This window comes from Thioalkalivibrio sp. AKL9 (genome assembly GCF_000377825.1).
Lineage (GTDB): Bacteria > Pseudomonadota > Gammaproteobacteria > Ectothiorhodospirales > Ectothiorhodospiraceae > Thioalkalivibrio > Thioalkalivibrio versutus.
In genome coordinates this window covers 1-170,264 of record NZ_KB905110.1, presented here as the reverse complement: position 1 = coordinate 170,264, position 170,264 = coordinate 1, and the positions used below count along the sequence as shown (strand labels likewise).

The 170,264-nt window shown below is 66.3% G+C and carries 160 protein-coding genes, 3 tRNA genes and 9 pseudogenes; 91 read left to right on the top strand and 81 right to left on the bottom strand.

Features of this window, described 5'->3' with window-relative positions:
- Positions 1-90 precede the first annotated feature (90 nt).
- Positions 91-1,044, top strand: a complete 954-nt coding sequence (locus D573_RS0109420) for an IS1595 family transposase (RefSeq protein ID WP_018938035.1) — start codon at positions 91-93, stop codon at positions 1,042-1,044.
- 760 nt (positions 1,045-1,804) lie between these two features.
- Here D573_RS0109420 and D573_RS0109410 read toward each other — a convergent pair.
- A tRNA-Ala gene (locus D573_RS0109410) sits at positions 1,805-1,880 on the bottom strand.
- Between the two features lie 251 nt (positions 1,881-2,131).
- Between D573_RS0109410 and D573_RS0109405 the strand changes: the two genes are divergently transcribed.
- The 11 genes from D573_RS0109405 to D573_RS0109355 all read left to right on the top strand — a co-directional run bounded on the left by D573_RS0109405 (position 2,132) and on the right by D573_RS0109355 (position 15,258).
- Positions 2,132-2,917, top strand: coding sequence for a 3',5'-cyclic-nucleotide phosphodiesterase (locus D573_RS0109405; RefSeq protein WP_018176571.1), 786 nt, complete (start codon positions 2,132-2,134; stop codon positions 2,915-2,917).
- Positions 2,918-3,079: 162 nt separating this feature from the next.
- A complete protein-coding gene (gene phoB, locus D573_RS0109400) occupies positions 3,080-3,769 on the top strand; it encodes a phosphate regulon transcriptional regulator PhoB (protein ID WP_018145420.1) in 690 nt (229 codons plus the stop codon).
- A 15-nt stretch (positions 3,770-3,784) separates the two neighbouring features.
- Complete coding sequence (phoR, locus tag D573_RS0109395) at positions 3,785-5,107, top strand: phosphate regulon sensor histidine kinase PhoR (RefSeq protein ID WP_018938036.1); 1,323 nt, start codon at positions 3,785-3,787, stop codon at positions 5,105-5,107.
- A 299-nt stretch (positions 5,108-5,406) separates the two neighbouring features.
- Positions 5,407-6,381, top strand: coding sequence for a PstS family phosphate ABC transporter substrate-binding protein (locus D573_RS0109390; RefSeq protein ID WP_018145418.1), 975 nt, complete (start codon positions 5,407-5,409; stop codon positions 6,379-6,381).
- A 211-nt stretch (positions 6,382-6,592) separates the two neighbouring features.
- Positions 6,593-8,863 (top strand): ABC transporter permease subunit, encoded by a 2,271-nt coding sequence (locus D573_RS0109385; RefSeq protein WP_018938037.1) that lies wholly within the window; start codon positions 6,593-6,595, stop codon positions 8,861-8,863.
- Positions 8,864-8,890: 27 nt separating this feature from the next.
- Complete coding sequence (pstA, locus tag D573_RS0109380) at positions 8,891-10,558, top strand: phosphate ABC transporter permease PstA (protein ID WP_018938038.1); 1,668 nt, start codon at positions 8,891-8,893, stop codon at positions 10,556-10,558.
- Positions 10,559-10,690: 132 nt separating this feature from the next.
- Positions 10,691-11,521 carry a phosphate ABC transporter ATP-binding protein PstB gene (gene pstB, locus D573_RS0109375; protein ID WP_018938039.1) on the top strand — a complete coding sequence of 277 codons (831 nt, stop codon included), beginning with the start codon at positions 10,691-10,693 and terminating at the stop codon, positions 11,519-11,521.
- A 286-nt stretch (positions 11,522-11,807) separates the two neighbouring features.
- Positions 11,808-12,530: a phosphate signaling complex protein PhoU gene (gene phoU, locus D573_RS0109370; RefSeq protein WP_018145414.1), complete on the top strand. Its 723-nt coding sequence runs from the start codon at positions 11,808-11,810 to the stop codon at positions 12,528-12,530.
- A gap of 99 nt (positions 12,531-12,629) precedes the next feature.
- A complete protein-coding gene (locus D573_RS0109365; protein ID WP_018938040.1) occupies positions 12,630-13,235 on the top strand; it encodes a DsrE family protein in 606 nt (201 codons plus the stop codon).
- A 722-nt stretch (positions 13,236-13,957) separates the two neighbouring features.
- Positions 13,958-14,395 carry a glutathione S-transferase N-terminal domain-containing protein gene (locus tag D573_RS0109360; RefSeq protein WP_018145412.1) on the top strand — a complete coding sequence of 146 codons (438 nt, stop codon included), beginning with the start codon at positions 13,958-13,960 and terminating at the stop codon, positions 14,393-14,395.
- A gap of 29 nt (positions 14,396-14,424) precedes the next feature.
- The gene (locus D573_RS0109355; protein WP_018938041.1) at positions 14,425-15,258 is read left to right on the top strand and encodes an amidohydrolase family protein; all 834 of its coding nucleotides are present in this window, start codon (positions 14,425-14,427) and stop codon (positions 15,256-15,258) included.
- A 671-nt stretch (positions 15,259-15,929) separates the two neighbouring features.
- Here D573_RS0109355 and D573_RS0109350 read toward each other — a convergent pair.
- Together D573_RS0109350 and D573_RS0109345 are read right to left on the bottom strand one after the other, a co-directional pair.
- Positions 15,930-17,840: a methyl-accepting chemotaxis protein gene (locus tag D573_RS0109350; RefSeq protein WP_018938042.1), complete on the bottom strand. Its 1,911-nt coding sequence runs from the start codon at positions 17,838-17,840 to the stop codon at positions 15,930-15,932.
- 161 nt (positions 17,841-18,001) lie between these two features.
- Positions 18,002-19,510 (bottom strand): DASS family sodium-coupled anion symporter, encoded by a 1,509-nt coding sequence (locus D573_RS0109345; RefSeq protein WP_018938043.1) that lies wholly within the window; start codon positions 19,508-19,510, stop codon positions 18,002-18,004.
- 161 nt (positions 19,511-19,671) lie between these two features.
- Between D573_RS0109345 and D573_RS0109340 the strand changes: the two genes are divergently transcribed.
- From D573_RS0109340 to argF, 3 genes are all read left to right on the top strand, one after another.
- A complete protein-coding gene (locus D573_RS0109340) occupies positions 19,672-20,253 on the top strand; it encodes a superoxide dismutase (protein ID WP_018938044.1) in 582 nt (193 codons plus the stop codon).
- A gap of 103 nt (positions 20,254-20,356) precedes the next feature.
- A complete protein-coding gene (locus D573_RS0109335) occupies positions 20,357-21,553 on the top strand; it encodes an acetylornithine transaminase (RefSeq protein WP_018938045.1) in 1,197 nt (398 codons plus the stop codon).
- Positions 21,550-22,467, top strand: a complete 918-nt coding sequence (gene argF, locus D573_RS0109330) for an ornithine carbamoyltransferase (RefSeq protein ID WP_018145406.1) — start codon at positions 21,550-21,552, stop codon at positions 22,465-22,467. Before D573_RS0109335 ends, argF begins: the two co-directional genes overlap by 4 nt.
- A 555-nt stretch (positions 22,468-23,022) precedes the next feature.
- Here argF and D573_RS0109325 read toward each other — a convergent pair.
- Both D573_RS0109325 and msrP read right to left on the bottom strand, forming a co-directional pair.
- Positions 23,023-23,670, bottom strand: a complete 648-nt coding sequence (locus D573_RS0109325; RefSeq protein WP_018938046.1) for a sulfite oxidase heme-binding subunit YedZ — start codon at positions 23,668-23,670, stop codon at positions 23,023-23,025.
- Between the two features lie 12 nt (positions 23,671-23,682).
- A complete protein-coding gene (msrP, locus tag D573_RS0109320; protein WP_018938047.1) occupies positions 23,683-24,657 on the bottom strand; it encodes a protein-methionine-sulfoxide reductase catalytic subunit MsrP in 975 nt (324 codons plus the stop codon).
- Positions 24,658-24,873: 216 nt separating this feature from the next.
- Here msrP and D573_RS0109315 point away from each other — a divergent pair, with 216 nt between their 5' ends.
- Positions 24,874-25,074 carry a PA3496 family putative envelope integrity protein gene (locus D573_RS0109315; protein WP_018145403.1) on the top strand — a complete coding sequence of 67 codons (201 nt, stop codon included), beginning with the start codon at positions 24,874-24,876 and terminating at the stop codon, positions 25,072-25,074.
- A 143-nt stretch (positions 25,075-25,217) separates the two neighbouring features.
- Here D573_RS0109315 and D573_RS14285 read toward each other — a convergent pair whose 3' ends face one another.
- The 4 genes from D573_RS14285 to D573_RS0109295 all read right to left on the bottom strand — a co-directional run bounded on the left by D573_RS14285 (position 25,218) and on the right by D573_RS0109295 (position 30,492).
- Entirely contained in the window at positions 25,218-25,763 is a 546-nt protein-coding gene (locus D573_RS14285) for a transposase (protein WP_026288005.1), read from the bottom strand.
- A 174-nt stretch (positions 25,764-25,937) separates the two neighbouring features.
- Positions 25,938-27,074 carry a lipocalin-like domain-containing protein gene (locus D573_RS0109305; RefSeq protein WP_018939195.1) on the bottom strand — a complete coding sequence of 379 codons (1,137 nt, stop codon included), beginning with the start codon at positions 27,072-27,074 and terminating at the stop codon, positions 25,938-25,940.
- A gap of 146 nt (positions 27,075-27,220) precedes the next feature.
- Positions 27,221-29,779 carry an ABC transporter permease gene (locus tag D573_RS0109300; protein WP_018938050.1) on the bottom strand — a complete coding sequence of 853 codons (2,559 nt, stop codon included), beginning with the start codon at positions 29,777-29,779 and terminating at the stop codon, positions 27,221-27,223.
- On the bottom strand, positions 29,776-30,492 hold the full coding sequence (locus D573_RS0109295) for an ABC transporter ATP-binding protein (RefSeq protein WP_018938051.1): 717 nt from the start codon (positions 30,490-30,492) through the stop codon (positions 29,776-29,778). The genes D573_RS0109300 and D573_RS0109295 overlap by 4 nt, the downstream gene beginning before the upstream one ends.
- A gap of 464 nt (positions 30,493-30,956) precedes the next feature.
- Between D573_RS0109295 and mgtE (D573_RS0109290) the strand changes: the two genes are divergently transcribed.
- The 6 genes from mgtE (D573_RS0109290) (at position 30,957) to D573_RS0109265 (ending at position 36,755) form a co-directional block, all read left to right on the top strand.
- Entirely contained in the window at positions 30,957-32,315 is a 1,359-nt protein-coding gene (gene mgtE / locus D573_RS0109290) for a magnesium transporter (RefSeq protein ID WP_018938052.1), read from the top strand.
- A 10-nt stretch (positions 32,316-32,325) separates the two neighbouring features.
- A complete protein-coding gene (mgtE, locus tag D573_RS0109285) occupies positions 32,326-33,684 on the top strand; it encodes a magnesium transporter (RefSeq protein ID WP_018938053.1) in 1,359 nt (452 codons plus the stop codon).
- A gap of 487 nt (positions 33,685-34,171) precedes the next feature.
- Positions 34,172-34,657: a pilin gene (locus D573_RS0109280; RefSeq protein ID WP_018938054.1), complete on the top strand. Its 486-nt coding sequence runs from the start codon at positions 34,172-34,174 to the stop codon at positions 34,655-34,657.
- A gap of 323 nt (positions 34,658-34,980) precedes the next feature.
- Positions 34,981-36,135, top strand: coding sequence for a transposase (locus D573_RS0109275; RefSeq protein ID WP_018938055.1), 1,155 nt, complete (start codon positions 34,981-34,983; stop codon positions 36,133-36,135).
- 64 nt (positions 36,136-36,199) lie between these two features.
- Positions 36,200-36,478: a BrnT family toxin gene (locus D573_RS0109270; protein ID WP_018144151.1), complete on the top strand. Its 279-nt coding sequence runs from the start codon at positions 36,200-36,202 to the stop codon at positions 36,476-36,478.
- Positions 36,479-36,491: 13 nt separating this feature from the next.
- Complete coding sequence (locus D573_RS0109265) at positions 36,492-36,755, top strand: BrnA antitoxin family protein (RefSeq protein ID WP_018938056.1); 264 nt, start codon at positions 36,492-36,494, stop codon at positions 36,753-36,755.
- A gap of 114 nt (positions 36,756-36,869) precedes the next feature.
- Here D573_RS0109265 and D573_RS13835 read toward each other — a convergent pair whose 3' ends face one another.
- The 8 genes from D573_RS13835 to uvrC all read right to left on the bottom strand — a co-directional run bounded on the left by D573_RS13835 (position 36,870) and on the right by uvrC (position 45,750).
- Positions 36,870-37,049 (bottom strand): nucleotidyltransferase family protein, encoded by a 180-nt coding sequence (locus tag D573_RS13835; RefSeq protein ID WP_018938057.1) that lies wholly within the window; start codon positions 37,047-37,049, stop codon positions 36,870-36,872.
- Positions 37,050-37,326: 277 nt separating this feature from the next.
- Positions 37,327-39,771: an EAL domain-containing protein gene (locus tag D573_RS0109255; protein ID WP_026287931.1), complete on the bottom strand. Its 2,445-nt coding sequence runs from the start codon at positions 39,769-39,771 to the stop codon at positions 37,327-37,329.
- 269 nt (positions 39,772-40,040) lie between these two features.
- Positions 40,041-41,135 (bottom strand): diguanylate cyclase, encoded by a 1,095-nt coding sequence (locus D573_RS0109250; RefSeq protein WP_018938059.1) that lies wholly within the window; start codon positions 41,133-41,135, stop codon positions 40,041-40,043.
- Positions 41,136-41,653: 518 nt separating this feature from the next.
- Positions 41,654-41,727 (bottom strand) — tRNA-Cys (locus tag D573_RS0109245).
- A gap of 91 nt (positions 41,728-41,818) precedes the next feature.
- Positions 41,819-41,894, bottom strand: a tRNA-Gly gene (locus D573_RS0109240).
- 42 nt (positions 41,895-41,936) lie between these two features.
- Positions 41,937-43,286: a sensor domain-containing diguanylate cyclase gene (locus D573_RS0109235; RefSeq protein ID WP_026287932.1), complete on the bottom strand. Its 1,350-nt coding sequence runs from the start codon at positions 43,284-43,286 to the stop codon at positions 41,937-41,939.
- 76 nt (positions 43,287-43,362) lie between these two features.
- On the bottom strand, positions 43,363-43,914 hold the full coding sequence (gene pgsA / locus D573_RS0109230) for a CDP-diacylglycerol--glycerol-3-phosphate 3-phosphatidyltransferase (protein WP_018938061.1): 552 nt from the start codon (positions 43,912-43,914) through the stop codon (positions 43,363-43,365).
- A 9-nt stretch (positions 43,915-43,923) separates the two neighbouring features.
- Positions 43,924-45,750: an excinuclease ABC subunit UvrC gene (uvrC, locus tag D573_RS0109225; RefSeq protein ID WP_018938062.1), complete on the bottom strand. Its 1,827-nt coding sequence runs from the start codon at positions 45,748-45,750 to the stop codon at positions 43,924-43,926.
- 137 nt (positions 45,751-45,887) lie between these two features.
- Between uvrC and D573_RS0109220 the strand changes: the two genes are divergently transcribed.
- Together D573_RS0109220 and D573_RS0109215 are read left to right on the top strand one after the other, a co-directional pair.
- Entirely contained in the window at positions 45,888-46,088 is a 201-nt protein-coding gene (locus D573_RS0109220) for a DUF2281 domain-containing protein (RefSeq protein ID WP_018144158.1), read from the top strand.
- Positions 46,078-46,407 (top strand): type II toxin-antitoxin system PemK/MazF family toxin, encoded by a 330-nt coding sequence (locus D573_RS0109215; RefSeq protein ID WP_018938063.1) that lies wholly within the window; start codon positions 46,078-46,080, stop codon positions 46,405-46,407. Before D573_RS0109220 ends, D573_RS0109215 begins: the two co-directional genes overlap by 11 nt.
- 97 nt (positions 46,408-46,504) lie before the next feature.
- Here D573_RS0109215 and D573_RS0109210 read toward each other — a convergent pair whose 3' ends face one another.
- From D573_RS0109210 to D573_RS0109185, 6 genes are all read right to left on the bottom strand, one after another.
- The gene (locus D573_RS0109210; protein ID WP_018938064.1) at positions 46,505-47,140 is read right to left on the bottom strand and encodes a uracil-DNA glycosylase; all 636 of its coding nucleotides are present in this window, start codon (positions 47,138-47,140) and stop codon (positions 46,505-46,507) included.
- Positions 47,130-47,606: a CYTH domain-containing protein gene (locus D573_RS0109205; RefSeq protein ID WP_018938065.1), complete on the bottom strand. Its 477-nt coding sequence runs from the start codon at positions 47,604-47,606 to the stop codon at positions 47,130-47,132. Before D573_RS0109205 ends, D573_RS0109210 begins: the two co-directional genes overlap by 11 nt.
- 97 nt (positions 47,607-47,703) lie before the next feature.
- The gene (locus D573_RS0109200; protein ID WP_018144161.1) at positions 47,704-48,666 is read right to left on the bottom strand and encodes a beta-ketoacyl-ACP synthase III; all 963 of its coding nucleotides are present in this window, start codon (positions 48,664-48,666) and stop codon (positions 47,704-47,706) included.
- Entirely contained in the window at positions 48,663-49,691 is a 1,029-nt protein-coding gene (plsX, locus tag D573_RS0109195) for a phosphate acyltransferase PlsX (protein WP_018144162.1), read from the bottom strand. Before plsX ends, D573_RS0109200 begins: the two co-directional genes overlap by 4 nt.
- Positions 49,692-49,790: 99 nt before the next feature.
- Positions 49,791-49,988: a 50S ribosomal protein L32 gene (rpmF, locus tag D573_RS0109190; protein WP_018144163.1), complete on the bottom strand. Its 198-nt coding sequence runs from the start codon at positions 49,986-49,988 to the stop codon at positions 49,791-49,793.
- Positions 49,989-50,098: 110 nt separating this feature from the next.
- On the bottom strand, positions 50,099-50,620 hold the full coding sequence (locus tag D573_RS0109185) for a DUF177 domain-containing protein (protein ID WP_018170039.1): 522 nt from the start codon (positions 50,618-50,620) through the stop codon (positions 50,099-50,101).
- Positions 50,621-50,750: 130 nt separating this feature from the next.
- Here D573_RS0109185 and D573_RS0109180 point away from each other — a divergent pair, with 130 nt between their 5' ends.
- The 3 genes from D573_RS0109180 to D573_RS0109170 are packed head-to-tail and all read left to right on the top strand — an operon-like array spanning position 50,751 to position 54,620.
- Complete coding sequence (locus D573_RS0109180; RefSeq protein ID WP_018938066.1) at positions 50,751-52,169, top strand: acetyl-CoA carboxylase biotin carboxylase subunit; 1,419 nt, start codon at positions 50,751-50,753, stop codon at positions 52,167-52,169.
- A gap of 20 nt (positions 52,170-52,189) precedes the next feature.
- A complete protein-coding gene (gene oadA, locus D573_RS0109175) occupies positions 52,190-54,025 on the top strand; it encodes a sodium-extruding oxaloacetate decarboxylase subunit alpha (RefSeq protein ID WP_018938067.1) in 1,836 nt (611 codons plus the stop codon).
- Entirely contained in the window at positions 54,018-54,620 is a 603-nt protein-coding gene (locus D573_RS0109170) for a nucleoside triphosphate pyrophosphatase (RefSeq protein WP_018649966.1), read from the top strand. Before oadA ends, D573_RS0109170 begins: the two co-directional genes overlap by 8 nt.
- 40 nt (positions 54,621-54,660) lie before the next feature.
- On the opposite strand, the gene D573_RS0109165 is transcribed toward D573_RS0109170, so the two are convergent.
- Positions 54,661-55,263, bottom strand: coding sequence for a cyclopropane-fatty-acyl-phospholipid synthase family protein (locus D573_RS0109165; protein WP_018175775.1), 603 nt, complete (start codon positions 55,261-55,263; stop codon positions 54,661-54,663).
- A 152-nt stretch (positions 55,264-55,415) separates the two neighbouring features.
- Here D573_RS0109165 and D573_RS0109160 point away from each other — a divergent pair, with 152 nt between their 5' ends.
- From D573_RS0109160 to D573_RS0109150, 3 genes are all read left to right on the top strand, one after another.
- Complete coding sequence (locus D573_RS0109160; protein ID WP_018649964.1) at positions 55,416-56,258, top strand: ion transporter; 843 nt, start codon at positions 55,416-55,418, stop codon at positions 56,256-56,258.
- Positions 56,259-56,348: 90 nt separating this feature from the next.
- Positions 56,349-56,576, top strand: a complete 228-nt coding sequence (locus D573_RS0109155) for a type II toxin-antitoxin system Phd/YefM family antitoxin (RefSeq protein ID WP_018938068.1) — start codon at positions 56,349-56,351, stop codon at positions 56,574-56,576.
- Positions 56,560-57,003 carry a type II toxin-antitoxin system VapC family toxin gene (locus tag D573_RS0109150; protein WP_018938069.1) on the top strand — a complete coding sequence of 148 codons (444 nt, stop codon included), beginning with the start codon at positions 56,560-56,562 and terminating at the stop codon, positions 57,001-57,003. The genes D573_RS0109155 and D573_RS0109150 overlap by 17 nt, the downstream gene beginning before the upstream one ends.
- Before the next feature lie 151 nt (positions 57,004-57,154).
- Here the strand turns inward: D573_RS0109150 and D573_RS0109145 are convergent, their stop codons facing one another.
- Entirely contained in the window at positions 57,155-58,840 is a 1,686-nt protein-coding gene (locus D573_RS0109145) for a 2-isopropylmalate synthase (protein ID WP_018938070.1), read from the bottom strand.
- 179 nt (positions 58,841-59,019) lie between these two features.
- Between D573_RS0109145 and D573_RS0109140 the strand changes: the two genes are divergently transcribed.
- The 4 genes from D573_RS0109140 to D573_RS0109125 all read left to right on the top strand — a co-directional run bounded on the left by D573_RS0109140 (position 59,020) and on the right by D573_RS0109125 (position 62,713).
- Positions 59,020-59,511: an Lrp/AsnC family transcriptional regulator gene (locus D573_RS0109140; RefSeq protein ID WP_018938071.1), complete on the top strand. Its 492-nt coding sequence runs from the start codon at positions 59,020-59,022 to the stop codon at positions 59,509-59,511.
- A gap of 354 nt (positions 59,512-59,865) precedes the next feature.
- A complete protein-coding gene (gene lexA, locus D573_RS0109135; protein WP_018938072.1) occupies positions 59,866-60,483 on the top strand; it encodes a transcriptional repressor LexA in 618 nt (205 codons plus the stop codon).
- 3 nt (positions 60,484-60,486) lie between these two features.
- Positions 60,487-61,119 (top strand): translesion DNA synthesis-associated protein ImuA, encoded by a 633-nt coding sequence (gene imuA / locus D573_RS0109130; protein WP_018938073.1) that lies wholly within the window; start codon positions 60,487-60,489, stop codon positions 61,117-61,119.
- Between the two features lie 160 nt (positions 61,120-61,279).
- A complete protein-coding gene (locus D573_RS0109125; protein ID WP_018938074.1) occupies positions 61,280-62,713 on the top strand; it encodes a DNA polymerase Y family protein in 1,434 nt (477 codons plus the stop codon).
- 14 nt (positions 62,714-62,727) lie between these two features.
- Here the strand turns inward: D573_RS0109125 and rnk are convergent, their stop codons facing one another.
- From rnk to D573_RS0109100, 5 genes are all read right to left on the bottom strand, one after another.
- Positions 62,728-63,138 carry a nucleoside diphosphate kinase regulator gene (rnk, locus tag D573_RS0109120; protein ID WP_018144175.1) on the bottom strand — a complete coding sequence of 137 codons (411 nt, stop codon included), beginning with the start codon at positions 63,136-63,138 and terminating at the stop codon, positions 62,728-62,730.
- 464 nt (positions 63,139-63,602) lie between these two features.
- Positions 63,603-63,950 carry a rhodanese-like domain-containing protein gene (locus tag D573_RS0109115; RefSeq protein ID WP_018170048.1) on the bottom strand — a complete coding sequence of 116 codons (348 nt, stop codon included), beginning with the start codon at positions 63,948-63,950 and terminating at the stop codon, positions 63,603-63,605.
- Between the two features lie 49 nt (positions 63,951-63,999).
- The gene (locus D573_RS0109110) at positions 64,000-64,668 is read right to left on the bottom strand and encodes a thioredoxin family protein (RefSeq protein WP_018175769.1); all 669 of its coding nucleotides are present in this window, start codon (positions 64,666-64,668) and stop codon (positions 64,000-64,002) included.
- Between the two features lie 10 nt (positions 64,669-64,678).
- Complete coding sequence (locus D573_RS0109105) at positions 64,679-65,131, bottom strand: glycine cleavage system protein H (RefSeq protein WP_018938075.1); 453 nt, start codon at positions 65,129-65,131, stop codon at positions 64,679-64,681.
- A complete protein-coding gene (locus D573_RS0109100; RefSeq protein ID WP_026182008.1) occupies positions 65,131-65,529 on the bottom strand; it encodes a hypothetical protein in 399 nt (132 codons plus the stop codon). The genes D573_RS0109105 and D573_RS0109100 overlap by 1 nt, the downstream gene beginning before the upstream one ends.
- 55 nt (positions 65,530-65,584) lie before the next feature.
- Between D573_RS0109100 and D573_RS0109095 the strand changes: the two genes are divergently transcribed.
- Both D573_RS0109095 and D573_RS0109090 read left to right on the top strand, forming a co-directional pair.
- Positions 65,585-66,211, top strand: coding sequence for a hemerythrin domain-containing protein (locus D573_RS0109095; protein ID WP_018938076.1), 627 nt, complete (start codon positions 65,585-65,587; stop codon positions 66,209-66,211).
- Complete coding sequence (locus D573_RS0109090) at positions 66,204-66,923, top strand: hemerythrin domain-containing protein (protein ID WP_018938077.1); 720 nt, start codon at positions 66,204-66,206, stop codon at positions 66,921-66,923. The genes D573_RS0109095 and D573_RS0109090 overlap by 8 nt, the downstream gene beginning before the upstream one ends.
- Positions 66,924-66,966: 43 nt before the next feature.
- On the opposite strand, the gene D573_RS0109085 is transcribed toward D573_RS0109090, so the two are convergent.
- The 4 genes from D573_RS0109085 to rluB all read right to left on the bottom strand — a co-directional run bounded on the left by D573_RS0109085 (position 66,967) and on the right by rluB (position 70,143).
- Positions 66,967-68,154 (bottom strand): nitrate/nitrite transporter, encoded by a 1,188-nt coding sequence (locus tag D573_RS0109085; protein ID WP_018175766.1) that lies wholly within the window; start codon positions 68,152-68,154, stop codon positions 66,967-66,969.
- A 42-nt stretch (positions 68,155-68,196) separates the two neighbouring features.
- Positions 68,197-68,412 (bottom strand): lipopolysaccharide assembly protein LapA domain-containing protein, encoded by a 216-nt coding sequence (locus D573_RS0109080; RefSeq protein WP_018144183.1) that lies wholly within the window; start codon positions 68,410-68,412, stop codon positions 68,197-68,199.
- 79 nt (positions 68,413-68,491) lie between these two features.
- The gene (locus D573_RS0109075) at positions 68,492-69,133 is read right to left on the bottom strand and encodes an endonuclease III domain-containing protein (RefSeq protein WP_018938078.1); all 642 of its coding nucleotides are present in this window, start codon (positions 69,131-69,133) and stop codon (positions 68,492-68,494) included.
- A gap of 5 nt (positions 69,134-69,138) precedes the next feature.
- Entirely contained in the window at positions 69,139-70,143 is a 1,005-nt protein-coding gene (gene rluB, locus D573_RS0109070) for a 23S rRNA pseudouridine(2605) synthase RluB (RefSeq protein WP_018938079.1), read from the bottom strand.
- Positions 70,144-70,202: 59 nt separating this feature from the next.
- Between rluB and moaB the strand changes: the two genes are divergently transcribed.
- Positions 70,203-70,739, top strand: coding sequence for a molybdenum cofactor biosynthesis protein B (gene moaB / locus D573_RS0109065; RefSeq protein WP_018938080.1), 537 nt, complete (start codon positions 70,203-70,205; stop codon positions 70,737-70,739).
- 16 nt (positions 70,740-70,755) lie between these two features.
- Here moaB and D573_RS0109060 read toward each other — a convergent pair whose 3' ends face one another.
- The 4 genes from D573_RS0109060 to D573_RS0109045 form a co-directional block, all read right to left on the bottom strand.
- Positions 70,756-71,187 (bottom strand): DUF488 domain-containing protein, encoded by a 432-nt coding sequence (locus D573_RS0109060; protein ID WP_018938081.1) that lies wholly within the window; start codon positions 71,185-71,187, stop codon positions 70,756-70,758.
- A gap of 7 nt (positions 71,188-71,194) precedes the next feature.
- Positions 71,195-72,979: an N-acetylglutaminylglutamine amidotransferase gene (locus D573_RS0109055; protein ID WP_018938082.1), complete on the bottom strand. Its 1,785-nt coding sequence runs from the start codon at positions 72,977-72,979 to the stop codon at positions 71,195-71,197.
- A 107-nt stretch (positions 72,980-73,086) separates the two neighbouring features.
- Entirely contained in the window at positions 73,087-73,974 is an 888-nt protein-coding gene (locus D573_RS0109050) for a LysR family transcriptional regulator (RefSeq protein ID WP_018938083.1), read from the bottom strand.
- A 301-nt stretch (positions 73,975-74,275) separates the two neighbouring features.
- A complete protein-coding gene (locus D573_RS0109045) occupies positions 74,276-74,659 on the bottom strand; it encodes a hypothetical protein (protein WP_026287934.1) in 384 nt (127 codons plus the stop codon).
- A gap of 51 nt (positions 74,660-74,710) precedes the next feature.
- Here D573_RS0109045 and sohB point away from each other — a divergent pair, with 51 nt between their 5' ends.
- The 6 genes from sohB to D573_RS0109015 all read left to right on the top strand — a co-directional run bounded on the left by sohB (position 74,711) and on the right by D573_RS0109015 (position 79,759).
- Positions 74,711-75,799: a protease SohB gene (gene sohB / locus D573_RS0109040; protein ID WP_018938085.1), complete on the top strand. Its 1,089-nt coding sequence runs from the start codon at positions 74,711-74,713 to the stop codon at positions 75,797-75,799.
- Positions 75,800-75,880: 81 nt separating this feature from the next.
- Positions 75,881-76,384, top strand: a complete 504-nt coding sequence (locus D573_RS0109035; RefSeq protein WP_018938086.1) for a DsrE family protein — start codon at positions 75,881-75,883, stop codon at positions 76,382-76,384.
- Between the two features lie 221 nt (positions 76,385-76,605).
- On the top strand, positions 76,606-77,070 hold the full coding sequence (locus tag D573_RS0109030) for a DUF302 domain-containing protein (RefSeq protein WP_018938087.1): 465 nt from the start codon (positions 76,606-76,608) through the stop codon (positions 77,068-77,070).
- Positions 77,071-77,182: 112 nt separating this feature from the next.
- Entirely contained in the window at positions 77,183-77,686 is a 504-nt protein-coding gene (locus D573_RS0109025) for an ATP-dependent zinc protease (protein WP_018938088.1), read from the top strand.
- Positions 77,683-78,588, top strand: coding sequence for a 30S ribosomal protein S6--L-glutamate ligase (rimK, locus tag D573_RS0109020; protein WP_017941608.1), 906 nt, complete (start codon positions 77,683-77,685; stop codon positions 78,586-78,588). The genes D573_RS0109025 and rimK overlap by 4 nt, the downstream gene beginning before the upstream one ends.
- Before the next feature lie 97 nt (positions 78,589-78,685).
- Positions 78,686-79,759, top strand: a complete 1,074-nt coding sequence (locus tag D573_RS0109015) for a succinylglutamate desuccinylase/aspartoacylase family protein (RefSeq protein ID WP_018938089.1) — start codon at positions 78,686-78,688, stop codon at positions 79,757-79,759.
- A 39-nt stretch (positions 79,760-79,798) separates the two neighbouring features.
- Here the strand turns inward: D573_RS0109015 and D573_RS0109010 are convergent, their stop codons facing one another.
- Together D573_RS0109010 and D573_RS0109005 are read right to left on the bottom strand one after the other, a co-directional pair.
- Positions 79,799-80,236, bottom strand: coding sequence for a nucleoside deaminase (locus D573_RS0109010; protein ID WP_018938090.1), 438 nt, complete (start codon positions 80,234-80,236; stop codon positions 79,799-79,801).
- Positions 80,237-80,339: 103 nt separating this feature from the next.
- The gene (locus D573_RS0109005) at positions 80,340-80,810 is read right to left on the bottom strand and encodes an aminoacyl-tRNA deacylase (protein ID WP_018939191.1); all 471 of its coding nucleotides are present in this window, start codon (positions 80,808-80,810) and stop codon (positions 80,340-80,342) included.
- Between the two features lie 92 nt (positions 80,811-80,902).
- On the opposite strand from D573_RS0109005, the gene D573_RS0109000 reads away from it, so the two are divergent.
- From D573_RS0109000 to D573_RS0108980, 5 genes are all read left to right on the top strand, one after another.
- The gene (locus tag D573_RS0109000) at positions 80,903-81,898 is read left to right on the top strand and encodes an LLM class flavin-dependent oxidoreductase (RefSeq protein ID WP_018938092.1); all 996 of its coding nucleotides are present in this window, start codon (positions 80,903-80,905) and stop codon (positions 81,896-81,898) included.
- 92 nt (positions 81,899-81,990) lie between these two features.
- Entirely contained in the window at positions 81,991-82,524 is a 534-nt protein-coding gene (locus D573_RS0108995; protein ID WP_018938093.1) for a macro domain-containing protein, read from the top strand.
- Between the two features lie 43 nt (positions 82,525-82,567).
- The gene (locus D573_RS0108990; RefSeq protein ID WP_018938094.1) at positions 82,568-83,191 is read left to right on the top strand and encodes a phosphoribosyltransferase; all 624 of its coding nucleotides are present in this window, start codon (positions 82,568-82,570) and stop codon (positions 83,189-83,191) included.
- 148 nt (positions 83,192-83,339) lie between these two features.
- Positions 83,340-84,536, top strand: a complete 1,197-nt coding sequence (trpB, locus tag D573_RS0108985; protein ID WP_018938095.1) for a tryptophan synthase subunit beta — start codon at positions 83,340-83,342, stop codon at positions 84,534-84,536.
- Positions 84,537-84,632: 96 nt separating this feature from the next.
- Positions 84,633-84,899 (top strand): DksA/TraR family C4-type zinc finger protein, encoded by a 267-nt coding sequence (locus D573_RS0108980; protein ID WP_018938096.1) that lies wholly within the window; start codon positions 84,633-84,635, stop codon positions 84,897-84,899.
- Between the two features lie 321 nt (positions 84,900-85,220).
- Here D573_RS0108980 and D573_RS0108975 read toward each other — a convergent pair whose 3' ends face one another.
- On the bottom strand, positions 85,221-85,526 hold the full coding sequence (locus D573_RS0108975) for a hypothetical protein (protein ID WP_018649937.1): 306 nt from the start codon (positions 85,524-85,526) through the stop codon (positions 85,221-85,223).
- Positions 85,527-85,778: 252 nt separating this feature from the next.
- Here D573_RS0108975 and D573_RS0108970 point away from each other — a divergent pair, with 252 nt between their 5' ends.
- Complete coding sequence (locus tag D573_RS0108970) at positions 85,779-87,398, top strand: BCCT family transporter (RefSeq protein ID WP_018938097.1); 1,620 nt, start codon at positions 85,779-85,781, stop codon at positions 87,396-87,398.
- Between the two features lie 162 nt (positions 87,399-87,560).
- Positions 87,561-88,151, top strand: a complete 591-nt coding sequence (locus D573_RS0108965) for a CPBP family intramembrane glutamic endopeptidase (protein ID WP_018938098.1) — start codon at positions 87,561-87,563, stop codon at positions 88,149-88,151.
- Positions 88,152-88,329: 178 nt separating this feature from the next.
- Here the strand turns inward: D573_RS0108965 and D573_RS0108960 are convergent, their stop codons facing one another.
- The 8 genes and pseudogenes from D573_RS0108960 to amrS all read right to left on the bottom strand — a co-directional run bounded on the left by D573_RS0108960 (position 88,330) and on the right by amrS (position 97,183).
- Positions 88,330-89,607 carry an EAL domain-containing protein gene (locus D573_RS0108960; RefSeq protein WP_018938099.1) on the bottom strand — a complete coding sequence of 426 codons (1,278 nt, stop codon included), beginning with the start codon at positions 89,605-89,607 and terminating at the stop codon, positions 88,330-88,332.
- A gap of 73 nt (positions 89,608-89,680) precedes the next feature.
- Positions 89,681-90,928, bottom strand: coding sequence for an HD domain-containing phosphohydrolase (locus D573_RS0108955; RefSeq protein ID WP_051076216.1), 1,248 nt, complete (start codon positions 90,926-90,928; stop codon positions 89,681-89,683).
- A 224-nt stretch (positions 90,929-91,152) separates the two neighbouring features.
- A complete protein-coding gene (locus tag D573_RS0108950) occupies positions 91,153-93,477 on the bottom strand; it encodes an HDOD domain-containing protein (protein ID WP_018938101.1) in 2,325 nt (774 codons plus the stop codon).
- 155 nt (positions 93,478-93,632) lie between these two features.
- Entirely contained in the window at positions 93,633-94,013 is a 381-nt protein-coding gene (locus D573_RS0108945) for a DUF2237 family protein (protein WP_018144213.1), read from the bottom strand.
- An 82-nt stretch (positions 94,014-94,095) separates the two neighbouring features.
- On the bottom strand, positions 94,096-95,127 hold the full coding sequence (locus D573_RS0108940) for a DUF2235 domain-containing protein (RefSeq protein WP_018938102.1): 1,032 nt from the start codon (positions 95,125-95,127) through the stop codon (positions 94,096-94,098).
- 80 nt (positions 95,128-95,207) lie between these two features.
- On the bottom strand, positions 95,208-95,372 hold the full coding sequence (locus tag D573_RS13830) for an Hsp20/alpha crystallin family protein (protein WP_018938103.1): 165 nt from the start codon (positions 95,370-95,372) through the stop codon (positions 95,208-95,210).
- A 306-nt stretch (positions 95,373-95,678) separates the two neighbouring features.
- Positions 95,679-96,002: pseudogene (locus D573_RS13825) on the bottom strand (Hsp20/alpha crystallin family protein); the annotation flags it as partial.
- A 35-nt stretch (positions 96,003-96,037) separates the two neighbouring features.
- On the bottom strand, positions 96,038-97,183 hold the full coding sequence (amrS, locus tag D573_RS0108930) for an AmmeMemoRadiSam system radical SAM enzyme (protein ID WP_018938105.1): 1,146 nt from the start codon (positions 97,181-97,183) through the stop codon (positions 96,038-96,040).
- Between the two features lie 85 nt (positions 97,184-97,268).
- Here amrS and amrB point away from each other — a divergent pair, with 85 nt between their 5' ends.
- The 4 genes from amrB (at position 97,269) to D573_RS0108910 (ending at position 100,335) form a co-directional block, all read left to right on the top strand.
- Positions 97,269-98,069 (top strand): AmmeMemoRadiSam system protein B, encoded by an 801-nt coding sequence (gene amrB / locus D573_RS0108925; RefSeq protein ID WP_018938106.1) that lies wholly within the window; start codon positions 97,269-97,271, stop codon positions 98,067-98,069.
- Positions 98,066-98,644: an AmmeMemoRadiSam system protein A gene (amrA, locus tag D573_RS0108920; protein WP_018938107.1), complete on the top strand. Its 579-nt coding sequence runs from the start codon at positions 98,066-98,068 to the stop codon at positions 98,642-98,644. Before amrB ends, amrA begins: the two co-directional genes overlap by 4 nt.
- Complete coding sequence (locus D573_RS0108915; RefSeq protein WP_018938108.1) at positions 98,634-99,248, top strand: rhomboid family intramembrane serine protease; 615 nt, start codon at positions 98,634-98,636, stop codon at positions 99,246-99,248. Before amrA ends, D573_RS0108915 begins: the two co-directional genes overlap by 11 nt.
- Before the next feature lie 76 nt (positions 99,249-99,324).
- Positions 99,325-100,335, top strand: coding sequence for an adenosine deaminase (locus D573_RS0108910; RefSeq protein ID WP_018938109.1), 1,011 nt, complete (start codon positions 99,325-99,327; stop codon positions 100,333-100,335).
- Positions 100,336-100,359: 24 nt separating this feature from the next.
- On the opposite strand, the gene D573_RS0108905 is transcribed toward D573_RS0108910, so the two are convergent.
- Positions 100,360-100,848, bottom strand: a complete 489-nt coding sequence (locus D573_RS0108905; RefSeq protein ID WP_018144221.1) for a PleD family two-component system response regulator — start codon at positions 100,846-100,848, stop codon at positions 100,360-100,362.
- 242 nt (positions 100,849-101,090) lie between these two features.
- Here D573_RS0108905 and D573_RS0108900 point away from each other — a divergent pair, with 242 nt between their 5' ends.
- Positions 101,091-102,455: a diguanylate cyclase gene (locus D573_RS0108900; RefSeq protein WP_018938110.1), complete on the top strand. Its 1,365-nt coding sequence runs from the start codon at positions 101,091-101,093 to the stop codon at positions 102,453-102,455.
- 21 nt (positions 102,456-102,476) lie between these two features.
- Here the strand turns inward: D573_RS0108900 and D573_RS0108895 are convergent, their stop codons facing one another.
- Both D573_RS0108895 and D573_RS0108890 read right to left on the bottom strand, forming a co-directional pair.
- Positions 102,477-102,938, bottom strand: coding sequence for a glycine zipper 2TM domain-containing protein (locus D573_RS0108895; protein WP_018938111.1), 462 nt, complete (start codon positions 102,936-102,938; stop codon positions 102,477-102,479).
- A gap of 134 nt (positions 102,939-103,072) precedes the next feature.
- Positions 103,073-104,605, bottom strand: a complete 1,533-nt coding sequence (locus tag D573_RS0108890; RefSeq protein ID WP_018938112.1) for an AAA family ATPase — start codon at positions 104,603-104,605, stop codon at positions 103,073-103,075.
- A 135-nt stretch (positions 104,606-104,740) separates the two neighbouring features.
- Here D573_RS0108890 and D573_RS0108885 point away from each other — a divergent pair, with 135 nt between their 5' ends.
- The 3 genes from D573_RS0108885 to D573_RS0108875 all read left to right on the top strand — a co-directional run bounded on the left by D573_RS0108885 (position 104,741) and on the right by D573_RS0108875 (position 106,774).
- Complete coding sequence (locus tag D573_RS0108885) at positions 104,741-105,445, top strand: TVP38/TMEM64 family protein (protein WP_018938113.1); 705 nt, start codon at positions 104,741-104,743, stop codon at positions 105,443-105,445.
- A gap of 123 nt (positions 105,446-105,568) precedes the next feature.
- The gene (locus D573_RS0108880) at positions 105,569-106,312 is read left to right on the top strand and encodes a methyltransferase domain-containing protein (RefSeq protein WP_018938114.1); all 744 of its coding nucleotides are present in this window, start codon (positions 105,569-105,571) and stop codon (positions 106,310-106,312) included.
- Positions 106,313-106,450: 138 nt separating this feature from the next.
- Positions 106,451-106,774 carry a hypothetical protein gene (locus D573_RS0108875; protein WP_018144227.1) on the top strand — a complete coding sequence of 108 codons (324 nt, stop codon included), beginning with the start codon at positions 106,451-106,453 and terminating at the stop codon, positions 106,772-106,774.
- Between the two features lie 15 nt (positions 106,775-106,789).
- Here D573_RS0108875 and D573_RS0108870 read toward each other — a convergent pair whose 3' ends face one another.
- Positions 106,790-108,226, bottom strand: coding sequence for a diguanylate cyclase (locus D573_RS0108870; RefSeq protein ID WP_018938115.1), 1,437 nt, complete (start codon positions 108,224-108,226; stop codon positions 106,790-106,792).
- 172 nt (positions 108,227-108,398) lie between these two features.
- Between D573_RS0108870 and D573_RS0108865 the strand changes: the two genes are divergently transcribed.
- Both D573_RS0108865 and D573_RS0108860 read left to right on the top strand, forming a co-directional pair.
- The gene (locus D573_RS0108865) at positions 108,399-109,391 is read left to right on the top strand and encodes an MDR family oxidoreductase (RefSeq protein ID WP_018938116.1); all 993 of its coding nucleotides are present in this window, start codon (positions 108,399-108,401) and stop codon (positions 109,389-109,391) included.
- 52 nt (positions 109,392-109,443) lie between these two features.
- Positions 109,444-109,800 (top strand): hypothetical protein, encoded by a 357-nt coding sequence (locus D573_RS0108860; RefSeq protein ID WP_018938117.1) that lies wholly within the window; start codon positions 109,444-109,446, stop codon positions 109,798-109,800.
- Positions 109,801-109,858: 58 nt separating this feature from the next.
- On the opposite strand, the gene trxC is transcribed toward D573_RS0108860, so the two are convergent.
- The 3 genes from trxC to D573_RS0108845 form a co-directional block, all read right to left on the bottom strand.
- Positions 109,859-110,293: a thioredoxin TrxC gene (gene trxC, locus D573_RS0108855; protein WP_026287936.1), complete on the bottom strand. Its 435-nt coding sequence runs from the start codon at positions 110,291-110,293 to the stop codon at positions 109,859-109,861.
- 76 nt (positions 110,294-110,369) lie between these two features.
- Positions 110,370-111,245, bottom strand: coding sequence for a cupin-like domain-containing protein (locus D573_RS0108850; protein ID WP_018938119.1), 876 nt, complete (start codon positions 111,243-111,245; stop codon positions 110,370-110,372).
- A gap of 38 nt (positions 111,246-111,283) precedes the next feature.
- Positions 111,284-111,859, bottom strand: coding sequence for a hypothetical protein (locus D573_RS0108845; protein WP_018938120.1), 576 nt, complete (start codon positions 111,857-111,859; stop codon positions 111,284-111,286).
- A 147-nt stretch (positions 111,860-112,006) separates the two neighbouring features.
- Between D573_RS0108845 and D573_RS0108840 the strand changes: the two genes are divergently transcribed.
- Positions 112,007-112,933: a patatin-like phospholipase family protein gene (locus tag D573_RS0108840; RefSeq protein ID WP_018938121.1), complete on the top strand. Its 927-nt coding sequence runs from the start codon at positions 112,007-112,009 to the stop codon at positions 112,931-112,933.
- Between the two features lie 85 nt (positions 112,934-113,018).
- Positions 113,019-113,975 carry a pentapeptide repeat-containing protein gene (locus D573_RS0108835; RefSeq protein ID WP_018938122.1) on the top strand — a complete coding sequence of 319 codons (957 nt, stop codon included), beginning with the start codon at positions 113,019-113,021 and terminating at the stop codon, positions 113,973-113,975.
- On the opposite strand, the gene D573_RS13820 is transcribed toward D573_RS0108835, so the two are convergent.
- A complete protein-coding gene (locus D573_RS13820) occupies positions 113,955-114,134 on the bottom strand; it encodes a hypothetical protein (protein ID WP_018939188.1) in 180 nt (59 codons plus the stop codon). The two genes, D573_RS0108835 and D573_RS13820, sit on opposite strands and share 21 nt — an antisense overlap.
- Positions 114,135-114,333: 199 nt before the next feature.
- Here D573_RS13820 and D573_RS14270 point away from each other — a divergent pair.
- Positions 114,334-115,645 (top strand): annotated as a pseudogene (locus tag D573_RS14270) (EAL domain-containing protein); the annotation flags it as partial.
- 51 nt (positions 115,646-115,696) lie between these two features.
- On the opposite strand, the gene D573_RS0108825 reads toward D573_RS14270, so the two are convergent.
- The gene (locus D573_RS0108825) at positions 115,697-116,455 is read right to left on the bottom strand and encodes an RNA-guided endonuclease TnpB family protein (protein WP_018938125.1); all 759 of its coding nucleotides are present in this window, start codon (positions 116,453-116,455) and stop codon (positions 115,697-115,699) included.
- A gap of 137 nt (positions 116,456-116,592) precedes the next feature.
- On the opposite strand from D573_RS0108825, the pseudogene D573_RS0108820 reads away from it, so the two are divergent.
- The 8 genes and pseudogenes from D573_RS0108820 to D573_RS0108785 form a co-directional block, all read left to right on the top strand.
- A pseudogene (locus D573_RS0108820) lies at positions 116,593-116,829 on the top strand (EAL domain-containing protein); the annotation flags it as partial.
- Between the two features lie 7 nt (positions 116,830-116,836).
- A complete protein-coding gene (locus tag D573_RS0108815; protein WP_026287937.1) occupies positions 116,837-117,610 on the top strand; it encodes a hypothetical protein in 774 nt (257 codons plus the stop codon).
- 26 nt (positions 117,611-117,636) lie between these two features.
- Entirely contained in the window at positions 117,637-118,662 is a 1,026-nt protein-coding gene (locus D573_RS0108810) for a sensor domain-containing diguanylate cyclase (RefSeq protein WP_018938128.1), read from the top strand.
- Between the two features lie 77 nt (positions 118,663-118,739).
- The gene (locus D573_RS0108805; RefSeq protein WP_018938129.1) at positions 118,740-119,357 is read left to right on the top strand and encodes a peroxiredoxin; all 618 of its coding nucleotides are present in this window, start codon (positions 118,740-118,742) and stop codon (positions 119,355-119,357) included.
- A gap of 30 nt (positions 119,358-119,387) precedes the next feature.
- The gene (locus D573_RS0108800) at positions 119,388-119,771 is read left to right on the top strand and encodes a hypothetical protein (RefSeq protein WP_018938130.1); all 384 of its coding nucleotides are present in this window, start codon (positions 119,388-119,390) and stop codon (positions 119,769-119,771) included.
- Between the two features lie 144 nt (positions 119,772-119,915).
- A complete protein-coding gene (locus tag D573_RS0108795) occupies positions 119,916-122,393 on the top strand; it encodes an EAL domain-containing protein (RefSeq protein ID WP_018938131.1) in 2,478 nt (825 codons plus the stop codon).
- A 145-nt stretch (positions 122,394-122,538) separates the two neighbouring features.
- Entirely contained in the window at positions 122,539-122,823 is a 285-nt protein-coding gene (locus D573_RS0108790; RefSeq protein ID WP_018938132.1) for an MliC family protein, read from the top strand.
- A complete protein-coding gene (locus D573_RS0108785; protein WP_018938133.1) occupies positions 122,820-123,857 on the top strand; it encodes a phosphotransferase in 1,038 nt (345 codons plus the stop codon). Before D573_RS0108790 ends, D573_RS0108785 begins: the two co-directional genes overlap by 4 nt.
- Before the next feature lie 160 nt (positions 123,858-124,017).
- Here D573_RS0108785 and D573_RS0108780 read toward each other — a convergent pair whose 3' ends face one another.
- Complete coding sequence (locus D573_RS0108780) at positions 124,018-124,911, bottom strand: hypothetical protein (protein ID WP_018938134.1); 894 nt, start codon at positions 124,909-124,911, stop codon at positions 124,018-124,020.
- 98 nt (positions 124,912-125,009) lie between these two features.
- Here D573_RS0108780 and D573_RS0108775 point away from each other — a divergent pair.
- The 4 genes and pseudogenes from D573_RS0108775 to D573_RS0108760 form a co-directional block, all read left to right on the top strand.
- A pseudogene (locus D573_RS0108775) lies at positions 125,010-125,216 on the top strand (PAS domain S-box protein); the annotation flags it as partial.
- A 145-nt stretch (positions 125,217-125,361) separates the two neighbouring features.
- Positions 125,362-125,988, top strand: a complete 627-nt coding sequence (gene msrA / locus D573_RS0108770; RefSeq protein WP_018938136.1) for a peptide-methionine (S)-S-oxide reductase MsrA — start codon at positions 125,362-125,364, stop codon at positions 125,986-125,988.
- Between the two features lie 174 nt (positions 125,989-126,162).
- The gene (locus tag D573_RS0108765; protein ID WP_018938137.1) at positions 126,163-127,284 is read left to right on the top strand and encodes a flagellin; all 1,122 of its coding nucleotides are present in this window, start codon (positions 126,163-126,165) and stop codon (positions 127,282-127,284) included.
- Between the two features lie 177 nt (positions 127,285-127,461).
- Positions 127,462-127,779: a hypothetical protein gene (locus tag D573_RS0108760; protein WP_018938138.1), complete on the top strand. Its 318-nt coding sequence runs from the start codon at positions 127,462-127,464 to the stop codon at positions 127,777-127,779.
- 33 nt (positions 127,780-127,812) lie between these two features.
- On the opposite strand, the gene D573_RS0108755 is transcribed toward D573_RS0108760, so the two are convergent.
- Positions 127,813-129,054: an HD-GYP domain-containing protein gene (locus D573_RS0108755; RefSeq protein ID WP_018938139.1), complete on the bottom strand. Its 1,242-nt coding sequence runs from the start codon at positions 129,052-129,054 to the stop codon at positions 127,813-127,815.
- Positions 129,055-129,198: 144 nt separating this feature from the next.
- Here D573_RS0108755 and D573_RS0108750 point away from each other — a divergent pair, with 144 nt between their 5' ends.
- The gene (locus D573_RS0108750) at positions 129,199-130,209 is read left to right on the top strand and encodes a TIGR00341 family protein (protein ID WP_018938140.1); all 1,011 of its coding nucleotides are present in this window, start codon (positions 129,199-129,201) and stop codon (positions 130,207-130,209) included.
- 91 nt (positions 130,210-130,300) lie between these two features.
- Here D573_RS0108750 and D573_RS0108745 read toward each other — a convergent pair whose 3' ends face one another.
- Positions 130,301-130,993: a DUF4197 domain-containing protein gene (locus D573_RS0108745; protein ID WP_018938141.1), complete on the bottom strand. Its 693-nt coding sequence runs from the start codon at positions 130,991-130,993 to the stop codon at positions 130,301-130,303.
- Positions 130,994-131,099: 106 nt separating this feature from the next.
- Between D573_RS0108745 and D573_RS0108740 the strand changes: the two genes are divergently transcribed.
- The 4 genes from D573_RS0108740 to D573_RS0108725 all read left to right on the top strand — a co-directional run bounded on the left by D573_RS0108740 (position 131,100) and on the right by D573_RS0108725 (position 134,397).
- Positions 131,100-132,164 carry a triacylglycerol lipase gene (locus D573_RS0108740; RefSeq protein ID WP_018938142.1) on the top strand — a complete coding sequence of 355 codons (1,065 nt, stop codon included), beginning with the start codon at positions 131,100-131,102 and terminating at the stop codon, positions 132,162-132,164.
- Between the two features lie 103 nt (positions 132,165-132,267).
- Positions 132,268-132,411 carry a hypothetical protein gene (locus D573_RS14690; RefSeq protein WP_018175713.1) on the top strand — a complete coding sequence of 48 codons (144 nt, stop codon included), beginning with the start codon at positions 132,268-132,270 and terminating at the stop codon, positions 132,409-132,411.
- A gap of 72 nt (positions 132,412-132,483) precedes the next feature.
- Positions 132,484-133,179 carry an MOSC domain-containing protein gene (locus D573_RS0108730; RefSeq protein WP_018938143.1) on the top strand — a complete coding sequence of 232 codons (696 nt, stop codon included), beginning with the start codon at positions 132,484-132,486 and terminating at the stop codon, positions 133,177-133,179.
- Positions 133,180-133,857: 678 nt separating this feature from the next.
- Positions 133,858-134,397: a DsrE family protein gene (locus tag D573_RS0108725; RefSeq protein ID WP_026287939.1), complete on the top strand. Its 540-nt coding sequence runs from the start codon at positions 133,858-133,860 to the stop codon at positions 134,395-134,397.
- Between the two features lie 333 nt (positions 134,398-134,730).
- On the opposite strand, the gene D573_RS0108720 is transcribed toward D573_RS0108725, so the two are convergent.
- Positions 134,731-137,130 (bottom strand): EAL domain-containing protein, encoded by a 2,400-nt coding sequence (locus tag D573_RS0108720; protein WP_018938146.1) that lies wholly within the window; start codon positions 137,128-137,130, stop codon positions 134,731-134,733.
- Positions 137,131-137,351: 221 nt separating this feature from the next.
- Here D573_RS0108720 and D573_RS14825 point away from each other — a divergent pair.
- Positions 137,352-137,450 (top strand): annotated as a pseudogene (locus D573_RS14825) (MOSC domain-containing protein); the annotation flags it as partial.
- A gap of 36 nt (positions 137,451-137,486) precedes the next feature.
- Here D573_RS14825 and D573_RS0108715 read toward each other — a convergent pair.
- Entirely contained in the window at positions 137,487-139,010 is a 1,524-nt protein-coding gene (locus D573_RS0108715) for an NAD(P)H-dependent oxidoreductase (protein WP_018938147.1), read from the bottom strand.
- 412 nt (positions 139,011-139,422) lie between these two features.
- A complete protein-coding gene (locus D573_RS0108710) occupies positions 139,423-140,064 on the bottom strand; it encodes a hypothetical protein (RefSeq protein WP_018938148.1) in 642 nt (213 codons plus the stop codon).
- A 330-nt stretch (positions 140,065-140,394) separates the two neighbouring features.
- Between D573_RS0108710 and D573_RS0108705 the strand changes: the two genes are divergently transcribed.
- Positions 140,395-141,924 carry an L-lactate permease gene (locus tag D573_RS0108705; protein WP_018938149.1) on the top strand — a complete coding sequence of 510 codons (1,530 nt, stop codon included), beginning with the start codon at positions 140,395-140,397 and terminating at the stop codon, positions 141,922-141,924.
- Positions 141,925-142,038: 114 nt separating this feature from the next.
- Here D573_RS0108705 and D573_RS0108700 read toward each other — a convergent pair whose 3' ends face one another.
- Together D573_RS0108700 and D573_RS0108695 are read right to left on the bottom strand one after the other, a co-directional pair.
- On the bottom strand, positions 142,039-145,110 hold the full coding sequence (locus D573_RS0108700; RefSeq protein ID WP_018938150.1) for an efflux RND transporter permease subunit: 3,072 nt from the start codon (positions 145,108-145,110) through the stop codon (positions 142,039-142,041).
- Positions 145,107-146,378 carry an efflux RND transporter periplasmic adaptor subunit gene (locus tag D573_RS0108695; protein ID WP_026287940.1) on the bottom strand — a complete coding sequence of 424 codons (1,272 nt, stop codon included), beginning with the start codon at positions 146,376-146,378 and terminating at the stop codon, positions 145,107-145,109. The genes D573_RS0108700 and D573_RS0108695 overlap by 4 nt, the downstream gene beginning before the upstream one ends.
- A 342-nt stretch (positions 146,379-146,720) precedes the next feature.
- Between D573_RS0108695 and D573_RS0108690 the strand changes: the two genes are divergently transcribed.
- Positions 146,721-147,959 carry an MFS transporter gene (locus D573_RS0108690; RefSeq protein WP_026287941.1) on the top strand — a complete coding sequence of 413 codons (1,239 nt, stop codon included), beginning with the start codon at positions 146,721-146,723 and terminating at the stop codon, positions 147,957-147,959.
- A 4-nt stretch (positions 147,960-147,963) separates the two neighbouring features.
- Here D573_RS0108690 and D573_RS0108685 read toward each other — a convergent pair whose 3' ends face one another.
- Positions 147,964-148,698: a DUF72 domain-containing protein gene (locus D573_RS0108685; RefSeq protein WP_018938153.1), complete on the bottom strand. Its 735-nt coding sequence runs from the start codon at positions 148,696-148,698 to the stop codon at positions 147,964-147,966.
- Between the two features lie 157 nt (positions 148,699-148,855).
- On the bottom strand, positions 148,856-149,422 hold the full coding sequence (locus tag D573_RS0108680) for a DUF99 family protein (protein ID WP_018144260.1): 567 nt from the start codon (positions 149,420-149,422) through the stop codon (positions 148,856-148,858).
- A 222-nt stretch (positions 149,423-149,644) separates the two neighbouring features.
- On the opposite strand from D573_RS0108680, the gene D573_RS0108675 reads away from it, so the two are divergent.
- From D573_RS0108675 to D573_RS0108655, 5 genes are all read left to right on the top strand, one after another.
- Entirely contained in the window at positions 149,645-150,124 is a 480-nt protein-coding gene (locus D573_RS0108675) for a hypothetical protein (protein ID WP_018144261.1), read from the top strand.
- Between the two features lie 158 nt (positions 150,125-150,282).
- Complete coding sequence (locus D573_RS0108670) at positions 150,283-151,185, top strand: complex I NDUFA9 subunit family protein (protein ID WP_018938154.1); 903 nt, start codon at positions 150,283-150,285, stop codon at positions 151,183-151,185.
- 221 nt (positions 151,186-151,406) lie between these two features.
- A complete protein-coding gene (locus D573_RS0108665) occupies positions 151,407-152,075 on the top strand; it encodes a cytochrome c (RefSeq protein ID WP_018938155.1) in 669 nt (222 codons plus the stop codon).
- A 240-nt stretch (positions 152,076-152,315) separates the two neighbouring features.
- Positions 152,316-153,590 (top strand): hypothetical protein, encoded by a 1,275-nt coding sequence (locus D573_RS0108660; RefSeq protein ID WP_018938156.1) that lies wholly within the window; start codon positions 152,316-152,318, stop codon positions 153,588-153,590.
- A gap of 43 nt (positions 153,591-153,633) precedes the next feature.
- Positions 153,634-153,966, top strand: coding sequence for a cupin domain-containing protein (locus tag D573_RS0108655; protein WP_018938157.1), 333 nt, complete (start codon positions 153,634-153,636; stop codon positions 153,964-153,966).
- Positions 153,967-154,267: 301 nt separating this feature from the next.
- Here D573_RS0108655 and D573_RS0108645 read toward each other — a convergent pair.
- The 4 genes and pseudogenes from D573_RS0108645 to D573_RS0108630 all read right to left on the bottom strand — a co-directional run bounded on the left by D573_RS0108645 (position 154,268) and on the right by D573_RS0108630 (position 158,040).
- Positions 154,268-155,740 (bottom strand): annotated as a pseudogene (locus D573_RS0108645) (amidohydrolase family protein).
- A 202-nt stretch (positions 155,741-155,942) separates the two neighbouring features.
- Positions 155,943-156,896, bottom strand: coding sequence for a DMT family transporter (locus D573_RS0108640; RefSeq protein ID WP_051076215.1), 954 nt, complete (start codon positions 156,894-156,896; stop codon positions 155,943-155,945).
- Between the two features lie 243 nt (positions 156,897-157,139).
- Entirely contained in the window at positions 157,140-157,460 is a 321-nt protein-coding gene (locus D573_RS0108635; protein WP_018938161.1) for a hypothetical protein, read from the bottom strand.
- Positions 157,461-157,701: 241 nt separating this feature from the next.
- Positions 157,702-158,040 (bottom strand): hypothetical protein, encoded by a 339-nt coding sequence (locus D573_RS0108630; RefSeq protein ID WP_018144270.1) that lies wholly within the window; start codon positions 158,038-158,040, stop codon positions 157,702-157,704.
- Positions 158,041-158,567: 527 nt separating this feature from the next.
- On the opposite strand from D573_RS0108630, the gene D573_RS0108625 reads away from it, so the two are divergent.
- Positions 158,568-159,041, top strand: coding sequence for an SgcJ/EcaC family oxidoreductase (locus D573_RS0108625; protein WP_018938162.1), 474 nt, complete (start codon positions 158,568-158,570; stop codon positions 159,039-159,041).
- A gap of 124 nt (positions 159,042-159,165) precedes the next feature.
- Here D573_RS0108625 and D573_RS0108620 read toward each other — a convergent pair whose 3' ends face one another.
- On the bottom strand, positions 159,166-159,882 hold the full coding sequence (locus tag D573_RS0108620) for a nuclease-related domain-containing protein (RefSeq protein ID WP_018938163.1): 717 nt from the start codon (positions 159,880-159,882) through the stop codon (positions 159,166-159,168).
- A gap of 290 nt (positions 159,883-160,172) precedes the next feature.
- Between D573_RS0108620 and D573_RS0108615 the strand changes: the two genes are divergently transcribed.
- Positions 160,173-161,291 carry an alpha/beta hydrolase gene (locus D573_RS0108615; RefSeq protein WP_018938164.1) on the top strand — a complete coding sequence of 373 codons (1,119 nt, stop codon included), beginning with the start codon at positions 160,173-160,175 and terminating at the stop codon, positions 161,289-161,291.
- 36 nt (positions 161,292-161,327) lie between these two features.
- Here D573_RS0108615 and D573_RS14585 read toward each other — a convergent pair.
- From D573_RS14585 to D573_RS0108580, 8 genes and pseudogenes are all read right to left on the bottom strand, one after another.
- A pseudogene (locus tag D573_RS14585) lies at positions 161,328-161,436 on the bottom strand (transposase); the annotation flags it as partial.
- Between the two features lie 24 nt (positions 161,437-161,460).
- Positions 161,461-161,610, bottom strand: coding sequence for a hypothetical protein (locus D573_RS14685; protein ID WP_018938165.1), 150 nt, complete (start codon positions 161,608-161,610; stop codon positions 161,461-161,463).
- Positions 161,611-161,742: 132 nt separating this feature from the next.
- On the bottom strand, positions 161,743-162,867 hold the full coding sequence (locus tag D573_RS0108605; protein WP_018938166.1) for a site-2 protease family protein: 1,125 nt from the start codon (positions 162,865-162,867) through the stop codon (positions 161,743-161,745).
- Between the two features lie 247 nt (positions 162,868-163,114).
- On the bottom strand, positions 163,115-165,802 hold the full coding sequence (locus tag D573_RS0108600; RefSeq protein ID WP_018938167.1) for an AMP-binding protein: 2,688 nt from the start codon (positions 165,800-165,802) through the stop codon (positions 163,115-163,117).
- A gap of 343 nt (positions 165,803-166,145) precedes the next feature.
- A pseudogene (locus D573_RS0108595) lies at positions 166,146-166,331 on the bottom strand (hypothetical protein); the annotation flags it as partial.
- Positions 166,332-166,482: 151 nt separating this feature from the next.
- Complete coding sequence (locus D573_RS0108590) at positions 166,483-167,220, bottom strand: transposase (protein WP_018938169.1); 738 nt, start codon at positions 167,218-167,220, stop codon at positions 166,483-166,485.
- 155 nt (positions 167,221-167,375) lie between these two features.
- Entirely contained in the window at positions 167,376-169,373 is a 1,998-nt protein-coding gene (locus D573_RS0108585; RefSeq protein ID WP_018938170.1) for a S9 family peptidase, read from the bottom strand.
- A gap of 482 nt (positions 169,374-169,855) precedes the next feature.
- Positions 169,856-170,086: pseudogene (locus tag D573_RS0108580) on the bottom strand (diguanylate cyclase domain-containing protein); the annotation flags it as partial.
- Positions 170,087-170,151: 65 nt separating this feature from the next.
- On the opposite strand from D573_RS0108580, the gene D573_RS0108575 reads away from it, so the two are divergent.
- Positions 170,152-170,264, top strand: a 113-nt coding sequence (locus D573_RS0108575) for a transposase (RefSeq protein ID WP_018649543.1), incomplete at its 3' end; no start/stop codon positions are given.

Below are 170,264 nucleotides of genomic sequence, written 5' to 3'. Positions count from 1 at the left end.
TCCTGATTAGCGACGAGAGTCAGCCAGGCTCACTGGGTGAGCCACCCCCGGGCGTACGCTGAGGCTACACAGCGAGCGGAGGGTGCCACCATGGCGCAGAATCGGATTCAGTTTCAGCAGGGGATGTCGTTGCCGGCGTTCATCGCCCAGTACGGCACCGAGGCCCAGTGCGAAGCGGCGCTGGAGCGGGCCCGCTGGCCGGACGGCTTTCGCTGTCCGCGGTGCGGGGGGCAGGCCCACTGCGTCCTGCACGGGAGCCCGCGCAAGATGTTTCAGTGCAATGCCTGTCGGCATCAGGCCTCGCTGATCGCCGGCACCGTGATGCAGGGAACAAAGCTGCCCCTGACCACCTGGTTTCTGGCCATCCATCTGCTCAGCCAGGCCAAGACCGGGCTCTCTGCGCTGGCGCTGAAAAGGCAGCTTGGAGTGAGCTACCGCACGGCCTGGGCACTGCAGCACAAGCTGATGCAGGCGATGACCGAGCGGGAAGCGCGCTATGAGCTCAGCGGCACCGTGCAACTGGACGATGCCTACCTGGGCGGCGAGCGGACCGGCGGCAAGGCCGGGCGCGGGTCGGAGAACAAGGTTCCGTTCGTGGCGGCGGTGTCGCTCAACGACGCGGGGCATCCCCTGCGGGTCAAGCTGACCCCGGTCGCGGGCTTCAGCTTCCAAGCTGTTACCGAATGGGCGCGGGCGTATCTGGCTCCGGGAAGCACGGTCCACTCCGATGGCCTGGCGTGCTTCCGCGCAGTCGCAAGGGCCGACTGCCGGCACCAGCCGACGGTCGTGGCTGCGCGCAAACCCCGGGATCTGCCCGAATTCCAATGGATCAACACGGTGCTCGGCAACCTCAAGACCAGCCTGAGCGGGAGTTACCATGCGTTTGCGTTCACCAAGTACGCGGTCCGTTACCTTGCAGCATTCGCCTACCGGTTCAACCGGCGCTTTAACTTGGCCACGCTGCCGGCGCGACTGCTGGTCGCCGCCGTGCACTGCCGGCCAGTGCCCGAGCGCTCCCTGCGACTGGCTGACTCTCGTTGCTAATCAGGACGCTCCTTGCCATATGAGCCATGCCTTGTACGAGAACCGAAAGAAATCTACTGGTCGCTTTGGCGCCGCCCGAGAGCGGAAGCCGGCGGGGAGCATCCCTGCGACCGGCTGTGTGCCGAGAAAGACATCGACCGCCGTCTGATCCGCCCCCAAAGGGCCCCAGACCAACGGTATGGTCGTAAGCTTCAACCGCCGCATCACCGACCTGCTGCTGACGCGCCCCTTTCACTTGGGTCAGTGCTTCAGGGGTGAAAGAGGAAGCCCCGGCCACGCAGGACTTAGAACCGCTATCCGATAGCGCGGAGCAGAGTCACTACGACTGCTTGGATCTGGTGACAACTACGCTGACCGATAGGAACCTGCGGGAAAGGGCAAAGAGGCATTGCGAACACAGGGCGGCCGTGGATCTGCCCGCAGCCCGGTCGAGCACGCACCCCCGTTTGGCGCCACGGGTATGCCTCTTGCGCTCGGCCGACCCCGGTTTCGTATATGGCCAGGGCCTGTTTTGTCTATGTGTCCAGCACTTCGGCCGTATCGTCGGCGAGACGGTCCAGCAGAATCTACAAGTCGGACGGGGCGTCTAGGTCAATTGTTACCTGTTGGCCCGGTTTTCGTGCCTCGGGAAGCGTAGGGCCCAAAAAAAGAAAAGCCCCGCCAGTCATTTACCGGCGGGGCCTACCGCTCCTAAGAATGGCACACAGGATGGTATATATGGCGTTTTTTGCCCTATAACTACCTGATTTTCTGGGGTGTTTGGTGGAGCGGAGGAGGATCGAACTCCCGACCTTCGCATTGCGAACGCGACGCTCTCCCAGCTGAGCTACCGCCCCAAACAGGACGCGCATTCTAGCAACTCCACCGGGTGGCGGGAAGCCCCGCCCGCACAAGATTCGCGAGACGCCCCGCCGTGCCTCGGGATCACCTTTTCGCGCCGCACGTCACGGAACTTGGGCCTGGACCCGGTCTAGCATTAGGGCATGTCCGTCACCCACCTCCAACGACCCGGGGCGACCGACCCCAGCCTCCGGCTCGCGGGTCTGGCCACACGACGGCCCGCTGCTCGCTCGATATACTGTCCGACATGAGTTTGTCCGTTCGCATCCTTGGCGCCAGTGGCGGGATTGGCCCGGGCCGGCGTACCACATCCATCCTCATCGATAACGACATCCTTATCGACGCGGGCAGTGGCGTGGGCGATCTGACCCTGGAGGAGCTGCGGCGCATTCGCCATGTCTTCCTGACCCACTCGCACCTGGACCATATCGCCTTCCTCCCGATGCTGGCGGACATGGTCTACAGCCCGGATGCCCCGCCCGTCCACGTCCACGGCCTCCCGGCAACACTCAAGGCCCTGTGCGATCACGTCTTCAACTGGGTGATCTGGCCGGACTTCACCCGTCTGCCACGGCCCGATCAGCCCTTGATCCGCCTGGAGTCGCTGCAACCCGGTCACAGCATCGCGGTGGAACATCGCGAGATCCAGGTGCTGCCCGCCCGCCATACCGTGCCCGCGGTCGGCTACAGCGTCACCAACAGCGACGGTGCCGCCTTCGCCTTCAGCGGCGACACGACCTCCTCGCACCTGCTCTGGCCCGCGCTGAACGCCCTGCCCCACCTCGATCTGCTGATGATCGAGACCGGCCTCCCAGACGAGATGGAGGGCATGGCGGACCTGGCCAAGCACTACACCCCGCAGCACCTGGGCGAGGACCTGGCGCAACTGCAGCACCGCCCGCGCATTGCCATTACCCATCTCAAGCCCGGCCACGAACAGGCCATCCGCCAGCAGCTCGCCCGCTCGCCGCACCACGACGGCATGATCTTCCTGCACGGCGACGAACGCTTCGAACTCGGCGCCCACCCTTAGCGGCTACTCATCGCTCGTCCTCACGAGGCCCGCAGGGCTGCGCCGATCGGTCGCGAGCCGCCCGAACACGCCACAGGCTGGTTGCCACCGCACCACCTCCCGTTCACACGCCTGTAACATCCCTGTTATCTAATGCGGGCCAGGTAATCACGAGACGGGGCCATGGCCACTCGAATTCTGCTGGTGGAAGATGATGCAGCGATCCGCGAGATGCTGCAGGTGCCGTTCCAGAAGGCGGGCTACGAGGTCCGCGAGGCCGGAGATGTCCGCTCGGCAAAATCCCTCCTGCTGGAAGACCCGCCGGATCTGATCCTGCTGGACTGGATGCTGCCGGACATCAGCGGCATCGACTGGGCGCGTACGCTCAAGACCAGCCCCGTCACCAAGGACATCCCGCTGATCATGCTGACTGCCCGCGGCGAGGAAGAAGACCGCGTGCGCGGCCTGGATGTCGGCGCCGACGACTACGTAACCAAACCGTTCTCGCCGCGCGAGCTGGTCGCGCGCATGAAGGCCGTGCTGCGCCGCACCTCGCCCACCACCAGCGAGGAACCGATCGAGATCGAGGGCCTGCGTCTGGATCCCGTCTCGCATCGCATCACCGGCAACGGCGCGGCCATCAGCATGGGCCCGACCGAGTACAACTTGCTGCACTTCTTCATGACCCATCAGGATCGGGTGTTCAGCCGCGAACAGCTGCTGGACAAGGTCTGGGGCACCAACGTCTATGTGGAGGAACGCACGGTGGATGTACACATCCGCCGCCTACGCAAGGCGCTGGCCGACACCGGGCATGACCACCTGGTGCAAACCGTGCGTGGTTCAGGGTACCGTTTCTCGCAACTTCCCTGACCTTCGGCGGTCCCCGTGCAGCCCCGCAAGACCTGGCCCGACATCCTCATTACCAGCCTGCTGATCGCGCTGCCGCTCCTGGCGCTTGGCTGGGCGACCGGCCAGTTCTGGCCCACCCTGGCGTTTCTGCTTGGGGCGGCGCTGGCCTGGAACATCGCCAACCTGCTGTGGCTGGAGACCTGGCTGCGCCGGGGCGGCCGTGCCGACCCACCGGACGTGCGCGGCCTGTGGGGCGTGATCTTCGACCACCTCTACCGCCGCCGCAGACGCCACGAGAACCGCGTGCATCGGTTGCGCCAGCTGCTGGAGCGCTACCGGGACTCGGCGAAGGCCATGCCCGACGCGGTAGTGGTCCTGAACGATGACCTGCGCATCGAGTGGCTGAACGACATGTCCTGCCAGCTGCTCGGGCTCCACTGGCCGCGCGACGAGGGCCAGCGCATTACCCACCTCCTGCGCCACCCGGAGTTCCTGACGTTCATGGAACGTGCCCGCGAGTCCCTCGCGCGGGTGACCGTGCCCTCCCCGCTGGACAGCGAGCGCCAACTGGAGATGCGCATGCTCCCCTATGGCGACGCGCAGTACCTGCTGCTGGCCCGGGACACCACCCACCTGCACCGCCTGGAGGTCATGCGCCGCGACTTCATCGCCAACGTCTCGCACGAGCTGCGCACGCCGCTGACCGTACTCTACGGCGTCACCGAGAGCCTGGAAGACGAACTGGAGGACCAACCTCAGCTCGCGCGTTCGGTCCAGATGCTGCGCGAACAGTCCGAGCGGATGAAACTGCTAGTGGACGACCTGCTGCTGCTCTCACGCCTGGAGACCGGCGAAACCACCGGCCCGCAGGACTGGTTCAACCCGTTCCCACTGTTCCAGAAGCTGACGGACGAGGCGCGCATCCTTTCGGGCACGGAAGCGCACGCGATCGTGCTGGACGCCGACCCCAAACTGGAGTTCCAGGGCAACCCGGACGAACTGCGCTCGGCCTGCGCCAACCTGCTGTTCAATGCCGTGAAGTACACCCCTGGCGGGACCACCATCACCCTGCGCTGGCGCGCCGACGACGACGGCGCACGCCTGAGCGTCGAGGACACCGGGCCCGGCATCGCCAGCCATCACCTCGGGCGCCTGACCGAACGTTTCTACCGCGTGGATGCCGGACGCACCCAGTCGCGCGGCGGGACAGGCCTGGGCCTGGCCATCGTCAAACATGTCCTCGCCCGCCATGAAGGCCACCTCGCCATCGAGAGCCAGGTCGGCCGCGGCAGCCGGTTCACCTGCCTGTTCCCGATGAGCCGCATCCGCCGCGCCGCACCCTCCGGCCCCTCCAACTAACGTCATTGCGAGGGCCCGCCGGGCCCGTGGCAATCGTCCGCAAACACCCCGAACCCATGGGCCTTTCGGACCGATTGCCGCGTCGCTTCGCTCCTCGCAATGACCTATACCAATACCCGTCATTTCAAGCGCAACGAAGTAATCACCCCCACGAACCCGGCCCCATCCCTACCGGGCCAGATGTCACGCGGCTGTCACATGCGCGTCACGCAACTGCAAGCACCGCTCCCGATAATTCGTCATCAAGGACCGAGCCACTCGGCCTTGAAAACCTCAAGCAAGCCCAAGGGAGTACACCCATGTTGTTGAAGCGAAGCATCCTCGCGCTGGCCACGGCCACAGCCCTCGCCATCGCCCCGCTGACCGCCGCGGCTGAAGTCGATGCCGACATCCCGGCCTACGAGACGGTCTCCGGCATCTCCGGCAACCTGTCGAGCATCGGTTCCGACACCCTGAACAACCTCATGACCCTGTGGGCGGAAGAATTCCAGGGCTTCTACCCGAACGTGAACGTCCAGATCCAGGGTGCCGGCACCTCCACCGCCCCGCCCGCCCTGACCGAAGGCACCGCCGACTTCGGCCCGATGTCGCGCATGCCGCGTGACAGCGAACATGCCGAGTTCGAACAGCGCCACGGCTACGAGATGACCGCCGTGCCGGTCGCCATCGACACCATCGCCGTGTTCGTGAACCGCGACAACCCGATCGAAGGCATGAGCATCGATCAAGTCGACGCCGTCTTCTCCTCCACCCGTCGTTGTGGCGGTGCCGAGGACATCACCCGCTGGGGTCAGCTCGGACTGGAAGGCTCCTGGGCCAACCGTGACATCACCCTGTACAGCCGTAACGCCGTCTCCGGCACCTACGGGTACTTCCGCCAGCACGCCCTGTGCGATGGCGACTTCAAAAACGCCATCAACGAACAGCCGGGTTCCGCCTCGGTGGTTCAGGGCGTCTCCGAGTCCCTGAACGGCATCGGCTACTCCGGCATCGGGTACTCCACCTCCGGCGTGCGCGCCATCCCGCTGGGCACCGAAGAAGGCAACTACTTCGAGCCGAACGGCGAGAACGCCGCCTCCGGTGACTACCCGCTGGCCCGCTTCCTCTACGTGATGGTCAACAAGCACCCGGAAGACGGCCTGACCCCGCGCGCGGCCGAGTTCCTGAAGATGGTGCTGTCGAAGGAAGGCCAGGAGGTCGTGGTGCGTGACGGCTTCATCCCACTGCCGGCCACGGTCGCCGAGCGCGAGCGCAAGAACCTCGGTCTGGAATAAACCGGGCGCAGTACCCGCGCCCAGGGAATGGGTGCAAAGGCCGGGACCCAAGGGTTCCGGCCTTTTTTGTGTGTTGTGCGCAGGCCTACCTCGCCCACCGGTCAACCAGCCGTCACATGGATGTCACGTCCCTGTCACATAGCGACCGTAGCATCACGCCCGACATCCAATGGTTTTGCACGCCCTTCGCGGCGGCTCTCAGGGGAACTTCATGTCCACCGCCACCATCGCCCCGCGTCTCGCCGGTTTCCAGCGCTGGCGCCGCACCAAGGATCGCTCCGCGCGCTACATGATCGGGTTTTTCGGGATCGCCGTGGTCGGCGCCCTCACCCTCATGTTCGTCTACCTGCTGAGCGAAACCCTGCCGATGTTCCAGGGCGCCAAGCTCGACCCCCTGACCGAGTACGCCGCCCCCGGCGGCGCCGATACCCGCACCGTGCACCTGGCGGTGAATCGCCACCGCGAAATGGCCGTGCGCATCACCGACGACCGGCGTGCCGTGTTCTTCCGCCCGAATACCGGCGAGATCGTGCGCGAACAGACCTTGCCGATTCCCGATGACGTCCGGGTCACCAGTTTCACCGCGGCCGAGCCGCGTACCCGCCTGGTGGCGCTTGGCCTCGACAACGGGCAGGTCCTCGCCATCGAGTACGAATACAACGAACGCTTCACCCCCGAGGGCCGCGAATATGACCCACGCGTGGTCTACCCGCTGGGTGACGAAGACTCCGCACTGCTGGATATCGACGGCGATGGCCCCGCCATCAGCGTGGTCGGGATCCAGCGCGGGTCCAGCGGTATTCGTGTCGCCGCCACCACCGAAGACGGCCACATCCGTCTGGTCCAGTTCGAGGAGACCACCTCGATGATGACCGGCGAGACCCAGGTGCGCCGCAGTGCCTACGACATGCCCGCCCTGCCCGAAGGCAGCACGGCCACCCGCATCCTCCTCGACATCACCGGCCGCATCATGCTCGTGGGCGACGACCAGGGGCGCCTGCACTCCTACGACATCCGTCGTCCGGCCAACGCGACCCTGGAAGACAGCAAGCGCGTGATTCGCGGAGACGATGCCGAAGTCACCTCGCTCGAGTACCTCTTGGGCACGGTGTCGATCGTCGTGGGCGGCTCGGACGGATCGGTCACCCAGTACATGCTGGTGCGTGACGACGACAACGTGAACCGCATCACCCGCGTGCGCGAGTTTCCCGCGCACGCGGGGGCCATCACCAACACCCAGCCCGAATACATCCGCAAGGGCTTCCTGACCGCCGACGAAACCGGCCAGATCAAGATCCACTACCCCACCTCGCAGCGCACCCTGGTGGAACGCCAGATTACCGATCAGGCGCTGCATCGAGTGTACGTGGACCCGCGCAACCGCCTGCTGATCGCGATCGACGAGGCCGAGAACTGGCACCTGCAGCGCCTGGAGAACCGTCATCCGGAGGTCTCCTTCCACGTGCTGTGGCAGAAGGTCTGGTACGAGGGGCGCTCGGGTGGCGACTATGTCTGGCAATCCTCCTCGGCCACCGACGAGTTCGAACCCAAGTTCTCGCTGATCCCCCTGACCATCGGCACCATCAAGGCCGCCTTCTACGCCATGTTGTTCGCCACCCCGCTGGCGATCATGGGGGCAATCTACAGCGCCTACTTCATGTCGGCGCGCATGCGCACGCTCACCAAGCCGTCGATCGAGCTGATGGAGGCGCTGCCCACGGTCATCCTCGGCTTCCTCGCAGGGCTGTGGCTGGCCCCGTTCATCGAGGCGAACCTCCCCGCCGTCGCGAGCATCCTGATTCTGCTGCCGCTGTCCATGCTGCTGATGGCCTTCGTCTGGACCCGTGTGCTCCCCGAGCAGGTCCGCGCATTCATACCGGCGGGCTGGGAGGCCGCGATCCTGATCCCGGTGATCCTGCTGGTGGGCTGGTTCGCGGTGACGCTGAGCCCCCTGATCGAGATTTGGATGTTCGGCGGCGACGCGCGCCAGTGGCTGACCGACAACGGCATCACCTACGACCAGCGCAACGCCCTCGTGATCGGCATCGCCATGGGCTTCGCGGTGATCCCGACCATTTACTCGATTTCCGAGGATGCCGTGTTCAACGTGCCCAAGCACCTGACCCAGGGTTCGCTGGCGCTGGGGGCCACACCCTGGCAGACCGTAGTGCGCGTGGTCCTGCTGACCGCCAGCCCGGGGATCTTCTCGGCGGTCATGATCGGCTTCGGCCGCGCCGTCGGCGAGACCATGATCGTGCTGATGGCGACCGGCAACTCGCCGGTGGTCAACTTCAACATCTTCGAGGGCATGCGCACGCTCTCCGCCAACATCGCGGTCGAGATGCCCGAGGCCGCGGTCGGCGGCAGCCACTTCCGCATCCTGTTCCTCGCCGCCCTGGTGCTGTTCGCGCTCACGTTCTTCGTGAACACGGTCGCCGAGATCGTGCGCCAGCGCCTGCGCAACAAGTACGCCTCCCTTTAAAACGCATTCCAGACAGGTCTCGATCCGATGAATAAATGGTTCAAATCCGGCACCCCCTGGATCTGGCTGAATGCGGGCGCGGTGGCCACCTCGCTGGTGATGGTCTTCGGGCTGATCCTGATGATTGCGGTCAACGGCCTGTCGTTCTTCTGGCCGTCCAACGTCGCCCAGTTCGAATACCAGACGGCGCAGCAAAGCGAGCCTACCCAGGTCATGGGCGAGTTCCAGCGCTCCGAGACAATGACCGCCCAGGCCATGCGCGACGCCGGCTTCGACGTGCCCGAAGGCCAGGAAATCGTGGTACGGCACCTGGTCAAGCGCGGCAATCGTGACCTCGACTCGCGAGACTTCCGCTGGTATCTGGACGACTTCATGGGCGAGCGCGAGATGCCTCGCGATGCGGTGGTGCTGGAACGCCTGCAGTGGGGCAACTTCTACGGCTTTGTTCGCGAGTTCCGCGTGGACGACGCGGCCGTGGCCACCGGCAACGAGGCGCGCGTGCGTTTCGAGGCGGTTATCCCCGAGACCCGCGGCCTGGTCCGCCAGATCGAACGCATCGAACGCGTGGACATCGGCGCGATCAATTTCCAGATCGAGCAGATTCGCATTGCCCTGCGCGGTATCGAGCGTGCCACCGAGCTGTCGATCGAAGAGCGCGCCGAGCGCGAGGCGGAACTGCAGGCCGAACGCGCGGAACTCGAGGAGCAGTACGCGGAGCTGGAAAACGAGCGTAACGAGCTGCGCCGCGAACTGCGCCGCTACGCCATCCTGATGGAGACCGCCGACGGCGCCGAATCCGTGATCGCACTGGCGGATGTCGTGAACGCCTGGTGGCCGAACGACATGAGCATCCCGCAGAAGCTCGGGCACTACGTGCACACCTTCTGGGAGTTCATGACCGGCTATCCGCGCGAGGCCAACACCGAAGGCGGCATCCTGCCGGCGATCTTCGGGACCGTGCTGATGGTCCTGATCATGTCGATCGTCGTGACCCCGTTCGGCGTGCTGGCCGCGATCTACCTGCGCGAATACGCAAAGCAGGGCCCGCTGGTGCGCATCATCCGCATTTCGGTGAACAACCTTGCGGGCGTCCCCTCCATCGTGTTCGGTGTATTCGGCCTCGGGTTCTTCGTCTACCTGGTCGGCGGCAACATCGACCAGATGTTCTTCCGCGACGCCCTGCCCTCGCCCACCTTCGGCTCGCCGGCGATCATCTGGGCCTCGCTCACGCTCGCGCTGTTGACCCTGCCGGTGGTAATCGTCTCCACCGAGGAAGGCCTGACCCGCATCGGCGCCAGCATCCGCCACGGCTCGCTGGCCCTGGGCGCGACCAAGGCCGAGACCCTGTGGCGCCTGATCGTGCCGCTTTCGGCGCCGGCGATGATGACCGGGCTGATCCTGGCCGTCGCGCGCGCGGCCGGCGAAGTGGCCCCGCTGATGCTGGTCGGGGTGGTCAAGCTGGCCCCCAGCCTGCCGGTGGACGGCAACTTCCCGTACCTGCACCTGGATCGCGCCTTCATGCACCTAGGCTTCCACATCTACGACGTCGGCTTTCAGAGCCCGAACGTCGAGGCCGGCCGGCCGCTGGTCTACGCGACCGCCCTGATCCTGGTGATGCTGATCATCGTGCTCAACCTGACCGCCATCTCGATCCGCAACTACCTGCGCGAGAAGTACCGCGCCGACAGTGACTGAGATACGACATGCACAACGTCTTTCATATGCACCGTCATTGCGAGGAGCGCAGCGACGTGGCAATGACGGTGCTTTTCCGCCCCCTCGCGGTGCCGGGATGCGTCGAACCCCATTCCCCATGGAGTACCCGAAATGAGTGACACCCAGACCCACGCCCTCAACGTGGCCCAGAATAACCAGGCCCCGCGCGGCCTCAGCCTCGACCGAGAGGACATCTGCCTAACCGCGGAGGGCCTCAAACTTTTCTACGGCGAGGACCAGGCGCTCAAGGGCATCGACATCCGCATCCCGAAGAACCGCATCACGGCATTCATCGGGCCTTCCGGTTGCGGCAAGTCCACGTTCCTGCGCTGTTTCAACCGCATGAACGACCTGATCGATTCCGTACGCATCGAGGGCACCATCCGCCTGGACGGCGAGGACATCTACGAGAAGAACGTGGATATCCCCGAGTTGCGCCGCCGAGTGGGCATGGTGTTCCAGAAGCCGAACCCGTTCCCCAAGTCGATCTACGAGAACGTGGCCTACGGCCTGCGCCTGCAGGGCGTGAAGAACCGCCGCAAGCTGGACGAGGTGGTGGAGAAGTCGCTCAAGCGCGCCGCGCTGTGGGATGAGGTGAAAGACCGTCTGCACGAGAACGCCTTCGGCCTGTCCGGTGGCCAGCAGCAGCGCCTGGTCATCGCCCGCGCCATCGCGATCGATCCCGAAGTCCTGCTGCTGGACGAGCCCTGCTCGGCGCTGGATCCGCTGGCCACGCTGAAGATCGAGGAGTTGATGATCGAGCTGAAGAAGGACTACACGCTGGTCATCGTCACCCACAACATGCAGCAGGCCGCGCGCGTATCCGACTACACCGCCTTCATGTACATGGGCGAGCTGATCGAATACACGGATACCGACACCCTGTTCACCTCGCCTGCCAAGAAGCAGACCGAGGACTACATCACCGGCCGCTTCGGCTAGGGAGACACGGATGAATCTACACCTCCGCGTTGGTGCCCCATTTTGTGCGAGAGCAAGCGCTACAAACAGGCCGACAAGGCCCTTGCCGGTACCAACACTCTGGAAATGGGGCAACAACCCCGTATGTCCTCCCTTGGAGGTCGGGGCTCGGCCGCTTTTGCCCGCTGCCAGCGTTGCGGCTCCCTTGTGCAGAGTCACTGCACGGCAGTCACCGCGCCTTGTCAGCGGGCAAAACCGACTCGAGCGCGGACGCGTACATTCATCAGTGTCTCCCTAGGAAAACACCATGGACAAGAGCTTCTTCAAGCAACACATCTCGCAGCAGTTCAACGCCGAGCTGGAAGACATCATCAAGCAGGTGATGGCCATGGGCGGCCTGGTCGAGCAGCAGCTCGCCGATGCCGTCCACGCGATGGTCGAGGGCGATGCCGAACTCGCCGAGAAGGTCATGACCTCCGACTACGAGGTCAACGCCAAGGAGGTCGAGATCGACGAGGAGTGCACCCACATCCTCGCCCGGCGCCAGCCGACCGCCTCCGACCTGCGGCTGGTGATCGCGGTCATCAAGACCATCACCGACCTGGAACGCATGGGCGACGAGGCCGAGCGGGTCGGCCGCATGGGCCTGCACCTGCTGGATGAAGACCGCAACAGCGCCCCGATGTCGGATATCGCCAGCATGGGCGAACATGTCCGCGAGATGACCCGCGGGGCCCTGGATGCCTTCGCCCGTATGGACGTGGAACAGGCCGTGCGCGTCGCCCAGCTCGATATCCAGATTGACAGCCTGTACGAAACCGTCACCCACAAACTGATGCGGCAGATGACCGCCGCCCCGGACTCCGTCCCGCGCCTGATGGACATCGTCTGGGCCACCCGCTCCCTGGAACGTATCGGCGACCGCGCGCGCAACATCTGCGAATACGTCGTCTATTTCGTCAAGGGCAAGGACGTGCGCCACACTAGCTACGAGCAAATGGCCGAGCAGGCCACCGGGGACCGCCACTGACCCCGGCGACTCGACTCTGCCCACGCGCGGGAGCCCCGATTCTGCTGCCCCCGTGCGCGGGTGTTTGCGTGGTTCGGCGATCCTCGCTTGAATAGGGCCATGTGGATTACCCGCTCACGCCCTCGACCATTTCCGCTTCCCGCCTGGCTGTTCGTGGGCGGCCTCATTGCCATGCTGGCCGTGCCCAGCCTGCACGCGGGCCCCGTGACCTCCCCTGACCCGCTGCCCCCGGGCGAACCCGCCGCGGCCGTCGTCGAACTCCTGGAACGCGACAAGCTCCCCGAAGGCGTGGTCTTCGAGATCATCGAGAACGACCGCGCAGCGCTATCCGCGCTTCTTCCCGAGATTCGGGCCAGTGTCGCCCGCCTGCGCGAACGCGACCCCGACTACCCGGTGGCCGTCGTCTCCCACGGTGCGGAACAATTCACCCTGACGCGTAGCGAGGCGACGCAGCACCCCAGCCTGCACGACGAGGTGGAGGCCCTGGTCCGCGACGAAGGGGTGAACGTGGCAGTCTGCGGCACCTTTGCCGGCTGGCGCGGCCTGGACGCGGAGGCATTTGCCGACTTCGTCGAGGTCGCCGACCGCGCCCCGGACCGCCTCGATGACTATCGCGAACTGGGCTTCGAAGTGATCCGCCTGCGCCCGTCGCTACTCGACGCGCCCCCGGAAGACCCTTGGGAGTTCGACTTCGGCACTCCCTGAGCATGCCGATTCACAAAGATCCCCACCACGAAGACGCGAAGACGGTCGAGAGCATGTAACCATGGAGGTCACGGCCGGACACCGAGAACGGCAGGATGGTTAACGGGATAGGAGCTTTGATGCGGGCTGAGCAGCACGGATCGGTGTACCGATACCCATTTCTGCGCACCCTTGGGCCCCTTCACGCCGCGCCCTCTGTATACGCCGTGGAAAGACCGCCCTTGATCTTCTTCGTGCCTTCATGCGGTTTGTGGAAAAGCGCTCTCCTGATTAGCAACGAGCGTCCGCCAGGCTCAAGGCCCGTGCGGGCCCGGGTCTCCAGGCGCCTCCTACATCGTCATCCCGGAAACCGCGCAGCGGTTATCCGGGATCTCCACGGTATGAGTGACGCGTACGTTGGGGCTGGAACGGCGTGTGGAGATCCCGGCTCTCCGCTGCGCTACGGCCGGGATGACGGGGAGGGGGCACTACGACCGGGATCACAATCAGGGTGAGCTCCGCCCGGGATGACAGGGCAGGGGTAAGGGCCCCGGGAGGGTGACACTCCCAGGAAGGCCTGGATCAAAGTGGCCCGGGGTGGGCCATGCACGTCCCCAAATGGGTCCCGCCACTGGCTGACGATCGTTGCTAATCAGGAGCGCTCTTGGGTTTGAGGGCGAAACTAACGCCTCCATCGCTCGAGATGCTGTAACGGTGTCGGGCTCCTGTGGCATCCTTTCGCCATGAGATTCCTGATTCGCACCTTCTTCCGTGGCGTCCGCCTGATTCTGACCCCGTTCATGCTGATCGGTGAGCGCGTGTCGCGCCCACGCGGCATCGAACGGGACCCGGCCGACCAAGCCCGAATCGACGAACAGACGCAACGCCTTGCCCTGTATCATTTCCCGGCGTGCCCGTTCTGCATCAAGGCCCGCCGCGCGATGCAGCGCCTGTCGCTGGATATCGAACTGCGCAACGCCCAGGCCACCGGTCCCTGGCGCGAGGAACTGCAGAACGAGGGCGGCCGCCTGCAGGTGCCCTGCCTGCGAATCGAGGAAGAAGACGGCTCGGTGCGCTGGCTGTACGAATCCGATGCCATCATCCGCTACCTGCGCGAGCGCTTCGATCCGGCACAGACGACCGATCCGACTCCTGCGCCCAACAGTCCGCCGCGTTCCTGATGTCGAATTGGCTTCCGAAGGGTCTGTCCATGCACCATCGCCTCCACCGTTCCCTGCTCGGCGCCACGCTCGGGCTGGCCCTGCCCTTCACCGTCGCCAGCGCCGAGCCGCCGATCTTCGATGCCCACCTGCACTATCGCCCGGCGGTGGCCGAAACCTTTGGCATCAGCGACGTGGGCCGCACCCTGGCCTCCAATGACGTGCGCAGCGCCATCGTCATGTCGACCGAAGGCGGCTTGATTCGTCGCCTGCAAGCGGGCTCGGATACCCGCATCGTGCCGTTTCTGGAAGTTTCCCACCGCCTGGGCAAGAAGATGGACTGGATGCACGTCGAGGACCTGGGCGCCCGCATTGCCGACATGCTGGACGAATCCGACGTGGCCTGGCGCGGGCTGGGCGAGTTTCACATCCTGGCAGACGACCGCTTCGGACCCGGCTTCGAACAGTTGCTGGACCTGGCCGTCGCACGCGATCTGACCATCATGATCCACGGCGACCCGGCCGTGATCGATCATGCCTACGCCACCCACCCCGAGGTGCGCATCCTCTGGGCCCACGCCGGCAGCTACGCCTACCCGCCCCTGGTGCAGGACTACCTCGAGCGCCACCCGCGCATGAACATGGACCTGTCCATGCGCAACCCGCGCATTAACCCCGGTGGTCAGATCGACGACGACTGGTTCGAGCTGTTCCTCACCCATCCGGATCGCTTCATGATCGGCGTGGACACCTTCACCACCACGCGCTGGGAACAGTACACCCACCTGAAAGACGAGACCCGCGCCTGGCTCGACCAGCTGCCCGACAACGTCGCCCGCGCCATTGCCTTCGAAAACGGCGAACGCCTCTTTCCCGCTCCGTAAGGGCCTTTATTCACCACGAAGGCCACAAGGTACGAAGACGGGTAAAAGGCCTGAGCCACAGAGGTCACAAAGAACGGCAAGGACAGTGACGAAAGATCACGATCGGACTGTGATCTGACGTCGCACGGCCATCATCCGACCTTTTCCTTCCCAGCCCTTCCCCCAGTCCTCTGTGTCCTCCGTGGTCCAATCGCCCTCCTGATTAGCAACGATCGTCAGCCAGTGGCGGGGCCCATTTGGGGACGTGCATGGCCCGCCCCGGGCCACTTTGATCCAGGCCTTCCTGGGAGTGTCACCCTCCCGGGGCGCTTACCCCTGCCCTGTCATCCCGGGCGGAGCTCACCCTGATTGTGATCCCAGTCGTAGTGCCCCCTCCCCGTCATCCCGGCCGTAGCGCAGCGGAGAGCCGGGATCTCCACACGCCGTTCTAGCCCCAACGTGCGGGTCACTCATACCGTGGAGATCCCGGATAACCGCTGCGCGGTTTCCGGGATGACGATGTAGGAGGCGCCTGGAGACCCGGCCCCGCACGGGCCTTGAGCCTGGCTGACGCTCGTTGCTAATCAGGATCGCCCTTGACCTGGCTTCTTCGTCTGCCCTTTTCCCCACACCCATAAAAAAGCCCGCGCTCCCCGAACAGGGAGGCGGGCTCGACATCATCGGGTCGAGTATCAGACCTTGAACTGACCCACGCGCTCCTGCTGCTGGGACGCGAGCTTGGACAGCTCCTCCGAGGCATTGCGGATCTGCTCGGAGCCCGCCGCGGTCTGGTCCAGCACCTCGGTGATGTTGGCCACGTTGCGGTTGATCTCCTCGGCCACGGTGGACTGCTCCTCGGCGGCGCTGGCGATCTGCGTGTTCATGTCGCTGATGCGGGTCACCGACTGGGTAATCGCGTTCAGCGATTCGCCGGCGAGGTTCACCTGCTCGACACTCTCGTGGGCCTTGGAACGCCCATCTTCCATCGCCTGCACCGCCTCGCGCGTACCGCTCTGGACCCGCTCGATCATCTGCTGGATCTCGTGCGTCGAGTCCTGCGTCCGGCTGGCCAGGGTGCGTACCTCGTCGGCCACCACGGCGAAGCCGCGGCCCTGCTCGCCAGCGCGGGCCGCCTCGATCGCGGCATTCAGCGCCAGCAGGTTGGTCTGGTCGGCGATGTCCCCAATGACCTCCAGGACCTTGTTGATCTGCTCGGCATCCTGCGACAGGCGGGTGACCACCTCGGCCGCATTGTCGACCTGCCTGGACAGGCCGTTGATCGCGGTGATCGTCTTCTGCACCACCTGCTGACCGGCCACGGCGTCCTGGTCCGTAGCCTGGGCGGCCGCCGCCGCATCCGCGGCATTGCGGGCGACTTCCTGCACGGTGGCGGTCATCTCGTTCATCGCGGTGGCGACCTGGTCGGTCTCCGCCTTCTGGCGGCGCACCTGCTCGTTGGTCTCCTCGCTGGTCGCGGACAGCTCGTTGGACGCGGCAGCGACCTGATCGGAACCCGCCGCCACTTGCTGGATCAACACGCGAATCTTCTCGACAAAGCGGTTGAACACCACCGCCAGATCGCCCAGCTCGTTCCGGCCGGACACCTCCAGCTGGCGCGTCAGGTCACCCTCGCCACTGGCGATGTCGTCCAGACGCTCCACCGTCTGGCACAGCGGGCGCACGATACTGCGGGTCAGGAACCAGGCCAGCAGCGCGCCCAGAACCACCGCGATCACGCCGACCATGACCACCGTGCCGGTGGCGTTGCGGGTCATGGTCACGTAGGCGCTGCGGTCCACCATCAGTTCCAGCACACCCACCGCATCGCCGGAGAAATCGCGCACCGGCCGGGCGATCACCGCCATCGGCTCGCCCTGGTAGGTCACGTTGCGCACCAGGCGCTCGCCCTCGAGCACTTCGCGCATCTCGGCCGCATTGAAGGTCGCTTCGCCTTCGATGGTCCCGCCAAAGCGGTTGAACCGACCCTCATCGCGCAGGTAGAGCGCGACCGGTGCACCCAGCTCCTCGGTGAACTGCTCGAAGAAGGGGTCGCCGAAGGACAGCCCGAACTCCACCGAACCCACGTGCTCTCCGTTGTGAGCGATGGGGACCACGCCGCGGATACCCAGGCCGGCCACGCCCTCTTCCAGGCCCGAGATCGGGGCGCGGCGGTCGTTGGTGTCGACGACCGTCTGGCGAAAACCGGACAGGTCGTCGCCATAACGATCCGGGCGATGCACGCGCAGGAAGGAGGTCGCCGGCGGCGTGTGGAACTGATACTGGCGCACGCCGTAATCGGCGTTCAGGGACTCGAAACTCGGCACCGTCATCGCGGCCAACCGATCGCGATCCCCATTGGCCATGGCCTCCTGCACATCCGGGATACGCGCCACGGTCTCCGCCATCGCGGTCGCGCGCGCCGACTCCTGGTCCAGCCGATCCAGCAACTGGCCAGCCAAGTCGTTCAGCTCCCGCTGCTCCGCCCTGTCCGCCATCGTACCCAGGGCATTCATCACCACGACCAGGGTCAGCACCACGGCAAGGACCACCACGCCGATGATGCCCACCATGAGCCGTACGCCAATTCGAATATTGTTGAACATGTCGGTGCGTCCTTCGGTCTGCCGGTCAGCGCCAGCTCGCAAAATAATGGGCCGTTCGTCCTCCCTAGCGGCGGCGAATCCTAGAACTTGAGCATGGAAGGCTTTTCATCCCCACAAGAACGTCGGGGACACGGCACTCACAGAACGAATCCGCGCCGCGGCTACACCAGCAGGGCCTCGGCGAAGACGTAGACCGCCAGGCTGATCAGCACCAGCGCCACCACGGAAAGCAGTGCCCCGCCCCGCACCATGTCCAGCACCTGCAGGCGGTTGCTGGCGAACACGATGGCATTCGGCGGGGTCGCCACTGGCAGCATGAAGGCCACGGAAGCGGCAAAGGCGACGGGGAGCGCCAGCATCAGGACCGGCACGTCCATGCTCAGCGCAAACGCGGTGACCAGGGGTAACAGCGTCGCGGCCGTGGCCGTATTGCTGGTTACGTGGCTCAGCGTCATGGTCAGCAACACCACCCCGGCCATGATCAGGATCAGCGGCCAGGTCTGCGCGATCACCAGGGCATCGGCCGCCAGCTCCGCCAGACCACTGGACTCGATGGCCGCCCCCAGGCTCAGGCCGCCTCCGACCAGCAGCAGCACGCCCCAGGGCAGCTCGCGGGTGTTATCCCAGGCCAACAACCTGCGCTGTTCCATGGAACCCGAGGGAATCAGGAACAACAAGCCGGCGCCCAGGATCGCAATGCCGGCATCGGTCAGCGAGATGGGCAACCAGCCCTCCAGCAGCGGCCGTGTCAGCCAGGCGAGCGCGACCAGCACGAACACCGCCGCCACCCGCTTCTCTGCGGTCGACCAGCGCCCGACCGTGGCGCGCTGCTCGTCCAGCAGGGCGCGCAGGCCGGTCAGTTCGACCCGGTGCACCGGGAACACCCAGCGCGTCAGCAGCCACCACGCAAGGGCCAGGAGGATCGCCGCCAGCGGCAGGCCCAGGGTCATCCACTCCAGAAACCCGATCTCCATCCCGTGGCGATCCCCGAGATAGGCCGCGGTCAGGGCATTCGGCGGCGAGCCGATGATGGTCGCCATGCCCCCGATGTTCGCGGCAAAGGCGATCCCCAGCAACAATGCCAGGGCCGGGCGCCGCGACTCCGCAGTCGCCCCCGGACCCCGTGGCGATGCACCACGTTCGATCAGGCCCAGCACCGACAGGGCGATCGGCAGCATCAGCGCCGCGGTCGCGGTATTGCTGACCCACATGGACAACCCGGCCGTGGCCAGCATGAAGGCCCCCACCAGGGCGTGCAGACGATTCCCGGAACGGGCCACGATCGCCAGCGCCATGCGCCGGTGCAAATCCCAGCGCTGCACCGCCAAGGCGATCGCAAAGCCGCCCATGAACAGGAAGATGATCGGGTTCGCGTAGGGCGCGGTCGCGTTCTCCATCGAGGTGATGTCGAGGACCGGGAGGATCGCGATCGGCAGTAGCGCCGTGACCGGCAGCGGCAACGCCTCGCTGATCCACCAGGTCGCCATGAACAGCGTCAGCCCAAGCACCCACCACGCCGCCGGATCGAACCCCGTCGGCGCCGGCACCAGCAGGAACAGCACGAAGATCGCCGGGCCCAGGATCAGGCCGATCCGGGCCCGCCAGTCCACCGTCGAGCCCTTCGCCACCGCCGCTTCGCCTTCCTGCCCCGTCTCGTCAGTATCCGCCATGCGCCTCGTCTTGTGGGAAATCCGCCGGGGTGAAAACCAACCGGCATCATCGGAAATTGCATCGCCCGGGCAACGTGACTATCGTTGTCCTGTTAAGCAGCGCTCCCGGTTCGGGTGCGCCGCCGCCTCAGTTTCTCACGACACCGTACAAGGAGTCTTTCATGGCCTACGAACTGCCCGATCTGCCCTACGCCAAGAACGCGCTGGAACCGCACATCTCCGCCGAGACGCTGGAATACCATCACGACAAGCACCACGCGACCTACGTGACCAAGCTGAACGGCCTATTGCCGGGTTCCGAGTTCGAAAATGCCTCGCTGGAAGACATCATCAAGAAGGCCCCGGCCGGTGGCATCTTCAACAACGGCGCCCAGGTCTGGAACCACACCTTCTACTTCAACTGCATGGCCCCGAACGCCGGCGGCGAGCCCTCCGGCAAACTGGCCGATGCCATCAACAGCGCCTTCGGTTCGTTCGACGCCTTCAAGGAGAAGTTCAACGAATCCGCGGTCGGCAACTTCGGCTCCGGCTGGACCTGGCTGGTGCAGAATGATGACGGCTCGGTGGAGATCGTCAACACCTCCAACGCCGCCAATCCGCTGCGCGACGGCAAGACCCCGCTGCTGACCTGCGATGTCTGGGAACACGCCTACTACATCGACTATCGCAACGCGCGCCCGAAGTACCTCGAGAACTTCTGGGCCGTGGTCAACTGGGACTTTGCTGCCCAGCAGATGAAGTAAACCCCAAAGGGTTTATATACTAGGCGCCTTTGGCCGCATGATGCGGCTGCGCCTTTCATCGAGCCGGCGGTCCTCCGCCGGCTCTTTGGTTTCGGAGAACCCAATGAACGACGCCCTGCAGAACACCTACAAGCGCCTGCCCGTCGCCTTTGAACGCGGCGAAGGCGCCTGGCTGTGGGACACCGACGGCAAGCGCTATCTGGATGCCCTGTCCGGCATTGCCGTGTGCGGTCTCGGACATGCCCACCCCAAGGTGGCACAGGCCATCTGCGACCAGGCCAGCACGCTGGTGCATACCTCCAACCTGTACCGTATCCCGCTGCAGGAACAGCTGGCCCGGCGTCTGTGCAAGCTGGCCGGCATGGACCGCGCGTTCTTCTGCAACTCCGGAGCCGAGGCCAACGAAGCGGCGATCAAGCTCGCCCGCCTGCACGGCCGCGCCCGGGGCATCGCCGAGCCCAAGATTGTGGTGATGGAGGGCAGCTTCCACGGCCGCACCCTGGCCACGCTGTCCGCTACCGGAAACCCCAAGGTGCGGGCCGGGTTCGAACCGCTGGTCTCGGGCTTCGTGCATGTCCCGCACGGCGACTTCGATGCGGTAGAGGCCCTGGCCGAAGACCCCGACGTGGTCGCCATCCTGGTCGAGCCGGTCACCGGCGAAGGCGGCATCCATGTCCCGCCCCCTGGCTACCTGCGGCGCCTGCGCGAGCTGGCCGACCGCAAGGACTGGCTGCTGATGCTGGACGAGATCCAGGCCGGCATCGGGCGCACCGGATACTGGTTCGCCTTCCAGCACGAGGGCATCACGCCGGACGTGGTCAGCCTGGCCAAGGGTCTCGGCAACGGCATCCCCATTGGCGCCAATCTGGTCGCCGGTGCGGCGCGCGAGCTGTTCAGTCCCGGCATGCATGGCACCACCTTCGGCGGCAACCCGCTGGTGTGCCGGGCGGCGCTGGCCGTGCTCGACGTCATGCAGGACGAGGCCCTGTGCGAACAGGCCGCCCGCCAGGGCGAATTCCTGCTGGGTCGCCTGCGCGACCGCCTGAGCGACCATCCGGGCGTGGTCGCCGTGCGCGGCCGCGGCCTGATGATCGGCGTCGAGCTGGACCGCCCGGCGGGCGAGCTGGTGATGGCCGCCCTGGAACGCGGCCTGATCCTGAACGTGACGGCGGACCGCGTGATCCGCCTGCTGCCGCCGCTCATCATCGACGATGAGCAGGTGGAACAGATCGCCGCCACCGTAGCCGACCTGGTGGATGCCTTCCTGTCATCCTCTGTCCCCAAGGAGGTCTCTGCATGAACCCTCGCCATTACCTCTCGTTCCTCGATCTCTCCGGGGATGAAACCCGTGCCCTGCTGCAACGGGCGATCGAGCTCAAGCAGCAGCTGAAGTCGGGCGGGCACCACGACGACCTGCTGCGCGGCAAGACCCTGGGCATGATCTTCGAGAAGTCCTCCACCCGGACCCGGGTATCGTTCGAGGTGGGCATGCAGCAGCTGGGCGGCAACGCCCTGTTCCTGTCCCCGCGCGACACCCAGCTGGGCCGCGGCGAACCGATCGAAGACACCGCCCGCGTACTCTCGCGCATGGTCGACTGCGTGATGATCCGCACCTACGAGCACGAGAAGATCGAACTGTTCGCCAAGCACTCCTCGGTCCCGGTGATCAACGGCCTGACCGATCTGGAGCACCCGGCGCAGCTGCTCGCCGACCTGCAGACCTACGTCGAGCACCGCGGCGACATCCGCGGCAAGCGCGTGGCCTGGATCGGCGACGGCAACAACATGTGCCACAGCTACATGTACGCCGCCCGGCAGCTGGACTTCCAGCTGGTCGCCGCCTGTCCGGAAGGCTACGACCCGGAGCCCAGCGTGGTCGAGACCACGCAGGAGCACTTCGAGCTGACGCGCGACGCCCGTGCCGCGGCCGAGGGTGCGGATCTGGTCGTCACCGACGTCTGGGCGAGCATGGGCCAGGAGCAGGAAAAGAGCGCGCGGCGCCGAGCCTTCTCCGGCTTCTTCGTCGATGCCGACCTGATGCGGCTCGCCAACGACGACGCCCTGTTCATGCACTGCCTGCCGGCGCACCGCGAAGAAGAGGTCTCCACGGACGTCCTGGAAGGCCCGCAAAGCGTCGTCTGGGACGAGGCCGAGAACCGCCTGCACGCCCAGAAGGCCCTGCTCGAATTCCTGATCACCCTCAACGCCAGCTAGCATTCTTCGCGTCCCCTTTTATCCACCAAGAAGCACACGAAGACCCGAAGGGCACAGAGGACACAGAGCAGATCCAGGGTAGAAAAATCGCCTGATTGGCAACGAGAGTCAGCCAGTCACGGGGATCGTCCGGGGACGTAAATGGCCCGTCGCAAGTCGCTCTAATCCGGGCCGTCTGGGAACGTCACCCTCCCCGGCCCTGGCCCCTGCACTGTCATCCCGGCCGGAGCGAAGCGAAGAGCCGGGATCTCCCCCTTCGGGGCAACCCCAGCCGCCGAGATCCCGGATAACCGCTACGCGGTTTCCGGGATGACGCGCACCGCTGCCCTCCCGTAGTCGTAGGATGGGATGAGCGCAGCGAATCCCATCAAGGAACTGGCACGACGCAGGAAACGATGCGACTCGCGGAGCCCAACAGCTCCCCGCGGCGGACGGAGCCAACCCCTGGACGAACGTTCCCGGCAATGGGCGGAAGCTCGTTGCTCATCAGGAACGCCCTTGACCCGACCCTTCTTCGTGCCTTCGTGGTCAACAAAAGGTAATTGAGCCGGACGCTCAGGCGGGGGTGCGGCGGCGGGCATGGACGCGGCGCCGGGTTTGCCAGCGGTAGAGCACGCGCCAGCCGAGGAGGAAGGCGAGGATCGCCGCGTACAGGGCGACCTCCACGTAGTCGGCGCGGGCCAGCCACAGGAAGTGGAGCACCGCCAGCACGCCGGCCAGGTACACCCCACGGTGCAGCCAGACCCACTTCTTCTTGAGCCAGCGCTGGGCGCCGTCGGTGGAGGTCAGCGTCAACGCCAGCAGGATCAGCCAGGCGGCGAAGCCGACCATCACGAACGGGCGCTCGGTGAGGTCGTAGAGCACCAGTTCCCAGTCAAAGAACAGATCCACCCCCAGCCAGATCAGGGCGTGCGCGGTCACATAGCCGAACGCCACAAGCCCCAGCATTCGCCGTAACCGCACGATCCACGCCAGCCCCGTCATCTGCCGCAGCGGTGTGACCGCCAGCGCGATCAGCAGCGCGATCATCGCGTGGGTGCCGGAGAGTTCCAGCAGCTTCTCGATCGGATTCACGCCCAGCCCGTCGAACCAGCCCAGCGTACGCAAACCAATCCAGCCCGCCGGGACCAACGAGGCCAGCAGCACCGCCCACCAGACGCCACGCGGTGGCTGGGCGCGAGCCCGGCGCGTTGAGGCCGTCATGCCGTCACCGCGTCAGATGTACCGCGTCAGGTCCATCCCCTCGTACAGCGAGGCGACTTCATCGGCGTAGCCGTTGAACATCTCCGTGCGCCGGCGGCGGAACTCGCCGATCCGGCGCTCGGTGCGCTGTGACCAGCGCGGATGGTCCACGTCCGGATTCACGTTGCTATAGAAACCGTACTCGTCGGACTGCGCCTGATTCCACAGGGTCGGCGGCTGGTCCTCGACAAAGCGGATGTGCTGGATCGACTTGATGCTCTTGAAGCCATACTTCCACGGCACCACCAGGCGGATCGGCGCCCCGTTCTGATTCGGCAGCACTTCGTCGTACAACCCCACGGCCAGAATCGTCAGCGGATGCATCGCCTCGTCCATGCGCAGCCCCTCGGTATAGGGCCACTCGAGCCCGCCACTACTGCCGCGGCGGCGGCGCTGGCCGCGCAGGTTGTCCGGATCGTAGATGCTCTCGAAGGCGACATAGCGGGCACCGCCGCGCGGCTGTGCCTTTTCGATGATGCGATTCAGCTCGAAGCCGATCCACGGGATCACCATGGACCAGCCCTCGACACAGCGCATGCGATAGATCCGCTCCTCCAGTGACCAGGGGCTGATGAAATCCTCGACCGCATACTCGCCGGGGTTCTCGCACAGCCCGTCCACGGTGATGGTCCAGGGGTCGGTCTTCAGCTGGTCGGCGTAGGTCTTGGGGTCACTCTTGCCCGGCCCCATCTCGAAGAAATTGTTGTAGCTGGTGATCTCGTCATACGCGGTCTTCGACTCGTCCGTGGAGTAATCACTGCCCTCGAACTCGAGCGGGTAGCCGCGCAGCGCGGCGGAGGCCGGCAACGCCATGCCCAGCCCCCCCAGGGCAAGACCGGCGCCCAACCCGACCCCGGCACGCAGGAACTCGCGCCGCCGCGCGTAGACCTCCGGCGGGGTGATCTCGCTATGGGAACACTCGGAACGACGTCGGGTGCGGATCAGCATGGCCTGCCCTCGCGACTGGTTGGGATGACAGTGAGAAGCGCTGCCACTCGTGCACGATGGACCAGAAGCAGCGTCCCGAGTTCGGCGCGCCATGCCCATAAGACAATCCGCCGAACAATAAGAATTTTCTGCTTGCGCAGCGCCGGGAACGATATATAAGGCTTTTCTGATACCGCAGTCCGGGGTGGCCCGGCCGGCTTGTCAGGAGACCCGACAATGGATCCGACGATCGACGACGTGGCCGATGGTGCCGACGAAATCGCCAGCCTGTTCGACAACCAGCTCGTCAATGACCGCGGCCCGGCACGCCACGCCGCTCGCCGCGCCCTGGAACGCCTGATGGAAGAACGCGCCCTGCGCGCCCACCTCGAGGACGACTTCGACCTGGCCCCCGCCCACGAAGCCCTGGAGTGGTAACCCCCGGGGTGGCGCGCCCCGCCACCCCATTTTCCAAACGCCCCACATCATCGATGCGATTCGCTTCGCTCATCACATCCTACGAATCCAATTGTCCCCTCGTAGGATGTGATGAGCCCCGCGAATCGTATCACTCGGATACATCAATCACCCCGGGCCTCCCCCACAACCAAGCCATCCGATTCCGGCACGCCACCCCAATCCACCGGATACACACCTGCCCGCACAAACCGGTGAAAACTGGAGTACGGCCACTCGGCCACACAACATGCCCAGCCATGCTTCACCGGGTTGTAATGGATATAATCGACATGGCGGACCCAATCATCCTCATCGCGGATGCAATGCTCCCAGAACCGGCGTTGCCAGAGCCCTCGCTCACCGCGTCTTGCCCGGCTACGCGTGCGCGCTTCGCCAGCACACACCAACCGCGAGAACCGCGCCTTGATCAACCGCCATCGGCGGCTGAAATCGGCATCATCGTCCGGCAGGCGCCAGATACAATGGAGATGCTCGGGCAACACCACCATCGCGTCGATCACGAACGGATGACGATGCCGCACCTCGCGAAACGCGTCTCTCAACGCGTCAATGTGATCCGCAAATAGGGTGTTTCCTACCCGAACGGCCGCATTCACAGTGAAAAAATACGTGCCACCCGGCACGCGCACACGGCGATAATCCGTCATCCGTCGCCTCCCTTCCCTGGGATTGGTTCGAACCGATGTTTGAGCTGCTCCGACGCGATGCGATTCGCTCCGCTCATCGCATCCTACAAGGGCGGGTAGAATTTTCGTAGGATGCGATGAGCGGAGCGAATCGCATCAACACCCGGGGGCAGAGCCACCCCCTAGCCAAGGCCTTCACCCGTCCTCGTACCCCGTCAACTCCACGAAGCCCCGGCCGACCGGCTCGCCATCCGCGTCGAGGATATCCACGGCCCCTTCCCAATAGCGGACCACCGTGTCCATCTCCTGCTCGTCGCGCACCGCCACCACGGTCCACTCGCGCGCCGGCCCACCACCCGGAGGCTCGATACGCAGGGACCATTCCACCGGATAGCGGTTACCGGACGGCTGGGTGGCGTAGCGGGTGGGTTCGAGCTGCACCTGCTCCGGCTCCAGCAGGGCGTCCTCGGCATTCGCCGGCATCCAGCGACCTTTCGATAACTCGTGCGGCGTCCCATCGGGGCGGCGCAACTGGTAATACATCACGTCCAGCCCGTCATCCAGCTGCAGCGCGAACCAGTCCCAGCCCGCCTGATCCTCGGCCAGCGCACTGGTACTCCATTCGCGGTCCATCCACGCCTGCCCGGTCACGTCCAGCGTTGCCCCGGCAGCACGGCGCACCTCCCCCGCCACCGCGATACGCGGCATCGAGTAGTAATACGAGGCATCGCCCGGCTCCGGCCCCTTCTGGCTCAGGCCGGCCTCGCCCTGCAACACCGGCTTGCGCGCCGGCTCCAGCTCCAGGGACAGCACGTAGTCCTCGACCGTGAAGCGCAGCGTCCAGCGCTCTCCCTCCAGCCCGGCCAGTTCCCAATCCTCGGCCCAGACACGCCCTACCGGCTCGGTGGCCCCGGCCAGCCCGCCGCCATCGCGCACGAACCGCTCCTCGGATGCGTGAAACCCCGCGTCACGGTCCAGCACCGCCGTATGCACCATCCACAGATCGGGGCTAGCCCAGGCGGACGCGTGCCAGACCGCATCGCCCGCCAGCTCCGGCGCGAGCCCCACGCGGAAGAACGTCACGTGAAACGCGAAACGCTCGCCTTCGGGCCCGTCCAGATTTCCCGTCAGATACCACCACTCGTTGCGAAACCCCGGATGCGGCCCATGATCGCGCGGAAACTCGAACGCCCGCGGCGCATCGGCGCGGCGAAAGCCCGTGGTGTCCTCACCCCCGAGCGCCTCGCTCACCCGCAGTCCGGTCACCCCCGAATCGTCCGCCTCCGGCGGCTCCACACCCCCGCATGCGGCCAGTAACCCCACCAACAACATGACCAGAAGCCCCTGTAGGAGCCCCTGTGGGAGCGGGCCTGCCCGCGAATGGGTCCCGCCAGAATCCAGCGCGGGCAGGGGCTTCGCGGGCAGGCCCGCTCCCACAGGGGCTCCCACACATGTCATCCAATACCCCATCCAGTCCATCACGGTACCTCCCGTAGCGCCGGCACCAGCCGCATCCGCGCCATCCGCCAGGCGGGGATCACCGACGCCAGCAATGCAGCCCCCACGCCCAGCAGTACGGTCTCCCCGACCTCGGCCCACGGCAGGCGCAGGTCCATCCCCCAGCCAAAGGCCTCGCGGTTGATCACCTCGATCAGCAACCAGCCCATCCCCAGCCCGAGCGGGATCGCCGCCAGCGCGGCGAATACCCCGAGCACCCCGCCCTGCAGCACCACCAGCCCACGCACGCCGCCGGGCAACAGCCCGAGGCTGCGCAGCGTGGCGAACTCGCGCGCCCGTTCCATCTGCAGCGCAATCAATGCCCCCAGGATGGCGATGAACGCGACCACCAGCGTGATCACGCGCAGCAGATGCGTGATCGCAAAGGTCCGGTCGAAGATCGCCATCGACTCCTGCTCGATATCCCCCGGCCGCGTCACCAACGCCGCGTGGTCCTGCGCCGCCAGCCACGCCTCCAGGTGTTCCACCGCCTGCTCGGCGTCGGCACCATCCGGCAGGCGCAGCCCGAACGAGCCCACCCCGTCCGCGGACACGCCCCCGCGCACGAACGCCGCCTGCGTCATCAGCACCGTGCCCTGCGGGTTCCCGTAGTCGCGATAAATCCCGAGGATCTCGAATGCCCGCCGCCCCCCGGCCGCGGCCAGCGAAAGCCGATCGCCCAACCCCACGTCGTGATGGGCGGCAAACGGCTCGGTCACCAGCACGGCATCGTCCGCGGCCAGCCGCGCCCCCAGCGCTTCGAGGGGCACGGCCGCCTCCAGTAGCGGCAGGTAGTCCAGCCAGTCGGCATGCGGACGCACCACGTACAGGTCCACCAGCCCCCGGTCACTGACGACCTCCTGGCTGGTGCCGGAACTGACCGACACGGCACCCGACCGGGCCACCAGGTCAGCGGTCCAGTCCTCGGGAAGGCGCGCCCCACCGCGCGCCGAAGCCGGGGCCGCCGGCACCACGTACAGGTCCGAGGTCAGTGCCTGCCCCAGCCACTGCTCCACGCTGCCGCGAAAGCTCCCCACCATCACCGCCACGCCGATCGCCGCCGCCAGCGCCAGGGTCAGCGCCGAGGTGGCGGGCGCGCTGCGCGACAGGCTGCGCTCCAGGCTGCGGACCGCAATGCGCGGCAGGGCCGCCCCGCGCACCAGCACCGCCAGGCCGCGCAGCGTCCACGCCAGCACCCAGGGCAGCAGCAACACGAACCCCGCAATCAGCAGGAACAGTGCGACAAACCCGCCCACCAGCGCCCCGGCACCGGTCACGATCAACCCGACGCCCGCCAGCACCAGAACGATAGACGCCAGCGCCAACCACGCGGCCCAGCCACGGGCACGCCGTTCCAGCCCTCCGCGCCCGGTGCCGGCCGGGCTGGCCACCCGCGCCGCCTCCCAGGCCGGGGCCAGTGCAGCCGCCAGCGACAGCCCCACGCCCAGCAGGAGCACCGCGGCCAGCGCCAATGGCCGCGGTGTCACCCCGGTCACCGCCACCGCGAAGAAGTGGTCCGTCACCGTCTGCGCGACCTGCGCGACCAGGACCTGCGCCAGGGCCACCCCCAGCAGCGCGCCCAGCAGCGTGCCGATCACGCCGACCAGCAGGGCCTCCAGCAGCACCACCCCGAAGATCGCCCGGCGCCCGACACCGACCAGGCGCAGGCTGGCAATCACCTCGCGCCGGCGCAGTACCGCAAAGGTCTGCGTGTTGTAGATCAGAAATGCCGCGATCAGCAACGCCAGCAGGCTCATCGCCGTGAGGTTGATGCGGAACGCCTGCGCCAGCTGGCGCGCGGCCTGGCCCCGGCTCTCGACCGCCACAAGCTCCAGTTCCGCGGGCAATCCGTCGACCAGGGCCTCGACCTCGTGATCGGCCAGCCGCACGTCGATCCGGTCCAGCCGCCCCAGCCGGTCGAGCAATACCTGCGCCGTGGCGATATCCGTCACCCAGAGCGCGGCGCCCGCATCCTCAGACGCGCCATCCCCCCCAGCATCACTCGGGTCCTCGTCGCGTTCGGCGGCACGGTCGATCAGCGTGACCTCGCGCTCGCCCCCGGCCGCGTCCAGCGCCAATCGAGCCCCATGCGCCTCCCCGCTCGCCCGGAACCAGCCGGCGGGCGGCAGGATCGTCCCCGGCTCGGTCACCAGGCGCTGCACCGGGGCATCGCCGATATCCGAGGCCGCCCCGCGAAACGGCCCCTCGGCCAGCGGATCGACGCCCAGCACGTAGATGGTCGTGCCATCCGGCAGTCGCGCCGGGCCCTCCACGATCGGGGCCGTATCCCGCCACCCGGCCATGCGCAGGTCGCGGTACAAGGCCTCGTCGAAGCCGCTCGCCGGCCCCAGCACCTGATGCGTGGCGGCCCCGGCCACCTCGTCCATCGAGCGGTCGAAGGCCCGCTGGGCGGACTGGTTAGCCAGATCCACCGCCAGCACCACCGCCACGCCGATGATCACACCGACCAGCGTCAGCACCCGCTGCAGCGGCCGCCGACGCCAGTCGCGCAGCCACGCACGCAGAACGAGACCGCTCACGCCGGCAACCCCTCCACCGATTCCGGAGGCTGAAGGACCCCGTCGCGCATCGTCAGCACCCGATCCAGCCGCCCCGCCAGTTCATTGCTGTGGGTCACCAGCAACAAGGAACACCCGGTCGCCCGTACTTGCTCCAGCAGCAGCCCGAATATCGTCTCGCCGGTGCGCGAGTCGAGATTGCCGGTCGGCTCGTCGGCGAGGATCAGCGCCGGCTCGTGCACCAGCGCCCGCGCGATCGCGACCCGCTGCTGCTCGCCACCCGACAGCGCCTCCGGATACCGCTCACCCTTGTCCCCCAGCCCTACCGCCGTCAGCTGGCGTCCGGCGCGCTTGCGCCGTTCGGCAGCATTGGCAGCCGTGGCCAGCTCCAGCGGCAGCATCACGTTCTCCAGCACCGTCAGCGTCGGAATCAGATGGAACGACTGGAACACGATCCCCACGCGGGCCCGCCGCAGCCGCGTACGCGCCGCCTCGTCCAGCCCCGCGAGCGCCTCGCCCGCCAGATGCACCGCGCCGCGATCCGCCGCCTCCAGCCCGGCCGCCAGATGCAGCAGGGTGGACTTGCCACTCCCGCTCTCGCCCACGATCGCCACGCGCTCGCCGGGGGCCAGCTCGAAGTCCACACCGTGCAGCACCTCGCCCTCGCCGGGGTAGGCAAACGCCACATCGGTCAGAGACAGCACCACGCCTTCTACCGAGCCTTGTTGCTCCATCGCAGACACCTTTTCAATCACACGAATCTTCGCCTGCGAGCAGGCTCCTACACGGCAGGAAAAGCCCACCGTAGGAGCCTGCTCGCAGGCGAACAGCGCTCACCGAACGCCCCACACGTTCCAGCCCATAACAGACCATGAAGACTAGATGAATGTTTCAAAATGCCACACAAGCGGTTGATTGAGGCCCGGCATCCGTTAGAATAAGCGCCATCTCCACACACGGGAACGCGCCTTGACACGCCGATCAAGCAGCCGATCACGCAGCCGATCTATCTGCGCCTAGCGGCAAGCGTCCGTTCCCTAACCGGTCGCTTCCCGTCAGGCCTCTTTGATCAAAGAGCCGGGAACGGCCGGGCCCCGCCCGACCCGAACCTGCACCATTCACCGCATTCGTGCGGCGCCGCGATGGCCTGTGCCCGTGCACAGTCCGCGCGCTGCCCCGATGCCGCCGGGAGAAGGGCATGGAGCTTCACCTCGAGCAGTCCATCATCGAGCTGAAGGAGCTGTTGCGTCTGGACGACCGCGACGGGCTCCACGAACTGCTCGACTACATGCGCGTGCAGGATATCGCCCACGCGCTGATGGAGCTGGGCGAGGAAGACCTCATCGCCGTCTTCAACCTGCTGCCCCCCGGGCGCAAGGCGGACGTCTTTGCCTACCTCGACACCGGGCACCAGATCCGCCTGCTGGAGGCCTCGCCGCGCGAGGACGCCCGCTTCATCCTCTCCGAGATGGAGGCGGACGACCTCACCGCCCTGCTGCAGACCCTGGACCCGGACACCCTGCGCGGCTACCTGCGCCTGCTGCCGTTTCGCGCGATTCGCCGCGCACTCAAGCAGCTCAACTACCCGGAGGACTCGGTCGGCCGCGTGATGTCGCCGGACGTGGTCGCGGTGGACCCCGACTGGACACTCAAGCGCGCCCTGGCCTTCATCCGCCGCAACGCGGACGAGCACTCCAACAACGTGATCTTCGTGGTCGATCAGGACCGCGTACTGCTGGCCGCCATACCCATCCGCCACTTCCTGCGCGCCAGCGCCGAAAGCCCGGTGCGCGAACTGCTGGGCGATGCCGACCCGATCACCATCGCGGTCTCCGAACACGCGGTGGAGGCCGCCCGCCGCATCCAGCACTACGACCTGGAGAGCCTGCCGGTGGTCGGCGAGATCGGCGAGCTGCTGGGCGTGGTCACAGTGGACGACGTGATGGACCTGATCGAGGCCGAGTCCACCGAGGACTTCCACAAGCTGGGCTCGGTGGGCACCCTGCCGTTGTCCCCGCAGGAGGCCAGCCCGTTCCTGCTCTATCGCAAGCGCATCGGCTGGCTGCTCGGCCTGGTCGCCTTCAACACCATCGGCGCGCTGATGATCTCCCAGTACGAGGACATCATCGAGGCGGTGGTGGTGCTGGTGTTCTTTCTGCCGCTGCTGATTGCCTCCGGCGGTAACGCCGGCGCGCAAAGTTCCACGCTGATGGTGCGCGCCATGGCCACCGGCGAGGTCACCGCGCGCGACTGGCTCCGGCTGTGGGCGAAGGAAATGGGCGTGTCCCTGACCCTCGGACTCAGCATGGGTGTGGCGGTATCGCTGGTCGGGCTTTGGCGCGGCGGGCCGGAGATCGCGCTGCTGGTCGCGCTGTCGATGACCATCATCGTTACCGTGGCCAGCATCCTCGGCATGCTACTGCCGGTGGTCCTGAACAAGTTCCGCCTCGATCCGGCGACCGCCAGCGTACCGCTGGTCACCTCGCTCGCCGACATCGGCGGTATCCTCATCTACTTCACGCTGGCCACGGCCCTGCTCGGCCTGGCAATCCCATAGGACCTCCCGGATGAGCCCGACCGAACCGGATCTCGACACCCTGCCGCAGGCCCTGCAGACCGCGCTGACCGCGCCCACCGCCGAGGCCCTGCAGAGCCTGTGCGCCGAGCACGCGGCGCCGGATCTCTCCGACGCCCTGGAGGCCCTGCCGGCCCAGCAGATGGAGGCCTTCTTCCAGCGCCTGGATGTCGAGTGCACGGCGGATATCTACGCCCACCTGGAATCGGATCACCAGTCCCGCGTGTTTCAGGCGCTGGAAGACGAGCACGCCAGCCGCCTGGTCGCGGCGCTGTCCTACGATGACGCGGTCTCGGTGATCGACGGCCTGGAGGACGAACAGGCCGAATCCCTGCTCGAGACCCTCCCGGACGAAGACCAGGAGGCCCTGGAGACCCTGCTCGGCTACCCGGAGGAGAGCGCCGGGCGCCTGATGACACCCGAGTTCGCCACGGTCCAGCCCGACTGGTCGGTGGCCGAGGCCATGGATCACCTGCGCGAACAGAGCGACCTGGCCGAGACCATCAACACCATCTTCGTGGTCACGCCGACCGGCGAACTGCTCGGCTGGGTGCGCCTGAAGGGGCTGCTGCTGTCGCGCCCCACCACCAGCGTGCGCGAACGCATGAACACCGATGTCGTCAGCATCAGTGCGGAGGAAGACCGCGAAGAGGCCGCCCACCGCATCAGCCATTACGACCTCGACGTCCTCCCGGTGGTCGACGACAACGGCCACCTGCTCGGCATCATCACCGTCGACGACGTGATGGACGTGCTGCGCGCCGAGACCACCGAGGACTTCCACCGCATGGCCGCGGTCGGCGACGTCGTGCTGTCCCTGCGCGATGCCAGCATGCAGCTGCTCTACCGCAAGCGCATCGGCTGGCTGGTCATCCTGGTCGCCGTGAACATCCTCTCCGGCCTCGCCATCGCCCACTTCGAGGCCGCCATCGAGACCGTGGTCGCGCTGATCTTCTTCCTGCCCATGGTCATCGCCTCTGGCGGCAACGCCGGCGCCCAGGCCTCCACCCTGGTCGTGCGCTCGCTCGCCACCAACGACATCAAGCCCCAGGACTGGTGGCGCCTGGGCGGCAAGGAAATCCTGGTCGCCTCCGCCCTCGGCGCCACCCTGGCCGGCGCCATCTGGCTCTCCGGCAACTGGCTGGGCAGCCTCGAGGTCGCCAACGCGATCGCGCTGGGCATGTTCCTGGTGGTCCTGTTCGGCTCCCTGTTCGGCCTGCTGCTGCCGTTCACCCTCACCCGCCTGGGCGTCGACCCCGCCGTCGCCAGCGCCCCGCTCATCACCTCCGTGGTCGACGTCGTCGGCATCACCATTTACTTCGCCACCGCCGTCGCCATCCTCGGCCTCTAGCTCCCCAGCCCCCGTCCTCCCTGTAGGAGCGGGCTTGCCCGCGAAGCCCCTGCCAAAGCCGAATCCGGAAAACGCCGCGAACCTTGCCCCCACATCACCCGGCCGACAGACCTCATCATCCCGGCCCCAGTCAAGACCCCTGGTCATCCCGACCACAGCACCAGCCCTCGTCATCCCGGCCGTAGCGCACCGAAGAGCCGGGATCTCCCCCGCTCGAACACCCCCAGATCAAGAAGCCCCCGCCATGACAACCAGCGGCACTCCACCCCCCAGGGTGACAACGTGCGTCACTTCACATGACCATTTTTGTCACGTGACACACCCGGGAAGCGTGTGGGCGTGACCCATGCCACAGACCACACCGCGGCCGGGCGCCGTTTTCACGCATTCCCGCACTCTTGGCACGCCCAATGCATCTGCTCAGATAGCTACCCACGGGGTGGCCGGGCCGAAGGCCCAGCTTTTATGACATCAAGGGAGAAACACCATGCAAAAAGTGAAGAGTGTCCAGAAGGGCTTCACGCTGATCGAACTGATGATCGTTGTGGCGATTATCGGCATTCTGGCGGCGATTGCGCTGCCGGCTTATCAGGATTATACGGCTCGGGCGCAGGCGTCTGAGGGCCTCAGCATTACTGCGGGCATGCGCACTGACATCGCCGAACGTATCACCACGGGAACTGGCGTGGGCGACATCGGCAACCTCGGAGATGACGTGACCAGCCAGTACATCACCAGTGTAACCGTGGACGGTACCACTGCCGCGATCGTCGTCGAGTGGGACACGGCTAACTCCGCGTTGGAAGGAAACATGGCCCTGATCCCTGATCTGCGGCAAAGTGACGACACTGATGCTGCAGACGTCGATAACGCTGCCCGTATCGCTGGCTGGACTTGTGTTAACGACGGCGACATGAAAGCAAACCACCTACCGGGTGGCTGCCGTGGTGATGCCGCCTTCCCCAACGAGTAGAGAAAAACCAAAGGGTAAGGACACCCACTCAGGACTGAAGCCCCGGCCATCGTGCCGGGGCTTTTTCGTTTATCCGCGCAGTCCTCTGGGACACCCACTTTGTTGACATAAGCCGGATTCGCCGAAGCAATCGGCCGCAAGCCCCGCGTCTGCAACCCGTCCCCCGAACCTCGGGCAAACCCACCTTGCTCGCCCCGCTCTAACGGAACCCTGGAACGCGGTTTCGCTACGCCCTGAAAAACTCCAAGGCATTCACTATCCTAACGACAGGAACGTAACGAATCTGCGTTGCTGCAAGACCTACTCCACGGAAGGAGTTCATCATGACCCAGCCCCGCTCGACCCTCGTCTCTCTGGACGACACGCCCTGGTACCACGTCGTTTCCCGCTGCGTCCGCCGCGCGTTTCTCTGCGGGCACGATACCCACTCCGGACGATCCTTTGAGCATCGCCGCGGCTGGATCGCCGATCGTCTGAAACAGCTTGCGTCGGTGTTCGCCGTCGATATCGCGGCCTATGCGGTCATGAGCAACCACTTCCATATCGTTGTGCGGGTGGACGAGGCGCGCGTCGAGCCCCTGGAGCGCGCCGAGATCTTGCGTCGCTGGACGCAGCTCTTCTCGGGGCCGGTTATGGTGCAGCGGTATCTGGCCGATCCACAGGGGCTCGGTGCGGCCGAGATGAAGGTCGTGGATGCCTGGGTGGAGACGTACCGCTCCCGACTCGCTGACCTGTCGTGGTTCATGCGCGTGCTGAACGAGTCGATCGCCCGTCAGGCGAACGCCGAGGACGGCGTGACGGGACGGTTCTGGGAGGGACGCTTCAAGAGCCAGGCCCTGCTCGACGAGCAAGCGGTTCTGACGGCCATGGCGTACGTGGACCTGAACCCGATCCGGGCCGGGATGGCCCCCACGCCGGAGGCCTCCGAGTACACCTCGGTCGCGGAACGGCTTGCCGTGCTGCGCGCGACGTCCGGGGATGGAACAACGGTAGCCGAACGCGCCGCCGCCGATCCCGCGGTTCCAGGCGACAGCACGGCGCCGGGACACACCAACGCTACGAGATCCGACACACGAGGGAACCGGTCACGATCCGTTCCGCACCAAACAGAATCCTTGCAGCCGGAGACGGTCCTGGACCAACTGGTCCGCGCCCCGCTACTTCCATTCGACGCCACTGGCCGCGCGGAGTGCGCCGTGCCCTTCGGCTTCGAGGACTATCTGGAGCTCGTGGAGGCAACGGGGCGCGTCATCCGCGAGGACAAGCGCGGCTTCATCCACGATGGCACCCCGCCCCTGCTGGCGCGTCTGGGCATTGATCCCGATCAGTTCATCCGTGCGGCTATCCGCATGTTGCAGCAATTCGGCAGCGCCATCGGAACACCGACCCATCTCACGGCCCGGTGCGATGCCCGCCAAACGCGCTATCTGCGAGGCATGGCGGCCGCCCGGCAGCTCTTCCCTCGGTCGGCAGCCTGATGCCGACCCCCGGAACCAAGACCAGCCATTGGCCCAGCAATGATTTTGTACATACAATAATCAAATGGAGATTGAGTTCGACGCGGACAAGGATGCCGCGAATCAGGCCAAGCACGGGGTCTCACTCGCGCTGGCCGTGAGCCTGGAGTGGGAGACCCTTCTGGCCATGGAGGATCGTCGAAAGGACTACGGCGAATGTCGCATGCTGGGATACGCCCTGATGGGTGATCGCTTGTACTGCGTCATCTTCACGGACCGAGAGAATGTGCGAAGAATCATCAGCCTGCGCAAGGCGAATAACCGGGAGATCAGTCGTTATGTCCAGATCGTTGACGCTACGTAATGGCCGTCGGGTCTTGCTGAACAACCCGGAAGAGGAAACGGCGATTGAGGCCGGCATCGAAGCGGACCCGGAGACACACGCGCCTGACGAGGACGAAGCGCGGGCACTGCGGCGCCCCGGCCGCCCCCCAATGGTGGTCACCAAGGAACGGATCACGATTCGCCTATCGCCAGAGGTTGTGGAGGCCTTCCGCGCGACCGGAAAGGGCTGGCAAACCCGCATGGATGGTGCCCTGAAAGAATGGCTCCGGGAGCATCATCCAACGACGAAGTCCTAAATTGCCGACGCATCGCAGGACGCCAGGTGTTGGACTCTTGATCACTCCCCTCGGATTCGCCCCCTGCACAGCCTTCAAGCCCGACGCGCTATCGAGTGAAACCGACCCGCGAAGTCACACCCGCACCCCGTACTGTTCGATCTCCGAGCGCAGCGTCTCGCTTGCCTCGCTGATATCCACCAGGTCAAAGCTGTACAGCGTCGGAAGCTCCTCGGTGCGCTCACGAAGCCGGCCCCAATACCGGCTTGTTGCCTTCCCCGAAGGGATCACAGCCAGGTCGATATCGGAATGCAACCGGGCGGTTCCCTTGGCCCATGACCCGAACCAAAACACTTCAGAAGCCCCCAAGCTCTTCCCTCACGATTCCGCCGCATTGGTGCCCAGCCCGTGACGCGGTTCAGGGGCAAATTCGCATCCTGATCACGGGCTTCCGGCACACGAAAAATCCGCCACCCAGCACTCTCTGAGCCCGGTACAAATATCGCTCCGTCCGGGCTCTGCTCTCCGCCTGCGCCAGGCGCGCACCACTAGTAAGGCCAGCTCGACACTTCGGAACTCCATCACCACACGATTAGCGGAACAGGTCAGCGGCCGGTGCCGGGCGGTGGAGCAGGAAGCCCTGGCCGATGGCGCAGCCTTCCTGCAGCAGGAAGGCGCGCTGGGGTTCTTCTTCGACACCCTCGGCGATGAGGTCCAGTTCCAGGGCGGCGGCCAGCGCGATGATCGCGCGGATGATGGATTCGTTGTGGCGGGAATGGCCGATGTCGCGCACCAGCGACTGGTCGACCTTGAGGCGGTGCAGCGGCAGGCGACGCAGGTGCGCGAGGTTGGAGTAGCCGGAGCCGAAGTCGTCCATGGCCAGACGCACGCCGAGGCTGTCCAGCCGGCGCAGGACCGCCAGGGCGCGCTCGGGGTACTCCATGATCATGGTTTCGGTCAGCTCGACCTCCAGGCGTTCGGGCGCGATGGCGAAGCGCCCCAGGGTCTCGCGTACGGTGGTGACGAGTTGCTCGTCGTGCAGCTCGCGCGCCGACAAGTTTACGGCGATCATCGGGATGTTCCGGCCCGCCTCGTCCCAGGCTGCGAGCTGGCGGCAGGCCGCCTCCAGCACCCAGCGGTCGATCGCCTGGATCAGGCCGGTCTCCTCGGCCAGCGGGATGAACTCCGCGGGGGATACCATGCCCCGGTGCGGATGGTTCCAGCGCACCAGGCTCTCGACCCCCACGCACTCGCCACTGGCCAGGTTGAATTGTTGCTGGAAGTGGAGCACGAACTCGTGGTTGACGATGGCCTGCCGCAAGTCGTTTTCCAGGAACAGCCGATGCTCGGTCAGGGTGCCCATCTCGGCGTCGTAGGCGCACCAGCTGTCCCCTCCCCGGCGCCGCGCATCCTGCATCGCCAGCTCGGCGGCGGTCAGGAGCTCTTCGCGCGTCTGGCCGTCGCCAGGGAAACGCGCCACACCGACACTCGCCGTGAGCACCAGCGCGCGCCCCGCGATCTCGAAGGGTGCCCGCAGGGTATCGATCAGTGACTGCACGAAGCTGCCGAGGGCTTCCACGGGCGGGCTCTCGATGATCAGGCAGAACTCGTCGGCACCGATACGGGCTACCGTGTCCTCGGGCGACAGGGCCTGGCTCAGGCGCTGTGCAATGCCCTGCAACACGATATCCCCCGCCGCGGTCCCCAGAGTCTCGTTCACGTTGCGGAAGCGGTCCAGGTCCATCAGCACAACCCAGCGCGCCTCGCCGTCCGCCATGGCGCGTTCCACCGTGTGGCCCAGACGGTCCTGCAACAGGGCGCGATTGGGCAAGCCGGTACGCGCATCGTAGTGCGTCATCTGCCGCAGCTGTTCCTTCTGCTCCATGCTGGCGGTCAGGTCGGTCCAGCTGCCGACGATTTCCTGCCCGCCGCGCACGTTATCGCTCGCCACCACGCGTATCTCGTCACGTACGTGGCGCAGCTTGCCCCAGCCATCGAACAGGCGAAACTCGCGCACGATCTCACCATCCTCAAGGAGGCGTTGATTCTCGCGCAGCGCATTCGCTCGGTCCTCGGGGTGCAACTGGTGTTCCCACCAACCAGGACGCATCGCGCTCGCAGGTTCAATCCCGAACAGGCGCTGCAGATTGGGGCTAACCCACAAGGGCTCGAAGGTACGGGCATCGAGCTGGTAGGTCACCGCAGGTCCGCTGTCCAGCACGTGCTCGAGACGCTGGTTGACCGCCCTTAGCTCACTGGTACGCAGACGCACCTGCCAGCGCAGGAACACGCCCATCACCGCCAACAGCAATACCAGAGCCAGCGCTGCGAGCAGAGCCCACATCACCCAGCCCGGAAGGCCCGGCTCGTCCTGCGCGAGCAGCGTGGCCTCAAGGGCCTCCTGGTAGGGCGAGCCCGCCAGGGGCTTCCAGCGCTCCAGATAGGCGTCGATCAGTGCCAGACGCTCCGCCTGTGCGCCCGGCGCGGCCGCATAGTGCAGACCTACCTGGCCGAAGGTGATCGGCGTCTCCACCAGCCCGTAGGCGCGGGCGTGTTGGCGTCCGTAGAAGTTATTGCTGACGGCGGCATCGGCTTGGCCGGCCGGCACCGAGGCCAGCACCGCTGGGAGATCGCTATAGGGAACCAGTTGGTACTCGAGACCCGGGTCGCCGATTTGTTGCCGGCGCAGGTGGCTTTCCTGCACCGAACCCTCCAGCACGGCAATGCGCCGCGGACCCAAGGACTCCAGACTGCTGAACCCCGACTGCGGGAACGCGTATACCTGGCTCCAGCCCTGGACGACCGGAATCTGGTGAAACCCGAAGAACGCCTCGCGCGTGTCGGTCCGGGCCACATCGGGCATCAGATCGAGCCGGCCTTCGCGCAGATCGGCAAGGCATTGCGACCATTGGCATGGGACGTATTCGATCTGCCAGTGCTCCCGACGGGCGATCGAGTCCAACAGGCGGACGAACAGGCCGTCGGCCTCCCCGTGCTCGTCCACGCTGACCTTGGGCGCGTTGTCGTACACGCCCACGCGCAAATCCGGCGCGGAGGCCGCGGAGGACGGCGCCCAGGAGGCAACCAGCAGGCCCACAAACGAGAGGCTGAGGAATACGCGCAGGTCCCTCGATCGCCTCCGGAGGGGCCGCCGCTTTCGAGGCGATTGGGAGCAATCCGTTGCGCGCACGACACTCTCTTGGAAAGACCGACATCCGCATAGTGCCATGCTCGGCCCATTGATGCGCGTCGGATACCACGCCTTCCTGGCTCCGCACCCCAATAGCTGGATCCAGGCGCGCGGCGTCATCCAAGAAGGACCCGATTGCGCCCCTCCTCCTTGGCGCGGTACATCATCTTGTCGGCACGTTTCAGGACCGCATCCAGACTGTCCTGAGGGCCGAAGCTGGTTACACCGAACGAGGCCGTGACGCGAACCCCGGCGATCGGTTCGCGGGCAATCGCCTCCCGACAGCGCTCGGCAAGTTGCAGGGCGCCCTCGCGGCCGATCTCCGGCGCCACGATGAGGAACTCCTCCCCTCCCCAGCGAGCGACGGAATCCGGCTCGCGCACCGAAGATCGCAGGATTCGTGCAATGCCGGCGATCACGGCATCGCCGATCGCATGACCATGGGTATCGTTTACCGCCTTGAAGTGATCGATATCCATTCCGATCACAGCGACCGGCACGCCGTAGCGCCGGACCGAGGCGGCATGCCGCTGCAGCACGGACTCGGCCGCCCGCCGGTTGGCCAGACCGGTCAGGGGATCGGTCTGCGCCGCCTGTTCCAGCGCCTCGCTGCGCACCAGAGCCTCTTTGACGGTATCGCGCATGGAGGTCGCGACACTGGCCAGGGCCAACAAGACAGCCAGAAACAGATGCACCCGCACCAGGTAGACGCCCGCATCGCGCGAAAGCTCGCCACGCAGCCACTCCCCTGCGGCACCGGAGGCGGCGATCAGGGTGGCAACCACGAGGATGGCCACTCCGGCCCGAAACCCGCGGCGATGCTCAAGCATCACGAACGCGGCCAGGATCACGACTCCAACCGCCCAGTAATGCCCGCCGGCCAGCACCAGAAGGTGCTCGTCCAGGGGGCCGCCCGCGTGGAAATGCCACGCGAGACGACTGAGAATCATCATAGCCACCATCGCCAGCATCCAGGCTTCCAGCCGCGGCAAGGCCTGTGGTGCCCGCCACACCGCTACGAACAGCGCGGCCAGGACGAACGCAAACAACGGATAGAGATACGCGAGGAAGACATCCCCCGGTGCGCGAACGGCCCAACTGAGCAGGAAGATCGCGATACCGGCGGGCAATACGACGAGATATACCCCCCGCTTGCGGGCCTCCACCCGTTCCGCCTCCGCTCGTGCGCTGCCGATCGCTTCGTCCTGCATTCCAGCTTTCCTCATTCAGGCGTCACGAAGATACCCATGATGGGCCCCAGCCTGGCATCCACGCGCCGCCCCGAGGACAACGCTCCCAAAACGCGACCTGATTAGCAACGATCGTCAGCCAGTGGCGGGGCCCATTTGGGGACGTGCATGGCCCGCCCCGTGCCACTTTGATCCAGGCCTCCCCGGGAACATCACCCTCCCGAGCTCCGTTACCCCTGCCCTGTCATCCCGGTCGGAGCGCACCCCGATTGTGATCCCGGCAGTAGCGCCCCCTCCCCGTCATCCCGGCCGTAGCGCAGCGGAGAGCCGGGATCTCCACACGCCGTTCGAGCCCCAACGTACGAGTCACTCATACCGTGGAGATCCCGGATAACCGCTGCACGGTTTCCGGGATGACGATGTAGGAGACGCCTGGAGACCCGGGCCCGCACGGGCCTTGAGCCCGGCTGACGCTCGTTGCTGATCAGGAAACGCGAAAGGCCGCCTCGAGGGGCGGCCTTTCGCGGGTGCTGCGGTGATGGAGGCTGGGGTCGGAATCGAACCGGCGTACACGGATTTGCAATCCGCTGCATAACCACTCTGCCACCCAGCCTGTATCGGGTGGGTTTCGGCCCCACAGATGCTGGCGCATCTCCAGAGGCCGAAACAGAAAACCCCGGCGAACCGGGGTTTCAAAAATCTGTTGGAGCGGGAAACGAGATTCGAACTCGCGACCCCAACCTTGGCAAGGTTGTGCTCTACCAGCTGAGCTATTCCCGCTCTTCGTTATCGGCGCGTATTCTACCGCAGATTGCCCGCAGGTCAATACCCACGGTAGCCAATTGCCTCGGCGCCGTGCACCGCCCGGTCGAATACGACCACCTGGTTGCGCCCGGCGTTCTTGGCCACGTACATCGCCGCATCCGCCGCGCGCGACAAGGCGGGCCCGTCCGTCGCGTCCAGCGGAAACAAGGCGACCCCGATACTGCAGGAGATGTGCACCTCGGACCCGTCGCAGTTGAACGGGTCCGCCAGCAGGGCTCGGATCTTCTCGCCGATCGCCGCGGCATGCACCCGGCTCTCCTCCACCGACTGGAAGCGAGGCAGCATCACCACGAACTCGTCGCCCGCAATGCGCGCGGCCACATCACTGTCGCGCAAGGCACCCGACAGGCGCTGCGCCACCAGGCGGAGCAGCATGTCGCCCACCGCATGCCCGTGCTGGTCGTTGACCGGCTTGAATTCGTCCAGGTCCACGAACATCAGCGCAACCTGCTGACCCATTCGGCGAGCCCCCGTGAGCTCGTGATCGAGGATCTGAAAGAACAGGGTCCGATTGGGCAGGTCGGTCAACGGATCGTAATGCGCCAGGCGCTGCATATGCGCCTCGGTCTCCTTGCGCTCGGTAATGTCCCGAGCGATGCCGAGGAACGCCGTCACCCGGCCCGCATCGTCCAGCACCGGCGAGACATTGCTGGTGTGCCAGCGGTAATGCCCGTCCTGGTGGCGGATGCGGTACTCGATACCGCTTTCCTTCTTCCCGCTGTCCGCAATCCGTTGCAGGAACGCGTAACACGCGGGCAGATCCTCCGGGGCCACGTATTCATCGATCGAGTGATCGATCGCCGCGCTGACCGGATGGCCGAGGTTCTCCGTCCAGTTGGGCGAGACGTAGGTGAGCACGCCGTCCGGGCGCAGCGAATAGATCACGTCGCTGGCAGTCTCGACGAAGGCACGGAACTGCGCCTCGCTCTGGCGCAGTTCCGCCTCGAGCTCCTTGCGCGTGGTGATATCGGTGGCGAAGCCGGTCCAGATGATCGTGCCATCCGCCAGCCGACGCGCGGTGTCATAGGCGGACAGCCAGATCACTGTGCCGTCGCGGCACTGCATGCGGAACTCCTGAAGCCAGGGCTCCGAATGCTCGGCCGATTCCATTGAGCTGCGCATCACCGCTTCGCGATCCTCGGGATGGATACAGTCCAGCAACGGCGCGGCATCCTTCTTGAGGGCCGCACGATCCACACCGAACCAGCCCTCCACCACTTCACCCACATAGGGAAAGTCGAAGTGCCCATCGGGCGTCCTGCGCAATTGATAGACAAAACCCGGCAGCAGCCCCTGAAGGGCCTCCAGGGTCTGCATGTTGTCAAGATCAAGATCAGAAACGGGCATGGGCAGTCCACGCGCAGCACCGGGCAGGTGTCCGCAGTGTAGCCCCAAAGCCCCGGCCGACAAACACGCCGCCCCCTTACTGCGAGCGTGCGGCCGCCAGCATGTACTGGATCATGGAGACCAGAGTCAGGGCGGCGGCCAGGTACAGCAGCCACTCGCCGATCAGGAAGGTGGGCAAGCCAACCATGGGCTCGGCCCACAGCAGCAGGAAGATCGCCACCATCTGCGCGGTGGTCTTCACCTTGCCGACCCAGGACACCGCCACCTTGGCGCTGCCACCGACCTCGGCCATCCACTCGCGCAGCGCGGAGATCGCGATCTCGCGCCCGATGATGACGATCGCGGCCAGCGCAATGCCGAGTTCCGGGTTGTGGTCCACCACCAGCACCAGGGCCGCGGCGACAATCAGCTTGTCCGCCACTGGATCGAGGAATGCACCGAACCGACTGGTCACCTCCCAGCGCCGGGCCAGATAGCCGTCCAGCCAGTCGGTCACGCCCGCCAGGGCGAAGATGATGGCCGCCACGATTCCGCCCTGCGGCATGGACAGTCCGTAGAACGCGAGCACCAGTAACGGGATCATCACGATCCGCGACCAGGTCAGCCAGGTGGGCAATTGGGGAAACATGGCAGTGGCTCAACTCTCGTGAAACTGGTCGTAAATCGCCTGCGCGAGCCGGCGGTGAATCCCCGGCACCTTGGTCAGCTCCTCGACCCCGGCCCGGCTGACCCCGCGCAGGCCGCCAAAGTGCTTCAGCAGTGCGCTGCGACGCTTCGGCCCCAGCCCCGGGATCGCCTCCAGGGTGGACTCCTTGCGCGCCTTGGCACGGCGGGCGCGGTGCCCGGTGATCGCAAAGCGGTGGGCCTCGTCGCGGATCTGCTGGATCCAATGCAGCGCACCCGAATGCGCGGGGAGTATAGAGGGCGCCTCTACCCCGCTCAATATCAGGGTTTCCATGCCCGCCTTGCGATCCTCGCCCTTGGCCACGCCCACGACCTTGATGTGGTCCAGCCCGAGGTCGGCCAGCACGTTCAGCGCCTGGGTCACCTGGCCCTTGCCGCCATCGATGAACAGGATATCCGGTTCCTGCCCCTCGCCCTTCTTCAGCCGTGCAAAGCGCCGGCTGAGCGCCTGATGCATGGCCGCGTAGTCATCGCCCGGTTCGATCCCCTCGATGTTGAAGCGCCGATAATCCGACTTGATCGGCCCTTCCGGCCCGAACACGACGCAGGAGGCCACCGTGCCCTCACCGCCGGTGTGCGAGATGTCGAAGCACTCCATGCGCTTGGGCGTCTCCTCCAGGCCCAACTCGCTGGTCAGCGCATCGAGGCGCGCCGTCTGTCCCGCCTGGCTGGCAATCCGGGTCTTCAGGGCCAGTTCGGCATTGCGCCGCGCCATGTCCAGCCAGCGTGCGCGGTCACCGCGCAGCGACCAGGCCAGGGCAACCTTGCCGCCCCGCCGCTCGGCCAGGTAAGCCTCCAGGGTCTCGGCGCCCTGCGGCTCGTGCGACAGCAGGATGCGCGCCGGCGGCTCGCGTTCCGCGTAGTACTGGGCCAGCACCGCGGCCATGATCTCGTCAGTCTCGGTCGCCTCCGGCACGTTCGGGAACAGCTCGCTGTTGCCCAGGTTCTGGCCGTTGCGCACGAAGAAGATCTCCACCGCGCAGGTCCCCGCCTCCTGCGCCAGGGCAAACACGTCGGCATCCCCCTCGCCGCCGGAGACGAACTGCTGTTCGGAGATCTGGCGCAGCCGTGCGATCTGGTCGCGCAGGCGCGCGGCATGCTCGAAGTCCAGGCGCATCGAGGCCGCCTCCATGCGCTCCATCAGCTCCTCGATCACCGCCTCGCTCTTGCCTTCGAGGAACTTGACCGATGCCTCGACGTCGCGCGCGTAGTCCTCCGGCGAGATGTAGCCGACACAGGGCGCGGTGCAACGCCCGATCTGGTACTGCAGGCAGGGGCGCGAACGGTGCGCGAACACGCTGTCCTCGCACTGGCGCACCTGGAAGAGCTTCTGCAGCAGCGCCAGGCTTTCGCGCACCGCGCCGGCCGAGGGGTACGGCCCGAAGTAGCGCATGCCCTTCTTGCGCGCGCCGCGATGAAACCCCAGGCGCGGGTATTCCTGGTTCGAGACGTAGATGTAGGGGTAGCTCTTGTCGTCACGCAGCAGCACGTTGTAGCGCGGCCGGTGACGCTTGATCAGGTTGGCCTCCAGCAGCAACGCCTCGGCCTCGGTATGCGTCACCGCGACACGGATATCCGCGATCTGCCGCACCATCGAGCGGATGCGCGGGCCGCGGTCGTCGCTCCCACGGAAATAGCTGGGCACCCGGCTCTTCAGGTTGCGCGCCTTGCCGACGTACAGCACGTTCCCGGCCGCATCCAGCATCTGGTAGACGCCGGGCGACTGCGTCAGCGTCTGCACAAAGCGCTTGTGATCGAATCCGGTTTCGGAGGTACTCATGATCGTTTCAGGATACCCGAACTCCCCCGCCGCCCGGCATAGCCCGCGTGCGAGCCCGGCGATGTTCGGGCTATCCTGATACTCAGTTTGTCTCTTGCCTCCCGCCCCGGAGGCCAACGTCTCGAGAGGGTCGAACCATGGACATCGCCGAACAGATCTATCAGGAGGCCAAGCGCCTGCCGGAGCCCCTCTCGCGCGAGGTGCTCGATTTCATTGGTTATCTGGAGGCCAAGCACGGTTTGAGTGACACCCCGATCGAAGACCTCAAGAAGGCGCAGGAGACGACACTGGGACCGATTTGGGACACCCCCGAGGACGAGGTCTGGGATGACCGCTGAGCCGGGGGCCATCGTTGCAATCCCATTCCCCTTTTCGGACCTGACGACCCGCAAACGCCGCCCCGTTTTGGTCCTTTCCGAGGTCGATCGCTTCGGAGATTTTGCTGCTCTCGCGGTCACGTCGGCACCGACCCGCACTCATGCGGTCGAAATCACCTCCGAGGTGCTGACAGAGGGTTCTCTTCCCAAAACGAGTTGGGTCCGCTACGACAAGATCTTCACCCTCAGTAGCCGACTGATCACCCATCAGTACGCAAAACTGGGAGAACCAACCTTTGCAGATATCCGCGCCCACTTTTGCCGCCACTTCGGGTGCTGATCGCATAAGTAGTTGACCGCCTCGCCGGCCCCGTCGATTGCCACGGCGCCTTAAGCGCCTCGCAATGACTGGAAGATTTGACCTCCGACGCGAATATCTACGCGAGGTAGGTGCGAATGCGGGCGAAGAGTTCGGCGAACATGGCGGGAGTCAGGCGGCGGGTTTGGGTGTTGTAGCGCGAGCAGTGGTAGGAGTCGATCAGACGGGTGTGCGCATCCAGCTCGTGTTCGGCGCCGTGGCCAAAGCGCAGACTGGACAGCGGCAGGCCCTTCGCGCGCAGGATGGCGTCGTGGGCGATCTTGCCCAACGCCAGAATTACCCGCGGCTGCATCGCCGCCATCTCGGCGGCGAGGAACCCGTTGCAGGTGCGGATCTCTTCGGTCGTCGGCTTGTTCTGCGGCGGGAGGCATTTGACCGCGTTGGTGATGCGGCAGTCGATTAGCTCCAGATCGTCGTCCGCGCGCACGCTCTCCGGTGCACTGGCGAAGCCGTGTTCGTGCAGGGTCTGATACAGGAGCACACCGGCATAGTCGCCGGTGAACGGGCGCCCGGTGGCGTTGGCCCCGTGCATACCGGGTGCCAGGCCAACGATCAGCAGCCGCGCATCCAGCGGGCCGAAGGACGGCACGGGCGCGGCGTGATATTCGGGGTGCTTCGCCCGCACATCCTCCAGAAAGCCCGCCAGGCGCGGGCAGGCGCGGCAATCCGCGGCGAAGATCTCGCTAGGAGGCATCCGGCCACTCGCGATAGGGATTCCGGGCGAGTTCGGTGTTGTAGTAGCGCGGGTCGTGCGACACCTCCTCGCCCAGCCAGTCCGGACGCGGGAATTCGGCGTCGCTGCTCGGCAACTCCAGCTCGGCGACGATCAGGCCTGCATTGGCGCCCTCGAACACGTCGACCTCGTATTCCCAGCCCTCGACGTCCACCCAGTGGCGGGTCTTTTCGACCTGCGGGCCGGCCAGCGTGTCCAGCAGGCGGTGGGCCTCGTCCACGGGGATGTCGTACTGGTATTCGTCGCGTTCCACGCCGAGGGTCGCGCTCTTGATATTGAGGTTGGCGCCCGCCTCGTCCACCCGCACGCGGATGGACGCACGGTCGTTGCCGCACAGGTAGCCCTGCCGCATGCGCTGCGCACGCACGACACGGTCACGCCAGGCATCACTGGCCAGCAGGAATTTGCGTTCGATCTCGCGGCCCATGCCAAATGCTCCTTGTGTTTCCCCAGGACGCCGAGGACCCTCCCGGTCGATCGCCACGGCGCTGCGCGCCTCGCGATGACGCGTCCGCGGACCCCGGTTACATCCGGATGAGCGCGGAGCCCCAGGTGAATCCGCCGCCAAAGGCCTCGGTCAGGATCAGGTCACCCTTCTTGATGCGACCATCGCGCACGGCGGTATCCAGCGCCAGCGGGATGGACGCGGCCGAGGTGTTGCCGTGGCGATCCACCGTGACCACGACGTTGTCCATGGACATGTTCAGCTTCTTCGCGGTCGCCTGGATGATGCGGATGTTCGCCTGGTGCGGCACCAGCCAGTCCAGCTCGGATTTGTCGATCCCGTTGTACTCGAGGGTCTCGTCGACGATCTGGTCCAGGGTATTCACTGCCACGCGGAAGACGGCTCGGCCTTCCATGCGAATGAAGTCGAGATCCGGGTTGCTATCCGGCTGCGACACGCCACCCGGCACCTCCAGAAGGCTCTTGTGGTGGCCGTCGGCATGCAGGTGCGTGGAGATGATGCCCGGGTCCGGCGATCGCGACAGGATCACGGCACCCGCACCGTCGCCCCACAGGATGCAGTTTCCGCGGTCGGTGTAGTCGGTAATGCGCGAGAGCGTCTCCGCCCCCACGACCAGCACATGCCGGATCTCGTCGCTCTGCATGAAGCGGTCGGCAGTGGCCAGGGCATACACGAACCCACTGCACACCGCCTGGATATCGAAGGCCGGACAGCCCCCCACACCCAGCTTAGCCTGCAGGATGCACGCGGTGCTGGGGAAGATCTGATCGGGGGTGGTGGTTGCGACCAGGATCAGGTCGAGGTCGGCGGCACGGATGCCGGCAGCGTCCATTGCACGCTCGGCGGCCTTCAGCGCGAGATCCGAGGTCACCTCATTCTCGGCGACGATATGCCGCTCGCGGATTCCGGTGCGGTCGCGGATCCAGGCATCCGAGGTATCGACCATCGCCTCCAGCTCGGCGTTGGTCAGGATGCGCTCGGGCAGGTAGCTCCCGGTCCCGCTGATGCGTGCATGCTTCACTCGCTTGTCTCCTGGCCCAGGAGCTGGCCAAGCTGCTTGTCGATCCGACTCGAGATGTTCGCCTCGGCCTCGATGCGGGCAATGCGGATCGCGTGCTCGAAGGCCAGCTCGTCGGCACTGCCGTGGCTCTTGATCACCACACCCTGCAGGCCCAGCAGCGAAGCGCCGTTGTAGCGGCGGTGATCGAACCGATGACGGATCCGGCGCAGTACCGGCAGTGCGAACAGGCCGGACAATCGAGAAAACACCGATGCATCGAACTCCGCCTTCATTTTGGAGGAGATCATCTTGGCCACGCCTTCGCTGATCTTCAGCGCGACGTTGCCGACAAAGCCGTCACAAACCACCACGTCCACGTCGCCACAGTAGACATCGTTCCCCTCGACGAAGCCGATGTAATTGAGGCTGGATTCTTCCAGCATGCGGCCGGCCTCGCGCACGCGGTCATTGCCCTTGATCGCCTCGGAGCCGATGTTCAGCAGGCCGACCCGCGGGGCCTCCAGGCCGTCCACCGCATTCGCCAGCACCGATCCCATCACCGCGAACTGATACAGATGCGCGGCCTCGACATCCACATTGGCGCCCAGGTCGAGCATGTGGGTATGCCCGTTCATCGACGGCAGGGCCGTGGCGATGGCCGGACGATCAATGCCGGGGAGGGTCTTCAGGACGTACCGCGCAGTGGCCATCAGACCACCCGTATTGCCGGCGGAAACGCAGGCCTGGGCCGCCCCGTTCTTCACCTGGTCAATGGCGACCCGCATCGAGGAGTCGCGCTTGGTGCGCAGGGCCACGGCCGGCAGCTCGTCCATGCCGACCACCTGGCTGGCATGCACCATCTCGACCCGCTCGCGTTCGCTCGCGGACCAGCCGGATATCCCGGACTCGATGGTCTCCTGGTCACCGACCAGCAGCAGGCGGAAATCGTCTGCGACCTTCAGTGAACGGCGCGCAGCCGGAAGGATGACGGACGCACCGTGGTCGCCGCCCATCACGTCCAGTGCGATGGTAAAACTGGCAGTCATGCTCGGGCCCGACGGACGACCGCACAGCGGCCGTATTCAAACGCGGAAAGGCCACGGCGCAAACGCAGCCGTGGCCCCGGGACGGTCATTCCCTGGACCTTAATCTTCGTCTTCGTCGACTTCGACGGCCTGCTGGATCACCTGACGACCGCGGTAGAAGCCATCCGGAGTCATGTGGTGACGACGATGGATCTCGCCGGTGGTCGGGTCGGTCGACAGAGTAGCGCCCGTCAGACTGTCGTGGGAGCGGCGCATATCGCGCTTGGAACGAGTCTTGCGGCGTTGCTGAACAGCCATGATGCATCTCCAGATTGATCAAAATCCCGTGGCGACGGGAGTGAGCCCGGTATCAAATCGGGCGCAAGTATAACGGTTCGGCCCGGACAATGCCCCGGCCGGCGCTCACGTCATGAGCCGCCCCGGTCCGGGCCGCCCTTCTTGAGTTGTTCGAGCACCGCGAACGGATTTTCGGCGCCCTCGCCTTCCTCGAATTCGGCCCCGGCGGCGGGTTCGCAGTCCGCATGGCGCGGCACCAGTGGCCACGCCAGCAGGATCTCTTCCTCGACCCATGCCGCGGGGCGCAACAGGCCATCCGCCTCGAGAGCGACAAAGTCATCGCCCTCGCTCATGCCCGCCGGAGTGCCTTCCGGTGGCAGCAGCACGGCATCCGGTTCAAGGCGGAATTCCCATGCCATCGGCTGCAGGCAGCGCTGGCAGGTCTGCCACAGCTCGCCGGTAATCATCCCGCTCAGCCGTATCTCGTCCAGCGCCCCGCGTTCCAGCTGGAATTGCGCGTGCACCCGCAACGGGTGTCCCGGCAGGGCATCGGCACGCAACCGCGGCAGCTCTTCCGCACGCAGGTCACCCTCGAATTCCAGGTGCCGCGCACGCGGTTGCCACGGGTCAAGAGAAACGGGGATGCGACTCATAAACGGCTCGGTTGCAAGGGCGCGGAATATACGCGCGCGAGGGCGATCTGTCAAAGCGAAACAGAAACTTGCAGCCGCCCCGAACGACGTCGATACTCGGGTTGTCATCGACCTGCCCGGGGCCTTCCGTTTGATTCGCAAGCTGCTCATTGCCAACCGGGGCGAAATCGCCGTGCGCCTGATCCGGGCATGCAGCGAACTGGGGATCATCTCGGTCGCGGTCTATACCGATGCCGACCGCCACGCCCTGCACGTGAAGAAGGCCGACGAGGCCTACGCCATCGGCCCGGACTCCATGGGCGGCTACCTCAGCATCCATCGCCTGATCAGCGTCGCGCGCGCCGCCGGCTGTGACGCGGTGCACCCGGGCTACGGCTTCCTCTCCGAAAACCCCGACTTTGCCGCGGCCTGCGCCGCCCGCAACCTGATCTGGGTCGGCCCGGATACGTCGGTGATCCGCCGCATGGGCGACAAGGTGGCCGCGCGCCGGGCGATGATCGAGGCCGGCGTACCGGTCACACCCGGCTCGGAGGGGAACCTGGAGGGCGTCACCGCGGCGCTGGAGGTGGCCGAGCGCATCGGCTATCCGGTGATGCTCAAGGCCACCAATGGCGGCGGCGGACGCGGCATTCGCCTGTGCGAGGATGCCGCCGCTCTGGAGCACAACTTCGAGCGCGTGCGCTCCGAGGCCACCCGTGCCTTCGGCAGCACCGAGATCTTCCTCGAGAAGGCCGTGGTCAATCCGCGACACATCGAGGTGCAGATCCTCGGCGATGCCCACGGCCATGCGATCCACCTGTTCGAACGCGACTGCTCGGTGCAGCGCCGCCACCAGAAGCTGGTGGAGATCGCCCCTTCGCCACAACTGGACGAGGCGCAGCGCCAGTATCTGGGCGAGTTGGCGGTGCGCGCCGCGCTCGCCGTCGGCTACCAAAACGCCGGCACCGTCGAGTTCCTGATGGATGCGGATGATTCGTTCTATTTCATGGAAATGAACACACGACTTCAGGTAGAACATCCAGTTACCGAGATGATCACCGGGGTCGACATCGTGCAGGAACAGCTGCGCATCGCCGCCGGCGAGCCGCTGCGCTACGAACAATCGCAGATCACCCGCCGCGGCTATGCGATGGAGTTCCGCATCAACGCGGAAGACCCGAAGAACGACTTCCTGCCGAGCTTCGGCCGCATCACCCGCTACTTCGCCCCGGGCGGCCCGGGCGTTCGCACCGACGGGGCCATCTACACCGGCTACACCATCCCGCCGCATTACGACTCGATGTGCGCCAAGCTGATCTGCTGGGCCCTGGAGTGGGACGACCTGCTGGCCCGCGCCAATCGTGCCCTGCGGGACATGGGCGTGTTCGGGGTCAAGACCACCATCCCGTTCCACCTGGCCATCGTTGACCACCCGACCTTCCGCAGCGGGCACTTCGATACCGGGTTCGTCGCGGCCCACCCGGAGCTGACGCACTTCCCCGGCAAGCGCTCGGACCGCCAACTGGCGGTGGCCGTTGCCTCAGCCCTCGCCGCCCACCACGGGTTATAACCCCGGCCACCGGACTGACCATGGATCGAGTTCACATCACCGATGTCACCCTGCGCGACGGCCACCAGAGCCTGATCGCCACGCGCATGCGCACCGAGGACATGCTGCCAATCTGCGAGCAGATGGACGCCATCGGCTTTCACTCGCTGGAGGCCTGGGGCGGTGCCACCTTCGATGCCTGCGTGCGGTTTCTCAAGGAGGACCCCTGGGAGCGGCTGCACCGGCTGAAGGCCGCGCTGCCGAACACCCCGCTGCAGATGCTGCTGCGCGGGCAGAACCTGCTCGGCTATCGCCACTACGCCGACGACGTGGTGCGCGCCTTTGTCGAACGCTCGATCGCCGGTGGCATCGACATCATCCGCATCTTCGACGCGATGAACGACGCGCGAAACCTGCGCACCGCGATCGAGGCCACCCGCGAGGCCGACGCCCATGCCCAGGGCACGCTCTGCTACACCACCGGACCGGTGCATTCGGCCGCCGAATTCGTCGCCCTGGGACGCGAGCTGGTCGCGATGGGCGCGCAGAGCATCGCGATCAAGGACATGGCCGGGCTGCTCACCCCCAGCGCCACCCGCGAGCTGGTCACCGAGCTGGTGGATGCCCTGGACGTGCCGATCCACCTGCACGCCCACGCCACATCGGGGCTGTCCGAGCTGTGCCACTGGCAGGCCATCGAGGCCGGCTGCCGGCATATCGAGACCGCGATCTCGGCATTCGCCGGGGGCACCAGCCACCCGCCAACGGAGAGCCTGGTCGCCGCCCTCGCCGGCACCGAGCACGACACGGGCCTGGATCTGGTCGCGCTGCAGAAGATCGGGCTGTACTTCCACGAGGTGCGCAAGAAGTACCAGCGCTTCGAGAGTGAGTACACCGGCGTCGACACCCGCGTGCAGATCAACCAGGTGCCCGGCGGCATGATCTCCAACCTGGCGAACCAGCTGCGTGACCAGAACGCGCTGGATCACTTTGATGCGGTGCTGGAAGAGATCCCCCGGGTACGCGAGGATCTCGGCTACCCGCCGCTGGTCACCCCCACCTCGCAGATCGTCGGCACCCAGGCGGTGATGAACGTCCTCGCCGGGGAGCGCTACAAGACCATCACCAACGAGGTGAAGCAATACCTGACCGGGCACTACGGCCGGGCGCCCGGCCCGATCAACAGCGTCGTGCGGCAACAGGCCATCGGCAATGCCGATGTCATCGATTGCCGCCCGGCCGACCTGCTGAAACCGGAGATGGCCACCCTGACTGACGAGATCGGAGACCTCGCCCTGGGCCCGGAGGATGTCCTGACCTTCGCCCTGTTCCCCGAGGTGGGTCGGCAATTCCTGGAGCAGCGCCGCGACGGCACGCTCAGCCCGGAACCGCTCAACCTGCCAGAGAACACCCAGGCCGGCTGCCCGGCCCCGGTGGAGTTCAACGTCACCTTCCACGGCGAGACCTATCACATCCAGGTCAACGGCTCCGGCCATCACCGGGAGGACACCCGCCCGATGTACGTGACGGTCGACGGGATGCCGGAAGAGGTCCAGATCGAGACCCTGGACAGCATCGAGACCGCCGGCAACGGCGGCGCCGAACGCACCCGCGGGGCCAGCGGAGGCAAGAAGTCGCGCCGTGCGACCCGGCCGGGCGACGTCACTACCTCCATGCCCGGCACCATCATCGACGTGCTGGTGGCCGAGGGTGACAAGGTCGAAGCCGGGCAGCCAGTGCTGGTGCTGGAGGCGATGAAGATGGAATCGGAAATCGCCGCACCCGTATCCGGCACGGTCACCGCAGTGAACATCACCAAGGGGGCCGCCGCCAATCCGGACGACGCCCTGATCGAGATCGACGGCGACGATGGCTGATACCGCACGAAGACTGGTCCTCGCCTCCACCTCGCGCTATCGCGCCGAACTGCTGGAGCGGCTGCATCTGCCATTCGAGACCGCGCGCCCGGCGGTGGACGAGACCCCTCTGGCGCATGAATTGCCCGAGGCGATGGTGGCACGCCTGGCCGAGGCCAAGGCCCGGGCGGTCGCCGATGTCTATCCCGACCATCTGGTCATCGGCTCCGACCAGAACGCCAGCCACGCCGGGCAGGTCCTCGGCAAGCCCGGCGACAGCGTCCACGCCGAGGCGCAACTCGCGGCGCTGTCCGGGGAAACGGTTACGTTCCACACCGGCCTGTGCCTGCTGGACACGGCCACCGGGAAGGTGCGGACAGGCCAGGTCCCGTTCACCGTGACCTTCCGCGAGCTGAGCGCCGAGGAGATCCGGCGCTACGTTGCACTGGACCAGCCGCTGGACTGTGCCGGCAGCTTCAAGTCCGAGGGGCTGGGCATCAGCCTGTTCGCGCGCATGAGCGGCGACGACCCGACCGCGCTGGTGGGGCTACCGCTGATCACCCTGGGAAACTGGTTGCGCGAAGCGGGTGTGGCCGTCCCGCCCGCAGCGGCCTGAACACCGGCCCGGCAACCTCCAAGAACGGGCGCGCCCGCGTCTAGCCCCAGTCGTTCCGCGGCTTGTGCGCCAGGACCTGCACCACCGCGCCGCGCCCGGTGTGGAAACGCCCCTCGATCACGTCGCGTTCGCGTTCCACGGCCTCTTCGAACTCCAGCCCGTCCAGCTCCTCGGTCAGCGCCTCCCGCGTCATCATCAACTCCGCAGTGGGCGGACCTCCCGTGCCCCATTCGAGTTGCGCCGGCGTATAGGCCTCGAGGATGAACACCCCGCCCGGGCGCAGGCCCGCGACCACCTCGGCGTGCAGGCGACGCCGAACGTCCGGCGGCAAATGGCAAAAGATCGATACGATCAGATCCCAGGAGTCCGGGTCGATCGCGTAGTCGGCGAGATCCGCCACCAGGGTCTCGATCTGTACCCCCCGGTCCTCGGCCAGACGCTGGGCCTTCTGCAGGCCGACCGCGGAGCTGTCCACCGCCAGCACGTCGAACCCCTGCTGCGCCAGGAACACCGCGTTGCGGCCCTCCCCCTCGGCCAGGCACAGGGCCCGCCCGCGCGGCACGTTGGCCACTGCCGCGCGCAGAAAATCATTCGGTTCAGTGCCGTAGACGTAGTCGTCCTCGGCGTAACGTTCATCCCACATCCCTGCTCTCCTTCCGTTCCCGGGAATCTGTCCATTCGTGCCGTCTTCCAGGCACTCCTGACGTGGCGCGTGCTTGCGCTCGCGCGATTGCCGGAACCCCGGCTTTACCCTACTCTTGCGCGTCCCCAAGGACTCCAACGATCTTCGACACCATGAGCGAAACCCCCACGCTGCGCGCACGCCTGGAACACTTTATCGAGGCCCGGCTGACCCAGCGCTTCATCATTGGCCTGATCCTGCTGAACGCCCTGACCCTGGGACTCGAGACCTCGGACACCGTAATGGGCTGGATGGGCCCGGTGATCCTGAGTGCGGACGCCATCATCCTGTCGATCTTCACCGCCGAGGTGCTGGCCAAGCTGTTCGTCTACCGCCTGCGGTTCTGGCGCAACCCGTGGAACGTGTTCGATTTCTTCGTGGTGGGGATCGCACTGATCCCGGCCTCGGGGCCATTCTCCGTGCTGCGCGTGCTGCGTCTGTTGCGCCTGGTCTCCATGGTGCCGAAGCTGCGCTTCATCGTGGAGGCGCTGCTGCGGGCGATCCCCGGCATCATCTCCATCATGGGATTGCTGGTGCTGATCTTCTACGTGTTCGCGATCATCGCTACCGGCCTGTTTGGTGAATCCTTCCCGCAGAAGTTCGGCACGCTCGGCGCCACCATGTACAGCCTGTTCCAGGTGATGACGCTGGAGGGCTGGTCCGAGGACATCGCCCGCCCGGTGATGGAAATCTACCCCTGGGCCTGGGCGTTCTTCGTGCCCTTCATCCTGATCGCCACCTTCACCGTGCTGAACCTGTTCATCGCCATCATCGTGGACGCCATGCAGCGCATGCACGACCGCTCGATGGAGATCGAGCAGCAGATGATCCACGACAGCGTGCACGAAGAGAACCAGGCCCTGCACGCGGAGATCCACGAGATACAGCAGGAAACCCTCAAGCTCCAGGAACGCCTGACCCGCATGCAAACCATGCTGGAGAAACGCGTACGTTAACCCCCTTTACTACTCACTCGGCCCCGTCATTGCCGAACACACGGCGGTGTGCTTCAATATCGAAAAATGAAGCACACTTAGGGAGGCGCCATGAAAGAGCTCAACGTCCGCGAAATGCGAGCCTCCATTGGGCATCTGGACGAAATCGTCCAGGCGTCCGGGGAAATCACCATCACCCGTCACGGAAAGCCCATTGCACGGGTCCTGCCCGTTCGTCGCGGGCGCCAGCGCCCCGACCACCACGAACTTCGCCAGCGCACCGGACCACTGGTTCCCTCGGAAACCCTCCTGAGGGAAGAACGTGACGAGCGCGGATGAACGGAGCTACCTCGACACCAGTGCCCTGGCCAAGTGGTATTTGAACGAACCGGGATCCGAGGCCTTCGTCGACTATCTGCAGCGCGTCGACGTCGCGATCATCAGCCGCCTGGTAGCGACCGAACTGCGGTCCCTGCTCGCACGACGCCGACGCATAGGGGAGCTGCCGCAGGAACTGGAAACGATCATCTTCGCCACCTTCCAGGACGACATCTCCAGCGCCTCGTTACAACTCTATCCCTTCGACGACTCACTGTTCGACGAAGCGACCAACCTGATCACCCGCTATCCCGAACATCCATTGCGGACGCTGGACGCGCTGCACATCGCAACCGCGCGCCACCATGAGATTCCGGTGATCGCCACCGCAGACAACGTCCTCGCGGATGCGGCTTCATCGATGGGGCTGACCGTTCGTCGATTCTGACGCCTCGGGCATCCAACCTATCCGTAGGTAGGATGCCGATGAGCGCAGCGAATCGCATCGCGACCCAAACGCCTGGGTGACGGTGCGTTTCGCTTTGCTCTACGCACCCTACGGTAGACCGCAGACTGGCAGGGGCGGGGCCCCGCCGGAATCAGGCGTTAACGGCGGCCGGCTCGGCAGCGCGTTCACCCAGACGGCGGCCGGTAGCGTTCAGGACGGCCTGCAGCGTGGCGGCAGTGGTGTCCTCGCCCAGAGCGACGCCCACAGAGCGTTCGCCGTCGACGGTGAGATCCACGGCGGCCATGGCGCGGGCCTCGGTGCCGGACTCCATCGCGTGCTCGTCGAAGTGGGTGACCTTCACCTGCACGCCACGCTCGGCCTCCATGGCAGAGGTCAGCGCCGCAACCGCGCCGTGGCCCTCGCCCCGCAGGCGGGATTCACGCCCGGGCGGGCCCATGGTCGCATCCAGCCGCACCACGGGACCGTCCTTCTCGATCTCGTAACGCACCAGATCCCAGCCGGTAACCGGCGTCAGGTAATGCTTTTCGAACAGCTCGTGGATGCGCTTCGAGGAGACCTCGATCTGCGAGGTCTCGGCATCCTTCTGCACGATGCGGGCGAACTCGATCGCCAGCCAGCGCGGCAATTCGATGCCGTAGTCGCGCTCCAGCACATGCGTGACCCCACCCTTGCCGGACTGGCTGTTGATGCGCACGACTTCCTCGTAACGCCGGCCCAGATCGCTCGGGTCGATCGGCAGGTAGGGCACGTTCCAGTGGCCGCCCTTCTCCTTGTAATGCGCCAGGCCCTTGCGGATCGCGTCCTGGTGGCTGCCGGAGAAGGCGGTGTAGACCAGCTCGCCCGCCCACGGGTGGCGCGGGTTGATGGGCATGTCGGTGCACTCCTTGTACACGTCCATCAGCCGCTCCATGTCGGACAGGTCAATGGTCGGGTCAATGCCCTGCGAGTACAGGTTCATGCCGACGGTGACCAGATCCATGTTGCCGGTGCGCTCGCCATTGCCGAACAGCGTGCCTTCCAGGCGGTCGGCCCCGGCCAGCAGCCCCAGCTCGGCCGCGGCCACGCCGGTGCCCCGGTCGTTGTGCGTATGCAGCGACACGCAGAAATGCTCGCGGTACTGCACGTGGTCGCAGAACCACTCGACCTGGTCGGCAAAGACGTTCGGCGTGGCGGACTCGACCGTGGCCGGCAGGTTGATCACGACCTTCTGGCCCTGGTCCGGGCGCCAGATCGCATTCACCGCATCGACCACCTCGACCGCGAAGTCCAGTTCGGTGGTGGAGAAGCTCTCCGGCGAGTACTGGAAGATCCAGTCGGTCTGCGGGTACTTCGCCGCATGGTCACGCACCCAGCGCGCACCGTTTTCGGCAATGCCGCGCACGCCGTCGCGATCCATGCGGAAGACCTGCTCGCGCTGCGCCGGGTTGGTGGAGTTGTACACGTGCACCACCGCGCGCGGGGCGCCCTCCAGCGCCGCGAAGGTCTTCTGGATCAGGTCCTCGCGCGCCTGGGTCAGCACCTGGATGTACACGCCCTCGGGGATCCGGTCTTCATCGATCAGGCGGCGGGTAAAGTCGTAGTCGATCTGCGAGGCGGACGGGAAGCCGATCTCGATCTCGGTCAGACCGATTTCCACCAGCACCTCGAAGAAGCGCATCTTCTGCTCCACGCTCATCGGGTGCACCAGCGCCTGGTTGCCGTCGCGCAGGTCCACCGCGCAGAAACGAGGGGCGGCCGTGGTGCGCTGCGCCGGCCAGCGCCGATCGGACTTGTCGATCGGCGGGAACGGGGCGTACTTGGTGTGATCGAAGGCCATCGTGTTCATCTCCTGTAAGGGGCGCGGCCTCGCCGTGTGGTCGGGTGCCACGCTCCGGATTTCTATCTGTGCATTATCCTAACGCATTGTCCCCGGCATAACCTTGCGTTTTTCCCTAAGAACGCAATAGTTGCGCACTATCCTTGCGCAATAAAGCCACTGTAGAGCAATATTCAACCATGAAATCCGAACCACACCGACTCGACCGCTATGACCGCCGCATCCTCGAGATCCTGCAGGAGGATGCGAGCCTGTCCAATCAGGCCCTGGCCGATCGCGTGGGGCTCAGCCCCTCCCCCTGTCTGCGTCGGGTACGTGCGCTGGAACAGGCCGGCGTCCTGTTGAGCCGCGTAGCCCTGCTGGATCGGCGCAGCCTGGGGCTGGAGCTGACCGCCCTGATCCATATCGGCATGGACCGCCACACCCCGGAGCGCTTCGCCCACTTCGAGGAGACCGTGGCGAGCTACGCCGAGGTCCAGCACTGCTACCTGATCACCGGCCAGTCGGCGGACTACATGCTGCAGGTGGTCGTCCCCGACATGGATGCCTACCAGGAATTCCTGCTGCGCCGCATCACCCGACTGGAGGGCGTGGACAGCGTCCATTCCAGCTTCGTGCTGCGCCGCGTGGTCGACCGCACCGCCCTGCCACTGGACTACACCCCCACCTGAATACCACATCAAGACCCAGGGCGGATTGACCACGAAGGCACGAAGAAAGGCAAGGGCCGGCAGGATGTGATGAGCGAAGCGAAGCGCATCGTGTAGCCATCCCAAGGGTGGCGAGGTTCCCGGATCGATGCGTTTCGCTTCGCTCAACAGCATCCTACGCCCGGGCCGCAACACCTCCCTGGGTTTTCTCCGTAATCCTCTGTGGCGCAACCGCCCTTGACCTTCTTCGTGCGCTTCGTGGTGGAACAAACCGGCCGTCAGGAGCAAACACGCACTCCGGATGGATGCGCCGCTCTTGTCCTCGCGCCAGCGACCCCTGTACTGTATATATAGACAGCAACCGGAGGGTGCCCCGTGTCGCTCACTGCACGCCAGCAAGCCATCTTCGACTACATCGCCGAGACCATCGCCACCCAGGGCACGGCACCGACCCGCAGCGAGATCGCCCGGGCCTTCGGCTTCCGCTCGCCCTACGCGGCCGAGTGCCATCTGAAGGCCCTGGAGAAGAAAGGCACGATCGAACTGCTGGGCGGCACCTCCCGCGGCATACGCCTGCCGGGCGCCGCCCGTGGCGCACCGGCCGAACTCCCTCTGGTCGGGCGCGTCGCCGCCGGCTCGCCGATCCTTGCCACCGAGCATATCGAGCGCCACTATCGGGTCGACGACGCCCTGTTCCGCGGCCGCCCGGACTATCTCCTGCGCGTACACGGCGAGAGCATGCGCGACGCCGGCATCCTCGACGGCGACCTGCTGGCCGTGCGCCAGACCCCGGAGGCCCGGCCCGGCCAGATCGTGGTCGCCCGCATCGAGGACGAGGTCACCGTCAAGCGCTTCGCGCAGGACGGCCCGAAGGTGCGCCTGCTCCCGGAGAACCCCGACTTCGCCCCCATCGAGATCGACCTCGAGCGCCAGGAACTGGCCATCGAGGGGATCGGCGTGGGCGTACTGCGCGATCTCGAACCCCAGACCTAAGCCATGGGCGCGCTGGATACCCTGCTCGACCACCCGGCGCTCTGGCGCGGGCGCAGTGCTGCCCCGGCCACGGATGCCCCGGTCTGGCCCAGTGGCCATACGGAACTGGACCGGGCCCTGGGCGGCGGCTGGCCGCGCGGCCAGCTGATCGAACTGCTGGGGGCCCCGTTCGGCTGTGGCGAGACCCGGCTGCTGGTCCCCATGCTGGCCGCCTGCGGCCGCGACGGCTACTGGATCGCGGTGATCGCGCCCCCGGCCACGCCCTGGCTGCCGGGCTGGCAGACCCTCGGAATCCCGCCGGAGCGGGTCCTGCTGATCCACACCGAGCACGACCGCGACACCCTGTGGGCCGGCGAACAGTGCCTGCGCGATCCCGCCTTTGGCGTCCTGCTCGCCTGGCTGCGCGGCCCCGTGGAGACGGCCCTGCTACGCCGGTTGCGTCTGGCTGCCAGCGAGAGCCGGGCCTGCACGATCCTGTACCGGCCACCAAACGCCGCGGCACAGCCTTCGCCGGCCCACCAGCGCCTGCGCTGGCAGCCCGCGGCCTCCGGCCTGGAACTGCACTGCCTGAAGGGGGCCGGCCACTGGGCCCGCTCCGGCCACCCCCTGCAGGTTCCCGAACCACCGGAGGCCTGAGATGGGCCAGCCTGCCCGTCCCTCGCGTGCGGCCACACACCCGGAGCCGGTCCGACAACAACTGAGCCTGCTTCCGGCCGCAGCCCTGCCCGCCACCGCACCCCGGCCACCGGAGACGCACACCGCCACCCGCGCCGCCCGGCCGCGGCAGGAACACTGGATGGCAATCGACCTGCCGCACCTTGCGCTGGATGCGCTGGCCCGGACGGAGCCGGACCCCGGGCGGCTTCAGCGCCCCCTGCTGGTGGTGGAATCCGACCCTGCCCCCCGAGTGCACGCCGCCAACCGCGCCGCCCGCCAGGCGGGTGCCCGCCCCGGCATGGCGCTGGGGGATGCCCTGGCGGTGCTGGATACCCCGGAACTGGTCGAGCATGCCCCGGACACCCTGCAGGCCCAACTGGAGATGCTGGCCGGCGTACTGCTGCGGTTCTCCGATCACGTGCACCCGGAGCCGGAGGCACAGCGCATCCTGGTGGAGGTCGGGCGCAGCCGCCGCCTGTTCGGCGGCCTCGAGGCCCTGCGCCACCAGGCGCGGGACACGCTGACCGAACTGGGCTTCCATCCCCGTATTGGCCTGGCCCGCAGCCCCGCCGCCGCGCGCCTGCTGGCCCGCCTGCGCAACCCCGCGATCGCGGAAGACCCCGAGGCCCTGCGCCGCATCCTGTCCCTGGTTCCGCTGGAGGCCCTGCCGCTGGCCGCCGCGACCCGCGAGGGCCTGCGCGCCGTGGGCCTGCGCCAATTGGGCGATCTGCTGCGCCTGTCGCGCCCCGAACTGGCCCGACGCCACGGACCGGAGTTGCTGGACCTGCTGGACCGACTGCTGGCGCGGCGCGCGGAGACCCTGCCCCGCTTTGCGCCACCCCCGGTGCTGGATCTGTCCCTGCGCCTGGAGCACGAGATCCACGCCACGGCGACCCTGGCCTTCCCGCTCAAGCGGCTGCTGCGCCAGGCCGAGGCGCAGTTGCGCGGCCTGAACCGCAGCCTGCAGGGGATGACACTGGAACTGGCCCACCGCGAGGCGTGTACCCGCATCTCACTGGAGCGCGGGCAGCCGGGCATTCGCACCGACGAGTGGCTGCCCCTGTGGCAGACCCGACTGGATCGCGAGACCCTGCCGGCGGCGGTGATCGGCCTGCGCCTGCAGGCACCCCGCTTGCTGGACCCACCGGCCCGGGGCGACAGTCTGCTCGCCGCAGACCCGGCGAGCAGACCACCGGCCGATCAGCTACCCGCCGTGCTGGCTCGCCTGCGCGCCCGGCTGGGCGAGCAGGCCGTCGCCCGCCTGATCAACCGCCGCACACCGAGACCGGAGGATGCCCAGCGGCCGCGACACGATCTCGCCACCACTCCGGCCCCCACCGCTCCAACCCCGGGCCAACGGGCCTGCGGAACTGCCCTCTGGCTACAGGGCCCCGAGCCCGCCGCGCCCCCCGACCAGCCCCAATGGCTGGGACGACTGGAAGATGGCTGGTGGGATCACGGCCAGGACGCGCGCCGCGACTACGCTTGCAGCCGCGACCGTCAGGGCCGCCGGCTCTGGCTGTACCGCTGCCTGCGCAGCGGCCAGTGGTATCGCCAGGGTTACTGGGGCTGAGGGGGGACGCCGCCTCAGCGGTGGTATTCGCCCGCGCGCTCCGGCTGGTACTCGACCTCCTCGATGCGCACGTGCATCTGCCCCCCGCCCGGGCGCGGCCACTCGATCTCGTCGCCCTCGGACAGGCCCAGCAGCGCACTGCCCACCGGCGCCAGGATCGACAGCGTGCCGCCACTCTCGTCCACATCACGCGGGTACACCAGTGTCATCGAGAACTCGTCGCCGGACTCGATCACCCGGAACCGGACCTTCGAGTTCATCGTCACCACCGAACCCGGAACCTCGTGCGAATCCACGACATCCGCGCGATCCAGTTCGGACTCGAGATCGGCCTTGCCGGGGAAACTGCCATCCGGAAGGGACTCCAGCAGCTTGTCCAGGCGCTCCATGTCCGTGGTGGAGACAATGATCTTCGGCTTGTTCACTTTCTTACTCCAGAATGCAGAACGCGCCTCCGGGGAGACGCGCCAGGCAAATAATATTCAGGGAATTTCCGGAAACCGGGAAACTTACTCGGGAGACTAGCCAAGACCCGGCAAAAAAGCCATAGCGCCCATCACAGTGCTCGTAAGCGGGAGCCGCACATAGGGAGACGCTGATTAATTCGCACGTCCGCGCTCGATCGATTTTTCTCGCTGACAAGGCGCGGTGAGCGAAGTGTAGCCGAGCTACATAAGCAAGCCGCAACGCGGTCAGCGGGCCCATTTTCGTCAACAACGGGCGGCCGAGCCCTCAAGGGGTTGGCGCCCCATTTTCCCCGATCCTGCGTTGCGGCGTTTGACCGTAGAGTGACTACGGCGCTGCGCACCGCGCCTTGTCTCGGAAAAAACGGGGCACCAACGCGGACGTGCGAATTAATCAGCGTCTCCCTAGCCTTTGCCTTGCGCCCTCACCGAGGCCAGGTCTCCCGCCACGCCGCGTAGCCCCCGCGCAGCACATGCGCATTGATACCCATCGTGCGCAGGCTGTCGGCCACGAGCTGGGACCGGCCGCGACCGCCACAGAACACCACGACGGGCTGGTCCGCATCCGCCATATGAGACTCGATACCGGCCTCTAGCTTGGGCCGCGGGATGTTGATCGCGCCCTCGATCGTCCCCGCGGCCGCCTCCTCGGGCTGGCGCACATCCACCAGCAGAAACGGTTTCTCTTCCTCGAGCCAGCGCGCCACCTCCCCTGGTTCCAGATGCGGCAGGCTTTGTTCCAGCTCGCGAATACGCTTCTCGAAAAGACTCACAGGAGGACTCCGTTGGCTGCGTGAACCGCAAGTTTAGCGCGCGCCCGGGTCACAACGACGGACGTACCAGCAGCGGGACCACCCGAAGGGTGAACAGGACCAGCCCGACCAGCGCCGCCACCGCACCCACCGCCGTCAACATCGCAACGCCCAGGATCCAGCCGAGCCCCATGCCCAGCACGGCCAGATGCACCAGGACCTGCGGCGTCCAGGCCCACAGCCAGCCACTGGCGATCGGGTGGCCGGTAAAGCGCGGCAGCATGTGCTCGCCAAGCCCCATGATCAGCAACAGAAGAAAACCCAGGGTAAAGCCATGCAGCGCGGCCGGACGCGCCGCACCCTCGAGGAAGAACCCGCCCAGTGGCAACGCGGCACCCGCGATCAGCAGCCAGATCATCGCGCCCAGCACCGAGGCCCGGCTGGAGGCCGACAACCCCAGCCCGACATGGCGCGCGGCCTTCTGTGTGCGTTCCGGGGCCTCCGCCACCAGTGCGGTCGCGGCGGTGCGATCCAGCAGCCCGATGTGCTTGAGCTCGCCATCCACCACCACGGCCGGGATCGACCGGATGCGCAGCCGGGTCGCCAGTTCGCGCCCTTCGGGCTGGCCCATGTCGACCACCGCGAAGTCGATCTGTTTGTTTTCCGCAACCTCGCGCCAGATGCGCTCGGCATCGTGGCAGGAGGCGCACCACTCGGACACCAGCAGTTCCACTTTCATGATCCCGCCCTTAGTCCGCGCAGCGCATGCAGTGGATGTCGTAGCGATCGACCCATTGTTTCAGACCGGCAATCGCCTCGGCCCCGGTATGTAGCCGCTCCAGCGCCGCTTCCGGATCGTCCGGGCGCATCACCACGACCCAGGCAGCGGTATAGGGGGCCACGTTCACCAGCCCCGGATCGGCCTCCACGGCCGGATTGATGCGCTCAATGGTGCCGTCGAACGGCGTAGGGATGCCCCCCGCCCACTTGCCGGACTCCAGCCGCGCCACCGGCTTGCCCGCGGCGCGGTGCGAACCCGGCTTGCGAAAGCGGAAGTACTGCACCCGCCCCGCCATGGTCTGGGCGGGATCGGTAATCCCGAGGGTAAAGGTGCCGTCGTCCTCCGGACGGACCCAGACATAATCCAGGTCATAGAACAGGTCGTCCGGCAACTCGCAGCCGTTGTATTCCGTATGACTCATTACGCCCCCTTCGGACCGTAGTGACGCACGGTGAGTGCAATGTTCAGTGCGAACAGGATCATCGCCCCCCAGGCCATCGCCCCGCCGACCGCGACGGTCGGGTTATGAAAGACCAGCCAGCCCGCGATCATCACCAGGAGCCCGAGATTCGCCAGCAGGAACTGCACATGGCCCAGGCGCTCGGAGAACAGCGAACGTCCGGAAAAGCGCGGCAACACATGCAGACCCACGCCATAGATCATCATGGTCACGAACCCCAGCAGCATCAGGTGGCCATGGATGCGCGGCACATTGCCGGGGATCAGGCCGGGATGGGCCAGCCAGAGGATGCCGAGCAGCCCGCCCAGCAGGGCATAGGCGAGGGCCGCGAGGATGAACATCCGGTTCCGAGGGTGCATCAAAAGCTCCAGGCCAGGTTTCGCACAGCATACTTTAAGCTATATTCAATTTACATTGATCGAGATCAAGACGGGGCGCGAGCGCTTCGGCGAAAGTCGCCTGCTTGTTGACCACTCTGCGAAGGTCCGATACCCCATGCACGCGCAACTCCACGAAAGTGTTCCCGGATTCCAGCAGCCCATCGAGTTGCTGCGGGCGTGCCATCGCCGAATCCTCAACTCTCTGGACATCCTCGAGCGCCTGCCCGCCCATTTGGCCGACAAAGGCGCCGACGAAGAGGCCCGAGGCGCCGCGCAACGGGTCCTGAACTACTTTCACGAGGCAGCGCCCAACCACCACGCGGACGAGGACCAGGACCTGTTCCCCGTGCTGCGCCAGCACTGTGGCCACCCCGAGAGTCATCCACAACTGTGCGAATGGCTGGACCGCCTGACCGCCGAACATGACGAGATCGAGGCCGGCTGGGATCGACTGGAGCCGGCCCTGCAACGCATCGCCGCGGGCCAGCCGGCGGACCTCGACGGGGCCGACGCCTGGATACGCCAATACCGCATCCACCTCGATCTGGAAGAGCGCGCCGTACTCCCCTTTGCCGAGCACCTGCTAGGCCCGGAAGACCGCCGCGCCATCGGTGCCGCCATGGCCGCACGCCGGGGTATCGCGAGCGCAGACCGTGGCTGATTTCGTACTCGACCTCCGCGGCCTGGCCGAGCATGCCCACACCCGCGCGTACTACACCCTGCGCGAACTGCGCAGCGGTCAGGTCTTCGAGGTCTGGCTGGATCAGGAACCGAAGATGCTGATGGACGCGGTCAGCCTGCAGCTGCGTCAGGCCATCCACTGGCGGGTGCTCGAAGACGGCCCGCCCTTGTGGAAGCTCGCGGTACAACGCCGCGAGGACGTCGCCCCGGTGGACCTGGTCGACCTGCTGGAACGCGATCACCTGCGCATCGACCGCCTGTTCGCCAGCGCCCTGCACAAGGTCAACGCCGGCGACCTCGAAGGCGCAGCGCCGGATTTCCACGCCTATGTCGACGGCCTGCGGCGCCACGTGAAGGTGGAAAACGACCTGATCGTCCCCCTGCTGGACCTGCCCCGCAGCCCGAACGGCCAGGATCCCACCTCGATCATGCTGCGCGAGCACGACGAGATCCTGGAACAGACCGCGATGCTGGAACACGAATTCAGCGAAGGCGCGGACGAGGCCTGGGCCGTGGCCCCGTTCTTCGCCCTGATCTCCGGCGCGCTGGCCAAGCACGAAGGCCGCGAGGAACAGAACCTGTTCCCGCACTGGAGCCGCGCCCTGCGCGAACAGCCCGATGCCGCCGCCGAGCTGCTCCAGCGCGCACAGACCCTGCTGACGGCACCCGACCCGGCACCCCACAGCAACTGAGCGCCCCGCATGGCTGCGCGGCCGCCGCAGCCCGGCACTCGTGTCAATCCACGGCTTCCCGGGCGCGATGCGGCGCCGACAGGCGCGCCAGCGCCCAAAGCCCCAGCAACGGGCCGGGCAGCAACAGCCACAGGACCCAAACCCCGCCATCCGCCCATAACCAGCCGGTCAGCCAGATGCCCGGCAGGGTCAGCGCAAAGCCGATCGCATTCATCACGCTCAACGCGGAACCCACGGCATCCTCCGGCGCGCTGTCCGCGGCCAGCGCGGAGAACTGGGGCGAGTCCGCGATCACCGTGAGCCCCCACAGCGCCAGGAGGCCGAACAGCAACCAGGGCGACTGCCCCGCAAGCAGCGGGTACAGCAGACAGGCCAGGCCCGAGGTTGCCAGTGCCACCCGCGCCACACGCAGGCTTCCCAGGCCCCGACTCAGGCGCCCACCCCAGACACAGCCCGCCAGACCCAGCGCGATCACGCCAAAGGCCAGCCACGGAATCAGGGCCGCATCGGCCTCCATCCGTGCGAGCTCACGGGCGACCAGCAGAGGCACCAGCGTCCAGAACGCATACAGTTCCCAGCAGTGCCCGAAGTAGCCCCCGGCCACGGCGCGAAAATCCCGCCGTGCCAGGGCATGGAAGCCCTTCCCGAGCCCCGGCGTGCGCCCCGGTGGCGGCAGATGCGGGCCATCGCCCAGACGCAGGATCATCAGCGCGGCCAGCAGGGCCAGGCCCGAGGCCAGAAGCACGGGCACCGCCCACGGGAAATCGAGCGTGGCGCCACGCAGCAGATGCGGGAGCGCGGTCCCCAGGGTCAGCATTCCGAGCAGCCAGGACAGCGCCCAGCCCTTGTACTGCGGGGTCCAGCCGATCACCAGCTTCATGCCCAGCGGATAGACCCCGGCCAGTGCCAGCCCGACCAGAAAGCGCGTCAGCAGGGCCAGCTCCCAGACGCCGGCGAGCAGGATGAAGATGGCGTTGAGTCCGGCCCCGAAAAGCGCCGAAATGGCGAACACACGACTGGCGCGAAAGCGGTCCGCCAGCCCCGTGGCGGCGACCGCCAGGGTCCCGGTGATGAAACCGAGCTGGGTGGCCATCGTGAGCCAGCCGATCTCGGCGGGCGACCACCCCAGTGCCTGCTGCAGCGACAGCCCGACCCCGTTGACCGAAAACCACAGCGACGTCCCGAATAGCTGCGCCACCACGATCACCGCCAGCGGATGGCGGCGGATCATGTCAGCCATCGAGGGATGCCGCCCCGAAGGACACCACGCGGCTCAACGACTGGCGCCGCGTATCCAGCGCTTCAGCAACGCGACCAGGGCACCCCCGGAGACCAGGCCCAGCAGGTAGATTCCGACAATCAGCAGCGCCAGTGGCAGGGTTACGTACAGGGTGAGGAAGTTGAGCGTTACGAGACGCAGGTTCTGGATCGCAAAGATCGCAACCACCGCGACGAACACGATAATCAACAGGGTGTACAGGTAACGCATGGGACCTCCCTGGTCAGTCGGACATGCCTCTCAGGTTCCGGCGCCCCGCCGCGGGCGTCAAGCGGCCGGGCGGTGGGTTTCAGGCCTCGGCGTGGGTGCAGTGCCGCCGCACCGGACAGGCATCACAGCGCGGCCGCGGCCGGCAGCGCTCCTTGCCATGTTCCACGATCAGCGCATGCAGGTCGTTCAGCGCCGCCACATCCGGCCCCAGAGCCACCTCGACGTGCTCGCGCAGCGCATCGTACGGAGCCCGTGCCTGCGGCAGGTCCAGACGTTCGAACAACCGGCGGGTATAGGCATCCACCACGAACACCGGGCGCCCGAAGGCGTACAGCACGATATCGTCGGCGGTCTCCGGTCCGACACCCTTGACCCCCAGCAGCGCCGCGCGCAGCGCGTCGGTGTCCAGCGCCGCCAGACCCTCAATCCCGCCGGACGCCTCCAGGAAGGCCAGCAGGTGGCGCAGGCGATCCGCCTTCACGTTGAAATAGCCACTGGGACGAATGTGTTCGGCCAACTCTTCCCGGCTCAGGGCCATCAAGCCCTCCGGCGACAGCGCGTCGATACCGCGCAAGTTGGCCAGCGCCTTCTCGACGTTGGTCCAGCTGGTGTTCTGCGTCAGCACCGCGCCAACCATCACCTCGAACGCCGTCTCCGCCGGCCACCACTGCAGGTCGCCGTACTCCGCGCGCAGGGCATCCAGAAGCTCGGGGATCCGCACAGGAGCTACCGCTGACGGCTACCGCCCGGTTTACCACCGCCGCCCGAGCGGCCGCCGGGTCGACCTCCCGCAGGCTTCGCGCCCCGGGAGCCGCCGCGACCCGCGGGGGACGAAGACTTGCCCGGCTTCTTCGGCGGCGACGAACTCCAGCCGTCCTCGCGCGCCGCCCGGCTGGTGCGGGCCTTGCCCGCCGGCGCCGCCTTGCCGGGGCGTTGATCCCGCGGTTTGCCGCGCGGATCGCGTCGCGGGCCGCCGCGACCGCGCGTGCGCACGGAGTCGGGCACGGGCAGGTCCGACGCCTCGTACAACCCGGCCACCTCGCGGGTCTCCAGATCCCGCACCGCACCGGTCTTCAGCCCGTGCCCGAGGACCACCGGCCCGTAGCGCACCCGGATCAGGCGGCTGACCGTGACCCCGACCGCATCCCACAGGCGGCGCACCAGCCGGTTGCGGCCTTCGCTGACCACCACATGAAACCAGTGATTGGCGCCTTCCCCACCCTGCTCTTCCAGACTGTCGAAACGGGCCGCGCCATCCTCCAGTTCCACGCCTTCGCGCAGCATGTCCTGGGTCGCCGGCGGCACCTCGCCCAGCACGCGCACCGCGTACTCGCGTTCCAGGGCCATGCTCGGGTGCATCAGCCGGTTGGCCAGTTCGCCATCGGTGGTGAACAGCAGCAGGCCCGAGGTATTCAGGTCCAGCCGTCCCACGGCCACCCAGCGCTGCCCCTTCAACCGCGGCAGGCTGGCAAACACCGGCCGCCGCCCCTCGGGGTCCGAGCGGCTGCAGATCTCGCCCACCGGCTTGTGATACACGATCCACCGATGCGGATGCTCCGGGCGCCGCACGATGCGCCCGCGCACGCGGATCACGTCGTGCTCGTCGACCTGGTCGCCCAGCTTCACGGTGCGGTTGTTCACCTGCACCTCGCCGCGCTCGATCCAGCCCTCGATCTCGCGCCGCGAACCCAGCCCGCGCGCCGCCAGGACCTTCTGTACCCGCTCCGACATTCCCGGAACTCCAGCAACTCATTAAGATGGACGCCACGATACACCAACAGGACGTTGCCATGACCGATTCCGCGCCGGAAACCACGCCCGTCAAGACACCGCTGAACATCGCTGTGCTCACCGTCTCCGACAGCCGCGAACTCGCGGAGGACCGTTCCGGCGACGCCCTGGTGGAACGCCTTGAAAGCGCCGGTCACCGGCTGGCCGAGCGCAAGATCGTGAAGGACGACATCTATGCCATCCGCGCCGAACTCTCGCGCTGGATCGCCGATCCCGATATCGACGCGGTGCTGACCACCGGCGGCACCGGCATTACCGGCCGCGACGGCACCCCCGAGGCCGCCTCGGTGCTGCTGGACAAGACCATCGAGGGCTTCGGCGAGCTGTTCCGCATGCTCTCGTATGAGGAGATCGGCACCTCCAGCCTGCAGTCGCGCGCCCTCTCCGGCGTCGCGAACGGGACCTACCTCTTCGTGCTGCCCGGCTCCACCGGCGCCTGCCGCACCGCCTGGGACCGCATCATCCGCGCCCAGCTCGACGACCGCACCATGCCCTGCAACCTCACCATGCTGATGCCGCGCCTGAAGGAATCCTGAGGGAGACGCGGCGCGGTCAATCCGGATCCGATCCTGGCTCGTCGGGTGCGAAGCATACCGGCGAGGCCCACTCGCCATTCGCCGCCTCTTCGGCCCATTCGGCCTCGAGGAGATCGCGCAGGACCGCAGCATGGCTGTGCTCCACGTCCCGGGTCGCCGTTAGCAGGGTCAGGCGGCCACGCCGGGCATACCCCAGCAACCGGGCCCATGCCTCCTCGGGGGCTGCTCCCAGTTCCGCCCGGTACCGGCGACGAAACTCGGGCCAGCGCTCCACGTCGTGGCCGAACCAGCGGCGCAGATCCGCGGACGGGGCAAGGGACTTTTCCCAGGCATCCAGCGCGAGCGCCGATTTCTTCATGCCGCGCGGCCACAGGCGGTCGACCAGCACACGGGCCCCATCCCCGGGATCGACCGGGTCGTAGACGCGCCGGATCCGCACCCGTTCCATACGGCGATTACCGGTCCACGTGGGTCTGCAACCAGTACTCCAGCAGGGCGGCGTGCCAGAGCTTGGAGCCCTGGATACGGGTGAAGTACTCATCCGGGGCGTCCAGCAGCTTGTCGATGTAGGCCGGCTGGTAGAGGCCGCGCTCGCGGGCGGCGCGCGAGGTGAGGATGTCACGCATGAACTCGAGGAAGTCGCCTCGAACGTACTTCAGCGCCGGCACCGGGAAGTAGCCCTTGGGCCGGTCCAGCACCGCGTCCGGCAGCCGGCCGCGGGCGATGCGGCGCAGGACGTCCTTGCCGCCATCGCCCAGCTTCAGGTGGGGCGGCATCGCGGCGGCGGTCTCGACCAGCTCGTGATCGAGGAACGGCACCCGCGCCTCCAGGCCGAACGCCATGGTCATGTTGTCCACGCGTTTGACCGGATCGTCCACGATCAGCGTGGTCGCATCCAGCGCCAGCACCGCGTCGATGAAGGAATCCGCGCGGTCGGTCTCGAGCTCGGAGAACTGTTCGCGCAGCCAGTCGCCGGTCACGTCGTTCGCCGGCGGATGGCGCAGCATCTCGGCCATCTCCGGGTGGTCGCGGTCGAAGTAGTGGCGACGGAAGCGCTCCACCCAGTCGCCGTGGCGATCCTCGGCCATTTGCGGATACCAGAAGTAGCCGCCGAAGACCTCGTCGGCGCCCTGACCGGACTGCACCACCTTCACGTGCTGCGAGACCTGCTCGGACAGCAGATAGAAGGCGACCGCATCCTGGCCAAACATCGGCTCGGCCATGGCACCCACCGCCTCCGGCAACCGGGCCAGCACCTGATCGTTGGGGATCAGCGTCGCCTGGTGGTCGGTGGCGTAGCGTTCGGCGACCGGATCGGAGTATTCGAACTCGGAGCCCTTCTCCTCCGGCTGGTCCTCAAAGCCGACCGTAAAGGTGCGCAGGTCCTGCGCGCCCTCCTCCATCGCCAGCGCGACCAGCAGCGAGGAGTCCAGCCCGCCGGAGAGCAGCACGCCCACCGGGACGTCGGCCACCTCCAGCCGCTTGCGCACGGCCTGGCGCAGGGAATGCTCGATACGTTCCTGCCACTCCGCGTCCGATACCGGCTCGGCGGGGCGGTGCGCATGCAGCGTCCAGTAGCGCTGCAACCGCTCCTGGCCACGCGAGTCGATGCTCAGATAGTGCCCCGGCTCCAGCTTGCGGATACCGCGCAGCACGGTGCGCGGCGCGGGTACCACCGCGTGCAGCGAGAACAGCATGTGCAGGGCCTCTGCATCCAGCTCGGTGTCCACGTCGCCGGCCGCCAGCAGCGCCTGGGTGTTCGAGGCAAAGCGGATGCCGTCACCGACGCGGGCCAGGTACAGCGGCTTGATGCCCATGCGGTCGCGTGCCAGCAGCAGGCGCTGGGCGTTGCCATCGAACAGTGCGAACGCGAACATCCCGTGCAGGCGCGCGACGATGCCCTCGCCCCATTCGGCGTAGCCGCGCAGGATGACCTCGGTGTCGCCGGTGGAGAAGAAGCGGTGGCCGCGTCCTTCCAGTTCGCTGCGCAGCGCGCGGAAATTGTAGATCGCGCCGTTGAACACCAGCGCAAGCCCGGTCTCCGGGTCGAACATGGGCTGGTGCGCCCGCTGCGACAGGTCCAGGATCGACAGCCGCCGGTGGCCCAGGGCGACCCGACCGGAGGCCCACAGGCCATCGGCATCCGGCCCGCGCCGCTCCAGGCAGGGCAGCATGCGCGCCACGGCCTCGCTGCTCGCGCGCCGGTCCCCCCAGACGAATTCTCCTGCGATCCCGCACATGGTTGGTTCCTTGTTGTGGTTTCGTGTTGGGTTGTGCTTTGTGGCCATTGTCCGGCGCGGGCGGGGGCTTCGCGGGCAAGCCCGCTCCCACAAGCGATGGTTGGCTACTAAGGCTCGCCTCGGAAGGCCTGTTCCAGTGCGTCCATCAGGGACTGGCTGGCCGCGCCGGCGCGGTCGCGATCGGCATGCGTGATGTAGAACGGCACCGCGTGACGCGCCCCGGCCTCCAGATTCAATTCGACCAGGCCCCCGGCGGCAAGATCCTTGGCGATCCGGTCCTCCGGCATCCAGGCGAAGCCGATACCGGAGCGCAGGATCTCGCAGGCCGTCCCCATGTGCGAGACCGTCCAGCGCTGGTCGGCCTCCACCCAGCCGCCCTCGCCGGAGGCCTGGGCGCCCGAGTCCCGCACCACCACCTGACGGTGTGCCTGCAGGTCGCGCCGTCTCAGCGCCGCCCCGGCCTGTGCCAGGGGATGCGAGGGGTGCGCCACGCAGACCATCGACAGTTCGCCCAGGCAGCTCCCGAGGTAGCCGGATGGCAGTTCCGGGCCCAGCAGGATATCCACCGCCGCGTCGCGCAGCATGTCCGGTCCGCCGTTCAGCACCACCTCGTGCAGCTGGACACGGGTGGCCGGGTAGGCCCGCGAGAACGCCTCCAGGGCCCCGATCACCGGCGCGCGCGGGAGGAGCTGGTCCACCGCCAGCCGGATTTCGGATTCCACCCCCGCGGCCAGCGCCCCGGCCAGGGTCTCGATCTCCGCCGCCTCTTCCAGCAGGTGGCCGGCCCGGCGCAGCAGCGCCTCGCCGGCCGCCGTAAGCACCGCCTTGCGGCCCTGCACCTCGAAGACATCCACGCCTAGCTGTTCTTCCAGCTTCTGCACCGCGTGGTTGATGCTCGACGGACTCTTGTGCACCCGTTCCGCAGCACGTGCAAAGCCGCCGGCTTCCACCACCGCCTGCAGCATGCGCCACTGCTCGAGGGTGACGCGGATCAATCTACCCGCTCGCGTTGGTGCCCCAGGTTTCCCGAGACCAAGCGCGGCGCGCAGCCGGTAGTGATGGTACCGGCCGGTTTTTGCCTGTCTCGGGTCGCAACGCAGGGTCGGGAAACCTGGGGCGCCAACCCCACAAACCATTGAATGACGCGGCTCGGGCGCGTTTGCCTTCTAAAGTCGGGCCCGCTGACGGCGTTGCGGCTCCCTTGTGCAGAGCGACTGCACGGCAGTCGCCGCGCCTTGTCAGCGAGCAAAATCGACTCGAGCGCGAACGGGACCATTAATCCGCGTCCCCCTGGGATTACTCGGGGCATCCGCAGCCCGGGTTGTGGGTCCGCGCATGCCATTCCTCGCGGAGGTGGGCGTAGGCGGCGCCCGTCAGCAGGACCAGGTGTACGGTGGAGGGGTAAATCCGACCATCCAGCCGCAGGGTCTCGGTGAGTTCGGGGTCGCGGCCTTCCGGGATGTAGAAGAAGTCCACGCCCTCGCGCAGCTGATCCTTGCGTGCCTTGAACAGGCGAAAGGCCGTGCCCTTGGGCACCCCGTTCCATGCGTCGACCTGGCGCAGGCTCAGGGTCGCATATCCGGCATGAATGATCGGTTCCGGCACCGGACCAGCTGCGGAACCTTCCTGGCCGTGAAACCGTCCCGCGCTACGGGGGTCTTCAACTGTATCGGTATTCATGCTGGCATTATGCATGGGCGGACAACCCGGCTCATCACGCAAGGACATTGAATGGAATTTCTTCAGGAATACGGACTCTTCCTCGCCAAGGCCGTCACCGCCGTCATTGCCGCGCTCATTGTGTTGAGTGCGGTCACCGGCCTGGTCGCCCGGTCGCGGGAAGGCAGGCCGGACCGCTTGAACGTCAAACGCCTGAACGATCGCTTCGAGCGGATGGAGAAGACCGTGCGCCGGGCGGTGGAACGCCGCCGCGGCCGGGTGGAACGCCTGCGCAACTGGGCCACGCGCAAGCTGGCGCGCAAGGGCACCGGGGACTCGACCACCGAGGCCCCCTCCGGAACCGCAGAGACCGACCACCCGAGCGACGCACCATCCGACGGAGCGGCCGCCGAACGCCCGCGCGTGTACGTCCTGCGCTTCGACGGCGATATCCGCGCCTCCAGCGTGGAGAGCCTGCGCGAGGAAGTCACCGCCATCCTCACCATGGCGCGTCCGGAGCAGGACCGCGCCATCGTCTGCCTGGAGAGCCCGGGCGGGCTGGTGCCCTCCTACGGGCTCGCGGCCGCCCAGCTGGCGCGCCTGCGCGAGGGTGGGCTGGACCTGACCGTGGCGGTGGATCGCGTCGCCGCGAGCGGCGGCTACATGATGGCGGCGGTCGGTCACCGCATCGTCGCCGCCCCGTTCGCGGTTCTCGGCTCCATCGGCGTAGTGGCGCAGATCCCCAACTTTCACCGCTGGCTGTCGCGCAACGATATCGACGTCGAGCTGCTCACCGCCGGCGAGTACAAGCGCACCCTGACCATGCTGGGCGAGAACACCGATGAGGGCCGCAAGAAGTTCCGCGAACAGCTGGAAGAGGCCCACGAGCTGTTCAAGACCTTCCTTCTCCGCTACCGGCCGCAACTGGACCTGGAGCAGGTCGCCACCGGCGAGCACTGGTACGGCGAACAGGCGCGCGAGATGGGGCTGGCCGACGAACTGCGCACCAGCGACGACCTGCTGCTGGAACTGACCCGCGAGGCGGATGTATTTGAGCTGACCTACCACCGTCCCCAGACCCTGGGCCGGCGGATCACCTTTGCGATGGAATCGATCCTCGAGCGCGTACTGCGCAGCCAGGGGCCGGAAACCCGGATGTGAGGCGCAGCCGTCATGGAAGGCTCTGCAGCGCCCAAACGTCCATCCCATACGAGCACGAGCCACTGCCACAAGGAGTCCCCGATGAAACGAAACAACCGCCCGCTGACCCGCCTCTTGCTGATCCTGCTGGCCGCCGCCAGCCTCCTGGCCACGCCGCTGGCGGCCAGTGCGGACGACAATCTGCCGTGGGGCTCGGCCGAAAAGATGGACCGGCAGTACGAACCCCGCAATGTGGTCTATGACGTCTATACCAGCAGCCCCCGCGAGCTGGAGGGAGTACTGGACCGCGTGAGCATGCTGAACAACATCTACGAGGCCGACCCGTTCGAATCGCACATCGTGATGGTCCTGCACGGTGCCGAGGTCCCGTATTTCACTCGCGACGAGTTCGGCGAGCATGAAGAGTTGATGCGCCGGGCCCGCTCGCTCACCCAGGCCGGCAACATCGAGTTCCGCATGTGCGAGGCCTCGGCCCGCCTGCGCGGTATCGAGCTGGAGGACATCCACGGTTTCGTGAACGTGGTGCCCATGGCCGATGCCGAGATCATCGAGCTGCAGCACGAAGGCTACTTGCTGATCCAGTAGCGGTCTGCGCAGGCCACCTCCCGGCCCCCGCAGCCGGGCGGCACCTCACGTGCCGCAATGGGCACGTACAGGCATCGTCCCACGGCCGAATCATGGTTCTGCGAACCAGTCACTGAAAAAGTTTGCAGGGGTCGTCTAGCTTCAACAGGCGTGATGACGCAGCCGCTTGGCTGATTGTCGCCACGCACTCAACGAACCCATCACTGGACAAGGACTTTGTCATGAAGAAGACGCTACTGACCGTCCTGCTGCCCCTGGCCCTGACCGCGACCCCGGTGCTGGCCGCCGACGTACCCGGGATGATCGCCAAGGCCAGCCCGCATTCGGCCTCCGAGACCCTGGACCGGCTGGAGAACGCCCTGGCGGCCAACGATATCGGCGTCGCCCTGCGCTGGGATCACGCCGCCAAGGCGGACGGCGTGGATATCGAACTCGGCCCGACCGAACTCCTGATGTTTGGCAACCCGGCGCTGGGCAGCCAAATGTTCACCAGCCAGCAGACGGCCGGCATCGACCTGCCGATGAAGGCCCTGGCGTGGACCGACGCGGACGGCCAGACCTGGCTGGCCTACAACGATCCGGAATGGATAGCCGAGCGCCACGGGATCGAGGACCGCGACGACATCCTCGATACCATGAGCAATGCGCTGAACAACCTGACCAACGCGGCAATCGCCGAGGACTAAGCACTTCCTTGCCCCCCCCGTACAGGGAGCAGGTGACCCGCCGCAGGTCACTCGCGCCGGGCCGGCGATTCGTTATAGTGAGGCTTCCATCCTTTACTTTCCGGGAGCCGACGTGGATCGCCCGTCCCCTTCCAGCCAGACCCCACCCGATATCCGCGACCGGCCCATCCTCGGCTGGCGCGAATGGGTTGGCCTGCCCGATCTCGGCATCCCCGCGATCAAGTGCAAGGTCGATACCGGCGCACGCAGTTCCGCGCTGCATACCTTCCGGATCGAACCCTTCGCTCGCGATGGCCACGAGTGGGTGCGCTTCGGCATTCACCCCCACCAGCATGACGCCGAGACCGAGGCCTGGTGCGAAGCCCCCGTGCTGGATATCCGCAGCGTGACCGACTCGGGCGGCCATACCGGGGAGCGCTACTTCATCACCACCCACGTACAACTTGGTGCCCTGGTACTGCCGGTTGAACTTTCCCTGACCAGCCGCGATACCATGCTTTTTCGCATGCTGCTCGGCCGCGAGGCCATGCGCGGTCGCTTCCTTGTCGACCCCCAGGCCTCGTTTGTCGCCAGCCATCGACCTTCACTCTCAACAGCCCAGCAGGCGCCTGAATGAAACTCGGCATCCTTTCGCGCAACAGCAAACTCTATTCCACCCGACGCCTGGTTGAGGCCGCGGACCAGCGGGGCCACGAGGTCCGCGTGGTGGATCCATTGCGCTGCTACATGAACATCACCGCGCACAGCCCGCAGATCCACTACAAGGGCGACATCCTCGACCAGTTCAACGCGGTCATCCCGCGGATCGGGGCCTCGATCACCTTCTACGGGACCGCCATCCTGCGGCAGTTCGAGATGATGAACGTCTATCCGCTGAACGAGTCGGTGGCAATCTCGCGTTCGCGCGACAAACTGCGCAGCCTGCAATTGCTCTCGCGCCGCGGCATCGGCCTGCCGGTGACCGGGTTTGCCCACTCGCCGGACGACATCGATGACCTGCTGGCGACCGTGGGCGGCGCGCCCTGCGTGATCAAGCTGCTGGAAGGCACGCAGGGGCTGGGCGTGGTGCTCGCCGAGACCAAGCAGGCCGCCGAAAGCGTGATCCAGGCCTTCATGGGCCTGAAACAGCACATCCTGGTGCAGGAGTACATCAAGGAGGCCAAGGGCTCGGACATCCGCTGCTTCGTCATCGGGGACAAGGTCGTCGCCGCGATGAAGCGCCAGGCCAAGGAAGGCGAGTTCCGCTCCAACCTGCACCGCGGCGGGAGCGCCTCCCTGTGCCGGATTACCCCGGAAGAACGTGCCACGGCCGTACGCGCGGCCAAGGTCATGGGCCTGAACGTCTGTGGCGTGGATCTGCTGCGCTCCAACCATGGCGCGGTGGTGATGGAGGTGAACTCCTCGCCCGGCCTGGAGGGCATCGAGAATGCCTCGGGCAAGGACGTGGCGGGCATGATCATCGAGTTCATCGAGAAGAACGCCAAGCCCAACCGGACGAAGACCAAAGGGAGCGGCTAGTGTCCTTGAGTCGCAGGGCTACACTTCACTCGCAGCGGCTGGTCAGCACGCAAGAGCGACGCGCGTGTGAATATGCACAGTATTCGGTGGCTCCCTGATGCCCGGCATACCCCGGTCGCTGCGCAACCAGCCGATCACGATTGGCGGCACCACCACCCGACCCGGCGAGCGGCGCACAGTGGAGCTGGAACTGGGGGCGCTGTACACCCACACGCCGACCAACATGCCGGTACAGGTGCTGTGCGGTCGCCGCAAGGGGCCTGTGCTGTTCGTCAGCGCCGCCATCCACGGCGACGAGATCAACGGCGTCGAGATCATCCGCCGCCTGCTGAAGGTGCCGGCCCTGCGGCGCATGAAGGGCACCCTGATCGCCATCCCTGTGGTCAACATGCACGGCTTCATTAACCAGAGCCGCTACCTGCCGGACCGGCGTGACCTGAACCGCTGTTTCCCCGGCTCGCCGAAGGGCTCGCTGGGGGCTCGCGTCGCGCGCCTGTTCATGCGCGAGATCGTGCAGCACTGCACCCACGGCATCGACCTGCACACCGGCGCTATCCACCGCTCCAACCTGCCGCAGATCCGCGCCAACCTCGACCACGCCGAGACCCTGGATCTGGCGCGCGCCTTCGGGGCCCCGGTGATCCTCAACTCGGCCCTGCGCGACGGCTCCCTGCGCGAAGCCGCCGCGGAAAGGGACGTACCCATCCTGCTGTACGAGGCCGGCGAGGCCCTGCGCTTCGACGAGCTCTCCATACGCGGCGGGGTGCACGGCATCATCGAGGTCATGCGTCACCTGGGGATGCTGCCGGCCGTACGCCGGCGCCCGCCCAAGGAACCCATCATGGCGCGCACCAGCGGCTGGGTCCGCGCGCCGCAAAGCGGCATCCTGCGCACCTTCGTGCGCCACGGGGACCGCGTGGTCCGCGACCAGACCCGCCTGGCGATCGTCTCCGACCCCTTTGGCGAGACCGAGGCCGAGATCCTCGCCCCGGCCTCCGGCATCATCATCGGTCAGCTCAACCTGCCGCTGATCAACGAGGGGGATGCCCTGTTCCACATTGCCCAGTTCAACCGCACGGACCTCGCCGTGGAACGCCTGGAGACCTTTCAGGAAAACCTGGAGGCCAGCGACTACCCCTACGCCGATCAGCAGCGGCTCGAGACACCCTGAGGGAAACGCCGGGCCCGGCTCTCACGCCAGCTATCCGGCTCAGTGGCCGATATCCTCGTGCCACAGCTCGGGGTGCGTCTCGATAAACGAACGCATCAGCTCGCGGCAGCCCGGGTCCTGGACCACGTCCACCTGGATGCCGTGACTGCGCAGCCACGCCTCCTCCCCCAGGAACGACTCGTTCTCCCCGATCACCACTCGCGGGATGCCGTAGAGGACGATGGCCCCACTACACATCGCGCAGGGCGAAAGCGTGGTGTAGAGCGTGCATTCGCGATACACCTGCGCCGGCTGCCGGCCGGCGTTCTCCAACGCATCCATCTCCGCATGCAGGATCGCGCTGCCCTGCTGCACCCGCCGGTTGTGCCCACGCCCGATCACCTCGCCCCGGTGCACCAGCACCGAACCGATCGGGATCCCCGCCTCGCCCAGGCCCTCGCGCGCCTCGTCCAGCGCCATCTCCAGAAACGGATCCATCGTCGTCATTCAGTCGCCTCAACTCGCAGCATTCGGCCCGACCATAGACGAACGGGTGGCGCAAAATCGACTCCACAACCTCGAGTCGCTGATGGATTCAATGTCACACATGCGCACTGAACTGGCCGTGCCTCGCCTCGCCCAGCAGGTACACGAAGTCCGCTTCGCGCAGCTGGACGAGCGACTCGTGATCGCCGGCCTCGAAGTACACGTGCGGCTGCTCCAGCAGGCTTTCATCCACCAGGGTCGCCAGCCCGTAGGCGGGCCCAAGGGCGGGGATCGCACCACGCTCGCAGTCGGCGAAGACGCTGGCAACCTCACCGCCGGTGGCCAGGCCCACGTGTTCGCCCAGCAACCGGTGCAACTGCCCCAGTTTCACGCGGCGGGTGGCGGGAACAACGGCCAGCAGATACTGCCCGTCCTCCACCAGCAGTACCGCCTTGGCCACGGCGTCGCCCGGCACATGGGCCGCCTCGGCGGTGCGGCTGGCCGACTCGGAATGCGGATGGTGCACCAGCTGGTAAGTCACCGCATGCTCGTCCATAAAGTTGTTCAGGGTCCTGGCAATACTCATGGCGCGCCCTCCGCAATGCCTCCCTTCGACTATAGACCCCGCCGTGATTGCCGACGCCTGCAGCGGGCAGGCGCCGGCGTACAATCAGGCACATGACTGCCTTTTCCGTACTCGACCTCGCCCCGATCACCGCCGACGGGGACGCCACCCATGCGTTGCACAACACCCTCGATCTTGCGCAACACGCCGAGGCCCTCGGCTTCCAGCGCTACTGGCTGGCGGAACACCACAACATGCCCGGCATCGCCAGCGCAGCCACGGCGGTGGTGATCGGCCAGGTGGCCGCAGCCACACAGCGCATTCGGGTGGGGGCCGGCGGCATCATGCTGCCGAACCATGCCCCGCTGGTGATCGCCGAGCAGTTCGGCACGCTGAACGCGCTGTATCCGGGCCGCATTGACCTCGGGGTGGGGCGCGCCCCCGGCACCGACCCGACCACCGCGCGCGCCCTGCGCCGGGCCCCGGATATCGACCCGGACCAGTTCCCGCGCGATGCCGCCGAGCTGCTGGGCTATTTCGACGACCCCCAGCCCGATCAGGTGATCCGCGCCATCCCCGGCGCCGGCCAGCATGTGCCGGTGTGGATCCTGGGTTCCAGCCTGTTCGGCGCCCAGCTGGCCGCGCAGATGGGCCTGCCGTATGCGTTTGCCTCGCACTTTGCCCCCGGACATCTGATGAATGCGCTGGAGCTGTACCGCAGCCAGTTCCGGCCGTCCGCATGGCTCGACCGCCCCTACGCGATGCTCGGCTACAACGTGTATGCCGCCGACTCCGACGCCGAGGCCCGGACCCTGGCCAGCTCCATGGAACAGGCCTTCGTCAGTCTGCGCCGGGGTCGCCCCGAACCGATCCAGCCGCCGGTCGAGGGCTACCGCGAGCGCCTCGACCGCGCCGAACGCGCGATCGTCGAACAGACGATGGCCTGTTCCGCGATTGGCGCGCCGGACACGGTGGAAACCGAGATCCGCCAGTTTCTCGACCAGACTGGCGCCGACGAATTGATCGTGACCACCTCCACCTTTGACCATGCGGCGCGCCGGCGCTCGCTGGAACTAACGGCGGAGGTGCGCGACCGAATCACCATGTGAAAACCGGACCACCTGTTCACCCGACCGAAATGGGGCCCTATGCTTGAGGCAACGGCCGGAGTGGCCGAGCCCATTCAGAAACAGGGGGACACATGCGCGTCAAGGTCCACGGCATCACCATCGAATGCATCACCGGCAATATCGCCGCCCAGCGCGACATGGACGCGGTCGTCAATGCCGCCAACGCCTGGCTGCGGCCCGGCGGCGGCGTGGCCGGGTCCATCCACCACGCCGCGGGGCCCGGTCTGGAGCGTGAATGCCAGCCCCTGGCCCCGATTGAACCCGGCCAGGCCGTACTGACCGGTGCCCACAACCTGCCCAATCGCTTCGTAATCCACTGCCTGGGACCGGTCTACGGGCACGACGAACCGGCCAGCCGGTTGCTGGCTGCCTGCTATCGCAACGCCCTCACCCGCGCCGAAGAAGCCGGGGCCTACAGCATCGCATTTCCCGCGCTGTCCACCGGGGCCTTCGGCTATCCCGTCGAGGAAGCCGCCCGCATCGCCCTGGAAACCGTGATCGCCGCCACGCCCCGGCTGGATGCCGTCGGCCATGTCCGCTTCGTTCTGCATACCGAGGGCGATCTGGAGATCCATACCCGCATCCTTGGCGAACTGACGGCATGATCACCGCCGTTCCCACGGCTTCACACCTCCACGAGCTCCACGCATGAACCCGCCGCGCAAGATGCCCGTGCAGTTGATCCCGGTCGAGGAGGTGGTCCACCGCGCCGACGACCTGGCACGCCAGATACGGGCCAGCGACTTTCGGCCGGACACGATCGTGGCCATCACCCGCGGCGGGTTCATGCCCGCGCGATTCTTGTGCGACTTCCTCCGAGTGCACAAGCTGCTCAGCCTCAAGGTCGAGCACTACACCTCGGGCGCGCGCGAAAAGCAGCGAGCGGCCGTTACGGTCCCGCTGGCCGGGGATGTGCGCGGCGAACGGGTCCTGCTGGTCGACGACGTCAACGACTCCGGCGACACCCTGGTGGCCGCCCGCCCCCATCTGGAGGGCTTCCAACCGGCCGCCGTGCGCACCGCCGTGCTGCATGAAAAGGCCAGCACCCAGTGCCCCGCCGATTTCCACAGTCAGGCCGTGCAGGAGTGGCGCTGGATCCTCTACCCCTGGGCCGTCATCGAAGATGTCGGCCAGTTCGCCCGCGAAATGGACCCACCCCCGACCACCGCCACCGAGCTGCGCACGCGTCTGCAGCAGGACTACGGCCTCGAGCTCGACGCGGCCCAGTTGGACCGCGTAATCCGCTACAACGACCTGCCCTTTTCCGCGTAGGACGACGCGGACCGGGATCCGCCCGGGTTGGCAATCGGGTTCGGGGAACGGATGATATGGACCCGGCCCGGTCACCCCGGGTCACGAAACCCGATCCAACCCAACGGGCCCTTCCACCCGGCCCACCAACCTGGCATCGAGACTGCCCATGTCGTATCTCAAGGATTTCCCCAACCCGGAAGGCTACTTCGGCGAATTCGGCGGCGCCTTCCTGCCGCCGGAGCTGGAACCGCATTTCGCCGAGATCAACCACGCCTATCGGACCCTGGCGCGCTCCGGCGATTTCCTGAACGAACTGCGCTACATCCGCAAGCACTATCAGGGGCGCCCGACGCCGGTGTACTACGCCCATAACCTGAGCCGCTCGGTGGGCGCGCATATCTACCTCAAGCGCGAAGACCTGAACCACTCCGGCGCGCACAAGCTGAACCACTGCATGGGCGAGGCGTTGCTGGCCAAGCACATGGGCAAACGCAAGCTGATCGCCGAGACCGGGGCCGGCCAGCACGGCGTGGCGCTGGCCACTGCGGCGGCCTACTTCGGCATGGAATGCGAGATCCACATGGGCGAGATCGACATCGCCAAGGAAGCACCCAACGTGACCCGCATGAAGCTGATGGGGGCCCAGGTGGTGCCCGTCTCCTTCGGCGGTCGCTCGCTGAAGGAGGCGGTGGATTCCGCCTTCCAGTCCTATCTCTCACAGGCGGACGAGGCCCTGTTCGCGATCGGTTCCGTGGTCGGGCCGCACCCGTTCCCGCTGATGGTGCGCAACTTCCAGTCGGTGGTCGGCATCGAGGCCCGCGAGCAGTACCTGGAGATGAGCGGTGGCGAGCTGCCGGATCACGTGGTCGCCTGCATCGGCGGTGGGTCCAACGCCATGGGCATGTTCGCCGGCTTCATCGAGGACGACCAGGTGCAACTCAACGGCGTGGAGCCGCTGGGACGCGGTACCAAGCTCGGCGAGCACTCCGCCACCATGACCTACGGCAAGCCGGGCATGATCCACGGCTTCAAGTGCATGCTGCTGGCCGACGAGGAAGGCAATCCGGCCCCGGTCCACTCCATCGCCTCCGGCCTGGACTATCCCGGCGTCGGCCCGGAGCACTCCTACCTCAAGACCACCGAGCGCGTCGCCTACCACGCCATCAACGATGACGCGGCCCTGGATGCCTTCTACCAGCTCTCGCGCACCGAGGGCATTATCCCGGCCCTGGAAAGCGCCCATGCCGTCGCCTGGGCCATGAAGCACGGCCGCGAGAACCCCGGCACGACGATCCTGGCCAACCTCTCCGGTCGTGGCGACAAGGACATCGACTACGTCGCCCGCGAGTTCGGACACGGATAGCCCGCCTCGCCAATACGGCTCGAAGGCGGCGCTACGGGAACTTCAGGCCAGGTTGCGCCGGTCTCAGTCTTGTTGGCCACGGGCGGAGGCCTCGCGATGGCAGGCGGATGGGCAAAAGACGGTGCGGAGCAGGAGCAGATCGACAACACGGTCGAGGACGCCCTGCAACGGGTGCGCAGCCAGATTCCCACCGGGGAAGGTCTGAAAGAGTGCGAGGAATGCGGGGCGCCGATTCCCGAAGGCCGGCGCCAGGCCCTGCCGGGCGTGCGCCTGTGCGTGGGCTGCCAGGAGGCGGAGGACGCGGCGCAGCAGGCCACCAGCCCCTACAACCGGCGGGCCTCCAAGGACAGCCAGCTGCGTTGATCTCGCCCCAGGGAAACACTGATTAATGTGCACGCTCGCGTTGGCACCCCAGGTTTTCCGAGACCAGGCGCGTCGTGCAGCGGGTAGTGGTTCTACCCGCCCGTTTTTGATGTCTTCGGGGCGCAACGCAGGATCGGGGAACCCGGGGTGCCAATCCCACAAGCTATTGAAAGACGCGGCTCGGCCGCCCGTTGTTGATGAAAACGGGCGCGGGAACGGCGTTGCGGCTCCCTTGTGCAGAATGACTGCACGGCAGTCACCGCGACTTGTTCGCACGCAAAAGCGACTCGCGCGCGAGCGTGTACATCAATCAGTGTTCCCCTAGAGATACTTCATCCGGCCCCGGATGGACTCCAGATCGGATGCGACGTCCTTAAGGGTCGCGCCATCATCGTCACTGCCAACCACCAGCCCCTTGCCGGAAACCGGTATCACGCTGTCGATCTGAAAACGCCCGGTGGTTCCGCGCAGGAAGCACTCTTCGTCGAAGAACAGGCGATCACCATCCGGCCCGATCTCGTCGGACTCGAGCGTGTCGTACCCGATCAGCCGGGCAATGTCGTCACGCCCTTGGACGTCCACGGCTTCGATCGTCTGCTGCTCCGGATCAATCAACAAGGCCTTCATTCGGTTCCCCTCTGCACATGGGTTCATCGTCGCTACTACGGTAACGGTGCGTGGACCACGGGGCCACTGCGAGCATGCACCGTGTGCGCCTGCCGCCCCCGGGAGACGCGGATCCGTGTCCCCAAAACGGCCGTGCAGCCAATCGGCCAAAGGGCTTTGCAATTTGCCGATTGCCCGTCTTTACTCAAAGAGGTCGCCGCGCGCCGAGGCTGACGCAGGCACCCGATAAAAACAAGAAGCGAGGAGGAGACGGTGAACGAGAATCCGCACGATCTCGAAGAGCAGAAAAAGGAACTGGAAGCGGAATACGACACCGAGCACGAGATCGGTGATCAGAACATCAACCCGCTTGGGCTGGACCTGCATAACCCGGTCTTCGTCACCAGTGCCCTGCTGATTGTTGTATTTGTCATCCTGTCCCTGGTCTTTCCAGAACAGGCCAACGAGCACCTCGACAACACGCGTCAGTGGATCGGGCGCACCTTCGACTGGCTGTTCCTGTCGGCCGGCAACATCTTCGTCCTATTCTGCCTCGCCCTGATCATCCTGCCTATCGGGCGCATCCGCATCGGTGGCCAGGACGCCAAGCCGGAATTCTCCGTCATGTCCTGGTTCTCGATGCTGTTCGCCGCCGGCATGGGCATCGGCCTGATGTTCTGGAGCGTGGCCGAGCCGGTGGGTTACTTCACCGAATGGTTCGGCACACCGCTGGGGATCGAAGGCGGGACCGAAGAATCCCGGCAGGCGGCGCTGGGGGCCACCATGTATCACTGGGGCCTGCACCCCTGGGCGATCTACGCGGTCGTCGGCCTGGCGCTGGCGTTCTTCGCCTACAACAAGGGCATGCCGCTAACCGTCCGCTCGGCGTTCTATCCCATCCTCGGGGAGCGCATCTGGGGCCCGATCGGCCACGTAATCGACATCCTGGCCGTGCTGGCGACCATGTTCGGCCTCGCCACCTCCCTCGGCCTGGGTGCGCAGCAGGCCGCTTCGGGCATCGGATTCCTGTTCGACATCGATACCGGCCTGAACACCCAGATCGCCATCATCATCGGCGTGACCATCATTGCCCTGCTGTCGGTCATGCGCGGCATCCATGGCGGCGTCAAGCTCCTCAGCAACATCAACCTGGTGTTCGCCGCAGTGTTGTTGCTGTTCGTGATGGTCGCCGGGGGCGTCCTCGCATTCCTCTTCAGCATCGGCACCACGGTCACCGGCTACGTGCAGTACATCATCCCGCTCAGCAACCCGGTCGGGCGCGACGATGAAACCTTCTACCACGCCTGGACCATCTTCTTCTGGGCCTGGTGGATCTCCTGGTCGCCGTTCGTCGGCATGTTCATCGCCCGCGTCTCGCGCGGGCGCACGGTGCGCCAGTTCGTCACCGCGGTGCTGCTGGTGCCGACCCTGGTCACCGTGGTCTGGATGAGTGCCTTCGGCGGTTCCGGGCTGACCCAGTCCCGCGATGGCGTTGGCGCCCTGGCAGACGGCATCTCCGATTCCTCCCTGGCCCTGTTCCAGATGCTCGAACACCTGCCCTTCACCGCCATCACCTCATTCCTGGCGATTGCCCTGGTGCTGGTGTTCTTCATCACCTCGTCGGACTCCGGCTCGCTGGTGATCGACGCCATCACTTCCGGCGGCAAGACCGACGCCCCGCAGTCCCAGCGCCTGTTCTGGGCCACAACCGAAGGCGTGGTCGCCGGTGTCTTGCTGGCAGTTGGCGGAGCCGCGGCCCTCAATGCCCTGCAGGCCGGGGCGGTGAGCACCGGACTGCCGTTCGTCATCGTGCTGCTGGTAATGTGTGTCAGCCTGATGAAGGGGCTGTTCCACGAGCTGGCCCTGATCCGCATCGAGGAAGCCAAGACCTGACGCAGTGCGCCCCTCGATGGCCCGGCAAGGGCCGTCCGGATTTGCATCCCGAGCATCCCCGCGCCCGCTCCGGCGGCGCGGGGATTTTCTTGTCCGGGACAGCAGGCCCCGAAATCGGGCATCCTCGCGCGTGATGCATATCCGTTTTCCATTGACGCGACTGTGAGCCGGCGCCACAGCATCGCCCGACACCCGCTGCTGGCCGGCATCGCCTTCCAGGCGGCGCTGATCCCGCTGGCCCTGATCCTGGCCCGAGTTGCGGATATCTCGCTGGGCGAGCAGATCGACTGGAACCTCGACGCCGTCGCCCTCGGTGCACTGGCGGTGCTGCCCATGCTGGTGCTCCTGGGGGCGCTCGCGTCCAGCGGCTGGGGACCCTACCGTGCGTTGGCCGATCAGGTGCGGGATTTCGTGCGGCAACTCTTTCGTCACGCGCTCCCCGGCGCGGTGTTGCTGATCTCGCTCCTCGCCGGCGTGGGCGAGGAGCTCCTGGTGCGCGGCGTGCTGCAGGGCTGGCTGACCGAACGCTGGTCACCCGAGTGGGCGATCGTCGCCGCGGCGATCGTGTTTGGACTCGCCCATTCGATCAGCCGCCTGTACTTCGTGTTCGCCACCGTCATCGGGCTCTACCTCGGGGTGCTCTATCACCTGACCGGCAACCTGCTGGTGGTGATCGTCACCCATGCCCTGTACGACTGGATCGTCATCCACTGGTACCTGCGTTCCCGCGATGCCGGCAGGGGCGGCGCATGATCGTCCAGCAGTTATCCAGGGGGAACGGGCCCGCCAAACCCCGCCTTGCCACTGCTGGATGACCATCCACGGGCGGGTGGTCGACGTCACCGACAGCCTGCCCCGGGAGCACGTGTCATGCTTCCAGACTACGGGCTCGGTGCACTGGCGCGCCGCAACGAGGACGGGTTGGGCGGGTTCAGCACGCGCCCGGGTCACGGCCCGCGCGCGTCTGTTCCATGAATTGCGCCAGGCGCGCCGGCCGGCCGAGATAAAAACCCTGCACCAGATCACAGCCCAGAGCGCGCAGGCGGTCGAGGGTTTCCTGATCTTCCACGCCCTCGGCCACCACGCTCAGGCCCATCTTCTGGCCGAGCCCGATCATGGATTCCACGATGCGCTGGTGCGGCCGGCTGGACACCAGTTCGTGGACAAAGGTCATGTCGATCTTGAGCTCGTCCAGCGGCATGCGCAGCAGCCGCTCCATCAAAGAATAGCCAATACCGAAGTCATCCATGGACACCCGCAAGCCCAGGTCCTTCATCCCGTGCAGGGCCGCACGCGCCTCGGCGTCGTGGCTCTCCATCACCGCCGTTTCGGTCAGCTCCACCGTGACGCTCTCCGCCGGCACCTGCCAGACCTCCAGTGACTGCGCCACCAGATCCACCACCTCCCGTTCCTGCAGGTCGTCGGCGGAAAAGTTCACCGAGATCCCCGCGTCCAGTCCGGCCTGGCGGTACTCGGCACACTGGCGCAGGGCCGTGTTGAAGACCCAGTGCGTCAGCCGGGGCATCAGGTCCGTTCCCTCCGCCGCCCGCACCATGGTGTCCGGACGGATCGAGCCATACTGCGGGTGATCCCAGCGCAACAGGGCTTCCACCGATTGCACGCAGCCCGATGCCAGCGCGACCTGTGGCTGATACTCGAGGTGCAGGCTTCCCTCCTCGATGGCCTGCCCCAGCTGGGACCACAGATCCACGCCCTCCAGCATGGTCGCCGCCGCCTCCGGGGCATACAGGCGCAGGCGCGCCCGAGCCCGTCGCGCCTGCCGAACTGCGGCATAGGCATGAGCCAGCAAATCCTGCGGGCGCACCACCCGGGGGCCCGCCAGCGCCAGCCCGGCACGCGGCCAAAGCAGCACCTGCCGCTCACCACAGGCAAACGGTTCACTCAACACCCGCAGCATCTTGTGGGCCGCCAGTTCGGCGAACCCACTCCCGGCCACGGCCGGCTGCGCACAGGTGATCTGATGACGTCCGGTGATACCGACCAGGCCGTCGCTCAGAGCGCTCGCCAGCGCCTGACCCGCGTTCCGGATCAGTTCGTCTCCCGCGGCGTACCCCAGGGCCGCGTCCACGTCCCTTAGCCCCTCCAGTTCGATGACGGTCACGGCTGCTTGCGCCCCGGCCTCCTGCGGGCGCGGGGAAATCCCGTCCAGGGCACGGAGAAAATCGTGATATTCAAACAGCTTCGACATCGACAGAAGTCCGGCGGCTACGCCCATGCGGCGAAATCAGTAGATGCGATCCCCAATACGGAAGCGCATCTACTCAAAGATAATAGCGCGCCGGATCGACCCCGTAGGCACCCGCCGGAAGGTCGCGCAGGATCTGCCGCCGCGCCCCCTCGGAATCCGGCGCAGGCGAGCCCAGATCCAGCTCCCACGGGTCGGGATACGGCATATGGGACGGATCGAGGATGCGCATCACCCGGGGCATGAAGCGCTGCGTGCGGCGGTGACTCAGCACGATCGCGACCTCGCCGTTGTCCAGCTCCACCAGGCTGCCCACGGGAAACAGCCCCACGCAGTGGGTGAACTGATCCACGAGCGCCGAATTCAGCCCCCAGCGCGCGTTCTCCCGCAGTTCCTTCAGGGCCTCGAAGGGGGGCCCGGCCAGGCCGCCCTCCGTCAGCATCTCCTCGTAGGAATCCACGATAGCCGCCATGCGCGCATAGGCACAGATCTGGTTGGCTACCAGACCCCGTGGGTAGCCACGCCCGTCCTCGCGTTCGTGGTGCTGGGCGACAATGTCGCGCACGCCCTCCGGGATCCCGTGGGAGCGCTGCAGGATCGCCTCGCCATATTCCACGTGGCGCTGAATCTCGCGCCGCTGATCCGGGGACAGCCGCGTGCGGCGCCCCAGGAGCGTCCGCGGCATCTGCATCTTGCCGATGTCCATCAGCAGACCACCCAGCCCGAGGGTCGACAACTCGGCTCGATCCAGCCCCATGTGCCGGCCCAGCGCCAGAAGATGGATCGCGACATTGAGCGAGTGGGCGTACAGCACATCGTCCGAGTGGCTCAGCCTGGCCAGCAGCAGCAGGGCGTCCGGGTTGCGTTCCACGCTCTCGCGCAACGCCTCGGACGCCTCGCGGGCCGCCGCCAGACGCACCCCGGGGTTGCGCTCCATGCCGGCACGGATCTGCTCCAGCACACGCCCGGCGATCGCCTGAGCCTCCTTGGCCGCCGGGAGCTCCTGCTCCACCGAGCAGTGATCGCGATACACCGTCATGCCGCGGAACTGGGCGGCCTCGGCCGGGCTCGAGGCCGTCACGGCAGTCCGCGCGGACGCCGCAGCCGATGGCAGCCGGCTCAGCGACGCCGGCGCGCTCTTCTCCAGATCAACGAACACATGCACACAATGGCGAGCGAGCTCGTCGATATCGTCCTGCGAGCGAATCCGCACCCCCTCGACCAGATAGGGCGTCTCCAGCCACGGACGATCGAGCCGGCTGACGTACATACCAACCTGCAGATCGGAAACCGGGATCTCCTGCTGTAACAGTCCCCAGGGCATACCACTGTTGTCCAACTGTCGCATCTGGCCGCCATAATGTTCGACCAGCCTTGCATCATCTCCACCTTAGCGCCACTTATCGAGGGGCAACAGCGATTGAGTGCAGAATCCGTTAGTCGTTCGCAAAAGCCGGCATCCGCCGGTCCCATCCGGCGGACTGAGGGGGAGCGATCGACACTGTGCAGACCGCCCCCACCCGCGCGCGTCCGCGGGTGGGGGCGGCGTCAATCGCGCGCCTGCCGAATGGCCAGAGCCATCTGATTGCGAACGGCCTTCAGGGCCCGCAGGACCGTCGGTTCCACGGCTGCGCCGGCCGGCAATTCCAGATACAGCAGCCCGATACAACGATCGCGCACCGCCAGCGGCAGCAGGAGAAAACTGCGCGCATCCAGGGCCTGGCGAAACTCGTCGGGGATATAGCGACTGATCGAGGCCTCGTGGCTGTCGGTGATGACCAGGTCCTTCTTCTGTTCCAGGGCCAGCGACAGGATGTCGCCCTTGCCCGCGAGCGCGAGTCGCAGCCGTCCGGACAGCGTCTCGGCATCCTTTCCGAAGGCGGTATGCGCCACCAGCACCCGATGCTCGCGATCGGCGAGCATCAGCATTACCCGCCGCAGACCGAGTGTCTGGTACAGGGTCTCGAGCGTTGTCTGCATCAATGTGTTCAGCTCGAATTCGCCCACCATGCTGTCCAGCATGTCGGTGAGGGTCTCCATCAGTGCCGCGGCCTGGGCGGCGGGATCGGCGGTTGCGGCTGCCGCCGCTTCGCCGCCCCCGTCCGCGGCTTCGATATCCGCCGCGTCGCTGTCATCGATCTGCACACCCAGATTCGCCTTCAGCCGGTTCAACGGCTCGCGGCCCTCCGGCGGCAGCTTGACCACCGTCAGGAAGTGATCCATATGCTCGCGCCCGGACTTGATGGCCCGCTGCATTCCGCGGGCATCCACGCCCAGGGCACGTTCGTAGCGCCTGCGCAGATCGGTCAGCAGAGCGCCCTGCTGGTCGCGATCCGCCTGGGTAATGCATTGCCCCATCTCCGACGCCAGGGTGACGATACGATGCAGGCGCTGGTCGGCATCCCGCGCGGCCGGCAGCGTGCCCGAGGGAGCCCGTTCCACCGACGTAACGATCTCGCGCGGGAAGTTCCAGTCCTCCAGCACGCTGCGCGCCAGGGCCTCGTAGGAGATCCCCAGGACCTGGCGGGCGGCACTGCCCTCACCCGTACCCTGCCCCACACGAATGCGGATTTCGTCCGCCTCCTCCGGCAGGTAGTACAACACCAGCATGCGACCGATATCGTGGAACAGCGCGCAGACGAACGCCCGCTCGCTCTCCACCCCGCCGACCTGTTCCGCCAGATCACGCGCCAGCATGGCGCTGAACAGGGTGCCGACCAGCGCCTCCATCAGGCGTCCGGAATGACGCCCGCCCTTGAGGTTCTCGAACAGCACCAGCCCGAGCGCCGCCGTGCGCACCTGCTCGAAGCCCAGCAGCACGATCGCGCGCGAAACGGTGCGGATATTGCCGCCAAAGTTGCTGTAAAAGGGGGAGTTCGCCAGCCGAAGCAGCTTCTGCGTGGTGGCGTAGTCCTTCAGCACGGCATTCGACAGCTCGGCCACCGAGCGCTTCATGGTGTCGTCGGAACACTGGGTGATCTCGCGGATGTGGCTGGAGATACCGGGGAAATCAGGCTTGCGCCGGATCCGCCGCAGGATGAAGTCCTGCGATCCGTCGCCCGTCTGGCCTTCGCCCTCGACGGCCACCACCAGCGCCTCGCGAAACTCGCGGGCCGATGCGAAACGTTCGGCGGGATCCGGGCGGGTGGCCCGGAGTACCAGGGCGTCGAAGCGTTCGTCGCCATTGCCGGTGCGACCGGAGGGTGGCTCCAGCGCCCCCGCCTGCATCGCCTGCCGGATCGCCGCGGGGCTATCACCGGCAAACGCGCGCTCGCCTGTCAGCATCTCGAAGAACAAGGCCCCCAGGGAGAACACGTCGGACCCTTCGGTCGCGGCCTCGTTCGCCAGCCGTTCCGGCGCCAGGTAGTAGGGTGTATCCGGCAGGTGGCTCTCGCCACGCGCGGCCACGTCGGGCAGCGCCATGCCCAGCCCGGTGATGCGCGCATGTCCCTCGGGGTTCACGGTCACGTTCGCCGGCTGCAGGGCCCCGTGCAGGATGCCCTGCTCGTGCGCCGCCGCTGCCGCATCCAGCAGCTCGCGCATCAGGGCCAGGGCGCGATCGATCGGCAAGGGTCCGCGCGCCAGGATCTGCTCCAGGGTCTCGCCCTCGACGTACTCGAACACCAGGTAGACGCCGTCGGCGTAGTCCCCCGCCTCGAAGATGGGAGCGATGTTCGGGTGCCGAAAGCGGCTTAACCGGCGGGCGTCTTCAAGCAATGCCTGGCGGGTCGAAGCGTCCGCCGCGACGTTGGTCAGCGTTCGAATCGCGACCTGCCGATCCAGCAGCGGGTCGTGCGCGACATAGAGCCCGTCGCGGGCACTCGTACCCAGCGTCCGCGTGATCCGGAAGCGTTCGATCTCGGGCACGGCCATGCGGTCAACCACCGGCCACCCCCCGATTCCCCATGCCCACGTTATCGACCCGAGCGATTGTCAGCCCCACCATGTACGGATCCATCCGTCTTCTCCCTGTATTTCAGCGGGGCCCACCCCGGCCCCCCACCGACCCTCCGAGGAGGGCCTCCATCTCAATCAGCTGGGTCGCGCGCGTGTTCCTTGAGGATGTCCAGCGGGATCACCGCCAGGGTCTCCTCGTGCGTCGCGCGCAGGAAGACCCCGGGCGCCGCCCCCGCCCGGTAGGCCTCCAGCCAGCGCGCGGCGCACAGGCACCAGCGATCCCCGGCCTCCAGGCCGGGGAAGCCGAATTCCGGAACCGGCGTGATCAGATCATTCCCCCGTGCCAGGGAGAAATCGAGAAACTCGCGGGTGAGCTCGGCGCACACGGTATGCATGCCCTGGTCGTCGTAGCCGGTGGCACAACGGCCGTCGCGATAAAAACCGGTGACCGGCCCGCGACTACAGGGCTCCAGGGCCCCGCCAAACACGTTCTTCGAGGGAAATGGCTGCATTGAGGGAATCTCCGTCTGCTATTCCTACAGGATAACGGAGACCCGGCCTCCCAACGCGAGCGTTTACTCCATCCGGGGGAATTCAGTCGGCGTCCGGCCAGCCCCATTCGTCCAGAAACGCGCGCAGGTTCTCGGGCTGGTAGTCGACATCCTTCCGGTAGCGTTCCAGGGCACTCGGATGCACCTCGGTCGGATGACCCGACTGGTACAACGGACGCCGATAGCGCCGTCGCAGGCGATAGATGTGCCGCCGCGAGCGGTGCAGCGACGCCAGCGGGTCGGGGCGCAGGTTATCCGGCAGATACCCCTCCACGTGCAGCCCGGCCATCCGGGCTTGCTCGATCATCCAGGCCAGCGGGGCCTCTGACGCGAGACGCCCCTCGGCATCCGGGGCGTAGCCGCCGCCCACGTCGGCATGCACGCCACTGAACCACAGCTGCTTCAGGTCCAGCCCCGGGCGCGGATCCCACAGGGTGGGCTCAAAGTCGGCTCGTGTCTCGTCGATCGCCATGGCATGGCGGGCGATGCGCACGTTGGGCCCCAGCTTGGTGTCGTAGAACTCGTCCGTACGATCGAACATTCCCAGCAGAGAGAACGGGATTCCCAACGCGCCGACCGTATCCCAGACGCCAACAAAGCGGATCTCTCGCGAGGGATGTGCATGTTTCGCGCGAAAGGTACGCGAGGCTTCGCCCTCGGGCGCATGGCTGGCGCCGGTGTTCTTGTAGTGCCGAAAGGCCTGCTCGATCAACCGTGCATCCGGGCGCTTCAGGACCCCGCAGTTGTTGATCAAGCCGCACAGGCTGCGAACGGTGTACGCCCCGCGGCTGAAACCGAACAGGAATATCTCGCTGCCGGGGGCGTAGTTCTGCACGATGTAGCGATAGGCATCCTGGATGTTCTTGTGGATGCCACGTCCGGTCACGCCACCCGAGATCTTTGCGTAGTACGCCCCCACGCCCCAGTCGTAGTAGACCTGCTGCGGGTCGCCCATGGCATCGACGGGCGCAATGGCCCGCGCCAGGCGCAGGACATTGGTCGGCACGTCCGACTCGACGTCCTCCTCCGGGCGATTCCAGGTTCCGTCCGCACAGATCACGATCCGTCGTGTCATTCGCTGGTCTCACATCCTTGTCGTCGGGCGGTCCCGGCGATCATTCAGCGCACGGCAGGCCGTCGTGTGATGCCCCCCCCTCAGGAGCCGATCTCGATCCGGCGCACGCCCGGCCGGGCGTCATCCTTGCGCCGGGGGATGTCGATCTTCAGAACACCGTTCTTGAACCGCGCCTGGATGGCATCGATATCGGCGTCCCCGGGCAGGCTGAGGATACGGCGAAACTGTCCGTAGGCCCGCTCCACACGATGATAGCCCGCGTCATCTTCCTCGGTCTCCTAGGGAAACACTGATTCATGTACACGCTCGCGCTCGAGTCGCTTTTGCGTGCGAACAAGGCGCGGTGACTGCCGTGCAGTCATTCTGCACAAGGGAACCGCAACGCTGTGCGCGCGCAAAAGCGGCCGAGCCCCTTCGGGGTTGGTACCCCAGGTTCCCCGATCCTGCGTTGCGCCGCTTACAGGTAGAACCACTACCTGTTGCACGACGCGCCTTGTCTCGGAAAACCTGGGGTGCCAACGCGAGCGTGTACATGAATCAGTGTTTCCCTAGCGCTTCTCGCCGGAGATGATCAGGTCGTCGCCATCCACCGTCAGGTCGATCGCGTCCTCGTCGATCCCCGGCACCTCCACCGTGATCCGGTAGGCCTTGCGGGTCTCGGCGATATCCACACTGGGCTTGAGCAGCAGCGAGGCGGCGGCATCACCCCCGCGCATCCCGAGGGCCGAGCCAAAGAAGTCCTCGAACATCCGGTCCATCTCGCGGTGCATGCGCATCAAGGGGTCGGCGCCCTCGCGCCGAGCCGGCACGACCTCCGGACTCGCGGTCTCCTCGCGCTTGAACCAGTTCCACGGCTTGAGCTTTTGCAGGTCCATGGTGATCACCTCCGTTGCAGATCCTGTCTACCGAGTTAACTAGGTCGCGGAGAGGGCCTTTTCAAGCCCTGCGAATCAGCCCCCCGAAAATCGGCTAGCCGCACCGGCTGACGCCGGGCGCCCCAGTTGCCGGGGCGCGCCTCGAACACCCCGGGCACCGATGCCCCGCAGGCGTTGCAACAGCCATCGGCGGTCAGGTTCCAGTCCGACAGCTCATACCCGTCGCGGCCAATCACGCGTTGCCCGCACCCCGCGCACCAGGTGCTCTGGCCCTCCGTGTCATGCACATTACCGGTGTACACGTGATGCAGACCCTGCTCGCGAGCGATGCGACGCGCCCGCTGCAGCGTCTCGATCGGCGTGCGCGGGTGTTCGGTCATCTTGAAATCCGGATGGAAGGCGGTGAAATGCAGCGGCACATCCGGCCCCAGATGCTCCCGGACCCATTGCGCCATAGAGGTGATCTCCACATCGCTGTCGTTCTCTCCCGGGATCAGCAGCGTGGTGATCTCGACCCAGGTATCGGTCTCGTGCACCAGCCATTCCAGGGTGTCGAGTACCGGCTGCAGATGGGCCCCGGTCAGCTTGTGATAGAAGCGCTCGGTAAATGCCTTCAGGTCCACGTTCGCCGCATCCATGGCGGCAAAGAATTCGCCGCGCGCCTGCTCGGTGATGTAACCGGCCGTCACGGCCACCGTGCGGATATCCCGCGCGCGGCAGGCCGCCGCCACGTCGATGGCGTACTCGTGGAAGATCACCGGGTCGTTGTAGGTAAAGGCCACCGCGCGACAGTCCAGCGCCTCGGCGGCACGTGCAATGGTCTCGGGATCGGCGCGATCGGCCAGCGTGTCGATCTCGCGCGACTTGCTGATGTCCCAGTTCTGGCAGAACTTGCAGGCCAGGTTGCAGCCGGCCGTGCCGAACGACAGCACCGGACTGCCCGGGAGGAAGTGATTGAGCGGCTTCTTCTCGATCGGATCCACGCAGTAGCCGGAGGAACGCCCATAGCTGGTCAGCACCACGGCATCGTCGAGATTGGCGCGCACAAAGCAAGCGCCGCGCTGTCCGGGCTTCAGCTTGCAGTAGCGCGGGCACAGATCGCACTGTACGCGGCCATCCTCCAGGGCATGCCAGTAGCGCGTGGCGACGGTGAATGCGTCGTGTTCGGGGATGTCGTTCATATCCAGTCCAGACCGTGATTCATGGTCTTGAATATGAGGGCACAACCCCAATATTCAACAACATAATGCTTAATGGAGCCCCTCAATGACGGCACAGCCCCGCATCCGCGAGCCCGCCATCGCGGGCCAGTTCTACCCGGCCGAGCCCGAGGAGCTACGCGCCACGGTCACCCGCTTGCTCGATGCGGTCCCGCTCGTAGCGGACGTGGCGCGGCCCAAGGCCCTGATCGCGCCGCATGCCGGCTACCCGTACTCCGGCCCGGTGGCGGCATCGGTCTATGCGCACATCCGCCCCCTGGCGGGAAAGATCCGGCGCGTCATCCTCTTGGGTCCATCGCATCGCGTGCCCTTCCGCGGCATCGCGACCACTACGGCAACGGCCTACCGCAGCCCGCTGGGAGACATCCCCGTGGACCACGAAGCCCTGGAAGCCATCGCGGACCTGCCCGGCGTCCAGTTACTGGACATCGCCCACGGACCGGAACACAGCCTGGAGGCCCACCTGCCGTTCCTGCAGGTGGCACTGGGGACATTCGAACTCGTCCCGCTGGTGGTCGGGGATGCCTCGTCCGAGCAGGTCGCGAGCGTGCTGGAACGGCTGTGGGGCGGCCCGGAGACCCTGATCGTCGTGAGTTCGGATCTCTCCCACTTCCACGACTATGCCACCGCGTGCCGCCTGGACATGGCCACCACCCGTGCCATCGAACAGTTGGACGAACACGCGCTGGGGCCGAAACAGGCCTGCGGCTGCCGGCCGCTGGCTGGCTTGTTGCGGCTCGCGCGGCAGCGCGGTCTCACCATCACCACACTGGACCAGCGCAACTCCGGCGACACCGCCGGCCCGCGCGACCAGGTGGTCGGCTACGGCGCCTGGATGCTGCAATGACGGACGCCATCGACCTGCCCGCGCCGGCGCGCGAGCGCCTGCTGGAACTGGCCGCGGATGCCATCCGGCGGGCCGCACACCATGCCCCCGCCCGCCCCATTGCACTGGAACAGGAGCCCGACCCGCTACCCGATCCCGGCGCCAGCTTCGTCACCCTGAAGCAAGGGGAAACCCTGCGCGGCTGCATCGGCACGCTGGAGGCCCACCGGCACCTGGCCGCGGACGTCCTGCACAACGCGCGGGCAGCCACCCTGCACGATCCACGCTTCCCGGCGCTGCGCGCCCCGGAACTCGCGGGTCTTGACTACTCGGTGACCCTGCTGACGGCCCCGCGGCCGATCGAGGCCAGCCACCGCGAGGTTCTGCTGGATCGACTGCAACCCGGTCGCGACGGACTGGTCATCCAGGCGGGCGCCCGCCGCGCCACCTTCCTGCCAGCCGTCTGGGAACAGCTGCCGAACCCCGACGCCTTCCTGGATGCCCTGCTGCAAAAGGCCGGCCTCCCCCGCGGGGGCTGGCCCGAGGGGCTACAGGCCTGGTGCTACGGCTCGCTGGAGATTGCCGGTGAACTTTGAACCGAGCGTCACGCTGTACCTGATCGTCGCCACGGTCGCGGTCTCCCTGCTCGCGTGGCAGAACCAGCGCTGGCTGCAGGCGATGATCCATCACCCGCCGTCGGTGCAGCGCGGCGAGTACTGGCGCCTGGTGACCCACGGCTTCATCCATGCCGACGGCACCCACCTCGCATTCAACATGATCACGCTGTTCTTCTTCGGCATGGCCATGGAGCGCGTGCTGGTTCCCGCGATCGGCATGGGCGGCTTCGTGCTGTTCTACCTGGCCGCCATCGTGCTCGCCAGCCTGCCCAGCCACCTGCGCCATCTGCGCGATCCCGGCTACCGCTCCCTGGGGGCATCCGGCGCGGTCTCCGCGGTGCTGTTCGCCTACATCCTGCTGCAGCCGTGGTCGCTGTTGTTCGTGTTCTTTATCCCGGTCCCGGCCATCGTGTTTGCGGCGCTCTATGTCGGCTATTCGCTCTATGCCCAGCGCCAGAACCGCGACAACATCAACCACAGCGCCCACCTGTGGGGCGGCGCCTGGGGCATCGCCTTCATGCTGTGGCTGGAACCCGGCCTGCAGGCGCGGTTCTTCCAGGAACTGCTCTCGCCCCTCGGGTGACCCCGGTTACTTGTCGCACGCCCCGGGCAGTTCTAGCCTCTGCGCACTTTCCTCCCCGACACCGCAGGATCCCGCCATGCAAGACGCCATCGCCACGCTCCCCAAGGTCGAGCTGCACCTGCACATCGAGGGCTCCCTGGAACCCGAGCTGATGTTCGCCCTGGCCGAGCGCAACAATGTCGAGCTCCCGTATGCCTCGGTCGAGGAGGTTCGGGCCGCCTACCAGTTTCACGACCTGCAATCCTTCCTCGATATCTACTACGCGGGCGCCTGCGTCCTGCTGACCGAGCAGGATTTCTACGACCTGACCTGGGCGTACCTCGAACGCTGCCAGGACGACCACGTCCGCCACACCGAGATCTTCTTCGACCCGCAGACCCACACCGAACGCGGCGTGCCCTTCGCGACGGTCATCGACGGCATCCACCGCGCGCTGGCCGACGGCGAACGGGAGCTCGGCATCACCAACCGCCTGATTCTCTGTTTCCTGCGCCACCTGAGCGCCGAGGCCGCGATGGAGACCCTGGAGACCGCCCTGCCCTGGCGCGAGCACATCCACGCAGTCGGGCTGGACTCGGCCGAATTGGGCAACCCGCCGGAGAAGTTCCAGGCCGTGTTCGAGCGCGCGCGGGCCGAGGGATTCCCCGCCGTCGCGCATGCCGGCGAGGAGGGACCACCGGACTACATCTGGCAGGCACTGGACCTGCTCAAGGTCGCGCGCATCGACCACGGCGTCCAGGCCGAGCAGGACCCCGACCTGATGCAGCGCCTGGCGCGGGAGCAGATCCCGCTGACCGTCTGCCCGCTGTCCAACATCAAGCTGTGCGTGTTCGAGCGCCTGGAACAACACAACCTGAAGCGCCTGATGGACGCGGGGCTGTGCGTCACCATCAGCTCGGATGACCCGGCCTATTTCGGCGGCTACGTGGGGGAAAACTTCCGCGCCACGGCCGCGGCCCTGCAGCTGGACCTGGATGACCTGGAAAAACTGGCACGCAACGCCGTCGACGCCGCGTTCCTGGAAGCCAGCGCAAAACAGCGCCTGCACGACGAGATCGGCGACTGGCGGTCCCGGCAGGCCGCCTGAACCGCGAGTGCGGGTCCGGGATTCCTATCCGGAGAAGCGCGTCGGGCGGGCCGGAAGACGCCCCTTCGCCACCAGGCGCTCGATGCGGGTGAACACCTCTCCGCGGCCGAAGGGTTTCTTCATGAAGTCGTCGGAGCCGATGCGATCGAGGAAGAACTGCTCGACCGCGTCCTCGTTGCCGCTGATCATGATCACCGGCACCTTCGCGGTGGCGGGGTCCCGGCGCAGTTGACGCAGCATGGCAAACCCGGTCATCCCGGGCAGGAGGATATCCAGGAAGATCAGGTCCGGTGGATTCTCGCGCGCCAAAGCCAGCGCCTCCTCGGCATCGCCGACGCCAATCGGCTCCAGCTCGTTCTGCTTGAGCATGCTGGTGAGCAGCGCGACCACCGTGCGCGAATCATCCACCACCAGCACCCGCAGCCCGCGAGCGGCCTCCTGGCGTGCCTTTGTACGCCGCTCGCCGGCCTTGCCGAACCGCAGCAGACTCCCCATTCGCTGCATGTAGCTCATGCCGGACTCCTTTCCCCTGGCCGTAGTGTGTTGTCGCACGCCAGATGACCGCATTGTTCCCGTGCCCGCACGCCCTGTCCAGCGCGCCTTGACGGCCCGTTTGAAGCCCGGCGCGAAGACGCGCATTATCCGGATTTGCCTGCGGATCACTGAATGGAGTCAGGACCCAGCATGACGGCAGACACGCTCCGACCGCCGGTCACGACCGCGCCCCGGCGAGACCGCCCAATGGACGGCCGGCCATGAAGATCCTGGTCGTCGACCACTCCCGTGTGTTCCGGGCGCTATGGAGCCGAATGGTCCTGGCCGCCGGACACAAGCCGATCATGGCCGCAAGTGGTGCGGAGGGCCTCGCCCGCATCGAGGAAAACGACCTCGAGCTGGTCTGCGCCTCCATTACCCTGCCCGACATGAGCGGGATCGAGTTCTGCCGCCAGGCACGCGCCAAACCCGCCGGCCATGATCTGCCGCTGATCCTGCTGACCACCAAGCAGGACCACGACATACGCCGCGCGGCCTTCGAGGCCGGCGCCACCGATCTCCACGACAAGACCAACATCCGTGACCTGTTCCACCAGGCCGCACGCTACGGCCGGCCGGTGGAACACGCCCACGAGGGGCATGTGCTGTATGTCGAGGACAGCCCCACCGTCGCCCGGGTGATGACTCGCATCCTCGAGGGCATGGGTCTGGAAGTAGCGCACTTTCGCAGCGCCTCCGCCGCCCTGACTGCCTTCGACGAGGGCACCTGGGATCTGGTCCTGAGCGATATCCTGGTCGAGGGCGACATCAGCGGCATGGGGTTGGTCAGCCGCCTGCGCCACCGCTTCCCCGACAAGACCAGCCTGCCGATCGTCGCGATGTCCGGCCTCGACGACCCGAACCGACGCGCCGAGCTCTTCCGCCTGGGGGTCAACGACTTCGTGACCAAGCCGGTGCTGGAAGACGAGGTCCGCGCCCGCATCGGCAACCTCCTGGCGAACAAGCGCCTGCTCGAGGAAGTCCAGAGCCAGCGCCAGAAACTCTACGACATGGCGATGATCGATCCCCTCACCGGCCTGCGCAATCGCAATGTCCTGGCCGAATGCGCCGCACGCTTCTTCACCGAAGCCAACCAGAAGGACATGGCCCTCAGCCTGATCCTGCTGGATATCGACCATTTCAAGCAGATCAACGACAGCCACGGCCACCTGGTGGGCGACGAGGTCCTGGTTGGCATCGGCGAACTACTGCGCACCACCGGGCGCGAGGTCGATGTCGCCCTGCGCTTCGGGGGCGAGGAATTCCTGCTGGTCCTGCCCGAGTGCGACCTGTTCGATGCCCATACCCGTGCCGAGGAGCTGCGCCAGCAACTGCGCGAACTCCAGCCCGCCGGACTGACCATTACCGCCAGCTTCGGCGTGACCAGTCGTCCCTGCGGTCGCGAGATCGACATGAACGACCTCTTCCGGGTCGCCGACCAGGCCGTCTACCAGGCGAAGAGCGAGGGGCGTGACTGCGTCGTCTCGCGCACCCTGGATGCTGGAGCCGAATCCGACTTCCAGGACACCCGTACCGCCGACAACTCGCCCGGGCCGGGGCAACCGACCCCCGAACCGTCTGTCTGAGACGCGGACCAGGCCCGCCACTCAGCCCTGGATACGCCAGCTGCCGTCCGGCTGCCGACAGGCGGTCCCGTACACCTGCTCGGTCTGGCCTCCGATCACCGCGTCGATGGTGTATTCGCGGCACGGGCCGGCGGTGGTCTCGTAGGTCCGCGTTGGCACCACGGTGTACTGGTTGCCGCTGTCGGGATTGACCCACCGCGAGGGCACACCCGTCCGCACACTCTCCAGGGTCTGGGCCGTCTTCAACCGGTCGACCTCGTCCATGGACTGGCCCACCGAGCCACCGATCGCCGCGCCCGCGAGGGTGCCGGCGATGATCGCCGCGGTCCGGCCACGCCCGGAGCCAACCTGCGAGCCAAGCACGCCCCCCAGCACGCCGCCGATCACCATTCCGGCCTGTTCCTGCGACCCCTGATAGGTCGCACAGCCGCCGAGACCCAGGGCCGCGGCCAGGACAATCGCGAAAGAAACATTGCGCCACATGAGCATTCCTCCACCGGCGACCCGTATCCGAACCCGTGGGGGACCGGGACCCGTACCGGCTCTGGCGTCCCCCTGACCGGAGTATAGGCCACCCAGGGCCCACGCTCCGGCGCCCGGAAAACCAGGCCGGGCGGTCAGCCGGGCGGCTTCGGCGGGCCGGAGGCGGCGCCCTTCGGCTCCGGCTTCGAGGCATTGATCGCGCGCTGGAAGACCCAGCTCTTGATCTCGCGGATCTGCTCCACCATGGTCCGCGACAGCGGTACCGTGTTGATCACGTTGCGGATCACGTCGCGCTGGTTGAACACCCGCCCCTCCTGGTAGGCGTCGATCCGCGCCGACTTCACCGCCTGCTCGATCTCGGCCCCGCTCCAGTCCTCGGTGCTGGCCGCCATGTAGTTCAGGTTGAAGTCCTCCAGGTTGCCGCCGTGACGCTCGACGTGGATGCGCAGGATCTCCTTGCGCTCCTCCACGTTCGGCAGGTCGAGGAAGAACAGCTGGTCAAAGCGCCCCTTGCGCATCAGCTCGGCCGGGAGCTGCTGGATGCGGTTCGCGGTCGCCGCCACGAACACCCGGGGCGACTTCTCCTGCAGCCAGGTGAGAAAGCTGGAGAAGATGTTGACATTGCCGGCGCTGCCCGCGGCGTGACTGTCGAAACCGAAGGCGTTCTCCAGCTCGTCGACCCACAGCACCATCGGCGCGATCTCCTCGGCGATCCGGGTGGCCCGGGCAAAGGCGTATTCCGGGGTACCGAAACTGCCGGACAGCACCAGGCTCATGTCCAGCCGCACCAGCGGCAGCCCCCAGGCGGTGGCGATGGCCTTGGCGGCCATGCTCTTGCCGCAGCCGCTCACCCCCATGAACAGCACCCCGGCCGGCAGCGGGACGTTGTCGTTCCAGGCCTTCTCGGTGAACAGGTCGGCGCGTGTGCGCACCCATTCCTTGAGGTTCTCCAGACCGCCGATATCCTCCAGCGAGCGCTGTGGCGGATAGAACTCGAGACAGCTCTCCTTGCGCAGGATCTGGCCCTTCTCCTCCTGGATCTCGGCCAGCATGTCGGCCTCGGGCAGCGGCTTGCCACGGAACAGCCGCGCACTCAGGTGCCCGACCTCGTTGAGCGACAGGCCGCGCATTCCCGCCGCCACCCGGAACAACTGCTCGCGCGGGACCGTCTCGGCGCCGCGGGTGTGTTCGAGCTGCTCCAGCACCTCGGCCTCGGACGGCAGGTCCACCTCGACCAGGAAGACCTCCTTTTTCAGGATCTCCGGCAGCTTCAGCAACGGGCAGCTGAGGAACACCACGTTGCGCCCCTTCTTCAGCTGGTAGTACAGGTCGCGCACTCCGCGCACCAGCGCCGGGTTGTCATCGAACCACATGGGCAGATCCTTCAGCAGGACCATGCGCGGGGCATCCGTCTCGCCGGCCGCCACCCGCGCCACTGCCGCTACCGGGTCCGTCGTCGGTGCATTCGGGTCGTCGTGCTCGCCAAACCCGTGACTCGCCGACCAGACCTCCAGGTGGCCGTCTTCGCCGTAGAACGAGCGTGCGACCGAACGCAGCAGCCGCTCCATGCGATCTTCGTCCCAGCCGAGAAGGTAGAACACCGGATAGTGCGACTTGAGCCCGCGCAGGATCTTGTGTGCCGTCTGATTCTCCAGCTTCTTGCTCAATGCGCGTCTCCTCCCCGGGTACCTGAGCCGAGTGTACCGATCCGCGGCGCCGATGCGACCTGCCACCGAACCTTGGGATTGCGCATCCGCTACTCTGACCGCATCACGCCGGACGCTCCCCGGAGGCCCCGCTCAATGACGCACCCCCGCCCCCGACCCAACGGGTTTTCCCGCGCCAACATCGGGCGCGGCCTGCTGGTGCTGCTGATCGCGCTGGGCATCGGCAGCGCGCTGTGGGTGGGCGATCCGGTCCGCCTGCTGGCCTGGGGCGATGCCGTCGCGGGCGGCCCCTGGGCCACGGCAGGACTGGTGCTCCTGATGGCCCTGATGCTGACCTTTGCTCTGCCCGGCACGCTCATCCTCTGGTTGATCGCCCCATTCCATCCGCCCCTGTTAGCCATCGGCCTGCTCCTCGCAGGTAGCGTCAGTGGTGCCTGGGGTGCGTACCGCGTGTCCGCCCGCCTGGCGCGCCATCCCGATCACGAACGCCGCGAAGACGCCTGGCTGGCCGATTTCCTGCACCGCCACAGTGGCCTCGCCACGCAGATCGCGCTGCGCGTGCTCCCCGGCTTTCCCCATTCGATGGTCAACTACGCCGCCGGCGCGCTGGGCCTTCCACTTGGCCGTTTCCTGCTGGCAGCCGTGCTCGGGCTCGCCGTCAAATGGAGCGTGTACGCCACCGCCATCCACGGGACCACCGACGCCCTCGCGAGCGGCGAGGCCCTGCAACCGCAAACCCTCCTGCCCCTGTTTGCGCTGGCGGTGCTGTTGCTACTGGGCGCCGCGCTGCGCCACCGGATTCAGCGCCGCCACTCACGGCACATTGAGACCGACGAATGACACAGCGGATGGCGCTGACCCGCCCGCCAAACCGAGAACGGCTTCCCGGAGTCTACCCAGCCAGCCTGTGACCACCCGTCAGGTTGGTTACACTGTTGCGCACCATTCAAGCCCGGCCACCGCGTGACCCACGATACTGCCCCGCAGCAACATTCGGACATCGGCGACGTCAACCAGCGCTTCTACGATGGCTTGTGGGCGGACACGCGTCTGGTGCACCCCGAACGCTTCAACACCTGGGGCCTGGTATCCAGCCTGGCCAAATCGCATACCCGCCGGCTCGAAGTAGGGCCCGGCATGCGCCCGCGCCTGCCGATCGCCGGCACCCACTTTGTCGATATCAGCCCACCGGCCCTGGCCGCACTGGAAAGCGCGGGCGGCATCACCCACACCGCCCCCATCTCCGCCCTGCCCTACGCCGACGAGAGTTTCGACCTGGTGTGCGCGCTGGACATCGTCGAGCACGTGGAAGACGACGAGGCGGCCCTGGCCGAGCTCTCGCGGGTGGCGGCACCCGGGGCTCGGGTACTGCTGTCCACCCCGCTACACCCGGAATACTGGACGCCATTCGACGACATCGTCGGCCACTACCGGCGCTATGAACCGGCCAAACTGACGCAACTGCTGGAACGCCACCACCTGCAGATCGAGCAAAGCGCGATCTTCGGCATGAAGCCCAAATCCTCGCGCATCAATGACCTCGGCATGTGGTTCCTGCAACGTCATCGGCCGGTCGCGATGAAGGTCTACAACCGCTTCCTGATGCCCCTGGGACTGCGCCTGCAAAAGCCCCTCGAATTGACCCCCGGCATGGTCGCCACCGACGGCGTCGAAGAGGTCTTTCTGGTCTGCCGTCGCGCATCCTGAAGCAACACGCCCCCGGCTGCCCCTGACACGACCCGGGTCGGTGGCAACTCAAAGCCCCGCTCCGAACCGGGCCTGCTTGATGGAAACCCTCGTCCGGGCGTACTGTCTATGCAGGCAAGACTCCCGAGAGACCATCCAATGCTCGACCTGCTGCGTTCACGTTCCACCTACAGCGATCAGCGCTTCCAGTTTTCCCTGCTGGTGCTGGCCACCGGCTTCGTGCTGACCCTGCAAAACCCGCAGGCGCAGGAATCCGCCGCGGAACTGTTCTCCAAGGTGGAGTTCCCGAATTTCGCCCAGGTCCAGGACATGCGTCCGCAGCTGCCGCCACCGTGGATGGAAGGCGATCAGCTGGTGAACGAAGACAGCGAGTCGGTCCCGGTCGTCACCCTGCTTGAGCGCGAAGATGCCCGCTCCGCCGATCCGCGCGAACGCCCGACGCGCGCCGCCGGCGCAGAATAACCCCGGCGGGGGTAATCATAGCCCCGCCGCGCAGACCCGGTTGCGTCCCTCGCGCTTGGCGCGGTAGAGCTGCCGGTCCGCCTCCCCCAGAAGATCCTCCGGCGCCACGGATCGCTCCCCGTCGACCGCGGATACCCCGAGACTGACCGTCACCGCATCCGTCACGTTATCCGGGTGGCCCAGCTGCAACGATTCGACCTTGCGGCGCACCCGTTCGGCGACCGCCCGCGCACCCTCCAGCGTGGTGTCCGGCAGGATGCAGGCAAACTCCTCGCCGCCATAACGCGCCACCAGATCGGTGGGCCGGTGTGCCGCGGCGCGCAATACCTCCGCGACCTGGCGCAGGCAGTCATCCCCACGCAGGTGGCCAAAGCGGTCGTTGTACGGCTTGAAGTGGTCTATATCGATCATCAACAGCGCAAGGTTCACCTCGCGCCGCGAACCGCACTCGCGCTCCAGGACGGCATCGAATTCGCGCCGGTTGGCGAGGCCGGTCAGGCCATCTACCCGCGCCTGGCGGGCCAGCTCCGCCTCCACCTCCTTGCGCGCGAAGGTGCCGGCGATGATATCGGCTACCACCTGCAGCGCGCCGATCTGTTCGGGGCTCCACTCGTAGTGCCGGGCCACCGAATCAAGGCCCAGAAACCCGAAGGCCTTCTGATCGCTGATCAACGGGATGAGCAACAGGGACTCGATATCCTGGCGCCGGAACTCGGCCTGCTCCACCACCGCAGCCTCGGGGAGCGCACCCACATCGGGGACATGCACCGGGTGTCCCTGCCGAATCTGGCGGGTCACCCAGCCATGCGCCTCCATGGGTATCCCTTGCATCTCGTCGAGGAAGGGGGCAATACCGGGCGCGCACCACTCGCTCACCAGGTCCATCGTCTCATGGTCCGGGCAAAAGCAGATCACGTAGGCTCGCCCCATCCGGAAGAACTCGCCCAGACGTTGCAGGGCCTGCACAACGGCTGCGTCCACCGCGTCCGCCGACAGGTCCGCAAACTGCGCGGAGATCGCCGACACCACCTCCTGCAACCGGTACTGGTGCTGTGCCCTGAGTTCCAGTTGCTTGCGCTCGGTGATGTCCTCGCCCATCACGCTGGCCCCAAGCAGCGCGCCCTCGGTATCGAAAAACCGCTGGGCATACCAGGACAGCGTGCGCTGTTCGCCACTACGGGTGCGGATGGTGGACTCCAGGCCCGCGATCTCGCGGCCTTCGTGAATGATGGCCTTCCCCTCGGCGAAGACCGCCGCGCGATAGTCCGGGTCGGGGAAAAGCCATTCCCAGATACTCGCGTGTCCCACGACTTCCTCGCGGCTATAGCCACTGATCCGTTCCGCCGCCCGATTCCACAGCGTCACCCGCCCCTCGGGATCCAGGGTATTCACCCAGACCGGGGCGTATTCAATGATCTGTGAATGGAAACACCCGGAGGGGTCTGCCGCCATGATGATCCTCGCAACGGGAAACAATCGGCGCGTGGCGCAACGCCGCCCGGCGAACACGCGCAATCCCGTTCGCCCATCTCAATGAGGTTAGCAACATTCCCCGCCCTTCGCGCCAGAAAAGACGGCCGTTTGTTAGGCTGCCGTTGCATTCCCTGACGAGACGCTGATTCGCATGACCGAATCCTTCAAGGCCCTGCTCCTGGAACCGCAGCCCGACGGCCCGGTGGCCACGATCCGGACACTCACTCTCGACGACCTGCCCGCGGGCGAGGTCCTGCTCCAGGTTCACTATTCGGGGCTCAACTACAAGGACGGCATGATCCTGCAGGGGCGGGGCAACCTGGTGCGGGATTATCCCCACGTGCCGGGCATCGACCTGGCCGGGACCGTGCTCGAATCGTCGGACCCGCGCTACCGCCCGGGCGATCCCGTCGTGCTGACCGGCTACCGTGTCGGCGAGGCCCACTGGGGCGGTTACGCCCAGCGCGCGCGCGTCCGCGGCGACTGGCTGATCGCTCAGCCGCCCGGCTACAGCGCGCGCCAGGCGATGGCCGCGGGCACTGCCGGCTTTACCGCCATGCTGGCGGTGCAGGCCCTGGAAGACCACGGATTGCAACCGAGCACCGGCGAGGTTCTGGTCACCGGTGCCTCCGGCGGCGTGGGCAGCATCGCCGTGCGGCTCCTGGCACGCCTGGGCTACACGGTCACCGCCGTGACCGGACGCCCGGAGAACGCCAACTACCTGCACCAACTGGGCGCCAGCGCCATCGTGGCTCGCGAGGCGCTGGCCGACGCGCCGGCCAAGCCGCTGCTGGGCGAGCGCTGGGCCGGCTGTGTGGACACGGTCGGCGGCGACATGCTGGCCCATGTACTCGCCGGGATGGCGTACGGACGTTCGGTGGCCGCCTGTGGCCTGGCCGGCGGCGCGCAGCTCCAGACCACGGTCCTGCCGTTTCTGCTGCGCGGGATCAACCTGCTGGGGATCGACTCGGTCCTGTGCCCCGCCGAGCGGCGGCGGGGCACCTGGGAGCGCCTGGCCGCTCTGCTCCCCGGGGATGATCTCGACGCCATCACCAGCGAGATCGGCCTGGAAGACCTGCCGGACTACGGCGAGTCGATCCTGAAGGGCCAGATCCGCGGCCGTACAGTAGTCCGGCTGGATTAACCCCCGTCGAACGCGAACCGACTATGCTGGGCATACCACCCTGGAGGCGCCCGTGACCGAACTCGAAACCCGTCTAAAGCACATCCGTGACCGTCTGGCCGAGCTGGAGGCCATGGCCCGCGAGGACACCACAGAGGCCGCCCACCGGGTCACGGCCGAGTTGACCCGGGAGCTCAATCAGGCAATGGAGGACGCCGCCGACAGGACCGAAGGCACCGACACGCCTGCGGCCAGCGAGCCACGTGCGCCCCGCGACCCGGTCGAAAAATGCCCGCGCTGCACCCTGCGCAGCTTCACCTTCCAGGACGGTACGATCCGGGAACGTGCGAACCAGCCGGGGCGTTTCGAGGCGCAATACCACTGCATGAGCTGCGGCCACGAGGCCTGGCGCGAACTGGGCAACCGCTGATTGATTACCGTCGGCATCCTACGATGCTGACGACCGCGACGAAGCCACCTTTGCCCGGCTAAACCTGGCTCTGGGTCCAGCGCACGATATCCGCCGCCCCCATCGCGCCCGCCTGGCGCGCCACTTCGCGTCCGCCGCGGAACAGCGCCAGGGTCGGGATACTGCGGATCGCAAACCGCCGGCCCAGCGCCGGCTCCGCCTCGGTATTCACCTTCGCCAGCCGCACGGTCGGCTCGAGATCCGCTGCGGCCTGGCGGAACTGCGGGGCCATCATCTTGCAGGGGCCGCACCACGGCGCCCAGAAGTCCACCAACAGCGGGATATCGTTGCGCTCGAGGTGGCGGAGGAAGTTCGTGGCGGTCAGTTCCAGCGGATCCTGGCCGAACAACGACCGATGACACTGGCCACACTTCGGGCCGGCACCCAGCCGTGTCGCAGGGATTCGATTCACCGCGTCACAATGCGGACAGACCACGTGCAGGGCTTCACTCACGGCAGCACCTCGTTCCAGGCAGAAGAAGAAAAGGCCAGCACCCTGATCTTACTCCGCGAGCGCGCGCATGGATCCATCAGGCCGCAGGATGCCGGGCGAGAAAGTGTTCGGTGCGTTCCACCGCGCGACGTTCGTTGCGGTCGTTCCAGGATTGCCCGACCAGTCTGCGCATGGTGCCCTCGATGGTCCGCGTCACCAGCAGGTTGCTCAGCATCCGCGCGACATCCGGCAGGTCACGCGGAAACGCCCGCAGTGCCATGGAAAAGCCGATGTCGTCATACAGCACGTAGTGCCAGAACCCCGGCGGGATATAGAGCACGTCCCCGTGGCGCAATTCGGCCAGGTGGCCCCGCACATGCCGCAGGGCCGGATGGCGCTGGTAGTCGGGATCCTCGAAGTCCACCGAGGCCAGCGCACTGAACGAGAAAGGCACGTGATACATGTACGGCGTGTACTCGGGAGCGACCAGCAGTACGCGTTTCGGCCCGCCAAAGTGGCACAACAGGATATCCGGGCGGTCGATGTCGAAGTGCATCTGCACGCGCGCGTCCTTGCCGCCCATGAACAGCACGGGCAGCTTGCGGAACAGGTGCAACCCGATTTCGGGAAACTCGAAGTCGCACGCCAGCGCCGGCCGGGCGGCAACCAGGTTGAAGAAGAACAGGCGCAGGTCGCGCTCGCCCCCCTCCAGAAGGTCCAGGTACTCCGCCATCGGCATGTGCAGGGACGCGGCGTGCTGATGCCCGTTGTCGCGCGCAGGCCGGCTGTCATACAGCGGCACCACGGCATCCCCGGCGACCTCGCGAAAATAGTCGGGTGTCCAGCGCTCCCGTGCCGGCCACTCTCGGGTCAGCTCCTCCAGGATCACCGGTTGCGCGACCGCCTTGTACTGCCGCAGGAACGTGTCCGGTTCGACAAACCCGACCCGCTCTACCGGCGTAGTCTCGATCATTTCCGCTCCCGTTTCCTCGCTCGGGGAAGCCCGTCAGCCTACCAAGCCCGCCCGCAGCGCGCGGTGCTGCGCTGCGGCAACAGCCAGGCAGACAGCAGATGCGTGAGCCACCACACCCCGGAACATACCGCCATGACCACCGCCAGCCATGCAACAGGGTGCATCCACTCCTGCACCTGCCCACCCGGACCCAGCACCCAGTTCACGTTGTTGTCGGCATCCGCCAGCGCGAAGGTCAGCAACAGGATGGCCCAGCCCAGCCCCACCATGTAACGCCAGGCACGGGGGTCATACCCGAGACGCCAGACCATCCAGATCAGCACGAACGGAAGCGGCAGGTGGTAAAGCGACAGCAGGCGCACGAACAGCGGGATCTCGGGGTTGAACATGTAGTGCACAACCCCCAGCGGGGCCCAGCCCCAGACCGCCATGCTCAGCAGGAAATCCAGCACCCAGCCCAGCTCCAGAAGCACGACGGCTACCAGCATCATGCTCGCGATCCGGCGACTCTCCAGCCAGGCCGCCAGCAGCCCGCCCAGTAACGCCACGTTGGAAAACCAGAGAAAATTGAACCAGCCGTGCACCACGGCATACACCGGAACCAGCACCAGCACGAAGGCGAGATAGCTCCACTTGAAGGCGCGGGGGACCCTCTCGCCACTCCCTGTTGTGACCCGCATGCGCGACCCTCTTCTTGCCCGTCCGTGCATTCGGGCTCAGGGTAGCAGCATGACCCACACGCCCCGGAAACGCATCGCCCCATGAGACGGCTGTCGTTCCTTTTCCTCGCCCTGTTCCTGGCCACCGCCCCGGTCGCACTGGCTGCAGACACCGCTGAACCGCCCGCCCCCACCATTGGCCTGGCGCTGGGCTCGGGCGGGGCCGGGGGACTGGCGCATATCGCCATGCTGCAGGTGTTCGACGACCGGGGGGTCCTTCCCGACCGCATCACCGGCACCAGCATCGGCGCCGTGATCGGCGGCCTGTACGCCGCCGGGCTCGATGCCGACGAGATCTTCGACCTGTTCGACGACTTTTCCGGATCCGAGCTTGATGCCCTGACCGGGCTGGCGCGCTCCGAGATCAATCTGCTGGACCTGGTCCCCCTGCGACTGGGCCGCAATGCCCTGTTCGATTCGGGCGAGTTCCTGCGTTTCCTCGCCGAGCACACCGAGGCGCGCGACTTCGACGATCTGCGCATCCCCTTCGCCGTGGTCGCCACCGACTTTCGCACCGGCGAGAGCGTGGTGATCGACCAGGGCGACCTGTTCCTGGCGATCGAGGCAAGCATGGCAGTGCCCGGCCTGTTCGAACCGGTCCGGCACGACGACGGCCAGACCCTGATCGACGGCGGGGCCTCCAATCCGCTGCCCTATGATCTGCTGCAGGGCGAATACGACTACGTGATCGCCGTGGACGTGTCCGGCAATGGCTCGCCGAACGCCACCGAGGAGATCGGCATCACCGACCTGCTGTTCAAGAGCTTCAGCATCATGCAGGGCTCCATCATCCGCCACATGACCCGCCTCGACCCGCCGGATCTCTACCTGGTACCGGATACCGGTGGCATCCGTTTGCTGCACTTCAACCGGATCGACGAAATCCTGGAGAAGGCGGAGCCCGCCGCCGGGGAACTCCGCGCCCAGCTCGATACCTGGGGCATCCAGCCCCCGGCCCCCAGCCGGTAATCCGTGCCCAGAAGCCCGGTTTCATGCCCTATACTCGCGGCATCCACCGTAACGGACGCGGTGCCAAGGGAAGCCAGCAAGAACCGTGACCAGCGATAACCCCGATCCCCGGCCAGACGCAAAAGATCCGCCCCCGGGAACCGGCGACGGACGCCATGAGCTGTGGTTTACCCGACGCGATGATCAGGTCTGCGGGCCCTACCCTCAGCGCTCGATCGGCCGCTTCCTGATCCTGGGCCGGCTGCGCCCGGATGACCAGGTCAGCCTCGACCGCGAGACCTGGTGGCGCATCGACCAGCGCCCTCACCTGATCCCCGAAGAGTTGCAGAACGCCCACACCCCGGAGGGCCGCGAACGCCTGGAGCAGGCCCGCCTGCGCGAGGACGAACGCCGGCGGGAACGGCGCGACGACAACCCGCCCGCCGAGATCCGCGAACGCCGCAAGGGGGACCGCCGCTGTCCCGAATCGCCCGCGACGATCTCCCATCGCCAACAATGGGCCGAGATCCTGGAACGGCCGGCGCCGCCCTGGAGTGAGTGGGTCCGCGGGCCGCGGCCCTGGATCGCGGGTGGCCTTGCAGTCACCCTGGCCATCGGCCTGCTGCTCGCCTTCGGGATTGCCTTCGAGCGTGACTCCGGGCCCAACTGCGAACAGGCCGCGGGGCCCGGGGTCAACTGGAACTACTGTGACAAGGCCGGCGCCGACCTGCGCGATGCCGACCTGACGGGCGCGTCACTTCACAGCACCCGCCTGGCTGGCGCGCGCCTGCATGGTGCACGGCTGACCGACGCGGATCTGCGTTTCGCGGACCTCGCCCTGGCCGGACTGGAGGGCGCGAATCTGGCTGGAACCAACCTGACCGGCGCGGACCTGATCCAGGCTCGCCTGGTCGACGCCAACCTCGAGAATGCCAATCTCGCCCACGCCAACCTGACCGATGCCGACCTCTCCGGTGCCCGGCTGGACGCTGCTTACCTAAGCCGCAGCATCTGGACCGACGGCCGCATCTGCGCCCGTGACTCAGTCGGGAGCTGCGACTGACCCCCGGGCGCGCCCTCCACGTGCCACGCCCGGATCCGGATCGATTCCCAGCTCCTCCGCCACCTCCGCCCAGTACGGCTCGGCCTCGCAGGAACAGCAGTCGCACCAATCGGTGACACCGTCATGCATGCTGATCCGGCTGCGCTGGGCCTGCGGCATTCGCGTTCCGGATGTTTCGTGCGACGTCGTCGCGCCCCCATCTCCGCCCTCTTCCCGATCCTGGTTCATGGCAACACCTCCCGACACGGACTCCTCATTCTGACCATAGACGGTGCCGAATCTCCGTGACATTACGGGTACCGGCCTGAGGTCCGCCCCGTGCTACTCTCGATCCGTTCGATTCCAGCCCCTGGTGAATATGATCACCCGACGCGACAAGGTCCTGCTCTCGGTCTCCGCCGCGACCCTGCTCGGCATCCTGCTGCCGCTCGCCGCCCTGGCCTGGTTTCTGTGGCAGGAGTCCGTGGTCGCCGAGGAGAAGCGCCTGGCCGAACTCTCCCAGCGCCTGGGCGAACAGACCGAAGCCACGCTGGTAGACGCCCGCGAACTGCTGGACAGCCTCAATCAGCTGGACCTGGAACCCTGCTCCCCGGAGCACCTGGAACGCCTTCAGGACGCGGCCATCGCACGGCCTCATGTGCGTGCCATCGGGTACTGGCGCGCGGCCGAACGCCAGTGCGGTGCGGGGTTTGTCCAGGGCGAGGCCCTCACACCACCGCGTGCCAGCCGCATCTACGACACCGGCGTGGTCGCCTGGTGGCCGAGCGCGGACACCGCCGTGGGCGGTTTGGAGCTGTTCCTGATGCGCTTCGGCCGGCACGACGTCGCGATCGACCCGCGCCTGCTGATCAGGCCCGGCCTGCTGGACAAGCAGCGGGTCGGCCTGTGGGTCGAAGGCCTGCCCATGATCCGTTATCCCGTTGACGCCGATCTCCCATCACCCGATGCCACCCCCGTCGGCCTGAGCGTCGACCGCGCCCAGGGGCGCATCGTCAGCCGCTTCTCGCTGGACACGATCTTCCCTGTCGACATCATTGTCGTGCAGCCGCTGGCGGCCTTCTGGGATCGCTACCTCCCCACCCTGATCGTGGCGGGTCTCTTCGGGCTGCTCTTGGTGACCCTGTGGCTATTTCCTGGTCCTGCACTACCTGCGCCGTCACCTGAGCCTGGCCAGCGAGCTGCGCGAGGCCATTGCCAACGAGCGCCTGAGCGTCGAATACCAGCCCATCGTCGACCTCGCCGACGGCCGTTGCCGGGGTGCCAAGGCCCTGGCCCGCTGGCATCGCGAGGGCGACGAAACCATCCGCCCGGATGTCTTTGTGCCGCTCGCCGAGGACACCGGGCAGGCCACCGCTCTGACCCTGGCGATCCTGCGCGACCTGGGCGACAACCTGCGGGCGCATCCCGAGCAGACCATCAACCTCAACATCACCGGCCACGACCTGGCCTCCGACCGCTTCGGGGATGCGCTGCGCAAGGCCCTGCGCGAGGCAGGTGTCTCGCCCTCCGCGATCAAGCTGGAGCTGACCGAACGCTCCCTGCTCAACGAAGACGCCATACGCGCCCGCCTGCGGGAACTGCGCCAGCGCGGCCACCGCATCGCCATCGACGACTTTGGCACCGGATATTCGAGCCTTTCCTACCTGGAACATTTCGAACTCGATACAGTGACTGCTCCCCGCCCTAAGCGCTGACGCGCCACGGGCGAGGCTTCCCACTTCTTAGGCAGCAACCGGCGACATGCCGGATTTACGCGAGCCTCCATGGGCAGAGACGGACAGCCCTTCCGCCTTCAAATGGATCATGCCTTGGTGCTTGATGTTCAGTTTACGCCGCAGATTGGCTGCGGCCTGGGTGAGAAAGCGCGGGTTGGAGGTCTTATGGCCGGTGGAGTCAATGGCCAGATGCGACAACCCCATGTCGAGGCCGACGACACCGGCGGCGTCGACATCCTTCAGCGGTGCCGGGGCGGCCTGTTCGGTTTCGAAGAGCAGCGAGGCGTAGTGCTTCCCGGTGACCGTCCGGGTCAGGGTGATGCTTTTCAGCTTGCCTTCCACCTTGCGATGCACCTTGGCCTTGATCGGACCGAGCTTGGGCACCCTGATCCAGTTCCCGTCAGCCTGGATACCCACACAGTGGTAACTCGACTGCTTGCCACGCTGGCTCTTGAAGCGCGGATAGCCGGCTTTTTGCTTGGGGTCGAAAAAGCGCTGGAAGGCTTGGTCGAGATTGATGCACGACTGCTGGAGAGCCATGGAATCCGCTTCTTTCAGCCAGCCATACTTGCGTGACTTCTTGGCCACCGGCAGCAGCTTTTTGATGTCGTGTTTTGCACTCAACGACTGGCCGTGGCGCTGGTAGCGATGGGACATGATGCGAAGGCCGGTGTTGTAGCAGAAACGCACCGCGCCGAACTGGCGGTTCAGAAACGCCGCCTGCTCGGTCGTGGGGTAAGTGCGTATATTGGTGGCCTTCCGCATGGCGCGCCATGGATGCATGGATGCATGGATGCGTGTGCAGCTTATGCCGCCGGACCCCATACCGTAAACCCAGCAGCGCTATCGCGCTGCCCGCTTGTATCCCCGCCCGAGTGGGCGAGGGTTTACGCGGATTTTTGCTAAAGATCGACAAATCCTTTACCGATGCCATCGCCCACGAGGCGGTGACCAGCAATGTCATCGCCCACATCATCGAGATGGCCCGCACCCTCAGGCTGCAGATCGTCGCCGAGGGCATCGAATCGGCCCACCAGGTCGAATGGCTGCGCGCGCAGGGCGTGGAAGGCGGACAGGGCTACCACTTCAGCCGCCCCCTGTCCGCCGAGGCCTTCCTTGACTGGTGCCGCCAACACTGAGGAGACCATATCCCAATCTTCGAACACCCGTCGCTCAGGCCACATCCTGGCGCTCCCCCTGTTGCTGTCCGCAATGGCCTCGGGCTGTGGCCTGTTGCCGGTGGAGCAGGATGCCCCGGCTCCCACTAGCGACCACCCCGCCTCCGAACCCGCCGCGCCGGAAACCGATACGGCGACGACCGAAGGCACCGATAACCGACCCGAAACAAATACGGTTACGGACGCAGCTTCAGCCGCAGATACGGATACGGACTCGGAAACCAGCTCAACGGAACCCACCGAACCGTCACTGGGCCTGCACATTACCCGATCGTCCAGCGCCGAAAGTGAACGACGCGCCATCCTGAGGGAACAGGGTCACGAGACCCTGAACCCCGGCCGCCTCGGTTACTACATGGACGTCCTGGGCGCCCGTCTGCGCCAGGAACTGGCGGGACAGTCCACCGAGATCGATCATCAGGATTCGGGCATCCGTGTGGCCCTGCCGGGAGGTGCGGACCAGGCCCGCGCACTGGACACGATCGGCCGGCTGCTCGACGAGTTTGGTGCCAGCCCGGTGACCGTCATCGCGCATGGCCCCGGCATCGAAGCAGTCGACGCCAACTCGGGGGGCGCAGAGGACGATGCAATGGCCGCGGGCCGCCACCTGGAGAACGCCGGGGTCGCCCCCGAACGCTTGGTGCTGCGCATCTTCGGCACCGCCAGCCCGGCCACGAACCTCGGTGACGAGGTACCCTCCCCTGGAATCGAACGGCTGATCCAGCCCCTCGCCGCCAGCTGAGACCCTGCAGAAGGACTTGATTCGCCATGAACACGACCACGGCCGCCGAGCCGGAGAACACGGGAACGGCACTGGGACCGGACATCGAATCACCCACCAACAGCCCCGAGATGGAGCCGGACAGCACTGTCTATCGCACGCTACTCGAATCCACCCGCGCCATCCCGTGGAAGATCGACTGGGCGACCATGCGCTTCACCTACATCGGCCCGCAGATCGAGGCGTTGCTGGGCTGGACGCCGGAAAGCTGGGTCAGCATCGACGACTGGGTGGAACGCATGCACCCCGACGACCGCGACTCGGTCGTCAACTTCTGCGTGACCCAGTCGAAGTCCGGGGTCGACCACGAGGCCGACTACCGCGCCCTGACCCGGGAGGGCCACTACATCTGGATCCGCGACGTCGTCCACGTGGTGCGCAAGGACGACGAGGTCGAGGCCCTGGTCGGCTTCATGTTCGACATCAGCGAACGCAAACAGCAGGAAGAGGAACTCCTGCGCATTAAAAGCGAACTGGAGACCCTCTCCTACAGCGACTCGCTGACCGCCATCGCCAACCGGCGCCAATTTGATCTGGTGCTGGAACGCGAGTGGGCGCATGCCCGGCGCGATCAGCGCCCGCTCGCCGTCATCATGCTCGACATCGACCACTTCAAGGAATACAACGACCGCTACGGGCACCCCGCCGGCGACGTCTGCCTGCAACGCATCGCGGCCTGCCTCGCCGGTGCCGTCAGCCGCCAGCAGGACCTGCTGGCGCGCCTGGGCGGCGAGGAATTCGTACTGGTCCTGCCGGACACCGACATCGATGCCGCCCACGCCCTGGCGCAACGCTGCCTGCAGCAGATCCGCGATGAGGCGATCGCTCACACGAGCTCCCGGATTGCCTCCACCCTGACCGCCAGCGCCGGGGTCGCCAGCATGATCCCCGACGACAGTGACAGTGACACCCAACTCGTCGAGGCCGCGGACCGCGCGCTCTACCAGGCCAAGCGCAGCGGTCGCGACCGGGTCACCATCGCCGCAGCCGACAACCCGCCGCCCGCGACCTGAACCAATACCCGCCGCAGCGATCTGAACGGAGTATCAGCGCCTCCCGCGCGCGAAGCCGACCGGTTGGGGGTTCCAAGATGCGTGTTTCAACCATCCTGCTGTTTGCATTGGCCCTTCTGCTCGGCAGTGCCCAGGCGGGAGACCTGCGTGTCGGCCAGCCGGCACCGGCCTTCGAACTCCCCGACCAGCACGGCGAGACCCACCGCCTGGCGGACTACGCAGACGGCTGGCTGGTGCTCTACTTCTACCCGAAAAATGAAACCCCTGGCTGCACCACCGAGGCCTGCAACTTCCGCGACGCCATGCACCGCCTGATCGCCCAGGATACGCAGATCCTGGGCGTCAGCATGGACAGCCAGGCCAGCCACCAGGCCTTCGCCGAGAAGTACGAGCTGCCGTTCTCGCTGCTGTCCGACCCGGATGGCGTCACCGTGCGCGACTACGGAGCCCTCTCCAATTTTCTCGTCGTACGCTTCGCCAAACGCCACAGTTTCATCATCGATCCGGATGGACGCCTCGCGAAGATCTACCGCGACGTCGACCCGGACGAGCATGTCTTCGAGGTCCTCGCCGACCTGCGCCAGCTGCGCGCGCAGGTCGGCGAGGACCCATCCAGATCCGTAATCCCAGCCGAATCCTGGCGTATGGTTCGCTTAGCCACGTGGAAAACGAGCGGGTTTCGGACCAGACTCTAGAAGTTCGGCACCCGGGAGGAAGAGACGGACATGACCAGCCTGCATAACCCCGCGCGGGAACCCACGCTCTACTATATTCTCGGCGTAGCCCTGCCCCCGGTGGGTGCGTATCGCTACGGCGCGGCCGCCCACAGTTGCGCCGCCCCCATCGCCATCGTCTGGGCCGCCGCGCTGGTTTCCCTCGCCTATGCGCTGCTGACCGGCCTGGCCGGAGTCTCCGTCTACGGAGGCTTCCCACTGGCGATCGGCCTGTTCCTGTGGGTGTTCGCCACGGTGTGGACCTTCCTGGTCGTGCGCAATGTCCACGCCGACACGTCGCTCACCGACCGCCAGATGCACGCACGCCGCGTCCGGCAGCAACAGGACGACCACGACCCGATGGATCAGCTCGACTCCCACGAGGACCCACGCTGACAGGCGCCGCCAACGTGTGCGCGGCAAAACGGCCGGTTAATCCTGTGTCCGAATTACGGTTTGCGCATTACCCCCCCCCAGCCAGACTCTTAGCAAGGCGATCGGCAGACTCAGCCATCGGATCGCGAGAAGCAGGGAGAGTGCATGAGCGATCCGTCCGGACTGGAGGTCCACTATCAGGATCTGGTGGAACACCACCCCTACATCATTATCTGCTATCGACCCGATACGACCATCTTCTACGCCAACCAGGCGGCCCACGACTACTTCGCAGCACCGCCCGACGGGCTGGTCGGACACCGCTGGATTCATGACCTGCCCGAAGACCGGCAACCGGAGAACCGCGCCGACCTGCTTCGCTTCACCCCCGAAGCCCCTGTGCGCGCCATCGAGAATCCCGTCCAGCGAGGCGATGGCTCCAATCGATGGGTCCGCTGGACCAGCCACGCCTTTTTCGACGACGGCGGCGAGATCACCCACTTCCAGACCCTCGGGATCGACGTTACCGACAGCAAGCAGGGCGAGCTTCTGCGCGAGAACCTGCTGGGGAGCCTGGCCGAGGGCGTATTCGGCATCGATTCCGACGGCAATTACACCTTCCTGAACCCTGCGGCCTGCGAACTGCTCGGGTTTGCCACGCAAGCCGAGGCCCTGGGCCGCAGTTCACATGAGCTGTCGCACCACAGCCGCCCCGACGGACAGGCCTTCCCGGCCACGGAATGCCCGGTCTACCGGGTCTTGCGCAGCGGCGACTCGCTCCAAGCCTGCGAGGAGTATTTCTGGAGTCGCGCGGGGCACGGATTTCCGGTACTCATCAATGCCGCCCCCCTGCGTGATGCCCGTGACCGGATCACCGGCGCCGTGATCTCGTTCCAGGACATCACCGAGCGCCAGGCCGCGCGCGAGGCACTGGAAAGGCGCGAGGCGGAACTGGAGGAGGCACAGCAGATCGCCCACCTGGGCAACTGGATCTCGGACTTCGACGCCGGGGGCATCCGCTGGTCCAACGAGGTCTTCCGCATCTTCGGCCTCGAATACGACCAATGGGGTGCCACCCACGAGTCCTTCATGCAGGCGGTTCACCCGGACGACCGCGAGCGGGTGCAGCGCGCGGTCGACGACGCCCTCACCCCCGGGGGTCCGGAATACGACATCGAGCACCGCATCGTCCGCCCCGATGGCTCGATCCGCATCGTCTACCAGCACGGGAGCGTGGACTTCGACACCCAGGGCCGGCCCCAGCGCATGGCCGGCGTGGTGCATGACATCACCGAGCGGCGCGAGGCGGAGCGCCGCCTGCAATTCATCACCTACCACGACGCCCTGACCGGCCTGCCCAACCGCACCCGCTTTGCCGAACGCGCCGACCAGGCCGTCGCCGATGCCGAACGCCTGGGGCGTCCGCTGGTGCTGGCGCACATCGGCCTGGATCGCTTCAAGAGCGTCAACGAAGGCATGGGCCAGGCCACCGGCGACGAGGTCCTGCAACACGTGGCCCGACGCCTGGAGAACCGCCTGCCGGTCGGTGGCGTACTGGCACGCCTGGGCGGCGACGAGTTCGGCGCCCTGCTCCCGGTGGAGGCCCCCGGCTCGGTCGGCGGCGCGGTGACCCGCCTGCTGGAGCCGCTGCGCCAGATCATCAAGGCCGGCGACCACGAGCTCTATGTCCCGGGTTCCGTCGGGGTCGCCGTGTATCCACACGACACCCAGGATGTACCCGACCTGATGCGCCGCGCCGAATCCGCGATGCACCAGGCCAAGCGCACCGAGGGCAATGCCATCGAGTTCTGTTCCGGCGAGCTCAACAACGACGTGCGGACGCGCGTCTCGCTGGAGGGCCAGCTGCGGCGTGCGGTCGATCACCAGGAAGGGTTCTTCCTCCACTACCAGCCGCGGGTGGCGGCCGGCAATGGCCGTATCGTCGGCGTCGAGGCCCTGCTGCGCTGGGAAGATGGAGCCGGCACGGTACATTCGCCGGGCGCCTTTATCCCGATCCTCGAGGAGACCGGGCTAATCGTGGAACTGGGCCATTGGATTCTGACCGAAGCCTGCCGTCAGTGTCGGGAATGGCATCAGGCTGGGCTGCCACCGGTCCGCGTGTCCGTCAATCTGGCCGCCCCCCAGTTTCGCGATCGTCAGATAGCGCACAGCATCGTTCGGGTATTGGAAAACACCCACCTGAGTGCAGACGCGCTGGAGCTGGAGGTCACCGAGAGCATGCTGATGGCCGATACCGATCAGGTCATCCGTACCCTGGGCCAATTCCGCGAGCGCGGGGTCCGGGTCGCCCTGGACGATTTCGGTACCGGGTACTCCTCACTGGCCTATCTGCGCCGCTTTCCGCTGGATGTGCTGAAAATCGACCGCTGCTTCATCGCGGACCTGGAGACCGAGTCGAGCGCGGCGGCCATCGTGCGCACCATTCTCAGCCTCGCGGACAACCTGGGCCTCGAATCCGTCGCCGAGGGCGTGGAAACCGAGGCGCAACAAGCCTTCCTGCAGGAGGCTGGTTGCCAGGCCCTGCAGGGCTTCCTGTTTGCCCGCCCGCAGGCCGCGGCCAACTTCGAACGGGTGCTGGCCCGATCCGCATCGACTGTCGCGTACCCTGACGACAGCGCCTGAATCGGCCCGGTCCACACGGCCCTGCATGGCCGGAACACCCTCGGCCATGCAGGGCCGCATGAAGTACCGGCCGCCCGGACGCTACGATAATCGATCGTCAACGGGAGACCACCGCGTGCGCCGAGCCATTATCCTTGCAGGAATCATGCTGATCGCCGGCTGCAGCGCCCTGCCGCGTGGCGATGACGCCCCACGCGAGGTGGCCTACATCTGCGCCTACGGCCCCGAGCTCACCGCCACCTTTGAGGGCGAGCAGGTCGTGCTGGCCTTCAACGGGGCCCGCGCGCGACTACAAGCCACCGAGACGGCCTATGGCGGGCGCTACGCCAATCCCACCGACGACATCGTTTTCTGGACCCGCGACGACGCCGCCATGCTCGAGATGCTGGGCGTGTTCTGGAGCTGCCGCGCCCTGCCCCCGCGCGGATGACGGACGCCCCCACCCGCTTCGTCCAGCAGACCACCGGTGCCCGCAAGGCGGTGCGTGACCACGTGATCCAGATCCTCTGGAGCGGTTATGGCGAGATCGTCCGCTACCGCCTCGAAGGCGCCGACGTGCCCACGGTGATCCTCAAGCACGTCGTCTTTCCCGGCAATCTGGACCATCCTCGCGGCTGGAACAACGACCGCTCGCATCAGCGCAAGGTGGGTTCCTATCAGGTCGAGATGGCCTGGTATCGCGACGGGTCCGGCCAGTGCGACGCCAGCAGCCGCGTACCCCGCTGCCTGGACACCGCCACCGTCGGGGACGAGCACCTCATCGTGCTGGAGGACCTCGACGCCGCCGGCTTCCCGCTGCGCAAGGAACATCTGACCCGGACCGAGGCCCGGCAGTGTCTGCGCTGGCTCGCCCGCTTCCACGCGCGCTTCATGGGGCGGGAGCCCGCAGGCCTCTGGCCCGAGGGCAGTTACTGGCATCTGGCCACGCGCCCGAACGAATGGGCCGCCATCGAGGACCCGGCGATTCGCGAGACGGCAGCGGCCCTCGACGCCGCCCTGACCGGCGCCCGCTACCGCAGCTTCGTCCATGGCGATGCCAAGGTCGCCAACTTCTGCTTTGCGCCGCAGGGCGATGCCGTCGCAGCCGTGGATTTCCAGTACGTCGGAGGCGGTTGCGGCATGCGCGATGTGGCCTATCTCCTCGGAAGCGGCCTCGACGAACACGAACAGGAGACCTGGGAGGCCGGACTGCTGGAAGACTACTTCCAAGCGCTGCGCGAGGCCCTGAACGAACATGGCAAGGGCGCGGAAGCCGACGCCATCGAGCACGAGTGGCGTGCGCTGTTTCCCATTGCCCAGGCCGACTTCTACCGCTTCCTGGTCGGCTGGATGCCGGATCACTGGAAGATCCACGACTACAGCCGCGGCACGGCACTGGCCGTGGTCCGGCGCCTTCAGGAAGGTGGCTTGCCCGGCATCCCATCGGGGACGGATTCGAGCGCTTCCGCAACCTCCAGCCAGTAGGGCTCGGCCGCACAGCTACCCCACGAGCAATCTGCGTCCGCCGGCGCATCCGGGGCCGGGGCCTCGGGGTCATTCGGGATCGGCAAGTCGGCCGTGGTTCGGGCCTTGGGTCGGCTCACTTCGTTCATGGCGGGCCGATGATGGCATACCCGAACAGCCCTTACGGGGCGGCAGCGTCAGCCGCGGCGGCCGCCGCCGCCCCCGAGAAACCGGGCCCACGGACATCCGCGGTCGCCCAGCCGCGCCCGCTGTCCCGACCGGTCACCCACCACTCGTGCACGAATAGCCGCAATGGCCCGCGCACCCGTTCTTCGAAGCGCGTGGGCAGGGTGTACCCCTCGATCTCCGCATACTCCAGGAAGGTCGTATCCACGTGGGCACCCTGGGTTGGGCCAAAGCCGTTCAGGGTGACATGCACGCGATAAAGCAGGTCGGTTTCGGGGTGGATCCACATCACCACCCGGTCTTCGTCCGCCTCGCCGAACCCCGGCTCGATGGTGGCCAGTACCCGGCGGTAGTTCACACCGCCCTCGCGCTGGTCCGCCAGCCGCTCCATGGCGGTCGCCCGGTGTTTGACGAAGCTCGGACCGTAGTGGAACAGCTCGCCGGCGTCCGTGGTCATCGCGCTGGCGCGAATCCGGTCGCGGTCCGAACTGCGCTCGCCATCGTAATACAAGCGGAATTCGTCACCGTGGCGAAAGACGCTCTTCGTGCCCTCGGGACCGGTGTAGTGGACCGCATACACATCATCGGCGGGGCGATAACGCTCTTCGCCCTGGCCGCGGTATTTGCCGTCGGCCACCAGCGGCTGGAGGCGCTGGATCATGCGCCCCCACTCGCCATCGGTCGCCTGGTTCAGATCGCCCGGGTATTTGCGCAGGTCCCCGCCGTGGGCCGCAAGCGTTCGCTGAAACAGGGCCTCCGCGCTCAGTCCGTCGTCGAATTCCGGATCCGGACCGGGCTGCGGGAAGGTCCCCCCACACCCGGCCAACAGGACCGAGAATCCCAGCCAGAAGGCGGCGGCTGGCACCCCGATTTTTGCCCAATTACCCATTGCATCGCTCCTAACAGGAAACCTCTGTACTGATCTTGTACAGCTCATGTACATTGTTCTCAACGGCCCCTACCGTAACCTGTCTCACGGAGCTCGCCATGCTCTCCAGCCCCGCCGCTTCGCCGACTGCCCATCCTGCTACGGGAACCGCCGACACGGCCGTGCTCGACGCGATTCGGGAGGCCGTCGCCTACATCGAGTTCACCCCGCGCGGCCAGATCCTCGCGACCAACAAGCTCTTCCTCAAGACAGTAGGCCACTCCCGCGAGGAAGTCATCGGCCAGCACCACCGGATGTTCTGTAGCGGCGCCAACTTCGTGGTCGAGTCCATATCCTCCATCCCTCGCGATGACCAGTAGGGACTGACCCCAACGTCCGCATCTGCCGGGCCGGGCACCTTAAGCGCGGGCCGAGGTCTGACGATCGGCTCGCATGCATTCGTGAGGCATCATGTCCTTCGCTCGCACACTCTGGCTTGCCGCCCTGCTCCTGTTCTCGGCGCCGGCCCTGACGCAGGCCGACGAGCCCAAACAGGCGGTGCTGGCCGGCGGTTGTTTCTGGTCCATGCAGGCACCCTTCGATGCGCTGGAAGGCGTGCTTGAAACCGAGCTCGGCTACACCGGAGGCCATACCCTCGATCCCGGGTACTGGCAGGTGGTCACCGGGCGCACCGGCCACGTCGAGGCCGTGCGTATCCTCTTCGACCCCGAGCGCATCGACTTCAGCGAGATCCTGGAGACCTTCTGGCGCAGCATTGACCCGCTGGATCCGCACGGGCAGTTCTGTGATCGCGGGCCCCACTATCGAACCGCCATCTTTCCGCAGGATGCCGCCCAGCGCGCCATCGCCGAAGCCTCAAGGGCCGAGCTGAACCGCTCGGGCCGCTTCGACCAACCGGTGGTGACGCGCATACGGGACGCTGCACCCTTCTATCGCGCCGAGGACGAACACCAGAACTACTACCGCAGCCACCCGGAACGCTACGCCGACTACGTGGCCAATTGTGGCCGGGAGGAACGCCTGCACGCGCTATGGGGCACACCGAACAGGTCGGAACCCGACGCCACCCGACCGTAACGGCACACCCGACGGGCCCGGGCCATCATGGAGCGGGATCGGGCGACCCAACCCTAAAGTTCGGCTCAAGACAGCCGTTAACGCCCTGTAGCTGGTGAATTCCGGCTGCATGATCCCGTCGGCATGGCACCGGGTACAGGTCGGTCCGGTGACGGGCCGCGAGACCCGACAATAATGTCTCAGGTGATCAACACGAATCTCCTGTCGCTGAACGCCCAGCGCAACCTGCGCCTTTCTCAGGGTGCGTTGCAGGTTGCCCTGCAACGCCTGGCCTCCGGGCGCCGCATCAACTCGGCGCGCGACGATGCCGCCGGACTGGCCATCAGCGAACGCTTCACCACCCAGGTTCGCGGCCTCAACCAGGCCATGCGCAACGCGCAGGATGGCATCGCGTTGACCCGCACCGCCGAGGGCGCGCTCGGCTCCATGAGCGGCAACCTGCAACGGATACGCGAACTGGCCCTGCAGGCCGCCAACGGCACCCTCTCCGCATCTGACCGTCAGGCCGTCAACCGCGAGGCCCAGCAATTGCTGGCGGAGACCGACCGGGTGGTCACCCAGACCACCTTCAACGGCCGCACCCTGCTAGATGGCAGCGCCGCCACCGCCTTCTTCCAGGTCGGCGCCAACGCCGGGCAGACCCTGGCGGTGGATCTCGGCGACGGCATGCGCACGCGTCAGCTCGGTGCGGTCGCGATCAGTCGTTCCGGTGACCTGGCGGCATTGTTTGCCAACGGCCCGTTCACGGTCTCCGGCGACTTCCAGATCCGCATCGGCGACGGGCCAGAGATCGGTGTGCCCGACGGCGACTACGACTCGGCCGCGGCACTGGCCATCGCCATCAATCGCGAGCTCGGAGGCCCAAGCCGCGCCTCCGCCACCCTCGACGGCCGCCTGGACATCACCGCACGCAAGACCATCACCATCAGCGGCAACGCCGGTCTCGATGTGCTGGGCATGCCGGCCACCCGCGCCGTGGACGGAAGTCTCGCCACGCTCAACCTCGACACCGCGCAGGGCGCCAGCGACGCCCTCGCCCGCCTGGACAATGCACTGGACCAGATCAGCGCCCGCCGCAGCCGCCTGGGTGCGGTGCAAAACCGCCTGGAATCCATCATCGACAATCTCGGCATCGGCAGCGAAAACCTCCAGGCGGCGCGCAGCCGCATCCTCGATGCCGACTACGCCGCCGAGGTCGCCGCCCTGATCCGTGCCCAAATCCTCCAGCAGGCCGGCGTCGCCATTCTTGCCCAGGCCAACCTAGCACCCCAGCTCGTCCTTCGCCTGTTCGGGTAGGGAGACGCGGCTCCATGTAACCCTTGCTTTCCTTCTGGTTTTGACATAAAAAACAGCAATGGCAGGGCACAAGGATCAAAAAATGGCCCTTAATTGCCACTTCCGGTCCGATAACGCAGGAAAGCCGCACAGCCCGGGAACCGCCAAGTTAATCGCTTACGGCATGGAGGTCCTGCCATGAACACTCGATTCTCGCTCTCCGTACTGATCCTCGCTCTCTCGCTAACGCTGGCCCTGACCGGCTGCGCCACCACCTCTCACGCGACTACCCCCGAGGCGCGCGCTTCCGAAGACGCGCTATCCCACATCCTGTTCGACTACGATGCAGACGCCTTCACGGCCTACAACATGCGCCGCAGCGGCAGAGTCGACATCACCTTCGCACGGGATGTCCCGGATGGCCTGTATAGCGAAATGATGGACGACCTGCGCGCCCACCCGGACATTCGCAGCGTCCGCTCGGCGCGCACAGGACCCGCCTGCGGCCTGTTCTGACGACCCGCCACCGGCGGCGGCGAAGCGTCTCCTTTATCCGTTGCCGGCGGGCAGACCGGACCACAGCTCATCCAGGTCCGGGAACGGCCATGCCGTGGGGTCCTCGCGCCCGGCAATAGCCTCCTGAACGTGCGTCGCCGAGAGGTCCACGACCTTCGGGGGAATCCGGCACCCCGAGCTGGTTGAGTAAAAGATCTTCACGACCGGCTTGAGCAGCGAACCGGCGGACTGGTCGACGACTACAGCAAGGCGTCCGGATTCCAGGCGCACCAGGGACCCCACGGGGTAAATCCCCAGGCTCTTCACGAACGCCTGGAAGACGGTCGGATCGAAATGGCCGTTCGCCCATTCGGCCATCCTGCGGATGGAGTCGCCCGGGTCCCAGCCCGCCTTGTAAGGGCGATTCGACGTAATCGCGTCATAGACATCGCAGACCGCGCCCATCTTCGCGTACAGGGTAATCTGATCCCCTGTCAGCCCCTCGGGATATCCCGAACCATCCATCTTCTCGTGGTGATGCAGACAGACATCCAGGGTGATCGGGTGGAGCTCTTCTTCGGCGGCCTGCAGGATGCGGCGCCCTTCCTCCGGATGGCGCTTCATTACGGCAAACTCCTCGGCGGTCAGCTTGCCCGGCTTGTTGAGCACATCCAGCGGCATCGCGGCCTTGCCGATGTCGTGCATCAGCCCCGCCTCCCCGGCCGCCAGCACCGCGGCGTCCTCCAGTCCCAGTTCGCGGCCCAGCGCCACCATCAGCGCGCACACCGCCACCGAATGCATGTAGGTGTAGTCGTCGGCGTTCTTCAGGCGCGCCAGGCTGACCAGGGCACGGGAGTTGCGGGTCACGGAGTCGGTGATCTCCTCGACCACCTTGCGCGCCAGTTCGGTGTCCACTGCGCGCCCCATGCGTGCCTCGCCGAAGATCGAGGTCATCGCCTGCCGCGACTTCCGGCAGATGGTCGCCGCCCGTTCCAGCTCCTCCCGGGTGGATGCGGGCTCCCGATCGCGCCCGGCATCCGGGACCGACTCCAGCGCCGCCTGCACCTCGGCATCCCGTTCCGCCGGCGTCATGGCGGTCTCCGCACCCTCCACGTCCCGCCCCCTGGTGGTGTCGATCCAGACCTCGCGGATACGGCTTTCACGCAGGATCGCGAGATCCTTCGCATCGTCCAGCAGGAAGCGCGTGCGCCAGAAGGGATGCTCCATCCACGAGCCACAAAGTTCCCGGATGTACATTCCCTCGACGACATGTTCCAACTTGATCTTCTTCAGCATTCGGGTCCCGGGATCGCGCTGGCAGGCCGAGGCCGCGCCTCGGAGTGCGGATTATCGCGGCAGCCCCGAACCACCACAACTCACGCCTAACGGCAGCTAACGAGGAGCCTTGCTACCATGCGGCCAGCCGCAGGGAGAGGGATCATGAGCAGCAAGATCATCGAAGTGGTAGGGCCCGCCGGGCACATCGATACCGTGCTCGGCATCGCCGAAGGGCTGGCGGTCGATGTGCTCTGGCACGGCGTGGACGAAAACCGCGACCGCATGGCGGTGCACATGCTGGTCAGCACCGAATTCCGTCAACACCTGATCGACGATCTCTACCGCGTGCTCGGGTTCTCCGAAACGGCCCGCATCCTGGTCCTGCCCGTGGAGGCCGTGCTGCCAGATCCCTTTCAGGAGCCGAAAGAGGAAGACGCGGACAAGGAACAGGCGCGCCGGAAGGGCCGGGCCGTGTCACGCGAGGAACTCTACACCAACGTCGCAGGCGGTGCGGACCTGACCGGCCAGTTCATGCTCCTGACCGTGCTGTCCACCATCGTCGCGGCGATTGGCCTGCTGGAGAACAACGTGGCCGTAGTCATCGGCGCGATGGTGATCGCGCCCCTGCTGGGACCGAACCTCGCGCTGGCGCTTGGCACCTCCATGGCTGACACCGGCCTGATCGGCCGCGCGTTGCGTACCAACGCGGTCGGGTTGGGCGGCGCCATCCTGATCGGCATGGTCCTCGCCCTGGTCATGTCCGTGGATGTCGGTGCCCGCGAACTGCAGATGCGCACCGAGGTCGGGCTCGACTCGGTCGCCCTGGCACTCGCCTCCGGGGCCGCTGCCGTGCTGTCGCTGACGACCGGCCTGCCCACCGTGCTGGTGGGCGTGATGGTCGCCGTGGCACTGCTCCCGCCCGCCGCCACGGTGGGGATCATGCTCGGCTCCGGCGAATTCTCCGCTGCGTACATGGCGGCATTGCTGCTGGCCGTGAACGTGGTCTGCGTGAATCTCTCGGCCAAGCTCGTCTTCCTCTACCAGGGGGTGCGACCGCGCGGCCGCGCCCAGCAGACCGCCGCCGCACAAAGCATGGTCGGCTACCTCATCCTGTGGGCTATCACCCTGGCCCTGCTGGTTTTCCTGATCCTCGAAGCCGAAGTCACCCTGTAGGCCCGTCACCCCCAACCGGTCGTTGCGGAACCTCCCACGCACTGGACCCGCTTCCAGTCCCCATCGACGGCGGCTGTCCGGACGCAGTGCGCTACTGACCGAAATAGTCGCGCAAGAGCTGGGTCGTGCGGGCGGCCGGGTCCTCGCGGATGCGACGCTCCTCGTCCGCGAGGATGGTAAACAGGCCATCCAGGGCGTGATCGGTCACGTAGCGATCCAGATCGACGTCCAGCCCCGACAGGCCCGGAATGCGGCCCGCCGCGTCGCGCAGCGGCTGGTACACCCGATAGACGTCGGCCCGCTCCATCTGCTCCTGCACAATCGGCATGTAGCGCTCGCGCAGGGTGGACTCCGACGCATCGCGCAGATACTGCGTGGCGGCATCATCGGCCCCGCGCAGCACCCCATACACGTCCTCCGGCCGCATCCCGCGGATGGCGCTGACAAACACCGAAACGGCCTCCTGCGCTGCGGACTCCGCCGCACGATTCATCCGCCGCTCCAGATCGTCCACCTGGCTGGCAAACCCGACGCGCCGCAGCGTATCGCCGGCCTGCTCCAGCTCCGGCGGAAGACCGATGCGGATCAACGCGTTGCCCCAGTAGCCATCCTCGCGGCCGGTCCGCTCCACCGTGCGCTCGGTGCCCACCCGCAAGGCCTCGCGGATCGCCTCCTCGGCACGATCATCACCCCCATCGAGGCCGAAGTCGCGGACATCCAGTCCGGCGCACGCGGTCAGCAAGAGGGGGACCAGAAGCCAGGGGAGCAAGTACGCGCGTCGCATGTCGAAACTTCCATGAGGGACTTCCCGCCATGATACACAGGGCATCCAATCGCCCGTGCCGGGCCCTACTTGCCGTAGCGCTCGGCTTGTCCGATGGTGATCGTCCATGAATGCCAGCCGTCCCGATTCGAACCGGCGCCGCCGGCGCCTCGGCGCCTTCCTGTTCCTGGTGGGCGTGCCCCTGCTCGCCCTGGCCATCTGGGTCGGCTGGGCCGAGCAGAACCCGGAACAGGAGCGCGAGCTGCGCGTCGAAGTCCAGGACCGCCTGCACGAATGGTTCCCCGAGACCATGGAGCTGCCCGACGATCTGCAGGGCTTCCTGCCGCGTTCGGACCGGTTCGATGACGAGCGCCCGCCGGACGTCCTGCTGCTGCACGGACTGGACGAGCCCGGCGATATCTGGGACGCCCTGGCGCCCGCGCTGGACGACGCCGGAATCAATGGCTGGGAATTCCGCTATCCCAACGACCAGGCCATCGACCACAGTGCGGACCTGCTGGCGGAACACTGGGCGCAGCTCGAAGGCGACGACCCGCTGGTCCTGCTTGGCCACAGCATGGGGGGTCTGGTGATCCGCGATTTCGTGACGCGCTACCGGCATCCGGAGGATGCGACCCCACGTGTCGGGGGGCGCCCCGTCGCCGGCGTAATCCTGGTGGCCACCCCCAATCATGGCTCCGAGTGGGCCCGGCTGCGGGTCTGGCTGGAGGTACGCGAGTGGCTGGCCGACATCCAGCAGCAGCGCTTCTCGCTGTTTGCCGGCCTGCGCGACGGCACCGGCGCGGCCAAGATCGACCTGCGCCCGGGCAGCCACTTCCTGGCCGAACTCAACGCACGCCCCTGGCCGGACGACATACCGGTCCGCATCATCGGCGGAAAACTGCCCGAACCCACGCCCGCCATGCGCGAGAGTCTCGCCGCGCTGAACGAACAGATCGACCTCGAGGCGGTGGCCGGGCGCATCAGCGAATGGTGGGAGCAGACCGACGACGAACTGGGCGACGGCGTGGTGCCGGTCGAATCCCTGCACCTGGACGGGCATCCGGACCCGCTGATCCTCGAGGCCTCGCATCGTGGGCTGCTGGTACCCGGCCCGCTGACGGACGAGCCCCCGGCCATCGACGCGATCCTGGAGATCCTCGACCACTGGCACCACGGCCCCGACACGTGAGACCCGCCACCAAGCGACCACGCCGGCCGCACGCCGCGCCACCCTGCGGGCGGTCACCCGGTGTCCGCGCGGAACCTGGGTCCGCATCGCGGTTCTCAAGGGAATGGACATCCCGCTGCTCGTCATTGGCGCGTTGCTCGTCGCCAGCCTGACCGCCTTCTTCTCCGGCGTACTGCCCTATCCCATTGGCTGGATCATCCTGGGTATCGCCTTTATCGCCCGCCTGCTGTATCTGCGCGGGCGCTGAGCGAGCCGTCGTCCCCCGGATGCGGACTTGTTGTATCGTCGAGACTCCGCGCCAGCCCGGGAGTGCCCCTGCATGACCACCACCCGACTCATCGGCATCTACACCGGCCGCGTAACCGCGGACTACGCCAGGGGCCGCGCCAGCGCCATCGACAAGCAGCCTGTGGAAGGCCCAGTCGTGCTGGGCCCCCTCGGCCTGGCCGGTGACGAACAGGCGGACCCGGAAAACCACGGCGGCGCGGAGCGCGCCCTGCTCCACTACAGCCTCGATCGGTACGCCGGGTGGCAGGAGCAGTACCCCGATCGCGCCACCCGCTTCGTGCCCCCCGGCTTTGGCGAAAACCTGGCCAGCCACGGCATGGACGAACACAGCGTGCACATCGGCGACATCTATCGCATCGGCACCGCCCGGGTACAGGTCAGCCAGCCCCGTACCCCGTGCTGGAAGCTCGACGCCCGCTTCGACGTCCCGGGCCTCGCGCGCGACGTCCAGGAAACCGGGCGCTGCGGCTGGTTCTACCGCGTACTGGAACCAGGCACCCTCACCGCGGGCGACACGATCGAACGGCTCGAACGCCAGCCCGAAAGCCTCAGCATCGCTGCCGCAATGGCCGCGGTCTATCGGCGCCGGAATCACCAGCACCTGCAGCAACTCGCTGATTGCGAGACCCTGGCTCCCAACTGGCGCGAGAAGGCCCGGAGAAAGCTGCGCCGCGCACCTGATGCCAGCAGCCAGCAGCGCCTCGCCGGTGAGCCCGCCAAACGCTAATCCGCCCCCTGCCAAACGGGAGAACACGCGTCCCGCCCGCGCACGCCGTTGCGGAAAATCGTGCTTCGGCGGCGACGTAGGTCTCGTTCCGACCCCTCAAGCACCGCGACCATCCGCTCGAGCGATGTGACGCCTACGGTCGGAAGAAGCCCCAACCGCTTGTAGCGGCAAAACCCTCGGGTGCCATGGCCCCGTGCTCCGCCCAGCGCGAATGAAGCCGGGCGCCCGGCACAAGCAATTCGACCCTTCCGTAACAGCTCCAAGCACCCCTTCACCTTCCGCAATCCCGCGCCTACACGCTTGCCCATCATCACCCGCCATTCCATCCGCGCAGAGCACCCGCTCCAGCTCCAGCTCCAGCTTCACGTGGGACTCGGGCCGCTCCGGCACCGAAACCGCGAAATGACATTCGACACGTGCAAGGCATGCGCCTGCAGGATGGTTGCCGGCAACAGGCCGGCCAACAAGCCCCCCATCGCGGATCTGAAGAATTCCTTCAACCCGGATTGCCGAAGTTGCTGTCTGCCGTTCTGCTGCCCCCGGGACAGCCCCCGCGCCTGAACTGGCGCCACCGATAGACTCGGTTTAGAGTACCCATGCCCGGAACAGGGGTGTAACGGGCGAACCACCAAAACAAAACCAATAACGAACGTTGAAAACTCATCAAAGGAGACTCAAATGAAACATTCGGAATCCCCGGCCAGGAACCGCCGGGCTCCCGCCAGGCCGCGACCCCGGCTTCTGGCCGCACTTGCCTGTGCCGCGCTTGTCGGACTCGGATGGAGCACGTCCGCGGGGGCTTTCGAGCCCGAGGCCAAGGTCGTCTACCACGTGGACTATGGCGATCCCCAGCGGCTTTCGTCGATGCTTACCAGCATCAACAACATGATGACGCACTACCAGAACGAGTTCATGGAAGTGGACGTGCGGGTCGTGTTCATGTCGGATGGCATCCGCTTTGCCACCGACGACAACCTCGAGGAAACCCCATTCGAGGTGGATGCCGAATTTCAGGAGGAGCGCGACGAACTGCGCACACGACTATCCGGCCTGCACCAGACGCATGGGGTCAAGTACGAGCTGTGTGACATCACCCGGACCCGTGTCCGGCTGGATGCAAGTGACGTCCACGGCAACGTGGATCTCGTGCCATCCGGTGTAGTTCGGCTCGCCGAACTACAAAATGACAAGGGCTTTGCCTACATCAAGATCGATTGACGCAAGGCAACGCCCATCAACTCGCCGGGCCTCGGAAGAGACCCGGCGATTTTCCCGGTCACCAGGCTTTCACGTCCCATTTTCCGATGGCCCGAGCAGGCGAGACAGGGATTGCCCTCATGTCCGTCCGCACTGGAATTCCATCATCGGCGTCGGACCCCCTCCCGCCTGATCAGCCCGTTGCCCTCACTCGCATCCACCCTCTCACGCCTGCGCTCCCTTGCCGGGCGACCACTTTATGCCGGTGGAGAACGGCCGAGACCATCGTCGCGAACGCATTCTTCCCGGGATCGCGAGTAAACCCGGTTGCCCATCCGGGATACACCATCCGCATCAGGGCGTAGCCCATTCGCCCGCCCGATGGACGCGTACCGGACCGGCCAATGATTCCGGACGCGCCAGGCCGTAGCCCTGCCCGTGAGTAACGCCAACCTCCGCGAGGCGCGCCCGGATGGCATCATTTTCCACGTGTTCCGCAATCGTGGTCAGCCCCAGGATCTGTCCCACCTCGTGAATGGCACGCACCATTGCGAGATCGACCGGATCGGTGTTGATGTCCCGAACAAAGTCACCGTCGATCTTCAGATAATCCACCGGCAGATGCTTGAGGTAGGAAAACGAGGACAGGCCGCTGCCGAAATCGTCCAGCGCGAAGAGGCAACCCGTTCGCCGCATCTCGGTCATCAGCCGGGCGGTTCGCTGCAGGTGCCGGACCGCTGCAGTCTCGGTGATCTCGAAGCACAAGCGGTCACCGGGGAGGCCGGACTTCGCCACCGACTCTTGCAGAAACACCAGGAAGGCATCGTTATTCAGTGACGAACCCGAGAGGTTGATCCCCATTACCGGAAGGTCACCACATCCGGCAGCCTGGAGTTGCTGCATGTACGCCAGCGTCCGGGACACCACCCAGCGGTCGACCTGCCCCATCAGGTCATAGCGTTCGGCCGCCGGGATGAAGGTATCCGGCCGGACCAACTGGCCATCGCTGTCACGCAGGCGAAGCAGGACTTCGAAATAGGCATCCGTGTCATCCGCCAGCGTGCGAACTGGTTGTGCCCAGAGTTCGAAACGCTCCTGCTCGATCGCGTCCGGAATGCTGCTGACCCAGTGCAGTTCGCCCGCCCGGTCACGCAAGTCCTCGTCCTCCGCCCGGAACACGCGCACCTGGTTGCGTCCCGTGTCCTTGACCACGTAGCAGGCCGCATCCGCCTGCTGCAGGATCAACTGGGTCGACTCGCTCGCCCCGCTGACTTCGACCAGCCCCAGACTGGCGGACACGGAGAAGGTCGACTCGTCCCAGTAGAAACGGAAGCTGGCCAGTTCGCGGCCGATCTCCTCGGCCAGGGTTCGTCCGTCCTCGATGTCCCGGTCAACCATCAGGATCCCGAATTCATCCCCTCCGAGGCGCGCGACGATATCGCGTTCGTGCAACAGATGAGGCAAGAGGGCCGAAACCTGACGCAGGAGCTCGTCGCCCGCGGTGTGCCCACGGGTGTCATTGATAATCTTGAACTGGTCGAGGTCGAGATAGCACAGGGTGTGCCGGGTGTCGTGCGTACGCGCGGAACGTAGCTGGTCCTCGAGACACGCCTCGAAGGCCGGCCGGTTCAGCAACCCTGTCAGGGCATCGTGTGTGGCCTGATAGTCGAGCCGGCGCATCACCTCGCGCAGATCGCTGATGTCACGCATCACGAGGACGCTCGCCTGGCTGTCGGCGGCACGATTCAGGATCGGGGTAAAGGAAAGCTGGACCGGGCGGGTCTGGTCGTTCGCGGTGTGCAGGCGCATATGGGCAGGGTGGCCTGCTTCCGCGAGCACCTGACCACTGGATTCGAGCCGCGCGGACATCGAGTCCCCGCCGCTCTCGGCTTCCAGACATACCACCTCGTCGAGGGGCCGTTTCGCCAGTTGTGCCGCAGGCTCGCCCAGCAACAGGCTGGCCACCGGATTGGCGTAGTCGATACGGCCATGGTCGTCGGTGGTAATCACCGCGTCGCCAATCGACTCCAGCGTGGTCTGGGCCCGCTCCTTCTCGCGCCGGTTTTGTTCCCGTTCAGTGGCGATGATCTCCCGCTGGTGCATGTGGGTCAGGGTCATGCTCAACCAGTCGGCACTGAGCTGAAGGAACCGCCGTTCCAGCGCGTCCGGTGGCTTGCGTCTCGCATCGTCGCGATAGAGCACCAACAAGCCACGCTGGTTGTCGGGAAGCGGAAGTTCGACCGTCTCGAGGCAAGCCGGAAGCGAATCCAGGCCCCGGGAGCGCAGTTCCTCGCAGGTACCGGACCGGCCTTCCTCAAGGGACAATGCCGAAAGCTCCCGCAGCGCACGTTCGGACAATGGCGAGGCGCGGTGCGGCGGGTAGTGCCGGAGTCGTCTTGCCTCCATCCCGGCCGGGTCCAGTTCATAGAGGGCCACCCCGTCCATCCGCAGCTGCTCGGCAACCACCCGCAGCAAATGCCGAATGGCCTCCTCGTGATCACTGCTGGCCTGGGTCGCTTCGACAAAGGTATTCAGGAGGTCGGTCTGCGACCGAAGCAGGTGCATGCGCGCCAGCATGAACCCGAAAAGGATCCCGACAACGGAAGGGATCGCCAGCAAGCGCGGCTCGAAACGATCGGCCCCATAGACAAACAGGATCTGGACCACCGCCAGCAGAGTGACGATCGCGACCGAAATGCCGATGAACCGCGCATAGGCCGGCCAGGTGTTCCGTAACCCGAGTTGTGCCCGCATCCCCCCTCCCCTTGCGTGTCGATGCGTCGTCTGGCATCAACGGGGTCTTCCCGCAATAGCGGTGGAAATGCCCCCGATCATTGTGACTATAACGGGTGCCTGATCGGGCCGAAAGAATGCGGCCCGCCGAAAATTAACGGCCCATCGGCTTCGGCACTCCGGGAAGGGCTTTCTGCACGTGCCGTTGCGGCCAAGATCGACCTGCCGCCGATTGCTAGATCTTGGCCCCCAACTGGCGGGAGAAGGCCCGGAGAAAGCTGCGCCGCGCACCCGATGCCAGCAGCCAGCAGAGCCTCACCGGTGAACCGCCCTCCAAATAACGCGTGCCACGCACTGGCCCACGATGGCTCCCACCATCAGCCCATGACCAGGTTCACCAGGGGGAACAGTCCGAACCAGAGCACATAGCCCAGGGAGGCCGCCATTAATCCATCAATGCGCCCTCTGGGGCCTTCGCGGTACAGCGCACGCCACAGGAGCCAGACCAACCAGGCGGCATACGGGACCACCACATACCCGATCCCGGCATAGGCCCCCTGTACCCATCCCAGCGCATCGAACAATGCGCCGCTGGCGGACGCCAGGATGGTGAACGACAACGCCACCCAAAGCGCACCGTCGTTCCCCAGGCGCACGGCCAGGGTGCCCTTGCCCACCGCGGCGTCCGCCTCGCGGTCGGGAATCCCCGAAAGCGTGATCGACGGCACAATCGCCAGGAACAGCGGCAGGCTCAACAGCCAGGGCAAGGACGCGGTCCAGTCGCCCGCCAGGAACACATAGCCGTACAGCAGCACGCCCAGGCTGTGCGTCAGCGCGACATCGAGCTCGCCCAGCCCCCGATAGCTAAGCTTCAGCGGCGCCGCCGTGTAGCCGATCGCCAGGATCGCGAGGACGGCCATCACCGTCAGGATCGGCCCCGAATCTCCGGGTGCGGTCGCCAGCAATGCCACGAACGCGAGGGCGAAGCCCACCAGCGCGACGGCAATCCCCACGCCCAGCTCGCGCGCGGACAACAGCCCCTCCACCAGCACGCGCGACCCACCGGTAAAGGGACCATAGAACCGGTTTTGCCGGTCCGAGCCAAAGTCCACGCGTTCGTTCACCAGCACCGTGGCCACTTCCAGTAGAAACAGGCACAGGTACCCGAGCCAGAACACCGGATTGCCGAACACCCCACCCGCCGGGGCGGCCACCAGCGCCCCCACCGCGTAGGCCACAAAGGTCATCGGATAGAACTGCAAGCGCAACGCCTGGAGCCAGGCACCGGCCTTGTGCGCGAGCCACTCGCCCGCACTTTCGCGCCCCCTGGCCAGACGCAACCCTTCCTGGCGTGCGCGCTGCAACCAGGCCTTGCGCTGGGCTTCGTCGCTATGGCGCACCGAGCCGAACATCAACGAGCGCACCGGCCGGACCCCACAGAACCCAAGCGTGGCGCGCGCCATCGCATTGGCACCTGGCTGGCGATAAACCAGCCGGTGGATCAGCGGCGGCGTATCCATGGTCGTGATCAGTTGCGCCGAGCGGCCCTGCAGCAACCCTTCGTACCCGGTACCGCCCTCGCAGGAGCGAAAGGCGAATTCCGGCGTCATGCTCCGGTCCAGAAAACCCTTGAGCAGCGCCGGCATGGTGCCCCACCAGGTGGGATAGACAAACACCAGATGATCAGCCCACGCGACGAGGCCGCGTGCGGCCTCCAGATCCTTTTCGAGTGGCTGCTGATTGGGCGAAGGGGTGTGGACGTGCGGATCAAACTCCAGACTCGCCAGATTCAGGGACTGCACCTCGGTCCCGGCCGCACGCGCCCCTTCGCTGTAGGCTTCGGCCAGCGCCCCGCACAGGCTATCAATGCGCGGGTGGCCGAGGATGACGAGCACCTTCAAGCGGGGTCACTCCGTGCGGTGGTCATACCTTCGTTCTCCAGCCCGCCGCGGTGACAACCACCGACGTCATGGGTACCGCAAGCCAGGCCCTGCCCGCGAATCGGATTCCACCCTGCCGACGACGTATCCCTGCATGACGAAACCCTCCGCACCACGCTACTCATCCATACCCACGACCCCACACAAGTCCTCCGTCCGCGCCGACCGACCGTTTTAGGGCCGATCCCGCGAGTCGAGGAATTCGTCCACCACAGCGGCTCCACCCAGAACATAGCCCGCGTCGGAGAGGCTTGCTACCGATCCTTCATACCCGGAAGCGCCGTTCCGTTAGAGAGCTCACAAGATCCGGTCCACCGGAACAGTTCACCGGGCGTACAAGAAGCGGTCGCGGCGACCTGCGTCTGCGGGTGGCTCAGCGACGCGGGTTACGGATTCCGAGCGCATCGGTATCCCGTTGCGGTTCGGACGGCCGGCGCAGTTCCACGACGATCATGCGGAGCGATACGGCAAACAGAACCGCCCCCAGCACCAGCATGCCGTCGACCAGCCACCCATTCGCCAGAAACGGAAAGATCGGACCATCAGTACCCCCGAGTTTTTCAGCCAGTCCCAATCCCAGCAGGAGCGACCCCGGCGTCTGCACCAGCGCCGCACGATGAAAGGGGTGCATCCGCACAGTCGACCGCTGTGCCGCGGCCACCGCGGACTCCTGGACGGCATCCGGCGCGGCCGATCGGGCGGCCTCCGGCGGCGGTGAGCCCGGCGCGATGCCCCTCTCAGCAGTGTCCTCGGGGCCCCCTGCAGGGTGGCGATAGGCAAACACCCACCACATCAACAACGGGCTGCCAAGGAACGCGAACAGCACCAGCCCGAAAGCCCCCGCCCCGGATGTCTCGCCACCGTTCAGCGCATGCGCGAGCCATACCGTGGCAAAGGGCAGCACCAAGGTCGCGAAGGCATACAACACCCGCACCCCAAGCGCGGCGCGCCGCCGCGATAACAGCATCGCCAATGCGGCCAGTACCGCGAAACTGTATACAACCAGAAGAATCATGAACGCCTCCCTGCGTCACGTGATTGGAACGGTCCGTCGCTGCGGGGCCTGGCGACCCCACCTGCCGATCCTACCGTCCTGGACCATCCGTTGCCCGTGCCCCCCCTGCGCCTTGCCCACTTGGCTGCGTTCTTCCCGGCCGTACTAGCCAAGCCTATCGGCTAAACCATGCTGCTTTGGCCTTGGTCAAGCGCTACCGCTCGCCGGCCGGACGGCTGACCCTGCACTCCGTATCGCCCCACGGCATCGACGTTGCCCCTTCCTGCAACGGTTATTCCCGAACCGAGCCCCGGGTTAGGATGACGCCTTGCGCATAACGGGAGAGGGATCGTGCTGTTCTGGCTCACGTTGGTGCCGTTCGTGTTGCTGTTCGTGTGGCTGGTGCCGTTGCGGCGGCCGGCCTTTGAAGCGGCGCCCATCGCCTATCTCGCCACCCTGGTGCTGGCCGTTCTGGTCTGGCAGATATCGGGCACGGTGCTGGTAGCGAGTCTGCTGGATGCTGCCATCGTTTTCGTGGAGGTCCTGCTGATCATCCTGATGGCACTGCTGGTGCTGAACGTGATGATCGGGACCGGGCACATGAGTGCAATCCAGTCAGTCATCGCCAGCGTCTCGCGCGACCACCGGGTGCTGGCCATGCTGCTGGGGTGGGGGCTGGTCGGTTTCGTAGAGGGCATCGCCGGCTTCGGCACCCCCGCGGTACTGGCGGCACCGCTGCTGGTGTATTTCGGCATGCGGCCCCTGAAGGCGGTCGCCATCGCCCTGATCGGCAACAGCACCGCCGTCCCCTTCGGTGCGGCCGGAACGCCCGTGATCATCGGCTTCGCCGGCCTCGGCCTGGATGCGGAGACCACCCGCTCGGCCGTGTTGCAGACGGCGGTCATCCACACCGTCCTCGCACCGTTCATTACGCTATTCATGGTCTGGGTGGCGACCCTCGGCGAGGAACGCGGGCGCTTCCGCGAGTTCGTGCCCTTCGCCGTGCTATCGGCGCTGGCGTTCGGCATCCCCTATCTGCTGGTTGCCTGGCTGGTGGGGCCGGAACTGCCCGCGATCATCGGCGGCGTGGTGGCAATGGCGGTGATTGCCCTGGCGGCCCATCGCGGCTTCCTGCTACCTGGGCACGAACGGTGCCCAGAGGTCGAGCGGGCCCCAGTCGGGCGCGTGCTCCTAGCCTTTGTGCCGTTCGCGGTCATGGCCGTGGCACTGATCGCCTCGCGCACCATCATGCCGCTGCGCGAGGCCCTGCAGTCCGTGCGCTGGTCACCGGGCGAGTTCCACGGCATTGAGCTGGGGCAAAGCCTCGCCCCGCTGTACACACCCTATTTCTACTTTGGCCTGGCCCTGCTCACCGCGCTGATCCTGTTCCGCGTAAGCCGCGCCACGCTGGGTCAGGCGGTGGCCGCCACCTGGGGCAAACTGCGCGTGGCGGCCACCGTGCTGGCATTCATCATCGCCCTCACCCAGCTCCTGCTGAGCTCCGGCTCCAACGCCGCCGGCCTGCCGTCGATGCCACAGGTGCTGGGGCAGGGCCTGGCGGAATCACTGGGCGGGACCTTCGTGATGTTCAGCGCCTTCCTCGGCGCGCTGGGCTCGTTCATGACCGGAAGCGCGACCGTCTCCAACCTGCTGTTTGCACAACTCCAGGCAGACACCGCCGATGCCCTGGGCATGGCGCTCCCGACCGTACTCGCCCTGCAACTGATCGGCGCCGGGGTGGGCAACATGATCTCGCTGCACAACATCGCCATGGCGGCCGGGGCCGCCGGCCTGCAGGCACGCGAGGGTCAGGTGATCCGCGAGACCATCATCCCGGTCATCGTCGTCTGCCTTGGGGCCGGCTTGCTAGCACTCGCCTAGTAGGCGCGCGAGCGGGGGTGCTTCCGCCCCCCACAAAACCCGTGCCCATAGCCAATGGGTCAGCCCCCTCGTCTGCTGGCTCACCCCCTCCCGATGCGGCCGCATTTATCGAAATCAACCGTCCGCAGCGGTGGACTCCGGCGGGATGCGGTGGAAAGTCGCGTACAGCACAGGCACCACGCCAAGGATCAGCACGGTGCCGACGGCGAGGCCGCTCATCACGGCGATCGCCAGCGGTGCCCAGAACGGCCCGGACAGGGCCAGCGGGATCATGCCGAGGATCGTGGTCAGCGCGGCCAGCACCACCGGCCGGAAGCGGCTCACCGAGGCTTCGACCAGAGCGGTCGCCGCATCCCGGCCGTTGCGGCGGAACAACTCCACCTGCTCGACCAACACGATGGCGTTGCGCAGCAGCATACCGGCTAGGCTCATGGTCCCCAGCAAGGCGATAAAGCCAAATGGTTGGCGAAACAGCAGCAAGCCGGCGACCACCCCGATCACCGCCAGCGGCACCGTCAGCCCGGCCACCAGCGCATTGCGGTAGCTATTGAACTGCCACAAAAGCAGCAGCGCAATCAGCACCAGCACAAACGGGACGGGAGCCAGCACACTGGCCTGTGCATCCTGCGAAGCCTCGAACTCGCCAACCCATTCGCGCTCGACGCGCGGCGAGGCCCCGGCCTCTGCCAGGACCTGAGCAACCGCCGCATCCGCGGCACGCACGAAACGCTCGGCGTTCACCCCCGGGGCCGGGTCCGCTTGCACGGTGATCGCCCGCCGGCGGTCATGGCGCCAGATCGCGGCATCGTCCCAGCCGATGTCGACGCGCGCCACCTGCCGCAGGGGAACCGGCGCGCCACCGTCACGCGGCCAGATTTCCAGGGTGTCGATCCGCGACAGGTCGGAGCGCTCGGTTTCCGGGAAGCGCCAGAGGATCGGCAGCGTCTTGTCGCCGTCGCGGAACACGCCGATCGGTCGCCCGGAAAATCCGGCCTCCAGCGTCTCGGCCACTTCTGCGCTGGATAGCCCGGCGGCGCGCACCCGGTCCTGGTCCACCGCCACGTCCAGGGTGCTGTTGCGGTCGCGCCAGTTGTGGCGCGCGGCGACGATTTCCGAGTGTGCATCCAACCATCCGACCACCGCCTCGGCGAGGCGCCGAAGTTCACCCGGGTCCCCATCTCCGGACAAGCGCAGTTCCACCGGGTAACGCACCGGATCCCCCAACTGCATCGGACGTACCCGGGGCAGCGCATCAGGGAAACGGTCCCCCATCCAGGCGCGGACATCCGCCATCACCGGATCCAGCACACCAGGATCGCTCACCTGCACCAGGACTTGGGCAAACGCCGGGTTGGGTAACTCTAGGATCATCGGCAGGTAAAAGCGCGGCAGCCCTTCACCGACCAGGCTGGTAGTGTTTTCCACCTGTGGATGCTCCGCCAGATACGACTCCAGCCGTGCAACGTCCGCCGCAGTGGACTCAATGCGCGTACCCTCGCCGCGCCAGTGGTCGACCGTGAACTGGTCCCGCTCGGCCGGGGGAAAAAAGATCCGCGGTACCGCCATGGAGGCCAGCGCCGCGACCAACAGCGCCCCCGCGACCGCCGTCAGTGTCCCGCTGCGGTGGCGCAGCATGCCTCCGAGGACCCTGCGATAGCCACGCAGCCAGCGCGACTCTGGGCTGTCCGCGCCCGCCGCCCGTGGCGGCACCCGCAGATACCGGTACCCAAGCAGGGCAACCACGCTGATCGCCAGCAACCAGCTCAGACCCAGTGCGATCGCCACGACCCAGAAAAGGGAGCGAGTGAACTCGCCAACCACCGTGGGCGTCATGCTGATCGGCGAGAAGGCCAGCGCCGCGATCAGTGTGCCGATCAAGAGCGGACCGGCGGCCTCGCCGACGGCCTCGCGCGCCGCCTGCAGCCGCTCAATTCCGCGCTGCATCTTGGTCATCATTAACTCGGCGACGACGATGGCATTGTCCACCAGCATGCCAAGCACCACGATCAGCGCGCCCAGCGACACCCGATGCAGGTCGATCCCCGCTGCCCACATGACGAAAAAGGTAGCCAGGATCGTCACCGGCACGCCCATGCCCACGATCAGCCCGGTCCGCCAGCCCAGCGCGACCAGTAGCACGGCCAGCACGATCGCTACCGCCGTGGCCAGGTTGCCGCCAAAATCAACGATCGCCGCGCGCACCGTCGCGGGCTGGAAGTTGATCGGCGCGACCTCGATGCCCACCGGGCGTTCGCCCTTGAGTTCTTCCAGCCTCTGCAACACGTCGTCACCCAGACGCACCACGTTGACACCCTCGCGCGGGCTGACGCCCAGCGCGATGGCTGGCCGGCCATTGAAGCGCAGCATCCGCTCCGGCGGATCGGCGTAGCCGCGCGCGACCTCCGCAAAGTCGCGCAGGTACAGGCGCTCGCCGGTCTCCGGGTTAAGGATCGCAAGGTTGCGCACATCCTCCACCGATTCGAAGACCCCGGAGACGAACATCCGCAGCCGGTCGTCACCCAGGTCGATCGCCCCGCCCTGCGCCACCACGTTCTGGCCCTGCAGCGCCTGGATTATCTGCCCGGGATGCAGACCCAGCGCCGCCAGCCGGGCACGGCGGGTCTCCACGAATACGCGCTCGCCGCGTTCACCGAACAGTTCGGCACGTGCCACCCCGGGCAGGCGCAGGATCTCGCGGCGCAGTTCGTCGGCGTAATCGTGCAATTCACGGTGGGTGTAGTCTTCGCCGGTCACCGCCAGCAGGGTTCCGAACACATCGCCGTAGTCATCGTTCACCAGCGGCCCGAGGATGCCGTCGGGCAGCTCCACCGTGGCCCGCTGCACCTTCTTATTCAGCTCGTCCCAGACTTGGCGCAGGCGCTGCCCGGAGAGCGCCTCGTCAACATGCACATAGATAACCGACTCGCCAGCGCGACTGACCGACTCGAGTTCGTCCAATGCGTCCAACTGCTGGATGTGGCGCTCGAGGACCTCGGTCACCTCCTCCTCGACGCGGCTTGCCCGGGCACCGGGATACGCGGTCTGCACCAGTGCAGTGCGCACGGTAAAGTCCGGATCCTCCAGCTTGCCCATGTCGAGGAATGCCCAGGCACCTGCCAGCGCCAGCAGCGTGGTGGCGAAAACGACGATACGGGCGCGGTGGATCGCCCAGTCGGCGGGATTCACGGTGTTGCGCCCCGCGGACTGTCGAGCTCGAACAACCGTGTGCGCTGACCCTCGCGCAGATGGCGTACACCGGCAATCACTACCTGCTCACCTGGATCCACACCGTCCGCGACCAGCACCCCGCTCCCATTGAGTCCGACCACATCAATTCGCCGGCGCACAACCTCTCCGGAATCGGGATCGCGAACCCAGACCGCCATGCCGGCATCATCCTCCAGCAATGCGGCCAACGGCAGGCGAATGCCCGCGCCGCGCTCAATCCGGGCCCGGAAAACCACCTCGGCGGTCATCCCCGGCAGGATGGCGCCGCCACCTTCTTCCGCGGCCACGCGCACCGGGTAAGTCTGGCGCCCCGGCAGCACATCCACCCCAACCGAGATCACGCGCCCCGGGAACACACGCCCACCCAGAGCCAGGATGCGTACCTCCACGTCGTGCAGACGGTCGCGGTAGGCCAGCAGGTCCTCCGGAATGCCCACCTCGACTTCGACCCGGTCGACGTCTTCCAGAAGGATCGCCGGCTCGTGCGCCTGAACCGGTTCGTGCATCTCCAGCCGCCTTTCCGCCACATGGCCGGAAAACGGGGCGCGCAGCGTGGTGTAGTCAAGCCGGTCGCGGGCCTGATCGAGCTGGGCGATCAGCTGATCGATGCGCCCGCGAGTGGCCTCGATTTTCTCGACGCGTGCCCCGATCTCCGCGATCTCCAGCGCCTCGCGCGCACTGCGTAGATCCGCCTCCGCCTCGCGCAGGCTACGGCGGGCATCATCGTACTGCGCATCCGAGACATGGCCCTGCTCGTGCATCCGCTCGATGCGGCGGTAATTGGCCGCTGCCTGGTCGCGGCGGGCCTGGGCCGCCTCCAGCGCCGCCTCCAGCTGGCGCCGTTCCTCGGCACGTGCGCCGATTTCCTGTGCCTGCAACTGCGCCCGGGCCTCCACCAACGCCCCCTCCAACTCGCGCACCTGATTGGCATAGTCGCGCGGGTCCAGCCGCGCCAGCACCGCGTCCTCCTCCACGCGATCGCCAACCTCGACGTGCAACTCCTGCACCGGGCCGACGACGCGAAACGCCAGCCACGCTCGGTCTGCGGCCTCCACACGCCCAGAGAAACTACGCTCGGCCAGGGCCTCCGGATCCGGCACCGTCATCACCTTGACCGGGCGCTCCAGCGCCGCAACTTCCGGCTCGGAATCGCCGCACCCCACCATCAGCAACACCAGCACCAGCCCTGACGCGATGGCCGCCCAAGCCCGTGGAAATCCCGTCACGCGGTCGCTCCCTTGTCGTGGCCTCAGCCCCCAGACTAGCGGACGTTTCCGGGACCCGCGAATCGGCCACCCCTCGCGGATTTAACAGCACCGGGGTCAGACCACGATAACCCGCTGAATAACAGAATCTTTACGCGCCTCCACCACCGTTTTGGCACCTTATCCGGGCCATATCGCCCTCAAAAAGAGGTATCTATGTGGTAACTCGCGGCGTCCTCTCGCACAAAAGCCGTATGAAGTGGACCCCATATTAATTGTGGCGCAGGTGTTTGGCCCTTTACCTCCTGCACTGCTAAACGTGACCTATAGTTCTTTCAAAAACCCCGCCGGGCCGCAGATCCCATGACCGAGACCTCAGACATCCGCAGGAAGAGCTTCGTCGCCCACATGTCGACGGTCTTCATCAACGCCCTCAACGACAACTTCTTCCGGCTGGTGGTCATCTTCATCGCCATCCGCGAGTTCGTCGCCGAGGGCGAAGGCACCTTCTACTACAGCCTGGTCGGTTTCGTGTTCCTGCTTCCGTTCGTGCTGTTCTCGCCATGGGCGGGCTACATCGCCGACCGCTACAGCAAGAAGATCGTGATCGTCTGCACCCGCATGGCCGAGGCCGCGGTGCTGCTGACCGCCGCGCTGATGCTGATCACCGACAACTTCCCCGGCCTGCTGGTGACCACCTTCCTGATGGGCCTGCAGAGCACGTTCTTCAGCCCGGCGAAGTTCGGCATCCTGCCGGAGCTGGTGCGCTACCCGCAGCTTTCGCGCGCCAACGGACACATCCAGCTATGGACGTTCCTGGCGATCATCCTCGGCACCGCGCTGGCCGGCTTCGTGATGGAGTTCGCCGGCGAGGCGCTGTGGGTCCCGGCGGCCCTGATCGTGGCGCTGTCCGTCACCGGTCTGGTGACCAGCTTGTTCATCGCCCCGACCCTGGCCACCGACAACCCCGCGCCGTTCCGCCTGAACCCGTTCGCGACCGTCATGCAGTCGGTCACCGAGATCCGGCCACACCGCGTCCTGTTCATGGTGATCCTCGGCATCGCATGGTTCTGGGCTCTGGGCACGCTGTACCAACTCAACGTCCCACTGTTCGCCGAGGTCCATCTGGAGCTGGGCGAGCTCGCGACCGGCATCATCCTGACCACGCTGGCGCTCGGCATCGGAACCGGCAGCATCCTTGCCGGCTACCTGTCACGTGGCGGCATCGCCATGCACCATGCCCCGGCCGGCATGATCGCGGCGGCCCTGATCAGCGCATTGCTGTACTTCGCCACCGACAGTTACCCCGCAACGCTGGTGCTGATGGCCCTGCTGGGCATTGCCTCTGGATTTTTCATCGTGCCGATCACCGCCTACCTGCAGGGCCACAGCCCCGCTGACCGGCGCGGCCGCTTCATCGCCGCCAGCAACTTCCTGGCTTTCTCCGCCATGCTGGTGGCACCGGTCCTGTTCTGGCTGCTTACCGGGCCCGCCGGTGCCACGCCCGCACATGTGTTCATGATCGGTGGACTGGCCTCGCTGCTGGTCGGGCTAACGGCCCTGCGGCTGTACCGCCGCCATCGCGCGGAGGCGGATGCCTGAGCCATCAGCCTGCATCCCGCAGCCGTTCGATCAGGCGCTGGGCGTCCCGGGGCGCGGCGCCCTCGGCATCGTTGTCGAAGTAGACATGCACCTCGCGCCCCTGCGCCAGCCACTGCCGGACGCGGTCGGCCCACTGGTCCAGCAGGCGGTCGCTGTAGGCCGAGGCATAGGTGCGGGTATGCCCGTGCAGACGGCAGTAGACCAGCGGGCCCGCTATGGCCTCCCAGCACGGCCAGTCCGGGGCATCGGAATGGCAGATCCCCACTCCGGCCGCGTCCAGCTGCCCCGCCACCGCCACGGTAAACCAGCTGGGATGGCGAAACTCGATCGCATGCCGCACCTCCGGCCAGAAGCCCAGCGCGTTGGTGAACGCCTCCAGACGCTCCTGGTTCACCGCGAAGTTCGGCGGCAATTGCCACACGACCGCCCGCAGCCGGCTCCCCATCGGTTGCATGCGGTCGCGCAGCAGCCGAACCGAGTCCCCAGCGTCCTTCAGTCGGTGGATATGCGTGACGAACCGGCTGCCCTTGATCGCGAAGCCGAAATCCGGCGGCGTCTGCTCCGCCCATCGCTGCACAGTCGTACTCGCGGGCAGGCGGTAAAAGGTGGCATTGATCTCCAGCCCGCTGAAATGCCGCGCACAGTGGGCGAGCCACTCGCGCTGTGGAACCCCGCGGTAGAAGTCGTCCTTCCACGCCCGGTAGTTCCAGCCAGACGTCCCGACATACGCACAGGCCATCGAGACCTCCTTCAGGCTTGCCTGCAACGAGTGTAGCCACAGGCCTGACGCCCTATCCGGAGGGTGCCCCAATCTCGCCTGCACTCATGCAGTGGAGTCGCGTGCGGAAAGCGGGCGGCCCAATGTCCGCCCGTTCCCGGACGGCTCGCGCCCCCGGTCAGGGACGGTGACGACTCGCCCCGGTCGTCACACCGCCTGCGATCATGTGCGCCACCCGCAGTGGTTCCGGCAACCGGCTATGGACGCGCTGGTCTTCCAGAAGCCTCTGCGCCGCCTCGGGACTCAGCCCGCAGCGCTGCACGTACAACCCCGCCAGCGGTTCCATGACGCCGGCGGCCTCGATCAGTCGCCACTTGCGCACGCCCCCTGGAACAGGCCCGAGCAGCGCGCGACGAATCGCGGGCAGATCCGGTGCGTGGCGCGCCACCGCGAGGATCGGTAACCCGGTGCGCGCGTGCAGCGCCGGCAGGTCCACCACGTTGAATCCAGCCAGGGTGATCCCCTGCAACAGGATCGCGTGCAGTTGCGGTGCAAACGGACTGTCCAGCACGCATTCGGCCAGACGCGCGGTGGCGTTGGCTCCGTCACGGCGCACCCGCGTCGAGATCACACCGTCCAGCCGCATGCCGGCGAATACCGCACCGACCACCAGCACATCACCCCGATGTGGCCGCGCGAACGGCGCATCATCGAAACCCACCACGTGTGAAAGACGCTCCTGCATCCGCTTCCCGGTCTGCCGCCTCTCGCGCCGCGGCGTTTCACAGTTCCACTGGTGTCCGCCCAGGCCTCGCCAACCCGGAGCGCACTCGGGGCGGGCCCCACCCGCAGCGGCCCCGCCCGCTCCGGCGGCCCATAACGGACTCGCCTCGAAGGGCCACCGGTTGCAGAGGCGCACGCAATACCCTACATCATGGCAGATACAAGCCCCGTTCCAGAGCAGACCGTGACCGACGAACTGCAACGCATCCGCTTCCTGATCAAGCGTGACGGCGAGGCCGCCACGCGGGAATGGGTCGAGCGCACATTGAACATCTACCGCGAAGCGCTGGCCGGTGCGGGCAATCACCCCCCGGCAGCGCACTACCGCTCGGAGTTCGAGCACTCCATCCGCCGCTTCGAACAGTGGCTGCACGGCAACATGAGGGACGACACGATGACGTTATCCGTCGAGGAGTTCTCCCGGGCGCGGGAGATGGTCAGCGGCCTGCTGGAGGAACTGCATTTGGCGACCTATACGTTCGATGTCGAGCCGCACGACGATGGCTGGGAGATTCGGGTCGAATGCGCCGCCGAGGACGGCTGGATGACCCAAACCTTCGCCGCTAGCCGCGAGGAGCTGCGGCGCGGCGACGACGCCGGTGTGCGTCAGCGGCTGCTTGATGCCTGGGCCGGGCAGCTGGCCGGATGTCGACGCACGCGCTGACTGGACGCCTGACCGTTCCCAAAAGGCACAGACAGCCCTTGAATCCACGCCGGCCCGGGACATTTCGTACTTCTGCCCGGTCTCACCCAGTACCTGGACGACTGATCATTGACACCCCACATCTGGCGCCAACCTAGAGCGCACAAAGGGGGCTCGCCATGCGCCCGGACCTGATCACGGTATTTGGTGGCACCGGCTTTCTCGGCAGCGCGATCGTGCACGAGCTGATCGACGCCGGACACCCCGTGCGGATTGCTTCGCGCCGGGCGGCGTTACCCGCCGCGCTGGAACAACATGCCCAGGTGGAGCACTGCAGCGCCGATATCCGTGACGATGCCGCCGTCACCCGGGCCCTGGAGGGGGCCAGCGGCGTGGTGAACGCGGTCAGCCTGTATGTGGAACACCGCGACCTCCGCTTCACCACCATCCACGTGGAAGGCGCTGCGCGTCTCGCCCGATCGGCGCGCGCCGCGGGCCTGGCGAGAGTCGTGCAGATCTCCGGGATCGGGGCCGACAGCCAGTCGCGCTCCGCCTACATACGCGCCAGGGCCGAAGGCGAGTCGGCCGTGATCCGCGCGTTCCCCGACGCCTTGATCGTGCGTCCCAGCGTGCTCTTCGGCCCGCATGATGCCTTCCTGCGCAACCTGGCCGGCCTTGCGCGCCTGCCGGTGATCCCCCTGTTCGGCCGCGGAGAGACCCGCCTGCAGCCGGTGCACGTGGCCGATGTCGCCCGCGCCGTGGCCAGGCTGTTCGCCGCCACCCCGCCCGCACACCCGGTCTTCGAACTCGCTGGCCCCGACATCATGACGTACCGCCAGATCCTGACTCGGGTACTGGTTCACCTGGAACGCCAGCGCCCGATGGTGCCTGTGCCCTTCGCGCTCTGGCACGCACTGGCCCGGCTCGGCTCGCTGCTGCCGAACGCACCCCTGACCCGGGACCAGATCTTCCTGATGCAGCAGGACAACGTCGCCGACGAAACGGCGGGAAGCTTCGCCGACCTCGGCATCACGCCCCGCAGGCTGGAGGATTCCCTTCCGGACTGCCTCCCGGCGGAATGATTCCCGGATGCGCCGCCGCGCCGTGTGAAACCCAGGAAGCAGGGTGTCCTCTTCCTGCTCTCCTCCTGTCCTTTCCTGTTCGCCGGAGATGCGGCACGCCGGACCGCGGCTATATCCGGCGGCGCACACATCACAAGCCCGCCAAATGTGCACCGCAATTGCACCATCGTTGAAACCGCCCTATGTTCCTGAAGATAACGTCCTGCAATCGTGGTGACCCAATGGCACGAGCGCACACCTTCAACCGAATCACTGTCCGGCCACTCGCGCTGTTAACCGCCCTGTGGCTGCTGGGCGGCGCCGCCGTCGCCGAGGACGCCCCCGGCGCCCAAATTGCGCAGGAAGGCAATGATCGCGGCGCGACCGCCTGCATCCAGTGCCACGGCGAACAGGGCCAGGGCCAGGCACAGCCCCCATTCCCACGCCTGGCGGGGCTCCCGAAGTCCTACTTGGTCGAACAGATGACGGCCTACCGGGAAGGCCAGCGCCCGAATGCCACAATGGCCCAGATCGCCCAGCATCTGGACGATGACGAGATCGAGGCGGTCAGCCGCCACTACGCCGAGATGAAACCGGCGGGCGGGCCGCACCGGGTACCCGAAGACCTGGTAGAAAAAGGGCGCGAGATTGCGCTCGAAGGGCTGCCGGAGCGAAACATCCAGTCCTGCGCCTCCTGCCATGGCGAACAGGGGCGCGAGCGCAACCCCAGCCTGCCACCGCTCGCCGGCCATCCCCCGCGTTATCTCATGGCACAGCTCCAGGCCTATGCCCAGGGGGCCCGCAAGACCGCCCTGGCCGGTTTGATGCAGGGCATCGCCCAGGAGCTGGAGGAAGAAGAGATGGCCGCCGTGTCGGCCTACTTCGCCTCGATTCCCGCCCGCGAGGAATGACCCCTTTGCTGCCGCCCGGACCGGACATCAACGAGCCCCGGGGGCGCAGGGCCGTGGGGGCCCGGCTTCCGTCCATCCCGCCGGCGGGCTCAATCCCTAGATAGCCCCCCGACGCGTAGCGAGCCTCGACCGCAGTGCGGAAATGTCCCGGAGTGGGTATCTTGTTGGCGCGGGACAAGGCAATCCCGCTGTCGGGTCCGGTATCGCGCGGCCCGGATGAGTCAAAACAGGGAGAGAAACATGCCAGGGAAACTGATCGCGGGCGGCCTCGTGGTCGCCGCCGCCGGTGTCGGGTATTACCACTACGAGGTCCGGCAGGTCGAGCAGAAGCTCGACGACATGGTGGAGATGCTCCAGCCGCTCGGCACGTTGCACTACTCCGACGTCGGGTTCGGCCTCGGGGGCGAACTGCACGTCAACGGGCTGCTGTTTGAACCCAACAACACGGCCATCGGCCGCATGCGCGCAGACCGCATCACCCTGGAAGCCGGAAACCTGTGGCGGCTCGCCCGGCTTCGGCACACGCTGGATGCCCGACGCCTACCGCGGCAGCTCGGGTTTTCCGTGCACGGGCTGACCCTGCCCGCCGGCATCGCCGCAGGCGCGCAGGGCGACACGCCTGCGCTGTGGCTCGACACTGCCGGCTGCGGGGCCTATCAGGCCGCCCCGCCGGATGCGCTGATGGCCGCCCTCGGCTATCGCGACATCCCGCTGGACTTCGGCGCCCACTACCACCTCGAAGAGGACCGCAACAGCCTGACCGTGCAAAGCACGTTCGGCATGGGCCCACTGGGCCAGGGCTCCTCCACCGGACACTTCGACATCCAGGCCACCTCGAACCGGGTTCGCGATCTCGCTCCGGCGCTAGTGACCGCCTCGCTACAATCCTTGACCGTGGGGTACGCGGACCGGGGGTACTACCCTGCACTGATGGAATTCTGCGCGAACGAGATGGAGATGGCTCTCGAGGACTATACCGAGCACCACAAAGGCGCCTGGGTCGAGGCCTGGCGACCCTTCGGCGTGCAGCCCGGGCCCGGCATGGTCGATGCCTACGGACGCTTCATCGAGGATCCCAAGGACGTTTCGCTGCGCATTGGCCCGATCGACAACCCGACGCTCCTCTGGGCCAACGCCGACACCCCGACCCACCTGCTACGTCGGGTCGAGTCCAGCCTAACCGTGGCCGGAAAACACTACGGTCGCGTCGATCTGCGCCCCGTCACCCCGGGCCCCGCCAGACCGACGACGACCGAGAATACGAACTTGCATACGGGCCCGGCCGCCTCGGCCACGGCACCCGATTTATCGCCAGTCCCGAACATCGCACTGAATGCCCTGGGCGACCACATCGGCCGCAATATCCGCATCCAGCTCGCCGACGGGCGCACCCGCGATGGCGAACTGCTCGGAATCGAGGAGGAGCACATCCGTGTGCGCCGACGCTTCGGCAGCGGCTACATGGTCGTGCCAATCGCGCTGTCCGACATTGCCGAGGTGCGCCCACTCCGCTGAGGCCTGCGCGCCCCGCCATTGTAGAAAGCTGCTGGAGCACAACATGGCATTGCACCACGCCACACCCGGAGAGATCGTGGACGTCCGCCCCCTGGGGAAAGAACTGCGCGGATCAAAAAGTGCAACGCTGCTGCGTTCGGAACACTTGCAAGTCTTCCGCGTCGTGCTCCCCAAAGGCGAAGAGTTCAGTGATCACGCCGTACCCGGAGAGATCACGGTCCAATGCCTGGAGGGCTCGGTCGATTTCCGTATCGGGGAAGACAAGGTCCAGCGACTCACCGCCGGTGCCCTGATCTATCTGGATGGGGGGCAGTCCCATGCCCTCAAGGCGCTGGAAGACGCGTCAGTCCTGGTGACCATCTACCACCCGCGATAGCCAGATCAACCGATATTTGGCGTGATTCCACGCCACCATCCCGGACTGCACCGGGCCGGTTCCAGGCCCAGGCGCCACTCAGCGCTTGCTTGAGACGGAACCGACTGCCTCTGCGCGCTCGAGTAGACCGCCCCCCGAGTCCCATCCTCGCGCAGGCGAGATGACCGGGGCTGACCTTGCCCTTTGCCCATCCACTGCCAGCCGAAATGCCCGGGGTCGAACCTTGCCCTTTGCCCATCCGCCGCCAACCCGCCGACTACTAAATCCGCAGGTAGAATTCTGAGCCCTGCCGGCAGCGACTTTACAGGGTGTTCCGGTACATCCGCCCGCCCTTCATGATCAACCGCAACGAGTTCTCCGGCTCCGCCAGGAAGGACAGATCCCGCTCCGGCTCCCCGTCGACCACCAGCAGGTCTGCCAGGCCGCCGGGCTGAACAACCCCCAGACCGCTGCCGTAGGGCGCGCGCGGCCCGGATAACGCCAGGCAGCGGCCGTTGTCCCCAGTAGCCATGCGCAGTACCTCGAGGGGTTCGCAGAAGCGGGTCATCTTGGCCAGCTGACGCCCCTGGGTATGGGTCTTGTCGGGGGCAAACAGGATGTCCGTGCCCCAGGCGGTCTGTACCTCATGCTAGCGTGCCCACGCGTAGGCCTGTTCCGTACCCCTGGCCACCCGCGTCTGCTTCGCCACCTGTTCCGGATCCCGGTAAACGTTGGAGTCCTCGTCCTGGAGAAATGGCTGCAGGCTCCACCAGACGCCCTCGCCCGCCATCATGCGGACCGCCTCCTCGTCTGCCAGCTGGCCGTGTTCGATGCAGCCGACACCGGCGCGGATGGCGCGCTTGATCCCTGCGGGCACGTAAACGTGCACCGTGGCGTAGGTGCCCCAGTCCCTGGCAGCCTCGACACCCGCGCGCAACTCCCGCTCGGTGTACTGCACGCTATCCAGGGGATCGTAGAGGGAGGCCACACCGCCACCAGCCATTAGCTTGATCTGGCTTGCGCCCAGCATGAGCTGTTCCCGCGCGCGACGGAGCACCTCGTCGGCGCCGTCGGCGATCACCGAAACCCCGGAAAGCTCCGTCTGGGTGGGGCCAGACAGGGCCGTGCGCGGTACTTCATGGCGCATGCGGAAATCACCGTGCCCCGAGGTCTGGCTGATCATCGCGCCGGAGGGGAAGATGCGCGGCCCCGGGGTAACGCCTTCGTCAATGGCGCGCTTGAGAGCGAAGGCGGGGCCGCCCACGTCGCGCACCGTGGTGAAACCACGCATCAGCGTCGCCCGCGCCTCGCGCGCCGCCTGCAGGTGAATGTAGGCCGGATCCGCCGTCAGGGCGGTGCGCATGTCCACCCCCGCCAGGGTGGTATGCCAGTGGGCATCGATGAGTCCGGGCATCACCACCCGTCCTCCGCAATCCACACGCAGAACACCCTCGGGCGCTGCGTCCGGCGTGATCAGATCGACGATCCGCTCACCCTGGATCAAAACCGCCACGCCTTCCCTCAGATGGAGGGACTGGCCATCGAACAGCCGCAGATTCACCAGTAGCAGGGGGCGATCCGGCAGGCCCGGCCGCTCATCCGGCCCGGCCGCTACTCGGAACCCGGCGAACATGCCCACCAGCGCCGCCATGCCTCCCAGCATACGCCGGCGGCTGATGTCCGCCTCGATACGCTGCATGGCGCGCATGGTCTCCGGCCGGCCGCACAGGCACGACATGCCCCCCCCGGGGTGTTCGGTACCGCAGCAGGGGTGGGAGTGGACAGGCTCGTGCATCACTGGGCTCCTTGGGCAAGGCCGCTGACCAGTAAACACCGGGAGACGTCCGCGCCGCCCGATCCCTAGTTCAGATTAGCAGGGATGAGTCATCTTGACCCTCATTCTCATCCCTTTGTCTCTTTCGAAACATTTTCGGAAGTTGAGCCGTGACGGCGATATCGGACCCCACGAATCCAGCTCCCCGGAGCAAGTTCAAGCGCTAATCAGCGCGAGGTTGGGGCGGAACCGATTGCTTCTGCGAGCTGGAATAGACGCTCAGGGCGGTCACGGTCAGCAGGATCAGTCCCATGCCAAAGACCTGGAGTGCGCCCAGGGTCTCGCTCAGGAACACCACGCCGAACAGCGACGCAGTCACCGGCTCGACCATCGCCACGATGGACGCGACAGCGGGTGCCGTGTGGTTCAGGCCGATAATGTAGAAAATGAACGACAATCCGGCGCCCAGCACGCCCAGTATCACGAACAACGGCCAGCTCGGCGTGCTCAGCACAGCCACGGTCTGGTCGGGATCGCCCAGCCCGAACAGGATGACGACCAGGACCGCGAACGCGATCACCAGAATCGCCTGCGGGCTGCCGTGGGGTGCCGCGAACTTGAACCCGAAGATGAAGACCGCGTAGGACAGCCCGGAAGCCAGACCGGCCCCGGCGGCGATCGGCGTCACGTCACCGGCACCGATATCGTAAATACCCGTCAGCAGCACCACACCCAGCATGACCATCGCGATCGCGAGCCACTTGAACAGGGTGGGTTTTTCGAGCCCGAGTGCAAAAGAGACGAGATAAACGAATACCGGCGCGCAGTACATCAGTGTCGCAGCCACCGCGACACTGCCCTCGGCGATGCTCAGGAAGTAGAAGGTGAAGTTGCCCGCGACCCCCAGGCCGGCGATCGCCGACCAGAACCACATGCGGCCACTGGCCAATCCGCTGCCATGCGGGCGAATCGCAAGCCAGGCGAGCACGAACAGCAGCCCGATCGCGCCCCGGTAGAACGACACCACCACCGGATCCCAACCCTGGCCCGTGAGAATGCCCCCAATCCCGCCGGACAGCCCCCAGGAAAACGCCGCCAGGGCGACGAACAGCGTGCTCAGACCCACCACTTTTTCGGATGAAAGCGACCTCAGCGGGTTCGGTGCGCCCTGTGCCATTCAGCCAGTCCCTATCGTGGGTCGTGAGTGAGTCCCGACCCGTCGATCTGCTGGTCGGCGACATGTTTCGCGTTGACCCCGCGATGGGTCAGCGAAACGCCGCACAATATAACAGCGCCACACGTCGTGATGTTGTGAGACATCAACGAGCGCGGGACATTGGAGAAGCCCTTGCCGCTTGGGTGGAGGCGCGGCGCGGAAGGACGGCCTGAGCCCTTGCCGCCCTCGCGGCTCCCGGGAAAATCAGTCGTGGACGATGATACGCGCGCCGGCGGGGTCGATATCGACGCGGGAACTCGAATACTCGCAGGCGTCCGCGATTTCCTTCAGCTCTGGCATATTGTTGAGCTCCGCCAGTTTCCGCAACAGGCCGCCTTCGCAGTCGCATTGCATCCCTCTGTCGGGATCGGCTGTGCACTTGAACTCACCCCCATCCACCGACCAGTCCATGCCCGGTGGCATCTTCATGATCACCGGCTCCTCGCGCCTCACCTGCATCTTCACCCGATCCGCGTTCTGCCCGTCCTGCCAATCCACGGTCGGCAAATTGTCTCTGGCCATCATGTCACTCCTTCCATCCGAATATCCTGCGCAGTGTCACGAGATTTATGCCCATCGTGCGGGGCGCCTTCCGACCTTTGCTTTGATGCCGGGCCGCTTTCCACGCTCGAAAAAATAGGCCGATGTCAGGCTGGCGTCCGTACGGTTTCAAACATATCGAAGACCGTGGGTGTCCTCTTTCTCCTCTTTCTGACGGGCAAGCGCGCCCGCCAGTTCAGGCAGGACCGCCAACGCCGATCCATGCTCAACCCGCCTTGGCCTTGGGTTCACCCCACGCCTCGACCACGTGCAGATGCGACTCCAGCGAGGCCCTTGGATCCTGGGCGTATTCGCGTACCGCGCCCTCGATCGCCCGGAGTGCATCATCGGCGCCGAGTAGCTTCACCAGAAACCAGGCCTGATCCACCGGATTGGCATCCCGGCCGGGCGCATCGAGGCCGGTCAGAGTCTCGTCGCCGATGGACCCCCTGAGGGATTGGTACAGCGGCCGCAACACCTGCGCCCCGTACTGCTCCGCGAGATACTCGCACTGCTTCGCCACCCGAGAGTTCGCCTCGGGTTGCAGGATGGCTGGTTTGTTCATGTCTTCTCCTTGAGAGCCCCTGAAGGCCCCCCTGATCAACGGCCCCGTCCGCGTCGGTGCCCCATTGTTCCCGGGACCAGACGCGTCACGCAGACCAGTAGTCATTCTTCCGGCACGGGATCCAACGCAGCATTGCGGGATAGGGGCCCCAAGCCCGAAGGGGCTCGAGACACGTCGCCACGCGCGCTAAGGGTTGGTTGCCCGTATAACTCCAATCCATCCCGCAATCCTCATGAATGACTGGTCTGTGACATTGCCAACCCACCCGAAAACTCTGCGTAGCCAGCCCTCGCCCGTCTGTGCGGGGACACACAAATACGCCTCACAACCACGCGCGGCGCGCATATCCATTGTGCCACTCAAGCCGACGCGGCGGGGCCTATTTGTGCGGGAAGGCGCCGCGGCTGCTCCTCTGGCGACGCCGGCCTGCCAAATCCGCAGTAGACCCCATAGCGCGGGCTCACTGGCACTCAGGCCGCCACTCCTGTACACAGGGGCGCCTGTCACAAACACCATCCGGAGCTTGCATGTCCAGGAAACCGTTCCTACTGATCGCCTTGCCCCTGGCCGCACTCATGGCGGCCCCTGCTTGGGCCGACGACGGCGAGATCCAGCGCATCCTGGAGGCCAAGGGGGCCGCATGGGAAGCCGGCGATGGCGAGGCCTGGGCTCGCGACTATGCGGAGAACGCCGGGGTAATCAATCTCGTCGGCACGCGCCTCGAGGACCGTTCGAGCAATGCACAACGGCATACGGACTTGCTGCAGGGCCCCTTTGCCGGAACCTCGCTAAGCGTCGACGTACAGGACATCATCCTGCTCGGCGACGACACCGCCTTCGCAGAAGTCATGTTTCGGGTTGCGGGCATTGAATCCATGCCGGAAGGCCTACCGGACCGCGGCGACGGCGAGCTGCACACGCGTATGAGCTTCCTGTTCGAGCGCCACGATCACCACGGCTGGCAGATCCAGTTCGGACAGAACACCGCCGTGCACCCATAGCAGCCGTCGGGATCAGACCTGGCCTTTCGTTCCCGCCGGAACCCTCCAGGGGCAAACGGCAAGGTCTGACCCCATAGAGATTCAACTCTTAGCGTGGTCCGACGCCGCTATTTCTCTGGCCGATTCAGCCCTTCAGGGTCGCGATGGCCTGCACCGTGTTCTCCTTCACCGGGCGCGGCCGCTCCGGCTTGAAGTTCCGGATGTACTCGACCACCTCGGGGCCGGTGAGCACGGGTACCGACAGGTCGGAAGAACGCCCCAGCGAGACATCCGGGTGGGTGAACAGCACGATCGGCTGGATCCAGCGCTTCGCCTTGCGGCTCTTCAGATATTCACTCAGCAACCACACCTGCTTCTTCACCTGCCTGATGGGATTGCGCATCTCCTCGCCATAGCGGTTTCCGCGACGCCCCGTCTTGCTCACGGTCCATTGCGACCGGCTCTCGTCACAGTCGATCGCCCCGTTGTTGTGCTTCACCTCGATCACGAACACCGCCTCCGGTCCGGTCACCACCAGGTCGGTCTCCACCATCCCGGTGCGGGACTGTTCGCTGGGCAGATCCATCTGATTGAAGATCGCAAATGAATCCGGGAGCTTCGAAAGCCAGTCCAGGGCCGCATCCTCGCCGCGCGCCCCCGCCTCGATCACCGCGCTGCCACCGATGCTTCCATACAGGGCCGCCACGCCCGCAAGCGCTACGAGCCCTACGAGCGGATGAATGAAGAAGGCCGCAACCGCGACCGGAAGGCCCAGGATCAGGACCAGATTCCGCCCCTTCGCCTGAATCGCCTTCGACTCCTCAGTCAATCGATTCGCGGTCACATACCGAGTATTCGCCATGGCCCCTTCCTTTTCATTGCCGGAACGAATCGAACGCCTCCACGATGCCAGATTGAGCCCGACTACTGGACCGGCTTCGTTCCGCGGCAGCCGGATTACTGCGTAAGCCACGCCGGGGTCAGACCTTGCCTTTTCCGTGCGTTACCGCGGTCCGACCCCGTTATAAGATCCCGATCCGGCAGCAACCTCTTGATTGCAAACTACTGCTGGAGGTCCGACCCGGTCACTCCGGATATAGACTTAGGGTACCGACGGGAGTGATACAGCTCATCTGACAGGAGAGTAGTCGCATGCTTCGCATCGCTGCTGTGTTGCTGGGTCTCCTGATCCTTACCGGCTGCATTAGCACCCAGAGCTGGGAGGCAACGCGCGTGCTGCAGGACATCGAGGCCGGCGCGGGACCGAGCACGCTGAAGGCCCGCACACCCGAGCCCGTGCGCCAAACGCTCACGCTCGAGACGGGCGAAGGTGACATCGCGGCCGACCTCTATCATCCCCAGCAGGATGTGGGGGCCCGCATCGTCCTCGTGCCGGGCTTCACGCCACAGGGCAAGGACGACCGCCGGCTGGTGCAACTCGCCACTACGCTGGCGCGGGCACGCTTCCTGGTGCTGGTGCCCGACCTGCAGGGTACGAAAGACCTCAGTGTGCGCCCCGAGGATGCCGCTGCCATCGGTGATGCCGCGGCCCTACTGGCCCGTCTGGAGGTGGACCGCGCCACCGATGAACAAGAGGTGGGGGTCGCGGCGATCTCTTATGCCGTGGGCCTTGCAGTCCTGGCGACGCTGACGCCGGAGGGGGAGGAGGCCATCGACTTCCTGGTCGCGATCGGCGGCTACTACGACACGAAGAACGTGATCACCTTCTCCACCACAGGGGCGTTCCGGGAGCCCGGATCGGCCCACTGGCAGACGCGCACGCCTGACCCGCAGGCGAAGTGGATCTTCCTGCGCGGCAATCTGCACATGCTGAATGACCGCGAAGACCGCGCGATTCTCGAAGAAATCGCGCGGCGGCGCATGGGCGACTCCGAGGCCCCCATCGACGACGTGGCCGATGATCTCGGCGATGAGGGGCGAAGCCTATTGGCGTTAATCCTGAACGATGACCAGGAGCGCGTCCCGGCGCTCCTGGACGATCTCCCGGCCAGCGCGCAGGCGGCCATCGAGATGCTGTCCCTGACCAACCGCGACCTCTCGCATCTTTCCAACGGTGCCATCCTGATCCACGGTCGAGCCGACACGATGATCCCGCACACCGAAAGCGAGCGCCTCGCCCGTGCAATCGGCGACGCCGACCTGCACCTGATCGATGGCTTCTCCCACATCGATCCGCAAGGCGTGGGCCTCATCGGCCAGTGGCAGCTTATCCGCGCGGTGACGGACCTGATCGCGCGGCGATCGGATTGACCCTGTCGATGGTAACGAGGCCCGAGCTCGTCATGCGGAATATAAATCCTCGCCACACAAACACGCGCGGCGAACACAGCGACAAATGCAGCGGTAATTACGGTGTCGCCTCGACCGAGACGAGCCCCTTCCTGGCTCGCGTCATCAGGACCCTCCTTGGCCCATGGCCTCACCCGAAAACCGAGCCCGACCGCCTCAGACCGTCAAGCAGATCATGGGTGTCCTCTTCTTCTCTCAGCTCGTCGATCGCCATATCTTCGTTGGCAGTGACGGGGTCGGGGGTGGTGAACTCCTCCACCGGTACATTCATCGACGTCATGTCCAGCACTCCTGTGATTGCTGCAGCCCACGGTATCAGATACACGCGAGCGTATCGGGCCCGGCCCTTCCCAAGGTGATGCGTCCCTGTGCAGTTGGCCTTCCATGGCTGCCCCCCTTTGTCTCCCTGGTTCTAGCGCTTGACCTCCATGTGGATCTCGATGGTGCGCAGGAGCTTCTGGCGGTCGATCCAGCCAATGGCCCGGCCGGATGCCTCCAGCACCGGGATCTGGTTGAGGTTGTGCTCACTCATGAGCTGCAGGATCTCCTCGGCCTGCGTATCCGGCGCAACCTGTCTCAGCGAATCCGCGGGGGTCATGATGTCGGCGATCCGGGTGGTCGCCCACCGCTCCCGCGGCACCTTGCGGCTGTCGCTCAAGGTCACCAGCCCCTGCACCCGCTCTGGCTCGCCGACCAGAAAGGAGCGGCGCCCATCCGGCAGGACGCCCTGGTCGATCCACTCCTGGATGGACGCATCCGGGCTGACGAAGGGCGGCTCCGGATCGGCCAGATCCCGCGCGCGGACACCCGCCAGCCGGTCGCGCATCTCGTACATCCGCCCCTGCCCTTCGGCCATGGTCAGCAGGAACCAGGCGATCAGCATGATCCAGACGCCGCCGATCAGGTTGCCGATCACTACGAGATTCCAGAAACCGAAGCCGAACAGGAGGAACGCCACCATCCGCCCGCCCCAGACTGCGGCCGCCACCGCCTTACGCGGGTCGCCGGTGATCTTCCACACCAGCGCCCGGAACACCCGTCCCCCGTCCAGCGGAAAACCGGGGATGAGGTTGAATACCGCCACCACCAGGTTGATGAACGCCAGCCAGCCCAGCGCCACCGACACCGGCTCGTACCAACCGGAGGCGATCTGCGCGAGCCCCCCGAAGGTCAGCGCCAGGCCCACACTGACTGCTGGCCCGGAAATCGCGATCCAGAACTCGTCGTCCGCGCGCTCGGTGTCCCTTCCCATCTGGGCCAGCCCGCCGAAGATGAACAAGGTGATCGATTCCACCGGCACACCCCGTCGGATGGCCACCACGCTGTGGCCCAGCTCATGGGCCAGAATGGAGGCAAAGAACAACAGGGCCGTCACCACCGCGGTACCCACCACCATCGGCAGCGTCCACTCCGGAAACTGGTAGTGGAAGCCGGTGCTCATGGTCGCCAGCAGTAGCAGGAGGATGAACACCCAGCTCACGTGGATCTGGATGCGGATACCGCTGATGTGGCCGAGGACCAGGACCGTCTTGAACATACTTCCGCTCCTTGCAAGGGGGGAGCGGCCCCGTATCGAACAGCCAGGACCACCTGACATCCATTATGTGGCCCCGCGGCACCGCCCGCACAGGAGAGAGACCCCCGACGCCGGGTTCAGACCTTGCCTTGTGCTCACAAAAACCGGACGGGGAAAAGGCAAGGGCTGAAGGTAGACCCCATTTTCTTGCGCGGGACCCCGACGTGTGCGCGGAAACCTGGTCCGGCCCCGTCAGACCGTCAACAAATCAGGAGTGTCCTTTTCTTCGCGTGTCTTCGGCCGCGGGGTCTCCTCCCAGGTCCCCGAGTGCTGCCTGAAGGGTCTGCACGATCTCGCGCTCATCCTTGCCGTAGGCATCAACCGAAATCGGCTCGCCAATGACCACGCGCACCTTCTTGCCAGGCCGCGGGAACACCCGGCCCGGGGCCATAACCTCGCGGGTGCCCTCGATCCATACCGGCACCACGGGCACGGGCTGTGCTGCGAGCACCAGCCCAATGCCGGGCCGCAGGCGCTGGAGATCACCGTCCGGGGAACGCTGCCCTTCCGGAAACCAGACCAGGCTGTGGCCACGCTGCACCGTCGCAGCGGCCTGCAGGAGACTGCGCCGCGGTGCCGCGGCGGGATCGACCGGCAGAATACGCGCAATGCGACTGAACGCGCGGGAGAACCGGTTGGAAAACAGATAGGCCTCCAGACCCGCCCAGTACAGCGCCTCCAGCTGCCGCGTGCTGAACGCCGGCAGCAACGCCAGCGGGTCCACGAAGCTCAGATGGCGCGGCGCAATGATATGGGGGCCCGCGTCTGGCCCCGGGAGACGGCCCCGCACCTCCACGCGCATCAACAGACGGGCCAGCAACCGCGTAGACCCAAGGAGCAGACGCCCGGCCACCCGGCCGGCCGATCCCGGCGGTTCCAGCGCCCTCTGCTGGACATCTTCAAGGAAAGACTCGGGATCCTGGAGCTGCTGCTTGAGCTCCCCTCGCCCTTCCTTCGCCTCCGCGGCTCCGGCCGCCTCCTTCAGCAGGTCACGCACCGTTTCCACGCGCTCGATCGCCGAATCGTCGAGGTCGATGGCGGCGCGATCCTCCAGCGCAAGCGTCAGATCCACCCAGTTGAGCGAATCGATCCCGAGTTCGTCTGCCAGCATGCTGTCCGGCGTCAGACGCAGGTCATGAAACCGTTCGGCAAGATAGGTCCATGTCTGCTCCGCCGCGGGATCCGAAAGCAGCTGCTGGTCTTCCGGCGCCCAGGATTCCGACGAAACCGGCTCCGGCCGCGCTTCGGAAACGGTGTCCTCCCGACCCAGCTCCTCGAACAGCTCTTCCAGCTTGTGCCGACGCAACTTGCCCAGACGCGTGCGCGGCAACGGGTCGAGCGCAACGCGCACCGTGCCCGGGCGATGATGGCTTGGCAGTTCCTTCGCCGCCCGGTTCACCGCCTCCTTCAGGCGCTTCTCGAGATCGTCGCCGGTCACCTCGCGCAGCAGACCCGATTCGGGCACAACGACAGCGGCCAGGCGATCTTCGTGCGCCAGAACCCCGGCCTCGCGTACGTCGTCGATCATCTTCAACGCATCTTCCACCCGTTCCGGGTCAACGTTCTCGCCACCCGAGAGGACGATCATCGAAGATTCCCGCCCGTGCAGGTGCAGATAACCGTCATCGTCGATCTCGCCGGTATCGCCGGTGCGGTACCAGCCGTCTTCGTCCAGGGCTTCCTTGGTCTTGTCCGGCAGGTTCAGGTAGCCGGAGAACACGTTCGGCCCGCGCGCCATCACCTCGCCACGCCCGTCGCCAGACTGCGAATCGTCGATCTTGAGCTCGACCCCGGGCAACGGCAGACCGGCGGCCTCGATCTTGAGCCGATCCGGCGGGTTGTAGGTCAGGATCGGGGAGGTCTCGCTGAGGCCGTAGCCGGTCGCCACGTCCCAGCCCAGCGCCTGCAGGTTGCGCGCCAGCTCCGGATCGAGCGCCGACCCGCCAGCGACGACCAGCCGCAGGCGCGGGGCCAGGCGACTGTGCAGGCCCTTCAGCAGCCTCCGGCCGAGGTTGAGACCGAGCCGGCGGCGCGCCAGCCTGGAGACACCGATGATCCGCCGGAACACGAACGCCGCCAGCCCGCCGCGCCCCGCGACCCGATCTTCCAGGGCCTGCCACACGGCCTCGTACAACCGCGGCACCCCAAGCATCACCGTGGCCTCGCCCTCGCGAAGCGCGCGCACGATCTGCGGACCCACTAGCGAGAACGGCACGATGATCGTCGCGCCCAGGGTCAGCGGAATCAGGATGCCCACGGTAAATGGATACACGTGGTGAAACGGCAGGGGCACCAGCACCCGATCGCGATCGTCCGCGAGCTCCTGGTCGCACAACGCCTCCACGTTGCTGCTCAGGTTGGCATGCGTCAGCGGTACGCCCTTCGGCGGCCCCGTAGTACCAGAGGTATAGAAGATCGCCGCGATATCATCCGGGCGCGCCACCGGGTCTGCCGGCTCCTTCGCAAGAAGCCCCTCCCAGGAATCCGCAGCATCGGCGTCCGCATCGAACAGGTAGGTGCGTACCTCGCCGAGGGCCTCGGGGAGCCGGTCCCTGAGCTTCGTGGTGGTGAAGATGAACCGCGGTGCGGAATCCGAAATCGCGTGGTCCAGGTCCTCGCGCGGCATCTGGGTATCCAGGGGCACCAGGACCGCACCGGCATTCATCACGCCCAGAGCCGACACTACCCACTCGGCGCTGTTGGGAGCCAGGATAAGGACCCGGTCGCCCTGCTCGACTCCGGCCTGCTGCAGCCCGGCCGCCAGGCGCCCCGCCCGTTCGAGCAGTTCCCCCCGCGAGAGGGCATCGGAGCCATCGCGGCTCATGGAGACGACCGCGTCCTGGTCCTCGCGAACGGAACGGGAAGACAGCAGTTCCCCGATGGTTTGCGCGCTCATCCTGAAATCTCCCGTACCAGAGCCTGCTCGCCCCGTCAGGCCGTGAGGCGGCGGCACGGCAGCTTCGCCAGCAGCGCCTCGCGGCGTCCATCACTGTATCGAGGCATGATTCGCCGTCTCTGTCATCCCCTCGAATCTGGGAGCATAGAACACAGAGGGGCATCTCGAGTTTCACAATCCCCGTTCTGGCCGGACTGACGGGGGTGCCAGGTCCTCAAGGCCCCCGCGCCTTGATGACCTGGCGGAACAACAAATCACGGGTGTCCTCTTCCCACATGGGTTACCGGGCATCCCGACCGATCTCCATCGGGCCCAGACCTGAGGCATCCCCACGACCGAAGCGTCAGCGAATACTCGTGTCGTCCTTTCCGGGTGGGTCGACGCGCCATTCGGCGTCCGCGAACTCGCCAATGACCCGCACATCCACACACGCCACCTGCTCTGCAATGATGCGGCGCACCTCGTCCGACTGGTGCGCCTCCATCGCATCGCGCTGATCCTTCGATTCCCAGTGCGCGATGGCCAGCAACCGTTCCGCGACGGGGTCGGACCACGACAACCTACTGACTTCATGGCGTTATATCGGCGGCGACGGGGTCGGACCACGACAACCTACTGACTTCATGGATTTATATCGCGCCAACCGCCCTTTCTAGAGGCTTATGCGCCCCATTTCGCCGTCAAAACCGTTGATCAACCCCATAACTCGCCCCATCGTCGCGCACCCATGCGGTATCCCCCGTCTGTTCAACGTGGCGCCCCGGCGACCGCACCCCCAACGCCCGGTGCACTTCGTCCACATACGACCGGTCCCCTACCGCTACGGCCGTCGTCCACCACTCATCCCGACTGGCGCGATCCGAGGCCAGCGCCTCCTCCACCCACAAACGATGACACTCTCTCAGCTCAGCTACGGAACCGATCTCCAGCGTATCCAGCAGGGCCTGCTCATCAATGACTCGGTAACGGTCCGGTGGTGCCTGGATCTCCCGATATCCGCTGGCTTCCCACTCCGATGGATGCTTCACCACCCCAGCCCGGACCATGTTCAAGTCGATGTACACCAGGCAGCGCGCGAGGTGGGCCCCGGTCTGCACGGCAGTGGCATGGTAGCGGTCTTCCCAGAAAGCGCCCTTGCGCGCCTTCCGCCGGTTGTATGACTGGCCAACCCGGCCCGCCATCAACTGCATGGAACGCGCAATCTCGCCTCCGCCCCCATCGCGCATCAGCAGGTGTACATGGTTGGAGGTCACTATGTAGTTGAGCACACAGAGTCCGTAACGCTGACGCGCCTGGTACAGCCAGTAGCGCCAGAGCCTCCGGTCGCGGGCGAACTTCAGCAGAAACTCTTGCTTGTGACAACGATGGGTAACGTGCCAGACATGGCCCGGCAGATGATGGCGATTCGCCCGTGGCATGGCTTCCCTCCCTGGAACGCCCATTTGATGGCCGAAATGACCGCTTTAAGCTCGAATCGCGCCCTTTCTAGACCGGTTTACCGCTGTTTTTCCGTAGGTTACCGAGGTCCGACCCCGTTATGCCCAGCCTCGCAATCAATGCCTCGCTCTGCGGATCACGGTTTATGGCTCTCAAACCACTCGAGGATGAGTTCCAGGCGTTTGACCAGATTCACCGGAGTGCCGTCCCGGGACAGGTTGTGGCCTTCGCCATCGAATACCGCCAGCTCGCTCTCTACGTCGTTATTAAGCAGCGCGTAGAACCACTCCTGGCCCTGTCCGATCGGGGTCACCCGGTCATCGGTAGAGTGGATGATCAGCGTCGGCGTACTCACCTGGTCGGCGTACTTGAGCGGTGAGCGTCCCCAGTAATAGTCGTAGTTCGTCCAGATCGTGCCGCCAAACTCGGCATTCATCCTTGTCGGCACGTAGTCCTGGGTGCCGGCCTCAGAGATCCAGTTGGAGACACTGCGCTGGGTGACCGCCGCGCGGAAGCGATCGGTCTGCGTGGTGATCCAGTTGGTCAGAAAGCCGCCATGGCTGCCACCGGTCAGAAACTGGCGCTCCTCGTCGATCCAGTCGTAGCGCTCCAACGCCGCGTCCAGGGCCTGCATGTTGTCGCGGTAGTCCACCCCACCGTAGTCCTGGTACACCGAGGCCTGGAACTCGTAACCGTAGCCGGTCGAACCCCGATAGTTGGTGAACAGCATCGCGTAGCCCGCGCCCGCGATCATCTGAAACTCGTGGAACCAGCGATGGCCCCACATATGCGCCGGACCGCCACGAATGTTCAACACCAGCGGCCAGTCATCGCCGGCGTCGAACCCTTTGGGCCGTAGCAGGAACGCATCCACCGCGCGGCCATCCTCGACCTCGTAGCTGAAGCGTTCGAGCTCGGTCCGGTAACGTGATTCCAACAGAGTGTCGTTGAAGCCCGTCAGGCGTCGCGACTCGAACCCGTCACTGTCGGCGACGTGCACCTCCGGCATCCGGGTTTCGTCTTCGACCAGCAAGGCCAGGGACTCGCCGTCGGCGGCAAAGTCGATATCGCTGAGAGCGGCTTCATCACCGAGGACCACCTCGCTGTCACCATCGGGGTGCAAGCGAATCAGTGGACGGCTGCCGCGGAAGTCCGCCAATACCAGGGGGCGATCGAACCCCTCGGGCCACCAGGCCTGCGTAACGGAGAAGTCCATGCCATCGTGCAGTACCTTGTGGTCGTCGTTGTCGATCCCGATGCGGTGCAGTTCCACGGGACGATAACGGTCGGACTGATAGAGAAAGGCGACCTGGCGCCCGTCGGGCGAGAACAGTGGGTCGGTGACACGCCCATCGGGCGCGGACAGCTTGCGTTCCTCACGGCTTTCGAGATCGAGCAGGTAGATGTCCTGATTGAAGCTGCCGTCGTACTCGCGGCCGCTGCGGTCGACATTGAACGCCAGGAAGCGGCCATCGGGCGAAACCGTCGGGTTGTTGTGGTTCCACTCGGCGTCCCCTGCCAAACGCTCGAGTTCGCCGCTTGCCGAATCCAGCAACCACAAGGTGCGGCGGCTCTCATCCAGCCAACCCTGCGACTCACGACGGCTGAGCGGCCGCGAATAGACCTTCACATCCGCCTGCGGTGCGTCATCCCCCTGCTCCTCCTGCGCGGGATCCTCGACGGCCGGGTCGATGGTCAGGGTAACGATCAGGTGTTGACCATCAGGCAGCCAGGCAAAGTGAGAAAGATTGCCCTGTTCAATCTCGGTGATGGCATGGGCTTCACCACCGTCAATGGGTATCAGATGAATCTGGGCGTCCTCGTCGACGGTCCTCAAGAAGGCCACTTGCCGCCCATCGGGAGAAAAACGGGGATGACGATCGGACTCACCCTGGGTGAACTGGCTTGCCGATTCCGAGCCATCAGCCGGCACCATCCAGATGCTCGATTCCCGATTGCGGCGTTCATCGTCCACGCGACTGCGCACGAAGACGACATGGCCAGCATCCGGCGAAAGCCTCGTCTCGGTCGCGAACACGAAGTCGTAATAGTCGGCGGGCACCATCGGCTCCGGCGGCTCCGCCCATACCGACGGCGTGTAGAAGATGACGATCAGCAACAGTGTTCGGGTCATGGAGTCCTCGAGGGAAAGGAAATGCTCCCGAGTTTGCCGCAACGAGATCATGGGTGTCCTTTTCTCGCCCGCCTGCGATGGACGTTCCGGGTCGCCGCCTCGACGACGAATGCGCATTCACCGTCTCCCGGCCGCAACGGTTCGATACCCCGCATCCCGGCAAGCGGCCGCGCAAGGGTTTGTACCCAACCATCGATCGAGAAGCCGCCCTGCAGAAGCCGCTGTTCCACTCCATCCGCGGAAAAACGCCGGGGTCAAACCTTGCCTTTTGCCTTCCGCCGGAAACTTCCAGAGGCAAAAGGAGAACTCTGAGCCCATAGCTCACCAGGTGGCGTGACCCAAACCAACGAGTCTCCGGGAAACCCGGGGCGGTTCACGCGCTTCCCGGCAGACGATGGCGATTCGCCCGCCGCATGACTTCCCTCCCTGGAAGTGCCATTTGATGGCCGAAATGACCGCTTTAAGCTCGAATCGCGGCCTTCCTAGACCGGTTTCGTTCGGTTATTCCGCACGTTACCGAGGTCCGCCCCCCTTACTTCTCCCCTTTTCCGCTTCACCCGGTACATTTCGCCATCCGCACGGCTCAGCAAGGTATCGGCGTCCTCTCCGTCAGCGGGATAGCAGGCCACGCCAATGCTACAAGACGGTATGATCCCGCCGAACTCGGCGCCCAGGGGCTCGTCCATGGCCGATTGAATGTGCTCGTGTCGCCTTCCCGTAAATTCGGTCCATTGAAAACTGGAGGTCTCCGGGCACACTAGAGCCAAAGGAGGCCGAGATGCGCAAGAGTCGGTTTACGGAAAGCCAGATTGTTCAGACGCTGAAGCAGGTCGAAGGCGGCCGGAAGGTGAAGGACGTCTGTCGGGAGATCGGGGTCTCGGAAGCGACCTA

Coding starts and splice junctions, on each gene's coding strand:
- D573_RS0108800 (WP_018938130.1), top strand. CDS start 119,388: ATGACCAGCCTGCATAACCCCGCGCGGGAACCCACGCTCTACTATATT.
- D573_RS0108945 (WP_018144213.1), bottom strand. CDS start 94,013: ATGCAGCCATTTCCCTCGAAGAACGTGTTTGGCGGGGCCCTGGAGCCC.
- D573_RS0108810 (WP_018938128.1), top strand. CDS start 117,637: ATGAACACGACCACGGCCGCCGAGCCGGAGAACACGGGAACGGCACTG.
- D573_RS0108730 (WP_018938143.1), top strand. CDS start 132,484: ATGACCACCACCCGACTCATCGGCATCTACACCGGCCGCGTAACCGCG.
- D573_RS0108660 (WP_018938156.1), top strand. CDS start 152,316: ATGCCAGGGAAACTGATCGCGGGCGGCCTCGTGGTCGCCGCCGCCGGT.
- D573_RS0109215 (WP_018938063.1), top strand. CDS start 46,078: ATGACCGCTGAGCCGGGGGCCATCGTTGCAATCCCATTCCCCTTTTCG.
- imuA (WP_018938073.1), top strand. CDS start 60,487: ATGGGCGCGCTGGATACCCTGCTCGACCACCCGGCGCTCTGGCGCGGG.
- D573_RS0108850 (WP_018938119.1), bottom strand. CDS start 111,245: ATGATCGAGACTACGCCGGTAGAGCGGGTCGGGTTTGTCGAACCGGAC.
- D573_RS0108710 (WP_018938148.1), bottom strand. CDS start 140,064: ATGATTCTTCTGGTTGTATACAGTTTCGCGGTACTGGCCGCATTGGCG.
- D573_RS0108725 (WP_026287939.1), top strand. CDS start 133,858: ATGAAACATTCGGAATCCCCGGCCAGGAACCGCCGGGCTCCCGCCAGG.
- D573_RS0108840 (WP_018938121.1), top strand. CDS start 112,007: ATGAGACGGCTGTCGTTCCTTTTCCTCGCCCTGTTCCTGGCCACCGCC.
- D573_RS0108910 (WP_018938109.1), top strand. CDS start 99,325: ATGCAAGACGCCATCGCCACGCTCCCCAAGGTCGAGCTGCACCTGCAC.
- D573_RS0109045 (WP_026287934.1), bottom strand. CDS start 74,659: ATGAATACCGATACAGTTGAAGACCCCCGTAGCGCGGGACGGTTTCAC.
- D573_RS0108875 (WP_018144227.1), top strand. CDS start 106,451: ATGCTCGACCTGCTGCGTTCACGTTCCACCTACAGCGATCAGCGCTTC.
- D573_RS0108605 (WP_018938166.1), bottom strand. CDS start 162,867: ATGTTCAAGACGGTCCTGGTCCTCGGCCACATCAGCGGTATCCGCATC.
- D573_RS0108740 (WP_018938142.1), top strand. CDS start 131,100: ATGAATGCCAGCCGTCCCGATTCGAACCGGCGCCGCCGGCGCCTCGGC.
- D573_RS0109270 (WP_018144151.1), top strand. CDS start 36,200: ATGGAGATTGAGTTCGACGCGGACAAGGATGCCGCGAATCAGGCCAAG.
- D573_RS0109125 (WP_018938074.1), top strand. CDS start 61,280: ATGGCAATCGACCTGCCGCACCTTGCGCTGGATGCGCTGGCCCGGACG.
- D573_RS0109355 (WP_018938041.1), top strand. CDS start 14,425: ATGCACCATCGCCTCCACCGTTCCCTGCTCGGCGCCACGCTCGGGCTG.
- D573_RS0108760 (WP_018938138.1), top strand. CDS start 127,462: ATGAACACTCGATTCTCGCTCTCCGTACTGATCCTCGCTCTCTCGCTA.
- D573_RS0109140 (WP_018938071.1), top strand. CDS start 59,020: ATGAAATCCGAACCACACCGACTCGACCGCTATGACCGCCGCATCCTC.
- uvrC (WP_018938062.1), bottom strand. CDS start 45,750: ATGAGTACCTCCGAAACCGGATTCGATCACAAGCGCTTTGTGCAGACG.
- D573_RS0109165 (WP_018175775.1), bottom strand. CDS start 55,263: ATGTGGGATGAACGTTACGCCGAGGACGACTACGTCTACGGCACTGAA.
- D573_RS0109005 (WP_018939191.1), bottom strand. CDS start 80,810: ATGAGTATTGCCAGGACCCTGAACAACTTTATGGACGAGCATGCGGTG.
- D573_RS0108720 (WP_018938146.1), bottom strand. CDS start 137,130: ATGCGGGCACAACTCGGGTTACGGAACACCTGGCCGGCCTATGCGCGG.
- msrP (WP_018938047.1), bottom strand. CDS start 24,657: ATGCTGATCCGCACCCGACGTCGTTCCGAGTGTTCCCATAGCGAGATC.
- D573_RS0109105 (WP_018938075.1), bottom strand. CDS start 65,131: ATGAGTCATACGGAATACAACGGCTGCGAGTTGCCGGACGACCTGTTC.
- amrB (WP_018938106.1), top strand. CDS start 97,269: ATGACGGCACAGCCCCGCATCCGCGAGCCCGCCATCGCGGGCCAGTTC.
- phoU (WP_018145414.1), top strand. CDS start 11,808: ATGGACAAGAGCTTCTTCAAGCAACACATCTCGCAGCAGTTCAACGCC.
- D573_RS0109360 (WP_018145412.1), top strand. CDS start 13,958: ATGAGATTCCTGATTCGCACCTTCTTCCGTGGCGTCCGCCTGATTCTG.
- D573_RS0108980 (WP_018938096.1), top strand. CDS start 84,633: ATGGCAGGCGGATGGGCAAAAGACGGTGCGGAGCAGGAGCAGATCGAC.
- D573_RS0108655 (WP_018938157.1), top strand. CDS start 153,634: ATGGCATTGCACCACGCCACACCCGGAGAGATCGTGGACGTCCGCCCC.
- D573_RS0108870 (WP_018938115.1), bottom strand. CDS start 108,226: ATGGCGGCAGACCCCTCCGGGTGTTTCCATTCACAGATCATTGAATAC.
- D573_RS0108640 (WP_051076215.1), bottom strand. CDS start 156,896: ATGGCACAGGGCGCACCGAACCCGCTGAGGTCGCTTTCATCCGAAAAA.
- D573_RS0108670 (WP_018938154.1), top strand. CDS start 150,283: ATGCGCCCGGACCTGATCACGGTATTTGGTGGCACCGGCTTTCTCGGC.
- D573_RS0109035 (WP_018938086.1), top strand. CDS start 75,881: ATGAAACGAAACAACCGCCCGCTGACCCGCCTCTTGCTGATCCTGCTG.
- D573_RS0108950 (WP_018938101.1), bottom strand. CDS start 93,477: ATGGCCGTGCCCGAGATCGAACGCTTCCGGATCACGCGGACGCTGGGT.
- D573_RS0108600 (WP_018938167.1), bottom strand. CDS start 165,802: ATGAGCGCGCAAACCATCGGGGAACTGCTGTCTTCCCGTTCCGTTCGC.
- D573_RS0108755 (WP_018938139.1), bottom strand. CDS start 129,054: ATGCTGAAGAAGATCAAGTTGGAACATGTCGTCGAGGGAATGTACATC.
- D573_RS0108765 (WP_018938137.1), top strand. CDS start 126,163: ATGTCTCAGGTGATCAACACGAATCTCCTGTCGCTGAACGCCCAGCGC.
- D573_RS0109345 (WP_018938043.1), bottom strand. CDS start 19,510: ATGGCGGATACTGACGAGACGGGGCAGGAAGGCGAAGCGGCGGTGGCG.
- D573_RS0108585 (WP_018938170.1), bottom strand. CDS start 169,373: ATGACCCGAACACTGTTGCTGATCGTCATCTTCTACACGCCGTCGGTA.
- D573_RS0109185 (WP_018170039.1), bottom strand. CDS start 50,620: ATGAGTCGCATCCCCGTTTCTCTTGACCCGTGGCAACCGCGTGCGCGG.
- D573_RS0109295 (WP_018938051.1), bottom strand. CDS start 30,492: ATGGAGCAACAAGGCTCGGTAGAAGGCGTGGTGCTGTCTCTGACCGAT.
- sohB (WP_018938085.1), top strand. CDS start 74,711: ATGGAATTTCTTCAGGAATACGGACTCTTCCTCGCCAAGGCCGTCACC.
- D573_RS0108975 (WP_018649937.1), bottom strand. CDS start 85,526: ATGAAGGCCTTGTTGATTGATCCGGAGCAGCAGACGATCGAAGCCGTG.
- D573_RS0109015 (WP_018938089.1), top strand. CDS start 78,686: ATGCCCGGCATACCCCGGTCGCTGCGCAACCAGCCGATCACGATTGGC.
- D573_RS0109220 (WP_018144158.1), top strand. CDS start 45,888: ATGGACATCGCCGAACAGATCTATCAGGAGGCCAAGCGCCTGCCGGAG.
- rluB (WP_018938079.1), bottom strand. CDS start 70,143: ATGTCGGAGCGGGTACAGAAGGTCCTGGCGGCGCGCGGGCTGGGTTCG.
- D573_RS0109170 (WP_018649966.1), top strand. CDS start 54,018: ATGGCTGATACCGCACGAAGACTGGTCCTCGCCTCCACCTCGCGCTAT.
- D573_RS0109000 (WP_018938092.1), top strand. CDS start 80,903: ATGACTGCCTTTTCCGTACTCGACCTCGCCCCGATCACCGCCGACGGG.
- D573_RS0108615 (WP_018938164.1), top strand. CDS start 160,173: ATGCTTCGCATCGCTGCTGTGTTGCTGGGTCTCCTGATCCTTACCGGC.
- D573_RS0108745 (WP_018938141.1), bottom strand. CDS start 130,993: ATGCGACGCGCGTACTTGCTCCCCTGGCTTCTGGTCCCCCTCTTGCTG.
- D573_RS0109250 (WP_018938059.1), bottom strand. CDS start 41,135: ATGCAGGACGAAGCGATCGGCAGCGCACGAGCGGAGGCGGAACGGGTG.
- D573_RS14690 (WP_018175713.1), top strand. CDS start 132,268: ATGGACATCCCGCTGCTCGTCATTGGCGCGTTGCTCGTCGCCAGCCTG.
- D573_RS0109205 (WP_018938065.1), bottom strand. CDS start 47,606: ATGGGCCGCGAGATCGAACGCAAATTCCTGCTGGCCAGTGATGCCTGG.
- D573_RS0109055 (WP_018938082.1), bottom strand. CDS start 72,979: ATGTGCGGGATCGCAGGAGAATTCGTCTGGGGGGACCGGCGCGCGAGC.
- D573_RS0108885 (WP_018938113.1), top strand. CDS start 104,741: ATGACGCACCCCCGCCCCCGACCCAACGGGTTTTCCCGCGCCAACATC.
- D573_RS0109350 (WP_018938042.1), bottom strand. CDS start 17,840: ATGTTCAACAATATTCGAATTGGCGTACGGCTCATGGTGGGCATCATC.
- D573_RS0108960 (WP_018938099.1), bottom strand. CDS start 89,607: ATGTCGAAGCTGTTTGAATATCACGATTTTCTCCGTGCCCTGGACGGG.
- D573_RS0109085 (WP_018175766.1), bottom strand. CDS start 68,154: ATGATCCGCCGCCATCCGCTGGCGGTGATCGTGGTGGCGCAGCTATTC.
- D573_RS0108895 (WP_018938111.1), bottom strand. CDS start 102,938: ATGTGGCGCAATGTTTCTTTCGCGATTGTCCTGGCCGCGGCCCTGGGT.
- D573_RS0109305 (WP_018939195.1), bottom strand. CDS start 27,074: ATGTTGTTGGTGGGGTTACTGGCCGCATGCGGGGGTGTGGAGCCGCCG.
- D573_RS0109160 (WP_018649964.1), top strand. CDS start 55,416: ATGAGCGAAACCCCCACGCTGCGCGCACGCCTGGAACACTTTATCGAG.
- D573_RS0109080 (WP_018144183.1), bottom strand. CDS start 68,412: ATGCGTTACCTGTACACCCTGTTGATTATCGTGTTCGTCGCGGTGGTT.
- D573_RS0108995 (WP_018938093.1), top strand. CDS start 81,991: ATGCGCGTCAAGGTCCACGGCATCACCATCGAATGCATCACCGGCAAT.
- D573_RS13820 (WP_018939188.1), bottom strand. CDS start 114,134: ATGCCGCAGGCCCAGCGCAGCCGGATCAGCATGCATGACGGTGTCACC.
- D573_RS0109275 (WP_018938055.1), top strand. CDS start 34,981: ATGACCCAGCCCCGCTCGACCCTCGTCTCTCTGGACGACACGCCCTGG.
- D573_RS0108680 (WP_018144260.1), bottom strand. CDS start 149,422: ATGCAGGAGCGTCTTTCACACGTGGTGGGTTTCGATGATGCGCCGTTC.
- mgtE (WP_018938053.1), top strand. CDS start 32,326: ATGAGCCCGACCGAACCGGATCTCGACACCCTGCCGCAGGCCCTGCAG.
- D573_RS0108900 (WP_018938110.1), top strand. CDS start 101,091: ATGAAGATCCTGGTCGTCGACCACTCCCGTGTGTTCCGGGCGCTATGG.
- D573_RS0108750 (WP_018938140.1), top strand. CDS start 129,199: ATGAGCAGCAAGATCATCGAAGTGGTAGGGCCCGCCGGGCACATCGAT.
- oadA (WP_018938067.1), top strand. CDS start 52,190: ATGGATCGAGTTCACATCACCGATGTCACCCTGCGCGACGGCCACCAG.
- D573_RS0108635 (WP_018938161.1), bottom strand. CDS start 157,460: ATGATGGCCAGAGACAATTTGCCGACCGTGGATTGGCAGGACGGGCAG.
- D573_RS0109235 (WP_026287932.1), bottom strand. CDS start 43,286: ATGCCCGTTTCTGATCTTGATCTTGACAACATGCAGACCCTGGAGGCC.
- D573_RS14285 (WP_026288005.1), bottom strand. CDS start 25,763: ATGACGGATTATCGCCGTGTGCGCGTGCCGGGTGGCACGTATTTTTTC.
- rimK (WP_017941608.1), top strand. CDS start 77,683: ATGAAACTCGGCATCCTTTCGCGCAACAGCAAACTCTATTCCACCCGA.
- D573_RS0108690 (WP_026287941.1), top strand. CDS start 146,721: ATGACCGAGACCTCAGACATCCGCAGGAAGAGCTTCGTCGCCCACATG.
- D573_RS0109100 (WP_026182008.1), bottom strand. CDS start 65,529: ATGCACCCTCGGAACCGGATGTTCATCCTCGCGGCCCTCGCCTATGCC.
- D573_RS0108665 (WP_018938155.1), top strand. CDS start 151,407: ATGGCACGAGCGCACACCTTCAACCGAATCACTGTCCGGCCACTCGCG.
- D573_RS0108955 (WP_051076216.1), bottom strand. CDS start 90,928: ATGCCCTGGGGACTGTTACAGCAGGAGATCCCGGTTTCCGATCTGCAG.
- D573_RS0108825 (WP_018938125.1), bottom strand. CDS start 116,455: ATGCGGAAGGCCACCAATATACGCACTTACCCCACGACCGAGCAGGCG.
- amrA (WP_018938107.1), top strand. CDS start 98,066: ATGACGGACGCCATCGACCTGCCCGCGCCGGCGCGCGAGCGCCTGCTG.
- D573_RS0109030 (WP_018938087.1), top strand. CDS start 76,606: ATGAAGAAGACGCTACTGACCGTCCTGCTGCCCCTGGCCCTGACCGCG.
- moaB (WP_018938080.1), top strand. CDS start 70,203: ATGACCGATTCCGCGCCGGAAACCACGCCCGTCAAGACACCGCTGAAC.
- D573_RS0109325 (WP_018938046.1), bottom strand. CDS start 23,670: ATGACGGCCTCAACGCGCCGGGCTCGCGCCCAGCCACCGCGTGGCGTC.
- trpB (WP_018938095.1), top strand. CDS start 83,340: ATGTCGTATCTCAAGGATTTCCCCAACCCGGAAGGCTACTTCGGCGAA.
- D573_RS0109280 (WP_018938054.1), top strand. CDS start 34,172: ATGCAAAAAGTGAAGAGTGTCCAGAAGGGCTTCACGCTGATCGAACTG.
- argF (WP_018145406.1), top strand. CDS start 21,550: ATGAACCCTCGCCATTACCTCTCGTTCCTCGATCTCTCCGGGGATGAA.
- mgtE (WP_018938052.1), top strand. CDS start 30,957: ATGGAGCTTCACCTCGAGCAGTCCATCATCGAGCTGAAGGAGCTGTTG.
- phoB (WP_018145420.1), top strand. CDS start 3,080: ATGGCCACTCGAATTCTGCTGGTGGAAGATGATGCAGCGATCCGCGAG.
- D573_RS0109385 (WP_018938037.1), top strand. CDS start 6,593: ATGTCCACCGCCACCATCGCCCCGCGTCTCGCCGGTTTCCAGCGCTGG.
- D573_RS0109145 (WP_018938070.1), bottom strand. CDS start 58,840: ATGGCCTTCGATCACACCAAGTACGCCCCGTTCCCGCCGATCGACAAG.
- D573_RS0108905 (WP_018144221.1), bottom strand. CDS start 100,848: ATGAGCTACATGCAGCGAATGGGGAGTCTGCTGCGGTTCGGCAAGGCC.
- D573_RS0109060 (WP_018938081.1), bottom strand. CDS start 71,187: ATGGAACGGGTGCGGATCCGGCGCGTCTACGACCCGGTCGATCCCGGG.
- pgsA (WP_018938061.1), bottom strand. CDS start 43,914: ATGTTTCCCCAATTGCCCACCTGGCTGACCTGGTCGCGGATCGTGATG.
- D573_RS0108620 (WP_018938163.1), bottom strand. CDS start 159,882: ATGGCGAATACTCGGTATGTGACCGCGAATCGATTGACTGAGGAGTCG.
- D573_RS0108625 (WP_018938162.1), top strand. CDS start 158,568: ATGTCCAGGAAACCGTTCCTACTGATCGCCTTGCCCCTGGCCGCACTC.
- amrS (WP_018938105.1), bottom strand. CDS start 97,183: ATGAACGACATCCCCGAACACGACGCATTCACCGTCGCCACGCGCTAC.
- D573_RS0109335 (WP_018938045.1), top strand. CDS start 20,357: ATGAACGACGCCCTGCAGAACACCTACAAGCGCCTGCCCGTCGCCTTT.
- rpmF (WP_018144163.1), bottom strand. CDS start 49,988: ATGGCTGTTCAGCAACGCCGCAAGACTCGTTCCAAGCGCGATATGCGC.
- D573_RS0109420 (WP_018938035.1), top strand. CDS start 91: ATGGCGCAGAATCGGATTCAGTTTCAGCAGGGGATGTCGTTGCCGGCG.
- D573_RS0108780 (WP_018938134.1), bottom strand. CDS start 124,911: ATGGGTAATTGGGCAAAAATCGGGGTGCCAGCCGCCGCCTTCTGGCTG.
- pstA (WP_018938038.1), top strand. CDS start 8,891: ATGAATAAATGGTTCAAATCCGGCACCCCCTGGATCTGGCTGAATGCG.
- D573_RS0109315 (WP_018145403.1), top strand. CDS start 24,874: ATGGATCCGACGATCGACGACGTGGCCGATGGTGCCGACGAAATCGCC.
- D573_RS0108940 (WP_018938102.1), bottom strand. CDS start 95,127: ATGACACGACGGATCGTGATCTGTGCGGACGGAACCTGGAATCGCCCG.
- D573_RS0108785 (WP_018938133.1), top strand. CDS start 122,820: ATGACGGACGCCCCCACCCGCTTCGTCCAGCAGACCACCGGTGCCCGC.
- D573_RS0109390 (WP_018145418.1), top strand. CDS start 5,407: ATGTTGTTGAAGCGAAGCATCCTCGCGCTGGCCACGGCCACAGCCCTC.
- D573_RS0108990 (WP_018938094.1), top strand. CDS start 82,568: ATGAACCCGCCGCGCAAGATGCCCGTGCAGTTGATCCCGGTCGAGGAG.
- D573_RS0108630 (WP_018144270.1), bottom strand. CDS start 158,040: ATGAACAAACCAGCCATCCTGCAACCCGAGGCGAACTCTCGGGTGGCG.
- D573_RS0109110 (WP_018175769.1), bottom strand. CDS start 64,668: ATGAAAGTGGAACTGCTGGTGTCCGAGTGGTGCGCCTCCTGCCACGAT.
- D573_RS0108865 (WP_018938116.1), top strand. CDS start 108,399: ATGACCGAATCCTTCAAGGCCCTGCTCCTGGAACCGCAGCCCGACGGC.
- D573_RS14685 (WP_018938165.1), bottom strand. CDS start 161,610: ATGACGTCGATGAATGTACCGGTGGAGGAGTTCACCACCCCCGACCCC.
- D573_RS0109365 (WP_018938040.1), top strand. CDS start 12,630: ATGTGGATTACCCGCTCACGCCCTCGACCATTTCCGCTTCCCGCCTGG.
- D573_RS0109155 (WP_018938068.1), top strand. CDS start 56,349: ATGAAAGAGCTCAACGTCCGCGAAATGCGAGCCTCCATTGGGCATCTG.
- D573_RS0108590 (WP_018938169.1), bottom strand. CDS start 167,220: ATGCCACGGGCGAATCGCCATCATCTGCCGGGCCATGTCTGGCACGTT.
- D573_RS0108795 (WP_018938131.1), top strand. CDS start 119,916: ATGAGCGATCCGTCCGGACTGGAGGTCCACTATCAGGATCTGGTGGAA.
- D573_RS0109010 (WP_018938090.1), bottom strand. CDS start 80,236: ATGGATCCGTTTCTGGAGATGGCGCTGGACGAGGCGCGCGAGGGCCTG.
- D573_RS0109405 (WP_018176571.1), top strand. CDS start 2,132: ATGAGTTTGTCCGTTCGCATCCTTGGCGCCAGTGGCGGGATTGGCCCG.
- pstB (WP_018938039.1), top strand. CDS start 10,691: ATGAGTGACACCCAGACCCACGCCCTCAACGTGGCCCAGAATAACCAG.
- D573_RS0108805 (WP_018938129.1), top strand. CDS start 118,740: ATGCGTGTTTCAACCATCCTGCTGTTTGCATTGGCCCTTCTGCTCGGC.
- msrA (WP_018938136.1), top strand. CDS start 125,362: ATGTCCTTCGCTCGCACACTCTGGCTTGCCGCCCTGCTCCTGTTCTCG.
- D573_RS0108790 (WP_018938132.1), top strand. CDS start 122,539: ATGCTGATCGCCGGCTGCAGCGCCCTGCCGCGTGGCGATGACGCCCCA.
- D573_RS0109210 (WP_018938064.1), bottom strand. CDS start 47,140: ATGCCTCCTAGCGAGATCTTCGCCGCGGATTGCCGCGCCTGCCCGCGC.
- D573_RS0109340 (WP_018938044.1), top strand. CDS start 19,672: ATGGCCTACGAACTGCCCGATCTGCCCTACGCCAAGAACGCGCTGGAA.
- D573_RS0108685 (WP_018938153.1), bottom strand. CDS start 148,698: ATGGCCTGTGCGTATGTCGGGACGTCTGGCTGGAACTACCGGGCGTGG.
- plsX (WP_018144162.1), bottom strand. CDS start 49,691: ATGACTGCCAGTTTTACCATCGCACTGGACGTGATGGGCGGCGACCAC.